The organism is Cellulomonas denverensis (genome assembly GCF_012396125.1).
GTDB classification, from domain to species: domain Bacteria; phylum Actinomycetota; class Actinomycetes; order Actinomycetales; family Cellulomonadaceae; genus Cellulomonas; species Cellulomonas denverensis.
In genome coordinates, this window is sequence record NZ_JAAXOX010000003.1 from 337,743 (window position 1) to 529,876 (window position 192,134).

Below are 192,134 nucleotides of genomic sequence, written 5' to 3' on the forward strand. Positions count from 1 at the left end.
TCAGGTCCGCCGCGAATGCGGGTGCGGCGCTACCGATCTCACGGCCGATGTAACGAAGTCGCCCAAGGGGCGCGGCGGGGCGGTGGCGTGGGGAGCTCGGGGAGTGGCGCGTGGCGCGCGGGGAGTGAGGTGGGCGCGGGAGGGGCGGGGAGCGCGGGGATCGGGGGAGCACGGCGGGCGCGAGCCGTCCGGGGAGTGGGCGGCCCGGGTAGCGGGTCCGGTCCGTCGGGCACCCAGGGCGGTCCCGCCGTCGGTGGTGCGTCGTAGACTCGGGGACATGAGTGAGCCCCTGCCGCCGAGCGATCCCAGCACCGGCCCGGACCGAGCGTCCGACCCCGATGGGGGCACCTCCACCGGCCTGCTGGAGCGCACCGAGCTGAACGAGCAGGTCGAGCCGGGCGACCACGAGCGCTTCGCGCACTACGTGCGCAAGGAGAAGATCATGGAGTCCGCGATCTCCGGTACGCCAGTGATCGCGCTGTGCGGGAAGGTCTGGGTGCCTGGCCGCGACCCGAAGAAGTTCCCGGTCTGCCCGGTCTGCCAGGAGATCTACGACGGGCTGCGCGAGCCGCAGGACGGCGACGACTCCGGCAAGGGCGGTCGCCGCTGGGGCTTCGGCCGCGGCAAGGGTTCCGGCGACAGCTCCGGCGGCAAGTGAGCGCGGATCGCGCCTCCGTCCCCCACCCCCACGCCTCGACGTCGGCGGCACAGCATCTGCCGCCGGCGTTCCCGGGGCGTGCGCCGTGGGGGACGGCGGGCAAGCTGCGTGCCTGGCAGGCGGAGGCACTGGAGCAGTACCTGAGCACGTCGCCGCGGGACTTCCTGGCGGTCGCCACCCCGGGTGCGGGCAAGACCACCTTCGCGCTGCGGATCGCCACCGAGCTGCTCGCCGCCCGGGTGGTGCGCCGGGTGACCGTGGTCGCGCCGACCGAGCACCTCAAGCACCAGTGGGCGGACGCCGCGGCCCGGGTCGGCATCACCCTGGACCCGAACTTCAAGAACGCTCAGGGGCGGCACGGGCACGGCTTCGACGGGGTGGCGCTGACCTACGCGCAGGTGGCCAGCAAGCCCGCGCTGCACGCCGCCCGGACCACCGCGGCGCCGACCCTGGTGATCCTGGACGAGGTGCACCACGGCGGTGACGCGCTGTCCTGGGGCGATGCGGTCTACGAGGCCTTCGACGGGGCGACCCGCCGGCTGGCGCTGACCGGCACCCCGTTCCGCAGCGACACCGCCGCGATCCCGTTCGTGCAGTACGAGCGGGACCCGGACGGCATCCGCCGGTCCAAGGCCGACTACACCTACGGGTACGCCGAGGCGCTGCGCGACCACGTGGTGCGCCCGGTGCTGTTCCTGACCTACTCCGGGTCGATGCGCTGGCGGACCAAGGCCGGGGACGAGATCTCCGCCCGGCTCGGCGAACCGCTGACCAAGGACATGACCGCCCAGGCCTGGCGGACCGCGCTGGACCCGAACGGCGAGTGGATCCCGTCGGTGCTGGCCGCCGCGGACCGCCGGTTGACCGAGGTGCGGCGCAGCGTGCCGGATGCCGGGGCGATGGTGATCGCCACCGACCAGACCGACGCCCGCGCCTACGCCGGGCACCTGGCCCGGATCACCGGGGTCTCGCCCACGGTGGTGCTCTCCGACGACGAGGGCGCGAACGCCCGGATCGACGAGTTCTCCGCCTCGGACTCGCGCTGGCTGGTCGCGGTGCGGATGGTCTCCGAGGGCGTGGACGTACCCCGGCTGGCGGTCGGGGTGTACGCCACCAGTGCGTCCACGCCGCTGTTCTTCGCCCAGGCGATCGGCCGGTTCGTGCGGGCCCGCAAGCGGGGGGAGACCGCGTCGGTGTTCCTGCCGTCGGTCACCCCGCTGCTGACCCTGGCGAATGCGATGGAGGTCGAGCGCGACCACGCCCTGGACCGGCCGAAGACCGCCGAGGAGAACGGCGAGGGCTACAACCCCGAGGACAACCTGCTGGCCGCGGCCAACCGGGAGGAGAAGGGCTCGGACGCCCTCCAGGGGTCGTTCGAGGCGCTGGAGGCCCAGGCGTCCTTCGACCGGGTGCTGTTCGACGGTGGCGAGTTCGGCACCGGCGCGGACGTCGGTTCGGAGGAGGAGCAGGACTTCCTCGGGCTGCCCGGCCTGCTGGACGCCGATCAGGTCACCACCCTGCTCCGCCAGCGCCAGGCCGACCAGCTCAAGGGCCGCAAGAAGTCCCGGACCCAGGCCGAGATCGCCGAGGAGCGGGCGGCGATGGACCACCGCCGGCAGGCCGAGCTGCGCAAGGAGCTGGCCCAGCTGGTCGGCGCCTGGTCGCGCAAGAGCGGGCAGCCGCACGCCCAGGTGCACGCCGAGCTGCGTCGCCGCTGTGGCGGGCCGGAGGTGCCGCTGGCGGACCCGGATCAGCTGACCAGCCGGATCGGGATGCTGCGCGGCTGGTTCGTCGGCAAGCGATAAAACCGCAGGTCAGCGCGCTGTATTACCAGCAAACCGGCCTCCCGCAACCCGAGCGTTCGGCGTGCCGACCGGCTGATGACGTGCCAGGGTCTTCCTCGTTGACAGGCCCCGGTCATCCCGGCCGGGGCACGAACGGACGAAGGAGGCCACCATGCCCGCTTGGCTGATCCTCATCATCATCGGTGTTGTGCTGCTCGTGCTCGGAGTGGCGATCTCGGCGGCGAAGTTCCTGCTGTACGTCGGTATCGCGATCCTGGTCGTGAGCCTGATCCTGGGGCTGCTGCGCCGGGGCAAGAACTCGGTCTAGTCGTCCGCACAGACACGACGAGGGCGGCATCCCATCCCGGGATGCCGCCCTCGTCGTGTGTCAGAGCGTGAGCGTCGTGGTCGGCAGGGCGGCCTCGTCGGCGGACAGTCGCCGGGCGCCGCGGGGGAGCTCGTCCCGGGACGCCGCATGCCGCTCGGCCGCCCGGCGCACCCCGGCGGCCCCGGTCCAGCCGTCCTGGACCTGCCCGTCGACCACCAGCGGCACCACCAGCGGGCGCAGGTCGGCGGAGTCCGGCACCCAGGCGCGTACCGCCTCGTCGTTCCCGGTGACCACGACCTCGGCGACCGCCCGGCCGCTGTCGTCCCGGCGCCGGGCCGCGGTCTTCAGCCCGCCGGTCGAGGTCTTGGCGGTGGACGCCTTGGCCACCGGTTCCAGCGCACCGGAGCGGCCCTCCCGGGCGACCAACTTGTAGACCATCCCGCAGGTCGGGGCGCCCGAGCCGGTAACCAGCGAGGTGCCGACGCCGTAGGAGTCCACCGGCGCGACCGCCAGCGCCGCGATCGCGTACTCGTCCAGATCGGAGGTCACGGTGATCCGGGTGTTCCGGTTGCCCAGGGCGTCGAGCTGGGCCCGCACCTCCTGCGCCAGCACCCCGAGGTCGCCGGAGTCCAGCCGGACCGCACCCAGCTCCGGGCCGGCGGCGGCCACCGCGCGCTCCACGCCGCGCCGCACGTCGTAGGTGTCCACCAGCAGCGTGGTGCCCGGCCCGGAGGCGGCGACCTGGGCGGCGAAGGCCTGCTCCTCGTCGTCGTGCAGCAGGGTGAAGGCGTGGGCGGCGGTGCCGATGGTGGGCAGGTCGTACCGGCGGCCGGCCTCCAGGTTGGAGGTGCCGGCGAACCCGGCGACCGCGGCGGCCCGGGCGGCGGCGACCGCGGCCTCCTCGTGCGCGCGCCGGGCACCCATCTCCAGACAGGGCCGGCCGATCGCGGCGCTGGTCATCCGGGACGCTGCCGAGGCGATCGCGGAGTCGTAGTTCAGGATCGACAGCACGACGGTCTCCAGCAGCACCGCCTCGGCGAAGCTGCCCTCCACGGTGAGCACGGGGGAGTGCGGGAAGAACATCTCGCCCTCGGCGTAGCCCCGGATCGTCCCGCCGAACCGGTAGTCGGCCAGCCACCGCACGGTGCGGTCGTCCACCACCCGGTTGTCCGCCAGCCAGTCCAGCTCCGTGGTGCCGAACCGGAAGTCCGCCAGCGCCTCCAGCACCCGGCCGGTGCCGGCCAGCACGCCGTAGCGCCGTCCGGCGGGCAGTCGCCGGGTGAACACCTCGAACACGCAGCGCCGCCCGGCCGTGCCGTCGGCGAGGGCCGCCTGGAGCATGGTCAGCTCGTAGCGGTCGGTGAGCAGGGCAGTCGACGTCATGCGAACACCGTAGGCGCACCTAGCATGGACGGCGTGTCTGTCGAGCTGGTCCCGGAGGAGCTGACCCGGGAGGACTCCGCCCTGGACGACGTCTGGGTGACGGTGGTCTGGAACGACCCGGTGAACCTGATGTCCTACGTCACCTATGTCTTCCGCAGCTATTTCGGCTACTCCGAGCAGAAGGCCACCACGCTGATGCTGGAGGTGCACGAGCAGGGCCGGTCCGCGGTGTCCTCGGGCAACCGGGAGAAGATGGAGATCGACGTGCAGGCGATGCACTCCTTCGGGCTGTGGGCGACCATGCAGCGCAGCGGCGCGGGCACCGACTGATGCGCGGGTTCCGGATCGAGGGCGACCACCTGGTCTCCGAGGCCGATCCCGAGGAGCGGGAGGTGTTCGCCTCCGTGGTGGCCGACGTCGCCGAACTGCTCGGTGCCGGGCGGCTGGAAGAGCGGACCGAGGACCCGTCGGCCGAGCCGGTGGGCTTCCGGCTGCGGCTGGACCCGATCCCGGCCCCGGACGATCCCGCCGTGCACCGGCTGCTGCCGGACGCCTCCCGCGAGGACGCCGAGCTGAGCGCCGAATTCCGCCGGCTGACCGAGGACGACCTGCGCCAGGAGAAGATCGAGCGGCTGGCCGCGCTGTACCGGCTGCTGGCCTCCGGCGACCCGATCCGGGTGCCCCGGGACCAGGCGCACCGGCTGGCGGCCACCCTCACCGATCTGCGGCTGGTCCTGGGCGAGCGCCTGGGGATCACCGACGAGGAGTCCAGCCAGGCGCTGGAGGACGATCTGGTGGCCGGCGACCCGGACCCGGGCGACCGCGCGGCGCAGGTCCGGCACTATCTGGGCTCGATCTTCCTGGCACTCGGGTGGTGGCAGGAGACGCTGATGAGCTGTCTGCTGGCCGGGCTACCCTCGGAGTCGTGAACAACGCTCCGATCGGCATCTTCGACTCCGGGGTCGGTGGTCTCACCAACGCCCGCGCCATCCTGGACCAGATGCCGCAGGAGTCCGTCCTGTACATCGGGGACACCCTGAACTCGCCCTACGGCCCCAAGCCGCTGGCCGCCGTGCGCGCCCACGCCCTGGAAGTGATGGACGACCTGGTCGACGCCGGGGTGAAGATGCTGGTGATCGCGTGCAACTCCGCCTCCTCCGCGGTGCTGCGCGACGCCCGGGAGCGGTACACGCTGCGCCGGGGCCTGCCGGTGGTGGAGGTGATCCTGCCTGCCGCCCGCCGCGCGGTCGCCGCCACCCGCAACGGCAAGATCGGCGTGATCGCCACCAAGACCACCGTGGAGTCCAAGTCCTACGACGACGCCTTCGCGGTGGCGCCCGGGATCGAGCTGACCACCCGGGCCTGCCCGCGGTTCGTCGAGTTCGTCGAGGCCGGGATCACCTCCGGCCCGGAGCTGCTGACCGTCGCCGACGACTACCTGCGCCCGGTGAAGGAGGCCGGGGTGGACACCCTGGTGCTCGGCTGCACGCACTACCCGCTGCTCACCGGCGTGATCTCCTACGTGATGGGCGAGGACGTCACCCTGGTGTCCTCCGCCGAGGAGACCGCCAAGGACGTGTACCGCACCCTGGTCGCACACGACCTGGAGCGTGACCCGGCGGCCGGCCCGCCGCAGCACCGGTTCCTGGCCACCGGCGACCCGGAGCCGTTCCAGCGGCTGGCCCGCCGGTTCCTCGGGCCGGAGGTCACCGCGGTCGAACCCCGGGACGCGCTGCGCTGAGGCCGGTGGCGTGACGAGCGCCACGCGTGATCTGGGTCCTCCGACCGACCGTGAACGCCGCCTGCACGGCATCATGTCGCGGGTGAGGCCGTCCGATGGGGGCACGGCCCGCCGGAGCAGGAGGCGTAGATGAGGCTCGTCGTCGTGGGCTGCGCGGGGTCTTTCCCCAGCCCGGAATCGGCTGCGTCCAGCTATCTGGTCCAGGCCGACGGCCCCGACCCGCGCACCGGCGAAGTCCGGCAGTGGAATCTGCTGATGGACCTGGGCAACGGCGCGCTCGGCCCGCTGCAGAGCCACCTGGACCCGAGCTGCCTGGACGCGATCGCGATCAGCCACACCCACGCCGACCACATCGCCGACGTCGTGGTGCTGGGCGTGATGCTCCGGTACGCGCCCACCGGCTGCCCCCGGGACGAGCCACTGCCGATGTACGGCCCGGCCGGCCTCGGCGAGCGGCTGTCCCAGCTGTCCGGCCACGACCCGGCCACCGACACCGGCGGGCACGTCACGCTGGGCACCTGGCGGGAGGGCGAACCGGTCACCGTCGGCCCGTTCACCATCGACCCGGTGCCGGTGGACCACCCGGTGCCGTCCTTCGGGCTGCGGGTGACCGGGCCGTCGTCGGTCCGCCCGGGGGAGCGGGTCACGCTGTCCTACACCGGCGACACCGACGAGTGCGCGGGCCTGGACACCCTGGCTGCGGACACCGATCTGCTGCTGTCCGAGGCCGCGTACCTGGAGGGCAGCCCGCACACCCCGCGCGGCATCCACCTCACCGGCGCGCGTGCGGCCCGGGCGGCGGCCCGTGGCGGCAGCCGGTCCCTGGTGCTGACCCACCTGGTGGCCTGGAACGACCCGGCCCGGACCCTGGCCGAGGCGGTCGCCGAGTACGACGGCCCGGTGCAGATCGCCCGGCCCGGCCTGACCGTGGAGCTGTGACCCGGGACGGTTAGGGTGCCGGTATGACCGACATCCCCCGCCCGGACGGGCGTGCCCTCGACCAGCTGCGCCCGATCAGCCTCACCCGCCACTTCCTGGACGCCGGCGAGGGCAGCGTGCTGGTGGAGTTCGGCGGCACCACCGTGCTGTGCGTGGCCTCGTTCACCGAGGGGGTGCCGCGCTGGCGCAAGGGTTCCGGCGAGGGCTGGGTGACCGCGGAGTACTCGATGCTGCCCCGGGCCACCACCACCCGGTCGGACCGCGAGTCGGTCCGCGGCAAGGTCGGCGGCCGCACGCACGAGATCTCCCGGCTGATCGGCCGCTCGCTGCGCGCGATCATCGACGTCGCGGCGCTGGGCGAGAACACCATCGTGCTGGACTGCGACGTGCTGCAGGCCGACGGTGGCACCCGCACCGCCTCGATCACCGGCGCCTACGTCGCGCTGGCCGACGCGGTGGCGTGGGGGATCGAGCGCGGGGCGATCGCCGCCGGCCGCACCGTGCTCAAGGACTCGGTGTCCGCGGTGAGCGTCGGCATCGTGGACGGCCGCCCGGTGCTGGACCTGCCCTATGTCGAGGATGTGCGCGCGGAGACCGACATGAACGTGGTGGTGACCGGCTCCGGCGACTTCGTCGAGGTGCAGGGCACCGCCGAGGCCGCCCCGTTCCGCCGCAGCGAACTCGACCAGCTGCTCGACCTGGCGATCGGCAGCACCCGCGAGCTCGCCCGGCTGCAGGCCGAGGCGCTGGCCGCCCCGGGCCGGACCACGGTGCGCGGATGACCGCCCCCCGGCTGGTGCTGGCCACCCACAACGCGCACAAGATCGGCGAGCTGCGGGCGATCCTGGCCCCGGCGCTGCCCGGCCTGGACCCGGCCTCGATCGTCGGTGCCCGGGACGTCGGTGCCCCGGAGCCGGTGGAGGACGGGGTCACCTTCGCCGAGAACGCGCTGATCAAGGCCCGGGCGCTAGCGGCCTTCACCGGGCTGCCCGCGGTGGCCGACGACTCCGGCCTGGCGGTGGACGTGCTCGGCGGTGCGCCCGGGATCTTCTCCGCCCGCTGGTCCGGCCGGCACGGCGACGACCGGGCGAACCTGGAACTGCTGCTGGCCCAGCTCGGCGACATCGCCGACCAGCACCGCGCGGCCCGGTTCACCTGCGCCGCTGCCCTGGTCACCCCGGACGGCGCCGAGCACGTGGAGCTGGGCTACCTGGAGGGCCGCCTGGCACACGCCCCGCGCGGGGAGCACGGCTTCGGCTACGACCCGATCCTGATCGTCGAGGGCGGCGAGCTGACCGCCGCGGAGCTGGCACCGGAGCGCAAGAACGCCATCTCCCACCGCGGGCAGGCGTTCCGCGCCCTGGCGCCGGTGGTGGTGCGGGTCCTGAGTGCCTGAGATCCACCTGGTCGCCGACCGGGTGAGCTTCGGCTACCCCGGCCGGCCGGTGCTGGACGGCGTCGTGCTGACCGCGTCCGCCGGTGACCGGGTGGGCGTGGTGGGGGAGAACGGTGCCGGCAAGACCACGCTGCTGCGGCTGCTCGCCGGCGACCTGGCGCCGTCCAGCGGCGAGGTGCGCACGGTCGGCACCGTGTCGGTCGTGCACCAGGAGCTCGACCTGCCGCCGGAGGCCACCGTCGGCGACCTGATCGCGCGCACCGCCGGGCAGGTCCGGGCGGCCGCCGAGCGCCTGGACCGGGTGGTGGCGGATTTCGACCACGATGCCGGGGACCTGGGGGAGCTGAGCGAGGCGATCGCCGCCGCAGAGCGCCTGGCCGCCTGGGACGTCGACCGCCGGGTGGACGAGGCGCTGACCCGGTTCGGTGCCCCGCGCGACCCTGCCCGCACCCTGGGCTCGCTCAGCGTCGGCGAGGCCTACCGGGCGCGGCTGGCCTGCCACATCGCCGAGCGGGCCGACATCCTGCTGCTGGACGAGCCGACCAACCACCTGGACGCGGGCGGCATCGACTACCTGACCGCCCAGCTCCAGCAGTGGGCCGGGGTGGTGCTGATCGTCACCCACGACCGCAAGCTGCTCGACGACGTGATGACCGCCATCCTCGACCTGGACCCGTCGATGGACGGCCGCCCGGTGCTCTACGGCGCCACCCGGTACGCCGACTACCGGTTCGCCAAGGACCAGGCACTGCGTCGCTGGCGGGTCCGCTACGCCCAGGAGCGCAAGCGCGCCGCGCAGCTCGCGTACCGGCTCGACCGGTCCTACGAGGGCCTGTCCGACGAGTGGCGGCCGCCCAAGGGGTCGCAGAAGCACCGGCGCGGCACCCGGGCCCGGATCCACGTCAAGGCCGCCGACCGGCTGGTGCAGAAGCTGGAGTCCGAGGCGGTCGATGTCCCGGTGCCGCCGCTGGAACTGGCCTTCCCGGACCTGCCCTCGCTGCCCACCTCCAGCCGGGTCGAGGACGCCTACCGTGGTGGACCGCTGCTCGAGCTGCGCGCCCCGCGGGTCGAGGGCCGGCTCGACCTGCCCGGGGTGCGGATCGAGTTGCCACCGGCCGGGCGGCTGCTGGTCACCGGCCCGAACGGCGCCGGCAAGTCCACCCTGCTTGCCGCACTGGCCGGCCGCCTGCCGCTGGACCGTGGGCACCGCAGCGCCGCCCGTGCCCTGCGGCTCGGCGTGCTCGCCCAGGACGAGACCACCCCCGACCAGCTGCGGATGACCGGCTTCGAGGCGGCCGCCGCCCGCGCCTTGGACCTGCTGCGCACCGGCGCCCTCGACCCGGCGCACATCGTCCCGGTGGCCGCACTCGGGCTGCTGGACGAGGCCGATCTGGACCGCCCGCTCGCCGAACTGTCGGTGGGCCAGCGCCGCCGGTTCGCCCTGGCGATGGCCCTGGTGCCCGCGCCGCAGGTGCTGATCCTGGACGAGCCGACCAACCACCTGTCGATCGGGCTGGTGGACGAGCTGACCGCGGCGCTGCAGGTCACCTCCGCCGCGGTGGTGGTCGCCACCCACGACCGGGCGATGCGGGCGGATCTGTCGGGGTGGCCGGAGGTGCGGCTCTAGTCCGCGGCAGGCGTCGCCGGCAACAGCCGCTCCACCCCGCGGGCCAGCACCGCCAGCACCAGGAAGACCACCGCCACCACCGCGGTGTTCCGCAGCGCCACCGCCAGGCCGAGCTCCCCGACGTCCAGGAACGGGTACGGATACCAGCCCACTGCCGCGCCGCGCAGGAAGGTGTACGCCACCCAGGCCAGCGGGTAGACCACCGACCAGCCCACCGAGGACCAGGTCCAGCGCGGCCGTGGACCCGCCAGCAGCCAGACCAGCACCGCCCCGACCGGGGACACCGTGTGCAGCAGCAGATTCGCCACCTGGCCGCTCGGGGTCAGCTGCGCCGCCTCGCCGGCCAGCACCGTGTGGTAGACGACCCCGGTCACCAGGATGCACAGCAGCGCATCGAGCTGGATGACCGCCTGCACCCGTCCACCGCCGGCCGGCCGGGCGACCAGCAGGGCGCTGGACAGCACCACCAGCAGGTTGGACTGGATGGTGAAGTAGCTGAACAGCCGGATCAGCCGTTCGCCGTCGCCGCCCTCGGCGACCGCATTGCCCAGCTCGATCAGCACCCCGGCCAGGGCCGCCAGACCGAGCAGTGCGTACAGCGCCCGCCGGCCGCTCAGGGCATCCGCCCGACGTGCGCCATCGCCTGGCGCAGCAGCAGGCCCTGACCGCCGTTCATCTCCACCTGCACCTGCTCGCTGCACACCTCCTCCGGGGTGAGCCAGGCCAGGTCCAGCGCGTCCTGCTGCGGGCGGCAGTCGCCGGTCACCGGCACCACGTAGGCCAGGGACACCGCGTGCTGCCGGGGGTCGTGGTACGGGGTCACGCCCGGGGTGGGGAAGTACTCGGCGACCGTGAACGGTTGTGGCGAGGGCGGCACCTGGGGCAGCGCCACCGGGCCGAGGTCCTTCTCGATGTGCCGCAGCAGCGCGTCGCGCACCCGCTCGTGGTACATCACCCGGCCAGAGACCAGCGCCCGGGACATCACGCCCTCCGGGGTCACCCGCAGCAGCAGCCCCACCGCCACCACATCGCCCGAGTCGTCCACCCGGACCGGCACCGCGTCGACGTACAGCAGCGGCAGCTGGCGGCGGACGGCGGCGATGCCCTCCGCGCTCAGCCAACCGGCCGGGCGGCCGGACTCGTGGGGCTCCGGGGGCAGATCAGCGGTGTCGGTCACCTGGATGTTGTACCCGAGCGGCCGGTCGCGGGCACGCCCGACGCGCCTGACCACTCCGGACGACCCCCGGGAGGCCGTCCGGAACGCCCACGGGAATACTGAGCGCGGCAGGAGCGCTCTATCGGGCGTTCACTGAAGGAAACGGGAGGCAGACGATGGCAACGACCGAACTGACGGCCGAGTCCATCCAGAAGACGATCGACGAGAACGACATCGTCCTGGTGGACTTCTGGGCCGACTGGTGCGGCCCGTGCAAGCGGTTCGGACCGATCTTCGAGCAGTCCTCGGAGACGCACCCGGACATCGTCCACGCGAAGGTGGACACCGAGGCGGAGCAGGAGCTCGCCGCTCAGCTGCAGATCACCTCGATCCCGACGCTGATGGCCTTCCGCGAGGGCATCCTGGTCTTCAACCAGGCCGGCGCACTGCCCGGCCCGGCGCTGGAGCAGGTCGTCGACGCGGTCAAGGGCCTGGACATGGACGACGTGCGGGCGCAGATCGCCGCCGCGTCGGCCGCACAGAACTGACCCACGCACGAGGCCCCCGCACCCACCGGTGCGGGGGCCTCGTCGCGCCCGGGCCCACGCTCCGCCACATGCTCGTCGCGCCACGGCCCCGCCCCGGCTCCACCTGGTGCTCGTCGCGCCACGGCCCGGTCCCGCGCCCGGCCCCGCCCGGCACGAGTGCGGAGAACCTGTCGCCCGAATCGCCCGAACCGCAGCAACTTCTCCGCACTCGTCGCGCGGAGGGCCCAGCGCCCGCGTCCGCACCGGGCCCGAATCGCGTACTCGTCGTGTCGAGGGCGCAGCTCACGGTGGTCCAGCGGGCGTGAGACCAACGCGGACTGCGCCCTCGACGCGGGCAGACCGCTACGCCCGGGCCGCGCGGCGCAGTTCGTCGAGTGCCGCGGCGACCGCGACCGCACCGACGGGCAGCAGCACCCACAGCGGCATCGCACCCACCGCGGCGACCACCGGGACCACCACGAACAGCACGCCGCCGGTGATCCGGTCCAGTGGGGTGTGGATCGACCGCCAGGCGCCGACCCGTCGCCGCAGCGCCAGCGCCGCTGCCGCGCGGATCACGGTCACCCCCGTGATCACCACCCACAGCGCCGGCCCGAACACGTCGGTGCGCCACAGCAGCCAGCCCAGCACCCCGACCCAGAACGCGACGTCCGCGATCGTGTCCAGCACCGCGCCGCGCTCGGAGTCCACCGCCCACCGCCGGGCCAGCCGGCCGTCCAGCACATCGCTCAGCCCACACCACAGGTAGGCGATCAGCGCGGGGACCGGCGCCGCGATGAACGGCAGCACCAGGGCCACGACGACCCGGGACCAGGTCAACAGGTCGGGCAGCAGACGGCGCACGGGTCCTCCGCGGGACAGGGGTGCGGGAGGCGGGATTCGAACCCGCACGCTCATCAGAGCACCAGGACCTAAACCTGGCGTGGCTGCCGTTTCACCACTCCCGCCGACCTGGTCGATGATGCCAGGTCCGGCCGGCTCAGGCTGCGTCGATCCCCAGGTCGCGCCGCAGCTTCGCCACGTGGCCGGTGGCCTTGACGTTGTACTGGGCGAGTTCGACGACGCCGGCCGGGTCCAGCACCACCGTGGAACGGATCACGCCGGTGACGACCTTGCCGTACAGCTTCTTCTCGCCCCAGGCGCCCCACTGCTCCATCACGGTGTGCTCGGGGTCGGAGACCAGCGGGAAGCTCAGGTCCTCGGCCTCGGCGAACCGGGCCAGCTTCGCCGGGGAGTCGGGGGAGACGCCCACCACCCGGTAGCCGTGCGACTGCAGCGAGGCGAGGTTGTCCCGGAAGTCGCAGGCCTGCTTGGTGCACCCCGGCGTGCCGGCGGCCGGGTAGAAGTAGACGACCACGTGCTGCCCGCGCAGCTCGGAGAGGGTCAGCGTGCCGCCGTCGGCGGTCGGCAGCGTGAAGTCGGGGGCGGTGTCACCGGCGGACAGGCGGGGCATGGCGGCTCTCCTCGATCGCGCGGGCGCCTGGTGCGCCCGTGGACAGGGTAGTCAGGGCTCCGGGTAGCGTCTGCTCCCGTGACTGTGAGCCAGAACTCCCGCCCCGAGCTGCCGATCCGGATGCTCAACGACCGCCTGCTGGTGGAGCTGGACGCCGACGCGGCCGAACGCCGGTCCAGTGCCGGGATCGTGATCCCGGCGACCGCGGTGGTCGGCAAGCGCCTGGCCTGGGGCGCGGTGGTCGCCGCCGGGCAGCACGTGCGCCAGGTGTCGGTGGGCGACCGGGTGCTGTTCGACCCGGACGAGCGTGGCGAGGTGGAGCTGGCCGGCGCGACCTACCTGCTGCTGCGGGAGAAGGACGTGCACGCGGTCGCCGAGCCCCGTGACGGCGGTGAGGGCACCGGCCTGTACCTGTAGCTGTTGCGCCCCTCCGGCCGCGGTGTTCCGATAAGGCCGGAGGAAAGGGGACGATCGTGGGCGACGATCAGTCCGCGCCGACCGAGGCGCGCGCCGTGATGGACCTGCTGGCGGAGCACGTGCCGCTCACGTTGCTCGCCGACCTGGCGACCGCCGAGCCGCGTTCGGGCGAGATCCTGCGCACCGAGGGGCTGCCGGAGGACGAGTGGTGGGCCGAGGGCGAGCACACCGCGTGACCTGCATCACGACCGGCCGCGACCGCGCGGAACCGATTCGCGTCCGACACCGGGAGGGTGCTAACTTCTTCCTCGCGCGCCATTAGCTCAATTGGCAGAGCAGCTGACTCTTAATCAGCGGGTTCGGGGTTCGAGTCCCTGATGGCGCACCAGCATGAAGGCCTCGCACCGATCGGGTGCGGGGCCTTCGTCGTGTGTGGGTGCCGGTCCGTACCGTCCGGGGCATGGACGAGCTGGCGGAACTGCGCGAGGACTACGACCGGGTGGCGGACCGCTACGTCGAGCTCGGGGTGGGTGACCTGGCCGAGGAACCGTGGTTGCGGTCGGTGCTGGTCGCCTTCGCCGAGCAGGTGCGCGACCGGGGCCCGGTGCTGGATGTCGGCTGCGGCCCCGGGCAGGTCAGCGCGTTCCTGGCCGCGCACGGGGTGGACGTGCGTGGAATCGACCTGTCGCCGCGGATGGTCGAGCACGCTCGACGGCGGTTCCCCGCGGTGCGCTTCGACACCGGATCGGCGACGGCGCTCGGGGTCGAGGACGGAACGCTGGCCGGGATCCTGGGCTGGTGGTCGCTGTTCCACCTGCCCCGGCCGCAGCTGCCAGGGGTGTTCGCGGGCTTCGCCCGGGCGCTGCGGCCGGGTGGACTGGCGCTGGTCGGGTTCCACGCCGGGGACGGCGAGCTGCACCGCACCGAGGCCTACGGCGGGGTGCCGGTCGGCTGGACGACCCATCTGTGGCGCCCGGAGCGGCTGGCCGAACTGCTGGCCGGCGCCGGCCTGCGACCGGTGCTGGAGCAGCGGTTCGCCGCCGCGGTGCCGCAGCAGCGCCCGCAGGTGGTGATCGCCGCCCGGCGGGTGTGAGCGTCGACCTGCCGGTTCACCCCCGCGGGTCCACGATGGGCACACCCGAGGAATGGAGCGATGCGATGAGCGAGGACCAGACCCTCAGCTACGACGTGGTCGTGATCGGTGGTGGTGCCGTGGGGGAGAACGCCGCCGACCGTGCGGCCCGCACCGGGCTGTCCGTGCTGGTGGTGGAGCGCGAGCTGGTGGGCGGTGAGTGTTCCTACTGGGCCTGCATGCCGTCCAAGGCGCTGCTGCGGCCGGGGTCGGTGCTCGCCCAGGCGCGGGCGGTGCCCGGGGCGGCGGAGCTGATCACCGGCACCCTGGACCCGGCGCTGGTGCTGGCCCGGCGGGACGAGTTCACCTCGCACTGGGACGACCACGGGCAGGTCGAGTGGCTGGAGTCGGCCGGGCTCGCCCTGCTGCGCGGTTCCGCCCGGTTCACCGGGGAGAAGGAACTGCTGGTCGAGGACGAGGAGACCGGGACCAGCACCCGGGTGATCGCCCGGCACGCGGTGATCGTGGCCAGCGGCAGCGAGCCGGTGATCCCGGGCATCCCGGGGCTGGCCGAATCGCAGCCGTGGACCTCGCGGGAGGCGACCGCGGTGGAACAGGTGCCCGGGCGGCTGGTGATCCTCGGCGGCGGGGTGGTCGGGGTGGAGATGGCCACCGCGTACCGCGACCTGGGCGCCGAGGTCACGCTGATCGTGCGCGGCGACCGGGTGCTGACCGGCGCCGAGCCGTTCGCCGCCGAGGAGGTGGGCACCGCCCTGCGCGACCTCGGCGTCGATCTGCGGTTCGGCACCGAGACCACCGCGGTGCGCCGGGACTCGGGTGGCGTGCACCTGACCGTGACCGGGCCGCAGGGGGAGTCCACGCTGGATGCCGATGAGCTGGTGGTCGCCACCGGTCGCCGGCCGCGCACCGCTGACCTGGGCCTGGAGGTGCTCGGGCTGGACGGACTGACGGTGGACGACGCGCTGCAGGTGCCGGGCCACGATTGGCTGTTCGCGGTCGGCGACGTCACCGGCCGGACCGCCACCACCCACCAGGGCAAGTACGACGCCCGGGTCGCCGGGGACGTGGTGGCCGCGCGCTTCGGCGACGACGAGTCGCTGCGGGAGCAGGAACGGGCGGCCGGGGACTGGTCCCGGTTCCGGGCCACCGCCGACCACGCCGCCGTGCCGCAGGTGGTGTTCACCCGCCCGGAGGTCGCCTGGGTCGGGCTCACCGAGCAGCAGGCCCGGGATGCGGGCCGGACGGTGCGGGCGGTCAGCTACCCGATCGGCTCGGTGGCGGGTGCGTCGGTCAGCGCCGACGGCTACCACGGCACCGCGCAGATCGTGGTGGACGAGGACGCCGGGGTGATCGTGGGTGCGACGTTCACCGGACCGGATGCCGCGGAGCTGTTGCAGACCGCGACCACCGCCGTGGTGGCGGGAACCCCGCTGGATCGGCTGTGGCACGCCGTGCCCGCCTACCCGACGGTCAGCGAGGTGTGGCTCCGGCTGCTGGAGACCACCGGGCTCTGAGACGCACGACGGGCCGGGGAGCCGCAGCTCCCCGGCCCGTCGCCGCGTCCGGGATCAGCCGGCCAGCGAACCGTCCGAGGACAGCACCAGCCCGATCACCGACTCGCCACCCCGCACGGCGTCGCCGATCAGGCCGAAGTCGTAGGCGGTGAAGTCGGTGATCTCGATGCCGTAGGTCTCCTCCAGACCCGGCTGGCAGAACGGGCGCTCCGGGCACTCGGCCGGGCCGGCCAGGGTCACGCCGCCCTCGCAGGCGGTGGCCAGGTCGGACAGCGTCGTGACGTCGTGCTCGTCGGCGAACGCCTGGGTGACCGCGAAGGCGTTCTGGTCCTGGGCGGCCGAGACCGCACCGAAGGTCAGCCCCACGTCGGCGCCGAGGGTGGTCAGCGCCTCGACGGTGGCGTCCACGTCACCGGAGGCCTGCGGCTCCGCGTCGGCCCCGTTCGCGGCGGTGTTGAGGAACTCGGTCAGCGTCGCGGCGTACTCCGGGGTGACCGTGATCTGGCCGCTCTGCAGCGCGGGCAGGTAGGTCTCCCGATTGCCGATGGTCTGCACCTCGGTGGAGTAGCCGGCCGACTTCAGCACCGCCGAGTAGATCTCGGACAGCGTGGCGCTCTCGGAGAAGTTCGCGGCGCCGATCACCACGGACTTGCCCGCCCCCAGCGTGGCGTCGTCGGAGGCCAGGCCCTCGTCCTCGACGAAGGCGGCGGCTGCCTCGGAGGAGGTCTGCCGGTCGATGTCGACCGCCTTGTTCAGCTGGATCAGCTTGTCGGTGTCCAGCGCGTCGGAGACCTGGTCCAGCAGCGGGATCAGGTTCGGGTCCGCGGCGGCGGCCTCGGCATTGACGGCGGGGATGACGTTGTCGGCGTTCTGCAGGCCCTGGTCGTCCTCCAGCACGACCAACTGGTCACCGGCCACCGGCTCACAGACTGTGCCGCCGGCGTTGGTGTCCGAGGTGGGGTCGGCGGATCCACCGCCGGAGCCCGGGTCGCCGCAGGCGGCGACGAGCAGGAGCACCCCCGCGGCCGTGGCGGCGAGGGTGGTGCGGGGTGCCTTCATGGGTCCTCTTCCATCGGGTGGCGGTCGGGATCAGGGGACGGCGTCGCTCATTCGACCGGCGCCGCCGGGGGTCGGCAACCGCTCAGGCGGTCGCCGGGGTCACAGTCCGGTCACGGTCGTCGGGGCGGGTGGGGGTGTCGTCCGGCTGCGGGCTGGTGCCGGTGCGGCGCGGACGGCGACGGGTACGCAACGGTTCGGGGGTGGCCAGCCACTGCACGGCGGCCAGCACCCCCTCGATCACCAGGCAGAGCGCGGCGACCAAAAGTGCCCCGGCGACCACCTGGCCGTACTTCTGCAGGGCCATCCCGCTGACGATGATCGAGCCCAGGCTCTTACCGCCGACCAGCGCGGCCAGTGGGACGGTGGCCAGCACCTGGGTGGTGGCGGTCCGCAGTCCGGCGCCGATCAGCGGTAGCGCCAGCGGCAGTTCGGCCAGGAACAGCGACCGGCTCCCGCTCATCCCCATCCCGCGGGCGGCGTCCCGGACGTCCGGGTCCACCTCCATCAGGCCGGTGAAGGCGTTCGCCAGGATCGGCGGCACCGCGAAGATCGCCACTGCCAGGATCGTGGCCCGGGACCCGAACAGCCCGGTGGACGCGAAGATGGTCAGCAGGGCGAAGGTCGGCAGGGCCCGGGAGGTGTTGGCCAGCACCACGGTGAGCACCCCACCGGAGCGCCGGTGGCCGAGCCACACCCCGAGCGGCAGGGCGACCACGGCGGCCAGCAGCACCGCGATCAGGCTCAGCCGCAGGTGTTCGCCGGCCAGGGCGATCACGCCGTTGCGGCCGGTCCAGTTCAGCGGGTCGTTCAGCCAGGTGAAGGCATCGCGCAGCACGTCCATCTCAGGCCTCCCTCCGCCGCCGGGCCCATGGGGTGACCGCGCGGCCGATCAACCACCAGACCAGGTCCAGTAGCAGGGCCAGCGCCAGGCAGAGCAGCGTCGCGGTGAGGATCTCCGCGTGGTACTTGTTGTTCCGGAATCCCCGGAAGATCAGCTCCCCGAGCCCGCCGTACCCGACCGCGACGCCGACGGTCACCAGCGCCACCGTGGTCACCGTGGCCAACCGGACCCCGGCGATCACCGCGGGCAGCGCGTTCGGCAGCTCGACGGTCAGCAGCAGCCGGACCCGGCCGTACCCGAGCCCGCGCGCGGCATCCCGGACACTGTCGTCCACTCCGCCGAGGCCGACGATCACGTTCCGGACCAGCACCAGCAGGGCGTACACCACCAGCCCGATCAGCACCGGCGTGCGCCCGATGCCGGTGAACGGCACCAGCACGGTGAACAGTGCCAGCGACGGGATGGTGTAGAGCACCGAGGACACCCCCACGATCGGGGCGGCCAGCCGGGGCTGCAGGTGGGCGAGCATGCCCAGCGGGATCGCGATCAGCACCGCGATCGCGATCGCCTGCAGGGTGAGGCTGGTGTGCTGCTGCAGGGCGTGGCTGATGTCGCCCCAGTTGCGCTGGACGTACTCCCAGGACAGCCAGGGGTTCGCCGCGGCACCGCCATCGGCGGCGGTCACCACGGCGGGGACGTCGTGCTGCACCCGGAGTGCGCTGGTCAGGGCCATCACCGCAGGGACGCTACCGGGGGCCACCGACACCCGCCGGTCGAACCGGGGTGATCGTGACCGGACCGTGAGCAGCTGTGGGTGCCGACCGGTAGCGTCGCGGCCATGACAGCGATCGCGTTCGAGCAGGTCCGCAAGGAGTACCCCGACGGGACCGTGGCCGTGGCCGACCTGTCACTGGAGGTGCGCGAACACGAGCTGCTGGCCCTGGTCGGCCCCTCCGGCTGCGGCAAGTCGACCACCCTGCGGATGGCCAACCGGCTGGTCGAACCGACCTCCGGCCGGATCCTGCTCGGCGGCGATGACGTCACGCACGTGGACGCCGTCGCCCTGCGCCGCCGGATCGGCTACGTGATCCAGAACGTCGGCCTGTTCCCGCACCGGACGGTGGAGCAGAACGTCGCGACCGTGCCCCGGCTGCTCGGCTGGGACCGGGCCCGCACCCGAGCCCGGGTCGGTGAGCTGCTGGAGCTGATGGGCCTGGAGCCCGGCCGGTACGCCAAGCGCTACCCGCACGAGCTGTCCGGCGGCGAGCGGCAGCGGGTCGGGGTGGCCCGCGGCCTGGCGACCGACCCGCCGGTGCTGCTGATGGACGAGCCGTTCGGCGCGGTCGACCCGGTGGGCCGGCGACGGTTGCAGGCCGAGTTCCGCCGGATCCACAGCGAGATCGGCACCACCGTCATGCTGGTCACCCACGACGTGGACGAGGCGGTCCAGCTGGCCGACCGGGTCGCGGTGTTCAGCCGCGGCGGCCACCTGGAACAGCTGGACGAGCCGGTGCGGGTGCTCACCGCCCCGGCGAGCCCGGCGGTCGCCGATCTGGTCGGCAAGGACGCGGCCACCCGGCTGCTCGGCCTGGGCACGGTGGAACGCGGCGACCTGCGCGAGATCGCCCTCGGTGAGGACCTGCCGGTCGACCCGCGCACCGCGGTCCGGATCGGCAGCCCGTTGGCGGAGGCGTTCACCGCGCTGGCCGAGGCCCGGACCGGGGCGGTCCCGGTGCTGGACGGCGACGCGACGGTGGGCATCCTGGACGCCGACGGGGTGCTGCGCGCCCTGCGCCGGATCATCGACGACGGCGCCGACCTGGCACCCGTCACCGAGTCCGCCTGACCCACCCCGCGCCGCCGGGCCCGACGGATGGGTAGCCTGACCGGGTGACCACGACGATCGGACTCGCCACCTGCGCCGCTCTGCCCGACCTGGACCCGGACGACCACCCGCTGGTGGAGGAGCTGAGCCGCCGCGGACACGACGTGCGGCCGGTGGTCTGGAACGACCCCACCGTGACCTGGTCCGACTTCGACCTGGTCGTGGTCCGCTCCACCTGGGACTACACCGAGCACCCCCGTGACTTCCGCTGGTGGGCCGAGCGGGTCACCTCCGGCTCCAAGCTGCTCAACCCGGCCTCGGTGATCAGCTGGAACATCGACAAGCAGTACCAGCGCGCCCTGGACACCGCCGGGCTGCCGATCGTGCCCACCATCTGGCTGGACCCGGAGCGCAACTTCAACGCCCGCGCGATCCACACCCGGTTCCCGGCGTTCGGCGACTTCGTGATCAAGCCCACCGTCAGCGCCGGCGCCCGGGACACCGGCCGGTACGCCGCCGGCGTCACCAACTCCCGCGCCCAGGGGATCATGCACGCCAAGCGGCTGCTCGACTCCGGCCGGCACGTGATGGTCCAGCGCTACCTGCGCCAGGTGGACGAGGTCGGCGAGACCGCGCTGGTCTACCTGGACGGCGAACTCTCACACGCCGTGCGCAAGGAGCCGCTGCTCACCGGCCCCTACGAGCAGGACGAGATGGCCGGTGTCCTCTACAAGGAGGAGGTCATGACCCCGCGCGAGGCCTCCGCGGCCGAGCTCGAGGTCGGCCGCCGGGTGATCGAGGCACTGCCCGGCCTGATCCGCGGGGTGGACGGCCCGCTGGCCTACACCCGGGTCGACCTGGTGCCGGACGATGACGGCAACCCGGTGGTGCTGGAGCTGGAACTGATCGAGCCGTCGCTGTTCTTCGCCCAGGCGCCGCAGGCGGTGACCCGGTTCGCGGACGTGGTGGAGTCGCGGCTCTGAGCCGGCCCGCCGGAGCTGCGGCTGTGCGCTCCGACGGACCGTCCGCTCAGCCGAAGCGGGTGATCGAGCGCTGCCGGTACTCCTCGCCGACCAGGACGTTGACCGTGACGTCCGCCTGCTGCCCGCTCTGGACCAGCCCGTGCCAGTTCGCCAGCCCGGCCGCGTCGGCACCCCGGACGAACAACAGCCGGTACTGACCGTCGACGTGCCGCTGGGCGTGCTCCGGGTTGCGCAGGACGCCACGGGCGACGGCCGCGCTTGCTTAGTGGCATGCGCGGACAACGGCAGGGATCAGTTATCGCCCGCGGTTCCGTCTGCGGCGGGACCGTTGTCGTGCACCGTCGACCCCGACCGCCTCGGAGGTGAGGTCGTCGATGGCGACGACGGGGAACGGGCTCTTCGTCACCAGGGGCATGATCAGCGGCTCGCTGGTAACGACGGCACCGAGTACCTTGATCTTAGTGTCTGGGGAAAGGCCCAGGTCGGCAGCAACGATGGCGATGTTGTCTCGGAGCCAGTCGATCCGTCGCGAGTGGAGCTCGACAGTTGATCTCTTGCCGTCCTTTCCAGTGAAAAGCTTCGCGACCTCATTGGCGATCTCCGCTGGCGTGCGGGCGACCTCGAAGTCTTTGGCTTCAACGGCGACGACGGCGTTGCTGGCCTCATGGAACGCGAAGACGTCGATGTCGCCGATGTCATTGCCGTCCGGTCCGACCACTCGCCTCTTTCCGAATTTCTTCACCGAAAGACGAGTGGCGAAGCCGAGACGATCTAGCTTACGAGCGACCCGTTCCGCGAACTGGTCGTTGATTCGACGTCGTGTCTGGAGATGAATCTGATCATCTCGTCGGTCTCGGCCCGCCCTTGGAGTCGACCGGAGAGAAGGTTGTCGACCCAGAATGGTCCAAGCCGGTAAAGTGACCGGAAGCCGAAAACAAGATCTGACCCCTGTCGGACGACGGGTCTGCGGACGTACGACTTGTCTCGGTTGAAGCGCCACGGCACCGCGTCGTTTCCGATCGACATGAACGACGGCCTGGGGCCGAGCGTAATCTTGTCGAGAACCCCACCCACGGTCTCTCGGGTGAGACCCCTGCTCCTCGAGATCTCGGTGATGGCGCGCGTTCGTTCGACGCGATTCACGCGGTCGGCGACGCCGAGATCCAGTAAAGCCCCGCATACCTCGCGCAGCTCCTCGAAAGTGAATCCGAACTCTGCACGCATAGCTTCGGCGCTCATTGCGAGGAAATCGTCAAAATCGAACTGGCTCGGTTCGTCGGTCGGCTCGTCGGATTGGGCCTCGCGAATAGATCGGAAGCCAGAGTTTGCCGTGTACGTTTCCAACGCTTGATGAACCGGGTGGTCCGGTTCTACTCCGAGGCGCCCGGACTCGAGGATCGACACCTCGAAGTCCGCCAAGCCATGATGGAGGAAATCCGACGCCGTTCCTCTCTCGGCGATCTCCCTCGCGATGCTGAGTAGTCCGTAGTAGTCGCGTGTCTGGACCTGCTCGGTGCCGATTGGCGGACGCGCTGCCACGTACTCGATCAGGAACCGGTTGGCGCGCTGCGCAGACGAGCTCGCCTTGCGCTCCTCAACGAGATCGGTGGCTGCCTCAGAAATCGCCCCGAAGCACGCAATTCGCGACCGAAGCACGATGTCGAGGAACTTGGCGTTATGGAGGAGCGATTCGTTCTGCGCGATGAGGTACTCGAGAAGGCCGCGGGGCTCGTAGGCGACAATCTCGCTTTCGAGGCGCTCAAAGAGGTATTTGACCGCCGCGTTGAGGGCAGCGACGCGATCTTTCCCGTTTAAGACGCCTATCGGCAAGCTGGCACCTGACGGCAACCGCAGCCAGTTGCCCAGGTCATCGAGCAGTTGCGCGGTCACTTGGGAGTGTCCTGTCAGTGGGCGCGGCAACTCTTTCGCCCACATGTCGGGTGCCTGGCCTTGATCGAAAGCGTTGAGCATGCGCTTTGCTCCGCACGGCGCGACCCGATCCAGGATTGCTGGCAGATCGGAGGTCGCTACAGCGAACAGGTTTTCCAGTAGTGCCAACACGAGCTCGCGCTCGGCATCATTGTCTCTTTCCTGCAAGAGAGCGACGAATGTCTCGGTGATCTCGAAGACAAAGCCATTGGCACGGCTGGACACACGCACTGCAGGAACGGACTGCGAGCAGTCGCTCGGCCTTCGCCATGCCTCGGGTGAGGAGAGCTTGAGCACAACTTCGGCGCTCGGGTTCGTCGTCGGCACGCCGCCGACGTAGTTCGCGCATTCCCAGATCCAAAAGGCAGCGCACTCCATGAGCTCGGCCTCGACACCCACCGGCCCGTTGTCGTCCAGGTCGACAGTTATGAAGACGCTGGCCGCGGACAGCTCGACCACATAACCCTGGAAAGGGCTGCGTGGGTCAACAACATAGATGCCGGTTCCGTCGCTTCGGTATCGGCGCCGGGCTGGGACGATGATCTTGGGGTCAACCGGCGGGATCACTCCGTGTGCGTCGATCTCGAGTTGGTACTTGGCGCGAGGCGTAAGTGCCTCTCCGGTCTGGAATACTGTCATGCTCGGTTGTGGCCCGTCCGAGAGGTAGAACGACTTATCATGCCCCTCGTAGACGCTGAACTCGTCGAGGATGTCGGTTACCCATGCATTTCCGGGACGCCTATCCTGCGCTTCGGCGAAGAGGAGTAGGCCAAGAGCCCCATCAGGTTCGTGATGAAGTATGACCTCGAGATCGTCTGACCTGATGATGAGCATCGGGTCAGCGCCGTCGATGTTAGGAACACCCCAGAACGCGGCTCCACCTGGGCTGTCTGTTATGACAAGGTGCAGAAGCGTCGAGGCGCTCGAGTACGTGAGCCGCTCCTCGGGCGCCATCAGGTAAGCGAGGCGCGCCAGAGCCGCCCCGGTGTCGCGCATGTGGTCCCAGACGCTGATATCCCAGTCGGTCAGCGGGTCGGTTGCGAGTACGACATGCAGGTCGCGTCTGCCATCGATCGGCAACAGGTACCGGGTGACCACATCGTCCTCTTGGAGGAGAACTGCGGTGCTGTTTCGGTCGAGCAGGCGCATGACGCGAAAGCGCGCGGCAGTTCGCCATCTCCGTCCTAGTTCCTCGAGCTGGCCGGCTTGCTTCGCGAACCGCAAGAAATGAAAGCGTATCGTCACAAGCAGATCGAGAGGGAGTACCACCCGGTACCCGTCGTCCAGGCGGAGGAATGGGTACATATAGAGTCGGTCATCTGTGATGTCGTCTTCACAGGGTTCGGTGAGGGTGCCCGGATCGAGCGCGAAGGTGTCGATGACCATGCGTAGCCACGGCTCGTACGAGTCGAGGTCGTCGCTCGAGATGAACGCAGCGGAAGCTAGTTCTTTCAGTTTCGCGGCTCCGGGAACGTCGACGGGCGTCCGTGCGGAGCCCCGCGGCAGGGTGCCACGCTGGAGGCCGGCCCGGCTCAACACAAGGTCGCTGACGATGAGCAGGCCGTGGACCAGTAGGTATGCTGGCTGGTAAAGGTCGTTGTCAACCCAAGGTTCACGAAGCATCGCGTCGATCAGACTCTTGACGTCGGCCACTGCATGGTCTCCGCTGCCCGGCGAGACAAGGTATGGTCCGCCGGCGAAATCGATGCTCTGCACAAGGACCTCAGAGTAGGGATCTTCTTGGCGAAGGACATCCGGACCGCCGACGTCGTCGGTCTTCAGCAGTGCGCGGACAGCGCTGGAACTCGCGGCGGAGATCTCCCGGTCCTCAAGCGCCATGCCGAGAGCCGCCATGCGGTGCAGACGTAGGTATCTCGACGCGTTCTCCGGGAGCAGCATCAAGGCGGACGCCGCAGCAACTACGGACGGCCCGTCGACGGTGTGCGGGACGTTGTCGGTACGGATACCTGCTATGATGAGATTGTTGCATTCGATGCCAGCGGGCCCCAATCGGTGCGTTCTCCTCGAGCAGTAGAACTGGCCACAGCCCCCCAGCCCCACAGCCCACCGGTCGACGCCAAGATCTTGTGCGAGGCTGTTCCCCACCGCAATGATTGGGTGCGCCGAGGCCTGTCACGGTGTCCGCTGAGACATGTAGACAAGACAACCTGGCCCCAGAAGGGCTGGGCGGTGTGCCCGAGCAGACCAGCAGCGCGGCAGCTCCGGTTCGCCGTTCTTGGGGCTTGGTGATCCCCGGTCGCTATCGCTGGCGATCACCACGGCAGCATCGACCGCCTGGGTGAGCACGTGGACGAGTAGACGGAGCGCGATGCTGGAGACCGAGCCTTTCTCTTCCCGGCTACGGACGCAAGCAACCGAACGTAGGTAACGTGCTCAGTTCAGTTCTGCACCATGAGCGACCATGGGGATGGCCGATGACCGCGCCGCTTTGGCCGGGCCAAGACGAGAAGCGAACCGGCCCCAGCATCGAGATGCTGGGGCCGGACTGGGGTGGCTAACGGGACTTGAACCCGCGACCCCCTGGACCACAACCAGGTGCTCTACCTACTGAGCTATAGCCACCATCGCCCTTGCGGGCCTGGACGAGTGTAGCGGGTGCAGGGCCGTGCTGAGGAATCGGCCGATGTCGCCGACGTCACTCCGGCCGGGTGGCGGCCAGGTGGGCGGCGGCGACCGAGCTGGCGGCGACGTCGGCGGCGATCGACTTGGCGGTCTTGGAGTCCGGGCCGGGCTGGGGGACCAGCAGCGCGGCACGGTAGTAGCGCAGCTCGTCGATGCTCTCCAGGATGTCGGCGAGTGCGCGGTGGCCGCCGTTCTTCTTCGGGGAGTTGAAGTAGACCCGGGGGTACCAGCGGCGGGCGAGCTCCTTGATCGAGGAGACGTCGATCACCCGGTAGTGCAGGTGACCGATCAGGCCGGGCATGTCGCGGTCGAGGAAGACCTTGTCGGTGCCGACCGAGTTGCCGGCCAGCGGGGCCTTGCCCGGCTCGGGGACCCAGGTGCGGATGTAATCGAGCACCTGCTGCTCGGCGGCGGCGAGGGTGGTGCCGGCGGCGAGCTCGTCGATCAGCCCGGAGGTGGTGTGCATGGTCCGGACGAAGTCGCCCATCTGCGCCAGGGCCTCGGCGGGGGGTGCGATCACCACGTCCACGCCGTCGCCGAGCACGTTCAGCTCGGAGTCGGTGACGACGGCGGCGACCTCGACCAGCGCGTCGTGCACGGAGTCCAGGCCGGTCATCTCGCAGTCGATCCACACGATGCGGTCGGCGCTGCCCTGCTGGTTGTTGACGGTGCTCACGGGGGCCAGCCTACGTCCGAAGCGGCTCCGGGCATGGAAGAGGCCGGGGTCGTCGCGTGGATCGGGTGCGACGACCCCGGCCGGGTCCGGTGCTCAGCGCAGCGCCTCCACCAGGGGAGCGCGCAGGCCGTTGCCGAACCATGCCGGTCGCGGGGACGGATCCGGCGGATGCTGGTGCCGGTCGGAGTGCCGGGCGCGGACCGGGGTGGTGCGCGCCCGGTCGGCGGCCCGCAGGGAGGCGGCGAGCCGCTCCTGCTGGTCGAGCCGGTGCAGGTCGAAGGTGCTGATGGGGTGCATGGTGGTGGGTCTCCTGTGCTGGGACAGCGGGGGTCTGGCCGGACCCCGGGACTCACCGCGGTGTGACTCCAGGAGAACACCGACCACCCACACGGGTCACCCGAATATCGACTGTGGTTGAACTGTCAACTATGATCGGATGATGCCCACCGACCCGCGCTGGCTCAGCCCGGCGGAGCTGCGTGCCTGGACCCGGCTGGAGGCGGTGGCCGAACTCCTGCCCGGGGCGCTGGACCACCAGCTACAACGGGATGCGGGGCTGTCGCACTACGACTACCTGGTGCTGGCGAAGCTCTCCGAGGCGCCGGACCGGACGCTGGCGATGACCCGGCTCGCCGCGGCGACGAACGCCAGCCTGCCCCGGCTGTCCCACGTCGCCACCCGGCTGGAGGCCCGCGGGCTGCTGCACCGCCGCCGCAGCCCCGGGGATCGGCGCACCACCCTGGCGACGCTGACCGAGGACGGCTGGGCGACGGTCCTGGCCACGGCGCCGGGTCATGTCGCCCAGGTGCGCCGGCTGGTGATCGACCGGCTCAGCTCCGAGCAGGTCGAGCAGTTGGACGCGATCGCGCTGGCGGTGCTGACCGCGCTGGACCCGGACGGGCGGCGCGCGCCCCGGTGTGCCGCCGTCCAGGAGGCCGCGGCGCCGGGTCGGAGCTGACCCGGCGCCGCACCGGATCAGTCGTCGTTGTACTTCGTGCCCTTCGGGACGGTGATCAGGATCGACGCCAGCGCGACCAGGGTCAGCACCAGGTTGAAGATCATCGCCACCGACGCGGCCTGCCGGACGCCCTGGTTGTCCAGGGTGCCCTGGGTGGCCAGCACGGTGCCGAGCCAGCTCGCCCCGGAGCCCGCCATCGAGGAGAAGATGGTCAGCGACACCGCCGCACCGACCGCGGATCCCAGCGAGGACGCCATCTTGTAGATGCCCGACCCGGCGCCGGTCTGGTCCGCCGGGAGGTTGGACAGCGCCGCGTCGGTGGACGGGGTGGCGTAGAACGCCAGGCCGATGCCGAACAGGCAGTACGCGATGATCGCCAGCACCTGGTACTGCCCGACCAGCAGGTTGGTCGGGATCAGCAGGATCGCCGACAGCGCCACGATCAGCGTGCCCCAGATCATCGGCTTGCGCGGACCGTAGGCGCGCAGCAGCTTCTCGCCCACCCGGATCAGGCCGATGATGAACACCGCGTAGCCGATGGTCAGCACCGAGGCCTTCAGCGGGGTGTAGCCCTTGTCGGACATCTGGAACAGCTGCTGGGAGACCATCAGCAGGCCGATCGTGCAGTTCAGCAGGAAGTTCGACAGCGTCGCGCCGGAGAACGTCTTGTTCCGGAACAGGGCGAAGTCGATGAACGGGTTGTCGGAGTTGCGCTTCTCCAGGGTCACGAAGACCACCGCGGCGACCACCCCGACCACCGCGAGGATCCAGATCACCGGCGAGCCCCAGCCGATCTGTCGGCCGAAGATCACCACGATCATGAACGCCAGGGTCATCGCCATGAACGCGACCAGGCCCGGCACGTCGAACTTCTTGCGGACCGTCGACTCGACCTTGCTCTCCGGCGCCCCGAGCATCAGCACGATCGCGATCACCGAGACCACGATCGACAGCACGAAGATGTACCGCCAGTTCAGCGTGGTGGCGATGATCCCGCCGCAGAGCGCGGACAGCCCGGAGCCGCCCCAGGAGCCGATCGACCACATCGACACCGCGCGCTGCCGGTCGGCGCCGTCCCAGTAGGCCCGCAGCAGCGCCATGGTCGAGGGCATGATGCACGCGGCGGACAGGCCCTGGATCACCCGCCCGGTCAGCATCAGCGGCAGGGCGAGATCGCCGGCCGCCACCACGACGAACAGCGAGCCGACGATGCCGAGCACGTTGCCGGCGATCGCCACCCGCAGCCGGCCGACCTTGTCGGCCAGACCGCCCATCAGCACGATGAACAGCCCGGAGAACAGCGCGGTGATCGACACCGCCATGTTCATCGCGGAGGCGGAGATGTGCTCGGCGCCGGCGTTGATGTCGGCGAGCACGTTGGGTGCGACGGTGCCCATCGACCCGGCGAACAGCCAGAAGGTCAGGACACCGAGCACGATGCCGGTCAGCAGCTTCGCACTGCCGCGGTAGCCGGTCGTCGTCGGGGCGGGGGAGGTGGCGGAACTCATCATGCGTCCTTGGAGAGGTAGGCCAGGGCGGCCACGACGACCGCCTCGGTGCCGGCGGTCAGGGTCGGCTGCTGGACCGGGGCGAAGAAGGGGGAGTGGTTGGGCGCGGCCTGGCCGGCGGCCGGGAAGCCGCCGAGCCCCCAGTAGGTGTACGGCGTGCCGAAGGCGTCCGGGATCCGGCTGAAGTCCTCGCTGGCGGACAGGGCGTCCATCGTGAACACCCGGTCGCCGAAGTGCGCCTCCATCGCGGCGCGGACCGTCGCGGTGGTGCCGGGGTCGTTGCGGGTGAGCGGGAACTGGTCGTAGTACTCGAAGGTCGGCGGCTCCGGTGCGCCGGAGGCCTCGCACTCGGCGCGCACGATCCGCTCGATCGCGGCCAGCACCCGGCTGCGGACCTGGTCGGAGTAGACCCGGGTGTTCACCAGCAGGGTGGCCCGGTCCGGGATGATGTTGCTCTTGGTCCCGGCGTTCAGGGCACCGACGGTGACCACCGCGGGCTCACCGGGGGCGATCTCGCGGGCGACGATGCCCTGGAGCCGCTGCACCACCGCCGCGGCGAGCACGATCGGGTCGACGCCGAGCTGCGGCATCGACCCGTGGCTGCCCGCGCCGTACAGCGTGATGCGGATCGAGTCGGCGGCGGACAGCACCGGCCCGTCCGTCATGCCGATCCGGCCCGCCTCGTGACCGAGCACGTGCTGGGCGAGGGCGACGTCCGGGCGCGGGATCGCCCCGGTCAGGCCGGCGTCCAGCATCGCCTGCGCACCGGCGGCGGTCTCCTCGGCGGGCTGGAACAGGGCGATGAAGGTGCCGCTCCACGGGCCGCGGGTGGCGGCCATCAGCTCCGCGGCGCCGAGCAGGGTGGTGATGTGCACGTCGTGCCCGCAGGCGTGCATCACCCCCACCGTGTTGCCCTGCTCGTCGACGGCGGTGTCCGTGGAGGCATAGGGCAGGCCGGTCTGTTCGGTGACCGGGAGCCCGTCGATGTCGGCGCGCACCAGGACCGTCGGGCCCGCGCCGTTGGCCAGCACACCGACCACGCCGCCGCCGATCGGCGTGACGTCGTAGCCGAAGGAGGTCAGCCGCTGGGCGATCTCGGCGGCGGTCCTGGTCTCGTGCGAGCTGAGTTCGGGGTGCTGGTGGAGGTGGACGTAGAGCTCCTCCTGCCACTGCCGCGTCTGGGCGAGCGGGGCGAGGACCTCGGTGACCGCTGTCATGGGCGTCATCGCTTTCGATGGTCGGATCTGTCGGGCCGCGACGTCCCGAGTGTTCGATCCATCGCGAGACCCGGGTTGGCACGGCATCCGGGGCCGCTTACGGTGGAGGTCGAACCGATCGCCGGGCCCCGGGACGTTGGTCCTGATTCGCTCGATTCCGCGGAACGGCGGGAAATCGGTCGGGACGGACGAACCCCGGGAGGCGATCGGCCGTCGCAGCGCTCGCGGTGACCGGACGGGACCTCACGCTAGGAATCCGGCAGCCGTCTCGGGCCCTTGCGATAGAAACGCGCACTGAAGGTGGTTCTGATGACGGATGTGACGATCGACGACCTCGATCTGCGGCTGATCGACGCACTGCAGTCCCGGCCGCGGGCCTCGTGGACCTCGCTCGCGTCCGTGCTGGGCAGCAGCGCGGTCACCCTCGCCCGGCGCTGGGAACGGCTGCGCGAGACCGGCGCCGCCTGGATGACCGTGGCACCCGATCTGTCCACCGGCTACGGCTCGCTCGCGATGGGCATGGCGCTGGTGGAGGTCCAGGTCCGCACCGGCACCCTGCACACCACCGCCGCGGAACTCGCACTCTGCCCGGAGATCGCCACCCTGGAGCTGACATCCGGCGGCCGGTCGCTGATGCTCACCGTGATCGCCGGCGACGGCGACGACCTGGCCGACTTCCTGCTCAACACCCTGGAGTCGATGCCCGGCGTCACCCAGGTCCGCACCCACCCGGCGCCCCGCACCGTGATGGACGCCTCCGGCTGGCGACTGCACTCCGCCGACCGGGCCCGCCAGCCCGGCGTGGACGGCCCGCACCGCCCGGTGCCGCATCACGCGCTGGCCTCCGCCGTCGCCCGCGAGCTCGCCCGGGACGGCCGGGCCACCGCCGCCGAGGTCGCCGCCACCCTGGGGCTGAGCACCCGGACCGCCCGGGCCGCCATCGCCGGGCTGGTCGCCTCCGGCCGGATCCGGTTCCGCACCGAGATCGCCCGGCCGCTGTCCGGCTGGCCGGTCTGCTCCTGGTACCTGATCCGGTCCACCCCGAGCCGCCGGGACGCGGTCGGTCGCCGGCTGAGTCAGCTGCGCGAGGTGCGGGCCGTGATGCAGACCGTCGGCACCACCGACCTGGCCGTCGTGGTCTGGATGCGCAGCCTGACCGACGTCCAGGACCTGGAACTGCAGATCGAGGAGATGCTGCCGGACGTCGTGATCGAGGACCGGGCGCTGGTGTTCCGGACCGTCAAGATCATGGGCCGCCTGCTGGACGCGGACCAGATGGCCACCGGCTTCGTCCCGCTGCCGGCCTACCTGGAGCCCGCCCGGGGGCGCACCGGCTGAGCAGCCGCGCCGCGTAGGCTTGGCCCATTGCCTCCGTAGCTCAATGGATAGAGCAACGGCCTTCTAATCCGTCGGTTGCAGGTTCGAGTCCTGCCGGGGGCGCGCCGCAGAATGTTTGGCCCTCGCGCCCCGCACAGGCGAGGATGCCCCTGTGAACACGCAGGCGGCGGGCGCGAACGGCGACATCCTGGACCGCCCGCGCACGGCCGCCGCCCTCGCCGAGGCGATGGCCGACCTGCTGCGTGACGTCCGGGCCACCGTACTGCCGCTGGACATCCCCGGCGTCGCGGCCGCCCGGGACTCGCGCACCCGCCTGATCGACCAGCTCGCCGACCACCTGGTGCCCCGGCTGCAGACCCTGAGCGCCCCGGCCGTGGTCGTGGTGGCCGGGTCGACCGGGGCCGGGAAGTCGACGATCGTGAATGCCCTGGTCGGGGAGGAGGTCAGCCCGGCCGGTGTGCTGCGGCCGACCACCCGGCGACCGGTGCTGGTGCACCACCCGCTGGATGCCGAGCTGCTGACCGGGCACCCGGTGCTGGACGCGGTGCAGGTCGAGGTCTCCGATCAGGTGCCCCGCGGGATCGCGCTGCTGGACGCACCGGACCTGGACTCGGTGGAGGAGGCCAACCGGCGGGCGGCCGGGCGGCTGCTGGAGGCGGCGGACCTGTGGCTGTTCGTCACCACGGCGGCGCGCTACGGCGATGCGCTGCCCTGGCGGGTGCTGGACGGGGCGATGGCCCGGGGCGCGTCGGTGGCGATGGTACTCAACCGTGTCCCCGCCGACTCGTTGCCGACCGTGCGCGCCGATCTGATGCAGCGGCTGCGCGAGCACGGGATGCAGGGGTCGCCGCTGTTCGTGGTCGCCGATGCCGGTCCGCTGGACGGGCCGCTGGACCCGGTGGCGGTGGCGCCGGTGCACCGCTGGCTGGCGATGCTGGCCGGGCCGGACCGGGCGCGCAGTGTGATCGCCCGGACGCTGCGCGGTTCGCTGGCGGCGCTGCGGCCGTGGGTGGACGAGCTGGCCGAGGCGGTGCAGGCCCAGGTCGAGGCGGCCGGGGAGCTGCGCGCCGGGCTGGGTTCCGCCCTGGACCCGGCGACCCGGGAGGCGCGGGAGACGGTGGCCCGCGGGACGGTGGGGCACGGCGGGGCGCAGGCGCGCTGGGCCGAGCTGACCAGCCCGGGCGCCGCGCTGGACGGGGTGCTGCGCGGGTCGGGCAAGCCGGACCGATCGGCGGGCCGGGGCCGGGAACGGTCGACGGCGGTGGCGCCGCTGGTCGACGAGCTGATCCGCTCCGCCCGGGACGTGTTCACCGCGATCGGCCAGGGCGCCGAGCGGGAGCTGCGCGACTGGCTGCGCGCCGGGCCGGCCGGCGGGCGCTGGCTGGACGAGGTCTGGGACGGCGAGCAGCGGGCCGGCCGGCGGTCGGAGCAGGCCGAGCAGGCAGCCCGAGACTGGGCGAGCAGCCCGGCGGCGCTGATCGCCCCGACCGCAGAGCCGGGTGCCGACCGAGCCCGGCGCCGGGAGCTGGCCCGCCAGTCGCGCCGGGTCGCCGCCGCACGGCGGGCGCTGGGCGACCAGGGACTGCACGCCGTCCTGCTGGCCGCCGCCGCCGGGGTCGAGGGCGCCCAGACCTTGGTGGACTCGCTCGCCGGTGCGGCGGCCGCCCCGGCGGTGACCGCACTGCGTGACCGGCTGGCCGAGGCCGCTGCCCGGGCGGTCGCCGCCGAACGGGACGCCGCCGGACAGGCGCTGGACGTTCCGGACCTGGCGGAGGACGCCGCCTCCACGCTGCGACTGCGGCTGGCCGTGATCAAGGGGCTGACATGAGCGCACAGGACGACAGCGGCCGGCTGACCGCCCGGCTCACCCGGCTGGAGGAGGCGCTGGCGGTGGCCGGCGACCGGATCGACCCGGCGGTGGTCGCCCAGGTCCGCCGGATCGACGACCAGGTGCGTGACCGGCTGGCGCTCGGGGTGGACCACACGGTGGTGGCCCTGCTCGGCGGCACCGGGTCGGGCAAGTCGAGCGTGTTCAACGCGATCGCCGGGCTGGAGTTCGCCGAGGTGGGGGTGCGTCGGCCCACGACCTCCCGGGCCGCCGCGTGCGTCTGGGGCGCCCGGGGCGGCGCGCTGCTGGACTGGCTGGAGGTCGACCCGGACCGCCGGATCGAGCGGGAGAGCGCGCTGGACGGCGACACCGAGGCCCCGTTGCGCGGGTTGGTGCTGCTCGACCTGCCGGACCACGACTCGGTCGACGACCGGCACCGGGAGACGGTGGACCGGCTGCTGCCGATGGCCGACCTGCTGGTCTGGGTGGTCGATCCGCAGAAGTACGCCGACGATGCCCTGCACTCGGGCTACCTGCGCGGGCTGGTCGGCCACGAGGGCGCGATGTTGGTGCTGCTCAACCAGATCGACCTGGTGCCGGCCGAGCAGCGGGATGCGCTGGTCGCGGACGTGGCGCGCTTGATCGAGGAGGACGGGCTGACCGGGGTCCCGGTGCGGGCACTCTCCGCTCGGACCGGTGCGGGGATCGCCGAGCTGCGCGACCTGCTGGCCGACGTGGTCGGCGGCCGGTCGCTGGCCGCCCGGCGCGGGTCGGCGGAGATCGCCGACGCCGCGGCGCTGGTGTCCGCGCAGCTGGCCGAGTCCGAGCCGGGGGATGCTGCGCTGGAGGTGGCGCCGGTGGCCGACCGGCTGGCCGAGGCGGCCGGACTGCCGGCGATCGCGGATGCGGTGGCCGCCGCGGTCCGGGGTGGCGCGGTGCCGGTGCCCGGGTTCGTCCGGGTGCAGTCTGGGACCGTGGAGTCCGCCCGCGCCGACTGGCTGGACCGCGCGGTGGGCACCATGCCCACCCGGTGGGCGGCGGCGGTGCGGGACCGGGTCGGCTCGGTGGCGACGATCCGGCAGGCCGCCGACGACGCCCTGGGCGAGGTGGCGGTGGTGGTGCGCCGGTCGGTGTCCGCGGCGGTGTGCGTGGCGCTGGCGGCGGTGTGCGGGCTGGCCGCGGTGGCGATGGCGTCGATCGGGGCCGGTCAGGTGTTGGCCGGTGGAGCGTGGTCCGATCTGCTGGTGCCGGAGGGGATCACGGTCGCGGCGGGTGTGGTGCTGGCGGTGCTGTTGCTGGTGATCGGCGTCCGGGCCCGGCGGCGTGCCGCGCTGCGGCGTGCGGAGCGGGTGCGGCAGGACGGCCGGGCGGCGCTCGGCTCGGTGGCCCGGCGGTGGCTGGCCGATCCGGCAACCGCGGTGCTGGCCGAGCACCGGCGGGTGCGCGAGCTGGTGGCGGCGGCGGCCCGCGACTGAGCGGTGTCCGCTTGTCCACAGCGGCGCCCGACCGCTGGTGGTCCCCAGATGCGTGTCCGGGGTGGTGACCGGCGCGGCGGCCGCGGCTGAACTGGGCCTCCGAGCCGATCCGACCGGGACCGGCGGGCAGGAGGAGCAGACATGGCACCCAAGGACGTGAACGTCACCGTGATCGGCTGGGTCGGGACGAACCCCCGGTTCTACCCCGCGGAGGGCCGCTCGGTGGCCTACACCCAGTTCCGGATGGGCCACACCCAGCGGGAGCTCGACCGCAACACCGGCGAGCTCTCCGACGGCCCGACCAGCTGGTTCACCGTGAAGTCCTTCCGGGACATGGCGGTGAACGTCTCCGAGTGCATCCGGCAGGGCGACCCGGTGGTGGTGCACGGCCGGCTGCAGATCGAGGAGTGGCTGGGCGCCGAGGAGCAACTGCAGCGCACCCCGGTGGTGATGGCCGAGGCGATCGGCCCGGACCTGCGCTGGGGCACCACCCGGTTCCGCCGGACCGTGCGTCCGGCCGGCGCCGACCCGGACGCCCCCGATGGCCAGCCGGTGGCCCGGATCGCCCCGGCCGAGGACGGGGACGCGGGGCAGGAGGACGAGTTGCCGCACGCGATGGGCGGATGACCGGCGGATCGGACCGGACGCGGTCGCGGTGATCGCCTAGGCTGGGTCACCGCGGCCCGGACCGGCGTCGCCGGTGCCCCGCGCACCGGCAGACCCCGACACCCGGCGCCGTCCCTGATCCCACGAGCACACCGAGGCGGACGAAGAGCGTTGGCTGAGTTCATCTACACCATGTACAAGGCGCGGAAGGCGCACGGCGACAAGGTCATCCTGGACGACGTCTCGCTGAACTTCCTGCCCGGCGCGAAGATCGGCGTCGTCGGCCCGAACGGTGCCGGTAAGTCGACCATCCTCAAGATCATGGCGGGGCTGGACCAGCCCTCCAACGGTGAGGCGCGGCTGAGCCCGGGCTACACCGTCGGCATCCTGCAGCAGGAGCCGCCGCTGAACGAGGAGAAGACGGTCCTCGGCAACATCCAGGAGGGTGTGGCCGAGATCAAGGGCAAGATCGACCGCTTCAACGAGATCTCCGCGCTGATGGCGGAGCCGGATGCCGACTTCGACGCCCTGATGGCCGAGATGGGCGAGCTGCAGGAGGCCATCGACGCCGCCGACGCCTGGGACCTGGACTCCCAGCTGGAGCAGGCGATGGACGCGCTGCGCTGCCCGCCGCCGGACGCCGACGTCACCGTGCTCTCCGGTGGTGAGCGCCGCCGGGTCGCGCTGTGCAAGCTGCTGCTGGAGCAGCCGGACCTGCTGCTGCTCGACGAGCCCACCAACCACCTGGACGCGGAGAGCGTGCTCTGGCTGGAGCAGCACCTGGCGACCTACCCCGGCGCCGTCCTGGCCGTCACCCACGACCGGTACTTCCTGGACCACGTCGCGGAGTGGATCTGTGAGGTCGACCGCGGCCGGCTGTACCCGTACGAGGGCAACTACTCCACCTACCTGGAGAAGAAGCAGGCCCGGCTCGAGGTGCAGGGCAAGAAGGACGCCAAGCTCGCCAAGCGGCTGAAGGACGAGCTCGAGTGGGTCCGCCAGTCCGCGAAGGGCCGCCAGGCCAAGTCGAAGGCCCGTCTGCAGCGCTACGAGGAGATGGCCGCCGAGGCGGACCGCACCCGCAAGCTCGACTTCGAGGAGATCCAGATCCCGCCGGGCCCGCGCCTGGGCAACCTGGTGCTGGAGGCCACCGACCTGGAGAAGGGCTTCGGCGACCGCAAGCTGATCGACGGCCTGAGCTTCACGCTGCCGCGCAACGGCATCGTCGGTGTGATCGGCCCGAACGGTGTCGGCAAGACCACGCTGTTCAAGACGATCGTCGGGCTGGAGCCGCTGGACGGCGGCGAGCTCAAGGTCGGCGAGACGGTGAAGATCTCCTACGTCGACCAGTCCCGCGGCGGCATCGACCCGAAGAAGACCCTGTGGGAGGTGGTCTCCGACGGGCTCGACTTCATCAAGGTCGGCAACGTGGAGATGCCGTCCCGCGCCTACGTGGCCTCCTTCGGCTTCAAGGGCCCGGACCAGCAGAAGCCGGCCGGCGTGCTCTCCGGCGGTGAGCGCAACCGGCTGAACCTGGCGCTCACGCTCAAGCAGGGCGGCAACCTGCTGCTGCTCGACGAGCCCACCAACGACCTGGACGTCGAGACCCTCGGCTCGCTGGAGAACGCCCTGCTGGAGTTCCCGGGCTGCGCCGTCGTGGTCTCGCACGACCGGTGGTTCCTGGACCGGGTGGCGACGCACATCCTGGCCTACGAGGGCACCGAGGAGAACCCGTCCGCCTGGTACTGGTTCGAGGGCAACTTCGCGGCCTACGAGGAGAACAAGGTCGCCCGGCTCGGTGCCGACGCGGCCCGCCCGCACCGGGTCACCTACCGCAAGCTAACCCGCGACTGAGCACCCCACCGCCGGGCGCGTTCCGCAGGGGGACGCGCCCGGCGGCGTGTGGGACCGAGGGCGGCAGGGGAGAGGACGAGAGATGGCCCGACTGCGGGTGCCGGTGCAGCTGCGCTGGTCCGACGTGGACGCCTACGCGCACGTGAACAACGTGGCGATGCTGACGATCCTGGAGGAGTCCCGGATCGAGGTGTTCTGGGCCAGCCCGCCCTCGGTCGACGACGAGGACCGCCGGCCGTGGCCCACCGCCGTGATCGACGCCGGCCCCGGGGCGGAGACCTCGACCCTGGTCGCCCGGCAGCAGATCGAGTACCTCGCGCCGCTGGCCTACCGGCGCGCCCCGGTGATCGTGGAGATGTGGCTCGGGCACCTGGGCGGCGCCAGCATGGACGTCTGCTACGAGGTCAAGGACCCCGGCGAGGACGGCACCGTGTACGCCCGGGCCGAGACCACCGTGGTCCTGGTGGACGCCGCCACCGGCCGGCCCCGGCGGCTGGGCGAGGTCGAGCGGGCGGCGTGGTCGCCCTACGTCGAGGAGCCGGTGCAGTTCCGGCACCGGGGGCGCTGAGCGGGCCTCGGTGGCACGCCGCTCCGTGAACGGTCACCGGTCCGTGCGTGCCTGCTCCGCCACCTCCGCCGCGTGCGCGATGTTGCGCTGCATCCCGCCGAACACCACGCTGTGGAACGGGTACACCGCCCACCAGTAGAGCTGCCCGGCCAGCCCGCGCGGGTGGAACACGGCCCGCTGGGCGTAGACCACCGGCGGGGTGGTCCAGCCGTCGCCGTCCGGCTCGGCACCGTCCTCGGCCCCCGGGGCGCCCGCCGTTCCCGGGTGCTCCGCGCTCTCGACCCGCAGCTCCAGCCAGGCCAGCCCGGGCAACCGCATCTCGGCGCGCAACCGGATCAGTTCGCCGGGCGCCACCTCCTCCACCCGCCAGAAGTCGACGGCGTCGTCCACCAGCAGCCGGCGGGGATCCCGGCGACCGCGCCGCAGCCCCGGGCCCCCGGCCAGCCGGTCCATCAGGCCCCGTACCCGCCACGCGAGCGACCAGGAGTACCAGCCGCGCTCGCCGCCGACCGCCTCCAGCACCCGCCACAGCGCCGCGGGCGAGGCGTCCACCCGGGTGCGGCGTTCGTCGACGTACAGCGAGCCGCCCGCCCAGTCCGGGTCGCTCGGCAGCGGTTCGCTCGGCGCGCCGGGCACCCCGGCCGACGACCAGCGGGTGACCACGGCGGCCTCGTGGATCCGGGCCAGCGCCAACCGCACCGCCCGGTCGAACCCGATCAGGCCGTGCGGCGGGTCCGGCACGTACTCGGCGATGTCGTGCTCGTGGCAGACCACCTCGTGCACCAGCGACTCGACCAGCGGCCGGGCGATCCCGTTCGGCACCGGGGTGACCAGCCCGACCCACAGGCTGGACAGCTTCGGGGTGAGCACCGGGACCGGGACGATCAGCCGCCGGGGCAGTCCGGCCACCGCGGCGTAGCGCTGCATCATGTCCCGGTAGGTCAGTACCTCCGGCCCGCCGATGTCGAACGCCCGGTTGATCTCCGGCGGCAGGGCGGCAGCACCCACCAGGTAGCGCAGCACGTCCCGCACCGCGATCGGCTGGATCCGGTTGTTCACCCACCGGGGCACGGTCATCGCGGGCAGCCGCTCGGTCAGGTAGCGCATCATCTCGAAGGACGCCGACCCGGAGCCCAGGATGACCGCGGCTCGGAGCACGGCGGTGGGGACACCACTGTCGAGCAGGATCTGCCCGACCTCGGTGCGGGACGCCAGGTGCGGGGACAGCTCCTCGTGCTCCGGGGCGAGCCCGCCCAGGTAGACCAGTCGCCGGACCCCCGCCTCCCGGGCGGCCCGGCCGAAGGTGCGGGCGGTGTCCCGGTCCCGTTGCTCGAAGGTGCGGCCGGTGCCCATCGAGTGGATCAGGTAGTAGGCGACATCGGCGCCCTCCAGCGCGGCCCGGATCTGCTCCGCGTCGCCGGCATCGGCGGTGACCGTCTCGACGTCGGAGTACCAGGGCCGCCCGCGCAGCCGTTCCGGGTGCCGGGCGATCGCGCGCACCCGGTAACCGGCCGCCAGCAGTTCGGGCACCAACCGGCCGCCCACGTAGCCGGTGACCCCGGTGACCGCGACCAACGGCGCGTCCGGGCGGGGCCGCCCATCCGGGCCGGTGCCGGGCACCAGCCCGGTCAGGGTGTCGGCGACCGGAGCCGGCCGCAGGTCGTCGGGGGACAGGTCCGGGAACTGCGGGTCGGAGCGGTCTGCCATCCCGGCAGTCTGCGTGCGCCGGCCTCATGCCGCACCCCGGGCCCGCCCCGCACCCCGGACCCGCACGCCGCCCACCCGGACCCCGGACCGCCCGGGCCCCCGACCGCCGACCGGCCGGACCCCCGACCACCACCCACCCGGACCCGTGACCCCCGCCACCCGCCTGAGTTCGTTACTCCAGCATCGACTTCGGGTGCGGGGTGACCGAACTGGGCGTCGGAGTGACGAACTCGGCACCAGGGCAGGCGGCGCACGCCGGTCAGCTCAGCAGCTCCAGGGTGCGTTTCTCGGCCACCGCCTGGGACCGGGTCGGCGCGATCGTGCTGCCGTGTTCCCACAGGTCGATCACCCGGGGGTCGATGTAGGAGGCGCGGCAGACCGCGGGGGTGTTGCCCAGCTCGGAGGACACGTCCTTGACCATCGCCGCGACCACCTTGCGCCGGGCACGTTCGGAGGCCGGCGCCGGACCGGCATCGGCGAGCGCCCGGGCGGCGAGCACCGTCGCGTGCCAGGTGCGGAAATCCTTGGGCGAGGCGTCGTCGCCGAGCCGCTGCTTGACGTCCGCACCGACCTCGGCGGAGACCACGTCGTGCCAGCCGTCCTCGTCCCGCCAGGCCAGCAGCTCCGGTCCGCCGCCCCGCCGCCGGAGCAGGGTGCCGATCAGCTCGGCGACCTGGGCGTCCTCGACCACCACGTCCCGGATCTGGCCCGACTTGGCCGGGTAGCAGAAGTGCACCCGGGTGTCGTCGAGCACCTCGACGTGCTCCCGGCGCAGGGTGGCCAGACCGTAGGAGCCGTTCCGCTGGGCGTAGCCCTCGCCGCCGGCCCGGAAGTACGCCAGGTCGAGCAGCCGGAACGCCAGCGCGAGAGCCTTGGCGCGGGGGAAACCGGGCAGGGCCAGGTCGCGGCGGACCGAGCGCCGGGCGGCGGGCAGCCGGCGGCCGACCTCTAGCACGTGATCGTGCTTGAGCCGGTCGCGGCGGGCGCGCCACTGGGCGTGGTACAGGTACTGGCGGCGCTGGGCGTCGTCGAGTCCGGCGGCCTGGATGTGGCCGTTGGGCAACGGGCAGATCCACACGTCCTGCCAGGCGAGCGGGATGGCGAGGCCGGTGATCCGTTCCAGGTGGGTGGCGTCGGTGATCCGTTGCCGGTCCAGATCCAGGTACAGGAAGCCTCGTCCGGCCCGTCGCCGGGTCCAGCCCGGGGAGTCGATCCGGACACGTCGCAGTCTCACCACGGGCGACACCCTGCATCGCGCCGCCGCGGCCCGCCACCGCAGGTCACCCCGGTGGCGGATCGAGTACCCGGGCGAGGGCATCGGCCAGCTGCCCGGGGTCGTGCCACAGCGGCAGCCGCAACCGCTGTCGGTGACCCTCGTACGGGGAGAACGCGGGGCCGGCCGCCAGCCGTACCCCGGCCGCCTGGGCCCGGGTCGCCAGCTGCACGGTGTCCTGGCCGGTGTCCACCCACAACCCACTGCCGCCGTCCGGGGCCGACCAGGTCCAGTGCGGGGCGGTGGCGTGCAGGGTCTCGGCGGTGAGCCGGTACTGGCGGTCGAGCAGTTCGCGGCGGTGGGCGCGCAGCTCGGCGGTCCGGGGCAGCAGCAGCGCGACGGCGAGTTGGTCGGCGACCGCGGAGCCGAGGTCGACGGCGCTGCGGGTGGCGGTCAGGCTCCGGATCACCGGCGGGTCCGCCCGCACCCAGCCGATCCGCAGCCCGCCCCAGAACAGTTTGGAGGTGGTGCCGATCGTGATCAGGCGGGTCGGGTCGGTCCGGGCGTCCATCCCGCCGAGCCGTCCGGAGCGGATCCGGGGCAGGTCGGCGCAGGACTGGTCGTCGACCACCAGCGTGCCGTGCCGGTCGGCGAGCCGGCCGATCTCGGACCGGTGGGCGCGGCCGGTGTGCACGCCGGTGGGGTTGTGCAGGGCGGTCTGCAGGTAGAGCAGCCGGGGGCGGTGCGCCAGGGCGGCGGCGAGCAGGCCGGTGTCGACGCCGTGCGGGCCGGTGGGCACCGCGCGGACCCGGGCACCGGCGGCGCCGAACACACCGAGCGCCCCGCGGTAGGTCGGGTCCTCGGTCACCACGGTGTCCCCGGCGCCGATCAGGGTCTGGGCCACCAGCCAGACCGCCTGTTGCGAGCCGGAGGTCACCAGCAGCTGGTCGGCCGTGGTGGGCACACCGTCGGCGGTGAGCTGGGCCGCCAGCGCCTCGCGCAGGTCGGGCAGCCCGGCCGGGAAGTAGCCGTCGCGGTGGGCGTACCGGTGGCCGATCAGCTCGGCGACCTGACCGAAGACCTCCGGCACTCCGGGCGCGGCGGGGAGTGCGCCGCTGGACAGGTCGATCTGCTCCGGAGCGGCGGTGAACGAGCTGAGCCGGCCACCGTCCCGGGCCCGGCGGTGCTGCCCGGGGCGTTGGACGAAGGTGCCGGAGCCCTGGTGGGAGACGACCAGCCCGTCGTCGATCAGCAGCCGGTACACCCGGTCGACGGTGCCCCGGGCCACCCCGAGGGCGCCGGCGGTGGCGCGTTGGGCCGGCAACCGGGTCTCGGCGGGCAGGGTGCCGTCCTCGATCAGGTCGGCCAGGGCGGAGCGCAGCGCCTCGGCCGGCCCGGTGCCGGGGTCCTGCCAGTGTCCGAGCAGCCGGACCAGCTCGGCCGTGCCGATCTGTGCCGCCATGCTGCCGAGGGTAGTCCGGCGCCCACCTGCGGTGATGGACCACTCCGGGCGAACTGGTCCATTGCGCTGCCCGGCCGGCGGCCGACACTGGCCGTGACGAGGGACGAGGAGGTCCGAGATGACGACGGTGGCCCTGATCGGGACGCTGGACACCAAGGGCGAGGAGTACCGCTGGCTGGCGGCGGGGCTGGAACGTGAGGGCGTGCGCGCGCTCACCATCGACGTCGGGCCGCTGTCCGACGCACCGGCGGAGGTGAGCTCGGCCGCGGTGGCCGAGGCGGCCGGGACGACCACGGCGCAGCTGCGGGCGGCCGGTGACCGCGGCGGTGCACTGACCGCGATGGCGGAGGGCGCCGCGGTGGTGCTGGCCGACCTGTACCGGCGCGGGGAGGTGGACGGGGTGCTGGCGGTCGGCGGCTCGGGCGGCTCCTCGGTCGCGGCCCGGGCGATGCAGGCGCTCCCGGTCGGTGCGCCGAAGCTGCTGGTCTCCACGATGGCGTCCGGGGACGTCTCGCCCTATGTCGGTGAGTCGGATGTGACCCTGATGTACTCGGTGGTCGACATCGCCGGGATCAACTCGCTGTCCGAGCAGGTGCTCGGCAACGCGGTGGCGGCGATCGCCGGGATGGCCCGGGCCGCGCACACCCGCCGCGCCGCACCCGACGGCGACCGGCACCGGCCGATGGTGGCACTGACCATGTTCGGCCTGACCACCCCGGCCTGTGACGAGGCGCGGGAGGAACTGGCCGGCCTGGGCTACGAGCCGGTGGTCTTCCACGCCACCGGCGCCGGCGGGCGGGCGATGGAGCGGCTGGCGGCGGACGGGTTCCTGGCGGGCGTGCTGGACCTGACCACCACCGAGCTGGCCGACGACCTGGTCGGCGGCGTGCTCAGCGCCGGGCCGGACCGGCTGACCGCCGCCGGGGCCGCCGGGGTGCCGCAGGTGGTCAGTGTCGGCGCGCTGGACATGGTGAACTTCGGGCCCGAGGCGAGCGTGCCGGCCACCTTCGCCGGGCGCCGGTTCCTGGTGCACAACCCCACCGTCACCCTGATGCGCACCACCGAGGCGGAACTGCGGACCCTCGGCGAGCGGCTGGCCGCCAAGGTCGCCGCCGGTCACGGCCCGCGCGCGGTGGTGCTGCCGCTGCGCGGTGTGAGCGGGATCGACATCGAGGGCGGCCCGTTCGCCGATCCGGCCGCCGACGCCGCACTGCTCGACGCGATCCGGACCGGCCTGGCCGGCACCGGCGTCCGCCTGGTCGAACGCGACCAGCACATCAACGACCCGGGCTTCGGCCGTGCTGCGGCGCGGCTGCTGCACGAGCTGATCACCACCCAGAACTGAGGAGGCACACCATGGACCGCACCCGGGCACTCGAACGCCTGCGGGCGACCGTCGCCGCCGGCCGGCCGATCATCGGCGGCGGGGCCGGCACCGGCATCTCCGCGAAGTCGGCGGAGGCCGGCGGGATCGACCTGCTGATCATCTACAACTCCGGCCGGTACCGGATGGCCGGCCGGGGCTCGCTGGCCGGGCTGCTGGCCTACGGCGACGCCAACGCGATCGTGATGGAGATGGCCGACGAGGTGCTGCCGGTGGTCCGGGACACCCCGGTGCTGGCCGGGGTGAACGGCACCGACCCGTTCCGGGTGATGGGCCGGTTCCTGGACGACGTGCAGCGGGCCGGCTTCACCGGGGTGCAGAACTTCCCGACCGTCGGGCTGATCGACGGGGTGTTCCGCCAGAACCTGGAGGAGACCGGGATGGGCTTCGACCTGGAGGTCGAGATGATCGCGGCCGCCCACGAACGCGATCTGCTGACCAGCCCGTATGTCTTCGACGTGGCGCAGGCGGTGGCGATGGCCGAGGCCGGGGCGGACGTCCTGGTGCCGCACATGGGCTTGACCACCAAGGGATCGATCGGGGCGGGCACCGCACTGACCCTGGACGAGTGCGTGGAGCGGATCCAGCAGATGCGCGATGCGGCGGTGCGGGTGAACCCGGACATCCTGGTGCTCTGCCACGGCGGCCCGATCGCCGAGCCCGCGGACGCCCAGTACGTGCTGGAGCGCACCAGCGGCGTGGTCGGCTTCTTCGGTGCCTCGTCGATCGAGCGGCTGCCCACCGAGGTCGCGATCCGGCAGCAGGCCGAGGCGTTCAAGGCGATCAGCGTCGGCGAGTGAGCGCCGGCGGCCCGGCCACCGGTGCGGTGGCCGGGCCGCCGGTCAGCCCTCGGCCGGGACCCGGACCATGCCCTCCTGGGCGATCGAGGCCACCAGCGTGCCGTCCTGGTCGAACACCCGGGTGGCGCCCAGCCCGCGCCCGCCCTGGGCGGAGGGGCTGCGCTGGTCGAACAGCAGCCAGTCGTCCACCCGCACGTCGCGGTGCCACCACATCGCGTGGTCCAGGCTGGACACCGACAGTCCGGGGGTGACCCAGGACAGCCCGGCCCGGCGCAGCACCGGCTCCAGCATGATCTGGTCGCAGGCGTGGGCGAGCAGCGCGCGGTGCAGCAGCTGGTCGTCGGGCAGCGGTGCGCGGGTGCGCATCCAGACCTGCTGGCCGCCGTGGGCGTCCGGGTCGCCGGGGCCGAGGTAGATCGACCCGCCGACGTGCCGGACGTCGAAGGCGCTCTCGTGGGTCCAGAACCGGGCGACCGGGTGGTCCATGTGGCCCATCCGGTCCATCGCCGACTCCACGTCCTCGGGTGCGGGCGCGTCGGGCATCGGCTCGGTGAGCTCCAGGCCGTCCTGGCGTTCCTGGAACGAGGCGATCATCGACAGGATCGCGGAGCCGTCCTGGGCGGCGTGGGTGCGCCGGGCGGAGAACGAGCGGCCGTCCCGCAGCCGCTCGACGGTCAGGTCGATTGGGGTGGCGACATCGCCGGGGCGCAGGAAGTAGCCGTGCAGCGAGTGCGGCAGCCGGCCCTCCGGCACGGTGCGGCCGGCGGCGATCAGCGCCTGGGCGATCACCTGGCCGCCGAACACCCGTCCGCCCGGCTTGGGCAGGTTCCGCGCGGTGAAGTCCAGGCCGGTGTCACCGGTGGGTGTCACGTCCAGCACGGACAGCAGGGCGGCCAGGGTGTCGGCGGGGTCGGGGGAGGTCGAAGCGTCGGTCACACGGATCAGGATGGCATGGAGCCGGTGTTGACCAGCGAATGCGCGGCGCGTTCGAGGTAGTCCCAGAGCGTCGCCTCGTACAGCGGGGGCAGGTCGAGGGCGTCCACCGCGGTGCGCATGTGCCGCAGCCAGCGGTCCCGGGCGTCGGCGTCCACCGGGAAGGGCGCGTGCCGCATCCGCAGCCGGGGATGCCCGCGCTGGGCGGAGTACGTGCCCGGCCCGCCCCAGTACTGCTCCAGGAACATGGTCAGCCGGACCTTGGCCGGGCCCAGGTCCTCCTCGGGGTACATCGGCGCCAGCACCGGGTCGGTGGCCACTCCCTGGTAGAAGACGTCCACCAGGCGCACGAAGGTGTCGTGGCCACCCACGGCCGTGTAGAACGAGGTCGGGTCGCCGGAGGTCATGGTGTCGAGTGTCGCACCCGCGCACCGGGGCGGTCCGCGACGCCCGGGACTAGGCTGGTGTCAGGGCCGGGTGCTCCCGGTCACCGAGCGGTTCACACGAGAGGGTTCGGGGGTCCGAGTTGAGCAAGGCAGAGCAGATCCTGGCGGCGCTGGGCGGCAACGGGAACGTCGTCGACCTGGAGCCGTGCATCACCCGGCTCCGGGTGGAGGTCACCGACCCGCAGCAGGTCGACGAGGCGGCGCTCAAGGAGACCGGCGCCTTCGGTGTCGTGCGCTCCGGCCGGATCGTGCAGGTGATCGTGGGCCCGGAGGCGGACAGCCTCGCCGCGGAGCTCGACGGCCTGCGCTGAGCCACCGACCGCGACGTCCGGGCCTCAGGCCCGTGCCGGGGCCCCGGGATCCGCTGGATCGCCGGGGCCTTCTGCGGTGTCGCGCTGCTGCGCCTCCTGGAACGCGGTGAGCGCCTCCCGCTGGCCGGCCAGCGGGATGCCGGCGTCGGCGAGTTCCCGGCGGACCGCCTCGCGCAGCGCCCGGGACACCTTCCACTGCTGGGCCGGGACGGTGCGCTGCACCAGCCGCATGGTCACCGCATCGGCGGACAGGTCCTCGGCCGAGGCGACGGTGGCGTTGCCCTCGACCACCTCGCGGAACGGCTCGCTGCCCGCCACCTCGGCGGCGGCCTTGCGCAGCAGCCCCTCGACCTGGTCCAGGTCGGCGAAGTAGTCGACCTTCACCTCCACCACGGCGTTGGACCAGCCCTGGGTCTTGTTGCCGACCCGCAGCACCGATCCGTTGGGCACGTACCAGAGCACCCCGTCGGCGTCGCGGATCTTGGTCACCCGCAGGCCCACCGACTCCACCGTGCCGGTCGCCGGGCCGACATCGACCACGTCGCCGACGCCGTACTGGTCCTCCAGCAGCATGAACAGCCCGGTCAGGAAGTCCTTGACCAGGCTCTGCGCACCGAAGCCGAGCGCCACGCCGACGATCCCGGCCGAGGCGATGAACGGCGCCAGGTTCACCCCGACCTGGTCCAGCACCAGGAAGACCGTGATGGTGCCGATCACGATCGCCGCGGTCGAGCGCAGCACCGACCCGATGGTCCGGGCCCGCTGGGTGCGCCGGGCGGTGGCGGTGGGGTTGGCCCGCCGCAGCGCCCCGGCGACCTCGGTGCCCAGTGGCCGGACGATGCCGCGTTGCAGGAAGGAGCTGCCCTCGGCGATGTGCTCGGTGACCGACCGGATCAGCCGTTGCAGCACCAGCAGCACCACGAACCCGACCACCAGGATGATCGCGATCCGCAGGCCGGGGCCGGTCAGCCAGTCCCAGGTGTGGTTGACGGTCTGGGTGACGGCCTCTCCGGCGTCCATGGTGGACGAGGGGGTGGGCGTGGGGGAGTCGGTGGCGGTGCTCAACACCCCTCCACGCTAGGCCAGCCCGGTGTGCACCGCGACGAACTGCAGCTGCTCCACGGTCAGGGCGACCGTCCGGGACAGTGCCCGCCCACCGTGGCCGACCCCCTGTTCGCGGCGCACCAGGATCGGCGCGGCCTGCGGGTCGCCGGCGGTCGCCGCCTGCAACCGGGCGGCCAGCTTGCGGGCATGCAGCGGATCGACGCGGGTGTCGCCGTCGAACACGGTGAACAGCGTCGCCGGGTACCGGGTGCCGTCGTGCACGTGGTGGTACGGGGAGTAGCCAAGCAGCCAGTCCAGCTGCTCCGGGTCGTCGGCGTCGCCGTACTCGTCGGTCCAGGTCACGCCGAGCCCGAACCGCTGGTAGCGGACCATGTCCAGCAGCGGGGCGGAGCAGATCACCGCCGCGAAGGTCTCCGGGTGCCGGGTCAGAGCGGCGCCGACCAGCAGCCCGCCGTTCGACCCGCCCCAGCACGCCAGCCGGTCCGGGGTGGTCCAGCCCTCGGCGATCAGGAGTTCGGCCACCGCCTGGAAGTCCTCGAAGACGTGCTGCTTGCGCTCCCGGCGCCCGTCCCGGTGCCAGGCCTCACCCTCCTCGCCGCCGCCGCGCAGGTTGGCGACCACGTAGACCCCACCCGCCTCGACCCAGGCCAGCGTGCTCGCCGAGTACGCCGGGTCCAGGCTGATCTGGAAGCCGCCGTAGCCGTAGAGCACGGTGGGGGCGGGCGCGGTCGGACGGCCGCCGGCGTCCAGGGCATCGGCCCGGGCGATCACGAAGGCGCGCACCCGGGTGCCGTCCTGGCTGGTGGCGATCAGCCGCTGCACCCGGACCGCGGGCAGGTCGGCGGCGGTGCCGGGCGGGGTGGCCCAGACCGACAGGTCACCGGTGCGGGTGTCGCAGCGGTGCACCGTGCTGACCGTGGTGTGGTCGGTGTAGCCGAACCAGGCCTCGTGACCGCCCTCCGGCCGGGTCGCCAGAGCGCTGATCGACCCCAGCCCGGGCAGCGCGATGGCGTGCCGCAGCGCGCCGGTGGCCGGGTCGTGGGCGGACAGCTCGCTGACCGCGTGCCGGCGCCGGGCGACCAGCAGGGTGTCGTCGGTCAGGGCGACGTCCTCCAGCACGGCCTCCGGGTCCTCCGGCAGCAGGGTGGTCCAGTCCGGCACCGACGGGCGCTCCGGGTCCGCCACCGCCAGCCGCCCCCGGTCGGCGTCCAGCGTGGTGTGCAGATACAGCCGCCCATCCCGGCCGACCCAGGCGCCGACCTCGGCGTCGTAGCCCACCGCGACCTCACGGAACTCCGGCACGGTGCCCGGTGCGGTGGCGTGCAGGTCGGCGATCCACACATCGGTCCGCGGCGCGGTCCCGGCCGACGCGGACACCAGCAGCCAGCGGCCGTCCAGCGACACCGACACGCCGTAGTAGTTGGTCAGGTCCAGCCCGTCGCCGAACACCCGCAGATCGGTGTCCGGGTCGGTGCCCAGCACGTGCCGCCACACCCGGCGGTGGTACTGCCGCTCACCCTCCGGCACCAGCTCCGGGGCCAGCCGCCGCACGTAGTAGAACGCCTCGCCACCCGGCTCCCAGGCCACCGGCGAGTACCGGGCGCGGTCGATCGGCCCGTCCACCGGCTCCCCGGTCGCCACGTCCAGCACGTGCAGCACGCTCTCCTCGGTGCCGCCGTGGGAGACCTGGTAGGCCAGCAGGTCGCCCTCCTTGCTGGGCTGCCAGGCGTCCAGGGTGGTGGTGCCCGCCGGGTCCAGCGCCATCGGGTCGACCAGCACCCGGCCCTCGGTGTCCTCCGCGGAGTCGGCGACCACGATCACCGCGTGCTCCTGGTCCCCGGCCCGGCGCCCGAAGAACCGGCGCTCGCCGCGCCAGGCGGGGGTGCCGACGAATCCGGCGGCCATCAGCCCGGACAGCCGCGCGGTCAGCGGCCCGGTGGACAGCGGCCCGTCGCCCAGGGCGGCGGTCAGGCGCTCGCGGTGCTCGGCGTACAGCGCGTCCTGCGCGGCGGACCAGGCCTCGGTCTCCGGGTCGGCCGGGTCCTCCAGCCAGCGGTAGGGATCGGGCACCTGCCGGCCGTGCAGATCGTCGATCAGGTCCAGGCGGCGGGCGGGTGGGTAGGTCATGCCCGTCACCTTAGGCACTGACCGCATGGCAGGATTGTGACGTGGAGCACGCAGCTGAGCTGTCATCCCTGCACGCATTGGCGCGGGCGCATGGCGTGGATACCGAGTTCGACACCTTCGGCGGTGGCCGCGCCGAGGCGTCACCGGACACCCTGGTCGCGGTGCTGGCCGCCCTCGGGGTGGACGCGCGGACCCCGGAACGGATCGAGGTGGCGCTCCGCGAGGTGGCGGACGACCCCTGGCGCCGGGTGCTGCCGCCGGTGGTGGTGCACCGCCAGGGCCGCAGTGGCGAGCTGCTGGTGCATGTCGCGCACGGCGACCCGGTGTCGGTCCGGATCGAGCTGGAGTCCGGCGGGGTGATCGAGCTGCCGCAGGCCGACGCCTGGGTGCCGCCCCGCATGGTGGACGGCCGGGAGGTGGGCCGGGCGACCTTCCTGCTGCCGGAGGGCCTGCCGCTGGGCTGGCACCGGCTGCGCGCGGACGGGCCGAGCGCCGGGACCCACACCCCGCTGGCCGTGGTGCCGGATCGGCTGGAGCTGCCCGCCGCGATCGCCGACCACCCGCGCTGGGGCCTGATGGTCCAGCTGTACTCGGTGCGGTCGCAGGAGTCCTGGGGCCTGGGCGACCTACGCGACCTGGCGGACCTGGCCTGGCTGACCGGGACCGAGGGCGCGGACTTCCTGCTGATCAACCCGCTGCACGCCGCCGAGCCGGTGCCGCCACTGACCCCCTCGCCCTACCTGCCGACCAGCCGCCGGTTCATCAACTCGCTGTACCTGCGGGTGGAGGACGTGCACGAGGCCGGGTACCTGTCCGCGGCCGACCGGGCGCTGGTCGAGTGGGCGGCCGAACCCGCGCTGGCACTGGACGGCGACGACGGCCCGATCGACCGGGACGCGGTCTGGGCGGCCAAGCGGCAGGCGCTGGAGGTGCTGTTCGCGGTGCCGCGCACCCCGGCCCGGGCGCTGGCCTTCGCCGAGTTCCGCCGCCGGGAGGGCCAGGGTCTGGAGGACTTCGCGCTGTGGTGCGCGCTGGTCGAGCGGGAGGGTCCCGGGCCGTGGCCGGAGGACCTGCGCGACCCGCAGGCGCCCGGTGCCCGCCGGGCGCGGACCGAGCTGGCCGACCGGATCGCGTTCCACAGCTGGCTGCAGTGGCTGTGCGACCAGCAGCTCGGCGACGCCCAGCGCGCCGCCCGGGAAGCCGGGATGGCGGTCGGCGTGATGCACGACCTGGCCGTCGGTGTGCACCCGGACGGCGCCGACGCCTGGGCGCTGGGCGGGGTGCTGGCCGGGGCCGCCTCGGTGGGCGCGCCGCCGGACATGTACAACCAGCAGGGCCAGGACTGGTCGCAGCCGCCGTGGCACCCGGCCGAACTGGCCCGCGCGGCGTACCGGCCGTACCGCGAGCTGCTGCGCACCGTGTTCCGGCACGCCGGGGCGGTCCGGATCGACCACATCATGGGGCTGTTCCGGCTGTGGTGGATCCCGCGCGGTCAGGCACCCGGCACCGGCACCTACGTGCGCTACGACCCGGAGGCGATGCTCGGCATCCTGCTGCTGGAGGCGCACCGGGCCGGGGCGGTGGTGATCGGCGAGGACCTGGGTGTGGTCGAGCCCGGGGTGCGCGAGCTGCTCGCCGACCGCGGGGTGCTCGGCACCTCGGTGCTCTGGTTCGAGCAAGACGGGGACGGCCGGCCGCTGCCACCGCAGGACTACCGGCGGCTCGCGCTGAGCACCGTCACCACCCACGACCTGCCGCCGACCGCCGGGTACCTGGCCGAGGAGCACGTCGCACTGCGCGACCGGCTGGGCCTGCTGACCGAGCCGGTGCCGGTGGTGCGCGCCCGGGCCCGGGCGGAACGGGAACGGATGCTGGCGGCGCTGCGCGAGCAGGGGCTGGTCGGCCCGGACCCGACCGAGCGCGAGGTGGTCGAGGCGCTGCACCGCTACGTGTTGCGCACCCCGTCGGTGCTGGTCGGGGTGTCCCTGGCCGACGCGGTGGGGGAGCGGCGGGCGCAGAACCAGCCGGGCACCGACACCGAGTACCCGAACTGGAAGGTGCCGCTGGCGGACGGTGCGGGCCGCCTGGTGCCGCTGGAGCAGCTGGCCGGGCACCCGCGGTTCCGGTCGTTGGTGGCGGCGCTGCGGGCGGGCTGAGCGGGGTTCAGCCCCAGCCGTGCGAGGCGTCCGGCCACATCGCCGGGCAGGGGTCGCCGACCTCGCCGGTCAGTTCGAAGTGCCAGGGCTCGTTCTCGTAGGTGCGGCACAGCCCGTACTGGACCTGCCGCTCGCCCAGCCAGGCCGCCCCGGCGGTGCTGCCGACGTCGATGGCCAGGCCCTTGACGTGCGCGGACTGCTCCGGCGGGAGCACCCAGCGGTGCGCCTCGACCGGGTCGCCGTAGGTGGCCAGCGCCTCGTCGATCAGCTCCTGCTGGTCCTCGGCGCTGCGCCAGCCCGAGTTCAGCATCAGCAGCACCCCCTCGGCCTCCGCATCGTCCCGGGCCTGCTGGTAGCGGCGCATCAGCTCCGGGTCGACGGCGGTCGGCTCTGGTTCCGGTTCGGGTTCGCGCACCACCTCCGCCGTGGCGGCGGCCTGCTCCGCCCGGGTCGGCTCGCTCGGCCGCGCGTGCTGCATGCCCCACCAGGCGCCCGCGCCGGCCAGGGCCGCGGCGAGCAGCAGGATGAGGACGGTGGTCAGGCGGCGTCCGCGGCGCGGGTACTGGTCCATACCCCCACCCTCCGTGCCGGGGTGGGCCGGGGTCGTCCGCGCGGGGGACCATCCCCGGGTCAGCCCGGGGTCGTACACCGGCGTCCCTCTACGATCCAGGGATGACCCCGAGCAGCTGGCCACCGCGCAGGATCCGGGTGGTCGGCACCTCCGGGTCGGGGAAGACCACCTACGCCCGCGAACTCGCCCGCACCCTCGACCTGCCGTTCCGGGAACTCGACGAGGTGTTCTGGGCCCCGGACTGGACCCACCGCGACCTGGACGAGGCGCGGGCCGACCTGCGGGAGTGGTCCGCCGCCGGCCGATGGGTGGTGGACGGCAACTGGCAGACCGCCCGCGGGCCGTTGCTGGAGGACGCCGACGTCCTGGTCTGGCTGGACTACCCCCGGCCGGTGGTGATGGGCCGGGTGATCCGCCGCACGCTGCGCCGCCTGGTCACCCGCCAGGAGCTGTGGCACGGCAACCGGGAGGACTGGCGCCGGCTGCTGCGCACCGACCCGGACCAGAACATCGTGCTGTGGACCTGGCGCACCCATGCCGACAACCGCGCGCACTACCTCGACCGCGCCGCCACCGGCGAGGTCCCGGTGGTCCGGCTGCGCAGCCCGCGGGCCGCCCGCGCCTGGCTGCGCGGCCTGCCCGGACACGCCGGAGGCCGGTGACCCGTCCGGTCACCGGCCTCCGACACGCTGTCCGGACTCAGTGCTCGATGTAGCGCCCGTCCGCGGCCTGGGCCGCCAGCGCGCGGGCCACCCCGTCCCGGCTCTCCGCCACCAGCCGGCGCAGCGCCGGGGCGGCGTCCGGGTGAGCGGCCAGCCAGGCGTCGGTGGCGCCGAGCACGTCCACCGACGGGTCGTCGGCCAGCAGGGTCGGGAACAGGCCGACCACGATGTTCTGCGCCATCTCGTTGGTGCGGTCGGACCAGACCGGCTCCAGCGCCTCGAAGTAGCGGGCCACGTAGTCGCGCAGCAGGCCACGGTCGTGCACCCGGCCGAAGCCGGCGATGGCCGCCGCCTGCAGGGCGTTCGGCAGGGTGTCCGCCTCGACCACCGCGGACCAGGCGGCCGCCTTCGCCTCGGCGGTCGGGATCGCGGCCCGGGCGTGGGCGGCGGCGCGCTGGCCGGTGGCGGTCGGGTCGGCGGCCAGCTGGGCGTCGATCTCCTCCGCACCGGCCCGGCCACCGGCGACCAGCCCGGCCAGCAGCTCCCAGCGCAAATCGGTGTCGATGCTCAGCCCGTCCAGCTTGGTGTCGCCGGCCAGCAGGGCGGCCACCGTGTCCAGCTGCTCCGGGGTGCCGGCCCGGCCGGCGAACGCCTTGACCAGCTGGAGCTGGGTGTCCGAACCGGCCGGGGCGTCGGCGGCCAGCGCCCACAGGGTGTCCGCGGCGGCCTTCTCGGTGGCGGGACGGTGCTCGGCGGACACGTACAGGTCCAGCGCGGTGGCGAGCTGGCGCAGCAGCACCAGGACCACGGTGGAGTCGGTCTCGTGCGCGATGTTGCCCAGCACCAGGTCGACGTAGTCCCGGGCCGGGGTCTCGGCATCCCGGGTGGCGTCCCACACCGCGGCCCAGACCAGGGTCCGGGGCAGCGAGTCGGTGAAGGCGTCCAGGTGGGCCAGGGCGGTGGCCAGCGACCGCTCGTCCAGCCGGACCTTGGCGTAGGCCAGGTCGTCGTCGTTCAGCAGAAGCAGGTCCGGGCGGCGGGTGCCGACCAGGGCCGGGACCTCGGTCAGCTCGCCGTCCACGTCCAGCTTGGTGCGCGAGGTGCGCACCAGCTTCCCGTCGACCAGGTCGTAGCCGCCGATCACCAGGCGGTGCGGGCGCTGCACCGGGTGCGCGGCCGGCACCTCCTGCCGGATCGCCAGCGCGGTGATCGTGCCGTCCTCGCCGGACTCGATCTGCGGGCGCAGCAGCGTGACACCGGACTTCTCCAGCCACAGCGCCGACCAGGCGGACAGGTCACGGCCGGAGGTTGCCTCCAGCTCGGTCAGCAGGTCGCGCAGCTCGGTGTTCGAGAACTGGTGCGTGCGGAAGTACGTCCGCACCCCGGCGAAGAACTCCTCCTGGCCGACCCAGGCGACCAGCTGCTTGAGCACCGAGGCGCCCTTGGCGTAGGTGATCCCGTCGAAGTTGACCTCGACGTCCTCCAGGTCGCGGATGTCCGCGGCGATCGGGTGCGTGCTGGGCAGCTGGTCCTGCTTGTACGCCCAGGACTTCTCCAGCGAGGAGAACGTGGTCCAGGCGCTGGTCCACTCGGTGGCCTCGGCGGTCGCCAGGTGCGAGGCGTACTCGGCGAAGGACTCGTTCAGCCACAGGTCGTCCCACCAGCGCATGGTGACCAGGTCGCCGAACCACATGTGCGCCAGCTCGTGCAGGATCGTCACCGCGCGCCGCTCGACGGTCGCCTCAGGCACCTTGGACCGGAAGACGTAGTTCTCCAGGAAGGTGACCGCCCCGGCGTTCTCCATCGCCCCGGCGTTGAACTCCGGCACGAACAGCTGGTCGTACTTGGCGAACGGGTACGGGAAGTCGAACAGCTCCTCGTAGAACCGGAAGCCGGCCCGGGTGATGTCCAGGATGTTCTCGGTGTCCAGGTGGGTGGCCAGCGAGCCGCGGCAGAACACGCCCAGCGGGATCACCCGGCCGTCGGCGGAGGTCAGCTCGCCGTGCTCGTGGTGGTAGGGGCCGGCCACGATCGCGGTGATGTAGGACGAGATCCGCGGCGTCGGCTCGAAGTGCCAGGTCGCGGTGCCCTCGTCGGCGCCGCCGTTGCGGTTCACACCACCGGGCACCGGGTCCGGGTCGCCGATCTCCGGGGAGTTGGACACCACCACCCAGTGCGCGGGGGCGGTCACGGTGAAGGTGAACACCGCCTTGAGGTCGGGCTGCTCGAAGACCGCGAACACCCGGCGGGAGTCGGCGACCTCGAACTGGCTGTACAGGTAGACCTCGTCGTCCACCGGGTCGACGAAGCGGTGCAGGCCCTCGCCGGTGTTCATGTAGGCGCAGTCGGCCTCGACCACGACCTCGTTGCGCTCGGCCAGCCCGTCCAGCCGGATCCGGGAGTCGGCGACCACCTCGGCCACGTCCAGCTCGGTGCCGTTGAGCAGCACACGGCGGACGGTGGGGGCGATCAGGTCCAGGAACGTCGACTCCCCAGGCCGCGGGCTGGTGAACCGGACGACGGTGGTCGAGCCGAAGGTCTCCGGGCCGGTGGTCAGGTCGAGGGTGACGTCGTAGGACTCGACGGCGACCACGGCGGCGCGGGCACGGGCCTCGTCGCGGGTCAGGTTCTCAGCGGGCACGCTGTCCTCCTGTTGTGTGTCGATGCAGCGGGCATCCTCCCACGACGTGACACGGGACGGTGCTCTGAGTGCATGATGGTCCGCGGCTCACCCACCCGGGTGGTCTCCCCGCTCGCCCGATCCCCGGAGGCGCCACGTGACCTCGACCCCCACCGCACCCGTTGTCGACTTCTGGTTCGACCCTGCCTGCCCCTGGGCCTGGATGACGTCGCGGTGGATCACCGAGGTGCAGCGCCAGCGCGAGATCGACGTGCGCTGGCACGTGATGAGCCTGTCCGTGCTGAACGAGGGCCGTGACCTGCCCGCCGACTACCGCGCGCTGATGGACGACTCCTGGGCGGCGGTCCGGGTGCTGGTCGCCGCGCAGGAGCTGTACGGCGCCGACCCCAAGCCGCTGTACGACGCCCTGGGCACCCGCCGCCACCCGGGCGGCCGCACCGACACCCGCGCGATCATCGCCGAGTCGCTGGCCGAGGCCGGCCTGCCCGACTCGCTGCTGGCCTTCACCGACTCCGAGGAGTACGACCCCCAGCTGCGCGCCTCCACCGCCGAGGCGCTGGCGCTGGTCGGCGACGAGGTCGGCACCCCGGTGGTCGCCCTGGACGGGGTCGGCTTCTTCGGCCCGGTGATCACCCCCGCGCCGAAGGGCGAGCAGGCGCTGGAGCTGTTCGACGGCCTCGCGATGATCACCCGGGTTCCCGGCTTCTACGAGCTCAAGCGGACCCGCACCCAGGGTCCGCAGTTCGACTGAGAGGGCGGCGAGCATGGCCGGTGCGCTGGCGGGACTGTCCCGCGGACTGAAGATCTTCCTGGTGGTCGACCTGGTGCTGATCGTGGCGCTCGGCGTGACCGCGATCCTGGTGCTCGGCGGCGGCTCCGAGCCTGACGACACCGCCACTGGCACTCCCGGCACGACGAGCTCCGGCAGCCCCGCGGCGACCAGCCCCGCCGAGGGGGAGACCGCCTCGTCGAGTGCCGATCAGCGGTTCGCCTCGCCCACCGGCAACATCGTGTGCGACATGACCGCCGACGGCGTCACCTGCACCATCGCCAACACCTCGGTGGAGGCACCGCAGATCGACGGCTGCACCGGCGCCGGCACCGGCCACGTGATCACCCTGACCGCCGACGGTGTGGACGTGCCCTGCACCGACCAGGCGCCCTCCGCCGCGGGCGCCGACGTGGACGTGCTGCAGTACGGCAGCTCCCAGCAGGTGGGGGACTACACCTGCACCTCCGGGTCCAACGGGATGAGCTGCGTGGACGGGGCCGGGGTGGGCTTCCGGATCGCGACGGCGGAGCGGGTGGAGCTGCCCTGAGCCGGGCAGCCCCACCCGGGTTGCTCACCAGATGGTGACGCGCTGCTCCGGCGCCAGGTACAGCCCGTCGCCCGGCTGCACGTCGAAGGCGGCGTAGAACTCGTCGATGTTCCGCACCACCGCGTTGCAGCGGATCTCGTCCGGGGAGTGCGGGTCGGTGGACAGCCGGCGGATGACCTCCTCGTCGCGGCCCTTGGTCCGCCAGACCCGTGCCCAGCCGAGGAACACCCGCTGCACACCGGTCAGCCCGTCGATCACCGGGGCGTCGTCCAGCGAGCCGCCCAGCGCGATCCGGTAGGCCTTGAGCGCGATCGACAGCCCGCCCAGGTCGCCGATGTTCTCCCCGATGGTCAGGGCGCCGTTCACGTGGTGCGAGCCGTCCAGCTGGCGCGGGGAGAAGCCGTTGTACTGCTCGATCAGGGCGGTGGTGCGCTGCTCGAACTCGGCGCGGTCCTGGTCGGTCCACCAGTCGTGCAGCCGGCCCTCGCCGTCGTACTTGGACCCCTGGTCGTCGAAGCCGTGCCCGATCTCGTGCCCGATCACCGCGCCGATCCCGCCGTAGTTGACCGCGTCGTCGGCGTCGGCGTCGAAGAACGGCGGCTGCAGGATCGCGGCCGGGAAGACGATCTCGTTCATCCCCGGGTTGTAGTAGGCGTTCACCGTCTGCGGCGTCATGAACCACTCGTCGCGGTCGATCGGCCGGCCGATCTTGCCCAGCTCGTAGTCCTGCTCGAAGGCGGCCGCGCGGCGGATGTTGCCCAGCAGGTCGTGGGCGTCGATCTCCAGCGCGGCGTAGTCCCGCCACTTGGCCGGGTAGCCGATCTTGGGGGTGAAGGCGTCCAGCTTGGCCAGCGCGCGCTCGCGGGTCTGCTCGCTCATCCACGGCAGGCCGCTGATCGACTCCCGGTAGGCCTCGACCAGATTCGCGACCAGCTGCTCCATCCGCTGCTTGTGCGCCGGCGGGAAGTGCCGCTCGACGTAGACCTTGCCGACCGCCTCGCCGAGCACACCCTGCACCAGCGACACCCCGCGCTTCCACCGGTCGCGCAGCTCCTGCGCCCCGGTCAGCGTGCGGCCGTAGAAGTCGAAGTTCGCCTCCACCAGCTCCGCGGACAGGTACGGCGCCCGGTCGCTGATGGTGTGGTACGCCAGCCAGGACTGCCAGGCCGACACCGGCTCGACGGTCCAGCGGGCGGCCAGCTCGGCCAGGTACGACGGCTGGCGCACGATCAGCTGGTCGAAGGAGCCCTCCGGCGCGTGCAGGGCCCGGATCCAGCGCGGCCAGTCGAAGCCGGCGGCGGCGTCGGACAGGTCGGCCAGCGTGGTCGGGTTGTGGGTGAGGTCGGCGTCCCGGTCCTTGACCACGTCCCAGTGCCCGGCGGCCAGCCCGGTCTCCAGCGCCAGCACCGCACCGGCCTGCTGCTCGGCGTCCGCCTGGTCGGCCGCCCAGCCACCGAGCAGCAGCATCCGGGCGATGTGCGGCCGGTAGGCGGCCAGCACCGCGGCGTGCTGCTCCTCGCGGTAGTAGGACTCGTCCGGCAGCCCGAGTCCGGACTGGGTCAGGTGCACCACGTACCGGGTGGGGTCGTCGGCGTCGGTGTCGACGAAGAACCCGGCCGCGGCGACCGCCCCGGCGCGCTGCAGGGCGCCCAGCACGTCGATCAGGTCCTGGTGGTCGGTGGCGGAGCGGATCAGGTCCAGCTCGGGGGCCAGCGGGGCGACGCCGGCGGCCTCGACGGCATCGGTGTCCATGAAGGAGGCGTACAGGTCGGCGATCTGGCCGGTCGAGGACTCGGTGATGATGTCCCGGACCTGCTCCTCCGCCTGGTCGTACAGCGCGCGGAACGACCCGTCCATCGCCCGGTCCGCCGGGATCACGTGGGCGTCGGACCACAGCCCGTTCACGTGGCGGTACAGGTCGTCCTGCGGTCGGGTGGCGGGGTCCAGGTCGGTCGGGTCGATGCCGGAATGCGTCATGGGGCCAGCGTACGGTCGACCGTCGCGGCGGGGCCGCAGGTGGTGCAGGATGGCGTCATGCGCATCCACGTCGCCGCTGACCATGCCGGATTCGAGCTCAAGGCCGCGCTCCTGGAACACCTGCGTGCCGCCGGGCACGAGGTGACCGACCACGGTGCCGCCGAGTACGACGCCCAGGACGACTATCCGCCGGTGTGCTTCGCCGCCGGGGAGGCCGTGGTCGCCGACCCGGGCAGCCTCGGTGTGGTGATCGGCGGTTCGGGCAACGGCGAGCAGATCGCCGCGAACAAGGTGATCGGGGTGCGGGCCGCGCTGGCCTGGAACACCGACACCGCGCAGCTGGCCCGCCAGCACAACGACGCGAACGTGGTCGCGATCGGCGCCCGCCAGCACTCGGTGGACCAGGCGATCGAGCTGGTCGACGCCTTCCTGGCCGAGCCGTTCAGCCAGGACCCGCGCCACCAGCGCCGGATCGACCTGATGTCCGCCTACGAGGCGTCCCGCTCCTGACCTGCACGACGATGCCCCCGGTGCGCTGTGGCACCGGGGGCATCGTCGTGTCTCAGAAGCCCCAGGGCGTGTGCGGGGCGGTGTGCCAGCGCAGCGCCGCGTCCAGTGCCGCGACCGGCTCCGGGTCCTGCGCCTGGACCAGCCCGGCCCGGACCTGCGCGGCCAGCGACCGGCCGCCGAGCAGCAGCGCGCCCAGCTCCCGCACGTCCAGGGTGAGCTGCGGGGCGTCGTCGGTGCGGGTGACGGTGGCGTCGCCGCCGGTCACGGTCAGACGCCAAGTGCCGTCGTTGGCCGGCAGCAGCCGGTCCCGCACCGCCAGCACCACGTCGACGTCCCGGGCGTAGTCGCGGGCGGCCAGCGCTGCGGGCAGGTCGACCACCCGGACCCAGACGTTGTCGATCAGCAGGGGCTTCACCTTGCGCTGGTCCACCAGGAGCTGCGGCAACATGTCGTCCGGTGCGAAGCTCGCGGACACGGTCGAGACCAGGTCCAGGTCCAGCAGGAAGGTCCACAGCCGGTGCGCGGCGGCCGGGTCCAGCGCGCCGTGCGACCGGACCTTCGCGGTGTACGCCGGGTTGTCGGCCTCGTCCCACTTCTCCTTGCGGGCGACCAGGGCGTAGCCGACCAGCTCGGTGCCGCGGCGGACGGTCACCAGCCGCAGCGGTTCGGCGCCGTCCCGCCAGGCCGGCGGGTCGACCAGCAGGCTGCGGCGCAGGCCCTCGGTGGAGCGGTTCACCCAGCCCGGGCGGGCGGACCAGGCGGCGGCCTGCAGGTCGATGATCGCCTGCTCGTGCTGCTCCCGGTCGGCGGTCTCGAACCGGACGGTCAGCTCGGCCGAACCCGGCACGTCCCGGAGCTTCGCGCCCCGGGGCAGCGTCAGCCGCAGGGTGTCGGCCGCCGACCCGTAGCCGAACCGGCCGTAGATCGCCGGCTCCGCGGCGAACAGCGCGGACACCGCCTCACCCCGCTCGGCGGAACGGGCCAGGTGGTCGGCGATCATCGCGGTCAGCAGGCCACGGCGCCGGTGGTCCGGCCGCACCGCCACCCAGGTCAGTCCGGCACACCGGGCGGTGCCGCCGGGCAGGGTCAGCTCGAACGGGAAGGACCCGTGCACCGCCGTCAGTTCGCCGTCCCGCTGCACCGCTCGGGTGCGGTCGAACGGGATGGAGAAGGTCAGCTGCTTGAGCGTCTCCTCGTCCACGTGCTCGGCGAAGCCGAACTCGTCGACGGCGCGGAACTCCGCCAGCCGCGACTCGGGCACGGTGATCAGCTGGTACTCGTCGGGAAGCATGAGGACATCCTGACGACGACAGGCCGGGCGCGCAGGTCTTTTCCGGCCGAACCTGTGGATACCCTCTGCGGACCATGCCGCACGACTCCGCTCGCTCGCCGAGCGTCCTCGAGCAGGCCCGCGGGCAGTTGCACCGCTGGGGCCTCGGTTCGCAGCGCGCGCTGACCGTGGTGCTGGTGGGCCTGACCGGGCTGGTCACGCTCGGCCTGGTGGCCGCCCGGCCGTGGGTGCCGCCCTCGACCTACATCCTGGTGGAGCTGCTCGGCTCCTTCCTGCTCCGGCTGCGGCCGATGATCCTGCTGTGCGCCGCGATCGTGGTGCAGGTGGTGATGGTGGCGGTACTGGGCCTGGGGGAGTTCACCCCGGGGACCTGGGTGTTGCAGGGCATCGCGATCGTGGCACTGCTGGCCTTCGCGGCGCACCGGGAACGGCTGGGGCTGCAGGGCGCGCCGGGGGAGCTGATGCTGGTCGACCTGCGCGACCGGATCGCCGCCCACGGTGAGGTCCCGCCACTGCCGGACGGCTGGTCGGTGGACACCACCCTGCGGCCCGCACACGCGGAGGCGTTCTCCGGGGACTTCGTGGTGACCGCGAACCGGCCCGGGCTGTTGGAGCTCGCGCTGGTGGACGTCTCCGGCAAGGGGCAGGCGGCCGGGGTGCGCAGCCTGCAACTGTCCGGCGCGCTGGCCGGGATGATCGGGTCGCTGCCGGCCCGGGAGTTCCTGCCCGCCGCCAATGCCTACCTGCTCGGCCGTCGCTGGCCGGAGGGCTTCGCCACCGCCGTGCACCTGACCGTGCACCTGGAGACCGGGCTGTACACCGTCGCGCTGGCCGGGCATCTGCCGCCGGTGCACCTGCACGCCGGTTCCGGCCGGGTGGAGCGGCTGCCCCAGCTGCGTGGCCCCGCCCTCGGCGTGATCGACGACCCGGAGTACGTCACCGGCACCGGCCGGCTGGCGCCCGGTGACACCCTGATCCTCTACACCGACGGCCTGGTGGAGACCCCCGGCGGTGACCTGGACCTGGGCATCGACCGGCTGATGGGCGCCGCCGAGGAGTTGCTGGCCACCCGGCGCGGCGGGGCCGAGGACCTGATGCGCGCGGTCAGGGCCCCGGAGGGCGACGACCGGGCGCTGGTGCTGGTCCGGCGGGCGGGCTGATGGACACCGAGTACGCCGAGGCCGTGCGGGCCCTGGTCCGGGAGATCCCGGCCGGCCGCGCGATGACCTACGGGCTGGTCGCCGAGGTGGTGTCGGACCGGCTGGTGGCCGCCGGTGGCCGGGCCCGCGGTGGGCCGCGGGTGGTGGGCCGGATCATGGCCGACGGCGACGGGGACTGGCCGTGGTGGCGGGTGGTGAACGCGGCCGGCTCCCCACCGCCGCAGCACGCCACGGTCGCCCTGGACCGGTTGCGCGCCGAAGGGACGCCGCTCACCGCGGACGGCACCCGGGTCGCGCTGCGCCGGGCGGTCTGGTTCCCGGCCGACTGACCCGGCCCAGCTCCCCGGCCCCGGCCCTCCGAGCTCCCCGGCCCCGGCACCCCCAAGCTCCCCGGCCCCGCCCCGACTCCCACCACGCCGCCGCCGACCCCCCGCGCCGCCGTTGAATGCGGAGAAGCTGCCGCGATCCGAGCGATTCGGGCGACAGCTTCTCCGCACTCGTCAGGCCGGGGCGCGGCTCAGTGTGCGACGGCGGGCTCCAGGGCGACCGGGGCGAGCGCCTGCTGGGCGACCCGGTCGGCGCGGCGGCGGAACAGGACGCCGGCCAGCACCGCCCCGCCGAGGAAGATCCCCGCGGACCAGGCGTAGGCGGTGTCGAAGGAATGCAGCGCTGCCTCGGCCTGCACCAGCGGGGTCGCCGGGGCGTGGTCGGCGAGGTAGGCGCTCGCGGCGGTGGCGGCCAGGGTGTTGAGCAGCGCGGTGCCGATCGCCCCGCCGACCTGCTGGCTGGTGGACACCAGGGCGGAGGCCGCGCCGGCCAGCCGCTGTTCCACCCCGAGCGTGGCGAGCTGGAAGGACGCGGGCATGATCGAGGCCATCCCCATTCCCATCAGGATCAGGCCGGGCAGGACGTGCAGGTAGCTGCTGTCCAGCTGCAACTGGGTGAAGGAGAGCATCGCGAGCGCCGCCAGCGTCATGCCGATCGGCACCAGCAGTTTGGGGCCGAACCGCGGGATCAGCAGGTTGGACTGGATCTGCGCGGTGACGATGATCGAGACCACCATCGGCAGGAAGGCCACCCCGGTGCGCATCGGGCTGAACCCCAGCGTGGACTGCAGGTAGTAGGTCAGGAACAGGAACACCCCGAACATCCCGGACCCGGCGACCAGGATCGACAGGTAGGACGCGCCCCGGTCCCGGTCCAGGATCACGCCCAGCGGCAGGACCGCGTGGGCGGCGGTGCGCTGGCGCCAGACGAAGGCGGCCAGCAGCAGCACGCTGGCGGCCAGCGGTCCCCAGGTGGCGACCGAGTCCCAGCCCTGCGGCTCGGCCTGGGAGAAGCCGAGCACCAACGCGAACAGGCCGAGCGAGCCGAGCAGGACGCCGGGCAGGTCGAGCCGGTGATCGGTGGTGCCCGCGGTGCGGGGGAGCAACACCAGCCCGGCGATCAGCGCGACGGCGGCGATCACCACGTTGACGTAGAGGTTCCAACGCCAGTCGAAGTTCTCGGTCAGGTAGCCGCCGAGCAGCAGGCCGATCGCGCCGCCCATCCCGGCGATCGCGCCGAAGATGCCGAATGCCCGGCCGCGTTCGGCCGGCACGGTGAAGGTGGTGGTCAGCACGGACAGGGCGGCGGGGGCCAGCACCGCGCCGAATACGCCCTGCAGCGCCCGGGCGGCGACCAGCAGCTCGAAGGAGCCGGCCGCGCCACCGAGGCCGGAGGCGACGGCGAAGCCGACCAGCCCGATCAGGAACATCCGGCGCCGGCCGAGCATGTCGGACAGTCGCCCGCCGAGCAGCAGCAGGCTGCCGAAGGCCAGGGCGTAGGCGGTGACGATCCACTGCCGGTCATTGTCGGAGAAGCCGAGTTCGGCCTGGGCCGAGGGCATCGCGATGTTCACGATGGTCGCGTCGAGCACGACCATCAGCTGGGCGAGGGCCACGGTGGCCAGCACGAACCAGCGGCTGCGCGTCGGGGCAGCGAGGGGAGAGGACATGGGGACTCCGGGGGAGACGTCGTGGTCGGTGCGCAGACTCTAAACCGAAACTCGGCAGTTCCGGAACTCCTAAGTCTCGATTTGTGTCAGTGTGCGCCGAGTGGCACGATGGCGCGCGACGAGAGGAGTCCGGATGTCGTCGAGCGACGCCGCCACGACGGCCGGCGCTGCCCCGGACCCGGTGTGCCGGCCCGGCCGTCGTCGCGATCCCGGCAAGGACGACGTGATCCTCCAGGCCGCCCGCGACCTGCTGGTCGAGCGCGGCTACCAGGCGATGACCATGGACGCGGTCGCCGAGCGTGCCGGGGTCGGCAAGGCCACCGTCTACCGGCGCTGGTCGTCCAAGGTGCGGCTGACCGTGGACAGCCTGATGTGCTCGCCGCAGCTGCACGCGGACGAGGTGCCGGACACCGGATCGCTGCGCGAGGACCTGCTGTCGGTGGCCGGCCTGGTCACCCGGATGAAGAACGACGAGCTGATGTCCGGCCTGATCGTGGCGGTCAAGCAGGAGCCCGAGGTCGCCGGGGTGTTCCACGAGCAGTTCGTGGCCGGGCGGGTGCGGCTGATGCGCACGCTGCTGGAGCGGGCACGCGAGCGCGGCGAGGTGCATCCGGGCGCCGACCTGGACATGATCGCCGCGGTCGCCCCGGCGATGATCCACTACGGCAAGGCGGTGGCCCACGTCGCGATCGACCAGGCGTTCGCCGAGCGGCTGATCGACTCGGTGGTGCTGCCGCTGGTGGCGAACCCGGCCTATCAGGTGCCCGAGCCCGCCACCGTCGCCGCCGGTTAGCCCAGCGCCCGCCGCGAGCTGATCACCCCGGTGTCGAAGCCGGCCAGGTGCAGCCCGCCGTGGAACCGGGCGTGCTCGATCTTCACGCACCGGTCCATCACCACGGTCAACCCGGCCGCCTCGCCCCGCCGGGCGACCTCCTCGTGCCAGGACCCGAGCTGCAACCACAGCGCCGGGGCGCCCACCGCCAGGGTCTCGTCCAGCACCCCGGGCAGGTCGTCGTGCCGCCGGAACACGTCCACCAGGTCCGGGGTCTCCGGCAGATCGGCCAGCGACGGGTAGACCGGCTGCCCGAGGATCTCGGTCTCGCGCGGGTTGACCAGGAACAGCCGGTACGGCGAGCTGGACAGCAGGTAGGTGGTCACGAAGTAGCTGGCCCGGGCCGGATTGTTGGACGCGCCGACGATCGCGATCGACCGGGTGCGGCGCAGCAGGGCGAGGCGTTCCTGGGCGGACGGGCCCTGCCAGGTGCGGGCGGTCATCGGGTCGCTCCCTCGGTGGTGGCGGCGGTCAGCGCCTGGTCCAGGTCCCACAGGATGTCCTCCGGGTCTTCCAGGCCGACGCTGATCCGGACCAGGTCGTCCGGCACCCCGGCGGCGGCGAGCTGATCGGCGGACAGCTGCTGGTGGGTGGTCGAGGCCGGGTGGATCACCAGGGTGCGCGAGTCGCCGACATTGGCCAGGTGGCTGGCCAGCTGCAGGTTCTCGATGAACCGGCGCCCGACCTCCCGGCCGTCCCGGCCACCGCCGGGCGCCAGCCGGAAGGCGAACACCGAGCCGGGTCCGAGCGGCAGGTACCGCGCGGCGCGCTCGTGGTGCGGGTGGCCGGGCAGCCCGGCCCAGAGCACCTGACCGACCCGGGGATCGTCCGCCAGCCACTGCGCCACGGTGCGGGCGTTCGCCAGGTGGGCGTCCAGTCGCTGGGGCAGGGTCTCCACGCCCTGCAACAGCTGGAACGCGGACTGCGCGGACAGCGACGGTCCGATGTCCCGCAGCTGCTCGGAGCGCAGCTTGGTCAGGAAGCCGTACTCGCCGAAGTTCTCCCACCACTTCACGCCGTTGTAGGACGGCACCGGCTCGGTCATCTGCGGGAACCTGCCGTTGCCCCAGTCGAAGCGGCCGGACTCCACGACGACGCCGCCCAGGGTGGTGCCGTGCCCGCCGAGGAACTTGGTCGCCGAGTGGATGACGATGTCCGCCCCGTGCTCGATCGGCCGGATCAGGTAGGGCGTGGTCAGGGTGGAGTCGACCACCAGCGGGATGCCCGCCGCGTGCGCCACCTGCGCCAGCCCTGCCAGGTCCGCGACCTCGCCGGAGGGGTTGGCGACCACCTCGGTGTACAGCACCTTGGTCTCCGGCCGGATCGCGGCGGCGAAGGCGGCCGGGTCGGTGCCGGGCACGAAGGTGGTGTCCACCCCGAACCGGCGCAGGGTCACGTCCAGCTGGGTCAGGGTGCCGCCGTACAGCTGGGAACTGGCCACCACGTGGTCGCCGGCCCCGACCAGCGCTGCGAAGGTGATGAACTCGGCGGCCATCCCCGAGGCGGTCGCCACCGCGCCGATCCCGCCCTCCAACGACGCGACCCGCTCCTCCAGCGCCGCCACCGTGGGGTTGCCCAGCCGGGAGTAGATGTTCCCGTACTTCTGCAGCGCGAACAGGTTCGCGGCGTCGGTGGTGTCCTGGAAGACGAACGAGGTGGTCTGGTAGATCGGCACCGCCCGGGCGCCGGTGGCGGCGTCGGGCACCCCGCCGGCGTGCAGGGCGCGGGTGCGGAAGCCGAACTGGTGGTCGCTCATGCGGTGAACTCTCCAACTGTGGTGCGGTGGGCGTCGAGCAGGTCGGCGACCTGCTGCACCGCCCAGGGGTTCTGCAACGACGTGCGGTCGCCCAGGGCCCGGCCGTCGTGCAGATCGGCCAGCAACCGGCGCAGGATCTTCCCGGACCGGGTCTTGGGCACCTCGGGGACCAGGAACAGGTGCCGCGGCTTGGCGACCGGCCCGATCTGGTGGGCCACGTGGCCGCGCAGGGTCTCGCGCAGCTCCTCGGTCGCCCGCTGCCAGGCAGCCAGGTCCTCCGGCGACCCGGGGGCCACCGCCGGGACCACGAAGGCGGCGACCGACTGCCCGGTGACCGGGTCGTCCACCCCCGCCACCCCCGCCTCGCCGACCGCGGGGTGGGCGACCAGGGCGGACTCGATCTCGATGGTGGACAGCCGGTGCCCGGAGACGTTGACCACGTCGTCCACCCGGCCGAGCAGCCAGATGTCGCCGTCGGCGTCCCAGGAGGCCCCGTCGCCGGCCAGGAAGTAGCCCTGCCGGGCGAAGGTCCGCCAGTAGGAATCCCGGTAGCGCTCCGGGTCGCCCCAGACCGTGCGGGCCATCCCGGGCACCGGCCGGTCGATCACCAGGTACCCGGCGCCGCCCCGGGGCACCTCGGCGCCGTCGGCGTCCACCACCTTCGCGGACAGGCCGGGCAGCGGGCGGGTGGCCGACCCGGGCTTGAGGGTGGAGGACCCGGGCAGCGGCGCAATCACCGCGGCGCCGGTCTCCGACTGCCACCAGGTGTCCACCACCGGGGCGGTCCCGGCGCCGAACTGCTCCCGGAACCAGACCCAGGCCTCCGGGTTGATCGCCTCGCCCACCGTGCCGAGCAGCCGGATCGAGGACAGGTCGTGCCCGGCGGGCAGCCCGTCCGGGAACCAGGTCATGAAGGTCCGGATCAGGGTGGGCGCGGTGTAGTACGTCGTCACCCGGTAGCGCTCGATCACCTCCAGGTGCCGCTCGCGGTGCGGGGTGTCCGGGGTGCCCTCGTAGATCACCTGGGTCAGCCCGTTGCTCAGCGGACCGTAGATCTCGTAGGTGTGCGCGGTGACCCAGGCCAGGTCGGCGGTGCACCAGTGCACGTCGTCCTCCCGGGCGTCGAACACCGCCCAGTGCGTCCAGGACGCCTGGGTCAGGTAGCCGCCGGTGGTGTGCACCAGGCCCTTGGGCTTGCCGGTGGTGCCGGAGGTGTAGATCACGAACAACGGGTGCTCGGCGTCGAAGGACTGCGGGGTGTGCTCCGGGCTCGCGGTGTCCACCACGTCGTGCCACCACACGTCCCGGCCCGCGGTCCAGGCGACCTGCTGCCCGGTGCGCCGGACCACCAGCACGTGCTCGACGTGGTCCAGCCCGTCGACCGCGGCATCGGCGGCGGACTTGACCTCGACCGCGGCGTCGCGCCGGAACTGCCCGTCGCTGGTGACCAGCAGCTTGGCGCCGGTGTCCTGCACCCGGAACCGCACCGCGTCCGCGCTGAACCCGCCGAAGACCAGCGAGTGCACCGCGCCGATCCGGGCGATCGCCAGCGTGACGATGATCGTCTCGGCGATCACCGGCAGGTAGACCACCACCCGGTCACCGGGCCCGATGCCCAGCGCGGTGAGCGCGTTCGCCGCCCGGGACACCTCGTCCCGCAGCTGCCGGTAGGTGTAGGAGCGCCGGTCGCCGTTCTCGCCCTCGGCGTGGATCGCGACCTTCTCGCCCCGGCCGGCGTCCACGTGCCGGTCGACGCAGTTCACCGCCGCGTTCAGCCGGCCGCCGGCGAACCACTCGATCCGCGGCACGGTGAGCTGGTCGCCCTCCCCGCGGGCCGGTTCCCAGGTGTGGGCGGTGTGCCACGGGGTGTCCCAGGTCAGCCGCCGGGCGGCCCGTTCCCAGAACGCCACCGGGTCGGCGGCGGCCTCGGCCAGCAGCGCGGCGTGCTCCGCCGGGCCGATCTGCCAGTCGCCGGCCGGGGCCGGGAACCGGCGCTGCTCGGCGTTCAGGGTGTCGAAGGTGCTCATCCCCACCTCCGGCTCAGCAGCCGCTCGGCCAGGCCGATCAGCCCGTCGGTCAGCTTGCCGAGCCCGGCCAGCAGCACGATGGCCAGCAGCATCCGGTCCACCCGGCCGTTGTTGCCGGAGTCCATCAGCAGGAAGCCCAGCCCCATCGAGGATGCGATCAGCTCCGCGGCGACCAGGAACAGCCAGGACTGCGCGAGCGCGAGCCGCAGCCCGGCGACCACCGAGGGCACCGCGGCCGGCAACTGCACCGCGCCCAGCAGCCGGGCCCCGCGCAGCCCGTAGGCCCGGCCGGCCTCGACCAACTGCGGGTCGACGTGCCGCAGCGCCGCCACCACGGTGGTGTAGACCGGGAAGAACGCCCCGATCGCGATCAGGGTGAGCTTGGACTCCTCGCCGATCTTCATCCACAGGATCAGCAGCGGCACCCAGGCCAGCGAGGGCACCGCCCGCACCGCCCCGAGCAGCGGCTCCAGCAGCGCCCCCGCCAACCGGGACAGCCCCACCACCGACCCGACCGCCAGGCCGAGCGCCGCCCCGATCAGGAAGCCGAGCAGCACCCGCTGGGTGGAGATCGCCACGTACTGGCCGAGCAGCCCGCGCTCGGCCAGATCGACCGCCGCGGTCCACACCGAGGCCGGGCTGGGCAGCTGGTACGGCGCCACCAGGCCGGCGCTGGTGACCAGCTGCCAGACCACCAGCAGCACCGCGGGCAACAGCAGGCCCAGGGCCAGGCGGACCGGGCGGCGGGCCAGGGGGCCGGTGCCCGGGCGCGCACGGCTGCTGCCGGGGCTGAACGGGTTCTGCCCCGGCAGGATGCGACCGCGGGCGTCGGTCACCGGTGCACTGGTGCCGGTGATGGTGCCCAGGACGGGGGACATGGCGGGCTCCTTCGTGGGGGTGCCGGCGACTCAGCCGGCGATGCTGCCCGGGTCGGCGGCCTCGGCGAACTGCGGGTCGAAGAGCTCGTCCAGCGCGGTGTCCACCAGCTCCTGGCTGGCCACGTCACCGGACTCGACGAAGATCGGGCCGACCACCTCGAGCACGTCGCGCTGGGCATCGCCGGGCACCGGGTCGATGTTCAGGTGGGTGCGCTCGGTGATCACGGTCTCTGCCACCGCGGGGTCGATGCCGGCGACCTCGGCCAGGATCGACACCACCTGGTCCGGGTTCTCCTGCGCCCAGGCGCGCGCCTTCTCGTAGGCGTCGACCACCACCTGCGCCAGGTCGGGGCTGGCGTCCAGGAAGTCCTGGGTGGCGTTCAGGAAGCCGTAGGTGTTGAAGTCGACGTTCCGGTACAGCAGCGTCGACCCGGCCTCGGCCTGCGAGGCGGCCATCAGCGGGTCCAGCCCGGACCAGGCGTCCACCGAGCCGTTCTCCAGGGCGGCCTTGCCGTCCGCGTGCTGTAGGTTCTGCACCTCGACGTCGGCGGGGTCGACCCCGGCCTCGTCCAGCGCCTGCAGCAGGAAGAAGTACGGGTCGGTGCCCTTGGTGGCGGCGACCGACTTGCCGGCCAGGTCCGCCACGCTGGTGATGTCCGAGCCGGCCGGAACGACCAGCGCCGCCCACTCCGGCTGGGAGTAGATGTCGATGGTGCGGATCGGTGAGCCGTTCGCCCGGGCCAGCAGGGCGGCCGACCCGGCGGTGGAGCCGACGTCCACCGCGCCGGCGCGCAGGGCCTCGTTCGCCTTGTTCGATCCGGCGGACTGCACCCACTCCACGGTCACGTCGTCGCCGAGGGTGTCCTCGATCCAGCCCTGGTCCTTGATCACCAGGCTCAGCGGGTTGTACGTGGCGTAGTCCAGGGTCAGGGTGTCCGCGCTCCAGCCGGAGTCGGCGGAGGCGGCGTCGTCGCCGGCGGCGGGTTCGGCGGCGGAACCCTCACCGGACACGCAGCCCGCGACGGCCAGGGTGGCGGCGAGGGAGGTGGCGGCCAGGGCCAGTCGGAAGGTACGGGCGGTCATCGGGGGTCTCCGGTCTGTGGGTGGGGAGGGTCAGATCGAGTGGTGCAGGTCGGGGTCGTGGTGATGGCTGGGCACGCCCAGGCCGTCCAGCAGCTCGGCGCGCAGTTCGGCCAGCCGGCGGTCGGCGCGGTCGCGGGGACGGTCGCCGGGGACCGTGATCACCCGGCGGACCGAGCCGTGCTCCGGGTCCGGGCTGCCGAGCAGCACCACCCGGTCGGCCAGGTACAGCGCCTCGTCCACGTCGTGGGTGACCAGCAGGACGGTCACCGGGTTGGCGGCGTGCACCGCCAGCAGCAGGTCCTGCATCCGCAGCCGGGTCAGCGCGTCCAGCGCCCCGAACGGCTCGTCCAGGAGCAGCACCCCCGGCCGCCGGGCCAGTGCCCGGGCCAGGGACGCGCGCTGCGCCATCCCGCCGGAGACCTGCCGCGGCCGCAGACCGGCCGAGCTCTCCAGCCCAACCAGCTCCAGCAGCCGGGCGACCTGCTCGGCACCGTCGGACCGGGCGGTGCCCCGGGGCAGTCCCAGGGCGACATTGCGTGCCAGCGTCCGCCAGGGCAGCAGCCGCGGTTCCTGGAAGGCCACGGCGGTGCGCGGGTCGAGGCCGCGGACCGGGGTGCCGGCCAGGGTGATCGTGCCGGCGTCCGGGGTGTCCAGCCCGGCGACCTGGCGCAGCAGGGTGGACTTGCCGCAGCCGGAGGCGCCGATCACCGCGACGATCTCGCCCGCGGCGATGTCCAGGTCGACCCGGTCCAGCACGAGGCGGGGGCCGGCCGGGCCGTCGAAGGCGCGGCGGACCTCGCGCAGGCCGACCGGGTGGGCGGTGGTGGTGGGGCTCATCTGGGCGTCCCGGGGCTGGGGCGACGGAGGCGATCCGTCGGCGGGGCGGTGGGGGAGGGCGACCGGGCCGGACCGGTGGGGCCGGGCGGGGGTCGGCGGCGGCGCGCGACCGCGGTTTGCGGGTCGGTGTCGCGCGGAGGTCAGTGCCTCAGGCGCAGCGCGGACACGGGCGACATGCCGTGCGCGGACAGCGACAGGGGAGCACGGTGCGCATTCGCACGTCAGCCTCCCCGTGGTCGTCTTGCCCAGTGAGACGTGTCGTTCACGCCTCGGGATGTGCCGACCCTAGCCGCGGCGTGGAAGGGCGCACAAGACGCGCCACTGAGTGTCTTGCCAGGTGGACGGTTCGGCCTGCTAGGAGTTCTGCCAGGTCATCCCGAGCGCACCCACCACCGGGGCCAGCTCCGCCGGGCCGCACTGCAGCACCATCGTGGTCACCGCCGTCGCCCGCCACCGCGCCGCCTGCGCTGCGAGGTCCGCCGCCGTCCCGGCCAGCGCCACGTCCAGCACCAGCTCGGTCGGCACCGCCGCCGCGGCCCGGGCCCGGTCGCCGGCCGCCCAGTGCGCCTGGATCTCGGCACAGGCCTCGGCGTAGCCCAGCCGGGCGAGTGCGTTCGCGTGGTAGTTGGCGCCCTTCGCGCCCATCCCGCCGGCGTAGAGCGCCACGAAGGGCCGGATCCGGTCCGCCGCCGACTCGACATCCGTGCCGAGCGCCACCGGCACCGTCGCCGACACCTCGAACTCCTCGACCGGGCGGGTCCCGGCGGCGCGCCGGGCGAAGCCGTCGGCCAGCAGCTGCCGGAAGTCGTCGTCCAGCCGGGGGGTGTAGAACAGCGGCAGCCAGCCGTCGGCGATCTCCGCGGTGAGGGCGATGTTCTTCGGTCCCTCGGCGGCCAGGTGGATCGGCAGATCGGCCCGCAGCGGGTGCACGGTCGAGCGCAGCGCCTTGCCCAGCCCCATCCCGTCACCCTCGGGCAGCGGGAGCCGGTAGAAGTCACCGTCTGCCCGGACCGGTCCCTCGCGGCGCAACACGTCGCGCACCACGGCCACGAACTCCCGGGTGCGGGCCAGCGGTCGGGGGTAGGGGATGCCGTACCAACCCTCCACCACCTGCGGTCCGGAGACCCCCAGGCCCAGGGTGAACCGGCCGCCGGACAGGTGATCCAGGGTGAGCGCCGCCATCGCGGTCGCGGTGGGTGTCCGGGCGGCGATCTGCGCCACCGCGGTGCCGAGCCGGACCCGTTCGGTCCTCGCGCCCCACCAGGCCAGCGGGGTGAAGGCGTCCGAGCCGTAGGCCTCCGCGGTCCAGACCGAGTCGACGCCGAGCCGGTCGCAGTCGCGCACCGCCTCCGCGGCGCCGGGCGGGGGACCCGCCGACCAGTACCCGGTGTGGAACCCGATCCGCATGCCCGCTCCCGTCGTCGTCGACGGCGCCATGCTGCCGGTTCTCAGTCCTCCGGGCTACCCGACTCCCGTGCCCGTTGCGCCAGCGTGGCCAGCAGGGCGGCACCGGTGGCGGCATCCGGCACGGTGACCACCAGGTCGCGGTCGCCGGTGCGGTGCACCCGGATGCCCTCCCCGTTGCGCATCACCCAGCCCAGCTGGCCCTGCCGGCCGACCCGGATGCCCCAGCCGCCGAACTCCCGCAGTGCGTTCACCTGCTGCACCTCGACCCCGGTGATCTCCGTCACCGGGACGGTCAGCCGCGGCCGGCCCGCCGCCGACCGCAGGTGCAGGCCCGTGGCGTCCACGGTCACCTGGATCACGGTCATGCCGACCAGCAGCACGGCGAGCACTGCCGCGATCAGCAGCATCGCCGGGAACTGCAGCACGATCGCCAGCACCACGATCAGCACGGTCATCCAGCCGCCGAGCTGCTGCCCGATCCGGCTGGTCACCTGCTGGCGCCACACCGCGCGCTCGTTCTCGCCCAGCGCCAGCCGTGGTCCGGTCACCTTCCCGTGTGCGGGCTGCGCCGGGTCGCCGGGCACCGCCCACGCCGCCAGTGCCCCCAGCCCCAGCCCGATCAGCCCGGCGATCACCACCACGCTGTTGACCGACCCCATCTCCTGGGCGTCGGCCAGGCCACGTCCGGCGTTCAGGAAGCCCAGCAGCAGGGCCGCGCCGAAGCCGCTCATCCCGACCGCGACCCCCACCCCGATCCGGCGGGTGGAGGACGACAGCCCGAGCATGAGCGCCACCAGCCACGCCGAGATCGCCACCGCCGTGAACACACCGAGCATCAGCGCGATGAACCCGCCCAGCGATCCGAACCGGTCCGGCCCGTCGGCGGAGAAGTGGGTGGCGATCGGGTCGGGCAGCTGGTCGCGCCAGGACCAGGCGATCAGCCCGGCGGCGCCGAGGATCACCAGGGAGGGCAGCAGTCCGATCAGGGTGGTGGACCGGCGGTGTCTCATCGAGCGTCCTTCCTGGCCAGTGCGTCGCGCACCAGTCCGAGTGTGGTCCCGGGCGCGAGCCCCAGGTCGCCGGCCGCGTCGGCCACCGCGTCCAGCGCCTGCTGCAGGGCGGTGAAGTCCTGGTCGCTGTGCGCGGAGACCACCGCACCCCGGCCGCGGCGCAGTTCGATCAGGCCCTCGTCGCGCAGGTCCTGGTAGGCGTGCAGCACGGTGTGCAGGTTGATCTCCAGCGAGGCCGCCAGTTCCCGGGCGGCCGGCAGCCGGGTGCCCGGGGTCAGCTCGCCGCGGATCACCGCCGCCCGCACCTGCCCGGCGAGCTGCGCGAACAGCGGCTCGTCGAGCGTGGGATCGATCCGGAACAGCATGGGCCGAGTGTAGTTGTTCGACTGCAACTAGAACAAACGCCGGACGACCGTACGCTGTGCCCATGCCGGGAGTCGCGCACCACATCGCCCTCGTCGCCCACGACAACAAGAAGGCCGAGCTGCTGCGCTGGGCCGAGTTCAACCGCGGCACGCTGTCGCGGCACCACCTCTACGCCACCGGCACCACCGGGACGATGCTGGAATACGAACTCGGCCTGCCGGTGACCCGGCTGCTGTCCGGCCCGGTCGGCGGCGACCAGCAGATCGGCGCCAAGATCGCCGAGGGCATCATCGACATGCTGGTGTTCTTCTGGGATCCGCTGGAGCCGCAGCCGCACGACCCCGACGTCAAGGCACTGCTGCGGATCGGCGCGGTCTGGAACGTCCCGATGGCCAGCAACCGGGCCACCGCGGACATGCTGATCTCCTCGCCGCTGCTCGGCGAGCCGTGGAGCGGCCGGCCCGAGATCGGTGCCCGGGGCTGGTCCGACGGCGCGGCGAGCTCCGCGGAGTAACCCCGGGCGTCAGATGTAGATCGCCGGGTCGTCGACCTCGGGCTCCGGGGGAGCGGCGGCCGGCTTGCGGCGGATCTTCGCCGGGACGCCGACCGCGACCTCGCCCGGCGGCACGTCCTTGAGCACCACCGCGTTGGCACCGATCTGCGCGTCGTCGCCGATCCACACCGCGCCGAGCACCTTCGCCCCGCTGCCGACCACCACCCGGTCGCCGACCGTGGGGTGCCGCTTGCCTTTGCGCATCGACTTGCCGCCCAGGGTCGCGCCGTGGAACAGCACCACGTCGTCGCCGACCACCGCGGTCTCGCCGATCACCACGCCCATCCCGTGATCGATGAACAGCCGCCGCCCGATGGTGGCGCCGGGGTGGATCTCCACCCCGGTCACCGCCCGGGAGACGTGCGCCAGGAGCCGGGCCGGCAGGCGCAGGCCCGGCTCCCGCCACATCCGGTGTGCCAGCCGGTGCGCCCACACTGCGTGCAGGCCGGGGTACACCAGGGCGACCTCGACCAGCGACCGGGCCGCGGGGTCCCGGCGGCGGGCGGTCTCCAGGTCCTCACGCAGGGTGCGTGCGAACCGGCGCAGCGGGGTCGAGGTCATCGCGGGTCAGTCCAGGAGGTCGGCGTAGAGGATGGTGGACAGGTAACGCTCGCCGAAGGACGGGATGATCGCGACGATCAGCTTCCCGGCGTTCTCCGGCCGCTTGGCCAGCTCGATCGCGGCGTGCAGCGCGGCACCGGAGGAGATCCCGACCAGCAGGCCCTCGTCGGTGGCGGCCTGGCGGGCGACCTTCACCGCGGTGTCGGCGTCCACGTCGATGATCTCGTCGTAGATCGAGGTGTCCAGGATCTCCGGCACGAAGTTCGCTCCGATGCCCTGGATCTTGTGCGGGCCGGGCTGGCCGCCGTTCAGGATCGGCGACTCGGCCGGCTCCACCCCGACGATCTGCACCGAGGGCTTGCGCTCCTTGAGCACCTGGCCCACGCCGGTGATCGTGCCGCCGGTGCCGATCCCGGCCACCACGATGTCCACCGCGCCGTCGGTGTCGTTCCAGATCTCCTCGGCGGTGGTGCGGCGGTGGATCGCGGGGTTGGCCTCGTTGGCGAACTGCCGGGCCAGGATCGCGCCCGGGCGCTGCTCGACGATCTCGTTCGCCTTGTTCACCGCGCCCTTCATCCCCTCGGCGGCCGGGGTGAGGATCAGCTCCGCGCCGAATGCCCGCAGCAGCGCCCGGCGCTCCTTGGACATCGACTCCGGCATGGTCAGCACCACGTCGTAGCCGCGGGCGGCGCCGACGAACGCCAGCGCGATGCCGGTGTTGCCGCTGGTCGCCTCGACGATCGTGCCGCCCGGCTTGAGCTCCCCGGACGCCTCGGCGGCGTCCACGATCGCCACCCCGATCCGGTCCTTCACCGAGTTCGCCGGGTTGTAGAACTCCAGCTTGCCGACCACCGTGGCGCCCAGGCCCTCGGTGAGCTTGTTGATCCGGACCAGCGGGGTGTTGCCGATCAGCTGGGTCGCGTCGTCGTAGATCCGTGCCATGTCACTGCCGTCCTGTCTGCCGATGAGGGATGTGCGGAACGGGGCGAGCGCTGGCCCGGGCCGTCGGGATCCCACCGCGGGACCCCGGGCAGGACGGCCAGCGCTCTACCGACAGCGACAGGCCGGGGCGGCGGGGATCGGGGCGAGGGTGCGCGGGGTGGTCATGGTGCGCTCCCTCCGTGCGGTCCCAGGTCATCGGCCGGATCGGCCGAGATGACGGTAGCCGTAACAGCTGTGCGGCGACAAACATGCCCGCCCATCGTCCCGTGCCTGTCACGGCACCCACGGTGGCCCAGCCCGGACCCGGTCGCCACCCGGTGACCAGGGATGTCGTGCCAGGATCGCCCCATGGCCGACGACCTCGACGTGCTCGGACCCGACTGGCGGCGCCGGACGCTCCCGCTGCGCCCCGACCTGCCCGGCCGCCCGGACCCGGTCGCCACCCTGGTGCACCGCGCCGACGCAGGGACCGACCCGGACCGCCCGGCGGTGCTCTACCTGCACGGGTTCGTCGACTACTTCTTCCACGACCACGTCGGGGCGGCGCTGGCCGAGCGCGGGATCGACCTGTACGGCCTGGACCTGCGGGACTACGGGCGCTCGATCCGGCCCGGCCGCACCCCGAACACCGTCCGCTCGCTCGGGGTCTACGCCGAGGAGGTGGACACCGCCATCCACCTGTTGCGCCGGCGGCACCGCCGGGTGGTGCTGCTCGGGCACTCCACCGGTGGGCTGATCGCCGCCCTGTGGGCCGACGCCCGCCACGGCACCGGCCTGATCGACGCCCTGGTGCTGAACAGCCCCTGGCTCGACCTGCGCGGCACCCGGCTGGAGCGCACCGTGCTGACCGGCGTGATCGACGTGCTCGGGCTGGTGGCCCCCGATCTGCCGCTGCGCCGCCTGGCACCGCACTACGGCGAGGCGGCGCATGCCGAGTGGGGCTACGACCTGGCCTGGAAGCCGCACACCGACTTCCCGGCGCGCGCGTCCTTCATCCGGGCGGTACGCCGCGGACAGTCGGCCGTCCGGCGCGGGCTGGCGATCGACGTGCCGGTGCTGGTGCTCACGTCGGACACCACCGGCCCGGACGACCGCTGGCACGAGCACCTGCTGACCACCGACTCGGTGCTGGACGTCGCCGACATGTGGCGGCTGGCGCCGAACCTGGGCGAGGACGTCACGGTCGAGGTGATCGAGGGCGGTGCGCACGACCTGGCGCTGTCGCCCGAACCCGCCCGCAGCGCGTACCTGACCGCGGTCGCGGAGTGGGCCGAGCGGAGCTGACCGCCCGGCAGCCTAGAGCTCCCGGATCACCCGCGCCGGGCTGCCCGCGGCGAACACCCCGGCCGGGATGTCCCGGGTCACCACCGACCCGGCGCCGATCACGCTGTTCGCTCCGATCGTCACCCCCGGGCACACCACCACGCTGCCGCCGAACCACACGTTGTCCTCCACCGTGATCGGCAGCGCCCGCTCCCAGCCCTGGCGCCGCAGCTCCGGCTCGGTCGGGTGGTTCGAGGTGTAGAACCGCGCCTCCGGCCCGACCAGCACATCCGCGCCGATCGTCACCCGGCCGCCGCCGATCACCATGAACCCGGTGTTGATGAAGCTGCGCTCGCCCACACTCAGGTGCGCGCCGTACTCCACGTAGAACGGCGGCCGGAAGTCGGCCCCCTCACCGAAGCCGCCCAGGGTCTCCCGCAGCAGCGCCAGCCCCGACTCGGGGTCCTCCCGGTACAGCTCCGCGATCCGCCGCGAGGCCTCGTGCCCGGCCGCGGTGATCGCGCCCAGCTCCGCGCTCAGCCGGTAGCGGTACCAGTCCCCGGCGAGCAGCTTGTCGTACTCGGAACGCGGGTCGTCGGGGTCGGGGGCGGCGGGGGAGTCGGCACGGGTCACCGGAGTCGCAGCAGTCACGGTCGCCGAGCCTATGCCCGTGACCCGCGCCCGGTCCGGGACCGTCCACTGGCCCGCCCCGCCTGCCCGAGCCCTCCGTGCCACGCCCGTGCCACGCCCGTGCCCCCCGTGCCCCTGTCCGTGCCCGCCCCGCCCCCGCCGAGGGCGCAGTTCCCGTCGGTCCCACGCCCGTGCGGCCACCGCGAACTGCGCCCTCGGCGCGACGAGTGCGAAGAACGTGCGGGGATTCGGGCGGTTCGGGCGGCAGGTTCTCCGCATTCGTGGAGCGCGGGCGGGTCGGCCGGGTCAGGCACGGAGGGAGCCGGGCGAGTCAGGCGCGCAGGGGCCGGGCTAGTCAGGCACGGAGGGAGCCGAGCGGGTCAGGCACGGAGCGGGCCCGGCGAGTTGGTCGCGCAGGGGCCGGGCGGGTGCCCGGCGTGCGGGCCGGAGGCGGGGAGCGGATGACGGGAATCGAACCCGCGTAATCAGTTTGGAAGACTGAGGCTCTACCATTGAGCTACATCCGCACTGGTCCCGGACGAGCCGGAACAGCGGCCCCCAGCGTACCGGAGTCACCGCGCTGGTCCGCGCCGCCACTAGACTCTGCGGCGCACGGGATGTGGCGCAGGTTGGTAGCGCGTCCGCTTTGGGAGCGGAAGGTCGTGGGTTCGAATCCCGCCATCCCGACCATGACGGGCACCCAGCATCGGGCATCCTCGGAGCAGTCGAGGCTGGAGGACCGATGAAGCCCTGGGTGCTGCGGATGCCGGTGACCCTGCTGCTCCTGTTCGCCGCATACGTGCTCGCCCAATCCGTCGCGAACGCCCTGCAGGACGGACCGGCGGCCGTGCTCCTGGTGGGCGGGCTCGCGCTCGCGGCCGGGCTGCTCGCGCTCTACCCGCTGCTGACCCGCTGGCTGGAGGACCGCCCCCGGCCGGTGGAGCTGCGGTGGGACCGGTCGACGGCCGGACTGGGCTGGGGCGCCCTGCTCGGCGCGGGGTTCATCGCCCTGACGGTCGCCGGGATCGCGCCGTTCGGCGGGGTGGGCCTCAGCCGGGGCGAACCGGTGTCCGCGGTGCTGGGCATGCTCGGGGCCTGGGTGCTGGTCGGGGTCGGGGAGGAGCTGCTGTTCCGCGGCGGGCTGTTCCGGCTGGTGGAGGAGCGCCGGGGCAGCGGGGTGGCGCTCGCGGTGTCGGCGGTGGTGTTCGGCGGTGCGCACCTGACCAATCAGGACGCCACGGTCTGGGGTGCGGTCGCGATCGCGCTGGAGGCCGGGGGACTGCTCGGCGCCGCGTACGTGCTGTCCCGGTCGCTCTGGCTGCCGATCGGGATCCACATCGCCTGGAACCTGACGCAGGGCACCGTGTTCGGCGCCGAGGTGTCCGGTAACGGGCCGGGTGGGCCGGCGCTGCTGCACACCCGGCTGTCCGGGCCGGACTGGCTCACCGGCGGCGGGTTCGGGCCGGAGGGCAGTGTGGTCGCGGTGCTGATCGGGGTCGCGGTCACGGTGGTGATGCTGGTGCTGGCGCGCCGCCGGGGCAGCTGGGTGGCCTGGGTGCCGCGGCCGCGGTGAGCGGCTCGCTTTGGCCCCGCCGTCCCCGGGTGGCGTAGGCTCGTCTCGCCGACGCGCGCGTGCTGTCATGCCCGCGTGTGGGCCCGGCCAGGGTCCGTCCCGGCCCATCGACCGTCCGATCAGTTGGAGATCATCGAAGTGAAGAGCGCCGTCGAGACCCTGGAGCCCACCAAGGTCAAGCTGACCGTCGAGGTGTCGTACGACGAGCTCAAGCCGAGCATCGACCACGCCTACTCGCACATCGCCGAGCAGGTGAACATCCCCGGCTTCCGCAAGGGCAAGGTCCCGCCGCGGATCATCGACCAGCGCGTCGGCCGCCCCGCGGTGATGGAGCACGCCGTCAACGACGGGCTGTCGGAGTTCTACGCCTCGGCGATCCGCGACAACTCCCTGCGCCCGCTGGGCCAGCCGGAGATCGACGTGACCAAGGTGCCGGGTCTGGTCCCGGGCGAGGAGCAGGGCGACCTGGTCTTCACCGCCGAGGTCGAGGTCCGCCCGGAGATCGAGATCCCCGCGCTGGAGGACCTGAAGGTCAGCGTCGACGGGCTCGAGGTCTCCGACGAGGACGTGCAGGGCCGTCTGGACCAGCTGCGCGAGCGCTTCGGCACCCTGGTCGGCGTGGACCGCCCGGCCGAGGACAAGGACTTCGTCGTGATCGACCTGGTCGCCAAGATCGGCGACGAGGAGGTCGACACCGTCTCCGGCATCTCCTACCAGATCGGTTCCGGCAACATGCTGGAGGGTCTGGACGAGGCGCTGACCGGCCTGTCCGCCGGTGAGACCACCACCTTCGAGACCGAGCTGGTCGGTGGCGAGCACGCCGGGGAGAAGGCCCAGGTCACCGTGACCGCCTCCCAGGTCAAGCAGCGCGACCTGCCCGAGGCCGACGACGACTTCGCCCAGATGGCCTCGGAGTTCGACACCATCGCCGAGCTGACCGACGACCTGCGCGAGCAGGCCGGCCGGATCAAGGGCCAGAACCAGGCCGTGCAGGCCCGTGACCTGCTGCTCGAGCAGCTGCTGGAGCAGATCGAGATCCCGGTGCCCTCCGGTGCCGTCGAGGCCGAGGTGCACCGCCACCTGGAGCAGGAGGGCCGTCTGGACGACGACACCCACCGCGCCGAGGTGACCGAGCAGGCCGAGACCGCGCTGCGCAACCAGATCCTGCTGGACACCCTGGCCGAGAAGCTCGAGGTCAAGGTCGCCCAGGGCGAGCTGATCGACTACCTGGTGTCCGCTTCCCGCCAGTACGGCATGGACCCGAACACCTTCATCCAGACCATCGACCAGCAGGGCCAGATCCCGGCGATGGTGGCCGAGGTCGCCCGGTCGAAGGCGCTGGCCGTGGCGCTGCGCCGGGTCACCGTGACCGACGACAAGGGCGAGACGGTCGACCTGTCCGAGTACATCGGCTCGGACGAGGACGACGCCGCGCTGGAGCAGGCCGAGGACGAGGCCACTGAGGCCACCCAGGCCTGAGCATCGTGCCGTGAGGGCCCCGCTGCACCACTGTGTGCGGCGGGGCCTTCCGCATTCCGTGCCTCCGCCGGGAGCAGCGCACGTGCGCTGGCAGCGAAACGGGGGCTCGGCGGGACGATCCGCAGGTGACCCGGACGTTAGGGTCGCTACAACGCACGCCAATCACCGCACGTCATGAGGGAGCCTTCGTGAACGACCAGACGCCGGCCATCGCCCGGGCAGAGTCCGGGGGACTCGGACTCAACGACTCCATCTACAACCGGCTCCTGCGTGAGCGGATCATCTGGCTGGGGTCGGAGGTCCGGGACGAGAACGCCAACGCCATCTGCGCGCAGATGATGCTGCTGGCGGCGGAGGACCCGGACAAGGACATCTTCCTGTACATCAACTCGCCCGGTGGCTCGATCACCGCGGGCATGGCGATCTACGACACCATGCAGTTCATCAAGCCGGACGTCGCCACCGTGGCGATGGGCATGGCGGCCTCGATGGGCCAGTTCCTGCTCTCCTCGGGTGCCAAGGGCAAGCGCTACGCGACCCCGCACGCCCGGGTGATGATGCACCAGCCCTCCGGCGGCATCGGCGGCACCGCCACCGACGTCCGGATCAACGCCCAGCTGATCCTGCACATGAAGACCGTGCTGGCCGAGCTGATCGCCGAGCAGACCGGCAAGACCGTCGAGCAGATCACCGCCGACTCGGACCGTGACCGCTGGTTCACCGCCCCCGAGGCGCTGGAGTACGGGTTCATCGACAAGGTCGTCACCCACGCCGGCGCGGTCGCCGGCGGCGGTGGCACCAACGCCTGAGCCCCCCAGACCTGACATCCACGAAGGAGAACCCGTGAGCACCGAGTCGCAGTTCATCGCCCGTGCCGGGCGTCTCGCCGGGGGCTGGGGCGCTGCCACCCCGTCGCCGTCGTCCCGCTACGTGCTGCCCCAGTTCGAGGAGCGCACCGCGTACGGCTTCAAGCGGCAGGACCCGTACACCAAGCTGTTCGAGGACCGGATCATCTTCCTCGGCGTGCAGGTGGACGATGCCTCCGCCGACGACATCATGGCCCAGCTGCTGGTGCTGGAGAGCACCGACCCGGACGGGCCGATCACCCTCTACATCAACTCGCCCGGTGGCTCGTTCACCGCGCTGACCGCGATCTACGACACGATGCAGTACATCAAGCCGCAGATCCAGACCGTGTGCCTCGGGCAGGCGGCCTCGGCGGCGGCGGTGCTGCTGGCGGCCGGGTCGCCCGGGATGCGCCTGGCGCTGCCGAACGCCCGGGTCCTGATCCACCAGCCGGCGATGGAGGGCGGCGGCTACGCGCAGGCCTCCGACATCGAGATCCACGCCAACGAGCTGATCCGGATGCGGGAGTGGCTGGAGGCGACCCTGGCGCACCACACCGGGCGTGACCTGGAGCAGGTGAAGCAGGACATCGAGCGCGACAAGATCCTGACCGCCGCGCAGGCCCTGGACTACGGCATCGTCGACCAGGTGCTGCAGAGCCGGAAGGGTGCCGTCGCCACGACGGTCGAACCGAAGTGAGCGCGGGTGCGCCCCGGGGGTGAAACGCCGGGGCGCACTCACGCGACACGCCAGGCCCGGGGGTGTCCGGCTGACACCGACCCGGGCCGTGGTGTGGAATGGTTCATCGGGCGTCCCCGGGCCCTGACCCGGCGGGGACCGCAGTACCGGACAGCTCGACAGCAGCGCAGCAGAGCGCATGGGAAGGGGACGCAGTGGCTCGCATCGGAGACGGCGCCGACCTGCTCAAGTGCTCGTTCTGCGGGAAGTCGCAGAAGCAGGTGAAGAAGCTCATCGCCGGTCCCGGCGTGTACATCTGTGACGAGTGCATCGAGCTGTGCAACGAGATCATGGAGGAGGAGCGCGCGGAGGCCTCCGAGCTGGGCATGACCGAACTGCCCAAGCCGAAGGAGATCTTCGAGTTCCTCGAGCAGTACATCGTCGGCCAGGAGCCGGCCAAGCGGTCGCTCGCGGTCGCGGTGTACAACCACTACAAGCGGATCCAGGCCGGTGAGGCGGGTTCGGGCACGGTGGGCTCCGGCGACGACGCCGTGGAGATCGCCAAGTCGAACATCCTGCTGATCGGCCCGACCGGCTGCGGCAAGACCTACCTGGCCCAGACCCTGGCGAAGATGCTGAACGTGCCCTTCGCCCTGGCGGACGCCACCGCGCTGACCGAGGCGGGCTACGTCGGCGAGGACGTCGAGAACATCCTGCTCAAGCTGATCCAGGCCGCCGACTTCGACGTGAAGAAGGCCGAGACCGGGATCATCTACATCGACGAGATCGACAAGATCGCCCGCAAGGCGGAGAACCCGTCGATCACCCGGGACGTGTCCGGCGAGGGCGTGCAGCAGGCGCTGCTGAAGATCCTGGAGGGCACCCAGGCCTCGGTGCCGCCGCAGGGTGGCCGCAAGCACCCGCACCAGGAGTTCATCCAGATCGACACCACCAACGTGTTGTTCATCGTCGCGGGCGCGTTCGCCGGGCTGGACGAGATCATCACCAGCCGGTCCGGCCGCAAGGGGATCGGCTTTGGCGCCCCGCTGCACTCGGCGGACGACAAGGACGTCTTCGGCGAGGTCATGCCGGAGGATCTGCTGAAGTTCGGGCTGATCCCGGAGTTCATCGGCCGCGTCCCGGTGATCACCACCGTCTCCCCGCTGGACCAGCAGGCACTGGTCCGGATCCTCACCGAGCCGCGCAACGCCCTGGTCAAGCAGTACCAGCGGATGTTCGAGATCGACGGCGTCGAGCTGGAATTCACCGACGACGCGGTGGAGGCGATCGCGGACCAGGCGCTGCTGCGCGGCACCGGTGCCCGCGGACTGCGCGCCATCATGGAGGAGGTCCTCCAGCAGGTGATGTTCGAGGTGCCCAGCCGCGACGACGTCGAGCGGGTGGTGGTCAGCCGCGAGGTCGTGCTGGAGAACGTGAACCCGACCCTGGTGCCCCGTCAGGCGCCGAAGCGCACGCCGAGGGAGAAGAGTGCCTGAGCTGCCCCCGGAGCTGGCCCGCCTGCGCGGCAGCATCGACAACTTCGACGCCGCGCTGATCCACATCCTGGCCGAGCGGTTCAAGGCCACCCAGCAGGTCGGCGTGCTCAAGGCGCGCCTGGGTCTGCCCGCCTCCGACCCGGGGCGTGAGGCCCGCCAGGTCACCCGGCTGCGCGAGCTGGCGCACGAGGCCGAGCTCGACCCGGTGTTCGCCGAGAAGTTCCTCGCGTTCATCGTCGAGGAGGTCATCCGGCACCACGAGGCGATCGCGGCCGGCCCGGAGGGCGTGCGCGGCGATTCCTGACCCCAGCGCTGGCGTGTCGGCGCCGGGTGTCAGAGGGTGGGCAGGGACAGAAGGCCGGCCGCCGGAGGCCTCGCTCTCCGTCCGGTCGGCCCCGCGTCTCGCACCCGGAGGTTGCCTTGGATCTGCACTGGCTGAAGCCGCTGCTCGGACGTCCCGGACCGTTCATCACCGTTCTGCTCGATGCCACCCGGGCCGATGCCTCGGGGGACGAGGAGGTCGCGGGCCGCTGGAAGTCCCTGCGCCGTGAGCTGCACGCCGCGGGCGCCCCGGACGGGGTGCTCGACGTGATCGAGGAGCGGGTGACCCGGCCCACCGGGGTCGGCGGTCCGCACGGCCGGGTGGTGATCGCCGACGCGGCCGAGATCGTGGTCGACCGGGTGGTCAAGGAGCCGCCGGCCCAGTCCAGTGCCGTCTACGACGCGGTGCCCGCCCTGGCACCCGCCGTCCGGGCCGCCGACCAGGCCACCCGGTTCGTGCTGGTCGAGATCGACCGCCAGGGTGCGGACCTCACCTGGTCCGACGGCACCACCGCCCGGCCCGAGCGCGAGGTGGTCGACGGCGACCACGACGTGCTGCACAAGATCCGGGAGGGCGGCGGCTGGTCGCACCGCCGGATGCAGACCCGCGCCGAGGACTCCTGGGAGCGCAATGCCGAGACGGTCGCCGCCGACCTGGACCGCCAGGTCGCCGAGCGCCAGCCCGAGCTGGTCCTGGTCACCGGTGACGTGCGCGCGGTGGCGCTGCTCAAGGACGCGGTCGGCCAGCACGTGCGTGAGCTGATCGCCGAGGTGCCCGGCGGCTCCCGCGCCGACGGCGTGAACCAGCAGGCCTTCGAGGAGAAGGTCGGTGCCGCACTGTTCGAGCACCGGGCCCGGCGCCGGGAGAAGGTGCTGGACCGGTTCCGCACCGCCCAGGGCCGCGGCGAGGCAGCGGTCACCTCGGTGCCGGACGTGGTCACCGTGCTGCAGCGCGGTCAGGTGGCCGAGCTGCTGGTCCGCGACGACCTGACGCTGCCCGGCTCGGCGCTGACCGAGCGGCGGCTGCAGGTCGGCCCGGAGCCGCTGCAGATCGCGGTGGACGCCGACGACCTGATCGCGCTCGGCGCCCCGGAGGGCTCGGCGCGGTCCATGCCCGCCGACGCCGCTCTGCTGCGGGCCGCCCTCGGCCAGGACGCCGGCCTGACCCTGGTGCCGGACGGTGCCGCGGACCTGGTGGACGGGGTGGGGGCGATCCTGCGCTGGGTGGACGAGTCCACGCCCAGCGAGGCCGTGCCCAGCCAGTCCGCCGACCAGGCGCGGCTGCGCGACGTGGTCTGAGCCGGAGAGCACAACGGCCCCGGGGAGTGCGCTCCCCGGGGCCGTTCTCGTGGGTCAGTGCCCGCCGCCGGCCTTCTCCTCGGCGGTGCGGGTGTCGGTGTACAGCGCCTCGACCTCCGCGGCGAAGTCCTTCAGCACCAGCGCGCGCTTCACCTTCAGCGACGGGGTCAGGTACCCGTTCTCCTCGGTGAAATCGGAGCTGAGCACCCGGATCTTGCGGATCGACTCGGCGCGGGAGACGGCCTCGTTGGCGCGGGTGGCGGCGCGGTCGAGGGCGGCCAGTACCCGGGGGTCCTGGGCGGCGGTGCGCACGTCCATCGGCGGCAGGCCGTGCATGGACAGCCAGCCGGGCAGCATCTCCTGGTCCAGGGTGACCAGGGCGCCGATGAACGGCCGGTCGTCGCCGACCACGACCACCTGGGACACCAGCGGGTGCCCGCGGAACCGGTCCTCCAGCACCGCCGGGGCGACGTTCTTGCCGCCGGCGGTCACGATGATCTCCTTGGCGCGGCCGGTGATCCGCAGGTAGCCGTCGTCGTCCAGCGAGCCCAGGTCGCCGGTGGCGAACCAGCCGTCCCGCAGCGCCTCCGCGGTGGCCTCCGGGTTGTCGTGGTAGCCGCGGAAGACGTGTGGGCCCTTGGTCCAGATCTGGCCGTCGTCGTCGACCCGGAGGGTGGTGCCGGGGTAGGCGGGCCCGACGGTGCCGATCTTGATCAGCTCGGGGGTGTTCACCGCGGTCGGGGCGGTGGTCTCGGTCAGGCCGTAGCCCTCCAGGATCACCACGCCCATCCCGCGGTAGTAGTGGCCCAGCCGCTCGCCCAGCGGCGCACCGCCGGAGATGGCGTACTTCAGCGCGCCGCCCATCGCCGCGCGCAGCTTGCGCAGCACCAGGCTGCTCGCCAGGGTGTGTGCGGCCTTGAGCTGGGCGCTCGGGCCGTCCGGGGTGTCCAGGGCGCGGGAGTAGGTGATCGACACCTTGGCCGCCCAGCGGAACATCTTCAGCGTGAAGCCCGAGCCGGCCTTCTGCTCCGCGGAGTTGTAGACCTTCTCGAACACCCGGGGGACACCCAGGATGAACGTCGGCCGGAAGGACGCGAAGTCGGCCAGCAGGGTGCGGGTGCTCGGCGCGTGGCCCAGGACGGCACCGGACTCGATGCCGATCATCTGGATGAACCGCGCGAACACGTGCGCCAGCGGCAGGAACAGCAGGGTCCGGTCGCCGGGCTTGGCGCAGACCTCGGCCAGGCCGGTCACCCCGTTGCGCACGTTGTCCACGAAGTTGCCGTGCGACAGCTCCACGCCCTTGGGCCGGCCGGTGGTGCCCGAGGTGTAGATGATCGTCGCCAGGTCCGCGGCGGTGGCCAGCGCGCGGCGGCGCTCGATCTCGGCGTCGTCGACCTCGGTGCCGTCCTGCTGCAGCCGACCGATCGCGTCGTCGTCGATCACGAAGACCTCGCCGAGGTCGGGGGTCTGCTCGCGGACCTGCTCGATCACGGCGGCGTGCGCGGCGGACTCCACCACGGCCAGCCGGGCGCCGGAGTTGGCCAGGATCCACTGCACCTGCTCGGCGGAGGAGGTCTCGTACACCGGCACGCCGACCCCGCCGGCGAACCAGACCGCGAAGTCGGTCAGGGTCCACTCGTACCGGGTTCGGGACATGATCGCGACCCGCTCACCGGGCTGCAGGCCGTGGGCGACCAGGCCCTTGGCCAGCGCGGTCACCTCGTCGACGAAGCCGCGCACCGTAACCGGCTGCCACGAGCCGCCCAGGCCGGTGTTCCGCTCGATCAGCACGCCGTGCGGGTCCCGGGCCAGCCGCCCGAGCAGCAGGCCCGGGACGTTGAGCGTGGGGTCGTGCGGGACGGGGGTAACGGCGCTGAACTCGCGCATCGGTGCTCCAGGTCGCAGGGGAACGATCGGGGGCGACCCTACCCGGCCCGGTCCGGCATCGTCACCGGCGCTCAGTGTTCCCCAGCATGCGTCGGGTCGAGAACCCGCTGCAGGAAGGTCCGGGTGCGGGTCTCCCGGGGAGCGCCGATCACCTGGTCGGCGGGCCCTTCCTCGACCACCACACCGCCGTCCATGAACACCACCCGGTCGCCGACGTCCCGGGCGAAGGCCATCTCGTGCGTGACCACGATCATGGTCATCCCGGCGTCGGCCAGGTCGCGCATCACGGCGAGCACGTCGCCGACCAGTTCCGGGTCCAGCGCCGAAGTCGGCTCGTCGAAGAGCATCAGCTGCGGGTCCATCGACAGCGCCCGGGCGATCGCCACCCGCTGCTGCTGGCCGCCGGAGAGCTGGGCGGGCATCGCGTCCGCCCGGTCCGCCAGGCCGACCCGGGCCAGGTTCTCCCGGGCGATCCGCTCGGCGTCGGCCGCGGAGCGCTTGAGCACCTGGCGCTGGGCCATCGTGCAGTTCTCCAGCACGGTGCGGTGGGCAAACAGGTTGAACTGCTGGAACACCATCCCGACATGGGTGCGCACCCGGTCGATGTCGACGTCCGGGTCGGTGACGTCCACGCCGAGCACGTCGATCCGGCCGGCGGTGGGCTGCTCCAGCAGGTTCACGCAGCGCAGCAGGGTGGACTTGCCCGAGCCGGAGGGCCCGATCACGCAGACCACCTCGCCCTGCTGGACCTCCAGGTCGATGCCGGTGAGCACCTCGCGGTCGCCGAAGCTCTTGTGCAGGTCCTTGATCGAGACGACGGACATCAGCGGCTCCTCACGCCTCGGCGCTCCAGGTACCGGGCGAGCTGGCCCAGCGGCAGGGTGATCAACAGGTAGCAGGCCCCGATCAGGAACAGCGGGGTCAGGCCGCCGGTGGCGTTGTTCAGGGCGTCGCGGCCGATCTTGGTCAGGTCGTACTGGCTGGTGGCCAGGCCGAGCAGGAACACCAGCGAGGTGTCCTTGGTCAGCAGGATGAACTCGTTGGTCATCGGCGGCAGCACGATCCGGAACGCCTGCGGGATCACGACCTGGACCAGCGTGCGGCCGTGGGACATGCCCAGCGACCGGGCCGCCTCGACCTGGCCCTTCGGCACCGCCTGCAACCCGGCACGCAGCGTCTCGGCGATGTAGGCCGCCGAGACCATGCCCAGCGCCAGGGCGGCCTTGGTGGTGACCGACCCGATGGACACGCCGAGTGCGATCGGTACCGCGTAGCCGAAGGAGATCACCACCAGCAGGGCCGGGATGCCGCGGAAGAACTCGATGTAGACGGTCGCGATCCAGCGGTACAGCCGGACCGAGGACAGCTTCATCAACGCCAGCAGCGTGCCCAGGGACAGCCCGACCGCGAAGCCGCACAGCGTGTAGATCAGGGTGTTGAGGAAGGCCCGGGGGATCAGCGGGGCGATCTGCTCGACCGCCTCGGCGTTGAAGAAGTTCTCCCCGATCCGGGACCAGTCGATCAGGAACGCCAGCACGGCCACGACGATCACCAGCACCGCGTACTGGACGATCCGGGCGCGCTGGGCGCGGCGGCGCGGACTCAGCCGGCGACCGCCGGCCCCGCCGAGCTCGAGGCTGCGGGCCGGGCGGCCGGTGGGGTCCGGGGCGGGGCCGGTGGTGGCCGACATGCTCAGTTGTCCGAGGCGGACGGGCTGGCCGCGTCCACCGGCGCCTGGCCGATGAACTCGGTGTAGATCTCGTCGTAGGTGCCGTCGGAGTGGATCCGGTCCAGGGTGGCGTTCACCTGGTCGAGCAGTGCGGTGTTGCCCTTCTTCACCCCGAAGCCGTACTGGTCGCCGGTGGTGAAGGTCGCGGTGACCTCCAGGCCCTCGGAGATGTACGGGCCGAGCACGGCGATGTCGTTGATCACGGCGTCGACCTGGCCGGTCTTGAGCGCCTGGATCTGCAGCCCCAGGTCCTCGAACTGCACCGCGTTCAGGCCCTGCTCCTGCACCCAGTCGTCACCGGTGGTGGCCTGCTGCACGGCGATCGACTTGCCCTCCAGCGCCTCCTCGGAGTCGATGTCGGAGCCCTCGGCCACCAGCAGGCCCAGGTCCGCGTCGAAGTACGGCTCGGAGAAGTCGAACTTGTTCTGCCGCTCCGGGGTGATCGAGATGCCGGAGGCGACGATGTCGCAGTTGCCGGTGTTCAGGTCGACGCCGGACTGGATGCCCTCGAACGGGGTCGCCTTCACGTTGAGCTCGACGCCCAGGTCCTCGGCGACCTCGCCGACGATGGCCGGGTCGAGGCCGACGATCTCGCCGCCGTCCTCGTACTCGAACGGCTCGAACGGCGGGTTGGTGCACATGGTGAGCTGTCCGTCGTTCACCAGCTGCACGCCGCCGGAGGAGGCGTCGCCGCCCGAGGTGTCGTCACCGCCACTGGAACAGGCGGCGAGCAGCAGGGCCGCGCTGGCGGCGAGGGGCAGCAGGGCGGAACGGGTGCGCATGGTGGTCTCCTCTGGCGGACTAGAACTGGAAAACCATACAGCCTTGGCGATAGATATTCACACAGCCGATGGTCCCGGCCGGGACGGCGACGGGCCCGCCTCCCCACGATGGGGGTGACGGGCCCGTTCGGCGAGTCCGCGGCGGGTCAGGCCGTGGGCTTCTGCTTCGGCTCCGGCGGCAGCAACTCGGCATCCCGGGCCACCACGGTGGCGTCCGGGCCGTCCGCGACCTCCCGCAGGTCCAGCGCCCCGGTCGCCCGGCCGGCCGCCCGGATGTCGCCCAGGGCGACCTGCACGCCGGGCAGCATCGCGGCCGGTACCTCCAGGGCGGCGGAGGTGATCTCGGCCCGCATGGAGAGCTTGGCCTCGGACTTCACCTTGCGCAGGGCGGCCAGCCCGGCACCGGCGGCGGCGACCACCGCCGGGTCGGCGTCACCGGCCGCGGCGCGCAGCACGTCCGAGGACGGCCACGGGGCGCGGTGCACGCTGCCCTCGCGCCACCAGGACCACACCTCCTCGGTGGCGAAGGGCAGCACCGGGGCGAACAGCCGCAGCAGCACGTCCAGCGCCAGGCCCAGGGCGGCCCGGGCCGAGGCGGTCTCCGGCGTGACCTCGGTGGCCTCGGCGCCCGCCCCGTAGGCACGGTCCTTGACCAGCTCCAGGTAGTCGTCGCAGAAGGTCCAGAAGAAGGTCTCGGTCAGTTCCAGCGCCCGGGTGTGGTCGTAGGACTCCAGGGCCTCGGTGGCCCGGTCGACAACGTCGGCCAGCCCGGCCAGCATCGCCCGGTCCAGGGTCTGGGTGACCAGCGCCGGGTCGAGGAACGCCGCCCCCTGCTGCGCCCCGCCGAAGGACAGCGCGAACTTGGAGGCGTTGAGCACCTTGATCGCCAGCCGGCGGCCGATCTTCATCTGGCCGACCTCGAAGGCGGCGTCGGTGCCCAGCCGGGCGGAGGCGGCCCAGTACCGGACGGCGTCCGAGCCGTGCTCCTCCAGCAGCCCCATCGGGGTGACCACATTGCCCTTGGACTTGGACATCTTCTTGCGGTCCGGGTCCAGGATCCAGCCGCTGATCGCCGCGTCCTGCCACGGCAGGCTGCCGAACTCCAGGTGCGAGCGGACCACCGTGCTGAACAGCCAGGTGCGGATGATGTCCTGGCCCTGGGGACGCAGGTCCATCGGGAACACCCGGGCGAACAGGTCGGGGTCCGAGCGCCAGCCACCGGCGATCTGCGGGGTGAGCGAGCTGGTCGCCCAGGTGTCCATGATGTCCGGGTCGCCGACGAACCCGCCCGGCACCCCGCGCTGGTCGGCGGTGTAGCCGGCCGGGACGTCGGAGGAGGGGTCGACCGGCAGCTGGTCCTCGGTGGGCAGCAGCGGGTGGTCGTGGTCGACCTCGCCGTCGGCGGTGACCGGGTACCAGACCGGGAACGGCACGCCGAAGAACCGCTGCCGGGAGATCAGCCAGTCGCCGTTCAGCCCGCCGACCCAGTTCTGGTAGCGGACCCGCATGAAGTCGGGGTGGAAGCCGAGCTCCCGGCCGCGGGCCAGCAGCTGCTCGCGCAGGTCCTCGTCCCGGCCGCCGTTGCGGATGTACCACTGCCGGCTGGTGACGATCTCCAGCGGCTTGTCGCCCTTCTCGAAGAAGTTGGCCTTGCGCTGGGTGGCCTGCGGCTCGCCGTCCAGGTCGCCGGACTCGCGCAGCGCGGTCACCACCAGCTCGCGGGCGGAGAAGGTGGTCTTGCCGGCCAGCTCGCCGTACAGCGCCCGCCCCGCGTCCTCGGTGATCCACTCCGGCACCTCGCGCAGCAGGCGGCCGTCGCGGCCGATCACCGAGCGGGTGGGCAGGTTCAACTCGCGCCACCACTGCACGTCGGTCAGGTCGCCGAAGGTGCAGCACATCGCGATGCCCGCACCCTTGTCCGGCTCGGCGGCGGTGTGCGCCAGCACCGGCACCCCGACCCCGAACAGCGGGCTGGTCACGGTGGTGCCGAACAGGTGCTGGTAGCGCTCGTCGTCCGGGTGGGCGATCAGGGCGACCACGGCGGGCAGCAGCTCCGGGCGGGTGGTCTCGATGTACACCGGGTCCGCGCCGTCGCGGTGGAACGCCACCTTGTGGAACGCCCCGGGGTAGTCGCGGGCCTCCAGCTCGGCCTGGGCGACCGCGGTCTGGAAGGTCACGTCCCACAGCCCGGGCGCCTCGGCCTGGTACGCCTCGCCGCGGGCCAAGTTGCGCAGGAACGCCTGCTGGGCGACCGCGCGGGCCTCGGCGGAGATGGTCTGGTAGGTCCGGGTCCAGTCGACGGACAGGCCGAGCCGGCGCCACAGCGCCTCGAACTGCTGCTCGTCCTCGACGGTCAGCCGCTCGCACAGCTCGACGAAGTTCTTCCGGCTGATCGGCACCTGGTCGGCGGCCTTCACGCTCTTGCCCTCGCCGCCGACGTGCGGGGGAGTGAAGTCCGGGTCGTAGGGCAGCGACGGGTCGCAGCGCACGCCGAAGTAGTTCTGCACCCGGCGCTCGGTGGGCAGGCCGTTGTCGTCCCAGCCCATCGGGTAGAACACCTCGGCGCCGCGCATCCGGCGGTACCGGGCGACCACGTCGGTGTGCGTGTAGCTGAACACGTGGCCCACGTGCAACGAACCGGAGACCGTCGGCGGCGGGGTGTCGATCGAGAACACCTGCTCGCGGGTGGCGGTCCGGTCGAAGGCGTAGGTGCCCTGCTCGGTCCAGGCGCCGTCCCAGCGCTCCTCCACCCCGTCCAGCGATACCCGGTCCGGTACCTCGCGGGTGGCCTTGACGGCACCGGTGGTCGCGGTCGCGGGAGGGACGGTCGAGAAGTCGGTCATGGCGGCATTCTCCCAGACCCGGCGCGGTGATCGTGGCCCCACGTCATCGCGGGTGGAACCACGCCGTCCTCGGCTCCGGCGGGGGCCGCATCTCGCTCGCCCGCACCCGTCGTTCGCCGCTTGACGGGCCGTCGATCCGGCACCCGGCCCGCTCGGACCCACGGTGGCGCCTAGCGTGCCCCGGGTGCGAGCCGCCGCATGCCCCAGCATCCCCGCGCCCCAGCACAGGAGAGCACCGTGTCCCACCCCCTGGCCCGCTCACGCTCCGCCGCCCGGCAGGGGGTGCCACGACGTCCGGCACCGGCCCGAATGATCGGGGTAGCGGTCCTGGCACTGGCGGTCGGCACGGTGGGTGCGGTGGTTCCCGCCGAACCGGCGCGGGCAGCCGCCGCCGGCGACCTGGTGGTCACCCGGGTCCCCGGTGCCGACCCGAGAACTTCGGCCGGCTTCGCCTGGCAGGCACCGGTCGCCGAGGTGTCGGCCACCGGGCTGGCCTGGGGCCCGGCCGAGGAGTTCGACTGTGCGCAGGCCACGGTGGAGACGGCCACGCCGCCCGGCAGCGGTGTGGTCGACTCGAAGGTGACCTATGCCCAGCTCACCCTGACCGAACTGCGGCCCGGCACGGAGTACGCCTACTGCGCGCTGGCCGGCGGGCAGCGCTCGGCGACGACCCGGTTCAGCACCGAGCCGGAGCAGGCGGAGGCGACGACCGTGCTCGCCTTCGGGAACGCGAACTGGCGCTCATCGAGTTCGTACCAGAACGCCTTTGCCGGAACGCTCGAGGCGGCACACACGGCGTTCCCCGACGCGGGAGTCGCGATCCACACCGGTGTGGTCGGTTCCTCGAACGACCTGTCGCACTGGCGGGGCTTCCTCGATCACGCCGGCGGTGCGCTGGGGACGGTCAGCTGGATGCCGACCGCCCAGACGTCGGGCAGCGGGAACCGCTCCTTCGCCCGCGGCAATGCCCTCCCGGTCGCCTCGAACGGGAACGACAGCGCCGACTACGCCGTGGTGCACGGCGGCGGGCTGTTCCTCACCCTGAACAGCCATCTGACCAGCTCGGCGAATACCGCCGCGACCACCGCGTGGATCGCCGAGCGGGTGGCCGAGTTCCGCGCCGACCATCCGGACGGCTGGGTGATCGTGTCGATCCCGACCCAGTTCTACGGGTCCTCCGCGAGCTCATCGACCTACCGGACCGCCCTGCAGCAGGCCTTCCGGGAGAACGACGTGGCGCTGGTGCTGCAGGGCGGTGCCGCGGCCTACACCCGCTCCTGGCCGGTCGGCCGGGACGCGGCCAACACCCTGCGCCGCGACTACCCCGCGGCGGACCGGGTGGCCACCGCGGACGGGATCGTCTATCTCACCCCGGGCGCCTCCGGCATCGAACAGTCGGCGGTGTCGAGTGCGGCGCTGAACGAGTCCTCCGGCTGGCTCGCGGTCGCCACCCCGGCCCTGAGCAGCGCCGAGCGCAGCGCCGCCGGGATGAAGAGCTACACCGCGATCACGCTCACCGCCCAGGAGCTGACCGTCCAGGCACGCACCGTGGCCGGCGCGGTGCTCGACACCGTCACCATCGACCGGGGCACCACCCCCGAGGTCGCGGCCTACCCCTTGGAGCCGTTCGGTCTGACCAACGGTTTCGGCACCGATGCCGCCACCGAGCGGGTGATCACCTGGCTCGCCCCGAAGGGTGACGGGCTGACCAGGCCCGAACTGACCCTGTCCGCCGTGGGCGACCAGGCAGGCTCCGAACCCCGGGTCTCCTGCACCGAAGGTGTGCTGACCCGGCCGATGACCGGGTACGTCGCCTACACCTGCACCGCGACCGGGCTGCTACCGGGTACCAGCTACGACTACCGGGTCGGGGCGTGGAAGGGCGAGCGGCCCTACCAGTCGGACGCATACACCTTCCGCACCGACGGCGGCGCGGAGTCGTTCACCTTCCTCGACTTCGCCGACACCCAGTCCACCCCGGTCAGCACGTACGACGGGTTCTGGGGGAACGCGCTGCGCTCCGCGCTGGCCGCGCATCCGGATGCGGCCTTCGTGGTGCAGAACGGCGACCTGACCGAGACCACCACCGAGTCCCACGTCGCGGCCTGGCTGGGTGCGATCGGCACCGACCTGTCCGGTCCCGCGTTCAACCCGGTGCTGGGCAACCACGACGAGTCCTCGTCCGTCCAGGCGATGTGGAGCGCCCTGTTCCCGCGCGACTCGCGTACCACCGTCCCGGACTACGGCAAGGCGGCCGCCCTGCAGTACTCGGTGGTCTACGGCAACGCGCTGTTCCTCTACGTCAACACCAACCTCGACTCCGCGAGCGAGCTGCGGCTGACCGACCAGTGGATCCGGGACGCGGTGGCCGCGGACGGGACGAACCCGGACGGCTCCGAGCGGTTCATCATCGTGGTGGAACACAAGTCGCCGTTCGGCGGCTCGCACTCCGGGAGCGGGAGCTACCCGACCGGCGACTACGGCAACCCGCGGATCGTCGCGCAGCTGCCGAAGACCTTCGACGAGGTCGGGGTGGATCTGGTGCTGGCCGGGCACGACCACAACCTGATCCGGTCGCTGCCGATCCGCTGGAACCACGACACCGGGAAGGCCGAGTGGGACCGTGACCAGGCCGGTCTGAGCACGATCGACTCCCGCACCGACGGGCTGGTGTACGTCATCCCGCGCAATGCCGGCCAGAAGACCTACGCCGCGATCAGCACCCCGTCCTCGACCAGCAGGCCGTGGATCGCCTCGAACTGGGCGTTCTCCGACCGCGGCAGCGAGAAGCCGGAGAACAACGTCTACGCCGCGGTCACGGTGACCGGCAGCGAGATCCAGGTCGCCGCCTACCGGGTCGGTGACCCCGACGCCCCGCTGGACCAGTTCACGATCACCAAGTCGCCCGCGGCCCCGGTCGCGCTGGGCACGCCGACGATCGAGGGGGTGGCGGAGGCGGGTGCCACGGTCACCGCGGCGGTGACCGCCGATCCGCCGGGTGCGGACCTCAGCTACGAGTGGCTGCGCGACGGCGAGGTGGTGCGGCCCGCGAGCCCCGACGCCAGTTACGTGGTCCAGCCCGCCGACGCCGGCGGCACGCTCTCGGTCCGGGTCACCGGTACCGCGCGCAAGATGACCGCGACCACCGTGACCTCCGATCAGGTGCCGGTCGACCCCGAGGTGCGGATCTGGGCGACCTTCGACCGGGACACCTGGCAGCTCGACGACGCGGCGGCAGGCCTCGCGGTCGGGGTGTCCACGTCCTGCCGGGAGTGGACGATCACCGACGACGCCTCCTGGCTCGGCCAGAACCCGAGTTCGGGCACCACCGACCGGGAGATCACGATCTCGGCCGGCCGCAACACCGGCTCCGCCGCCCGCACCGGCACCGTGACAGTCACCGGCTGCGGGATGACCGGCACCCTGACGGTGACCCAGGCCGGCCGGGCCGCGCTGTCCACCTCGGCCTCGAGTTGGGCGGCGCCGGTGCTGGGCGGGGACACCACGGTGCAGGTCACCACCAACCAGAGCGGCTGGACCGCCGCGGTGCCCGCCTCCGCGTCCTGGCTGTCGGTCACCGGTTCCGGTCTGCCCGGCGAGCCGCTGGCGATCACCGCCCAGCCCAACACCGGGGCGGCGCGGTCCGCCGTGATCACCCTCGGTTCCGGATCGGCGAGCACCCGGGTCACGGTCAGCCAGGCCGCGGTGACCCTGAGCGTGTCCTCGTCCTCCTGGTCGCCGTCGCGCAGTGGGGCGTCCCGCGCGATCAAGGTCGGTGCCTCGGCCGGGTCCTGGCAGATCGATCCGGCCTCGGTGCCGGACTGGCTGTCGGTGGACCGGCTGTCCGGGGCGGACGGCGAGTGGGTCGTGCTGCGGGCGGACCGCAACCTGGGTCAGTCGCGCTCCGCCGTGGTGACGCTCACCTCGGCCACCGCCGCCCGGACCGTGACCGTCTCCCAGGCCACCGCCTCGACCGCGACCGTCTCGGCCTCTCCATCGTCCTGGAGCGCGCCGGCCGGTGCCGGGGCCCGGGCGGTGACGGTGACCACCAACGGCCATCCGTGGCAGGCCTCCGTGGACCAGGACTGGGTGCACCTCGGCGCGACCAGCGGGACCACCGGCGCGGTCCTGGTGCTGGGCGCCGACCCGAACCCCACCAGCGCCTCCCGGTCCGCGATCGTGACCCTCACCGCGGGTCCCGCGACGCGCACGGTCAAGGTCACCCAGCCGGGCAACGGGACCGGAGCCGGGTTCCAGGCACTGGCGCCACTGCCGGCCACCGGCGGCACGTCCACCCTCGCCACCGGTCTGACCGGAACCGTCACGGTGACCGACGACGCGAGCTGGCTGACCTCCGCGGCCTCCGGCGGCGACCTCGGCCTGACCGCGACCGCGAACACCGGGAAGGTCCGGACCTCCCTGGTCACGGTCCGCGCCTCGGGCTCGACCGCCGCGACCGCGGTGGTGCTCCAGGAGGGGGTGCCGTCGATCTCGGCCGGCTCGGCGACCTGGTCGCCGTCCCGCTCCGGTGCCTCGACCAGCCGCACGGTGACCAGTAGTCAGTGGGATGCCGCCGGCGCCGCCCCGATCACCGCCAGCAGTGACGCCGAGTGGCTCCGGGTCCCGGCCGGTGCGCAGGAGTCGGGGACCAGCCTGACGATCGCCGCGGACCCGAACGCCTCGGGCACGGCCCGCACCGGCACCGTCACCCTGAGGACGGCGACGGGAGCGAGCGCGGCGATCACCGTGACGCAGCCGGGCTGAGTCTCAGTCCGGCAGCCGCGCGTCCTGCGACTCGGCCGCGGTGTTCACCGGTCCGGTGGTCACCGCGGCGGGCCGCAGGGTGCGGATGTCCCAGTCCGAGCGGCGGGCCAGCACCAGGCCGACGATCACCGCGCCGAGCAGCGGTCCGGTGCCGGCGGCGACCATGCCCAGTCGCGGGCCGAGGTGCTCGCACACCCAGCCGATCAGGGTGCCGGAGATCCCCTGGGCGCCCAGGCCGGTCAGGATGTACAGCGCCATCACCCGGCCGCGCAGGTGCGGGGCCACCGTGGTCTGCACCAGGGTGTTCGAGCTGGTCAGGTAGAGGATCGTGCACAGCCCCATCCCGATCAGCGCCACGATGAACACCGGCCGGGAGGGTGCGGCCGCGGCGAGCAGCTGGATGGTGCCGATCGCCCCGGCCAGCAGCACCAGGTTCAGCAGCCGGCCACCCTTGCGCCGCCCGGCCAGCAGCGCACCGGTCAGGGCGCCGACCGCCAGCATCGAGTTCAGCAGCGCGTAGCCACCGGCATCCGAGTCGAAGACCCCGTCCGCCCACGCTGCCAGCACGGTGGCCATGTTCACCCCGGTGATCGACACGAAGCCGAGCAGCACGGTGGCCCACAGGATGCGCGGGCTGGTCCGGGCGTAGGCCAGGCCCTCGCGGAGCTGGCCCTTGGCCCGGGGGATCGGCGGGGTGGGGGTGAGCTCGGCCGGGCGCATCATCATCAGCAGGCCGACCGCGATCAGGCAGGCCACCGCGTTCAGCTCGAAGGTCCAGCCCTGGCCGACCAGCTTGATCAACACCCCGGCCACCGCCGGGCCGAGCAGCGCGCCGAGCTGGAACACCGCCGAGTTGATGCTGATCGCCTGGCGCAGGTGCGCCGGACCGGCCACCTCGTGCACGAACGCCTGCCGGGCCGGGTTGTCGAAGGCGGTGGCCAGCCCACCGACGAAGGCGCCGAGCAGCACGTGCCAGGCCTGGATGTGCCCGGTCAGCACCAGCAGGCCGATCGTCAGGGCGGACAGCCCGAACACCGTCTGGGTGATCATCAGCAGCCGGCGGCGCGGGAACCGGTCGGCCAGCACCCCGCCGACCAGCCCGAGGGCCAGCACCGGCAGCAGTTGCAGCGACACGGTCAGCCCGACCATCGCGGCGGAGCCGGTCAGGGTCAGCACCAGCCAGTCCTGGGCCACCCGGGCCGCCCAGCCGAAGGTGTTGGTCAGCACCTGGGAGGTCACGTACAGCCGGAAGTTGCGCACGCCGAGCGCGGCGCGCAGCGAGCTCTCCGGGATGCCGGGGGAGGTGCTGCGCCGGTGCGGCAGGAACCGGGGGACGGTGTGCCGGGTGCGCGTGATCGTGCGGCGGGCCAGCGAGCCGCGGGTCGAGGTGGGGCGGGTGGAGGTCGGGGACACGGGACGGCGGCGGGCCGATGGCACGGGAAATCCTCAGCAGGATGCGTGGGTGGGCGTGGAGTCGAGGAGGCAGGTAGCACCTACGGTACGGCCGTGCACACCCAGATCCCAGGGTCACTGGGCCCGGATGCGACCAAGCTCACCCTGCCGGGTGGCTACTCTTCCTGCGGTCCGACCGGATTCGGGCGGAACGTCACCCCTCACCCCCTGGAGCACCCGATGGCCGTCGTCGACTACTTCCTCACCGGTCCGCACGAGGCCGGCAAGGCACTGATGCGGGACGCGCTGTCCCGCGAGGGCTTCTCGGTGGAGGCCGAGCTGCCGAACGGTGGCTGGACCGTCGGCCGGGGCAGCAAGGCCAAGACGTTCTGGCTGGGTGCCTTCGCCGGGAAGGACGCGCAGCGGCTCACCTTCACGGTCAGGTTCTTCGAGCACCAGGGCAATCTGGTCGCCCGGCTGGAACGCGAGAGCGGCTCCGGGATGATGGCGGGCGCCGTCGGTGTTGCCCGCTCCAACGACATCTTCGAGCAGACCGTCGGCGCGATCGGCCAGACGCTGCACGCCGCCGGGGTGCTGGCCGGCAGCGCCCGCGGCTGACACCGCCCCGGCGTAGGCTCGCGGGAACGGACACAGACGCAGGTCGGGAGGCTGGTGTGGCAGTGGTGGCGCAGGGACTGCAGGTCGGGTACGCGGCGATGCTGGAGCAGTTCCACCCGACCGAGGCGGTGGAGCTGGCCGCCTACGCCGAGCAGCACGGCTTCCTGGGCACGATGGCGGCCGACCACTTCCAGCCGTGGGTGCCGCAGCAGGGCCAGTCGTCCTTCGTGTGGAACGTGCTCACCGCCCTGGGCGAGCGCACCACCGGGGACCTCGGCCCCGGCGTGACCGCCCCGACCTTCCGCTGGCACCCGGCGATGGTGGCGCAGGCCTCGGCGACGCTGGCCGCGATGTACCCAGGACGGCACTGGCTCGGCCTGGGCTCCGGCGAGGCGCTGAACGAGCACGTAGTGGCCGGCTACTGGCCGGAGGCCCCGGAGCGGATCAACCGGATGTTCGAGGCGATCGACATCATCAAGAAGTTGTTCGCCGCCTCGCTGGCCGGCAAGGACGTCAAGCACTCCGGCCAGTTCTACAAGCTGGAGTCCACCCGGCTGTGGACCATGCCGGAGGTGGCCCCGGAGATCCTGGTCGCCACCGCCGGCCCGGTGACCGCCAAGCGGGCCGGCAAGCACGCGGACGGCCTGATCACCGTCGGTGCCCCGCTGGAGAAGATCAGCGGCCTGTTCGACAAGTTCGCCGACGGCGTGCGCGAGTCCGGCCGCGACCCGCAGGACCTGCCGAAGGTGCTGCAGCTGCACCTGTCCTGGGCCGACACCGACGAGCAGGCGCTGGCCAACGCGATGACCGAGTGGCCGAACGGCGGGATGAAGTTCCCCAAGGCCGACATCCGCTCGCCCTTCGACTTCGCCCAGATGGCCAAGCTGGTCCGCCCGGAGGACTTTGAGGGCCGGATGGTGATCTCCGCCGACCCGGACGCACACCGGGCCGAGATCCAGAAGTACGTCGACCTCGGCTTCGACCGGATCTACCTGCACAACGTCGGCCGCAACCAGCGGGAGTGGATCGAGGTCTTCGGCCGCGAGGTCCTGCCGAAGCTCGTCCGGTGACCGCCGGGGAGCTGACCGCCTGGGCGCCGTCCGGCATCGGCGAGGTCGTCCCCGGCGACGATCTGGCCGCGCTGATCGCCGGTGCGCTGGACCGCCCGCTGATCGACGGCGACATCCTGGTCGTCACCAGCAAGATCGTGTCCAAGGCGGAGGGCCGGATCGTGGCGGCAACCGACCGCGAGGACGCGATCACCGCCGAGACCGTGCGGGTGGTCGCCACCCGCGAGCACCCGGGCGGGGTCACCCGGATCGTGGAGAACCGGCTCGGCCTGGTGATGGCCGCCGCCGGGGTGGACGCCTCCAACACCGCCGAGGGCACCGTGCTGCTGCTGCCGGTGGACCCGGACGCCACCGCCCGCCGGCTGCGGGCCGCGCTGTCCGCCCGCTTGGGGGTTCGGATCGGAGTGCTGATCACCGACACCGCCGGGCGTACCTGGCGGCAGGGGCAGACCGACCTGACCATCGGGGCGGCCGGGGTGCGGGTGCTGGACGATCTGCGCGGCAGCACCGACACCCACGGCCGGACGCTGGAGGTGTCGATGGCGGCACTCGCGGACGAGATCGCCGCGGCCGCCGACCTGGTCAAGGGCAAGGCCACCGGCCGCCCGGTCGCGGTGGTGCGCGGCCTCGGGCACGCGGTTACCGACGACGACGGACCCGGTGCGCGGGTGCTGGTCCGCACCGGCCCGGAGGACATGTTCCGCGAGGGCACCGCCGAGGCGTATCGGCGCGGCTGGGCGGACGGCGCCGCCGGGGTGGACCCGCGGCCCTGAGCGCTCAGCCCTGCTGCTGCGCCATCTGGGCGGACTGCCCGGTCGCGCCCGGCTGCCCGGCCGGGATCGGCTCCACGATCACCGCGGTGCCGTAGGCGCACACCTCGGAGAACTGCCCGATCGAGTCGGTGTCGAACCGCATCGCCACGATCGCGTTCGCCCCGCGCTGGACGGCCTCCTCGGTCATCCGGCGCATCACCTCGTGCCGGGACTCGTACATGATCTTGGTGTACTCCGGGATCTCCCCGCCGCCGATCGACCGGAAGCCCGCGGTGAAGTTGGCGCCGATGTTGGTCGAGCGGACGGTCAGCCCCATCACCTCGCCCAGCACCGCCTGGATCCGGTAGCCGGGCACCTCATTGCTCGTGACGACGATCATGTGCCCATCGTGGCACCGATCACGCCTTCGCTGCCTTCGCCGCCGCCTTGGCCGCCTGCTTGGTGGCCCGCACCGCCGCCAGCGACTCGGCGTCCACCACATCCGCGATCGACCGCGGCACGTCGTCGCCGTAGGCGCCCGCCGCCTCCTGCCACCCGGCCGGCCGCACCCCGCGCTGCTTGGCCAGCAGCGCCAGGAAGATCCGCGCCTTCTGGTCGCCGAAGCCCGGCAGTGCCTTGAGCCGCTTCAGCACGGTCGCGCCGTCCGGGTCGCCGTCGGTCCACAGCCGGCTGACGTCGCCGTCGTAGTCCTCGACCACCGCCCGGGCCACCGCCTGGATCCGGCCGGCCATCGAGCCCGGGTAGCGGTGCACCGCCGGCGGCGTGGCGCACAGCGCGGCGAACTCCTCCGGGTCGGCGTCGGCCACCCGGCGCGGGTCCAGGCCGCCCATCCGGTCGGCGATCTTGGCCGGGCCGGCGAAGGCGGTCTCCATCGCGACCTGCTGGTCCAGCAGCATGCCGAGCAGCAGGGCGAACGGGTCGGAGTCGAGCAGGCGGTCGGCGGTGTCGTCACCGGTCATCCACAGGGCCATCGGGTCATTCTCGCATCGCGGTGCGATCCTGGATCGAGCAACGTCGGGCCAGCAAGAAGGAGTGGCGATGAGCGAGGTGGATGCCCAGATCGCGGGGCTGGACGAGCCGGTCCGCCTGGCGGTGGAACGGGTGTACGCCCGGGCCCTGGACCTGGTGCCGGAGGCCGAGCAGGGCGTCAGCTACGGGATGCCCGCGCTGCGGTACCGGGGCCGCCCGCTGATCGCGGTGACCACCGGCCGGGCCGGCTGCGCGGTCTACCCGTTCTCCTCCGAGGTGACCGCCGCCGTGATGGCCGGACTGGACGGCTTCGGGGCGACCAAGGGCGGCATCCGCTTCACCCTGGATCAGCCGCTGCCGGAGGACGCGGTGGACGCCCTGGTCACCGGGCGGCGGGCGGAGATCGACGCGGCGCTGGACCGGCGGCGCGGGGCCTAGGCTCGTCGGTGTGCTGAGTCGTCGCTGGGTGCTGGTCGTGCCGGTGAAGGACGCCCGCCGCGGCAAGACCCGGCTGGCCGAGGTGCTGGAGCCGGGTGCCCGGGCGGCGCTGGTCCGGGCGATGGCCCTGGACACGATCGAGGCGGTGAGCGACTGCCCGCTGGTGGCACGGGTGCTGGTGGTGACCGGCGACGGCCCGGTGGCGCAGGCGGCGGCCCGGTTGCCGCGGGCCGGGGTGCTGCCCGAACCCGCCGCGCAGGTGGGGGACACCGGCTGGGCGGCGCTGGACCGTGCCGTGGTCGCCGGGGTGGACCGGGCCCGGATCGAGGCGCCCGGTGCCCCGGTGGCGGTGCTGCTCGGCGACCTGCCCGGCCTGGACCCGGAGGAGCTGTCCGCCGCGCTCACCGAGGCCGGCCCGGAGCGGTGCGTGGTGCCGGACGCCGAGGGCACCGGGACCACGCTGCTGACGGTCGGACCGGGGGAGGTCGAGCCGCGGTTCGGGCCCGGCTCGGCCGCCGCCCACCAGGCGGTCGGTCATCGCCGGCTGGACCTGGACCTGCCGACGCTGCGCCAGGACGTGGACCTGCCCGCCGATCTGCGCCGGGTGATCGACCGCCGGGTCGGTGGCCGGACCCAGGCGCTGCTGGACCGGTTGGCGCCGCTGCCGGTGTGAAATGGCCTGGGCCTCCCGTCCGGCGCCCCGTACGGTCGGGGCCATGAGCGCCGACCTCGATGCCGCCGCCCGGGACAGTGGGTTCAGCGGGGTGATCCGGCTGGACCGCCCCGGTTCCCCCGCCTTCGTCCGCGCCTACGGCCAGGCGGACCGTGCGCACGGCATCCCGCTGACCGTCGAGCACCGGTGCGGGGTAGCCAGCATCGCGAAGGGCTTCACCGCGCTGGCGGTCGGGTCGCTGATCGACCGGGGCCTGCTGCGCTGGGGCGACCGGGTGCGCCCGGTGCTGGGCGACGACCTGCCGCTGGTCGATGACCGGGTGACCGTGGAGCAGTTGTTGTCGCACACCTCCGGGATCGGCGACTACCTGGACGAGTCCGAGGGCGAGATCACCGACTACGTGCTGGAGCTGCCGGTGCACCGGTTGGACCGGACCGAGGCCTACCTGCCGCTGCTGGACGGCCGGCCGCAGGTCGCCGAGCCCGGGGCCGGGTTCCGGTACAACAACGGGGGCTTCGTCCTGCTGGCGCTGATCGCCGAGCGGGTGTCCGGCACCCCGTTCCACGACCTGGTCGCCGAGCGGGTGTTCCGGCCCGCCGGGATGACCGGCAGCGGCTACCCGCGCACCGACGCACTGCCCGGTGACGTCGCCCGCGGCTACCTGGAGCGCAAGGGGCTGCGCAGCAATGTGCTGCACCTGCCGGTGCGGGGCAGCGGCGACGGCGGGGCGGTCACCACGGTGGCGGACCTGGCGGCGTTCTGGCCGGCGCTGCTGGCCGGCCGGATCGTGTCGCCGGGCACCCTGGCCACGCTGATCGAGCCGGTCAGTGAGGTGCCGGACGAGGGGATGCGCTACGGGCGCGGGTTCTGGCTCGGCGCGGAGTCGGACACCGTCCTGCTGGAGGGCTACGACGCGGGGGTCTCCGGGCGGACCTGGCACGACCCGGTCGGCGGGGTCACGGGCACCGTGCTCGCCACCTGGTCGGACGGGGCGTGGCCGGTGCTGCGCGTGCTGCCCTGGGACTGAGTCAGCGCCCGGCCAGCGCCAGCAGTTCCGCGGCGATCCGGGCGGTGGCCGGCACGTCCCGCATCAGGGTGTCGGTCGCCGCGCTCCGCCAGCCGTCCGCGGCCAGCAACTCGGCGGTGGCGGCGTCCGCGGTGTCCACCAGCCAGCCGTCCAGCACCCCGCCCCGCTCCCGCAGGCCGTAGTGCCGGGCGACGCCCTCGGCGGTGGCCGAGACCCCGATCGCGGCGAGGCACTCGGCGGCCATCCCGCGCACCGGCGCGCCACCGATGATCGGGGAGACGCCGACCACCGGCGCCCGGGTCGCGCGCACGGCCTCCCGGATGCCGGGCACGGCGAGGATGGTGCCGACCGACACCACTGGGTTCGACGGCGGCAGCAGCACGGCGTCCGCGTCGGTGATCGCCGCCAGGACCCCAGGGGCGGCGCTGGCCCGGTCCAGCCCCACCTGCACGAATCGCCGGGCGGGCAGGGCGGCCCGGTGCCGCACCCACCACTCCTCGAAGTGGATCAGCCCGCCGTCGACCTCGACATGGGTCTCCACCGGCTGGTCGGACATCGGCAGCAGCCGCACGCCCTGCTCGGCCAAGCGCCACCGGGCGGACAGCCGCGCGGTCGCCTCGGACAGGGTCAGTCCCTCGCGCAGCCACTGGGTCCGGGCCAGGTGGGTGGCCAGGTCGAGGTCGCCGAGGGTGAACCACTCCCAGCCCACGTCGTAGGCGGCCAGATCGGCGGACACCCGGGACGACTCCTCCCGGCGGCCCCAGCCCTGCTCCTCGTGCACGGCGCCGCCCAGGGTGTACATCAGGGTGTCCAGATCCGGGCAGACCCGCACGCCGTGCAGCCACATGTCGTCGCCGGTGTTTGCGATCACGGTGACCTGCGATCCGGGCGCGGTCCGGGCCAGGTGGGCCAGCAGGCCGCGGGTGAACCGGGCGCCGCCCACGCCGCCGGACAGCACGGTGAGCTTCATCGGACTCCTCGGGGTGCCGCGACCGGGGCATCGCCGAAGGCAATCACCGGCCGGCCGGTCAAGGGATGGGTCAGCACCTCGCACGGCACGCCGTAGACCCGGGCGACCAGCTCGGGGGTGAGCACGTCCCGGGGATCGCCGGCCGCGACCAGCACACCCTGGGACAGCACCAGGACGTGATCGCAGTAGGCGGCCGCCAGGTTGAGGTCGTGCAGCGCGGCGACCGTGGTGCGGTGGAGGTCCCGGACGAAGCGCAGCAGCGCGAGCTGGGCGGCCACGTCCAGGTGGTTGGTCGGCTCGTCGAGCAGCAGCAGCTCGGGCTCCTGGGCCAGGGCCCGGGCGATGTGCACCCGCTGCCGCTCGCCGCCGGACAGGGCGTCCCAGGGCCGGTCGGCCAGGTGGGCGGCGCCGGTGGCGAGCAGCGCCCGCTCGACCGGATCGTCCTCGCCGGCACCGGCGTCGGCGCCCCACAGCGTGCGGAACGGGATCCGGCCGAGGGCGACCACCTCCCGGACGGTGAGCGGTACGGTGGAGCTGGACTCCTGCTCCAGCAGGGCGATCCGGCGGGCGCGGTCCCGGCGTGGCAGGTCGTGCACCGGCCGGCCGTCGACCAGCACCGCGCCGGCCTCCGGTGCCAGCAGCCCGGCGATCAGGCGCAGCAGGGTGGACTTGCCCGCGCCGTTCGGGCCGAGCAGCCCGGTGAGCGCGCCGGGCGGGGGAGTGGCGTCGACGCCGTCGACCACCCAGCGCCCGCCGAGCCGCACCCCGGCGCCGTCGATGCTCAGGTCCATGCGTTCCCCCTCCGGCGGCGCAGCAGCACCGCGAACACCGGCACCCCGATCAGCGCGGTGACGATCCCCACCGGCAGCTCCCTCGGGTCGAAGACGGTCCGGGCCAGGGTGTCCGCCCAGACCAGGAAGATCGCGCCGGTCACCGCCACCACCGGCAGCAGCCGCCGGTGTGCCGGGCCGGTGAGCGCGGAGACCGCGTGCGGCAGCACCAGCCCGACGAAGCCGATCGAGCCGGACACCGCGACCATCGCCCCGGTGAGCAGCGCGACCAGCGTCATCAGGGTCCAGCGGGTGCGGTCGACGTCGATGCCGAGCGCCGACGCCGCGGTGTCCCCGAAGGCGAAGGCGTCCAGCCGGGTGGCGGACAGCACCAGCACCGTGCCCACCGCCAGCACCGCGATCCCGGCGATCGCCACGCTCTGCCAGGTCGACCCGGCCAGCGAACCGAGCAACCAGTTCAGGATCTCCCGGTAGGAGTCGCCCTTCGCCGACCAGAAGATGACGAAGGACGTCCCCGCCGCGGCCAGCTGCGACACCGCCAGCCCGGCCAGCACCGCCCGGCCCGGGGTCAGCGTGCCACCGACCCGGGCCAGGGACAGCGTCGCGATCAGCGCCGCCAGTGCCCCGGCGAAGGCGGCCACCGGCAGCAGCAGCGACACCCCGAGGATCAGCACCGCCACCGCCCCCAGCGACGCCCCGGAGGAGAGCCCGAGCAGGTACGGGTCGGCCAGCGGGTTGCGGGTCAGCGACTGCATCACCGCACCGGCCAGCGCCAGCCCGGCCCCCACCGCCGCGGCGGTCAGCACCCGGGGCAGCCGCAGCTCCCAGACGATCGCGTCCGACAGCACCGGCAGCCCCCGGGTGGGCAGCCCCAGGTGACCGGCGATCGACCGCGCCACGTCCGCCACACCGAGGTCGGCCGGCCCGATGGTGACGCAGACCAGGATCGTGGCCACCAGCAGCGCCAGCCCGGCCGGCAGCACGATGGCCAGCGGGGCGCGGCGGCGCACCGGCGGCGGCACGGTGGGGGCGAGGGCGGTCATCTCAGCCGTTCAGATCCGCGAGCTGGTCGGTCAGCGACACCACGGCGTCCACATTGCGCACCCCGGCCTCGGTCGCCGGGAACGGCAGGGTCAGGTAGCGCTGCTGCTGCACCGCGGTCAGCTGCGCGGTGGCCGGGTTCGACTCCAGCAGGTCGATCTTCGCCTCGGCCGTGTTCCAGTCCGCGTCCACCAGCACGATCACGTCCGGGTCGGCGGCGACGATCTGCTCCCACCCGGCGGAGGTCCAGGTGTCGTGCACGTCGGCGAAGATGTTGGTCAGCCCGGCGGCGTCCATGATCATCTGCGGCGCGCCGATCCCGGCCCCGACGTAGGGGGTGTCGGTGCCCGAGGAGTACCAGAGCGCGGTGGTGCCGTCCTCGGCCGGGGTGACCGCGTCCAGCACGGCCTGCTGCTCGGCGACCAGTTCCTCGGCCCGGTCCGTGGCCCCGAACAGCGAGCCGGTCTCCCGGATCTCGTCGAACAGCCCGTCGAAGGTCAGCGGGTCCGGCATGTACTCCGGCTCCTTGCACGCGGCGGGGGAGACGTAGGTGCCGATCCCGAGCTGCTGCAGGCCGTCCCGCTCCCCGGCGCCGTCCGCGCTGAAGTTCGACTCCCAGCCGGCGTAGACGAAGTCCGGCTGCACCGCCAGCAGCGCCTCCTGGCCGGGCACCTGATCCGACAGCACCGGGATGTCCGCGGCCTCGTCGGCCAGATCCTCGGGCAGCGGGCCGTCGGCGAAGGCGGTGCCCACCATCCGGTCGGCCAGCCCCAGGCTGAGCAGCAGCTCGGTGGCGGTGGACTTGATCGTCACGATCCGCTCCGGCGCGGCGTCCACCGTGACCTCGGTGCCGCAGTTGTCGACGGTCACCGGCGTGAACGAGGTGGTGCCGGTGGTGTCGGACGGGGTGGCGGCCGAGTCGCCACCGGCGCAGGCGGCCAGGGTGAGGACGACGGGCAGGACGACAAGGGCCGGGCGGATGCGCACGGAACGGACTCCCAGGGGGACGCGGGACAACGACGAAGGGGTCGGACGCGCATCCGGCGTCCTGTCGCGTCGCCCACTCACCGGGCGGCGGCATCCGGGCCACGATCCGGCTCGGTCCGACGACCAGCCTACGCCGGACCTGCTGGTGGTCGTAGGGTCGGACCTGCTCCACACCCAGGCAGGAAGGCACCGCCATGACCAGCACCCCCACCCTCCGCGCCGTCGTCACCGGTGCCTCCTCCGGCATCGGCGCCGCCACCGTCCGCCGGCTGCGCGCCGAGGGCTGGCAGGTGGTCGCCGTCGCCCGCCGCGCCGACCGGCTGGCCGCCCTGGCCGACGAGACCGGCGCCGAGGCCTTCGCCGCCGACCTGACCGTCCAGGCCGACGTCGACCGGCTCGCCGCACACCTGGCGGCCACCGGTGGACTGACCAGCCTGGTCAACAACGCCGGCGGTGCCTTCGGCCTCGAACCGGTCGCCCAGGCCGACCCCGCCGACTGGCAGCGGATGTACGACATCAACGTGCTCGGCACCCTGCGGATCACCCAGGCCCTGCTCCCGCTGCTGGAGGCCTCCGGCCGCGGCGACATCCTGGTCGTCACCTCCACCGCCGCGATCGGCCCCTACGAGGGCGGCGGCGGGTACACCGGGGTCAAGCACGCCGAGCGGATGCTCACCACCACCCTCCGGCTGGAACTGATCGGCCGGCCGGTCCGGGTGATCGACATCGCCCCCGGTGCGGTCGCCACCGAGGAGTTCTCGCTCAACCGGTTCGGCGGCGACGCGGAGCGGGCGGCCCAGGTCTACGCCGGGTACCAGCCGCTGGTCGCCGAGGACATCGCCGACGTGATCGCCTTCGCGCTGACCCGGCCGCACCACGTGAACATCGACACGCTGGTGGTCCGGCCCCGGGCGCAGGTGTCGAACACCCAGACCGCGAAGGGCTAGGCCCGCCGCCGGTACGTCGTGTGCAGCACCAGCTCCGTCGCCCGCGCCGCCACCGGCACCAGGTCCACCGCCGCCACCCCGTCGAACAGCCGCTCCCCGGCACCCAGCAGCACCGGCGCCACGTGCAGCCGGAGCTCGTCGATGGAGTCGATCAGCTGGCGCACCGTGGACGCCCCGCCGCAGATCGACACGTGCCGGTCCCCGGCGGCTGCCCGGGCGCGGTCGAGGGCGGCCTGGGGCCCGTCGGTGACGAAGTGGAAGGTGGTGCCGCCGGCCATCACCAGGTCGGGCCGGGGGTGGTGGGTGAGGACGAACACCGGGCCGTGGTACGGGGGTTCGTCGCCCCACCAGCCGTCCCACGGGTCGGCGGACTCCCAGGGGCCGCGGATCGGGCCGAACATGTTGCGGCCCATCACGTAGGCACCGGCGTCGACGATCGCGGCGAGTTCGGTGGCGTTCTCCTCGGCGGCCTCGAACTGCCAGCGGTGCACCAGTTCACCGCCCTCGCCCAGCGGATGTTCCAGGTCCTGGCCCGGACCGGCCACGAAGCCGTCCAGGGACACTGCCAGATCACAGACCACGTCGGCCATGGGTCGCCCTCCCTTATGCGGGCTCCGACGCTAGCCCCGGTGGTCGAGGGCTGCCAGCGCCGTCCGGGCGAGGTCGCCGGGGTGGTCGGCGACGGCGAACGCCCCGGCGGCCGCCAGTTCGCCGGGGGCGGCGTAGCCCCAGCCGGCGCCGATCGTGGCGATGCCGTGCTCCCGGGCGCCGTGCACGTCGTGTTCGCGGTCGCCGACCATGATCCGGGGGCCGTGCGCGTCCAGCCCGGCCATGGCCAGTGCCCGGGCGACGACCTGGGCCTTGCTGCCGCGACGGCCGTCCATCGAGGCACCGGCGATCGCGTCCACCCGGCGGGTCAGGTCCAGGTGCGCGCAGATCCGCACCGCGAACGGCTCCGGCTTGGAGGTGGCGACGATCAGCCGGGCGCCCGCGTCGCGCAGGTCGGCGAGGGCGGCGGGGATGCCGGGGTAGACGGCGTTGTCGAACATGCCGGTGGCGTACGAGCGGCGGTAGGCGGCGACCGCCTCGTCCAGCCGGTCGGCCGGGACGCCGTGGCCGAGCAGGTTCTCGTGCAGCGGGGGTCCGACGAAGCCGCGCAGCACGTCCTCGGCGGGGACCGGGATGCCGAGCTGGGCGTAGGTGTCGCGGATCGAGCCGAGGATGCCGGGGGCGGAGTCGGTCAGGGTGCCGTCGAGGTCGAGCAGGACGAGCGGGCGGCGCGGGGACATGGGCCCCATGGTCGCAGGCCGGTCCCATCCTGGGCGCACCGCGGGCCGTCTAGCATCGGCACATGACGATCGCCGAGGCCGCAGTGGGACAGGACCTTCCCGAGGATCGCGAGATCCTGACCTGGGACACCTTCGGCGAGGCGGCCCGCGAGCTGGCCCGCGAGGTGGTGGCCTCGGGCTTCGCGCCGGATGTGGTGATCGCGGTGGCCCGTGGCGGGCTGCTGCCGGCCGGTGCGCTGTCCTACGCGCTCGGGCTGAAGGCCTGCGACGCGCTGAACGTGGAGTTCTACACCGGGGTGGACGCCCGGCTGGCCGCGCCGCAGGTGCTGCCGCCGTTCCTGGACACCGACGCGCTGGTCGGCCGCCGGGTGCTGGTGGTCGACGACGTCGCGGACACCGGGGAGACCCTGGCACTGGTGCAGAAGATCGTCGCCAAGCACTGCGAGGAGGCGCGCACGGTGGTGCTGTACGCCAAGCCGCACTCGATCGTGTCGCCGGACTTCGTCTGGCGCCGCACCGCGAAGTGGATCACCTTCCCGTGGTCGGCGCTGCCGCCGGTGACCGCCTGAGGCGCGGCCGGGCTACCATGTCCGGCACAGGCACCGATCCGGCCATCACCGGGGAGCCTCCGGAAGAACGGGCCGCACGGCCCCAGTAGAACCGGACGGGTAGGCCCGTCACAGCCGTGATGAGTGGTCGGGCGCCCTCGGGCGGGTCGGCAAGCGGGGTGGTACCGCGGTTCCCGGCGACGGCAGTCGCCCGGGTGTCGTCCCCGTGGCCCCGCTGAACCGCCGACCACAGGAGAGCGCCGTCATGGCCTACCCGATGCACCGCGACGAGCCCACCGACGCCGCCGCGCTGCCCGCCTCCCCGGACCTGCCCGCCCTGGAGCAGCAGGTGCTCGACTACTGGCAGCAGGACGGCACGTTCCAGGCCTCGATCGACCAGCGCCCGGCGGGGGAGAACGGCGCGAACGAGTTCGTGTTCTACGACGGCCCGCCGTTCGCCAACGGCCTGCCGCACTACGGGCACCTGCTGACCGGCTACGCCAAGGACATCGTCGGGCGCTACCAGACCCAGCGCGGCCGCCGGGTGGAGCGCCGGTTCGGCTGGGACACCCACGGTCTCCCGGCCGAGCTGGAGGCGGAGCGGATCCTCGGCATCACGGACAAGTCGCAGATCGAGGAGATGGGGATCAAGGCCTTCAACGAGGCCTGCCGGTCCTCGGTGCTGCGTTACACCCGGGAGTGGGAGGAGTACGTCACCCGGCAGGCCCGGTGGGTGGACTTCGAGCATGACTACAAGACGCTGGACCCGACCTACATGGAGTCGGTGATCTGGGCGTTCAAGCAGCTCTACGACAAGGGCCTGGCCTACCAGGGCTACCGGGTGCTGCCGTACTGCTGGCACGACCAGACCCCGCTGTCGAACCACGAACTGAAGATGGACGACGACGTCTATCAGGACCGGCAGGACCAGACCCTGACGGTCTCCTTCCCGTTCATCGGTGAGGCGGCCGAGGCGGCGGGCCTGGCCGGGGTGTCCGCACTGGCCTGGACCACCACGCCGTGGACGCTGCCGACCAACCAGGCGCTCGCGGTGGGGCCGGACGTGACCTACGCGGTGCTGCCCGCCGGGCCGAACGGGACCACCGCCGGGGACGGGCCGTTCCTGCTGGCCGCGGACCTGCTGGCCGGTTACGCCAAGGACCTGGGCTACGACGACGTCGAGGCCGCCCGGGCCGCCGTGACCCGGGAGCTGCCGGGCCGTGAGCTGGCCGGCCTGCGCTACCGGCGGTTGTTCGACTATCTGGCCGATCGGGACGACCAGGCCAACGCCTGGCAGGTGCTGCTCGGCGACTTCGTCACCACCGAGGACGGCACCGGTGTGGTGCACCTGGCCCCGGCCTACGGCGAGGTCGACTCCGAGGCGTGCGAGGCGGCGGGCATCCCGACCGTGCTCAGCGTGGACGACGGCGGCCGGTTCCTGCCGTTCGTGACCGACGTCGCCGGGGAGCAGGTCTTCGACGCGAACCGGCCGATCAGCCAGCGGCTGAAGGCGGAGGGCCGGGTGCTGCGCCAGGCGTCCTATGTGCACTCCTACCCGCACTGCTGGCGCTGCCGGAACCCGTTGATCTACAAGGCGGTGTCCTCCTGGTTCGTCCGGGTCACCCAGTTCCGGGACCGGATGGTCGAGCTGAACGAGCAGATCACCTGGGTGCCGGAGCACATCAAGGAGGGCCAGTTCGGCAACTGGCTGGCCGGTGCCCGGGACTGGTCGATCTCCCGGAACCGGTTCTGGGGCACGCCGATCCCGGTCTGGGTGAGCGATGACCCGGCGTACCCGCGGGTGGACGTGTACGGCTCCTTCGCCGAGCTGGAGGCCGACTTCGGGCGGTTGCCGGTGAACGACGACGGCGAGCCGGACCTGCACCGGCCGTTCATCGACGAGCTGACCCGGCCGAACCCGGACGACCCGACCGGCCGCGCGACCATGCGCCGGATCGAGGACATCTTCGACGTGTGGTTCGACTCCGGGTCGATGCCCTACGCCCAGGTGCACTACCCGTTCGAGAACACCGACTGGTTCGAGCATCACTACCCGGGCGACTTCATCGTGGAGTACATCGGGCAGACCCGCGGCTGGTTCTACCTGCTGCACGTGCTGGCCACCGCGCTGTTCGACAAGCCGGCCTTCCTGACCAGCGTGTCGCACGGCATCGTGCTCGGCTCGGACGGCCGCAAGATGTCCAAGTCGCTGCGCAACTACCCGGACGTGACCGAGGTCTTCGACCGGGACGGGTCGGATGCGATGCGCTGGTTCCTGATGGCCTCGCCGATCCTGCGCGGCGGGAACCTGGTGGTCACCGAGGAGGGGATCCGCTCCGAGGTCCGCCAGGTGCTGCTGCCGCTGTGGAGCACCTGGTACTTCTTCGCGCTCTACGCCAATGCCGCGAAGACGCCGGTGGCCGCCCGCCGGGTCACCCCGGACGACCAGCTCAGCACGATGGACCGCTACCTGCTGGCCCGGACCCGCACCCTGGTCGAGCAGGTCACGGCCCAGTTGGACGCCTATGACGTGCCCGGCGCCTGCGAGACGGTCCGCCAGCACCTGGACCTGCTGACCAACTGGTACGTGCGCACCCAGCGCGACCGGTTCTGGGCCGAGGACCCGGTGGCGTTCCACACGCTGTGGACCGCGCTGGAGACCCTGACCCGGGTGATGGCCCCGCTGGCGCCGCTGCTGACCGAGGAGGTCTGGCGCGGGCTGACCGGTGGCCGCTCGGTGCACCTGACCGACTGGCCGGTGCTCGGCGACGGCGGAGCGGACGACCTGGCGCTGGCCCCGGCCGACGACCTGGTCGCCGCGGTGGACGCGGTGCGCGAGGCGGTCTCGGCCGCACTGGGCCTGCGCAAGGCGCATGGCCTGCGGGTGCGCCAGCCGCTGCACGAGCTGCGGGTGGCGGTGGCCGACCCGGCCGCGCTGGCGCCGTTCACCGACCTGCTGGCCGGGGAGCTGAACGTCAAGGCGGTCCGGCTGACCACGATCGAGGAGGCCGGCCTGGATGTGCGGCAGAACCTCGCGGTGAACGCCCGGGCCGCCGGTCCGCGCCTGGGCCGGGGGGTGCAGGCCGCGATCAAGGCCGCCAAGTCGGGCGCGTGGTCGGTGGACGCCGACGGCCAGGTGGTCGTCAGCACCGACGACGGGCCGGTGCCGCTGCTGCCCACCGAGTACGAGCTGTCCACCACCATCGACATGGCCGGGGGCGAAGGGCTGGCGGCCGGGGTGCTGCCCGGCGGCGGGTTCGTGCTGCTGGACCTGCGGCTGGACGACGCGCTGCTGGCGGAGGGTTACGCCCGGGACGTGGTGCGTGCGGTGCAGGACGCCCGCAAGGCGGCCGGCCTGGACGTGTCCGACCGGATCGCGCTCACCCTGGGCGTGCCGGAGCAGGACCGGGCCGCGGTGGAGACCCACCGGGACTTCATCGCCCGGGAGACCCTGTCCACCTCGGTGTCGGTCGGCACCGCTGGCGAGCTGACCGTGACCGTGGCCAAGGTGGGCGCATGAGCAAGCCGAACGCGGACGCCCTGGCCGCCCAGGCCCGGCGGGAGGCCGACGAGGTCTACGCCGGCATCCTGGAACGCCGCCCGGAGCACGACATCGACCCCACCCTGGACCGGGTCCGCCAGGTCTGTGAGCTGCTGGGCGACCCGCAGCGCGCCTACCGGGTGGTGCACGTGACCGGCACCAACGGCAAGACCTCCACCGCCCGGATGATCGAGCGGCTGGTCCGCGAGCACGGACTGCGCACCGGGCGGTTCACCAGCCCGCACCTGAGCCGGGTGACCGAGCGGATCGCGATCGACGGCGAGCCGATCAGCGACCAGGACTTCGTGGCGACCTGGCAGGACGTCGCGCCCTACGTGCACATGGTGGACGTGCGGGAGCAGGAGCAGGGCCGCCCGGGCCTGAGCTTCTTCGAGGTGTTCGCGGTGATGGCGCTGGCCGCCTTCGCCGACGCCCCGGTGGACGTGGCGGTGATCGAGGTCGGGATGGGTGGCCGCTGGGACGCCACCAACGTGGTGGACGGCGAGGTCGCGGTGATCACGCCGGTGGCGCACGACCACGAGCGCTGGCTGGGGCACTCCCTGGTGGAGATCGCCGGCGAGAAGTCCGGGATCATCAAGGACGGCGCGACCCTGGTGCTGGCCGAGCAGCAGGAGGAGGCCGAGGCGGTCATTCTCGGCGAGGCGGCGGCCCGGGGTGCCCGGGTGGTGCGCGAGGGCGTGGACATCGAGGTGCTGGACCGGCAGATCGCGGTCGGCGGGCAGCTGCTCACCCTGCGCGGCACCGGTGGCATCTACACCGAGGTCTTCCTGCCGCTGTTCGGCGCGCACCAGGCGCACAACGCGCTGGCGGCGCTGGCGGCGACCGAGGCCCTGATGGCCGGCGGCGGCGCGCTGGACGGCGGGGTGGTCGAGGCGGCCTTCGCCGATGTCGACTCCCCGGGCCGGCTGGAGATCGTGCGCGCCAGCCCGACGGTGATCGTGGATGGGGCGCACAACCCGGCCGGTGCCGAGTCGCTGGTCGCCGCGCTGGACGAGGCCTTCGCCTTCCAGCGGGTGGTCGGGGTGATCGGCGTGATGGGCGACAAGGACGCGGAGAACATCCTGGCGACGCTGGAGCCCGCACTGGCCGAGATCGTGATCACCCGGGCGGCGTCGGATCGCTCGATGGAGGTGGACGACCTGGCCGAGATCGCGGTGGACGTCTTCGGCGAGGACCGGGTGCACATCCGTGAGCGGCTGGACGATGCCGTGACCCTGGCCGGCGACCTCGCCGAGGGCGGGGTGGAGCGTGGCGCCGGGGTGATCGTCACCGGGTCGATCTTCCTGGTCGCGGAGGCGCGGGTGCTGTTCGGGCGCGCCTGAACGAACGTGCACACCTAGTGCACGTTTCCTCCTTGACGCGCCGGGCAACCGCCGCGACTGTGGGGACAGCAGACGACGCCGTCTGCTGTCCCCGCGGAAAGGACTCGGCCGTGAAGAAGCTCATCAACGACCCGCAGAACGTCGTCGCCGAGTCGGTGGAGGGCTTCGCGCTCGCCCACGCCGACCTGGTCACCATGCACACCGATCCGCTGTTCGTCAGCCGGGCCGGGGGTGCGGTCGCCGGCAAGGTCGGCCTGGTCTCCGGTGGGGGCAGCGGGCACGAGCCGCTGCACGCCGGGTTCGTCGGTGCCGGGATGCTGGACGCCGCGGTGCCCGGCGCGATGTTCACCTCCCCGACCCCGGATGCCATCGCCCCGGCGATCGCGGCCGCCGACGCCGGCGCCGGTGTGCTGGCGATCGTGAAGAACTACACCGGCGACGTGCTCAACTTCGAGACCGCCGCCGAGCTGGCCGAGGCCGAGGACATCACCGTCCGCACCGTGATCGTGAACGACGACGTCGCGGTCGAGGACTCGCTGTACACCGCGGGCCGCCGCGGCGTGGCGGGCACGGTGGCGGTGGAGAAGATCGCCGGTGCCGCCGCCACCCGGGGCGACGACCTGGATGCGGTCACCGCGGTGGCGCAGAAGGTGATCGACAACGTGCGCTCGATGGGCGTGGCGCTGACCGCCTGTACCGTCCCGCACGCCGGCAAGCCGTCCTTCGACCTGCCCGAGGACGAGATCGAGATCGGGATCGGCATCCACGGCGAGCCGGGCCGGCACCGGATCCCGCTCGCCCCGGCGGACGAGATCACCCGGATGCTGCTCGACCCGGTGGTCGAGGACCTGGGCCTGGCCTCGGGCGAGAACGTGTTGCTGTTCGTCAACGGTATGGGTGGCACGCCGCTGAGTGAGCTGTTCGTCGTCTATCGTCAGGCTCGCAAGCTGCTGGAGGAGCGCGGGGTCGCGGTGACCCGGTCGCTGGTCGGCAACTATGTGACATCACTGGAGATGCAGGGCGCCTCGGTCACTGTGCTCCGGCTGGACGACGAGCTGACCGCGCTCTGGGATGCGCCGGTCACCACGCCCGCGTTGCATTGGTGACGTACAGCCGGACAACAGGGTCAGCGGCGTCGCGAGAGGTGGCAACGGAGCATGGCGGAGAGCCTGGGTACGGACTGGGCGGTGGCGTGGATTCGGCGCACCGCGCAGGTGGTGGCCGAGCACCGGGAGGAGCTGATCGAGCTCGACCGGCAGATCGGGGACGGTGACCACGGGGAGAACCTGAGCCGGGGCTTCACCGCCGTGGTGGCCAAGCTGGACGGGCTCGACGAGCCGCCGGCGGACCCGGGTGCGGTGTTCAAGCTGGTCGCCACCACCCTGATGTCCACCGTCGGCGGCGCGGCCGGTCCGCTGTACGGGACCGCCTACCTGCGGGCCGCGAAGGTCACCGGGGTGCCGGAGCTGGACGCCCAGGCGGTGGTGGCGCTGCTCGAGGCCGGCCTGGAGGGCATCGTGGCGCGCGGCAAGGCGACCACCGGGGAGAAGACCATGGTGGACGCCTGGACCCCGGCGGTGGAGGCCGCGGTGTCGGCCGCCGATCAGGGTGCGTCCCCGGCGGCGGTGCTGGCCGCCGCCGCCGAGGCCGCCCGGGCCGGTGCCGAGGCGACCGTGCCGATGCTCGCCACCAAGGGCCGGGCCTCCTACCTGGGTGAACGGTCGGTGGGGCACCAGGACCCGGGTGCCACCTCGACCGCGCTGATCCTGGAAGCGGCCGCGGAGACCGCCGCATGACCGCGGGGGTCGCCCTGGTCCTGGTCTCGCACTCGGCACTGATCGCCGAGGGGCTGCGCGACCTGGCCGGGCAGATGGCACCCGGGGTGACGATCGTGCCCGCCGGTGGTGACCCGGCCGGTGGGCTGGGCACCTCGGTGGACCTGGTGACTGAGGCGATCGAGCAGGCCGCCGCCGAGGACCGGCAGGTGCTGGTGCTGACCGACCTCGGCTCGGCGGTGCTCACCACCGAGATGGTGCTGGAGCTGCTGGACGAGGACGTGGCGGCCCGGGTGCGACTGGCGGAGGCCCCGCTGGTCGAGGGCGCGGTGGTCGCGGCGGTCGAGGCCGCCGGGGGCGCCGGGCTGGACGCCGTGCAGTCCGCGGCCGAACGCGCCGGCGGTGCCCCGGTTGCCGAGCCCCCTGCGGCGCCGGCCGCCGAGGCACCCGCCCCCGCGGCGGAGGACCCCGGGGCGATCTCCGGCCAGGTCACCGTGCGCAACCCGCTCGGGCTGCACGCCCGTCCGGCCGCGATCCTGTCCCGGATGATGGCCGGGTTCGATGCCGCGGTGCAGGTCAACGGCGTGAACGCGGCCAGTGTGCTGGAGTTGATGCAGCTCGGTGCGACCCAGGGGCAGACGCTGACCCTGTCGGCGACCGGGCCGCAGGCTCGGGCCGCGGTGGACGCCTTCATCGGCGCGGTGGACGAGGGGTTCGGCGAGGTCTGACTGTGACGCGGGAGACAGCCCGCGTGGTACGACGGATTCTGCAGAGCGTGCAAAAATGCATGCCATGCAAGAAGTTGATCAGGGGCTGCGGGCGCGCAAGAAGCGTGCCCGGCTCGAGGCGCTGGTCGACGCCACCCACCGCCTGGCGGCCGAGCACGGCCTGGACCAGGTCACCGTCGAGGCGATCTGCGCCGAGGCGGGCTGCAGCGTGCGCACGTTCTTCAACTACTTCGAGTCGAAGGATGACGCCGTCCTCGGCATGACCCAGTGGAGCTTCGACTCCGAGGCGGCCGAGGTCTTCGCCGCGGGCGGCCCCACCGGGGACCTGCTGCCCGACCTGGAGGAACTGGTCCGGGTGGTCCTGGGTCACCCGCCGCTCGGCAAGGAGCGGATGGCCCGGGCCTTCGAGCTGGCCAAGGGTCATCCCGAGCTGCTGATCCGCGCCTACTCCCTGATCCAGCAACACCACGACGACACCGCCGAGCTGGTCCGCCGCCGGCTCGGCAGCGGCTGCGACGAGGCGACCACCCACCTGGTGGGCGCCCTGCTGATGAGCCTGGCGCACAGCACCTTCGTGCGCTGGGACTCCTCCGGCCAGACGGGGGAGGTCCAGGAGTATTTGCCTTCCGTCGTCAGCGACCTGGCAGGCATCCTGACCACCCGCGCCCCGGCCTGACCACCGCCGCGCCCCTCACCACCACCACCCGCCGATGACGGCTCGCCGTCCAGCGGTGTGCCCCGACCCCAGAACGGACCTTCCCATGGCGAACACGGCACCTGCGCCGGACAAGCCGCTGGTCGTGCTGAACCAGCGCACGATCTGGCTGATCTTCGGAGCGCTGCTGGCCAGCATGCTCCTGTCCTCCCTCGACCAGTCGATCGTCGGCACCGCGATGCCGACCATCGTCGGCGAGCTGAACGGCGTCGAGCACCAGGGCTGGGTCATCACGATCTACATCCTGGCGATCGCGATCGTGATGCCGCTCTACGGCAAGTTCGGCGACCTGTGGGGGCGGCGCTGGCCGTTCCTGTTCGCCATCGGCCTGTTCACCCTGGCCTCGGCCGGTGCCGGCTTCGCGCAGTCCTTCATCGAGCTGGTGATCTGGCGCGGCGTGCAGGGCCTGGGCGGCGGCGGGCTGATCATCCTGTCCCAGGCGATCATCGCGGACATCGTGCCGGCCAAGGAGCGCGGCAAGTACATGGGCCCGATGGGCGCGCTGTTCGGTGTCTCGGCGGTGGCCGGCCCGCTGCTCGGCGGCCTGTTCACCGACCACGCCGACTGGCGCTGGTGCTTCTGGATCAACATCCCGATCGGGCTGGCCGCGCTGATCACCGCCTGGTTCACCCTGAAGCTGCCCAGTCACCGCTCCGGTCGCAAGCTGGACGTCGCCGGGATCGTGCTGCTCACCCTGGCCACCTCCGGCATCGTGCTGGTGACCAGCTGGACCTCGCTCACCGGCGAGGGCGGCTACGACTGGTCCGACGGCCGGCTGATCGGCCTGCTGATCGGCACCCTGGTCGCCGCGGTGGCCTTCGTCCTGGTCGAGCTGCGCGCCAGCGAGCCGATCCTGCCGCTGCACCTGTTCAAGAACAGCACCTTCACCCTGGCCACCCTGATCGGCCTGGTGATCGGGATGGGCATGTTCGCCTCGCTGGCGTTCCTGCCGACCTTCCTGCAGATGTCCACCGGCTCCGGGGTGACCGAGTCCGGGCTGCTGATGCTGCCGATGACGGTCGGCGTGATGCTCACCGCGATCACCTCCGGCTTCCTGATCACCAAGACCGGCCGCTACAAGCTGTACCCGGTGGTCGGCATGGCGATCGCCACCGCCGGCCTGGCCTGGCTGACCGCGATCACCGGCGACATGTCGATGGTGCTGTTCGGCGTGATGATCTTCGTGCTGGGCGCCGGTCTGGGCCTGGTGATGCAGACCATCGTGCTGGCGGTGCAGAACTCGGTGGACCCGAAGGAGATCGGCACCGCGACCAGTGCCAACAACTTCTTCCGCGAGATCGGCGCCGCGGTCGGCACGGCCCTGTTCTCGACCATCTTCACCACCCGGCTGACCGAGCGGCTCACCGGCGTGTTCGGCGACGGTGGTGGCGCGGTGGACGGCTCCGCCGGTGCCGACTCGCTCACCCCGGCGGTGGTGGCCCAGCTCCCGCCGGAGCTGCACGACGGGGTGGTCAACGCCTACACCGACGCCCTGGCGCCCGCGTTCTGGTACCTGGTCCCGCTGCTGGCGGTCGGCTTCGTCCTGGCGCTGTTCCTCAAGGAGGTCCGGCTGTCCGACGTGGCCGGCATGGTCGCCCGCGGCGAGGCGGTGGCCGCGCCCCGGAGTGCTGAGTCCGGCCCCGCGGCGGATGAGCCGCAGCCCGTGGTGGCCGTCACCGCGACCGCGGACCCCGACCCGCGTGACGACAGGTAACCTGCCCGCGTGAGTCAGCCAGCACCGCGGCCCGTCCGCCGGAAGAAGCCCGCCAAGCCCCAGTTCACCTCGACGATCCTGTTGCTCGAGGGTGTGCTGGTGCTGTTCGCGGCGCTGACGGCGTACGGGCTCGCGGTGCTGCCGGCCGCCGTGATCTGGACCGTGGCCGGGGTGATGTTCCTGGTCTTCGTCCTGCTGTCCCGGATGGTGACGCTGCCCGGCGGGTACATCGCCGGGTCGATCGCCCAGGTGCTGGTCCTGGCCTGCGGCTTCGTGATCCCGATGATGTTCCTGCTCGGGGTGGTGTTCATCGCCCTGTGGGTGGCGGCGTACCGGCTCGGGTCGCGGATCGACGCCGAGCGCGCGGCCTATGACGCCGCCCACCCCGAGGAACTCGGCTAGCCCGACCGGAGGACGCCGCCCGGCGCGCCAGCTTAGGGTGACCGGCATGAGCGACATCCAGCGCACGTTGATCCTGGTCAAGCCGGACGCAGTCCGCCGTGGCCTCACCGGGGAGGTGCTCCGCCGGATCGAGGCGAAGGGCTACACCCTGGTCGCCGCCGAGCTGCGGACCGCCGACGACGACCTGCTCGCCGCGCACTACGCCGAGCACCAGGGCAAGCCGTTCTTCGGCGCCCTGGTCGAGTTCATGAAGTCCGGGCCGGTGCTGGCCGTGGTCGCCGAGGGCCAGCGGGTGATCGAGGGCTTCCGGTCGCTGGCCGGGTCCACCGAGCCGACCGCCGCCGCGCCGGGCACCATCCGCGGCGACCTGGGCCGGGACTGGGGGAGCGCGGTGGTGCAGAACCTGGTGCACGGGTCGGACTCCCCGGAGTCGGCCGCCCGGGAGATCGGGCTGTGGTTCCCCGCCCTGTGATCCCCTGACCGACCGTCGAGCGGGGCCCCGCCCGGGCCCCGCTCAGCCCAGCAGGTCGCGGACGTCCTGGGCGGTGAGGGCGGCGGAGAACAGGTTACCGTCGTCGATCACCGCGCTGACCAGCTCGGCCTTGCGGGCCTGGAGCGCCTGCACCTTCTCCTCGATGGTCCCCGCCGCGATCAACCGGTAGACCATCACGTGCTTGTCCTGGCCGATCCGGTGCGTGCGGTCGATCGCCTGCTGCTCGGCCGCCGGGTTCCACCACGGGTCGAGCAGGAACACATAGTCCGCCTCGGTCAGATTCAGCCCGGTGCCGCCCGCCTTGAGGCTGATCAGGAACACCGGGGCGTCGCCGGTGCGGAACTCCTCGATCACCCGCTCCCGTCCGGTGGTCGACCCGTCCAGGTGCACGAACGGCACCCCGGCCGCGGTCAGGCGCTCGGCGGCCAGGTCCAGGTAGGACGTGAACTGGCTGAACACCAGCGCGCGATGCCCCTCGGCCACCAGATCGTCCAACTGCTCCAGCAGCAGATCCAGCTTCGCCGAGCCGATCCCGGTCTGCTCCGGGTCGATCAGCACCGGGTCCAGGGCGAGCATCCGCAGCAGGGTCAGCGACCGGTAGACGATGAACCGCTGCCGGTCCAGGTCGTCGATCAGGCCGAACAGCTTCTGGCGCTCGCGCTGCAGGTAGAGGTCGTACAGGTCCCGGTGCGCGGGGGACAGCTCCACGGTGAGGGTCTGCTCCTGCTTGCCAGGCAGGTCGGCGGCGACCAGCTCCTTGGTCCGGCGGAGCAGGAACGGCCGGACCCGGCGGCGCAGCTGGGCCAGCCGCTCCTGCCGGGAACGCCCGAGGTCGGACGGCAGCGACCCGGCACCCCGTCCGGCGGTCACCCCGGTGCGTTCGCCCTCGATCGGCCGCAGGTAGCGCTCGGCGAACGCCCGCGCCGAGGGGAACAGCCCGGGCGCGGTCAGGGCCAGCAGGGCGTGCAGCTCGGTCAGCGAGTTCTCGATCGGGGTGCCGGTCACCGCCAGGGTGAAGGGTGCGCCCAGGTCGCGGGCGGCGCGGTGCACCTGGGAGCTGTGGTTCTTCACCTGCTGCGCCTCGTCCAGCACCAGGCCCGCCCAGTCCACGGCGGCGTAGGCCTCGGCATCCAGCCGGAGCAGGGCGTAGCTGGTCACCACCAGGTCGGCGTCCCGGGCCAGATCGGCCACCCGGACCCCGGTGGCCTGGGTGGCGGCGATCCGCCGGACCCGCAGCCCGGGGGTGAACCGGGCGGCCTCGGCTACCCAGTTCGGCGTGACCGAGGTCGGAGCGACCACCAGGAACGGGCCGGTGCTGCCGGACTCCACCGCATGCTGGATCAGCGCCAGGCACTGCACGGTCTTGCCCAGGCCCATGTCATCGGCCAGGATCCCGCCCAGCCGGTGCCGCCAGAGGAAGGCCAGCCAGTCCAGCCCGTCCTGCTGGTACGGCCGCAACCGGGCCCGCAGTCCGCGGGGCGGTGGTGTGGGCCGCGGCGCGTCGGCGGCGGCCTCCTCCACCAGCGCCCGCCACTGCACGGCCGGGGTCGCCTGGTCGGCCAGGTCGACGAAGTCCGCCCACAGGCTGGTCTGGTGCCGGCTGATCCGCGGGCCGGTCTCCCACTCGCCGAGGTCGCGCGCCTCGGTGATCAGCTCGCTCAGGGTGGCCAGCGCGGGGTGGTCGAGCGCGAAGTAGCTGCCGTCGACCAGCATCAGCTTCTTCCGGCCCTGGGCCAGCGCCCGGAACAGCGGGACGAACGGGATGTCCCGGCCCTCCAGGGTGACCGTCACCCCCAGGTCGAACCAGTCGTGCTTCTCGGTCGGCACCGTGGTGACGGTCAGCACCGGGTCGCCGCGCAGCTCGCGGTAGTCCGGCCGGGTGCCGACCGTCTCCACCGCAACCCCGGGCAGCGCGTCGATCAGCGGCAGCGTGACCGCGACGAACTCGGCCGCCTCCACGTCCCGCAGACTCACCGGTAGCGGCAGCCCGTCCTCGGACCACCAGCCCACGGGCAGCGTCCCGGCCGGGATCAGCGACCGCGGGTCGGGCGCCGGGGCACTGCGCGGGGCGGAGCGCCAGGACCAGCCCAACTCCACCGTGTGCCGCGGGGCGAAGCGCACGGTCAGCACCAGGGTCGGCGGCGCCGGCGGCGGGATGGACACCGAACCGTCTGCGGACCGCAGGTCCAGGGCCGTGCCGAGCAGTTCCCCGATCTGCTCGGCCGGGACCAGCACCCCGTCGCCGAGCGCGTCCGCCACGCTTCGCCGGCCGCCGGTCCCGAGCAGGGCGAGCTGCTGGGCGTCCAGCGGGGCGGTCACCGGGGCGAGCAGGATCCGGCGCGGCTGGGCCGGGTCGGCGACGTAGAGCCCGTGATCACCGATCGGGTGGGCGTGCCGCGGGTCGGCCGGCTCGCCGTCCACGGTCAGCCGGGCGGTCAGCCGGATCGCGTCGTCGGCGCGGGCGGCATCCAGGGTCAGCTCGGCCCGGTCACCGACCCGGACCTGCGCGCCGATGCCGGAGCCGACGAAGGCGATGCCGAGCTCACGGGCCTGGTCCAGCAGGTCCCAGAGCACCGGGTTGGCGAACTCGTCCAGGAACACCCAGTCCGGGTCGGTGCCGGGCAGGGCGGGCCCGGCGGCGCGGTGCAGGGCGCCGACCTCGCAGAACCAGCGGTGCTGGGCCGGGTCCAGCCCCAACCGGGTCCGCTGGTGCGGGATGTTGGTCCAGGTGACATTGCCGCGAGCCCATCCCTTGGTGGTCCGCAGCACCGGCCGGACTGCGAGGCGGTACTGCCCGTTCCCCGGTGGGTCGTCCCGCCGGGCCCGGCCGCCCACCGTGCGCGAGGTCGGGCCGTTCCACCGCTCCCGGGTGCGCGGGGTCAGCTCGCGCAGCTCGAACTGCAGGCCGGTGGCGGTGGTCGGTTCGGCCGCCGGGGGAGCGGACTCGGCGGTCACCGAGGCGACCAGGCTGCCGAGCACCTCGCGCCAGCGGTCGGAGGGCGGGGAAGACACCGCGTGATCGTGCCACGCGGCGCCGACATGCGGTGTCGCCGGGGTGCGGCTGTCGGGTCTCGGGTGGCCTTGATCACCACGTGCTTGGCACCGCCTGGTACTGCCGTCGGCCCTCGCGCGGGCTGCTCACCACCTGCCTGACGCCGCCCACGGCCGGATGGACGCTCGTGCGTCGTCGTGCGGCACCGGTCAGAACGGGATGATCTCGTCCCCCGCGTCTGCACTCGGGTGTGCGGGCGCGTGGGTCCCCACGGTCAGGAGCATGCGTGCATCGGCCGCCGTGGTCGGGCGCGCGGGTTGACCGGTCGCCGTCGTCGGGTGCGCGGGTTGATCGGTCGCCGTCGCGGGGCGTGCACGCTCAACCCCCGCCGTTGTCGGGCGTGCTGGTTCGTAGGTGGCCTCTGTCGGGCCTGCTGGTTGGCCGGTGATGGTCCCGGGTGGGTCGCCTGGTCGTTCGCGGAGCATGCGGTGGTAGCCGTCACGTCCGGGCACCGACACGTAGCGGCGGGTGAGGCTGGTCCAGACGATTTCTCCCGCGGCGGTCTGTTCGATCCGGTGTCCGGCGTGGGTGCGCAGCAGGTGGTCGCGCCTGCACAAGGGTGCGAGGTTGGTGGCGGCGGTGGGTCCGCCGTCGCTGAAGGGGATGGTGTGGTCGAGGTCGCAGGCGGTCGCGGGTACGGTGCAGCCGGGTCTGGCGCAGGTGCGGTCGCGGGCGATGACGTGGTCGGCGAGTTCTTGTGGTGGCCGGTATCGGGTTCTCCCGACGTCCAGGACTGCGCCGGATAGGGGGTCGGTGACCAGGCGCCGCCAGACACCTCCTGCGGCCAGGGCGCGGGCGGTGGTCGCGTCGATCGGCCCGTGTCCATCCATGTCGGCGGGTTCGTCGTCCGCACCGATCAGTGTCGACAGGGGCACGGTCACCCTGACCTCGACCCGGGGCCGGGTCACCGACGGCGCACGGTGGGCTGATCCCTCGTGATGGTCCCCGTCGGCGCCGTGGTCGTTGTCCTGGCCGTGCTCGGGCAGCAGTGGCGCCCAGGCGGGTCCGACCAGTGCCGCGTCCAGCAGCGCGTCCGCGCGCAACTGGGCCAGGGTGCGTTCGTCTCCTCCGTGGCGTAGCGCGTGGGCGGAGGCGTCCAGTGCCTTGTCCAGTCGGGCGGCGTCCTGGGCGGGTAGGAACGCCCAGATCCCGGCCATCCCGTCCCCGAGGGGTTTGGGGCGGGCAACGTGCCGGTCCGCGCGCCCCCGCCGGCGCCGCATCGCCCCACCATCAGGGTCCACGCGTAGCAACGCCCGGTCGATGTCACGGGACAGTTGCGCCGCGGTCCGCTCCGACGCACCCGGCAACACGGTCGTTTCGACTTCCTCGGCGGTGAACAGGTCCACCCCGGCCAGGCGGCGCACCATCACCCGGGCCCGGGCGGTATCGATCCGCCCGGTCCGTAGCGCCTGACCCGTGCCCGGCAGGTACCGCTCATACGCCAACCCCTCATCCACCAGGGTCTGGGCGGACCGGCGCCCGATGTTCAGGTAGATCGCCAACTCATCCGCCGCAGTGTTCGGGCGGTGGACGTTCCCGGCGTACTCGGGCCAGACCGGGTTCATCTCGTCCCGTTCGGCCAGTTCTGCGGCCACCCTGGCGGAGACCGCGTGGGCCCAGGACTCCAACCGTGCCGCGGCCTCGGCGACCGCGGGCAGGTCCAACAGGTCCACCGCGACCGGGTCGAGGTTGGCCAGCATCCGGGCCAACACCGGACCGTTCTCCGCGAGCATCTCCTCGACCTGGGCGCGCGGGTCCAACGTCGGGTCGGCCGCCGTCTGTTCGGCCGCGACCCGGGCGGCTAGCACCGGGTCTTCGACCCACCGCGGGGGTGCGTCCTCGACCGGGTCGGGCAGACCGCCGTCTTCGAGCCACCACAGGTCACCGCCGACGTCCCACGGGTCGGTGAACACCCGCGCGCTCGACCGCACCGGGAGCTCCCGGTGGTCGTGTTCGCGCAGGTCAAGTGCCATAAGACGACACTACCCGCCACCACCGACACGCCCCGGTGAGGTCCGACGATCCTTCGCGTTCGTGGCCCGACCGCCAGCCGGCCGCACCGCATGACGTCCCGTCCTGGATGGTGATGTCGGCGTCCGCCCCAGACATGAGGCAGGACCCGCGCCCGTCCGGTCCCGGGCGGGTTCCCGCGTCGACCCGAAGGCCCGGTACTCGCCGGCACACGCTCCCCGCGCAGGTCGGCACAGCGATCGATCGCCACGGCTCGAACCGCGACCGGCCCCCCGGTCACCGCCCTGGCCCGACTTCGCAACTAGGCTGCCCCGCGTGCATCTGAAGACGCTCACCCTGCGCGGGTTCAAGTCGTTCGCCTCGGCGACGACGCTGAACTTCGAGCCCGGGGTCACCTGCGTCGTCGGCCCGAACGGCTCCGGGAAGTCGAATGTGGTCGACGCGCTGGCCTGGGTGATGGGCGAGCAGGGTGCGAAGTCGCTGCGCGGCGGCAAGATGGAGGACGTCATCTTCGCCGGGACCTCCGGGCGTCCGCCGCTGGGCCGGGCAGAGGTCGCGCTCACCATCGACAACACCGACGGCGCGCTGCCGATCGAGTACACCGAGGTGACGATCTCCCGGACGCTGTTCCGCAACGGCGGGTCGGAGTACGCGATCAACGGCCGGGCCGCCCGGCTGCTGGACATCCAGGAACTGCTCTCCGATTCCGGGCTGGGCCGGGAGATGCACGTCATCGTCGGGCAGGGTCAGCTGGACGCGGTGCTGCGCGCCACCCCGGAGGAGCGGCGCGGCTTCATCGAGGAGGCCGCCGGGGTCCTCAAGCACCGCAAGCGCAAGGAGAAGGCGCTCCGCAAGCTGGACGCCATGCAGGCGAACCTGACCCGCCTGACCGACCTGACCACCGAACTGCGCCGTCAGCTCGGACCGCTCGGCCGGCAAGCGGAGGTGGCCCGCAAGGCGCAGCTGGTGCAGACCGACCTGCGGGACGCGCGGGCCCGGCTACTGGCCGACGACCTGGCCCAGCTGACCGCCGCGCTGGCGCAGGACATCGCCGACGAGTCCGCTCTGCTGGCCCGCAAGTCCGCCGCCGAACAGGCGCTGAACGCCGCCCGCGACCGGCTGACCACCCTGGAGCGGGAGGCCGCCGAGGCCGCGCCGGCGCTGGGGGAGGCCGCGGACACCTGGTACCGGCTGTCCGCGCTGCGTGAGCGGTTGCGGGGCACGGCCTCGCTGGCCGCCGACCGGGCCCGGCTGCTCGGCGCCGCGGCCCCGGAGCGCACCGACGGCCGCGACCCGGAGGAACTGGAGCGCCAGGCCGAGCGTGCCCGGGCGGCGGAGGCCGAACTGGCCCGGGAGGTGGCGGTCGCCCAGGAGGCGCTGGACCGTGCCCAGGGCGCCCGGCAGGAGGTCGAGCAGCAGGCGCAGGAGGCCGAGCGGGCGCTGGCCGCGGTGTTGCGTGGCGCCGCGGACCGCCGGGAGGGGCTGGCCCGGTTGGCCGGACAGGTCGCCGCCCGCCGCAGCCGCCTGGAGGGCACCGAGGCCGAGCTGGGCCGGCTGCACCAGACGCTGGCCGAGGCGGAGAAGCGCGGGCATGCGGCCACGGTCGAGTTCACTGCCCTGGAGACCCAGGTCGCCGGGGTGGAGCAGAGCGAGGAAGGGCTGGACGCCGAGCACGAGGCGGCAGCCGACACCCTGGAGCAGGCCGGTGCCCGGGTCCGGGAGCTGACCGAGCGGCTGGCCGCCGCCCAGGCCGAGCGCGGGGCACTGGAGTCCCGGATCGAGACCCTGGAACTGAGCCTGACCCGCAAGGACGGTGCCGGTGCGCTGCTGGCCGCCGAGGACCTGTCCGGGGTGGTCGGATCGTTGGCCGCGCTGATCGCGGTGGCGGAGCCGGATGAGGAGGCGATCGTCGCCGCCCTCGGGGCGAGTGCGGACGCGGTGGCGGTGCAGTCGGTGGGCGCGGCGGTGGACGCGATCCGGTTCCTGCGCGACCAGGACGCAGGCCGGGCCGCGCTGGTGGTGGCGGACGGTGGCGCGGCGAGCGAGCCGGACCAGGGCGCGGCACCCGCGGGCAGTACCTGGGCGCTGGACCTGGTGCAGTCGCCAGCGTCGATCCGTCCGGCGGTCCGGGGTCTGCTGACCGGGGTGGTGGTGGTCGACGACCTGGCCGCTGCCCGGTCAGTGCTGGCCGAGGCACCCCAGCTGGTGGTGGCCACCCGGACCGGCGACGTGCTGGCCGCGCACCGGGCGCACGGTGGATCGGCGGCGGCGCCCAGCGCGCTGCACCTGCAGTCGGCGCTGGACGAGGCGCGGGCCGGTGCCGCGCGGGCGACCGCCACCGCCGAGCAGTCCCGGTTCGCGCTGGCCGAGGCTCGGGAGGCCGAGGCAGCCGCCCGCGCCGCCTACGAGGAGACGCTGGACCGGCTGAACGAGTCTGACGCCGCGCTGGCCGCGGTCGCCGAACAGCTCGGTCACCTGGGCGCCACCGCCCGGGCGGCCACCGCGGAGGCGGACCGGATCCGGGCCACCCTGGCCACCGCCGAGCAGGCGCTGGCGGACGGGCAGGCCGAACTCGCCGAGCTCACCGCCCGGCTGGCCGCCGCGGAGGCCGAGCCGCAGGACACCGAGGCGGCGATCGAGCAGCGCACCGCCGACCGGGACGCGCTGGCCGAGCGCGCCACCGCCGCCCGGGCGCAGGAGACCGAGGCCCGGCTGACCCTGCGCACCAGCGAGGAGCGCGCCCGGGCGCTGGCCGGACGGGCCGAGTCGCTGGACCGGGCCGCCCGGGCCGAACGGGAGGCCCGGGAGCGCGCCGCCCGCCGCGAGCAGCAGCGCGCCCGGCAGTCCGCCACCGCCACCGCCGTGGCCCGGGGCGCCGAGCGGGCGCTCACCGCGGTGGAACACGCCCTGCAGCGGGCGGCGGACGCCCGGGAGGCGGCCGAGGCGGCGCGCACCGAGCGGGAGACCGAGCTGGCGGCGGTCCGCACCGAGGTCGATCAACGGCAGGGCGAGCTGGCCCGGCTGACCGACGCCGCGCACCGGGACGAGATGGCCCGGGCCGAGCAGCGGATGCGGATCGAGGCCCTGCAGAACCGGTCGGTGGAGGAGCTGGGCATCGACCCCGCGGTGCTGGTCGAGGAGTACGGCCCGCACCAGGGCGTGCCGGTGCTGGCCGAGGACGGCTCGCCGGTGCAGGACGAGGACGGCGCCACCCAGCTGATGCCCTTCGTGCGCGAGCAGCAGGAGAAGCGGCTGGCCGCTGCCGAGCGTGCGCTGGCCCGGCTGGGCAAGGTCAACCCGCTGGCGCTGGAGGAGTTCGCGGCGCTGGAGGAGCGGCACCAGTTCCTGGTCGAGCAGCTCGGCGACCTGAAGAAGTCCCGGGCCGACCTGCTGCAGATCGTGCAGGACATCGACGACCGGGTTGAGCAGGTGTTCACCGACGCCTACCGGGACACCGCCGCGCAGTTCGACCGGGTGTTCCCCCGGCTGTTCCCCGGTGGGGAGGGCCGGCTGGTGCTGACCGACCCGGCGAACATGCTCACCACCGGCATCGAGGTCGAGGCCCGGCCGGCCGGAAAGAAGGTCAAGCGGCTGTCGCTGCTGTCCGGTGGCGAGCGGTCGCTGACCGCGGTGGCGCTGCTGGTGTCGATCTTCAAGGCCCGGCCCAGCCCGTTCTACGTGATGGACGAGGTCGAGGCGGCACTGGACGACGTCAACCTGGGCCGTCTGCTGGAGATCTTCCGCGAGCTGCAGGAGGACTCCCAGCTGATCGTGGTCACGCACCAGAAGCGCACGATGGAGATCGCCGATGCGCTGTACGGGGTGACGATGCGCGGTGACGGGGTCACGACGGTGATCAGCCAGCGGCTCGCCGACGAGTCCGCCGCCGGATAAATCGCCTAGATCGCCCGGATTGTGAAGATCCGGTGCCAGTTGCGCCAGGACCCGGGCCGCTCGACGGGCGACTTCGCCGCAGAAGCGGAGGATGGTGCCATGGGCGCGTACGTGGTAGGGGTTCTGCTGGCACTGGTGGCCGCTGTGGCGGTGATCGTCGTGGCGAGCCGCGGCAGTGACGAGGGCACCAGCTGGCGGACCTTCGTCGCCGACTTCAAGGCCGGCTGGCGGGACCGCAAGAACAAGGTGCCCGAGCCCGAGCCGGTCGACGTGCCCTTCGACGAGCTCTTCGACGCCGAGGCCCGCCCCGGGGACGACTACCTGCAGCTGGACGAGTTCGCCGAGTTGATCGAGCGCACCGGCGACCGGGCCGGCCAGATCTGGCACCACGACCGCGGTGCGGAGGACGGTCTGCCCAGCCAGGACCGCGGCCCGTGGTTGCTGCACCCGCGCGGGCACCGCACCGACGCTGCCGGTGGCGAGCAGCCGCATGCCGACCAGGCCCGGACCGAGGCGCCCGAGCAGCCCGCCCCGCCGCGCGCGCCCCGCCGGACCAGCATCTCCTCCCAGCACTGAGGCGGGCGGCGCCGACCCGCGCCGCCTGACAGACTGCTCCCGTGGACCACTCCGACCTTCTCACCCTGCTCTACGTCGCCGTCCCCGCCCTGGCGGTGATCGCCGGCGGCGGCACCTGGATCGCCCGGCGCCGGCGCGGCGGTGACGCCACCGGCACCACCACCCTGGAGCGCCCGGCCGGTCCGGCCGAGGTCGACGCCCCGGAGGCGCCGGTCGCCGACGACGTCGCGGTCGAGACCCCGCCGGCGCCCGAGCTCGAGGTGCCGGCCCCGGCCGCCGGACGGCTCGCGCGGCTGCGGGACCGGCTGGCCCGCTCCGGCTCGCCGCTGGGCGCCCGGATGCTGCAGGTGCTCTCCCGCGACCACCTGACCGAGGACGACTGGGACGAGCTGGAGGAGACCCTGCTGCTCGCCGACGTGGGCGCCGGGCCCTCGGCGGAGCTGGTCGACGCGCTGCGCACCCAGGCCCGGGTGCAGGGGCTCAAGGACCCGGCCCAGGTGCGCGGCCTGCTCCGCGAGCAGCTGCTGGCCCTGGTCGACCCGTCGCTGGACCGCGCGCTGGCCACCACGCCCGGCCAGGCCGAGGACGGCAGCCGGACCCCCGCCGTGGTGATGGTGGTCGGGGTGAACGGCACCGGCAAGACCACCACCGTCGGCAAGCTGGCCCGGGTGCTGGTCGCCGAGGGCAACCGCGTGCTGCTGGGCGCGGCCGACACTTTCCGCGCCGCCGCCGCCGACCAGCTGGAGACCTGGGGCTCACGGGTCGGGGTGCGCACGGTCCGCTCGGAGAAGGACGGCGCCGACCCGGCGTCGGTCGCCTTCGAGGCCGTGGCCGCGGGCATCGACGACGGGGCGGACGTGGTGCTGGTCGACACCGCGGGCCGGTTGCAGAACAAGGCCGGGCTGATGGACGAGCTCGGCAAGATCACCCGGGTCATCACCCGCCGGGCCCCGCTGTCCGAGGTGCTGCTGGTGCTGGACGCGACCACCGGGCAGAACGGGCTGAACCAGGCCCGGGTGTTCGCGGAGGTCTCCGGGGTGACCGGCATCGTGCTGACCAAGCTGGACGGCACGGCCAAGGGCGGCATCGTGGTGGCGGTGCAGCGCGAGCTCGGCGTGCCGGTGAAGCTGGTCGGCCTGGGCGAGGGCCCGGACGACCTGGCGCCCTTCGACCCGGAGGAGTTCGTGGACGGCATTCTGGGCTGAACCGGACGCCGCAACCGAACGTTTACCTCCGGAGAGCTTCCGTCACACCGGTGTAACACGCCCGGCGAACCGTCGAAATCGCCTCGCTCCACGCTGTTCCCCGACCGGCCGCCCGGCTGGCGAGGGGAGAGGCGTTCCACATGGACCTGGACACCGGAGCGACAGCCTGGATGCTGATGTCAGCATCCCTGGTGCTGCTCATGACGCCTGGTTTGGCGTTCTTCTACGGGGGCATGGTGCGCGGCAAGTCCGTGCTCAACATGATGATGATGTCCTTCATCGCCATTGGTGCGGTGGTGGTCGTCTACGTGCTGTACGGCTGGTCGATGTCGTACGGCGCCGACGTGGGGGGCCTGTTCGGCAACCCGTTCGACCAGTTCGGACTCAGCGGCACGATCTGGAACGACGACGGCAGCTTCGCCATCGACGCCTTCGGGGTGCCGGTGATCGTCGGGGTGGCCTTCCAGGTGACCTTCGCGATCATCACCGTGGCGCTGATCTCCGGCGCCATCGCCGACCGCGTGAAGTTCAGCACCTGGGTGGTCTTCGCCGTCCTGTGGGTGACCGTCAGCTACTTCCCGCTGGCGCACATGGTCTGGGGCGGTGGCCTGCTGTCCGGCCTGAACGAGAACGGCGTCGCGGCGCTGATGTTCGGCTGGGATGCGGAGAATGCGGTGGCGAACGTCGCCCCGATCGACTTCGCCGGTGGCACCGTGGTGCACATCAACGCCGGTATCGCCGGCCTGGTGCTGGCCCTGCTGATCGGCAAGCGCAAGGGCTTCGGCCGGGAGCCGATGCGGCCGCACAACCTGCCGTTCGTGATGCTCGGTGCCGCCCTGCTGTGGTTCGGCTGGTTCGGCTTCAACGCCGGTTCGGCCTTCACCGCCGACGGCAACGCGGGTCTGGCCTGGGTCAACACCACCGCGGCCACCGCGGCGGCGATGATCGGCTGGCTGATCACGGAGAAGATCCGGGACGGGCACGCCACCAGCCTGGGCGCCGCCTCCGGTGTGGTCGCCGGCCTGGTCGCGATCACCCCGGCCGCCGGTGCGCTGCGCCCGGTGACCTCGATCGTGCTCGGTGTGGTCGCCGGTGTGCTGTGCGCGCTGGCGGTCGGCCTGAAGTACAAGTTCGGCTACGACGACTCGCTCGACGTGGTGGGTGTCCACCTGGTCGGCGGTCTGGTCGGCACCATCGGCATCGGCTTCCTGGCCGCCGAGGGTGGGCTGTTCTTCGGCGACGGGGTCAAGCTGCTCGTGGTGCAGATCGTGGTCGCCCTGCTGGCCCTGGTGTTCTCCGGCCTGGTGACCCTGGTGATCGGGTACATCCTCAAGGTCACCCTCGGCTGGCGGGTCAGCGAGGAGGCCGAGGTCGGCGGGATCGACCTGGCGGTGCACGGTGAGACCGCGTACGAGACGCTGGGCGGAGCCCGCGTGGTGACGGAGGTGAAGTGATGACGAAGCTCGTGTCGGCGGTCATCCAGCCGCATCGGCTGGACGATGTGAAGTCCGCCCTGGAAGCAGCCGGGGTCCGCGGCCTGACCGTGAGCGAGGCCAGCGGCTACGGCCGTCAGCGCGGTCACACCGAGGTCTACCGCGGCGCCGAGTACACCGTGGACCTGGTGCCCAAGGTCAAGATCGACGTGCTGGTCCGCGACGAGGACTCCGCCGAGGTGGTGGAGGTGCTGGTCAAGGCGGCCCAGACCGGCAAGATCGGCGACGGCAAGGTGTGGGTCGTCCCGGTCGAGGACGTCGCCCGGGTCCGGACCGGCGAGCACGGCCCGGACGCCCTGTGACGGTCACCCCGTGACGACCGGTGAGGTCCCGCACCCCCCGACGGTGGGGGTGCGGGACCTCTCCGCTGCCCGGTTCGCGCTGGCTCGGCGGTACCAGGACGGTGGGGCCCGGCGCCGGGCGATGTCCGACCTGGTGCTCGGCGCCCTGACCGAGCTGTGGGCCGAGGCGACCGGGGGTGGCGAGACCCCCGGGATCGGGCTCGGCGTGGTCGGTTCGGTGGGCCGCGGCGACGCCAGCCCCGCCTCGGACCTGGACCTGCTGCTGGTGCACGAGGGCCGTGGGCACTCCGCCGCCGACATCGCCGCGCTGGCCGACCGGCTCTGGTACCCGATCTGGGACGCCGGGCTCGACCTGGACCACTCGGTGCGCTCGCTGGCCCAGTGCCGCCAGGTCGCCAGCCGGGACCTGCCCGCGGCGGTGGGGCTGCTGGACCTGCGCCCGGTGGCCGGTGACGCCGGGATCGTGCACCGGGCCCGGTCCGCGCTGCTCGCCGACTGGCGGTCCGCCGCCCGGCGCCGGCTGCCCGAACTGCTGGCCTCCACCCGGCAGCGCGCCGAACGGCACGGCGAGCTCGCCTACCTGATCGAACCCGACCTCAAGGAGGCCCGGGGCGGCATCCGGGACGCCGTGGTGCTGTCCGCGCTGGCCGCCACCTGGCTCACCGACCGGCCGCACGGGGCGGTGGACGCCGCGCACGCGCACCTGCTGGACGTGCGGGACGCGGTGCAGACGGTCACCGGCCGGCACACCAACCGGTTGCTGGCCGCGGACCAGGACGAGGTCGCCGACCTGCTCGGGGTGGGGGACCGGGACGACCTGCTGGCCGGGCTGGCCGAGGCCGGCCGGGTGATCTCCTACGCGCTGGACTCCACCGCGCGCAACGCCCGCCAGGCCCTGCACCGCCCGGCCCGCGCCCCGGTGCTGGTCCGCGGCCGGCGCACCGCCCCCCGGCTGCGCACGGTCGCCGAGGGCCTGGTCGAGCACGACGGGGAGCTGGTGCTGGCCGCCGACGCCCAGCCGGAGCACGACCCGGTGCTCGCCCTGCGCGCGGCCGCCACCGCCGCGCGCACCGGGCTGACCCTGTCGCCGATCAGCGTCACCAGCCTGACCCGTACCCCGCCGCTGCCCACCCCGTGGCCGCGCAGCGCCCGCACCCTGCTGGTGCAGCTGCTGGCCACCGGCCCGGCGCAGGTGCCGGTCTGGGAGGCGCTGGACCTGGCGGGGGTCGTCACCACCTGGATCCCGGAGTGGGCGGCGATCCGGAACCGGCCGCAGCGCTCGCCGATCCACCAGCACACCGTGGACCGGCACTGCGTGGAGTGCGCCGCGGTCGCCGCCGGACTGCGCAAGGACGTGCAGCGGCCCGACCTGCTGCTGGTCACCGCGCTGCTGCACGACATCGGCAAGCGGGCCGGGGCCACCGACCACGCGGTCACGGGCGCACGGCTGGCCGGTCCGATCGCCGCCCGGATGGGCTTCACCCCCGCGGAGGCGGCCGACATCGCGCTGCTGGTCCGCGAGCACCTGACCCTGTCCGAGCTGGCCACCACCGCCGACCCGGAGGACCCGGCCACCGTCGACCGGCTGCTGACCGCCGTCGATCACCGACCGGACCTGCTGCACCTGCTGCGCGCGCTGACCGAGGCGGATGCCAGTGCCGCGGGCCCCACCGCCTGGACCGCCTGGCGGGCCCGGTTGGTCGACGATCTGGTCGGCCTGGCGGCAGGTAGGCTGAGGCGTCCCGAGAATCCCGAGAGGTGAGGTCCGCGCGGTGTTCGCCAGCCTGTCCGACCGTCTGACGTCGACCTTCAAGAACCTGCGCACGAAGGGCCGGTTGTCCGAGGCGGACATCGACGCCACCGTGCGCGAGATCCGCCGCGCCCTGCTGGACGCCGACGTCGCCGTCCCCGTGGTCCGCTCCTTCACCGGTGCGGTCCGCGAGCGGGCGCTGTCCTCGGAGGTCTCCGGCGCGCTGAACCCGGCGCAGCAGGTCGTCAAGATCGTCAACGAGGAGCTGATCGGCATCCTCGGCGGCCAGAACCGGCCGCTGCACCTGGCGAAGAACCCGCCGACGGTGATCCTGCTGGCCGGTCTGCAGGGTGCCGGCAAGACCACGCTGGCCGGGAAGCTGGCGCTGCACCTCAAGGGTCAGGGCCACACCCCGCTGCTGGTCGCCGCCGACCTCCAGCGCCCGAACGCGGTCACCCAGCTCCAGGTGGTCGCCGAGCGGGCCGGGGTGCCGGTGTTCGCGCCGCACCCGGGCAACCAGGGCGCCGAGGACGACATCGTGGTCGGCGCCGACCCGGTCGCCGTCGCCCGGGAGGGCCTGGCCACCGCCCGGGCCCGGCAGCACGACGTGCTGATCGTCGACACCGCCGGCCGCCTCGGTGTGGACCAGGTGCTCATGCAGCAGGCCGCCGACATCCGCGACGCGGTGAACCCGGACGAGATCCTGTTCGTGATCGACGCGATGATCGGCCAGGACGCGGTCGCCACGGCACAGGCCTTCGCCGACGGGGTCGGGTTCACCGGGGTGGTGCTGTCCAAGCTGGACGGCGACGCCCGCGGTGGTGCGGCACTGTCGGTGGCCTCGGTCACCGGTCGGCCGATCCTGTTCGCCTCCACCGGTGAGAAGCTCACCGACTTCGAGGTGTTCCACCCGGACCGGATGGCCTCGCGCATCCTGGACATGGGCGACGTGCTCACCCTGATCGAGCAGGCCGAGAAGGCCTTCGACGCCGAGCAGGCCGAGCAGATGGCGGGCAAGCTCGCCTCCGGTGAGGGCTTCACGCTCGAGGACTTCCTGCAGCAGATGCAGCAGCTGAAGAACATGGGCTCGATGAAGAAGATGCTCGGCATGCTGCCCGGGATGGGGCAGATGCGGGAGGCGATCGACAACTTCGACGAGCGCGAGGTCGACCGGGTCGAGGCGATCATCCGCTCGATGACCCCGGCCGAGCGGGTCAACCCCAAGATCATCAACGGTTCGCGCCGGTCCCGGATCGCCAAGGGGTCCGGCGTCCAGGTCTCGGATGTCAACGGGATGCTGGAGCGGTTCGACGCCGCGCAGAAGATGATGAAGCAGATGTCCCGCGGTGGCGGGATGCCGGTGCCCGGGATGGGGATGCTGCCGGGCTCGGGCAAGAAGTCCCGCGGCAAGGCCCAGCAGTCCCGCAAGGTCAAGGGCAAGTCCGGCAACCCGGCCAAGCGCGCCCAGCAGGAGAAGGCCGCCGCGGACCGGGCCGCCGGGATCGCGCCCGCCGCCCCCGCCGGTTCCGCCTTCGGGCTGGGCGGCCCGCAGCCGCAGGACCCCGCCGCGATCGAGCTGCCCGAGGGGCTGGACAGGTTCCTCGGCGGGCGGTGACATGACCGCCCTGCACCTGCGCGGCCCGGTGATCGTCGACGGCGACCGGGTCGCGGCGCAGGCCTGGGTGGTCGGCGGCCGGATCACCTTCGAACGCCCGGCCGAGGTCGACGGATCACTGGACGGCTGGGTCCTGCCCGGCCTGGTCGACGTGCACTGCCACATCGGGCTGGGCGCACAGGGCGAGGTCGACCGCGACACCGCCCTCGGCCAGGCCCGCGCCGACCGGGATGCCGGGGTGCTACTGATCCGGGACGCCGGTTCTCCGGCGGACACCCGGTGGATGGACGACCGGGACGACCTGCCGCGGTTGATCCGCGCCGGACGGCACCTGGCCCGGCCCAAGCGCTACCTGCGGCACTACGCCCGGGAACTGGCCGACGTCGCCGAGTTGCCCGCGGCGGTGGCCGAGGAGGCCGACCGGGGCGACGGCTGGGTGAAGCTGGTCGCGGACTGGATCGACCGTGACCTCGGTCCGGACGGCGACCTGCGCCCGCTCTGGCCGGACGACGTGCTGGCCGAGGCGGTGCGGGTGGCCCACGAACACGGCGCCCGGGTCACCGCGCACACCTTCGCCACCGAGGCGCTGGACGGGCTGCTGGACGCCGGGATCGACTGCCTGGAACACGCCACCGGCGCCGACCCGGCCCAGATCGACCGGATCGCCGCGGCCGGCATCCCGGTCACGGCGACCCTGCTCCAGGTCGCCCAGTTCGGCGCGATCGCCGACCAGGCGGTGAAGTACCCGGTCTACGCCGCGCGGATGCGCCGGATGCACGGCCGCCGGTACGCCCACGTCCGGAACCTGTACGACGCCGGGGTGCCCCTGCTGCTCGGCACCGACGCCGGTGGGACCATCGCCCACGGCCGGATCGCCGACGAGGCCGCCGAGCTGCTGGCCGCCGGGATCGCGGACGCCGAGGTGGTCGCCGCGGCGTCGTGGCGGACCCGGGGGTGGCTGGGGATGCCGGGGCTGGTCGAGGGGGAGTCGGCGGACCTGGTGGTGTACGACGCGGACCCGCGGGCCGACGCCCGGGTGCTGGCGGCGCCGCGGGGTGTGCTGCTGCGCGGGGTGCGGGTGGCCTGACGGGTCGGCCGGTGGCCGGGGCCGCCCGCCCCGTCAGTCCGCGGCCGGGCGCGCCGGGAACCCGGTCTTGTGCCGGATCACCCGGTCCGGCAGCCCGGCGACGAACCGGTCCCACGGCTTCTGCGCACCGCGGAACCCGCCCGTGACGATCGACACCACCCCGCCCTGCCAGGTCACGACCTCCCATGCGCCGTCGTCGTCCCGGCCGACCAGGGCGATGTCCTCCACCCGGATCCGGGCGGCGATGTCGATCAGCACCAGCTGATTCCGGCCGATCGCCAGATCTATCCCGCGCCACGGCGACCAGAACTTCCCGCGGTGGATGCTGGTGCGGACGTCGAACAGGCTGCCTGGCCCGTCCGGGTTCCCGTCCGTGACCAGATCGGCGCGGATCTCCTTGGTCGACATGCCGCGGTAGTGGGACAGCCCGGGGCGCGGGGTCAGGCCGAGTCCCTCCAGCGCCTCCTCGGTCTCCGGCAGCAGGCCGACCCGGCCCGGGACCACCAGCAGCAGGGTGCCGGCGATGCCGCCCAGCACCTCGCGCACCTGGTCCGCGGTGCCGATCTCCAGCGCGGCCAGCAGGTCGGCGGTGGTCGGGGTGGGCCAGCCGCGCAGCTCGTTCTCCGCGGTGGTGATCAGTGCGGTCAGCGCCGTGTCGGTGGACCGGAGCCGGGCGCGTAGGGTCGCGCGGGCGTGGTCGAGCAGCTCCTGATCCGGCCCGTGCGCGACCAGGTCTGCCAGTACCTGCCGGGCCAGCAGCACCGTCTCGTCCACCGCGGTGTCCTGCGGGTCCAGCATCAGGCTCCAGTGCGCGCTCTCCGGTCCGGTCCACAGCGCGACCAGCTCCACCGCGTACACCAGCCCACGCTCCAGACGCAGGCGCCGGGTCATCGCCTCCTCCAGCACCGTGGCGGCGAGCTGGCGCCGCTGCACCGGGGCATCCACCAGGAAGGACAGGCCGAGCGTCTCCCCGGTGCCCACCGCGAACGCGGGGGTCGGGCCTGGCAGGGGAGCGGGCTCGGGCGTGCGGGCTGGCACCGGTCCGGGCGGCACCGCCGCCGACAGCCCCTCCGGCGGCCGGGTGCTGAACACCAGCCGGGCGTTCCCGGTGGTCAGCCAGTGGGCGGCGAAGGCGTGCACATCCGCAGCGGTCAGGGCGGGCAGTGCGGCGTGACCCAGGTCGATCGCCCCCAGACCGGTGGGACCCCAGCGGTGCGAGAAGCCGTCGGCGGTGGCGTACACCCCCTCCGCGCCGATCTCGGTGACGATGGTGGCCCGCTCGGCGGCGACCTCCTCCTCGGTTACGGTGGCGAGCCCGGCCACCGCATCGCCGACCCGGCGCAGGAAGTCGCTCACGTCCTCGTCGCAGCCGGCGGCGTAGAAGACCATCGAGTCGGGGGAGGAGGACGCGTTGTGCTCGGTGGCCACCCGGCCGACCCGACGCATCACCAGGTGCTCGACCAGATGGTGCAGCCCGGTCAGCTCCGGCGGCAGATCGCGCTGCCCGACGCCGAAGACCAGGAAGCCGCGCGCATCGCCCGGCACCTGCGCCCACAGCGTCCTGATCCCGGACAGCTCGGTGCGGGCGGGTTCGTGCTGGACCGTCACGGTCGTCCTCTCCTCGGGGCGCACACGGTAACGTCGGCTCCGGCCACCTGCCCCGGGACCCGGCCCCTGTTCAGCCATCCGGCGCAGCGCGCCAGGGGTTGGGAGCACTGGCGCGGGTCTGGCACAATGGCCTGCTGTACTCGGCTCCCGCGGCCCCTCTACCCGCGCGATGCTGTGACACACAGGCAGGACCGCCACCGCATGCCCCACGTGCGCACCGGCCCCGCCGCCCCACATCAACCAGGAGAGACCACCCCGTGGCCACCAAGATTCGCCTGAAGCGCCTCGGCAAGATCCGTGCGCCGTACTACCGCGTCGTCGTCGCCGACTCCCGCACCAAGCGGGACGGTCGTGTGATCGAGGAGATCGGCAAGTACCACCCCACCGAGGAGCCCTCGCTGATCGAGATCTCCTCCGAGCGGGCCCAGTACTGGCTGTCCGTCGGCGCCCAGCCGACCGAGCAGGTCATGGCGCTGCTCAAGGTGACCGGCGACTGGCAGAAGTTCAAGGGCCTGCCGGGCGCCGAGGGCACCCTGCGCACCAAGGCCGCCACGGCCGACGTGAAGGCCGCCGTCGACGCGGTCGCCGCCGACGCCGAGAAGGCCAAGGCCAAGGCTGCCGAGAAGAAGGCTGCCGCTCCGGCCGAGGAGACCGCGACCGAGGCTCCGGCCGAGGACGAGCAGGCCTGATGCTCGCCGACGCGCTCGAGCACCTGGTCCGCGGGATCGTCGACCACCCGGACGACGTGCGGGTGGACGCCCGTGCGCTGCGCCGCGGCGACCTGCTCGAGGTCCGGGTCCACCCCGACGACCTCGGCCGCGTGATCGGGCGTGGCGGCCGGACGGCCCGCGCCCTGCGCACCGTCGTCGGCGCGCTGTCCACCGATGGCCCGGTCCGGGTCGACGTCGTGGACGTCGCCCGGCGCTGAGCGCACCGCCGTGACAGGCCCGGCCCCCGCCACCGGTGGGGTCCGGGCCTGTGCCATGCCGACACCGAGGAGCACCCCATGCAGTTGACCGTCGCCCGGATCGGCCGCGCCCACGGACTGCGCGGCGAGGTTGCGCTCGACCTGCGCACCGACGACCCGCAGGCACGCCTGGCGGTCGGCACGGTGCTGCCCACCGATCCCGCCGACCGCGGACCGCTCACCGTCGCGCGCACCCGCACCCAGCAGGGCCGGTGGTACGTCCAGTTCGCGGAGGTCGCGGACCGCACCGCCGCCGAGGACCTGCGCGGGGTGTCGCTGGTGGTGGACGTGGCCGACGACGAGGGCGAGGACGACGCCTGGTACCCGCACGAACTGGCCGGGTTGCGCGCCGAGCACGTGGACGGCCGGCTGCTGGGCGAGATCACCGGCCTGGAGCATCTGCCCGCGCAGGACGTGCTGGTGCTGCGCGAGCCGGACGGCAGCCGCACCCTGGTGCCCTTCGTCCGGGCGATCGTGCCGGTGGTGGACGTCCCCGGTGGCCGGGTGCTGATCGACCCGCCGGGTGGACTGTTGGCCTCCGACGCGCAGAACCTGGTGATCAGCGAGGAGACCGCGGGCGAATGAGGATCGACGTCGTCACGATCTTCCCGGACTACCTGGCACCGCTGTCGCTGTCGCTGGTCGGGAAGGCCCGCACCTCCGGCATCCTCGACCTGCGGGTGCACGACCTGCGGGACTGGACCGCCGACCGGCACCGGACGGTGGACGACACCCCGTTCGGCGGTGGCGCGGGGATGGTGATGCGCCCGGACATCTGGGGCGCCGCGCTGGACGACCTGCTGGACGAGGGCGCGCACCTGCTGCTGCCCACGCCGTCCGGCGCCCCGCTCACCCAGCGGCAGGCCGAGTCGCTGGCCACCGCGGACGAGCACCTGGTGATCGCCTGCGGCCGCTACGAGGGGATCGACGCCCGGGTGGCCGAGCACTACGCCGCGCGCGGGGTGCGGGTCAGCGAGTACTCGCTCGGCGACTACGTGCTCAACGGCGGCGAGGTGGCCGCGCTGGTGCTGATCGAGGCGGTGGCACGGCTGCTGCCCGGGGTGGTCGGCAACCCACACTCGCTGGTGGAGGAGTCGCACGGCGAGGCCGGACTGCTGGAGTACCCGGTCTACACCAAGCCGCCGGTCTGGCGGGACGCCGAGGTGCCCGAGGTGCTGCTGTCCGGTCACCACGGCAAGGTCGAGCGCTGGCGGCGGGACCAGGCGCTGGCCCGCACGGCCGCGCGACGGCCCGATCTGCTGCGGCGGCTGGACCCGGCGGTGCTGGACAAGAAGGACCGGGCCACGCTCGCGGAACTGGGCTGGGCGATCGGCGCGGACGGGCCGTTTCCGGCCGGGCCGCAGACTGTGGCAGACTAGTGCGCTGGTGCGCGTAGGCCGCGTCTCTGCCACAGGGGAGACGATCACGACCGCCCGACGGGCCGCACACCGCAACGATGCCCACTTCCGGCACGGGTCCCTGCACCGGTGCCGACGATGACGCACGTGACCTGTGGCACGGCGGGAAAGTGAAACGAGATGTCCCACCTGCTCGACAGTGTCGACGCCGCCTCGCTGCGCACCGACATCCCGGACTTCCGTGCCGGTGACACCCTCAAGGTGAACGTCAAGGTCGTCGAGGGCAACCGCTCCCGCGTCCAGCTCTTCCAGGGCGTGGTCATCGCCCGCCAGGGCGACGGCATCCGCGAGACGTTCACCGTCCGCAAGGTCTCCTTCGGCGTCGGCGTGGAGCGGACCTTCCCGGTGCACTCCCCGACGATCGAGTCGATCGAGGTCGCCACCCGCGGTGACGTGCGTCGCGCGAAGCTGTACTACCTGCGCAACCTGCGCGGCAAGAAGGCGAAGATCAAGGAGAAGCGCGACACCCCGGCCAAGAAGGCCTGAGTCGCGGCACTCCTGCTCCATGGGGGCGGTCACCGGTGACGGTGACCGCCCCCGTGGCATGTCCGGGGAGGTTGCGTGTGGGTGCCGGAATCGCGCGCGCAGGGTTGGGCGGGTGACCTGCGCACGTGGCACAGTGTGCGGGTGACGCACCAGGACGCCAGCACCGGGGACGAGTCGGCCCCCACCACCGGGGACGCGGCGGTCCCCACCCCCGCCACCCGCCGGCAGAACCGCCGTCCGCGCAATCCGGTGCTGGGCTTCCTGCGTGAGGTCGCGATCATCCTGGTCAGCGCGATCGTGCTGTCCTGGGTGGTCAAGACCTTCCTCGCCCAGGCATTCTTCATCCCCAGCGCGTCGATGCACGACACTCTGCTGGAGGGCGACCGGGTGCTGGTCAGCAAGCTGGTGCCCGAGCCGCTGGACGTGCACCGCGGCGACATCGTGGTGTTCGCCGACCCGGGCGGCTGGCTGCCCGCCGAGGAGCAGGTGGACACCAATGCGGTGCAGGACGTGCTGATCGCGGTCGGCCTGATGCCCCAGCAGTCCGAGGACCACCTGATCAAGCGGGTGATCGGCCTGCCCGGCGATCACGTGGTCTCCGCCGGCGACGGGTCGCCGCTCGAGGTCAACGGCGTGGCCATCGACGAGAGCGCCTACCTGGCCCCCGGCGCGATCCCGAGCCAGATCGCCTTCGACGTGATCGTGCCCGAGGACTCGCTGTGGGTGATGGGGGACAACCGTCAGGAGTCGGCCGACTCCCGGTTCCACATGGGCGACCCGGGCGGGGGTGCGATCCCGATGGACACCGTCGTGGGCACCGCCTTCGTCAAGCTGTGGCCGCTGGACCGGATGGGCCTGCTCCGCAACCCCGGGGACGTCTTCGCGGACGTGCCCGACCCGTCGTGACCGCGACCATGGCCCGCCCCCGGGCGGTGCCGCCGTCGCTGCGGGTCGAGCGCCAGATGCTCCGGGACGGGGCGACCGCGCTGGCCTGCCTGGACGAGGTCGGCCGCGGCGCGCTGTGCGGCCCGGTCACCATCGGCGTGGTGGTGGTCACCGCCGACAGCAAGCCCGCACCCGCGGGGGTCCGGGACTCCAAGCTGCTCACCCCGGCGGCCCGGCTGGCCCTGGTGCCGCGGATCCAGCGCTGGGCGGCCGCCTGGTCGGTCGGTCACGCCGGCCCGGCCGAGATCGACGAGTACGGCATCATCGCGGCCCTGCGGCTGGCCGGGCAGCGGGCGCTGGACGGGCTCGCCCTGACCCCCGACGCGGCGCTGCTGGACGGCAACCACGACTACCTGTCGCCGCCGGCCCAGGGCACGCTGTTCGACGACGGGCCGGTGCTGCCCGCACCGGTCTGCGCGGTGCCGCCGGTGACCACGATGATCAAGGCGGACATGAAGTGCGCTGCGGTGGCCGCCGCCAGCGTGCTGGCCAAGACCACCCGGGACGCCCTGCTGCTCGAACTGGCCGCCGAGCACCCGGAGTACGGCTGGCACGACAACAAGGGCTACGCCTCGGCCGAGCACGTGGACGCGCTGCGGCGGCTCGGCCCGACGGTGCACCACCGGCGGTCCTGGCGGCTGCCCGGGGTCGGCGAGGAGGCCGCCGAGGCCGTGCGGACCGAGGTCGCCGGCGCGGTGCCGGTGCTCTGACCGCGTCGATGCGATTCCTCGGGCGGGATGGGCGATGATGTCCGGGTGAGTGCCGAGGATCTGGAGAACTACGAGACCGAGATGGAGCTCGCGCTCTACCGCGAGTACCGGGACGCGGTCGGCCTGTTCTCGTACGTGGTGGAGACCGAGCGACGGTTCTACCTGGCGAACCACGTCGACCTGCAGGTGCGGTCCGCGGCCGGCGAGGTCTACTTCGAGCTGACCCTGGCCGACGCCTGGGTGTGGGACGTCTACCGTTCCGCGCGCTTCGTGAAGTCGGTGCGGGTGGTCACCTTCAAGGACGTGAACGTCGAGGAACTGGTCAAGGCCGACCTCGATTTGGGCGGGGGCAGCGGCTTCGGCCGGTGATCCTCGGGGCGTCGGCTGTCCACAGCGCCGATCAGCCCGTGATGGTCCCCAGGCGGCCCTGACCGCCGTGGACCGGCTCCGTCCCGCACCGCCAGCCTCCTGCCAGGAGGTGACGCGATGCCGGACAGGCGGAGCACGGGACGCCGGGGCGAGGACCTGGCCGCCCGCTGGATCGAGGCCCGCGGCTGGCGGGTGATCGACCGGAACTGGCGCTGCGCCGCCGGGGAGATCGACCTGGTCGCCCTGGACGGCCGACAGCTGGTGATCGTCGAGGTGAAGACCCGCACCGGGACCGGCTACGGCCATCCCGCCGAGGCGGTCACCGATGCCAAGCTGCACCGGCTGCGGCGGCTGGCCGCGCACTGGCTGGCCGCCCACGACGAGCATCCCGCCGGGGTCCGGGTGGACGTGATCGCGGTGCTGCTGCCACCGGGCGGCCCGGCGCGGATCGAGCTGCTGGCGGGGGAGCGGTGAGCGGGCTCGGCCGGGCGCTGGCCGTCGGGCTGTTGGGGATGACCGCCCGGGTGGTCGAGGTCGAGGCGCACCTGGCCAGCGCCCTGCCCGCCTTCGTCCTGGTCGGGCTGCCGGACACCTCGCTGTCCGAGGCGAAGGTCCGCGTGCGGGCCGCAGTGGCCTGCACCGGCCTGGCCTGGCCCGCCCGCCGGATCACCGTCAACCTGACCCCCGCGGCGCTGCCGAAGCACGGACCCGGCTTCGACTTGGCGATCGCCGTTGCGGTGCTCGGTGCCGCGGGCGCGCTGGACCCCGTCCGGACCCGGGACACCGTGCACCTCGGCGAACTCGGCCTGGACGGGCGGCTGCGACCGGTGCGCGGCATCCTCCCGGCCGTCGCCGAGGCGGTCGCCCAGGGCCGGTCGCGGGTGGTGGTGCCGGCCGCCGACGTGGCCGAGGCCGAGCTGGTGCCCGGCGCCCGGGTGTCCGGCTGCGCGAGCCTGGCCGAGGTGGTCCGGCTGCACGGCGGCGAGGCCGACCTCAGCCCGGTGCGCGCCGTCGCGGCGACCCGGACCCCCTCCGCCGGACCGGGCCGGGCCGGCGACCTGGCAGACGTGCTCGGCCAGCGCACCGCCCGGCACGCGGTCGAGGTCGCCGCCGCCGGGGGACACCACCTGCTGCTCACCGGCCCGCCCGGCGCCGGCAAGACCATGCTCGCCTCCCGGCTGCCCGGCCTGCTGCCCGACCTGGACGAGGCGGAGGCGGTGGACGTCAGCGCCGTGCACTCGGTGGCCGGCACCTTCGACCCCGCCGCCGGGCTGATGCACCGGCCGCCCTACGAGGACCCGCACCACACCGCCAGCGCCGCGAGCATCGTCGGCGGCGGCTCCGGCTGGCCCCGGCCCGGCGCCGCGTCCCGGGCCCATCGCGGCGTGCTGTTCCTGGACGAGGCGCCGGAGTTCAGCACCCGGGTGCTGCAGACCCTGCGACAGCCACTGGAACACGGCGAGCTGGTGATCCACCGGGCCGCCGGCGCGGTCCGGTTCCCGGCGCGGTTCCAGCTGGTCCTGGCGGCCAACCCCTGCCCCTGCGGCCGTGCCACCGGCAAGGGCCGGGACTGCGGCTGCACCCCGCAGGAACGGCGCCGGTACCAAGCCCGGCTGGACGGGCCGCTGCTCGACCGGGTGGACCTCCAGGTGGAGGTCCCCGCCGTGCGGGCGATCGACGGCGCCGCACCCGGCGAGGACACCGCCACCGTCGCCGCTCGGGTCGCCGCCGCCCGCCGGGCGCAACGTGCCCGCTGGGCCGGCGACCCCTGGCACCTCAACGCCGAGGCCCCCGGTGCCCGGCTGCGCGACCTGCTCGGCCCGCGGCACGGGCTGCTGGACGACCTGCACCGGGCGCTGGACGCCGGGCGGTTGACCCTGCGCGGCGCCGACCGGGTGCTGCGGATCGCCTGGACCCTCGCCGACCTGGCCGGTTCCCCGGCCCCGCACCGCGAGGACATCGGCCGGGCGTTGCTGCTGCGGACGCGTGGTGCCGGATCGTGAGCGGGGTGGCCATCGGCGCCGAGCTGGTCGGCTGGGCGCTGTTGCTGTGGACCTGGGGAGCCGGGTCGTGAGCGGGGCGGCCGTCGACGGCGAGCTGTTCGGCTGGGTGCTGTTGCTGTGGACCTGGGGAGCCGGGTCGTGAGCCGGGCCGCCGCCGACGCCGAGCTGCTCGCCCGGGTCGGCTGGTCCTGCTGCACCGAACCTGGCGACCGGGCTGCGGTCGCCGTGATCGACGCCCTCGGCGCCGCGCCCGCCTGGGAGTGGCTGCTCTCCGCCCGCACCCTGTCGCCCACCCGGGCCGCTCGGGTGCTGGTCGAGCGGCTGCGCGTCCTGGACGACACCGACCCGGACGCGCCGCTGTCCGCACCGTCCGGCCGGGCGGTCCCGGTGCTCGCCCGGGCGCTGGAACGCTGGCGGCCCCGCCTCGACACCGATCCCGAGCGGATGCTCGCCGCCGCCGGCCGGATCGGCGCCCAGCCGCTGATCCCGGGCCGGACGGGCTGGCCGGAGCGGGTCGCCGACCTCGGTGGGACGGCCCCGATCTGCCTGTGGGTCCGCGGCGAACCCCGGGTCGATCAGCTCGTCGCCCGCTCGGTCGCCCTGGTCGGCGCCCGGGCCGCCAGCGACTACGGCGAACAGGTCACCACCGACCTCGCCGTCGATCTGGCCCGCGGTGGCGTCACGGTGTTGTCCGGCGGGGCCTACGGGATCGATGCGGCTGCCCACCGGGGTGCGCTCGCGGGCCGTCCCGCCGCGAGCACGGTCGCCCTGCTGGCCGGCGGCCCGGACCGGCTCACCCCGGCCGGGAACGCCGAACTGCTGCGCCGGGTGATCGACCAGGGCGGGTCGGTGATCGCGGAGAGCCCACCCGGGCGACCACCCAGCCGGTCACGCTTCCTGCTCCGCAACCGCCTGATCGCCGCGCTCACCGGTGCCACGGTCGTGGTCGAGGCGGGCTGGCGGTCCGGGGCGCTCAACACCGCCCACCATGCCGCCGAGCTGTTCCGCCCGGTCGGCGCGGTGCCCGGACCGGTCACGTCGGCGGCGTCGGCGGGGTGTCACCGGCTGCTGCGCTCGGGGGTTGGGGTCTGCGTCACGGACGCGGCGGAGGTGCGGGAGTTGCTGGTGGGCGCGGCGGTGCGATCGGACGGCGGGCGCGGACCCGATGCCGGCGACGACGGGTCCGGATGTGGCCTCGTCGCGATGGGACCTGGGCACGGCTCGCGCGCCCGTGGGGGAGACATGAGCGGGGGTGCACGGCGCTCGCCACCCGGGGACGCACCGCCGCACAGCCGCCGGGCGCGGGTGATGGACGCGCTCAGGCGCTATCCGGCCGGCACGGCCCGGGTGGCGGCCCGCGCCGGGTTGGCGATCGACGAGGTGGAGGCCGAGCTCGGACTGCTGGAGCTGGACGGGGTGGCACGCCGCACGTCGGAGGGGAGGTGGGCGACGGTGCCGGAGCCTGAGCGGTGAGGGCGGTCGGGCCGGACGGCGGGGCTGCCTGTCCCCGTCCGGCACTCCGACGCGCCCGACAGGGGCAGCGGGATGGGGCGAGAGGGGGAGCGTCGGAGGGGACGTGGACGGCGGCGCCACCGGCGCCTGGGCGTGGGGACCGCGGGTCAGCCGACCGAGCGGCGCACCAGCTCCTCCTCGGCGGCCGTGATCGCGTCGCCGTCACCGCCCTCGTGCGCGAACCGGATCCACCCGGCGTTGCTCTGCCGGTGTCCGAGACCGACGTCGCCGAACGAATCGAGCAGCACCGAGTCGTTCCAGGGCGCGCGCCGGGTGGGGCGGTGGCCGAGGTCGGCGAGGGCGCGGTTGATCGGCCAGGTCGCGGCGTCCTCGTCGGTGGTGGGGTTCTCCACATCGGACCAGGTCAGCCGACCGTCGCGGTAGAACCAGGCACTCTGCCAACCGAGCCCGCCGAAGAAGTCCGCGACGATCCGGGCGACGGTCAGGCCGGCCAGCACGGTGCCGATCTGCTCGCTCTCGATCAGGTCGGTGTCGTCGGGGCCGAGCACCAGCGCCATCCCGGCACGCAGCGGCACCAGGGTGGACTGCGGGATCCGGGCGTGCAGGTCCTGCGCGGTGTCGGCAGGCGCGACGAAGGCGTCGAGTTCGTACGGCATGAGGGGAGTCCTTCCGGGCTGCACCGAGGGGATCCGGAGGTGCGGCGCCAACCGGTCCGGGGTGCGTGCGTCGGCACCCACAGGGGACGAGAGTAATCATCCCATGGGGGCTGTCGGGCCGGGTCCAAGGACCCAGACCCATCGGCCGGTGGCGCAGCATTCCTGAACCGGATGGCCGGACGATCACCCGTTCGGGGCCGGATCGGTCCCGGAAAATCGGACATACAACCGTGATTCGCCCAAGGGTGGGTGATTCCCCACACACCATTCTTGTCGCCCGGAGGTGTGACGGTCACCCTAGAGCCGTGCAGGCGGCAGCAGGGGTGGAGGAGACGGGCGCGGACAGTGCGCTCGTCGATGACTTCGTGCTCCACCTGCGGGCGCAGCGCGGGCTGTCCGAGCACACGATCCGGGCCTATGTCGGCGACCTGAACGGCCTGGGCGGCTACGCCCGGCGGAACGGGGTCGACGGGCTGGCCGGTGTCGACCTGGCGGTGCTGCGCGGCTGGCTGGCCTCGATGGCCGCCGCCGAGCGGAGCCGGGCCACGCTGGCCCGCCGGGGTGCCGCGATCCGGACGTTCTTCGCCTGGGCCTCCCGCACCGGCCGGATCGCCACCGACCCGGCGCTGCGGCTGGCCTCGGCCCGGCCGTCCTCCACTCTGCCGACCGTGCTGTCCCAGGACTCGGCCGCGGGCCTGCTGGACGTGGCGCGCACCCGGGCCGACGACGAGGACCCGGTGCACCTGCGGGACTGGGCCGCCCTGGAACTGCTCTACGCCACCGGTGTCCGGGTCGGCGAGCTGTGCAGCGCCGACGTCGATGACCTGGACCTGTCCGAGCGCACGCTGCGGGTGCTGGGCAAGGGCGGCAAGGAGCGTGTCGTGCCGGTGGGGGAGCCCGCCGTGGACGCGACCCGGCAGTGGCTCGACCGCGGCCGTCCCGCGCTCGCGGTGGACGGTTCGGGCCCGGCCTTGTTCCTCGGCCGCCGGGGCCGTCGGCTGGACCAGCGCCAGCTGCGCAGCGCGGTGCACGAGGTCGCCGGAGCCGCCGGGGTGGACGACATCGCCCCGCACGCGCTGCGGCACTCCGCCGCGACCCATCTGCTCGAGGGGGGCTCCGACCTGCGCAGTGTGCAGGAGGTGCTCGGCCATTCGAGCCTCGCCACGACCCAGCGCTACACCCACGTGACCGCGGACCGCCTCCGCGCGTCCTTCGAGCAGGCCCACCCCCGGGCATGACCCGCGAGACGGAGACCACCATGACTGTTCCGGTCGAGGAGCACACCGCCCCCGGTGCTCCCTCGCGTGCGCTCCGCGCGCCGCGCGGCGTCATCCCGCACCAGGTCGGTGTCGATGCCGAGCCGGCGGACGCCGCCCTCGCCACTGTGGTGCTGCTGACCGAGGACGCCGACCTGGCCGGTGCGCTGGCCGACGCCGTGACGGTGACCGAGGCGCTGGGCGACCTGGCCCAGGACCTGCCACAGCTGACCCTGGTCGAACCGCTGGACGCGGACGAGCTGGTCGAGGACACCGAGCAGCGCACCGCCGCGGACCGGGTCGCGGCCGACTGGGCGGCGTTCAAGGCCGGCGGCGACCGGCTGGTCCGCGAGCGGCTGATCCTGCACTACGCCCCGCTGGTGTCGGCGGTGGCCGGCCGGGTCGGGATGCGGCTGCCCGCGATGGTCGAGCAGGCGGACCTGGTGTCCTACGGCATGTTCGGCCTGATCGACGCGATCGAGAAGTACGAGCCCGGTCGTTCGGTGAAGTTCGAGACCTACGCGTCCTCCCGGATCCGCGGCGCGATCCTGGACGAGCTGCGGGCGATGGACTGGATCCCGCGCTCGGTGCGGACCAAGGCCCGTGCGGTGGACCGCGCCTACGCGGAGCTGGAGTCCGAGCTGCACCGGGTGCCCACCGAGCGCGAGGTGGCCGGGCGGTTGCAGATCGAGCTGCGTGAGCTGCGGGCGCTGTTCACCCAGCTGTCCACGGTGAACGTGGCCGCCCTGGACGAGCTGCTGGGCGCCGGGGACTCCGACCGGCTCTCGCTGCTGGACACCCTGGGCGACGACCGCAGCCCGGATCCCGGCGACTCCTTCGAGGCGCAGGAGACCAAATTTCTGCTGGCCCGGGCGATCGACCAGCTCGGCGAGCGGGAGAAGCTGGTCCTGGTCCTCTACTACTACGAGGGCATGACCCTGGCCGAGATCGGGCGGGTGCTGGGCGTCACCGAGTCCCGGATCTCCCAGATGCACACCGCGGCGATGCTCCGGCTGCGGGCCCGGCTGACCGAGGCCGACCGCGGCTGACCCGGCGCCTGCTCCGACCGCCACCCCGTCCGACCCGGCCCCGCCCGCGACGTCCCCCAGGGCGCCGGCGTCCGGCAGCAGCACCACCGGCCCGCCGTGCAGCAGCAGCCATGGGTCGAGGTACTCCTCGCCCTCGCGCACGCCCCAGTGCAGGCAGCAGCCCGGATCGCAGTGGCTCGCCCCGCCGCCGACGGTCCCGATCACCTGGCCGGCCCGGACCCGGTCGCCGACCGACACGGTGGCGAGCACCGGTTCCAGCGAACTGCGCAGGCCGTCGTCGTGGGTGACGGTGAGCACCGGCCGGTCGACCACGGTGCCGGCGAAGGTCACCGTCCCGTCGCGTGGGGCGAGCGCCGGTGAGCCGGGGTTGGCGGCCAGGTCGATCCCGCGGTGCCCGGGTGACCAGCGCTGGGCGGGCCGGTCGAAGGCGCGCAGCAGCTCGGGCTGATCCTGGACCGGGGCGGTCCAGCCGGTCCCTCCGGTCGCCGGGGACGCGGCAGGGGTGCCGCGGGTGGCGGAGGCGCGGTGCAGGCCGGTCAGCCCGAGCGCGACCAGCAGCACGGTGGTGCCGAGGGCGGCGAGGGTCCGGCGGTTCCGGATGGCGGGTGAAGTCGTCATGACGTGAGGGTCCGCGTGGCACCGCGCCTGGACCAGAGCCGGTCCGGCGGGTTGGGGACCACGGCCGGGTCGCCGGGCCTGTGGGCAGGTGGCCGCCCGGTGATCACGCCCACAGCCGGACGGCCTCGATCGCTGCGTCGTTCCGGTAAGCTTCTGCTTGCGACCGGTCTGTGCCGGTCGACATCGCGCGTCATCAACCGCCCCAGGGCGGGCCGGCGCCGGCAGCGGTCCACCCGGGCAACCGGGTGGTGTCGGCCACGGCATGACGCCAGGGATGCACCCACCCGGGGGCATCGACAACCGGACGAGCGGGCCCCGCCGACTGCGGAGCCCGCGATCATGCTGCGCGCCCCCGCTGGGGTGCGCCGGAAGGACGTGCCATGGCCGTCGTGACCATGCGCCAGCTGCTCGAGAGCGGTGTCCACTTCGGGCACCAGACCCGTCGGTGGAACCCGAAGATGAAGCGCTTCATCTTCACCGAGCGCAACGGCATCTACATCGTCGACCTGCAGCAGTCGCTGTCCTACATCGACCGCGCCTACGAGTTCGTCAAGGAGACCGTCGCCCACGGCGGCAGCATCCTGTTCGTCGGCACCAAGAAGCAGGCCCAGGAGCCGATCGCCGAGCAGGCCGCCCGCGTGGGGATGCCCTACGTGAACCAGCGCTGGCTCGGTGGCATGCTGACCAACTTCCAGACGGTCAACAAGCGACTGCAGCGGCTCAAGGAGCTCGAGCTCATCGACTTCGACGACGTCGCGGGGAGCGCCTTCACCAAGAAGGAGCTGCTCATCATGCGTCGCGAGAAGGACAAGCTCGCCAAGACCCTCGGCGGCATCCGCGACATGGCCCGGGTTCCCTCGGCCGTGTGGATCGTGGACACCAACAAGGAGCACCTGGCCGTCGACGAGGCGCGCAAGCTCGGTATCCCGGTCGTCGCGATCCTGGACACCAACTGCGACCCCGACCAGGTCGACTACCCGATCCCGGGCAACGACGACGCCATCCGCGCCGTGCAGCTGCTGACCCGCGTGATCGCCGACGCCGCGGCCGAGGGCACCATGGCCCGCCACGCCGCCCGTTCCGGCCAGACCGAGGGTGCCGCCGCCGGCACCGCCGCCGAGGCCGAGCCGCTGGCCGAGTGGGAGCGCGAGCTGCTCGCCGGTTCCGAGGCCGCCGAGTCGCCCGCCGCCGAGGCCGCTGCCGAGACCGACGGTGCCCCCGCCGGTGAGGCCGGCCCCGCCGAGGGTGCCGCCGTCCCGGGTCAGGACGCCGCTCCGGCCGTCGAGGAGGCCGCCGAGGCCGCCGCGAACGAGTCCGACTCCGCCAACTGACCCCCACGACCCACAAGGACGGATACACAGATGGCGAACTACAGCCTCGCTGACATCAAGGACCTCCGTGAGGCCACCGGTGCCGGCATGATGGACGTCAAGAAGGCCCTCGAGGAGGCCGACGGCGACAAGGACAAGGCGCTGGAGATCATCCGCGTCAAGGGCCTCAAGGGTGTCTCCAAGCGCGAGAGCCGCTCCGCGTCCGACGGTCTGGTGGCCGCCGAGGTCATCACCGCCGGTGACGGGGAGAACGAGGTCGGCGTCATCGTCGAGGTGAACTCGGAGACGGACTTCGTCACCAAGAACGCCACCTTCATCACCCTGGCCGACAAGGTCCTCGCCACCGCGGTCGCCTCCGGTGCCCGCGACGCCGACGCCCTGCTCGCCGCGGACGTCGACGGCAAGCCGCTGTCGGAGATCGTGGACGAGACCGCCGCGGTGCTGGGCGAGAAGCTGGTCGTGCGCCGCGTGGAGCGCGTCGCCGGCGAGAAGGTCACCGTCTACCTGCACAAGGTGAACAAGGACCTCCCCCCGCAGGTCGGCGTGCTGGTCGCCACCGACGCCAAGGGTGCGGAGATCGCCCGCGACATCGCCACCCACATCGCGGCGTTCTCCCCGCAGTACCTGACCCGCGACGAGGTCCCGGCCGACACGGTCGCGAACGAGCGCCGGATCGCCGAGGAGACCTCGCGCAACGAGGGCAAGCCGGAGGCCGCGCTGCCGAAGATCGTCGAGGGCCGCCTGAACGGGTTCTTCAAGGAGGTCGTCCTGCTGGACCAGCCCTTCGCCAAGGACCCGAAGAAGTCGGTCGGCCAGGTGCTCACCGAGGCTGGTGGCACCGTGACCGGCTTCGTCCGGTACCGCGTCGGCGCCTGACGCACCCCGCATCCGGTGGCCCCGGCCCGCACAGGGCCGGGGCCACCGGCGCGAGCACCATCAGCACCACCTGCCAGCCGACGACTCCCGGAGGAATCCCCATGGCCACCATGATCGACGAGACGACCGGCGAGGCGCGTACCGCACGGCGGGTGCTGCTGAAGCTGTCCGGCGAGGCGTTCGGCGGCGGCTCGATCGGGCTGGACGCCGCGGTGGTCCGCCGGATCGCCAGCGAGATCGGCGCCGCGGTGGCCGAGGGCGTGCAGGTCGCGATCGTGGTGGGCGGCGGCAACTTCTTCCGTGGTGCGCAGCTGGCCACGATGGGCCTGGACCGGGCCCGGGCCGACTACATGGGGATGCTCGGCACCGTGATGAACTGCCTGGCGCTGCAGGACTTCCTGGAGCAGGCCGGGGTGAGCACCCGGGTGCAGACCGCGATCACGATGGGCCAGGTCGCCGAGCCGTACATCCCGCTGCGGGCGATCCGGCACCTGGAGAAGGACCGCGTGGTGATCTTCGGCGCCGGCGCGGGCCTGCCGTACTTCTCCACCGACACCGTCTCGGTGCAGCGCGCGCTGGAGACGCACTGCGACGAGGTGCTGATGGGCAAGAACGGGGTGGACGGCGTCTACACCGCCGACCCGCGCACCGACCCCACCGCCCGCCGCCTGGACCACCTGACGTACACCGAGGCCATCGTCGGCGAGCTCGGCGTGATGGACTCCACCGCGCTGAGCATGTGCCGGGACAACGGCGTGCGGATGCGGGTCTTCGGCCTGGAGGAGCCGGGGAATGTCACCCGGGCACTCCGGGGTGAGAAGATCGGGACCCTGGTCACCGAGGACTGACCCACCCACCGTCCGAGGACCACAGAACCAAAGGAGCCACCGTGATCGACGACATCCTCCTCGAGGCCGAGGAGAAGATGGACAAGGCAGTCGAGGTCGCCAAGGAGGACTTCGCGGCGATCCGCACCGGCCGTGCGAACGCCGCGATGTTCAACAAGATCGTCGTGGACTACTACGGCGCGCCCACGCCGCTGCAGCAGCTCGCGTCCTTCCAGGTGACCGAGGCCCGCACCGTGCTGATCTCGCCCTTCGACAAGTCGGCGATGTCCGCGATCGAGAAGGCGCTGCGCGACTCCGACCTCGGGGTGAACCCGAGCAACGACGGCAACGCGATCCGGATCATCCTGCCCGCCCTGACCGAGGAGCGGCGCAAGGACTACGTGAAGCTGGCCAAGACCAAGGCCGAGGACGCCAAGATCTCGATCCGCAGCGTCCGCCGCCGGGCCAAGGACGCGCTGGACAAGCTGGCCAAGGACGGCGACGCCGGTGAGGACGAGGTCGCCCGGGCGGAGAAGGAGCTGGAGTCCCTGACCAAGGGGCACGTCGACACCATCGACACCGTGCTCTCCGCCAAGGAGAGCGAGCTCCTCGAGGTCTGAGGCAGTCATGTCCACCACCGTCGCCCCCACCACACCCACCCGCGCCGGCCGGAATCTCCCGGCCGCGGTCGGGGTGGGTCTCGGACTGCTCGCCGCCGTCGCCGCCTCGCTGATCTTCCGCAAGGAGGTCTTCGGGGTGGTGGCGGTGGTCGCCGTGGGCGTCGGCATCTGGGAGCTGGCGCAGGCCTTCGCCCGCCGCGGGGTGCACATCCCGCTGCTGCCGCTCCTGGTCGGGGACATCGGAATCCTGGTCTCGGCCTACGTCGCCGGCCCGGAGGCGCTGTTCGTCGCCTTCGTGCTCACCGTCGGTGGCCTGGTGATCTGGCGGGTGCTGGACGGGACCGGCCCCGCCGCGCTGCGCGACGCCACCGCCGGGGCGTTCGCCGCCGCCTACCTGCCGCTGATGGGCGGCTTCGTCATGCTGATGCTGGCGGCCGAGGACGGGGCGGCCCGGGTCGCGCTGTTCGTGCTGCTGTGCGTGGCCAACGACACCGGTGGCTACGCCGTCGGGGTGCTCATCGGGCGGCATCCGCTGGCCCCGTCGGTCAGCCCCAAGAAGACCTGGGAAGGTCTGGCGGGGTCCGTGGTGTTGGCCTGTGTGGTCGGGGTGCTCGGTGTGCACCTCATGTTCGACGGTGACCCCGCGGTGGGGGCGCTGCTCGGGGTCGCGGCCGTGGCGGTGGCCACGCTCGGTGACCTCGCGGAGTCGCTGCTCAAGCGGGACCTCGAACTCAAGGACATGGGCAGCGTGCTTCCCGGCCACGGCGGAGTGCTGGACCGGATCGACTCGCTGCTGCTCGCCGCCCCCGTGATCTACCTGCTGCTGCACGCCCTGCAGCCGGTCGCGGCCTGACCCGTCCGGGCGCACCACCTCAGCCGACAACACGCCGGAGCCTCGCATGACCTCGACCCCCGTTGCCCTCAACCTGTCCACCCCCGCCCGGGGTGCCCGCGGCAAGCCGCCGAAGCACTTCGCCGACCTGACCCCCGCCGAGCGGGTGGAGAAGGTCGTGGAGCTGGGGGAGAAGCCGCTGCGCGCCAAGCAGCTGGCCACCCACTACTTCAGCCACCTGACCTCGGACCCGTCGGCGATGACCGACCTGCCCGCGGCCACCCGCGACCTGCTGGTGGAGGCGCTGTTCCCGCCGCTGCTCACCCCGGCGCGCACGCTGCGGGCGGACGGCGGCACCACGGTCAAGACGCTGTGGCACCTGTTCGACGGTGCGAAGGTCGAGTCGGTGCTGATGCGCTACGCCAGCCGCTCCACCCTGTGCGTGTCCTCCCAGGCCGGCTGCGGCATGGCCTGCCCGTTCTGCGCGACCGGCCAGCTCGGCCTCACCCGCAATCTGTCGGCGGCGGAGATCATCGAGCAGGTGCGCTCGGCGGCGCGGTCGCTGGCGGCCGGCGAGGTGCCCGGCGGCGAGTCCCGGCTGTCCAACGTGGTGTTCATGGGCATGGGTGAGCCGCTGGCGAACTACAAGACCGTGCTGGCCACGGTGCGCGCGCTGACCGCCCCGGTGCCGGAGGGCTTCGGGATGAGCGCCCGGAACATCACGGTGTCGACGGTGGGCCTGGCCCCGGCGATGGACCGACTGGCCAAGGAGGGCATCCCGGTCACCCTGGCGCTGTCGCTGCACGCCCCGGACGACGAGCTGCGCTCCGAGTTGGTCCCGATGAACAGCCGGTTCTCGGTCAAGGAGGTGCTCGATTCCGCCCGCGGATACTTCGAGGCCACCGGCCGCCGGGTGTCGATCGAGTACGCGCTGATGCGGGACATCAACGACCAGGCCTGGCGCGCCGACCTGCTGGGCACCGAGTTGAACCGGCGCGGGCGCGGCTGGGTGCACTGCAACCCGATTCCTTTGAATCCGACCCCCGGTTCGAAGTGGACGGCGAGCGATCCCGCGGTCGAGGCCGAGTTCGTGGCACGCTTGCGCGCACACGGCATCCCGACCACCGTGCGGGACACCCGGGGCAGCGACATCGACGGCGCCTGCGGTCAGCTGGCGGCTGAGGAGGACTGAGAATGAGCGACGGCGGCATGTTCCGCAGGGTGTCCGGGATGAAGACCGGGTACCACACGGAGGAGGTCGACGACTTCTTCGCTCACGCCCGGACCGTGTACGAGCAGGGACCGGCCGGCGCGCTCACCGGGAAGGACGTACGCACCGTCGCCTTCGACCTGGTGCGGCACGGGTACTCCACCACCGCGGTGGACGCCGCGCTGGACCGCCTGGAGGCCGCCTTCGTGGCGCGGTCCCGGGCCGACTTCATCAACGAGCGTGGCCGTCAGGCCTGGCTGGAGCACCTGGCCGACCAGGCCCGCACGCTGTACGGCCGGCTCACCCGTCCGGACGGGGAGCGCTTCGCCCCGCCGACCGGCCGGAAGACCGGCTATGACGCCGCGCAGGTGGACGACCTGTGCCACCGCCTGATCGCCTACTTCGACCGGAACGAGCCGCTGGCCGCCCAGGAACTGCGCACCGCGGTCTTCGCCCGGGCCCGGGGCAACCACGCCTACGACGAGGGACCGGTGGACGCCTTCCTGGAGCGGGCGGTCGACGTCCTGCTCGCCGCGGAGTGAGCCGGGCGGCATGACCGCGCCCCGCGAGGTCGTCCTGCTCGGCTGCACCGGCTCGATCGGGGTCCAGGCCGAGGACGTGATCCGGCGCAACCCCGGGCGGTTCCGGGTCACCGGACTGGCCGCCGGGGGAGCCGACCCCGAGGCGCTGGCAGCCCAGGCGGTGCGACTCGGCGCGCAGACCGTCGCGGTCGCCGACCCGGGCGCCGCCGGTGCGGTGCTCGCCGCCTACACCCGGCACGCCGCGACCGCCGGTCTGCGCCAGGCCGGCATCGAACTGCTCACCGGGCCGGAGGCCGCCGCCCAACTGGCGGCCCGGCCGGCGGACGTGGTGCTGAACGGCATCACCGGGTCGGTCGGCCTCGGTCCCACCCTCGCCGCGCTGACCGCGGGCAACACCCTGGCGCTGGCGAACAAGGAGTCCCTGGTGGTCGGCGGCGCCCTGGTGCGGGCCGCCCAGCAGCGCCCCGGGCAGATCGTCCCGGTGGACTCCGAGCACTCCGCGATCGCCCAGGCGCTGCGTGGGGGCCGCCGCGAGGAGGTGCGCCGCCTGGTGCTGACCGCCTCCGGTGGGCCGTTCCGCGGCCGCACCCCCGACCAGCTCACCGCGGTCACCCCGGAGCAGGCGCTGGCGCACCCCACCTGGCGGATGGGCCCGGTGGTGACGATCAACTCGGCCACCCTGGTGAACAAGGGCCTGGAGCTGATCGAGGCGCACTGGCTGTTCGACGTCCCGGCGGCGGACATCGAGGTGGTGGTGCACCCGCAGTCGGTGGTGCACTCGATGGTCGAGTTCACCGACGGGTCGACGCTGGCGCAGGCCTCGCCGCCGGACATGCGGCTGCCGATCGCGCTCGGACTGAGCTGGCCGGACCGGGTGCCGGAGACCGTGCCGCCCTGCGACTGGAGCACGGCGGCCACCTGGACCTTCGAACCGCTGGACTCCGGGACGTTCCCGGCGGTGGGACTCGCGCGGGCGGCAGTGGCGGCCTCGGCGACCCACCCGGCGGTGCTGAACGCGGCCAACGAGGTCGCGGTGGCGGCGTTCCTGGCCGGGGCGTGCCCGTTCCCGGCGATCGTGGCCACCGTTGAGCGGGTGCTGTCCGAGCACCGGGACGGGGTGGACACCACCACGCTCGACCAGGTGCTCGCGGCGCAGGAGTGGGGCCGGGTGCGCGCGACCGAGCTGCTGGGGCGCTAGCCGGTCTCAGGCCCAGCCGTGTTCGGCGGCCCGGGTGAGCGCGCCGTCCGACCCGGTGAGCAGGTCCGCGAGCACCCGCCCGGAGAGGTTCGCCGCCGCGAGCGGTTCCGGGCCGTGCCCGCCGATCCACGCCAGGCCGTCCGCGGTGACGCCCACCGGGTAGGGGTCGGCGGCGGCGCGGGTCCAGGACCAGGCGTGGCTGACCGGCACCGTGGCCAGGTCGGGGAACAGGTCGGCGGACATCGCGCGCAGCCGGCGCACCGCCCGGGCCGTGGCGCCCCGGTGGGCCGGATCCGATGCGGTGGCGTTGGTGCCGGCCTGACGGCGGGAGACCGCCCCGACCGCTGCCCCGGCCCAGTAGGCGCCGGCCGGTCGGGTACCGCCGGGCCGTCGCCCGAGCCCCGGGAGGACGCCGATCAGGACGAGCCGGTCGTCCGACGTCCGGACCGCGCGCAGGTCCGGCGGTTCGGCGGGGAGTGCGCCCCACGGCTGGGCCACGCCCCCGAGTCTGCGGCGGGCCGGGCGGTCGGGGGCGGCGGGGGCGTGGGCGTGGGCGTGGGAGGGCTCCGTCCCCTGCCCCACCGCGGCCGTCCGCCCGACGGGCCAGGGCCACCCACCCGAGCGGGCCACGTGCAGCAGCTGGCCGCGCCGCAGCCCGATCCGCTCCCAGCGCGCCGCCTCGATCGGCACCGTCGCCAGCGCGACCTCGCCCACGGTCCGCGGCGACCAGACTCCGCCCGGCACGGTGGCCGCCCCGGTGGCCTGGACGATCCGGTCGGCCCGGACGGTGCCCTGGTCGGTGACGACGGCGCCGGGGCTGATCCGCACCGCCCGGGTGTGCTCGGCGATCCGGGCGCCCCGGGACTCCAGGGCGCCGGCGAGCCCACGCAACAGCCGGACCGGGTGCACGGTGGCGCAGTCCGCGGTGCTGACCCCGCCCAGGGCGCCGGGCACCAGGACCCGGCGGCCCAGCGCTCCTGGGTCCAGCGACTGGTCGTCGGCACCCGGGTCCAGGGCGGCACGCACCCGGGCCAGCGAGCGGGGGTCCCGGGCGACCCGCAGCGCGCCGCGGAACCGGAAGTCGCACTCGATCTCCTCGGCCGCCGCGGTGCCGCCGACCTCGACCACCGCGTCCCGCAGCAGCGCGGTGGCCAGGGTGCCGTGTCCGCCGGGGTGGGGGTGCAGGGCACCGGTCCAGGCGGAGCAGGCGCCGGTGCCCTGGCCGCTCGCGCCGCCTGCCACCGTTCCGGCGTCGATCAGCAGGATGTCGAGCGCCGGATCGGCGTCCAGCAGCGCCCACGCCGCCCACAGGCCGCTCGCCCCGGCGCCGACCACGACCACGTCCGCGGTGGTGTCGCCGTCCAGCGGGGGAGCAGGGGCGTAGTCGGGGTCGTTGTCGTGCCAGAGCGGGACGGCGCGCGGTTCGGTCTCGGTGCGCCAGGCCAGGGCGGGCAGGCTCATGGAGTCAGCATCGGCGTCCGTGCGGGGAACGGCAACGGCGGTGGGGCCGGGCCGCGCCCGGGCACGGAGCACACCGGTGGCCATCGCGCGGGCGGCCGGCGAGCGGCTGGGTTCCGTGGGGGTCGGCAGGGTGAAGTCGTCCCCGGACCGCTGACGCCCCGGTGCACCGCCGGTACCGTGCCCGCATGAGCGCCCCGTACCGGGAGGTACCGATCGCCCGGCGTGCGGACGACCCCACCACCGCGGCGATCCGGCGGGTGTTGCTGGTCTGCCTGGCGGTGGGGCTGGTGGCCGTGGTGGCGGTGGCGGTGTTGCGCTGGTCCGACCTGTTGGTGCGCTGGACCTCGCCGGCGCTGGTGGGGGTGATCGGGCTGTTCGCCTGGCTGGTGCTGCGCCGGCCGCGGGCGGTGCTGCCGGTGGCCCGGCTGGTGCTGGTGGGGCTGGACCTGGTGTGGCTCGCGCTGCTGGCGGCCCGGTTGTCGATCAGCCCGGCGGACGGGGGTGGCTGGGACTCGCTGTTCCCCACCGTGTTCATGGGACTGGCTCTGTTCACCGTGATCGGGTACGTGGTGTTCGGCACCCGCCCCGCGGGGCTGCACGCGGCGGCGGTGGTCCTGGCGGTGTTGGTGGTGGGACCGATCGGGCTGCTCACCCCGCCCCGGGACACCGGGCACCTGCTGGATCTGGTCCGCTACGCGGTGTACCTGGCGGTGCTGGCGGCAATGCTGCACGTGCTGGCCCGGAGCAAGGAGCAGGCGGCCCGGGCGTACCAGGCTGCCCGCACCGCCAGTGCGGAGGCGGCGAGCATGCGGGAGATGGCCTACCGCGACCCGCTCACCGGTGCGGCGAACCGGCGCCGGCTGGAGGACGAGCTGGTGTACCAGGCCCGGCTGGTGGCGGCCGGGATGCCGGTGGCGCTGCTCTACCTGGACCTGGACCGGTTCAAGGACGTGAACGACACCCACGGGCACGACACCGGGGATCGGGTGCTGACCGCGGTGGCGAGGGTGCTGGAGGGGGCGCTGCGCTCCGGCGACCTGGTGGCCCGGCTGGGCGGCGAGGAGTTCGTCGCGGTGGCGCCGGGACTGACCGCGGACGGGGCGGCGGAGACCGCCGAGCGGTTGCGGGTGCTGCTGCCGGAGGCGATCGGTGCCCAGGTGGGGGTGCCGGTGACCGCCAGCGTCGGGGTCACGATGCTCCGGGCGGGGGAGGGCCCGCACGAGGTGATCGCCCGGGCGGATGCGCTGATGTACCGGGCCAAGCGGGACGGGCGGAACCGGGTGGCCGCCGACGTCGGCCCGCACAATCACTGAACGTCCAGCCGGTCCCCAGGAATCTGGGGCACCATGGTGCGGTTCTCGCAGTCAGGATGGAGGGGTGATGGCCTACGCGATCGGCGTGCTGGTCCTGATCGTGGGCGTGTTGGTCTCCATCGCGCTGCACGAGGTGGGCCACATGGTCCCGGCCAAGAAGTTCGGTGTCCGGGTCAGCCAGTACATGGTCGGCTTCGGCCCGACCCTGTGGTCGCGCACCCGCGGTGAGACCGAGTACGGCGTGAAGGCGATCCCGCTGGGCGGCTACGTCCGGCTGATCGGGATGTACCCGACCCCGGAGGCGGTGGGCAACCCGCCGGTGCGCGGCTGGTTCAGCCGGATCGCGGCCGAGGCCCGGGAGGCCAGCGCCGAGGAGATCCGCCCCGGGGAGGACCACCGTGCGTTCTACCGGCTGTCCACGCCCAAGAAGCTGATCGTGATGCTCGGCGGCCCGGTGATGAACCTGGTGATCGCGGTGGTGCTGCTCGGCGTGGTCTACGTCGGGATCGGCATGCCGCAGTCGTCGACCACCCTGGCGTCGGTCAGCGAGTGCGTGCTGCCCGCCGGGTCCACCGCCACCAGCTGCTCCGCCGACGACCCGCAGTCGCCCGGTGCGGCGGCCGGGCTGGAGCCGGGCGACCGGATCGTGTCCTACGACGGCCAGGCGATCAGCTCCTGGGACCAGGTCTCCGGGCTGATCCGCCAGGACGCGGGCCGGACGGTACCGGTGGTGGTCGAGCGCAACGGCGAGCAGGTCACACTGCAGCTCACCCCGGTGGCCGCCGAGCGCCCGCAGGTGGACGACCAGGGCCAGGTGGTGACCGACGCCGACGGCGACCCGGTCTACACCGAGGTCGGCTTCGTCGGGATCAGCCCCGCGGACGAGCTGGTGCGCCAGCCGGTGTCCGAGGCGCTCGGCGTCACGGCGCAGGCGACCTGGGAGACGGCCAAGGCGGTGGCGACGCTGCCGGTGACGGTGGTGAACACGGTCAGCTCCGCCTTCGGTGGCGGCGAGCGGGATCCCAACGGGGTGATCAGCCTGGTCGGTGTCGGCCAGATCGCCGGCCAGATCGGCGGCTCCGACGCGGCGGGCTTCTCGATCGCGGAGCGGGTGGCGAGCATGTTGTCCCTGCTGGCGTCGTTGAACCTGGCGCTGTTCGCCTTCAACCTGATCCCGCTGGTGCCGCTGGACGGCGGGCACGTGGCGGCGGCGATGTGGGAGGGCATCAAGCGGCAGACCGCCCGGCTGCGGCACCTGCCCCGGCCCCGGCCCGCCGACGCCGCCCGGTTGCAGCCGGTGGCGCTCGGGGTGTTCGTGCTGCTCGGCGGCATGAGCGTGGTGCTGATGCTGGCCGACATCGTCAACCCGATCACCGGCTGAGCCCCGAGGTGCGGGCCGGGTGCACGGTGCGATGATGAGCCGGTGACCACGCCGATCGCCCTCGGGATGCCCGAGCCGCCCGCGCCGGTGCTGGCCCCCCGCCGCCCGACCAGGAAGATCCGGGTCGGCTCGGTGGAGGTCGGCGGCGACGCCCCGGTCAGTGTGCAGTCGATGACCACCACGGTCACCGCGGACGTCAACGCCACCCTGCAGCAGATCGCCGAGCTGACCGCGGCCGGCTGCGACATCGTGCGGGTGGCGGTGCCCAGCCAGGACGACGCGGACGCGCTGCCGGCGATCGCCCGCAAGTCGCAGATCCCGGTGGTCGCGGACATCCACTTCCAGCCGCGCTACGTCTACGCCGCGATCGATGCCGGCTGTGCGGCGGTCCGGGTGAACCCGGGCAACATCCGCGCGTTCGACGACCAGGTGCGCGGGATCGCCCGCGCCGCCGAGCAGGCCGGGGTGTCGCTCCGGATCGGGGTGAACGCCGGGTCGCTCGATCCGCGGCTGCTGGCCAAGTTCGGCCGGGCCACGCCGGAGGCGCTGGTGGAGTCGGCGGTGTGGGAAGCCTCGCTGTTCGAGGAGCACGACTTCCACGACTTCAAGATCTCGGTCAAGCACCACGACCCGGTGGTCACGGTGCGGGCCTACGAGCTGCTGTCCGAGCGGGGCGACTGGCCGCTGCACCTGGGCGTGACCGAGGCCGGCCCGGCGTTCCAGGGCACGATCAAGTCCGCCACGGCCTTCGGCGCGCTGCTCAGCCAGGGCATCGGCGACACGATCCGGGTGTCGCTGTCCGCCCCGCCGGTGGAGGAGGTCAAGGTCGGCATCCAGATCCTGCAGTCGCTGAACCTGCGGCCGCGGAAGCTGGAGATCGTGTCCTGCCCGTCCTGCGGGCGTGCGCAGGTGGACGTCTACTCGCTGGCCGAGCGGGTCACCGCCGGGCTGGAGGGCCTGAGCGTGCCGCTGCGGGTCGCCGTGATGGGCTGTGTGGTCAACGGACCGGGGGAGGCCCGGGAGGCCGACCTGGGGGTGGCGTCCGGGAACGGCAAGGGCCAGATCTTCGTCAAGGGCGAGGTGGTCCGGACGGTGCCGGAGTCCGCCATCGTGGAGACCCTGATCGACGAGGCGATGCGGATCGCGGACGGCATGACGCCGGTGGACGGTGCCGCGCCGGTGGTGCGGGTGTCGTGAGGGACGTGGTGACGGCGGCGGGGCCCGGCGTCCGCAGCGGCCCGGGGACCGGACGGGTGCTCGGGGACGAGGACCTGCCCGCGGCGCTCGCGGTCTGCGGGCTCGACCCGGTGGCCTCGGTGCTGGCCACGGTGCGGCTGGAGCAGGCGGCGCGGATCGGACTGCGCCGCACCGGTGGTCACCTGTGGGGGTACCAGGTGGACGGCCTGCTGGTCGCGATCTGCTGGTCCGGGGCGAACCTGGTCCCGGTGATCCCCGCGCTGCCGGACGTGGATCCCGCCCGCGCCGCGCTGATCACCGAGCACGCCCTGGAGGCCTTCGGGGCCTTCGGCCGGGCGCAGGGCCGGCGGTGCTCGTCCATCGTCGGCGAGGCCCCGGCCGCACTCGGACTGTGGGACCGGCTGCGGCCCGCCTGGGGTCACGTGCGCGAGGTGCGCGACGACCAGCCGTCGATGGTGCTCGACCACGACCCCGCCGTCGCCCCCGACCCGCAGGTACGGCTGAGCCGTCCGGAGGAGTTCGACGCGCTGCTGCCGGCCTGTGTCCAGATGTTCACCGAGGAGGTCGGTTACTCCCCGCTGGCCGGCTCCGGTGGGGCGTACGAGGCCCGGGTGCGCGGGCTGATCCGCGACCGGCGGTCCTACGTCCGGATGGACGCCGATGGCCGGGTGGTGTTCAAGGCCGAACTCGGCGCCGTCGCCGGAGGTGTCGCGCAGGTGCAGGGCGTCTGGGTACGCCCGGACCGGCGCGGTGCCGGGCTGTCCGAGGCGGGGATGGCGGCGGTGGTCGCCCAGACCCGCCGGGAGGTCGCGCCGGTGGTGTCGCTGTACGCGAATGCCTACAACGCCCGGGCAATGGCGGCGTACCGGAAGGTCGGTTTCCGTCAGGTCGGGACCTTTGCCACCGTGTTGTTCTAGTCGCTGCACGTAGTGGCGGCCGCCGCGGTTCCCAGGTCGGCGATTCCGGCGCTCGCCGACGACAACGCCCCGGCGTCACCGCCGGCCTGCCTCACTTCAACAGCCGGGACATCCGCCGGTCCGCCAGCGGCTTGCCGCCGGTCTGGCAGGTGGGGCAGTACTGCAGCGAGGAGTCGGCGAACGACACCTCGTGCACGGTGTCCCCGCAGGGCACCCCGTTCCAGCCCGGGCACGGTTCGCCGGTCCGGCCGTGCACCCGCATCCCGCGCCGCTTGCTGTCCTTGAGCTCGGCGGCCGGCCGCCCGGCGGAGGCCTCGATCGCCTCGGTCAGGACGGACAGCACCGCGGCGTGCAGCCGGGCGGTGTGCGCGGCGTCGAAGGACCGGGTGAGGGCGAACGGGCTGGTCCGGGCGACCAGCAGGATCTCGTCCGAGTAGGCGTTCCCGATCCCGGCGATGGTGCCCTGATCGCGCAGCAGGCCCTTGATCTGCTGGTTCTTGGCGGCCATCAGCTGCGCCAGGCGTTCGACGGTGAACTCCGGTGACAGCGGGTCGACGCCGAGGCTCGCGACCTGGGGCACCTGGGCCGGATCGTGCACCAGGTAGACCGCCAGGCGTTTGCGGGTGCCGGCCTCGGTCAGGTCGAAGCCGGAGTCGTCGTCCAGCCGCAGCCGCAGGGCCAGCGGTGAGCGCCCGGGCCGGACCGGGGTGCGCGGCAGCGGGTCGGACCAGCGCAGCCAGCCCGCCCGCGCCAGGTGGAAGACCAGGTGCAGGTCGGCCCCGACCGCGAGGTCCAGCCACTTGCCGTGCCGGTCCACCCCGGTGACGGTGCCGCCGACCAGCGCGTCCGGTGGCGGATCGAAGGTCTTCAGGGCACTGATCGCCCCCACCTCGACGGCGGTGATCCTCCGGCCGGCGGTGCGGTCGCGGAGGAATCCGGCCAGGGACTCCACTTCGGGCAGCTCGGGCATACCCACATCGTGGCGCAGACCACCCCCATTTGGCTGCCCGCACCCGCCAGTGTGAGCGGTTCCGACTCACGGTTCGGGCCGGTCGTGGCACCTGTCATGGTCCCTATGACATAGAGTCGTAGCGACACCTCGTCATGGGGTGTCCTTCCACAGCAGGGGCCGCCCGCGGGCGGTGTGGAAGAGCGTCCCCCCGGTGCCTCGGTGCCGGGACGGGCGCCAGGGACGTCCGGCCGGATAAGCACAGGGGACTGGCCGGGCACGCCCCCGCAGGCCGTACCGCGGCCTGCGGGGGTGACCTGGGGCCCGGCAGCGGCGCGCCGCACTAGGCTGCACCCCATGCTTCTACGCCTGTCCACGCTCTTCCTGCGCACGCTGCGCGAGGACCCCGCCGACGCCGAGGTGGCCAGCCACAAGCTGCTCATCCGCGCCGGGTACATCCGCCGGGCCGCGCCCGGGATCTACACCTGGCTGCCGCTCGGCCTGCGGGTGCTCGGCAAGGTCGAGCGGGTGGTGCGCGAGGAGATGAACGCCGCCGGTGCGCAGGAGGTGCACTTCCCGGCGCTGCTGCCGCGCGAGCCCTACGAGGCGACCGGCCGCTGGACCGAGTACGGCCCGAACCTGTTCCGGCTGCAGGACCGCCGCGAGGTGGACTATCTGCTGGCGCCGACCCACGAGGAGATGTTCACCCTCCTGGTCAAGGACCTGTACTCGTCCTACAAGGAGCTGCCGCTGGCGCTCTACCAGATCCAGACCAAGTACCGCGACGAGGCCCGGCCGCGCGCCGGACTGATCCGCGGGCGCGAGTTCATCATGAAGGACGCCTACTCCTTCGACCTGGACGACGCGGGCCTGGAGGCGTCCTACCAGCGCCAGCGCGCGGCCTATCAGCGGATCTTCGACCGGCTCGGCCTGGAGTACGTGATCGTCGCGGCCACCTCCGGCGCGATGGGCGGCTCGCGGTCCGAGGAGTTCCTCACCCCGACCGCGATCGGCGAGGACACCTTCGTCCGCTCGCCGGGCGGGTACGCCGCGAACGTCGAGGCGGTCACCACCGTGGTGCCGGAGCCGGTGGACGCCTCGGACGTCCCGGCCGCGCACGTCGAGGACACCCCGGACACCCCGACCATCGACTCGCTGGTGGCGCTGGCCAACGCCCAGCACCCGCGCCCGGACCGGGAGTGGACCGCCGCGGACACCCTGAAGAACGTGGTGCTGGCGCTGGTGCACCCGACCGGGGAGCGCGAGCTGCTGGTGGTCGGGCTGCCCGGCGACCGGGAGGTCGACCTCAAGCGGCTGGAGGCCAACGTCGCGCCGGCCGAGGTGGAAACCGCCGTGGAGGCCGACTTCGCCGCGCACCCGGAGCTGGTCCGCGGGTACATCGGCCCCGCGGTGCTCGGCCCGAACGCCGACGGCAAGGCGGCCGGCGAGGAGGGCCGCACCGCGGTGCGCTACCTGCTCGACCCGCGCGTGGTGGACGGCACCCGGTGGATCACCGGCGCGAACCAGTCCGGCAAGCACGTCTTCGATCTGGTGGCGGGGCGGGACTTCACCGCCGACGGCACCGTGGAGGCCGCCGAGGTGCGGGCCGGGGACCCGGCGCCGGACGGGTCGGGTCCGCTGGAGCTGGCCCGGGGGATCGAGATCGGTCACATCTTCGCCCTCGGCCGCAAGTACGCCCAGGCACTGGGGCTGACCGTGCTGGACCAGAACGGCAAGGCCCAGGTCGTCACGATGGGCTCCTACGGCATCGGGGTGTCCCGGGTGCTGGCGGCGCTGGCCGAGGCGAACCACGACGACAAGGGACTGGCCTGGCCCGCGCAGGTCGCCCCGGCCCAGGTGCACGTGGTCGCCACCGGCAAGGACCAGACCGTGTTCGAGGCGGCCGAGGCGCTGGCGACCGCCCTGGACGCCCGCGGCATCGAGGTGCTCTACGACGACCGGCCCAAGGTGTCGCCGGGGGTCAAGTTCGCCGACGCGGAGCTGCTGGGCGTGCCGCTGGTGGTCGTGGTCGGCCGCGGACTGGCCGACGGCGTGGTGGAGGTCCGCCCCCGGGTGGTCACCGCGGACGGGCCGCAGTCCGAGCAGGTGCCGGTCGCCCAGGCGGCGGACCGGGTGGCGGAGCTGGTGGACGCGATGCGGGCCTGAGTGGCCGCGACGGCCCGGCCGGGAATGTTCCCGGCCGGGCCGTCGTGTGTCCGGAGCGGGTCAGGACGAGGCGCTGGGGCTCGGTTCCGGGGTGGCGAGCCGGTCCATCCCGGGCAGCGCGGTCGCCGTGCCGCCCCAGGAGAGCAGGTCGGTGGCGGCCTCGCGCAGCCGGTCGACCAGGACGTGGCGGTCGGTGCCGTCCGCCGTGCTGGCGAGCACCGCGTCGGCGTGCACCTCGGTCAGCCGCTGTTCGAGCCCGGCGCAGAACGTCCGGGCGGCGTCGGCATCCGCCGGGGTGCCGCCCAGGTCGTAGCTGACCCGGCGCGGGTCCTGGCCGGTGTCGGCGACGCCCGCCTGCCGGGCCCACTCCTCGGCGCGGGCACGGTGGGTGCGGGCGGCGGCCAGGGCCTGCGCGCGGGCGTCGTCGGCGAGCCGGGCGGCGGCGACCTCGTAGCCGAAGCCGGCCTGGTCCTCGGCGGCGATCAGCGCGGTCATCGTGGCGGCGTCCAGCCCGGTGCCGGCGGCCGCGGTGGCCGAACCGTCGCCGGAGCCCGAACCGTCCGCCTCGCCGGCGGTGGGGTCGGCGGCCGGCTCGGGGTCGTCGGTGGTCAGCGGCGGGACATCGGTGCCCAGAGCGGCGGCGAGCTGCACTGCCTGCTGGGCGCGGGCGGCGGCGATCACCGCGAGCAGCCGGGCCATCTGCGGGTCGGCGACCGACAGCGCCTCGGTGCGGGCCCGGATCGCGGTGCTGCCCAGCAGGGTGAGCAGCTCGTCGGGGCCGGTGAGCGCGGCCGTGGTCGCGGTGGGGGAGCCGGTGGGCTGCGGCAGCCCGGAGTCGTAGACCCCGCCGAGCTGGGCGGCCTGCTCGGCGGCGGCGTCCTGCACCAGGGTCAGCACCGGGGCGAGGGCCGGGTCGGCGCCGTCGATGAGCTGCCCGGCCCCGTCGGCGAGGGCCAGCGCGTCGTCCACCGCGGCGGCCCGCAGCGTCTCGGCGGCGTCCGGGGACGGTTCGGTCGGGTCCGGGGTCTCCAGGCGCAGTCCGCAGCCGGACAGGGCGAGCACGGCGACGGCGACCGCCGCGGCCAGGCGGTGACGGGTACGGGGTGTGGACGTGGCGCTCATCACGCGCGATCCTGCCATGGACTGCGGGGCCTCCCGGAGTCAGTACGCTGGGCCCAGCAAGGGACGGCCCCGCCGTACCGATGCGACGCGCAACGTATGACAACCGCACAACGTCAGCTCGCCTCGCCGGTCGGTGCCGTCCGACGACAGCCGACTTCTGGAGGACTCATGTCCGCGCCGAGCAGCGAGATCCGCCCGCTCGTGGAACCCCTGGTGTCCGCCGCCGGGCTGTGGCTGGAGGACGTGGAGCTGGTGCGCGAGAGCGGCCGGCACGTGCTGCGTGTGGTGGTCGACGCCCCCGAGGACGCCGACGACTCGGTGGACCTGGACGCGGTCGCCGCCGTGACCCGCGCCGTCGCCGAGGCCCTGGACTCCGTGGACCACCGCCTGCCCGAGCGCTACACCCTGGAGGTCTCGACCCGGGGTGCCACCGCGCCGCTGACCGCCCGGCGGCACTACGCCCGGGCGATCGGCCGGCTGGTGGTGCTGGAGCTGGCCGGCGGCGGGGCGCTGCGCGGCCGGCTGGTCGCGGTGGAGCCCGAGGGCGAGGCGGAGGCGACGCTGGTCGTCACGCCGGAGACGCCGGGGGTGAAGGGCCGTCCGCCCAAGGTGGGGGAGCCGGTGCGCACCCCGCTGTCGGCGGTGCGGGCGGGTGTGGTCGAGGTGGAGCTGCGCGGCGGCAAGGACGAGGAGGACTGACATGGACATCGACATGCAGGCACTGCGGTTGATCGAGCGCGAGCGCGAGATCAGCCTGGACATCCTGGTCTCCGCGATCGAGCAGGCACTGCTGTCCGCCTACCACCGCACCCCGGACGCCTACCCGGACGCCCGGGTGGAGCTGGACCGCCGCACCGGCCACGTGACGGTGTGGGCGCGCGAGCGGATCACGGTGCCGGCCGCCGAGCCGCCGGCGGGCGAGGACGAGGACGGCGCCGCGATCGTCGCCACCCCGCCGCGCACCGAGCTGGGCCCGGAGTTCGACAACACGCCGACCGGCTTCGGCCGGATCGCCACCGCCACCGCCCGCCAGGTGATCGTGCAGCGGCTGCGCGACGCCGAGGACGACCAGGTGCTCGGCCAGTTCCGGGACAAGCAGGGCGAGGTGCTCTCCGGGGTCATCCAGCAGGGCCGCGACCCGCGGGTGGTGCTGGTGGACGTCGGCGGCACCGAGGCCGTGCTGCCGCAGCACGAGCAGGTCCCCGGCGAGGAGTACCCGCACGGCGCCCGGATCCGGGCCTACGTGCTGGACGTCTCCCGCGGACCCAAGGGCCCGCAGATCACGCTGTCGCGCACCCACCCGAACCTGGTGCGCAAGCTGTTCGAGCTGGAGGTGCCGGAGATCGCCGAGGGCAGCGTGGAGATCACCGCGCTGGCCCGCGAGGCCGGGCACCGCACCAAGATGGCGGTGCGCTCCCGGGTGCAGGGGCTGGGCGCCAAGGGTGCCTGCATCGGCCCGATGGGCGCCCGGGTCCGCGCGGTGATGGCCGAGCTGCAGGGCGAGAAGATCGACATCGTCGACCACTCGGACGACCCGGCGGAGATGGTGGCGCACGCGCTGTCGCCCGCCCGGGTGGTCTCGGTCACGGTGGTGGACCCGGACACCCGGGCCGCCCGGGTGGTCGTGCCGGACTACCAGCTGTCGCTGGCGATCGGCAAGGAGGGCCAGAACGCGCGACTCGCGGCCAAGCTGACCGGGTGGCGGATCGACATCCGGTCCGACGCCGCCGAGGGTTCCGGCCCGGCTCCGGAACCCGCCGCGGGGGCCGACGGTCTCAGCCGTTGACCTCGCGCGCTAGACTTGATGAGGCTGGGCAGGTCGTGCCCGGCATTCCCCGTGTGCGTGGCAGGTCGAATCCTGTCCGCACCTGCGTGGGATGTCGGCGGACCGGCCCGAGGTCGGCCCTGACGCGGGTCGTGGCCGCGCCCGTCACCTCCGGGGGGATCGCCCCCCGGGACCTGGTGGTGGACGTGGCCCGGTCGCTGCCGGGCCGGGGGGCGTGGCTGCACCCCGACCCTCACTGCCTCGAGCTCGCCGAGCGCCGTCGTGCGTTCCCCCGGGCCCTGCGGATCGCAGGACCGGTGGACACGACCGCGGTGCACCGGCAGCTCGGGTGATGAGGGGAACCGGCCACCGGGACCACCGGTGGCCTTGAGCACCGTCGACATGGGAAGCGGGTTGAGAAGCCGATGGCTGCCCGATGAGCACGCACCGATGAGTACCCAGCGATGAGTACCCAGCACTAACGACGGTCCGACCCTGTCCTGGGCGGACCGAGACAGGAGAGATGTGGCCAAGGTCCGCGTCTACGAGCTCGCCAAGGAGCTCGGAGTCGATAGCAAGACCCTCATGACCAAGCTGAACGAACTCGGTGAGTTCGTGCGCTCGGCGTCCTCGACGATCGAGCCGCCGGTGGTCCGCAAGCTGCGGGACACGTACCCCGCCGCGGGTGGCGACGGCAAGGCCGAGTCCAAGCCCGCCGCCGCGAAGCCGGCCCCCAAGCCCGCTGCCAAGCCGGCCGCCGCCCAGGCGGAGGCCCCGGCCGCCGCGCCGGCGGAGCAGCCTGCTGCCCCGGCCGCCGCCGAGCAGCCCGCCGCCCCGGCCGAGAAGCCGGCCACCGCGAGCAAGCCGGCCCCCGCGCCGAAGCCCGCCGCGGCTCCGGCCGCCCCCGCCGCCGAGTCCGCCGCTCCGGCCGCCGACTCCGGTGAGGGTCGTTCCCCCCGCCCGGGCGCCCCGCGTCCGAGCGGTCCGCGTCCGGGCAACAACCCGTTCGCACCGTCCCAGGGCATGCCCCGTTCCGGCGAGGGCCGTGGCCCCCGTCCGGGCGGTCCGCGTCCGGGCAACAACCCCTTCGCCCCCTCCCAGGGCATGCCCCGTCCGGGGGAGCGCCGCAACGCCGAGGCCCCGGCCGCGCAGGCCGGTGGCGGCGACCGTCCGGGCGGTCCGCGTCCTGGTGGCCCCCGTCCGGGTGGTCCGCGTCCCGCGGCGCCGCGTCCCGGCGGTGGCCCGCGCCCGAACCCGGGCATGATGCCGGGTCGTTCCACCAGTGGGGTGGGGCGTCCGGGTGAGCGCCCGGCCCGTCCCGGTGGCGGCGGTGGCCGTCCCGGTGGTGGCGGCGGTGGCTACGGCGGCGGTGGCGGTCGTCCCGGTGGTGGCGGCGGGTTCGCCGGCCGTCCCGGCGGCGGTGGCCCCCGTGGCGCCGGTGGTCGCGGCAGCACCCAGGGTGCCTTCGGGCGCGCCGGTGGCCGCCCGGTCCGGGGACGGAAGTCGAAGCGCGCGAAGCGCCAGGAATTCGAGCAGATGCAGGCGCCGTCGCTCGGCGGCGTGCAGGTGCCCCGGGGCAACGGCTCCACGGTCATCCGCCTGCGTCACGGCGCGTCGCTGAACGACTTCGCGGACAAGATCGACGCGAACCCGGCGTCGCTGGTGACCGTGCTCTTCCACCTGGGCGAGATGGCCACGGCCACCCAGTCCCTGGACGAGGACACCTTCGGCACGCTGGCCGCCGAGCTCGGCTACGTGGTCGAGATGGTGTCCGCGGAGGAGGAGGACAAGGAGCTGCTCGAGTCCTTCGACATCGACCTGGACCAGGAGCTGGCCGACGAGGACGACTCGCAGCTGCAGGCCCGGCCGCCGGTGGTGACCGTGATGGGTCACGTCGACCACGGTAAGACCAAGCTGCTGGACGCGATCCGGTCCACGGACGTCGTCGCCGGTGAGGCCGGTGGCATCACCCAGCACATCGGTGCCTACCAGGTGCGCGCCGAGCACGAGGGCATCGAGCGTCCGATCACCTTCATCGACACCCCGGGTCACGAGGCGTTCACCGCCATGCGTGCCCGTGGTGCCCAGGTGACCGACATCGCGATCCTGGTGGTCGCGGCGGACGACGGCGTGATGCCGCAGACCGTCGAGGCGCTGAACCACGCCCAGGCGGCCGGTGTGCCGATCGTGGTCGCGGTGAACAAGGTCGACAAGGAGGACGCCAACCCGGCGAAGATCCGCCAGCAGCTGACCGAGTACAACCTGGTGGCCGAGGAGTACGGCGGCGACACCATGTTCGTCGACGTGTCGGCCAAGCAACGGATGGGCATCGACAGCCTGCTGGAGGCCGTCCTGCTGACCGCCGACGCGGCGCTCGACCTGCGGGCAAACCCGGACAAGGACGCGCGTGGTGTGGCCATCGAGGCCAACCTGGACAAGGGCCGCGGTTCCGTGGCCACCGTCCTGGTCCAGTCCGGCACCCTGCACGTCGGTGACGCGATCGTCGCCGGCACCGCCCACGGCCGGGTCCGTGCGATGTTCGACGAGCACGGCAACACGGTCACCGAGGCGGGTCCGGCCCGTCCGGTGCAGGTCCTGGGCCTGGCGTCCGTGCCGAGCGCCGGTGACACCTTCCTGGTGGCGCCGGACGAGCGGACCGCCCGCCAGATCGCCGAGAAGCGTGAGGCCGCCGAGCGTGCCGCCCTGCTGGCCAAGCGCCGCAAGCGGATCAGCCTGGAGGACTTCACCAAGGCCCTGGAGCTGGGCAAGGTCGAGACCCTCAACCTGGTCATCAAGGGTGACGTCTCCGGTGCCGTCGAGGCCCTGGAGGACGCGCTGCTCAAGATCGACGTGGGCGAGGAGGTCGACCTGCGCGTGATCCACCGCGGCGTCGGCGCGATCACCCAGAACGACGTGAACCTGGCCACGGTGGACAACGCCGTGATCATCGGCTTCAACGTCAAGTTCGGCGAGCGGGTCGAGGAGCTGGCCGACCGCGAGGGGGTCGAGGTCAAGTTCTACTCGGTCATCTACGCGGCGATCGACGACGTCGAGGCGGCCCTCAAGGGCATGCTCAAGCCGGAGTACGAGGAGGTGCAGCTCGGTACCGCCGAGGTGCGCGAGGTGTTCCGCTCCTCCAAGGCCGGCAACATCGCCGGTTCGCTGGTCCGCTCCGGGGAGATCCGCCGGAACAGCAAGGCCCGGGTGCTGCGCGACGGCAACGTGATCGGGGACAACCTGACCATCGAGTCGCTCAAGCGGTTCAAGGACGACGCCACCGAGGTCCGCGAGGGCTACGAGTGCGGTATCGGCCTCGGGTCGTACAACGACATCCGCGAGGGTGACGTGATCGAGACCTGGGAGATGCGCGAGAAGCCGCGCTCCTGATCCCGGTCCCGGTGGGCCCGTACCCGCGCCGACCCGGCGCGAGGTGCGGGCCCACCGCCGTTCGGGGGAAGATCCTCCGAACAGCAGCAACGCACCGAAAGAGAGAGCAGTCATGGTGGACCACCCCCGGGCCCGCAAGGTCGCCGACCGCATCCACGAGGTCGTCGCGCAGATGCTCGACACCCGGATCAAGGACCCGCGGCTCGGCTTCGTCACCGTCACCGATGTCCGGGTGACCGGCGACCTGCAGCACGCCAGCGTCTTCTACACCGTCTTCGGCGACGACGAGGCCCGGCAGGGCACCGCCGCCGCGCTGAAGAGCGCCACCGGGCTGATCCGCTCCGAGGTGGGCAAGCAACTCGGGGTCCGACTGACCCCGACCCTGGAGTTCGTGCTGGACGCCGTGCCGGAGACCGCCGCCCACCTGGACGCCGCCCTGCTGGAGGCCGCCCGCCGGGACCGCGAGGTCTCCGAGCTGGCGTCGTCCGCGCAGTACGCCGGGGACGCGGACCCGTACAAGAAGCCGGTCGACGACGAGGACGACTCCGACGACGATGCCCGCTGAGCAGCGGGACCGCCGGCCGCGGCGACCGACCGCGGCCGACGGCCTGCTGATCGTCGACAAGCCGGCGGGGTGGACCAGCCACGACGTGGTCGCCAAGGCGCGCTGGCTGGCCGGCACCCGCAAGGTCGGGCACGCCGGGACGCTGGACCCGATGGCCACCGGGGTGCTGGTGCTCGGGGTCGGGCGCGCGACCCGGCTGCTGACCTACGTGGTGGGCGCGGACAAGGAGTACCGGGCGACCATCCGGCTCGGGGTGTCCACCACCACCGACGACGCCGAGGGCGAGGTGGTCGCCCGGACCCCGGTGCCGGAGGTCCCCGGTGGGCTGGCCGAGGCGGTGCGGGCACTGACCGGGCCGATCCAGCAGGTGCCCAGCTCGGTGAGCGCGATCAAGATCGACGGGCAGCGGGCCTACGCCCGGGTGCGCGCCGGTGAGGACGTGCAGCTGACCGCGCGGCCGGTGACGATGCACGAGTTCGAGGTCGGGGAGGTCCGGGCCGCCGACGGGATCGTGGACCTCGACGTCCGGGTGGTGTGCTCCTCCGGGACCTACATCCGCGCGCTGGCCCGCGACCTGGGCATCGCGCTCGGCGTCGGCGGGCACCTGACGATGCTGCGCCGGACCCGGGTCGGCGGCTACCCGGTCGAGTCGGCGCGCACGCTGGACGAGCTGGAGGCCTGGCCGATGGACCGGCCGCTGGACACCCTGCCGCTGGCCGACGCGGCCCGGGCGACCTTCCCGGTGCGTGAGCTGACCGGCCCCGAGGCGGTTGCGCTGGGGCACGGGCAGCGGATCGCGCCCAGCGGGGTGGACGGGGCCGAGCGGACCGTCGCGGCGATCGGGCCGGGCGGGGACCTGGTGGCATTGATCGAGGACCGGGGTCCGCAGGCCCGGCCGGTGCTGGTGTTCGCTGCACCCTGACCGGTGCGCGCCGGGGTGCCGCCGGACGTGGGATGCTGGGCCGTCGTCGTAGGAGAGAGTGGAGCCGCGCGTGCAGTGCTGGACCGGACTCGGGCAGGTGCCCGGGGATTTCGGGCCCTCGGTGGTCACCATCGGCAACTTCGACGGGGTGCATCGCGGGCACGCCAGCGTGCTGGCCCGGATGGTCGCGGATGCCCGGGCGGCCGGACTGGCCACCGTGGCGGTGACCTTCACCCCGCACCCGCAGCGGGTGCACCGGCCGGAGACCGCGCCGCCGCTGCTCACCGGGGACGCAGACCGGCTGGAGCTGCTGGCCGGCACCGGCCTGGATGCGGTGCTGCTGGTCGAGTACACCCTGGACTTCGCCCGGCAGACCCCGGAGGAGTTCGTCCGGACCTATCTGGTGGACGGGCTGCGCGCCCGGACCGTGGTGGTGGGCCGGGACGTGCGCTTCGGCCGGGACAACTCCGGCGACCTGGGCACGATGCGCGAGCTGGGGGAGCGCTACGGCTTCACGGTGCGGGTGATCGAGGACGTGACCGGGGCGCCGGACGTCACCGCCGCCGAGCAGGGCGACCGCCGCTGGTCCTCCACCTGGGTGCGCGAGCTGCTGGCCGCCGGGGACGTCCGGGCGGCGGCGACCGTGCTGGGCCACCCGCACCGGATGCGCGGGGTGGTGGTGCACGGCGACGCGCGCGGCCGCGAGTTGGGCTTCCCGACCGCCAACCTGGAGCCGGAGTCCGAGGGCATGGTGCCCGCGGACGGGGTGTACGCCGGCTGGCTGCGAGTGGTCCGCCCCGCCGGTGGGCAGCCGCAACCGTCCGGGGAGTGCGCCCCGCTGCCGGCCGCGATCTCGGTGGGCACCAACCCGACCTTCGACGGCGAGCAGCGCCGGGTGGAGGCCTACGTGCTGGACCGCACCGACCTGGACCTGTACGGCGCCCAGGTGGTGCTGGAGTTCGTGGCCCGGATGCGCCCGACGCTGCGGTTCACCGACATCGAGGCGCTGATCGAGCAGATGCACACCGACGTCGCCGCGGTGCGTGAGGTCCTGGGTCTGTCCGGCTGATAGGGTTGCCTCGCCGTCAGAACGGCCGCGGACCGAGAGCGCCCGGGTGGACCTGCCCCGGAGCACCGCGCAACGACATTCAAGGAGAGTCGTGCCCCTCGACAACGACACCAAGAAGTCCATCATCGCCGAGTACGCCACCCACGAGGGCGACACCGGCTCCCCGGAGGTCCAGATCGCGCTGCTGACGCGGCGGATCAACGACCTGAACGAGCACCTCAAGGAGCACAAGCACGACCACCACAGCCGGCGCGGCCTGCTGCTGCTGGTCGGCCAGCGTCGTCGGCTCCAGGCGTACCTGCAGAAGACCGACATCACCCGCTACCGCGCCCTGATCGAGCGGCTCGGCCTGCGGCGATGACCGCGTGACCAGCCCGGACCCCAGGCGGGGTCCGGGCTGGTCCTGCGTCAGGGGCCGGATGTCCCTGACGCACCATCCGAAAGACCCGAGCGCCCGTCCGGTCTCGTCCGGTCCTCGGTAGTGGGTCACGGAGCACACGCTCCGTGGACCTCGATCGAAGACCGCCGCGGCCCGGGAGCTCACGAACCCGAAGGAGGGCACCCGTGGAGGGTCCCGAGATCCAGTTCGCCGAGGCCGTCATTGACAACGGCTCGTTCGGCACCCGCACCGTCCGCTTCGAGACCGGACGGCTGGCCAAGCAGGCCGCCGGTTCGGCGATGGCCTACCTGGACGGCGAGACCGCCCTGCTGTCGGCCACCACGGCGGGCAAGCACCCCAAGGACCAGTTCGACTTCTTCCCGCTGACGGTGGACGTCGAGGAGCGGCAGTACGCCGCCGGCAAGATCCCCGGCTCGTTCTTCCGTCGCGAGGGCCGTCCCTCGACCGACGCGATCCTGGCCTGCCGCCTGATCGACCGCCCGCTGCGCCCGCTGTTCGTCAAGGGCCTGCGCAACGAGGTCCAGGTCGTCATCACCGTGCTGGCGATCCACCCGGACGACGCCTACGACGTGCTGGCGATCAACGCCGCGTCCATCTCCACCCAGATCTCCGGCCTGCCGTTCTCCGGCCCGGTCGGCGCCGTGCGGATCGCCCTGATCGACGGCCAGTGGGTGGCCTTCCCCCGGTACACCGAGCGGGAGCGCGCCACCTTCGAGATCGTCGTGGCCGGCCGGGTCGTCGGTGACGACGTCGCGATCGCCATGATCGAGGCCGAGGCGCCGGAGAAGTCCTGGAACCTGATCAAGGACGAGGGCGGCGTCGCCCCCACCGAGGAGAAGGTCGCCGAGGGACTGGAGGCCGCCAAGCCCTTCATCCGAGTGCTGGTCGAGGCGCAGCAGGAGCTGGCCGCCAAGGCCGCCAAGGAGGTGCGGGAATTCCCGACCTTCCCGGACTACCAGCCCGACGCCTACGCCGCCGTGGAGAAGGCCGCCGAGGCCAAGCTGCACGAGGCGATGTCGATCGCGGACAAGCAGTCCCGCGAGACCCGCCAGGACGAGGTGAAGGCCGAGGTCCTCGCGGAGCTCGCCGGCGAGTTCGAGGGCCGGGAGAAGGAGCTGTCCGCCGCGGTCCGTGCGGTCACCAAGAAGGTCATCCGCCAGCGGATCCTCACCGACGGCTTCCGGATCGACGGGCGTGGCCTGCGGGACATCCGCACCCTGTCCGCCGAGGTCGAGGTGCTGCCCCGCGTGCACGGCTCGGCGCTGTTCGAGCGCGGCGAGACCCAGATCATGGGTGTCACCACGCTGAACATGCTCCGGATGGAGCAGCAGCTGGACACGCTGTCGCCGGAGACCCGCAAGCGGTACATGCACAACTACAACTTCCCGCCCTACTCCACCGGTGAGACCGGCCGAGTCGGGTCGCCGAAGCGCCGCGAGATCGGTCACGGCGCGCTGGCCGAGCGGGCGCTGATCCCGGTGCTGCCCTCGCGCGAGGAGTTCCCCTACGCGATCCGCCAGGTCTCCGAGGCGCTGGGCTCCAACGGCTCGACCTCGATGGGCTCGGTCTGCGCCAGCACCCTGTCGCTGCTGAACGCCGGTGTGCCGCTGCGCGCCCCGGTCGCCGGCATCGCGATGGGCCTGGTCTCCGACACGGTGGACGGGGAGACCCGCTACGCCGCGCTGACCGACATCCTCGGTGCCGAGGACGCCTTCGGTGACATGGACTTCAAGGTCGCCGGTACCCGCGAGTTCGTCACCGCGATCCAGCTGGACACCAAGCTCGACGGCATCCCCGCCTCGGTGCTGGCGGACGCGCTGACCCAGGCCAAGGAGGCTCGCCTGGCGATCCTCGACGTGCTGAACGAGGCCATCGACGTCCCGGACGAGATGTCCCCGAACGCCCCGCGCGTGATCTCGGTGAAGGTGCCGGTCGACAAGATCGGCGAGGTCATCGGCCCCAAGGGCAAGATGATCAACCAGATCCAGGAGGAGACCGGCGCCGACATCTCGATCGAGGACGACGGCACGGTCTACATCGGCGCCACCGACGGTCCGTCGGCGGAGGCCGCGCGGGCGGCGGTCAACGCGATCGCCAACCCGCACATGCCCGAGGTGGGCGAGCGCTTCGTCGGGACCGTGGTCAAGACCACGACCTTCGGCGCCTTCGTCTCGCTGTCCCCGGGCAAGGACGGCCTGCTGCACATCTCGCAGATCCGTCGCCTGGTCGGCGGCAAGCGGGTGGAGAACGTCGAGGACGTGCTGAAGATCGGCCAGAAGGTCCAGGTCGAGATCGGCGAGATCGACCCGCGCGGCAAGCTGTCGCTGCACGCCGTGGTCGAGGACACCGAGGGCGACGAGAAGAAGGCCGACGCCTGACGTGCCACTGCACCTCCCGCTCGTCGCCCCGGGTGAGTCCGGGGCCGAGCTGACCTCCGCCGGGCAGGACGGCGACGACATCCGTCGCTCCGTCCTGCCCGGCGGGGTGCGCCTGCTCACCGAGCGCGTCCCCGGGATGCGCTCGGTGAGCGTGGGCGCCTGGGTCGGTGTCGGGTCCCGGGACGAGAGCGACGGCCACCACGGCTCGACGCACTTCTTGGAGCACCTGCTGTTCAAGGGCACCGCCCGCCGCTCCGCGATGGACATCGCCGAGGCCTTCGACGAGGTCGGCGGCGAGGCCAACGCGGCCACCGGCAAGGAGCACACCTGCTACTACGCGCGGGTGCTCGACGAGGACCTGACCATGGCGACCGACGTGATCGCCGACATGGTCACCTCCGCCCGGCTGGACGCCGAGGAACTGGAGACCGAGCGCGGGGTCATCCTCGAAGAGCTCGCGATGAACGACGACGACCCGAGCGATGTGGCGCACGAGCGCTTCGCCGCGGTCGTCCTGGGCGACCACGAGCTGGGCCGCCCGATCGGTGGCACGCCGGAGACGATCCGTGCGGTGCCCCGGGAGGCGGTGTGGGAGCACTACCGCCAGCATTACCGCCCCGACACCCTGGTGGTCACCGCCGCCGGCGGGGTGGACCACGACGCCCTGGCCGCCCAGGTGGTTCAGGCCCTGGCCGACGGTGGTTGGGAGCTGCGCGACGGGGTCGCCCCCGCCGGACGCCGCACCGCCACCGAGGCGATCGTGCCCGCCGGTGGCACCCGGGTCACGGTGACCCGGAGCACCGAGCAGGCCAACGTCCTGGTCGGCGGCGTGGGGATCACCGCCACCGACCCCCGCCGGTTCACCCTCTCGGTGCTGAACGCGGTGCTGGGCGGCGGGATGTCCTCGCGGCTGTTCCAGGAGATCCGGGAGAAGCGCGGCCTGGCGTACTCCACCTACTCCTTCGCCGCCGGGCACGCCGACACCGGCATCTTCGGGCTGTACGCCGGCTGCACCCCCGCCAAGGTGGACCAGGTCACCGACCTGCTGATCGCCGAGTGGGAGCGGCTGGCCGACGGTGGCATCACCGAGGCGGAGCTGCGCCGGTCGATCGGGCAGCTGTCCGGTGGCCTGGTGCTCAACCTGGAGGACTCCGGGTCCCGGATGAGCCGGCTGGGCAAGTCCGAGCTGGTGCACGGCGAGCTGCTGTCCACCGAGGAGGCCCTGGAGCGGCTGCGCGCCGTCACCGCCGAGGACGTCCGGGTGCTGGCCGCCGAGTTGGCGTCCCGGCCGCGGTCGGTGGTCCGGGTCGGGCCGTTCGGGGACTGACCTCCCGGGCCGTCATCGGCCAAGATAGGGGGATGAGCGCCCCCACCGTCCCCGCCCGGCGCCGCGTGCTGGTCCGCGGCGAGCTGGTGCACGACCTCACCGCGTTCACCGTGACCGATCCCGGCTTCCGGCTGGTGCTGCCCACCCCGCTGCCGACGCTGGTGCTGCGCGCGGACGCCGCGGAACGGGTCGACCTGCTCAGCGGCGAGCGCCAGGAGCTGCGCTCGGCACTGTGCGGGCCGAGCACCCGGCCGTGGGCGGTGCGCGAGCCGGCCGGGTCCCGGGTCACGGTGCTGCGGCTGCGGCCGGAGGCGCTGGTCCGGCTCGGGGTCGGGGAACCGCGGGCGCTGGTGGACGGGACGACGGCGTGGGAGGCGGTGAGGGCTGGCGTGGACGCCGGGTCGGAGGGTGCCGCCGTGCCGGAAACTGCCGCCGTGCCGGGGGACGCCGGGCTGGATGACGGACGCGCGCTGGACCGGGAGCTGGCCGCGCGGGCGATGCCGCGGGACCCGGTGCTCCGCCAGCGGCTCGGCGAGGCGGTCGGCCTGATCCTGGCCGAGCGCGGGCTGGTGACCGCCGTCGACGTCGCCCGGGCCGCGCAGGTTCCACCGTCCGAGCTGTTCCGGCTGCTGGACGAGGCGGTCGGCACCGGTCCGGAGCAACTGGCCGCCGCCCAGCGCCTGCGCTGCACGGTGCGGGACGCGGTGCCCGCCGGTGCGCCACTGGGCCGGGTGCTGACCGTGCTGGGCGACCTGCGGGCGCTGCCGCCCCGGGAACTGCTCCGGCTGGGGCTGGACCACCTCGGCCTGGAACAGCTGGTCCGCCGGGGTGCGGCGCTGCCCCTGGGTTAGGGTGACCGACCGTGACGACTCTGCGGGTGGCCGTGCTGGGCGCGGCGGGACGAATGGGCCGGACCGTGGTCGAGGCGGTGCAGGACGCCCCCGGCCTGGAGCTGGTGGCGGCGCTCGACCGGGACGACGACGTCGCCGCGCTGGCGGACACCGGGGCACAGGTCGCGGTCGACTTCACGGTGCCGTCGGTGACCGAGGCGAATGTCACCGCGCTGATCCGGCAGGGCATCCACGCCGTTGTCGGCACCACCGGTTGGACCGACGAGGCACTGGACCGGCTGCGCACCGAGCTGGCCGCCCAGCCGCAGGTCGGGGTGCTGATCGCACCGAACTTCGCCCTGGGTGCCGTGCTGGCGATGCGGTTCGCTGCGATGGCCGCCCGCTGGTTCGAGTCCGCCGAGGTGGTCGAGCTGCACCACCCGGACAAGGCCGACGCGCCCTCCGGCACCGCCCGGCACACCGCGGAGGCGATCGCCCGCGCCCGGTCCCAGGCGGGGCTCGGCCCGATGCCGGATGCCACCACCAGCGCCGCCGACGGTGCCCGCGGAGCCGACGTCGACGGGGTCCGGGTGCACGCGGTGCGCCTGCGCGGGCTGACCGCGCACGAGGAGATCCTGCTGGGCAACCCGGGGGAGCAGCTGACCATCCGGCACGACTCCTTCGACCGGGTCAGCTTCATGCCCGGCGTGCTGCACGCGGTGCGCGCGATCGGCGACCGGCCCGGGCTGACCGTCGGGCTGGACCAGCTGCTGGACCTGGGCTGATGGGCGGTCGGCGGCGCACCTCGCTGATCGCGGCGGTGGCGCTCACCGCGCTGCTCGGGCTCTACCTCTGGCTGGTGCTCGGCCGGTCGGTGGCCCTGATCCGCACCGGTGAACCGGCCGGGATCGGGCTCGGCCTCGGCTTCGCGGTGCTGCCGCTGCTGGTCCTGGTGCTGGTCGCCCGGGAGTGGTTCCTGGCGATCGACGTGCAGCGAATGGCGGACACCCTGGCCGAGCGGGACGAGCTCCCGGTGGACGACCTGCCCCGGTCGCCCGGTGGCCGGATCGACCGGGCCGCTGCGGTCGCCGCCTTCGACCAGGCGCGGACCGAGGCGGAACAGGCCGCCGACGACGACTGGGGCGCCTGGTACCGGCTGGCCTTCGCCTACGAGGCGGCCGGCGACCGGAAGCGCGCCCGCGCCACGCTGCGTACCGCCTCCCGGATCCACCGCGGACGGGGGACCGGCAGCGAGTAGCGGGCCCCTGCTGGTCAGGGCGTCGGCCCGCGACTGGTGCCGCCCTGCCGATCGAGGCGTCCGCCCGCGTCGGGTGCGGTCGCGCCCCCGGGCCGTGGCTCAGAACTCGGCGGCCCACAGGTGCTCGGTGAGCTCGCGCGGGTCGCCCTCGTTGCCGAGCCGGCGACGGGCGCCCATGTCGTCCAGGCCGGCCGAACCGAGGAACTGCTCGCGCACCGCGTCGCCGTCCAGCACCCAGGTCTGCACGCTGGTCGCCCGGTCCTCGTCCCGCAGCAGGTCCACCACCGCGGCGAGCAGCCGGGAGCCGTGCCCGGCCCGCCGTGCCTCCGGCAGCACCTCCAGCGCCAGGATCTCCCCGCCGGGCCGGTCGTCGCCGCTGTCCACCGGTGCGGTGACCGGGGCGACCGAGGCGAAGCCGACCAGCCGCGGTCCGTGCATCGCCACCAGCACCCGGAACCCCGGACCGGGCGGGGTGCTGATCGCCTGCGCCCACTGCGCGGTGAGCTGTGCCGGGTCGATCCCGTCCAGCACCGCGTCGCCGAGCGCCTCGGCCAGTCCCTCCCGCCAGGCGGCGAGCTGGACCCGCGCCACCTCCCGCTCGTCGCCGGGCACGGCGGGGCGGACGGAGACGTCGGAGGTGGGGGTCAGCGGGCTGGTCATGGGCTCACCATGCCACGTACACCGGCTCCAGGTACTCCTCGATCCCCGCCTCGCCGCCCTCGCGCCCGATGCCGGACAGCTTGACGCCGCCGAAGGGCGCGCTGGCGTCGGAGACCATCCCGCGGTTGATCCCGATCATCCCGGCCTCCACCGCCTCGGTCAGGCGCAGCGCCCGGGACAGATCCCGGGTGTAGGCGTAGGCGACCAGGCCGAACTCGGTCGCGTTCGCCAGCGCGATGCCCTCGTCCTCGGTGGCGAAGGAGACCACCGGGGCGACCGGGCCGAAGATCTCCTCGGTCACCGCCCGGGTGTCCGCCGGGACCCGGTCCAGCACGGTGGGCGGGTAGAAGTGCCCGCGGCCCCGGATCGGCTCCCCGCCGGTGCGCACCCGGGCACCGTCGTCCGTCGCCCGGGCCACCAGCTCCGCCACGTGGTCCACCGCCGCCGACTCGATCAGCGGCCCGACGGTCACGTCCGGTTCGGTGCCGTGCCCGACCCGCAGCCGCTCGAACGCCGCGGTCAGCCGGTCGGCGAACTCCGCGGCGACCGGCTCCTGGACCAGGAACCGGTTCGCGGCCACGCAGGTCTGCCCGGAGTTGCGCATCTTGGCCGCCACCGCCCCCTCGACCGCCGCGTCCAGGTCGGCATCGGCGAACACCAGGAACGGCGCGTTGCCACCCAGCTCCATCGAGGTGCGCAGGATGTTCTGTGCCGCCTGGCCGAGCAGCGTCCGGCCGACCTCGGTGGACCCGGTGAAGGACAACTTGCGCAGCCGCGGGTCGGCGATCACCGGGGAGGTGACCTTCCCGGAGGACGCGGTGGGGATGACCCCGATCACGCCCGGCGGCAGGTCCCGGGCGGCCAGCTCCTCCCGGATCAGCTCGGCGAAGAACGCGGTGGTCAACGGGGTGAGCCGGGCCGGCTTCACCACGATCGGGCAGCCCGCCGCCAGGGCCGGGGCGACCTTGCGGGCGATCATCGCGATCGGGAAGTTCCACGGCGTGATCGCCAACGCCGGTCCCACCGGCCGGCGCAGCACCATCTGGTGGTGGGTGCCCGCCGGTGCCCGCCGGGCCAGTCCGTCCAGCCGCACCGCCTGCTCGGAGTACCAGCGCACGTACTCGGCGGCGTACTGCACCTCCGCCCGGGCCTCGGCCAGCGGCTTGCCACCCTCGGCGGTCACCAGGGCGGCGATGTCCTCGGTCCGGGCCACCATCACGTCGAACACCGCCCGCAGCAGGTCGGACCGGGTGCGCGGCGCAGCCTCCCGCCAGGCCGGGAACGCCCGGTCCGCCGCGTCCAGGGCCGCCAGGGCGTCCTCGGTGGTGGCGTCCGCCACATCGAACAGGGTCTCGCCGGTGCCCGGATCCTCGACCGGGAAGGTCCCGCCGCCGGTGGCCGGTCGCCACCGGCCGTCGATCAGCAGGCCGGTGGGCAGGTGGGCGGCGACGGTGGGCGGTAGGACGGCGGCGGACATGGGGCCAGTGTCACGCGGGGCGGTCGCCGGGGCACCCCGTGGGCTCCCGCGAAAGGCTGCTCGTCCCGCGTCGGGCAGGAGCGTGTCACTCCTCTCGTCGCCCTGCGCCGCCTACCATGGGGCCCCATGACCGAGCAGCCGTACGCCACGCGCACCACGCCCTACGAGGACCTGCTCCGGCTGGTGCTCGAGACCGGCACCGCGAAGTCGGACCGCACCGGCACCGGCACCCGCAGCGTGTTCGGGCACCAGATGCGCTTCGACCTGTCGCAGGGCTTCCCGCTGGTCACCACCAAGCGGGTGCACCTGCGCTCGATCGTGCAGGAGCTGCTCTGGTTCCTGCGGGGGGACTCCAACGTCCGCTGGTTGCAGGAGCGGAACGTCACCATCTGGGACGAGTGGGCGGACCAGGACGGCGAGCTCGGCCCGGTGTACGGCGTGCAGTGGCGGTCCTGGCCGACCCCGGACGGCGGGCACATCGACCAGCTGACCGAGCTGCTGGCGAACCTGCGCCGGGACCCGGACTCGCGCCGGCACATCGTGTCGGCCTGGAACGTGGCCGAGATCCCGAACATGGCGCTGGCCCCGTGCCACGCGCTGTTCCAGTTCTACGTGGCGGACGGGAAGCTGTCCTGCCAGCTCTACCAGCGCTCGGCCGACCTGTTCCTCGGGGTGCCGTTCAACCTGGCGTCCTACGCGCTGCTCACGCACATGGTGGCCCAGCAGGTGGGGCTGCAGCCGGGCGACTTCGTCTGGACCGGCGGGGACTGCCACATCTACGACAACCACGTCGACCAGGTGCGCGAGCAGCTGACCCGGGAGCCGTACCCGTTCCCGGCGCTGCACCTGCGCCAGGCGGACTCGCTGTTCGATTACACCCTGGAGGACGTCGAGGTGGTCGGCTACCAGCACCACCCGACGATCAAGGCGCCGATCGCGGTCTGAGACCGGGTCAGCCCATCCAGCCCACCGCGCGCAGCACCGCGGCGCTCGCGGCCGCCGCCACGACGACCACGATGAACGGCGCGCGCAGCACCAGCGCGATCGCGGCGACCACCAGTGCGGCCAGCCGGGCGTCCAGCTGCACCGCCCCGTCGCCGGTGGCGCTCTGCACCGCGACCAGGGCGGCCAGCAGGGCCACCGTGACCAGGGCGGCGGTGCGGGTGACCCGGGGGTTGTCCAGCAGCCGGCGGGGGACCAGGTGGCCGGCCAGCTTGGTCGCGTAGACCACGGCGGAGGATGCCAGCACGGCGATCCAGGCGGTGGCGCGGTCCAGGGTGGTCATCGCGGGTCCTTCCGGTCGGTCTCTGAACGGGACGCCTGGTGCGCCGCGGCCGGCGTCACGGCCGCACCGCCGCGGACCTCCGCGTCCGTGCCGTCGCCCGGGGCCAGTACCCCGACCACCACCGCCAGCACCGCCGCCGCCAGCACCGGCACCCCGGCGGGCACCACCGGGGTCAACGCCAGGGCCGTCCCGGCCGCCGCCAGCGCCACCCAGCGGGCGGTGCGTGCCGCCGCATCCCGCCCGGTCAGGCGCGGCCAGAGCAGGGCGAGGAAGGCGGCGGCCGCCGCGGCGTCCAACCCGTAGCGCCGCGGGTCGCCCAGGGCGTCGCCGAGCAGCGCGCCGGCCAGGGTGAACGCGTTCCAGAGCACGAACACTCCGGCCCCGGTCCACCAGAACCCGGCCCGGGCGGCGGCGAGGGTGGGCTGGGCGGTGCCGACCGCGGTGGACTCGTCGATGGTGAGCTGGGCGGCCAACAGCCGGCGCCAGCCCCGGGCGCCGAGCAGGCCGGAGACCTGCACCCCGTACAGCCCGTTGCGGGCACCGAGCAGCCCGGCGGTGGCCACCACCGCTCCGGCCGCCCCGCCGGCACCGAGCACGCCGACCGCGGCGAACTGCGAGCCGCCGGAGAACATCACCAGGCTGAGCACCATGGTCTGGGGCAGGTCGAGCCCGGCGGCCACCGCGAGCGCCCCGAACGAGATCCCGTACAGCCCGGTGGCCACCGACACCGACAGGGCGGTGCGGACCGCCGCCCGGACGGTCGGATCGGGCGCGGGGGTGGGACGGGAGGACACCCGGGGAGAGTAGCCCGCGACGACCGGGAGGCGACCACTGCGCGACCCGGGTCTGTCCACCCGCTGACCGGCGGACGTCCGGGATGAACACCTGGCGAACCGGCACCGAAGCCTTGCCGACATCGCCCGGATCGGCGTGCGGCCGTTCCTAGATTGGCCGTGGCCGCCGGCTCGGCGCCCCGTGACCTGCGAACGGAAGTCCTCATCCCCGTGACCTCAGACGTCCTCGCGCCGCCCGCCCCGGGTGGTGCCGCGACCGGCGCCGCGAGCCCCGCCCGGCCCGCCGGCCCCGCGCGACGGGGCGGCCTCAGCGCCCGCCGTCGCCGCCACGCCTTCGGCTGGTTCCTGCTGCTGGCCGGCCCGAACATCGCCCTGCTGCTGGTGTTCGTCTACCGGCCGCTGATCCAGAGCTTCTACCTGTCCACCCTGCAGTGGAACCTGGGGTCGCCGGTGGCGCGCCAGGTCGGGCTGGGGAACTACATCGAGTGGTTCACCGCTGCCACCACCGGCCGGGTGGTCGGCACCACCGCCGTGTTCACCGTGGTGACGGTGGGCGGCTCGATGCTGCTCGGCCTCGGCCTGGCCCTGCTGCTGAACCGCCGGCTGCGGGGGCGCGGGCTGGCCCGGACGGTGGCCTTCGCGCCGTACGTCCTGTCCGGCTTCGCGGTCGGCATCCTGTGGCTGTTCATCTTCGACCCGCGCTACGGCCTGATGGCCGAGCTGCTCCAGCTGGTGAACCTGGACTCCCCGCAGTGGTACACCCAGCGGCCCTGGCCGTTGGTGATGATCGTGGTGGTCTACCTGTGGAAGAACGTCGGCTACGTCGCGCTGATCTACCTGGCCGGCCTGCAGTCGGTGCCGCAGGACCTCAAGGACGCCGCGGCGCTGGACGGTGCCTCCCCGGGCCGGACCCTGCGCTCGATCGTGCTGCCGCTGCTGACCCCGACCACGTTCTTCCTGCTGGTCACGATGATGCTGGCCTCGCTGCAGTCCTTCGACCTGATCAAGGCGATGACCAGCGGCGGCCCGCTCGGCTCGACCACCACGTTGATGTACTCGATCTACGAGGAGAGCTTCGTCAACGGCCGGGCCGGCTACGCCTCGGCGGTCGCCACGATCCTGTTCCTGGTGCTGCTGGCCGTCACCGCGGTGCAGATGCGCTTCATCCAGCGGAAGGTGCACTACTCGTGAGCGTCCTGACCCCGCGCCGGCAGGCCGCGCCGGAGCCCGCCGTGGCCGCCCCGCCCGCCCCGGTCCGCCATCCCACCCCGCCGGGGCGCTCGGCTCGCCGCCGCCCGCCGGTGGTCGGGTATCTGACGATGATCCTGGCGACGGTGGTGCTCGGCGCCCCGCTGATCTGGCTGGCGCTGGCCTCGTTCAAGACCCCGGGTGAGCTGTACAGCCTGCCGTTGCAGTGGCTGCCCGGCTCGCTGGACCCGGCCAACTACCAGCAGGCGGCCGACACCATCCCGCTGGGCCGGCTGCTGGCCAACAGCGTCGGGCTGACGGTGGTCGGCGCCGGGCTGAAGGTGATCCTCGGCCTGGGCTGCGCCTACGGGCTGGTCTACCTGGACTTCCCGTTCAAGAAGGTGCTGTTCGGCCTGGTGATCGCGACGCTGATGATCCCGCCGCAGATCACGATCATCCCGAACTACACCCTGGTCGCGAGCCTCGGCTGGCTGAACACCTACCAGGGGATCCTGGTGCCCGGCCTGGCGTCGGCCTTCGGCACCTTCCTGTTCCGCCAGCACTTCCTCACCCTGCCCGCCTCGATCCTGGAGGCGGCCGAACTCGACGGTGCCGGGCACTGGCGCAAGCTGTGGCGGTTCGTGGTGCCGATGAGCACCCCGACCATCGCCGCGGTGACCCTGGTGTCGGTGGTCACCGAGTGGAACGACTACCTGTGGCCGTTCCTGGTGATCGACCGCCCGGACAAGATGACGCTGCCGGTGGGCCTGACCCTGCTGCAGAACATCGACGGCATGACCAACTGGGGCGTGCTGCTGGCCGCCACCGTCGTGGTCACCCTGCCGATCCTGATCGTCTTCCTGGTGCTGCAACGCCGCCTGGTCGACGGCCTCACCGCGGGCGCCGTCACCGGCTGACCCCGCCCCCCGACTCCCGGGCCACCCCCTGTCAGGCCCGGGTCACCCCCGCGCGCCCGGATCCCGGGTGCACGACCCGAAGGAGCACCCCCGTGTCCCACGCCTTGCCCGGACGCCGTCGCCGCGGCGCCGTCCTCGCCGGAGCCTTCTCCGCCGTCGCCGCGCTGACCCTGACCGCCTGCGGTGGCCCCGCGGTCGGCGGCACCGGCTCCGAGTCCGGCGCCGCCACCGAGGCGACCGACTGGTCGCAGGTGGAGCCCGCCGACGAGATCACGTTCTGGTCCAACCACCCGGGTCAGTCCCAGGACGTCGAGCAGGAACTGATCGACCAGTTCACCGCCGAGACCGGGATCTCGGTCAACCTGGTCACCGCCGGGGCGAACTACGACGAGGTCGCCCAGCGCTTCCAGGCCGCATCCCAGTCCGACGAGATGCCCGATGCGGTGATCGCCTCCGACGTGTGGTGGTTCCGCTACCACCTGAACGACCAGATCATCCCGCTGGACGACGTCTTCGAGTACCTGGACGCCGACGCCGAGGACTTCCAGCCCGCGCTGTACGGCGACTACGAGTACGAGGACCAGCACTGGGCCGCCCCCTACGCCCGGTCGACGCCGCTGTTCTACTACAACAAGGACATGTGGGCCGCTGCCGGGCTGCCGGACCGCGGGCCGGAGACCTGGGCGGAGCTGCAGGACTGGAGCGCGCAGCTGGCCGGCCAGGTGCCGGACGGCGGCAGCCCGTTCGGGCTGTCCACCGGTCCGTCCTGGGGCGCCTGGTGGTTCGAGAACATGATCTGGGGCCAGGGCGGCCAGTACTCGGACGGCTTCGAGGTGACCTTGGACACCGAGGAGGCGATCGCCGGCGGGCAGTTCCTGTCCGACCTGTTCCACGGCGTGGCCGGCGTGAACAACGGTGAGCCGGTCGCCACGGTGTCGGCCACCGACTCGATGGCCGACTTCTCCAGCGGCCTGATCGCCTCCACCATCGGGTCCACCGGGTCGCTGACCGGAGCACTGGAGTCGGCCTCGTTCGAGGTGGGCACCGCGTTCCTGCCCGACGGCCCGGACGGCGGCGGCTCGCCCACCGGCGGCACCGGCGTGGCGGTCTCGGCCTCCTCGACCCCGGAGAAGCAGCTCGCCGCGGCGATGTTCGTGCAGTTCCTCACCAACACCGACAACACTGCCACGTTCTCCCAGGCGACCGGGTACATGCCGGTGCGCACCTCGGCGGTGGAGTCCGACACGATGAATGCGGTCTACGAGCGGGCCCCGCAGTTCCGCACCGCGGTCGACCAGCTCGGGGAGAAGGCGCGCTCGCAGGACTACATTCGGGTGTTCGTGCCGGGTGCCGACGCCCTGCTCAACACGGCGATCGAGCAGATCGTCCTGGAGGGCACCGACCCGGCGACCGCCTTCGAGTCGATCACCCCGCAGCTCGAGACCGCCTACCGCGAGAACGTGGAGCCCTACCTGTGAGTCAGACCCCGACCGTCATCGCGCACCGCGGCAACTCCTCCGTCGCCCCGCAGAACACCCTGGCGGCCTTCGAGGCGGCGTGGCGGGCGGGGGCGGGCAGCATCGAGCTGGACGTGCAGCTGACCGCCGACGGCCGGGTCGTGATCATCCACGACGACACCGCCGACGCCACCACCGACGGTACCGGTCCGATCAGCGCGATGGACCTGGCCACGGTGCGCGCCCTGGACGCCGGGTCGTGGTTCGCCCCGGCCTATGCCGGCCAGCCGGTGCCCACCCTGGCCGAGGTGATCGACTTCCTCGGCCGCCGCCCGGGCATCGACCTGCTGCTGGAGATCAAGGGCGCGTGGACCGTGGACCAGGTCCGCCTGGTCACCGGTCCGCTGGCCGAGGCCGGGTTGTTCGACCGGGTGATCGGGCAGAGCTTCTGGCCGGAGACGGTGGCGGCGCTGGCCGAGGCCGCTCCGTCGCTGCGCCGAGGGTTGCTGGTGTTCGGCTTCGACTCGGTGGACGAGTTGCTGTCGGTGTGCGCCGACCTCGGGGTGGTCACCTGCAACCCGGCCGGCCCGCTGCTGGCCGAGCACCCGGACCTGGTCGAGCTGCTGCACCGGGCGGGCGTCCAGGTGATGGTCTGGACCCTCGACGAGCCCGAGCACTGGGCGGCCGCCCTCGCTCTGGGCGTCGACGCGATCATCACCGACCGCCCCGACCGACTGGCCGGGTACCTCGCCGCGCACTAGCCGCACCGAGAGTGCACGAATGCAGGCCTCCCGAGCCGGGAGGCCTGCATTCGTGCACTCTCGGCGTGTCCGGGGCTGGGTCCG

Annotated in this window: 179 protein-coding genes, 6 tRNA genes and 1 pseudogene (1 of these 186 only partly in view); 118 read left to right on the forward strand and 68 right to left on the reverse strand. The window is 73.1% G+C overall.

Annotated elements, in window-relative coordinates; all coding sequences use genetic code 11:
• The 4 genes from HGA03_RS08350 to HGA03_RS08365 form a co-directional block, all read left to right on the forward strand.
• Window positions 1-53, forward strand: the 3' end of a protein-coding gene (locus HGA03_RS08350) for a hypothetical protein (RefSeq protein ID WP_168629787.1). Its footprint begins 895 nt before the window's first position; 53 of the gene's 948 nt are visible here — the last part of the coding sequence; its start codon lies beyond the left edge, outside the window; the stop codon is at window positions 51-53.
• 224 nt (window positions 54-277) lie between these two features.
• Window positions 278-658, forward strand: coding sequence for a DUF3039 domain-containing protein (locus HGA03_RS08355; RefSeq protein ID WP_168629788.1), 381 nt, complete (start codon window positions 278-280; stop codon window positions 656-658).
• A complete protein-coding gene (locus tag HGA03_RS08360; protein ID WP_168629789.1) occupies window positions 655-2,463 on the forward strand; it encodes a DEAD/DEAH box helicase in 1,809 nt (602 codons plus the stop codon). Before HGA03_RS08355 ends, HGA03_RS08360 begins: the two co-directional genes overlap by 4 nt.
• Before the next feature lie 151 nt (window positions 2,464-2,614).
• Complete coding sequence (locus HGA03_RS08365; RefSeq protein WP_168629790.1) at window positions 2,615-2,770, forward strand: hypothetical protein; 156 nt, start codon at window positions 2,615-2,617, stop codon at window positions 2,768-2,770.
• A gap of 60 nt (window positions 2,771-2,830) precedes the next feature.
• Here HGA03_RS08365 and HGA03_RS08370 read toward each other — a convergent pair whose 3' ends face one another.
• Window positions 2,831-4,153 carry a nicotinate phosphoribosyltransferase gene (locus tag HGA03_RS08370; RefSeq protein ID WP_168629791.1) on the reverse strand — a complete coding sequence of 441 codons (1,323 nt, stop codon included), beginning with the start codon at window positions 4,151-4,153 and terminating at the stop codon, window positions 2,831-2,833.
• A 24-nt stretch (window positions 4,154-4,177) separates the two neighbouring features.
• On the opposite strand from HGA03_RS08370, the gene clpS reads away from it, so the two are divergent.
• The 7 genes from clpS to HGA03_RS08405 all read left to right on the forward strand — a co-directional run bounded on the left by clpS (window position 4,178) and on the right by HGA03_RS08405 (window position 9,856).
• Window positions 4,178-4,483 carry an ATP-dependent Clp protease adapter ClpS gene (gene clpS, locus HGA03_RS08375; RefSeq protein ID WP_168629792.1) on the forward strand — a complete coding sequence of 102 codons (306 nt, stop codon included), beginning with the start codon at window positions 4,178-4,180 and terminating at the stop codon, window positions 4,481-4,483.
• Window positions 4,483-5,082, forward strand: coding sequence for a DUF2017 domain-containing protein (locus HGA03_RS08380; protein WP_168629793.1), 600 nt, complete (start codon window positions 4,483-4,485; stop codon window positions 5,080-5,082). The genes clpS and HGA03_RS08380 overlap by 1 nt, the downstream gene beginning before the upstream one ends.
• On the forward strand, window positions 5,079-5,894 hold the full coding sequence (gene murI / locus HGA03_RS08385) for a glutamate racemase (protein WP_168629794.1): 816 nt from the start codon (window positions 5,079-5,081) through the stop codon (window positions 5,892-5,894). Before HGA03_RS08380 ends, murI begins: the two co-directional genes overlap by 4 nt.
• Before the next feature lie 129 nt (window positions 5,895-6,023).
• Window positions 6,024-6,833: an MBL fold metallo-hydrolase gene (locus HGA03_RS08390; RefSeq protein ID WP_168629795.1), complete on the forward strand. Its 810-nt coding sequence runs from the start codon at window positions 6,024-6,026 to the stop codon at window positions 6,831-6,833.
• 23 nt (window positions 6,834-6,856) lie between these two features.
• Entirely contained in the window at window positions 6,857-7,615 is a 759-nt protein-coding gene (gene rph / locus HGA03_RS08395; RefSeq protein ID WP_168629796.1) for a ribonuclease PH, read from the forward strand.
• Window positions 7,612-8,229: an RdgB/HAM1 family non-canonical purine NTP pyrophosphatase gene (gene rdgB / locus HGA03_RS08400; protein ID WP_168629797.1), complete on the forward strand. Its 618-nt coding sequence runs from the start codon at window positions 7,612-7,614 to the stop codon at window positions 8,227-8,229. The genes rph and rdgB overlap by 4 nt, the downstream gene beginning before the upstream one ends.
• A gap of 1 nt (window position 8,230) precedes the next feature.
• The gene (locus HGA03_RS08405) at window positions 8,231-9,856 is read left to right on the forward strand and encodes an ABC-F family ATP-binding cassette domain-containing protein (RefSeq protein ID WP_168629972.1); all 1,626 of its coding nucleotides are present in this window, start codon (window positions 8,231-8,233) and stop codon (window positions 9,854-9,856) included.
• Here HGA03_RS08405 and HGA03_RS08410 read toward each other — a convergent pair.
• Window positions 9,853-10,419, reverse strand: a complete 567-nt coding sequence (locus tag HGA03_RS08410) for a Pr6Pr family membrane protein (RefSeq protein ID WP_239073491.1) — start codon at window positions 10,417-10,419, stop codon at window positions 9,853-9,855. The two genes, HGA03_RS08405 and HGA03_RS08410, sit on opposite strands and share 4 nt — an antisense overlap.
• 50 nt (window positions 10,420-10,469) lie before the next feature.
• Window positions 10,470-11,033, reverse strand: a complete 564-nt coding sequence (locus HGA03_RS08415; protein WP_168629798.1) for an NUDIX hydrolase family protein — start codon at window positions 11,031-11,033, stop codon at window positions 10,470-10,472.
• Between the two features lie 155 nt (window positions 11,034-11,188).
• Between HGA03_RS08415 and trxA the strand changes: the two genes are divergently transcribed.
• Window positions 11,189-11,560 (forward strand): thioredoxin, encoded by a 372-nt coding sequence (trxA, locus tag HGA03_RS08420; RefSeq protein WP_168629799.1) that lies wholly within the window; start codon window positions 11,189-11,191, stop codon window positions 11,558-11,560.
• 342 nt (window positions 11,561-11,902) lie between these two features.
• Here the strand turns inward: trxA and HGA03_RS08425 are convergent, their stop codons facing one another.
• From HGA03_RS08425 to bcp, 3 genes are all read right to left on the reverse strand, one after another.
• Entirely contained in the window at window positions 11,903-12,403 is a 501-nt protein-coding gene (locus tag HGA03_RS08425; RefSeq protein ID WP_168629800.1) for a CDP-alcohol phosphatidyltransferase family protein, read from the reverse strand.
• Window positions 12,404-12,424: 21 nt separating this feature from the next.
• Window positions 12,425-12,507 (reverse strand) — tRNA-Leu (locus HGA03_RS08430).
• Window positions 12,508-12,539: 32 nt separating this feature from the next.
• Window positions 12,540-13,013, reverse strand: coding sequence for a thioredoxin-dependent thiol peroxidase (gene bcp / locus HGA03_RS08435; protein ID WP_168629801.1), 474 nt, complete (start codon window positions 13,011-13,013; stop codon window positions 12,540-12,542).
• A 120-nt stretch (window positions 13,014-13,133) separates the two neighbouring features.
• On the opposite strand from bcp, the gene HGA03_RS08440 reads away from it, so the two are divergent.
• The 5 genes from HGA03_RS08440 (at window position 13,134) to HGA03_RS08460 (ending at window position 16,037) form a co-directional block, all read left to right on the forward strand.
• Window positions 13,134-13,430 (forward strand): GroES family chaperonin, encoded by a 297-nt coding sequence (locus HGA03_RS08440; RefSeq protein ID WP_168629974.1) that lies wholly within the window; start codon window positions 13,134-13,136, stop codon window positions 13,428-13,430.
• A gap of 56 nt (window positions 13,431-13,486) precedes the next feature.
• A complete protein-coding gene (locus HGA03_RS08445) occupies window positions 13,487-13,666 on the forward strand; it encodes a hypothetical protein (RefSeq protein WP_168629802.1) in 180 nt (59 codons plus the stop codon).
• Between the two features lie 76 nt (window positions 13,667-13,742).
• A tRNA-Lys gene (locus HGA03_RS08450) sits at window positions 13,743-13,818 on the forward strand.
• A gap of 72 nt (window positions 13,819-13,890) precedes the next feature.
• Complete coding sequence (locus HGA03_RS08455; protein ID WP_168629803.1) at window positions 13,891-14,523, forward strand: class I SAM-dependent methyltransferase; 633 nt, start codon at window positions 13,891-13,893, stop codon at window positions 14,521-14,523.
• Between the two features lie 65 nt (window positions 14,524-14,588).
• Window positions 14,589-16,037: a dihydrolipoyl dehydrogenase family protein gene (locus HGA03_RS08460; RefSeq protein ID WP_168629804.1), complete on the forward strand. Its 1,449-nt coding sequence runs from the start codon at window positions 14,589-14,591 to the stop codon at window positions 16,035-16,037.
• A 54-nt stretch (window positions 16,038-16,091) separates the two neighbouring features.
• Here the strand turns inward: HGA03_RS08460 and HGA03_RS08465 are convergent, their stop codons facing one another.
• From HGA03_RS08465 to HGA03_RS08475, 3 genes are all read right to left on the reverse strand, one after another.
• The gene (locus tag HGA03_RS08465; protein WP_168629805.1) at window positions 16,092-17,096 is read right to left on the reverse strand and encodes a glycine betaine ABC transporter substrate-binding protein; all 1,005 of its coding nucleotides are present in this window, start codon (window positions 17,094-17,096) and stop codon (window positions 16,092-16,094) included.
• Between the two features lie 82 nt (window positions 17,097-17,178).
• Window positions 17,179-17,937 carry an ABC transporter permease gene (locus HGA03_RS08470; RefSeq protein ID WP_168629806.1) on the reverse strand — a complete coding sequence of 253 codons (759 nt, stop codon included), beginning with the start codon at window positions 17,935-17,937 and terminating at the stop codon, window positions 17,179-17,181.
• Between the two features lies 1 nt (window position 17,938).
• Window positions 17,939-18,670, reverse strand: coding sequence for an ABC transporter permease (locus HGA03_RS08475; protein WP_168629807.1), 732 nt, complete (start codon window positions 18,668-18,670; stop codon window positions 17,939-17,941).
• A 105-nt stretch (window positions 18,671-18,775) separates the two neighbouring features.
• Between HGA03_RS08475 and HGA03_RS08480 the strand changes: the two genes are divergently transcribed.
• Window positions 18,776-19,783, forward strand: coding sequence for an ABC transporter ATP-binding protein (locus HGA03_RS08480; protein WP_168629808.1), 1,008 nt, complete (start codon window positions 18,776-18,778; stop codon window positions 19,781-19,783).
• Between the two features lie 44 nt (window positions 19,784-19,827).
• Complete coding sequence (locus HGA03_RS08485; RefSeq protein WP_168629809.1) at window positions 19,828-20,745, forward strand: ATP-grasp domain-containing protein; 918 nt, start codon at window positions 19,828-19,830, stop codon at window positions 20,743-20,745.
• 46 nt (window positions 20,746-20,791) lie between these two features.
• On the opposite strand, the gene HGA03_RS08490 is transcribed toward HGA03_RS08485, so the two are convergent.
• The 6 genes from HGA03_RS08490 to HGA03_RS08515 form a co-directional block, all read right to left on the reverse strand.
• Window positions 20,792-20,929, reverse strand: coding sequence for a hypothetical protein (locus tag HGA03_RS08490; RefSeq protein ID WP_168629810.1), 138 nt, complete (start codon window positions 20,927-20,929; stop codon window positions 20,792-20,794).
• Window positions 20,930-21,040: 111 nt separating this feature from the next.
• Window positions 21,041-21,487 carry a hypothetical protein gene (locus HGA03_RS08495; RefSeq protein WP_168629811.1) on the reverse strand — a complete coding sequence of 149 codons (447 nt, stop codon included), beginning with the start codon at window positions 21,485-21,487 and terminating at the stop codon, window positions 21,041-21,043.
• 29 nt (window positions 21,488-21,516) lie between these two features.
• Complete coding sequence (locus HGA03_RS08500) at window positions 21,517-24,780, reverse strand: hypothetical protein (RefSeq protein ID WP_168629812.1); 3,264 nt, start codon at window positions 24,778-24,780, stop codon at window positions 21,517-21,519.
• Window positions 24,781-25,181: 401 nt separating this feature from the next.
• Window positions 25,182-25,257 (reverse strand) — tRNA-His (locus HGA03_RS08505).
• Between the two features lie 73 nt (window positions 25,258-25,330).
• Entirely contained in the window at window positions 25,331-25,933 is a 603-nt protein-coding gene (orn, locus tag HGA03_RS08510) for an oligoribonuclease (RefSeq protein WP_203767267.1), read from the reverse strand.
• Window positions 25,934-26,086: 153 nt separating this feature from the next.
• A complete protein-coding gene (locus tag HGA03_RS08515; protein ID WP_168629813.1) occupies window positions 26,087-26,290 on the reverse strand; it encodes a hypothetical protein in 204 nt (67 codons plus the stop codon).
• Between the two features lie 142 nt (window positions 26,291-26,432).
• Between HGA03_RS08515 and HGA03_RS08520 the strand changes: the two genes are divergently transcribed.
• The gene (locus HGA03_RS08520; protein WP_168629814.1) at window positions 26,433-26,951 is read left to right on the forward strand and encodes a MarR family winged helix-turn-helix transcriptional regulator; all 519 of its coding nucleotides are present in this window, start codon (window positions 26,433-26,435) and stop codon (window positions 26,949-26,951) included.
• A 17-nt stretch (window positions 26,952-26,968) separates the two neighbouring features.
• On the opposite strand, the gene HGA03_RS08525 is transcribed toward HGA03_RS08520, so the two are convergent.
• Window positions 26,969-28,459 (reverse strand): MFS transporter, encoded by a 1,491-nt coding sequence (locus HGA03_RS08525; RefSeq protein WP_168629815.1) that lies wholly within the window; start codon window positions 28,457-28,459, stop codon window positions 26,969-26,971.
• The gene (locus HGA03_RS08530; RefSeq protein WP_247602022.1) at window positions 28,459-29,676 is read right to left on the reverse strand and encodes an amidohydrolase; all 1,218 of its coding nucleotides are present in this window, start codon (window positions 29,674-29,676) and stop codon (window positions 28,459-28,461) included. Before HGA03_RS08530 ends, HGA03_RS08525 begins: the two co-directional genes overlap by 1 nt.
• Before the next feature lie 309 nt (window positions 29,677-29,985).
• Between HGA03_RS08530 and HGA03_RS08535 the strand changes: the two genes are divergently transcribed.
• From HGA03_RS08535 to HGA03_RS08565, 7 genes are all read left to right on the forward strand, one after another.
• A complete protein-coding gene (locus HGA03_RS08535; RefSeq protein WP_168629817.1) occupies window positions 29,986-31,014 on the forward strand; it encodes an Lrp/AsnC family transcriptional regulator in 1,029 nt (342 codons plus the stop codon).
• A 29-nt stretch (window positions 31,015-31,043) separates the two neighbouring features.
• Window positions 31,044-31,116, forward strand: a tRNA-Arg gene (locus HGA03_RS08540).
• A 49-nt stretch (window positions 31,117-31,165) separates the two neighbouring features.
• Window positions 31,166-32,842, forward strand: coding sequence for a dynamin family protein (locus HGA03_RS08545; protein WP_345719354.1), 1,677 nt, complete (start codon window positions 31,166-31,168; stop codon window positions 32,840-32,842).
• Window positions 32,839-34,317 (forward strand): P-loop NTPase family protein, encoded by a 1,479-nt coding sequence (locus HGA03_RS08550; RefSeq protein WP_168629818.1) that lies wholly within the window; start codon window positions 32,839-32,841, stop codon window positions 34,315-34,317. Before HGA03_RS08545 ends, HGA03_RS08550 begins: the two co-directional genes overlap by 4 nt.
• Before the next feature lie 141 nt (window positions 34,318-34,458).
• The gene (locus tag HGA03_RS08555) at window positions 34,459-34,944 is read left to right on the forward strand and encodes a single-stranded DNA-binding protein (protein WP_168629819.1); all 486 of its coding nucleotides are present in this window, start codon (window positions 34,459-34,461) and stop codon (window positions 34,942-34,944) included.
• A 150-nt stretch (window positions 34,945-35,094) separates the two neighbouring features.
• Complete coding sequence (ettA, locus tag HGA03_RS08560; protein ID WP_168629820.1) at window positions 35,095-36,777, forward strand: energy-dependent translational throttle protein EttA; 1,683 nt, start codon at window positions 35,095-35,097, stop codon at window positions 36,775-36,777.
• Window positions 36,778-36,859: 82 nt separating this feature from the next.
• Window positions 36,860-37,345: an acyl-CoA thioesterase gene (locus tag HGA03_RS08565; RefSeq protein WP_168629821.1), complete on the forward strand. Its 486-nt coding sequence runs from the start codon at window positions 36,860-36,862 to the stop codon at window positions 37,343-37,345.
• A gap of 33 nt (window positions 37,346-37,378) precedes the next feature.
• On the opposite strand, the gene HGA03_RS08570 is transcribed toward HGA03_RS08565, so the two are convergent.
• The 3 genes from HGA03_RS08570 to HGA03_RS08580 form a co-directional block, all read right to left on the reverse strand.
• The gene (locus HGA03_RS08570; RefSeq protein ID WP_168629822.1) at window positions 37,379-39,052 is read right to left on the reverse strand and encodes an SDR family oxidoreductase; all 1,674 of its coding nucleotides are present in this window, start codon (window positions 39,050-39,052) and stop codon (window positions 37,379-37,381) included.
• A gap of 259 nt (window positions 39,053-39,311) precedes the next feature.
• The gene (locus tag HGA03_RS08575; protein ID WP_168629823.1) at window positions 39,312-40,289 is read right to left on the reverse strand and encodes a DNA topoisomerase IB; all 978 of its coding nucleotides are present in this window, start codon (window positions 40,287-40,289) and stop codon (window positions 39,312-39,314) included.
• 43 nt (window positions 40,290-40,332) lie between these two features.
• Entirely contained in the window at window positions 40,333-41,727 is a 1,395-nt protein-coding gene (locus HGA03_RS08580) for an aminotransferase-like domain-containing protein (protein ID WP_168629824.1), read from the reverse strand.
• A 118-nt stretch (window positions 41,728-41,845) separates the two neighbouring features.
• Between HGA03_RS08580 and HGA03_RS08585 the strand changes: the two genes are divergently transcribed.
• Both HGA03_RS08585 and HGA03_RS08590 read left to right on the forward strand, forming a co-directional pair.
• Window positions 41,846-43,072: a Tm-1-like ATP-binding domain-containing protein gene (locus HGA03_RS08585; RefSeq protein WP_168629825.1), complete on the forward strand. Its 1,227-nt coding sequence runs from the start codon at window positions 41,846-41,848 to the stop codon at window positions 43,070-43,072.
• 11 nt (window positions 43,073-43,083) lie between these two features.
• Window positions 43,084-43,911: a phosphoenolpyruvate hydrolase family protein gene (locus tag HGA03_RS08590; protein WP_168629826.1), complete on the forward strand. Its 828-nt coding sequence runs from the start codon at window positions 43,084-43,086 to the stop codon at window positions 43,909-43,911.
• Window positions 43,912-43,953: 42 nt separating this feature from the next.
• Here HGA03_RS08590 and HGA03_RS08595 read toward each other — a convergent pair whose 3' ends face one another.
• Both HGA03_RS08595 and HGA03_RS08600 read right to left on the reverse strand, forming a co-directional pair.
• The gene (locus tag HGA03_RS08595) at window positions 43,954-44,847 is read right to left on the reverse strand and encodes an acyl-CoA thioesterase (RefSeq protein WP_168629827.1); all 894 of its coding nucleotides are present in this window, start codon (window positions 44,845-44,847) and stop codon (window positions 43,954-43,956) included.
• Window positions 44,848-44,852: 5 nt separating this feature from the next.
• Complete coding sequence (locus HGA03_RS08600; RefSeq protein ID WP_168629828.1) at window positions 44,853-45,251, reverse strand: globin; 399 nt, start codon at window positions 45,249-45,251, stop codon at window positions 44,853-44,855.
• 119 nt (window positions 45,252-45,370) lie between these two features.
• Between HGA03_RS08600 and HGA03_RS08605 the strand changes: the two genes are divergently transcribed.
• Window positions 45,371-45,601 (forward strand): PTS sugar transporter subunit IIB, encoded by a 231-nt coding sequence (locus HGA03_RS08605; RefSeq protein ID WP_168629829.1) that lies wholly within the window; start codon window positions 45,371-45,373, stop codon window positions 45,599-45,601.
• Between the two features lie 24 nt (window positions 45,602-45,625).
• Here HGA03_RS08605 and HGA03_RS08610 read toward each other — a convergent pair whose 3' ends face one another.
• Together HGA03_RS08610 and HGA03_RS08615 are read right to left on the reverse strand one after the other, a co-directional pair.
• Window positions 45,626-46,666: a mechanosensitive ion channel family protein gene (locus HGA03_RS08610; RefSeq protein ID WP_239073649.1), complete on the reverse strand. Its 1,041-nt coding sequence runs from the start codon at window positions 46,664-46,666 to the stop codon at window positions 45,626-45,628.
• A 12-nt stretch (window positions 46,667-46,678) separates the two neighbouring features.
• The gene (locus HGA03_RS08615) at window positions 46,679-48,793 is read right to left on the reverse strand and encodes a prolyl oligopeptidase family serine peptidase (RefSeq protein ID WP_239073650.1); all 2,115 of its coding nucleotides are present in this window, start codon (window positions 48,791-48,793) and stop codon (window positions 46,679-46,681) included.
• A gap of 41 nt (window positions 48,794-48,834) precedes the next feature.
• Here HGA03_RS08615 and malQ point away from each other — a divergent pair, with 41 nt between their 5' ends.
• A complete protein-coding gene (gene malQ / locus HGA03_RS08620; RefSeq protein WP_168629831.1) occupies window positions 48,835-50,949 on the forward strand; it encodes a 4-alpha-glucanotransferase in 2,115 nt (704 codons plus the stop codon).
• 7 nt (window positions 50,950-50,956) lie between these two features.
• Here malQ and HGA03_RS08625 read toward each other — a convergent pair whose 3' ends face one another.
• Window positions 50,957-51,520: a M15 family metallopeptidase gene (locus HGA03_RS08625; protein WP_203767557.1), complete on the reverse strand. Its 564-nt coding sequence runs from the start codon at window positions 51,518-51,520 to the stop codon at window positions 50,957-50,959.
• A 101-nt stretch (window positions 51,521-51,621) separates the two neighbouring features.
• Here HGA03_RS08625 and HGA03_RS08630 point away from each other — a divergent pair, with 101 nt between their 5' ends.
• Entirely contained in the window at window positions 51,622-52,182 is a 561-nt protein-coding gene (locus tag HGA03_RS08630) for a P-loop NTPase family protein (protein WP_168629832.1), read from the forward strand.
• Between the two features lie 37 nt (window positions 52,183-52,219).
• Here the strand turns inward: HGA03_RS08630 and pepN are convergent, their stop codons facing one another.
• Entirely contained in the window at window positions 52,220-54,823 is a 2,604-nt protein-coding gene (gene pepN, locus HGA03_RS08635) for an aminopeptidase N (protein WP_168629833.1), read from the reverse strand.
• 136 nt (window positions 54,824-54,959) lie between these two features.
• Between pepN and HGA03_RS08640 the strand changes: the two genes are divergently transcribed.
• Both HGA03_RS08640 and HGA03_RS08645 read left to right on the forward strand, forming a co-directional pair.
• Window positions 54,960-55,574 carry a mycothiol-dependent nitroreductase Rv2466c family protein gene (locus tag HGA03_RS08640; RefSeq protein ID WP_168629834.1) on the forward strand — a complete coding sequence of 205 codons (615 nt, stop codon included), beginning with the start codon at window positions 54,960-54,962 and terminating at the stop codon, window positions 55,572-55,574.
• 13 nt (window positions 55,575-55,587) lie between these two features.
• On the forward strand, window positions 55,588-56,142 hold the full coding sequence (locus HGA03_RS08645) for a flagellar basal body-associated FliL family protein (RefSeq protein ID WP_168629835.1): 555 nt from the start codon (window positions 55,588-55,590) through the stop codon (window positions 56,140-56,142).
• Window positions 56,143-56,166: 24 nt separating this feature from the next.
• Here the strand turns inward: HGA03_RS08645 and HGA03_RS08650 are convergent, their stop codons facing one another.
• The gene (locus tag HGA03_RS08650) at window positions 56,167-58,119 is read right to left on the reverse strand and encodes a M13 family metallopeptidase (protein ID WP_168629836.1); all 1,953 of its coding nucleotides are present in this window, start codon (window positions 58,117-58,119) and stop codon (window positions 56,167-56,169) included.
• 57 nt (window positions 58,120-58,176) lie between these two features.
• Between HGA03_RS08650 and HGA03_RS08655 the strand changes: the two genes are divergently transcribed.
• Window positions 58,177-58,629 carry a ribose-5-phosphate isomerase gene (locus tag HGA03_RS08655; protein WP_168629837.1) on the forward strand — a complete coding sequence of 151 codons (453 nt, stop codon included), beginning with the start codon at window positions 58,177-58,179 and terminating at the stop codon, window positions 58,627-58,629.
• A 52-nt stretch (window positions 58,630-58,681) separates the two neighbouring features.
• On the opposite strand, the gene HGA03_RS08660 is transcribed toward HGA03_RS08655, so the two are convergent.
• Window positions 58,682-59,920 (reverse strand): GNAT family N-acetyltransferase, encoded by a 1,239-nt coding sequence (locus tag HGA03_RS08660; protein ID WP_168629838.1) that lies wholly within the window; start codon window positions 59,918-59,920, stop codon window positions 58,682-58,684.
• A 74-nt stretch (window positions 59,921-59,994) separates the two neighbouring features.
• Between HGA03_RS08660 and HGA03_RS08665 the strand changes: the two genes are divergently transcribed.
• Both HGA03_RS08665 and HGA03_RS08670 read left to right on the forward strand, forming a co-directional pair.
• Window positions 59,995-61,080 carry a PP2C family protein-serine/threonine phosphatase gene (locus HGA03_RS08665; RefSeq protein WP_168629839.1) on the forward strand — a complete coding sequence of 362 codons (1,086 nt, stop codon included), beginning with the start codon at window positions 59,995-59,997 and terminating at the stop codon, window positions 61,078-61,080.
• A complete protein-coding gene (locus tag HGA03_RS08670) occupies window positions 61,080-61,409 on the forward strand; it encodes an MGMT family protein (RefSeq protein ID WP_168629840.1) in 330 nt (109 codons plus the stop codon). Before HGA03_RS08665 ends, HGA03_RS08670 begins: the two co-directional genes overlap by 1 nt.
• A gap of 188 nt (window positions 61,410-61,597) precedes the next feature.
• Here the strand turns inward: HGA03_RS08670 and HGA03_RS08675 are convergent, their stop codons facing one another.
• Window positions 61,598-63,076 carry an MFS transporter gene (locus tag HGA03_RS08675; RefSeq protein ID WP_168629841.1) on the reverse strand — a complete coding sequence of 493 codons (1,479 nt, stop codon included), beginning with the start codon at window positions 63,074-63,076 and terminating at the stop codon, window positions 61,598-61,600.
• Between the two features lie 133 nt (window positions 63,077-63,209).
• Between HGA03_RS08675 and HGA03_RS08680 the strand changes: the two genes are divergently transcribed.
• The gene (locus HGA03_RS08680) at window positions 63,210-63,869 is read left to right on the forward strand and encodes a TetR/AcrR family transcriptional regulator (RefSeq protein WP_168629842.1); all 660 of its coding nucleotides are present in this window, start codon (window positions 63,210-63,212) and stop codon (window positions 63,867-63,869) included.
• Here HGA03_RS08680 and HGA03_RS08685 read toward each other — a convergent pair.
• From HGA03_RS08685 to HGA03_RS08725, 9 genes are all read right to left on the reverse strand, one after another.
• Window positions 63,866-64,351 carry a CoA-binding protein gene (locus HGA03_RS08685; protein ID WP_168629843.1) on the reverse strand — a complete coding sequence of 162 codons (486 nt, stop codon included), beginning with the start codon at window positions 64,349-64,351 and terminating at the stop codon, window positions 63,866-63,868. The genes HGA03_RS08680 and HGA03_RS08685 overlap by 4 nt on opposite strands.
• Window positions 64,348-65,664, reverse strand: a complete 1,317-nt coding sequence (locus tag HGA03_RS08690; protein ID WP_168629844.1) for an O-acetylhomoserine aminocarboxypropyltransferase/cysteine synthase family protein — start codon at window positions 65,662-65,664, stop codon at window positions 64,348-64,350. Before HGA03_RS08690 ends, HGA03_RS08685 begins: the two co-directional genes overlap by 4 nt.
• Window positions 65,661-67,691: an acetate--CoA ligase gene (gene acs / locus HGA03_RS08695; RefSeq protein WP_168629845.1), complete on the reverse strand. Its 2,031-nt coding sequence runs from the start codon at window positions 67,689-67,691 to the stop codon at window positions 65,661-65,663. Before acs ends, HGA03_RS08690 begins: the two co-directional genes overlap by 4 nt.
• Window positions 67,688-68,569 (reverse strand): ABC transporter permease, encoded by an 882-nt coding sequence (locus tag HGA03_RS08700; RefSeq protein WP_168629846.1) that lies wholly within the window; start codon window positions 68,567-68,569, stop codon window positions 67,688-67,690. Before HGA03_RS08700 ends, acs begins: the two co-directional genes overlap by 4 nt.
• Window positions 68,570-68,599: 30 nt before the next feature.
• A complete protein-coding gene (locus tag HGA03_RS08705) occupies window positions 68,600-69,652 on the reverse strand; it encodes an aliphatic sulfonate ABC transporter substrate-binding protein (protein ID WP_168629847.1) in 1,053 nt (350 codons plus the stop codon).
• 30 nt (window positions 69,653-69,682) lie between these two features.
• Entirely contained in the window at window positions 69,683-70,489 is an 807-nt protein-coding gene (locus HGA03_RS08710) for an ABC transporter ATP-binding protein (RefSeq protein WP_168629848.1), read from the reverse strand.
• A 354-nt stretch (window positions 70,490-70,843) separates the two neighbouring features.
• The gene (locus HGA03_RS08715) at window positions 70,844-71,896 is read right to left on the reverse strand and encodes an LLM class F420-dependent oxidoreductase (RefSeq protein WP_168629849.1); all 1,053 of its coding nucleotides are present in this window, start codon (window positions 71,894-71,896) and stop codon (window positions 70,844-70,846) included.
• Window positions 71,897-71,937: 41 nt separating this feature from the next.
• Window positions 71,938-72,906 (reverse strand): DUF1648 domain-containing protein, encoded by a 969-nt coding sequence (locus tag HGA03_RS08720; protein WP_168629850.1) that lies wholly within the window; start codon window positions 72,904-72,906, stop codon window positions 71,938-71,940.
• Window positions 72,903-73,271 carry a GntR family transcriptional regulator gene (locus HGA03_RS08725; RefSeq protein WP_168629851.1) on the reverse strand — a complete coding sequence of 123 codons (369 nt, stop codon included), beginning with the start codon at window positions 73,269-73,271 and terminating at the stop codon, window positions 72,903-72,905. The genes HGA03_RS08720 and HGA03_RS08725 overlap by 4 nt, the downstream gene beginning before the upstream one ends.
• A gap of 62 nt (window positions 73,272-73,333) precedes the next feature.
• Here HGA03_RS08725 and HGA03_RS08730 point away from each other — a divergent pair, with 62 nt between their 5' ends.
• Window positions 73,334-73,786, forward strand: a complete 453-nt coding sequence (locus tag HGA03_RS08730; RefSeq protein WP_168629852.1) for a methylglyoxal synthase — start codon at window positions 73,334-73,336, stop codon at window positions 73,784-73,786.
• 9 nt (window positions 73,787-73,795) lie between these two features.
• On the opposite strand, the gene epsC is transcribed toward HGA03_RS08730, so the two are convergent.
• Both epsC and cysK read right to left on the reverse strand, forming a co-directional pair.
• A complete protein-coding gene (gene epsC / locus HGA03_RS08735; protein ID WP_168629853.1) occupies window positions 73,796-74,386 on the reverse strand; it encodes a serine O-acetyltransferase EpsC in 591 nt (196 codons plus the stop codon).
• A 6-nt stretch (window positions 74,387-74,392) separates the two neighbouring features.
• Entirely contained in the window at window positions 74,393-75,328 is a 936-nt protein-coding gene (gene cysK, locus HGA03_RS08740) for a cysteine synthase A (protein ID WP_168629854.1), read from the reverse strand.
• A 348-nt stretch (window positions 75,329-75,676) separates the two neighbouring features.
• On the opposite strand from cysK, the gene HGA03_RS08745 reads away from it, so the two are divergent.
• On the forward strand, window positions 75,677-76,612 hold the full coding sequence (locus HGA03_RS08745; RefSeq protein ID WP_203767559.1) for an alpha/beta hydrolase: 936 nt from the start codon (window positions 75,677-75,679) through the stop codon (window positions 76,610-76,612).
• 12 nt (window positions 76,613-76,624) lie between these two features.
• Here HGA03_RS08745 and HGA03_RS19330 read toward each other — a convergent pair whose 3' ends face one another.
• Both HGA03_RS19330 and HGA03_RS08755 read right to left on the reverse strand, forming a co-directional pair.
• Complete coding sequence (locus HGA03_RS19330; RefSeq protein WP_275407604.1) at window positions 76,625-77,242, reverse strand: sugar O-acetyltransferase; 618 nt, start codon at window positions 77,240-77,242, stop codon at window positions 76,625-76,627.
• A gap of 435 nt (window positions 77,243-77,677) precedes the next feature.
• A tRNA-Gly gene (locus HGA03_RS08755) sits at window positions 77,678-77,748 on the reverse strand.
• An 86-nt stretch (window positions 77,749-77,834) separates the two neighbouring features.
• On the opposite strand from HGA03_RS08755, the gene HGA03_RS08760 reads away from it, so the two are divergent.
• From HGA03_RS08760 to HGA03_RS08795, 8 genes are all read left to right on the forward strand, one after another.
• Window positions 77,835-77,911: transfer RNA gene (locus tag HGA03_RS08760), tRNA-Pro, on the forward strand.
• A gap of 52 nt (window positions 77,912-77,963) precedes the next feature.
• A complete protein-coding gene (locus HGA03_RS08765) occupies window positions 77,964-78,794 on the forward strand; it encodes a CPBP family intramembrane glutamic endopeptidase (protein WP_168629856.1) in 831 nt (276 codons plus the stop codon).
• 138 nt (window positions 78,795-78,932) lie between these two features.
• The gene (tig, locus tag HGA03_RS08770) at window positions 78,933-80,273 is read left to right on the forward strand and encodes a trigger factor (protein WP_168629979.1); all 1,341 of its coding nucleotides are present in this window, start codon (window positions 78,933-78,935) and stop codon (window positions 80,271-80,273) included.
• A gap of 188 nt (window positions 80,274-80,461) precedes the next feature.
• Entirely contained in the window at window positions 80,462-81,082 is a 621-nt protein-coding gene (locus HGA03_RS08775) for an ATP-dependent Clp protease proteolytic subunit (RefSeq protein WP_168629857.1), read from the forward strand.
• 34 nt (window positions 81,083-81,116) lie between these two features.
• A complete protein-coding gene (locus HGA03_RS08780) occupies window positions 81,117-81,818 on the forward strand; it encodes an ATP-dependent Clp protease proteolytic subunit (protein ID WP_168629858.1) in 702 nt (233 codons plus the stop codon).
• A 194-nt stretch (window positions 81,819-82,012) separates the two neighbouring features.
• Window positions 82,013-83,293 (forward strand): ATP-dependent Clp protease ATP-binding subunit ClpX, encoded by a 1,281-nt coding sequence (gene clpX, locus HGA03_RS08785; protein ID WP_168629859.1) that lies wholly within the window; start codon window positions 82,013-82,015, stop codon window positions 83,291-83,293.
• Window positions 83,286-83,597, forward strand: coding sequence for a chorismate mutase (locus tag HGA03_RS08790; protein WP_168629860.1), 312 nt, complete (start codon window positions 83,286-83,288; stop codon window positions 83,595-83,597). The genes clpX and HGA03_RS08790 overlap by 8 nt, the downstream gene beginning before the upstream one ends.
• 116 nt (window positions 83,598-83,713) lie before the next feature.
• Window positions 83,714-84,913 carry a baeRF2 domain-containing protein gene (locus HGA03_RS08795; protein ID WP_168629861.1) on the forward strand — a complete coding sequence of 400 codons (1,200 nt, stop codon included), beginning with the start codon at window positions 83,714-83,716 and terminating at the stop codon, window positions 84,911-84,913.
• Window positions 84,914-84,967: 54 nt separating this feature from the next.
• Here HGA03_RS08795 and HGA03_RS08800 read toward each other — a convergent pair whose 3' ends face one another.
• The 5 genes from HGA03_RS08800 to valS form a co-directional block, all read right to left on the reverse strand.
• Window positions 84,968-86,803 (reverse strand): AMP-dependent synthetase/ligase, encoded by a 1,836-nt coding sequence (locus HGA03_RS08800; protein ID WP_168629862.1) that lies wholly within the window; start codon window positions 86,801-86,803, stop codon window positions 84,968-84,970.
• Between the two features lie 71 nt (window positions 86,804-86,874).
• On the reverse strand, window positions 86,875-87,627 hold the full coding sequence (locus HGA03_RS08805) for an amino acid ABC transporter ATP-binding protein (protein ID WP_168629863.1): 753 nt from the start codon (window positions 87,625-87,627) through the stop codon (window positions 86,875-86,877).
• The gene (locus tag HGA03_RS08810; protein WP_168629864.1) at window positions 87,627-88,493 is read right to left on the reverse strand and encodes an amino acid ABC transporter permease; all 867 of its coding nucleotides are present in this window, start codon (window positions 88,491-88,493) and stop codon (window positions 87,627-87,629) included. Before HGA03_RS08810 ends, HGA03_RS08805 begins: the two co-directional genes overlap by 1 nt.
• 2 nt (window positions 88,494-88,495) lie before the next feature.
• Window positions 88,496-89,314 carry a transporter substrate-binding domain-containing protein gene (locus tag HGA03_RS08815; RefSeq protein WP_168629865.1) on the reverse strand — a complete coding sequence of 273 codons (819 nt, stop codon included), beginning with the start codon at window positions 89,312-89,314 and terminating at the stop codon, window positions 88,496-88,498.
• Between the two features lie 146 nt (window positions 89,315-89,460).
• Window positions 89,461-92,157, reverse strand: coding sequence for a valine--tRNA ligase (valS, locus tag HGA03_RS08820; protein WP_168629866.1), 2,697 nt, complete (start codon window positions 92,155-92,157; stop codon window positions 89,461-89,463).
• A gap of 237 nt (window positions 92,158-92,394) precedes the next feature.
• On the opposite strand from valS, the gene HGA03_RS08825 reads away from it, so the two are divergent.
• Window positions 92,395-96,921, forward strand: coding sequence for a BACON domain-containing protein (locus HGA03_RS08825; RefSeq protein ID WP_168629867.1), 4,527 nt, complete (start codon window positions 92,395-92,397; stop codon window positions 96,919-96,921).
• Between the two features lie 3 nt (window positions 96,922-96,924).
• Here the strand turns inward: HGA03_RS08825 and HGA03_RS08830 are convergent, their stop codons facing one another.
• A complete protein-coding gene (locus tag HGA03_RS08830; protein WP_203767563.1) occupies window positions 96,925-98,358 on the reverse strand; it encodes an MFS transporter in 1,434 nt (477 codons plus the stop codon).
• A 195-nt stretch (window positions 98,359-98,553) separates the two neighbouring features.
• On the opposite strand from HGA03_RS08830, the gene HGA03_RS08835 reads away from it, so the two are divergent.
• The 3 genes from HGA03_RS08835 (at window position 98,554) to HGA03_RS08845 (ending at window position 100,774) form a co-directional block, all read left to right on the forward strand.
• Entirely contained in the window at window positions 98,554-98,931 is a 378-nt protein-coding gene (locus HGA03_RS08835) for a hypothetical protein (RefSeq protein WP_168629868.1), read from the forward strand.
• Between the two features lie 98 nt (window positions 98,932-99,029).
• Window positions 99,030-100,001 carry a TIGR03557 family F420-dependent LLM class oxidoreductase gene (locus HGA03_RS08840; protein WP_168629982.1) on the forward strand — a complete coding sequence of 324 codons (972 nt, stop codon included), beginning with the start codon at window positions 99,030-99,032 and terminating at the stop codon, window positions 99,999-100,001.
• Complete coding sequence (locus HGA03_RS08845) at window positions 99,998-100,774, forward strand: coenzyme F420-0:L-glutamate ligase (protein WP_203767566.1); 777 nt, start codon at window positions 99,998-100,000, stop codon at window positions 100,772-100,774. Before HGA03_RS08840 ends, HGA03_RS08845 begins: the two co-directional genes overlap by 4 nt.
• A gap of 4 nt (window positions 100,775-100,778) precedes the next feature.
• Here HGA03_RS08845 and HGA03_RS08850 read toward each other — a convergent pair whose 3' ends face one another.
• Complete coding sequence (locus tag HGA03_RS08850; protein ID WP_168629869.1) at window positions 100,779-101,153, reverse strand: YbjQ family protein; 375 nt, start codon at window positions 101,151-101,153, stop codon at window positions 100,779-100,781.
• 19 nt (window positions 101,154-101,172) lie between these two features.
• On the reverse strand, window positions 101,173-101,745 hold the full coding sequence (locus HGA03_RS08855; protein ID WP_168629870.1) for an HhH-GPD-type base excision DNA repair protein: 573 nt from the start codon (window positions 101,743-101,745) through the stop codon (window positions 101,173-101,175).
• A 67-nt stretch (window positions 101,746-101,812) separates the two neighbouring features.
• Between HGA03_RS08855 and HGA03_RS08860 the strand changes: the two genes are divergently transcribed.
• The 3 genes from HGA03_RS08860 to HGA03_RS08870 are packed head-to-tail and all read left to right on the forward strand — an operon-like array spanning window position 101,813 to window position 103,881.
• Window positions 101,813-102,181, forward strand: coding sequence for an iron chaperone (locus HGA03_RS08860; protein ID WP_168629871.1), 369 nt, complete (start codon window positions 101,813-101,815; stop codon window positions 102,179-102,181).
• A 10-nt stretch (window positions 102,182-102,191) separates the two neighbouring features.
• Complete coding sequence (cofC, locus tag HGA03_RS08865; protein WP_239073651.1) at window positions 102,192-102,854, forward strand: 2-phospho-L-lactate guanylyltransferase; 663 nt, start codon at window positions 102,192-102,194, stop codon at window positions 102,852-102,854.
• A gap of 43 nt (window positions 102,855-102,897) precedes the next feature.
• The gene (locus HGA03_RS08870; protein ID WP_168629872.1) at window positions 102,898-103,881 is read left to right on the forward strand and encodes a serine hydrolase domain-containing protein; all 984 of its coding nucleotides are present in this window, start codon (window positions 102,898-102,900) and stop codon (window positions 103,879-103,881) included.
• Between the two features lies 1 nt (window position 103,882).
• Here HGA03_RS08870 and cofD read toward each other — a convergent pair whose 3' ends face one another.
• From cofD to HGA03_RS08890, 4 genes are read right to left on the reverse strand one after another with little or no spacing between them, the layout of a single operon-like run.
• Complete coding sequence (gene cofD / locus HGA03_RS08875; RefSeq protein ID WP_168629873.1) at window positions 103,883-104,851, reverse strand: 2-phospho-L-lactate transferase; 969 nt, start codon at window positions 104,849-104,851, stop codon at window positions 103,883-103,885.
• Window positions 104,848-105,642, reverse strand: coding sequence for a putative F420-0 ABC transporter ATP-binding protein (locus HGA03_RS08880; protein ID WP_168629874.1), 795 nt, complete (start codon window positions 105,640-105,642; stop codon window positions 104,848-104,850). The genes cofD and HGA03_RS08880 overlap by 4 nt, the downstream gene beginning before the upstream one ends.
• Window positions 105,633-106,685: a putative F420-0 ABC transporter permease subunit gene (locus HGA03_RS08885; RefSeq protein WP_168629875.1), complete on the reverse strand. Its 1,053-nt coding sequence runs from the start codon at window positions 106,683-106,685 to the stop codon at window positions 105,633-105,635. The genes HGA03_RS08880 and HGA03_RS08885 overlap by 10 nt, the downstream gene beginning before the upstream one ends.
• 1 nt (window position 106,686) lies before the next feature.
• The gene (locus HGA03_RS08890) at window positions 106,687-107,670 is read right to left on the reverse strand and encodes a putative F420-0 ABC transporter substrate-binding protein (RefSeq protein ID WP_373307705.1); all 984 of its coding nucleotides are present in this window, start codon (window positions 107,668-107,670) and stop codon (window positions 106,687-106,689) included.
• Window positions 107,671-107,864: 194 nt separating this feature from the next.
• Here HGA03_RS08890 and HGA03_RS08895 point away from each other — a divergent pair, with 194 nt between their 5' ends.
• Complete coding sequence (locus HGA03_RS08895) at window positions 107,865-108,617, forward strand: SDR family oxidoreductase (RefSeq protein WP_168629876.1); 753 nt, start codon at window positions 107,865-107,867, stop codon at window positions 108,615-108,617.
• Here the strand turns inward: HGA03_RS08895 and HGA03_RS08900 are convergent.
• Together HGA03_RS08900 and HGA03_RS08905 are read right to left on the reverse strand one after the other, a co-directional pair.
• Complete coding sequence (locus HGA03_RS08900) at window positions 108,614-109,207, reverse strand: dihydrofolate reductase family protein (RefSeq protein WP_168629877.1); 594 nt, start codon at window positions 109,205-109,207, stop codon at window positions 108,614-108,616. The genes HGA03_RS08895 and HGA03_RS08900 overlap by 4 nt on opposite strands.
• 30 nt (window positions 109,208-109,237) lie before the next feature.
• On the reverse strand, window positions 109,238-109,906 hold the full coding sequence (locus HGA03_RS08905; protein ID WP_168629878.1) for an HAD hydrolase-like protein: 669 nt from the start codon (window positions 109,904-109,906) through the stop codon (window positions 109,238-109,240).
• A 62-nt stretch (window positions 109,907-109,968) separates the two neighbouring features.
• Between HGA03_RS08905 and HGA03_RS08910 the strand changes: the two genes are divergently transcribed.
• The 10 genes from HGA03_RS08910 to ndk all read left to right on the forward strand — a co-directional run bounded on the left by HGA03_RS08910 (window position 109,969) and on the right by ndk (window position 121,144).
• Window positions 109,969-110,475, forward strand: coding sequence for a phosphoribosyltransferase (locus HGA03_RS08910; protein ID WP_168629879.1), 507 nt, complete (start codon window positions 109,969-109,971; stop codon window positions 110,473-110,475).
• A gap of 244 nt (window positions 110,476-110,719) precedes the next feature.
• Window positions 110,720-113,974, forward strand: coding sequence for an isoleucine--tRNA ligase (ileS, locus tag HGA03_RS08915; RefSeq protein ID WP_168629880.1), 3,255 nt, complete (start codon window positions 110,720-110,722; stop codon window positions 113,972-113,974).
• Window positions 113,971-115,338, forward strand: coding sequence for a bifunctional folylpolyglutamate synthase/dihydrofolate synthase (locus tag HGA03_RS08920; protein WP_168629881.1), 1,368 nt, complete (start codon window positions 113,971-113,973; stop codon window positions 115,336-115,338). The genes ileS and HGA03_RS08920 overlap by 4 nt, the downstream gene beginning before the upstream one ends.
• 110 nt (window positions 115,339-115,448) lie before the next feature.
• Window positions 115,449-116,444 (forward strand): dihydroxyacetone kinase subunit DhaK, encoded by a 996-nt coding sequence (dhaK, locus tag HGA03_RS08925; RefSeq protein WP_168629882.1) that lies wholly within the window; start codon window positions 115,449-115,451, stop codon window positions 116,442-116,444.
• A gap of 51 nt (window positions 116,445-116,495) precedes the next feature.
• The gene (gene dhaL / locus HGA03_RS08930) at window positions 116,496-117,134 is read left to right on the forward strand and encodes a dihydroxyacetone kinase subunit DhaL (protein WP_168629883.1); all 639 of its coding nucleotides are present in this window, start codon (window positions 116,496-116,498) and stop codon (window positions 117,132-117,134) included.
• The gene (dhaM, locus tag HGA03_RS08935) at window positions 117,131-117,841 is read left to right on the forward strand and encodes a dihydroxyacetone kinase phosphoryl donor subunit DhaM (RefSeq protein WP_168629884.1); all 711 of its coding nucleotides are present in this window, start codon (window positions 117,131-117,133) and stop codon (window positions 117,839-117,841) included. The genes dhaL and dhaM overlap by 4 nt, the downstream gene beginning before the upstream one ends.
• A 64-nt stretch (window positions 117,842-117,905) precedes the next feature.
• A complete protein-coding gene (locus HGA03_RS08940) occupies window positions 117,906-118,517 on the forward strand; it encodes a TetR/AcrR family transcriptional regulator (RefSeq protein ID WP_168629885.1) in 612 nt (203 codons plus the stop codon).
• Between the two features lie 85 nt (window positions 118,518-118,602).
• The gene (locus HGA03_RS08945; protein WP_168629886.1) at window positions 118,603-120,270 is read left to right on the forward strand and encodes an MDR family MFS transporter; all 1,668 of its coding nucleotides are present in this window, start codon (window positions 118,603-118,605) and stop codon (window positions 120,268-120,270) included.
• 9 nt (window positions 120,271-120,279) lie between these two features.
• Window positions 120,280-120,672, forward strand: coding sequence for a DUF4233 domain-containing protein (locus HGA03_RS08950; protein WP_168629887.1), 393 nt, complete (start codon window positions 120,280-120,282; stop codon window positions 120,670-120,672).
• A 46-nt stretch (window positions 120,673-120,718) separates the two neighbouring features.
• The gene (ndk, locus tag HGA03_RS08955) at window positions 120,719-121,144 is read left to right on the forward strand and encodes a nucleoside-diphosphate kinase (protein WP_168629888.1); all 426 of its coding nucleotides are present in this window, start codon (window positions 120,719-120,721) and stop codon (window positions 121,142-121,144) included.
• Between the two features lie 42 nt (window positions 121,145-121,186).
• On the opposite strand, the gene HGA03_RS19575 is transcribed toward ndk, so the two are convergent.
• Together HGA03_RS19575 and HGA03_RS08965 are read right to left on the reverse strand one after the other, a co-directional pair.
• On the reverse strand, window positions 121,187-124,177 hold the full coding sequence (locus HGA03_RS19575) for a DEAD/DEAH box helicase (RefSeq protein ID WP_168629889.1): 2,991 nt from the start codon (window positions 124,175-124,177) through the stop codon (window positions 121,187-121,189).
• A 189-nt stretch (window positions 124,178-124,366) separates the two neighbouring features.
• Window positions 124,367-126,190, reverse strand: coding sequence for an HNH endonuclease signature motif containing protein (locus HGA03_RS08965; protein WP_168629890.1), 1,824 nt, complete (start codon window positions 126,188-126,190; stop codon window positions 124,367-124,369).
• Between the two features lie 313 nt (window positions 126,191-126,503).
• Here HGA03_RS08965 and smc point away from each other — a divergent pair, with 313 nt between their 5' ends.
• The 8 genes from smc (at window position 126,504) to HGA03_RS09005 (ending at window position 138,110) form a co-directional block, all read left to right on the forward strand.
• A complete protein-coding gene (smc, locus tag HGA03_RS08970; protein ID WP_168629891.1) occupies window positions 126,504-130,082 on the forward strand; it encodes a chromosome segregation protein SMC in 3,579 nt (1,192 codons plus the stop codon).
• A gap of 99 nt (window positions 130,083-130,181) precedes the next feature.
• Window positions 130,182-130,658 (forward strand): hypothetical protein, encoded by a 477-nt coding sequence (locus HGA03_RS08975; RefSeq protein WP_168629892.1) that lies wholly within the window; start codon window positions 130,182-130,184, stop codon window positions 130,656-130,658.
• A gap of 41 nt (window positions 130,659-130,699) precedes the next feature.
• Window positions 130,700-131,863, forward strand: coding sequence for a signal recognition particle-docking protein FtsY (ftsY, locus tag HGA03_RS08980; RefSeq protein ID WP_168629893.1), 1,164 nt, complete (start codon window positions 130,700-130,702; stop codon window positions 131,861-131,863).
• A gap of 140 nt (window positions 131,864-132,003) precedes the next feature.
• On the forward strand, window positions 132,004-133,317 hold the full coding sequence (locus HGA03_RS08985; protein ID WP_168629894.1) for an ammonium transporter: 1,314 nt from the start codon (window positions 132,004-132,006) through the stop codon (window positions 133,315-133,317).
• Entirely contained in the window at window positions 133,317-133,658 is a 342-nt protein-coding gene (locus tag HGA03_RS08990; protein ID WP_168629895.1) for a P-II family nitrogen regulator, read from the forward strand. The genes HGA03_RS08985 and HGA03_RS08990 overlap by 1 nt, the downstream gene beginning before the upstream one ends.
• Before the next feature lie 10 nt (window positions 133,659-133,668).
• Window positions 133,669-135,420 (forward strand): [protein-PII] uridylyltransferase, encoded by a 1,752-nt coding sequence (locus tag HGA03_RS08995; protein WP_168629896.1) that lies wholly within the window; start codon window positions 133,669-133,671, stop codon window positions 135,418-135,420.
• A gap of 10 nt (window positions 135,421-135,430) precedes the next feature.
• Window positions 135,431-137,023, forward strand: a complete 1,593-nt coding sequence (gene ffh, locus HGA03_RS09000; protein ID WP_168629897.1) for a signal recognition particle protein — start codon at window positions 135,431-135,433, stop codon at window positions 137,021-137,023.
• A gap of 1 nt (window position 137,024) precedes the next feature.
• On the forward strand, window positions 137,025-138,110 hold the full coding sequence (locus tag HGA03_RS09005; protein WP_168629898.1) for an amidohydrolase family protein: 1,086 nt from the start codon (window positions 137,025-137,027) through the stop codon (window positions 138,108-138,110).
• Window positions 138,111-138,143: 33 nt separating this feature from the next.
• On the opposite strand, the gene HGA03_RS09010 is transcribed toward HGA03_RS09005, so the two are convergent.
• Window positions 138,144-139,718 carry a M16 family metallopeptidase gene (locus tag HGA03_RS09010; RefSeq protein WP_168629899.1) on the reverse strand — a complete coding sequence of 525 codons (1,575 nt, stop codon included), beginning with the start codon at window positions 139,716-139,718 and terminating at the stop codon, window positions 138,144-138,146.
• A gap of 257 nt (window positions 139,719-139,975) precedes the next feature.
• Between HGA03_RS09010 and rpsP the strand changes: the two genes are divergently transcribed.
• The 11 genes from rpsP (at window position 139,976) to HGA03_RS09065 (ending at window position 148,089) form a co-directional block, all read left to right on the forward strand.
• Window positions 139,976-140,407, forward strand: a complete 432-nt coding sequence (gene rpsP, locus HGA03_RS09015) for a 30S ribosomal protein S16 (RefSeq protein ID WP_168629900.1) — start codon at window positions 139,976-139,978, stop codon at window positions 140,405-140,407.
• Window positions 140,407-140,646 carry an RNA-binding protein gene (locus HGA03_RS09020; protein ID WP_168629901.1) on the forward strand — a complete coding sequence of 80 codons (240 nt, stop codon included), beginning with the start codon at window positions 140,407-140,409 and terminating at the stop codon, window positions 140,644-140,646. Before rpsP ends, HGA03_RS09020 begins: the two co-directional genes overlap by 1 nt.
• Window positions 140,647-140,724: 78 nt before the next feature.
• A complete protein-coding gene (gene rimM / locus HGA03_RS09025) occupies window positions 140,725-141,270 on the forward strand; it encodes a ribosome maturation factor RimM (RefSeq protein WP_168629902.1) in 546 nt (181 codons plus the stop codon).
• Window positions 141,267-142,064 carry a tRNA (guanosine(37)-N1)-methyltransferase TrmD gene (gene trmD, locus HGA03_RS09030; RefSeq protein ID WP_168629903.1) on the forward strand — a complete coding sequence of 266 codons (798 nt, stop codon included), beginning with the start codon at window positions 141,267-141,269 and terminating at the stop codon, window positions 142,062-142,064. The genes rimM and trmD overlap by 4 nt, the downstream gene beginning before the upstream one ends.
• A 159-nt stretch (window positions 142,065-142,223) precedes the next feature.
• Entirely contained in the window at window positions 142,224-142,589 is a 366-nt protein-coding gene (gene rplS, locus HGA03_RS09035) for a 50S ribosomal protein L19 (protein WP_168629904.1), read from the forward strand.
• A 141-nt stretch (window positions 142,590-142,730) separates the two neighbouring features.
• A complete protein-coding gene (gene lepB / locus HGA03_RS09040; RefSeq protein WP_239073554.1) occupies window positions 142,731-143,495 on the forward strand; it encodes a signal peptidase I in 765 nt (254 codons plus the stop codon).
• Between the two features lie 8 nt (window positions 143,496-143,503).
• On the forward strand, window positions 143,504-144,244 hold the full coding sequence (locus HGA03_RS09045; protein ID WP_168629986.1) for a ribonuclease HII: 741 nt from the start codon (window positions 143,504-143,506) through the stop codon (window positions 144,242-144,244).
• Between the two features lie 45 nt (window positions 144,245-144,289).
• Window positions 144,290-144,613, forward strand: coding sequence for a DUF2469 domain-containing protein (locus HGA03_RS09050; protein ID WP_168629905.1), 324 nt, complete (start codon window positions 144,290-144,292; stop codon window positions 144,611-144,613).
• A gap of 117 nt (window positions 144,614-144,730) precedes the next feature.
• A complete protein-coding gene (locus tag HGA03_RS09055) occupies window positions 144,731-145,087 on the forward strand; it encodes a YraN family protein (protein WP_168629906.1) in 357 nt (118 codons plus the stop codon).
• Between the two features lie 38 nt (window positions 145,088-145,125).
• A complete protein-coding gene (locus HGA03_RS09060; protein ID WP_168629987.1) occupies window positions 145,126-146,616 on the forward strand; it encodes a YifB family Mg chelatase-like AAA ATPase in 1,491 nt (496 codons plus the stop codon).
• Window positions 146,617-146,754: 138 nt separating this feature from the next.
• Window positions 146,755-148,089 carry a DNA-processing protein DprA gene (locus HGA03_RS09065; RefSeq protein WP_239073553.1) on the forward strand — a complete coding sequence of 445 codons (1,335 nt, stop codon included), beginning with the start codon at window positions 146,755-146,757 and terminating at the stop codon, window positions 148,087-148,089.
• 146 nt (window positions 148,090-148,235) lie between these two features.
• Here the strand turns inward: HGA03_RS09065 and HGA03_RS09070 are convergent, their stop codons facing one another.
• Window positions 148,236-148,745: a hypothetical protein gene (locus HGA03_RS09070; RefSeq protein ID WP_168629907.1), complete on the reverse strand. Its 510-nt coding sequence runs from the start codon at window positions 148,743-148,745 to the stop codon at window positions 148,236-148,238.
• 305 nt (window positions 148,746-149,050) lie between these two features.
• Between HGA03_RS09070 and HGA03_RS09075 the strand changes: the two genes are divergently transcribed.
• Together HGA03_RS09075 and whiG are read left to right on the forward strand one after the other, a co-directional pair.
• Complete coding sequence (locus HGA03_RS09075; RefSeq protein ID WP_168629908.1) at window positions 149,051-149,983, forward strand: tyrosine recombinase XerC; 933 nt, start codon at window positions 149,051-149,053, stop codon at window positions 149,981-149,983.
• A gap of 20 nt (window positions 149,984-150,003) precedes the next feature.
• On the forward strand, window positions 150,004-151,050 hold the full coding sequence (gene whiG, locus HGA03_RS09080; RefSeq protein WP_168629909.1) for an RNA polymerase sigma factor WhiG: 1,047 nt from the start codon (window positions 150,004-150,006) through the stop codon (window positions 151,048-151,050).
• A 123-nt stretch (window positions 151,051-151,173) separates the two neighbouring features.
• Here the strand turns inward: whiG and HGA03_RS19580 are convergent.
• Window positions 151,174-151,962, reverse strand: a pseudogene (locus tag HGA03_RS19580) (murein hydrolase activator EnvC family protein); the annotation flags it as partial.
• Between the two features lie 86 nt (window positions 151,963-152,048).
• Here HGA03_RS19580 and rpsB point away from each other — a divergent pair.
• The 8 genes from rpsB (at window position 152,049) to dxr (ending at window position 159,104) form a co-directional block, all read left to right on the forward strand.
• The gene (rpsB, locus tag HGA03_RS09090) at window positions 152,049-152,999 is read left to right on the forward strand and encodes a 30S ribosomal protein S2 (protein WP_168629910.1); all 951 of its coding nucleotides are present in this window, start codon (window positions 152,049-152,051) and stop codon (window positions 152,997-152,999) included.
• A gap of 30 nt (window positions 153,000-153,029) precedes the next feature.
• Window positions 153,030-153,875 carry a translation elongation factor Ts gene (gene tsf, locus HGA03_RS09095; protein ID WP_168629911.1) on the forward strand — a complete coding sequence of 282 codons (846 nt, stop codon included), beginning with the start codon at window positions 153,030-153,032 and terminating at the stop codon, window positions 153,873-153,875.
• A gap of 101 nt (window positions 153,876-153,976) precedes the next feature.
• On the forward strand, window positions 153,977-154,723 hold the full coding sequence (gene pyrH, locus HGA03_RS09100; protein ID WP_239073552.1) for a UMP kinase: 747 nt from the start codon (window positions 153,977-153,979) through the stop codon (window positions 154,721-154,723).
• Between the two features lie 41 nt (window positions 154,724-154,764).
• Window positions 154,765-155,322, forward strand: a complete 558-nt coding sequence (gene frr / locus HGA03_RS09105; RefSeq protein ID WP_168629912.1) for a ribosome recycling factor — start codon at window positions 154,765-154,767, stop codon at window positions 155,320-155,322.
• Between the two features lie 7 nt (window positions 155,323-155,329).
• On the forward strand, window positions 155,330-156,175 hold the full coding sequence (locus HGA03_RS09110; RefSeq protein ID WP_168629913.1) for a phosphatidate cytidylyltransferase: 846 nt from the start codon (window positions 155,330-155,332) through the stop codon (window positions 156,173-156,175).
• A 46-nt stretch (window positions 156,176-156,221) separates the two neighbouring features.
• A complete protein-coding gene (rlmN, locus tag HGA03_RS09115) occupies window positions 156,222-157,346 on the forward strand; it encodes a dual-specificity RNA methyltransferase RlmN (protein ID WP_168629914.1) in 1,125 nt (374 codons plus the stop codon).
• A 2-nt stretch (window positions 157,347-157,348) separates the two neighbouring features.
• A complete protein-coding gene (locus HGA03_RS09120; RefSeq protein WP_168629915.1) occupies window positions 157,349-157,906 on the forward strand; it encodes a DivIVA domain-containing protein in 558 nt (185 codons plus the stop codon).
• Between the two features lie 10 nt (window positions 157,907-157,916).
• Window positions 157,917-159,104: a 1-deoxy-D-xylulose-5-phosphate reductoisomerase gene (dxr, locus tag HGA03_RS09125; protein WP_168629916.1), complete on the forward strand. Its 1,188-nt coding sequence runs from the start codon at window positions 157,917-157,919 to the stop codon at window positions 159,102-159,104.
• Between the two features lie 6 nt (window positions 159,105-159,110).
• On the opposite strand, the gene HGA03_RS09130 is transcribed toward dxr, so the two are convergent.
• Complete coding sequence (locus HGA03_RS09130; protein ID WP_168629917.1) at window positions 159,111-160,565, reverse strand: NAD(P)/FAD-dependent oxidoreductase; 1,455 nt, start codon at window positions 160,563-160,565, stop codon at window positions 159,111-159,113.
• A gap of 185 nt (window positions 160,566-160,750) precedes the next feature.
• Between HGA03_RS09130 and HGA03_RS09135 the strand changes: the two genes are divergently transcribed.
• The 4 genes from HGA03_RS09135 to HGA03_RS09150 all read left to right on the forward strand — a co-directional run bounded on the left by HGA03_RS09135 (window position 160,751) and on the right by HGA03_RS09150 (window position 165,373).
• Window positions 160,751-161,878 (forward strand): GGDEF domain-containing protein, encoded by a 1,128-nt coding sequence (locus tag HGA03_RS09135; RefSeq protein ID WP_168629918.1) that lies wholly within the window; start codon window positions 160,751-160,753, stop codon window positions 161,876-161,878.
• Window positions 161,879-161,945: 67 nt separating this feature from the next.
• Window positions 161,946-163,259, forward strand: a complete 1,314-nt coding sequence (locus HGA03_RS09140) for a M50 family metallopeptidase (RefSeq protein ID WP_203767378.1) — start codon at window positions 161,946-161,948, stop codon at window positions 163,257-163,259.
• A gap of 42 nt (window positions 163,260-163,301) precedes the next feature.
• Window positions 163,302-164,456, forward strand: coding sequence for a flavodoxin-dependent (E)-4-hydroxy-3-methylbut-2-enyl-diphosphate synthase (ispG, locus tag HGA03_RS09145; RefSeq protein WP_168629920.1), 1,155 nt, complete (start codon window positions 163,302-163,304; stop codon window positions 164,454-164,456).
• 56 nt (window positions 164,457-164,512) lie between these two features.
• Entirely contained in the window at window positions 164,513-165,373 is an 861-nt protein-coding gene (locus tag HGA03_RS09150; RefSeq protein WP_239073551.1) for a GNAT family N-acetyltransferase, read from the forward strand.
• A 91-nt stretch (window positions 165,374-165,464) separates the two neighbouring features.
• On the opposite strand, the gene HGA03_RS09155 is transcribed toward HGA03_RS09150, so the two are convergent.
• Window positions 165,465-166,343 (reverse strand): Fpg/Nei family DNA glycosylase, encoded by an 879-nt coding sequence (locus tag HGA03_RS09155; protein ID WP_168629921.1) that lies wholly within the window; start codon window positions 166,341-166,343, stop codon window positions 165,465-165,467.
• A 336-nt stretch (window positions 166,344-166,679) separates the two neighbouring features.
• Between HGA03_RS09155 and HGA03_RS09160 the strand changes: the two genes are divergently transcribed.
• The gene (locus HGA03_RS09160) at window positions 166,680-168,488 is read left to right on the forward strand and encodes a proline--tRNA ligase (protein ID WP_168629922.1); all 1,809 of its coding nucleotides are present in this window, start codon (window positions 166,680-166,682) and stop codon (window positions 168,486-168,488) included.
• 60 nt (window positions 168,489-168,548) lie between these two features.
• Here the strand turns inward: HGA03_RS09160 and HGA03_RS09165 are convergent, their stop codons facing one another.
• Window positions 168,549-169,610 (reverse strand): DUF4439 domain-containing protein, encoded by a 1,062-nt coding sequence (locus HGA03_RS09165; RefSeq protein WP_168629923.1) that lies wholly within the window; start codon window positions 169,608-169,610, stop codon window positions 168,549-168,551.
• A 168-nt stretch (window positions 169,611-169,778) separates the two neighbouring features.
• On the opposite strand from HGA03_RS09165, the gene HGA03_RS09170 reads away from it, so the two are divergent.
• The 13 genes from HGA03_RS09170 (at window position 169,779) to HGA03_RS09230 (ending at window position 183,511) form a co-directional block, all read left to right on the forward strand.
• Complete coding sequence (locus HGA03_RS09170; protein WP_168629924.1) at window positions 169,779-170,309, forward strand: ribosome maturation factor RimP; 531 nt, start codon at window positions 169,779-169,781, stop codon at window positions 170,307-170,309.
• 1 nt (window position 170,310) lies between these two features.
• A complete protein-coding gene (gene nusA, locus HGA03_RS09175; RefSeq protein ID WP_168629925.1) occupies window positions 170,311-171,396 on the forward strand; it encodes a transcription termination factor NusA in 1,086 nt (361 codons plus the stop codon).
• Window positions 171,397-171,482: 86 nt separating this feature from the next.
• The gene (locus tag HGA03_RS19585) at window positions 171,483-171,728 is read left to right on the forward strand and encodes a YlxR family protein (RefSeq protein ID WP_378083937.1); all 246 of its coding nucleotides are present in this window, start codon (window positions 171,483-171,485) and stop codon (window positions 171,726-171,728) included.
• 172 nt (window positions 171,729-171,900) lie between these two features.
• The gene (gene infB / locus HGA03_RS09185) at window positions 171,901-174,762 is read left to right on the forward strand and encodes a translation initiation factor IF-2 (protein ID WP_168629926.1); all 2,862 of its coding nucleotides are present in this window, start codon (window positions 171,901-171,903) and stop codon (window positions 174,760-174,762) included.
• 112 nt (window positions 174,763-174,874) lie between these two features.
• A complete protein-coding gene (gene rbfA / locus HGA03_RS09190; RefSeq protein ID WP_168629927.1) occupies window positions 174,875-175,327 on the forward strand; it encodes a 30S ribosome-binding factor RbfA in 453 nt (150 codons plus the stop codon).
• Window positions 175,317-176,249, forward strand: coding sequence for a tRNA pseudouridine(55) synthase TruB (truB, locus tag HGA03_RS09195; protein ID WP_168629928.1), 933 nt, complete (start codon window positions 175,317-175,319; stop codon window positions 176,247-176,249). The genes rbfA and truB overlap by 11 nt, the downstream gene beginning before the upstream one ends.
• A gap of 70 nt (window positions 176,250-176,319) precedes the next feature.
• A complete protein-coding gene (locus tag HGA03_RS09200; protein WP_168629929.1) occupies window positions 176,320-177,318 on the forward strand; it encodes a bifunctional riboflavin kinase/FAD synthetase in 999 nt (332 codons plus the stop codon).
• A 91-nt stretch (window positions 177,319-177,409) separates the two neighbouring features.
• Entirely contained in the window at window positions 177,410-177,679 is a 270-nt protein-coding gene (gene rpsO / locus HGA03_RS09205) for a 30S ribosomal protein S15 (RefSeq protein WP_168629930.1), read from the forward strand.
• 203 nt (window positions 177,680-177,882) lie between these two features.
• The gene (locus tag HGA03_RS09210; RefSeq protein ID WP_168629931.1) at window positions 177,883-180,096 is read left to right on the forward strand and encodes a polyribonucleotide nucleotidyltransferase; all 2,214 of its coding nucleotides are present in this window, start codon (window positions 177,883-177,885) and stop codon (window positions 180,094-180,096) included.
• A gap of 1 nt (window position 180,097) precedes the next feature.
• Window positions 180,098-181,423, forward strand: coding sequence for a M16 family metallopeptidase (locus HGA03_RS09215; protein ID WP_168629932.1), 1,326 nt, complete (start codon window positions 180,098-180,100; stop codon window positions 181,421-181,423).
• A 32-nt stretch (window positions 181,424-181,455) separates the two neighbouring features.
• Entirely contained in the window at window positions 181,456-182,274 is an 819-nt protein-coding gene (locus HGA03_RS09220) for a hypothetical protein (protein ID WP_168629933.1), read from the forward strand.
• Between the two features lie 11 nt (window positions 182,275-182,285).
• Window positions 182,286-183,038 (forward strand): 4-hydroxy-tetrahydrodipicolinate reductase, encoded by a 753-nt coding sequence (gene dapB, locus HGA03_RS09225; protein ID WP_168629934.1) that lies wholly within the window; start codon window positions 182,286-182,288, stop codon window positions 183,036-183,038.
• Entirely contained in the window at window positions 183,038-183,511 is a 474-nt protein-coding gene (locus tag HGA03_RS09230) for a tetratricopeptide repeat protein (RefSeq protein ID WP_168629935.1), read from the forward strand. Before dapB ends, HGA03_RS09230 begins: the two co-directional genes overlap by 1 nt.
• A gap of 99 nt (window positions 183,512-183,610) precedes the next feature.
• Here the strand turns inward: HGA03_RS09230 and HGA03_RS09235 are convergent, their stop codons facing one another.
• On the reverse strand, window positions 183,611-184,171 hold the full coding sequence (locus HGA03_RS09235) for a GNAT family N-acetyltransferase (protein ID WP_168629936.1): 561 nt from the start codon (window positions 184,169-184,171) through the stop codon (window positions 183,611-183,613).
• Between the two features lie 4 nt (window positions 184,172-184,175).
• Complete coding sequence (locus HGA03_RS09240) at window positions 184,176-185,648, reverse strand: NAD-dependent succinate-semialdehyde dehydrogenase (RefSeq protein ID WP_168629937.1); 1,473 nt, start codon at window positions 185,646-185,648, stop codon at window positions 184,176-184,178.
• A 126-nt stretch (window positions 185,649-185,774) separates the two neighbouring features.
• On the opposite strand from HGA03_RS09240, the gene HGA03_RS09245 reads away from it, so the two are divergent.
• The gene (locus HGA03_RS09245) at window positions 185,775-186,593 is read left to right on the forward strand and encodes a thymidylate synthase (protein ID WP_168629938.1); all 819 of its coding nucleotides are present in this window, start codon (window positions 185,775-185,777) and stop codon (window positions 186,591-186,593) included.
• Between the two features lie 7 nt (window positions 186,594-186,600).
• On the opposite strand, the gene HGA03_RS09250 is transcribed toward HGA03_RS09245, so the two are convergent.
• Window positions 186,601-186,933: an AzlD domain-containing protein gene (locus HGA03_RS09250; RefSeq protein ID WP_168629939.1), complete on the reverse strand. Its 333-nt coding sequence runs from the start codon at window positions 186,931-186,933 to the stop codon at window positions 186,601-186,603.
• Complete coding sequence (locus HGA03_RS09255) at window positions 186,930-187,727, reverse strand: AzlC family ABC transporter permease (protein WP_239073549.1); 798 nt, start codon at window positions 187,725-187,727, stop codon at window positions 186,930-186,932. The genes HGA03_RS09250 and HGA03_RS09255 overlap by 4 nt, the downstream gene beginning before the upstream one ends.
• Window positions 187,728-187,937: 210 nt before the next feature.
• Between HGA03_RS09255 and HGA03_RS09260 the strand changes: the two genes are divergently transcribed.
• The 4 genes from HGA03_RS09260 to HGA03_RS09275 all read left to right on the forward strand — a co-directional run bounded on the left by HGA03_RS09260 (window position 187,938) and on the right by HGA03_RS09275 (window position 192,050).
• Window positions 187,938-188,918 carry a carbohydrate ABC transporter permease gene (locus HGA03_RS09260; protein WP_203767374.1) on the forward strand — a complete coding sequence of 327 codons (981 nt, stop codon included), beginning with the start codon at window positions 187,938-187,940 and terminating at the stop codon, window positions 188,916-188,918.
• Window positions 188,915-189,832, forward strand: a complete 918-nt coding sequence (locus HGA03_RS09265; RefSeq protein ID WP_239073548.1) for a carbohydrate ABC transporter permease — start codon at window positions 188,915-188,917, stop codon at window positions 189,830-189,832. The genes HGA03_RS09260 and HGA03_RS09265 overlap by 4 nt, the downstream gene beginning before the upstream one ends.
• A gap of 92 nt (window positions 189,833-189,924) precedes the next feature.
• Window positions 189,925-191,310 (forward strand): extracellular solute-binding protein, encoded by a 1,386-nt coding sequence (locus tag HGA03_RS09270; RefSeq protein WP_168629941.1) that lies wholly within the window; start codon window positions 189,925-189,927, stop codon window positions 191,308-191,310.
• Window positions 191,307-192,050, forward strand: coding sequence for a glycerophosphodiester phosphodiesterase (locus tag HGA03_RS09275; RefSeq protein ID WP_168629942.1), 744 nt, complete (start codon window positions 191,307-191,309; stop codon window positions 192,048-192,050). Before HGA03_RS09270 ends, HGA03_RS09275 begins: the two co-directional genes overlap by 4 nt.
• Window positions 192,051-192,134: the final 84 nt, after the last annotated feature.

What these genes read in the sequence shown, in the direction of transcription:
- HGA03_RS08355 (WP_168629788.1), top strand. Translation starts at nt 278, where the DNA reads ATGAGTGAGCCCCTGCCGCCGAGCGATCCCAGCACCGGCCCGGACCGA.
- HGA03_RS08365 (WP_168629790.1), top strand. Translation starts at nt 2,615, where the DNA reads ATGCCCGCTTGGCTGATCCTCATCATCATCGGTGTTGTGCTGCTCGTG.
- HGA03_RS08370 (WP_168629791.1), bottom strand. Translation starts at nt 4,153, where the DNA reads ATGACGTCGACTGCCCTGCTCACCGACCGCTACGAGCTGACCATGCTC.
- clpS (WP_168629792.1), top strand. Translation starts at nt 4,178, where the DNA reads ATGGACGGCGTGTCTGTCGAGCTGGTCCCGGAGGAGCTGACCCGGGAG.
- HGA03_RS08380 (WP_168629793.1), top strand. Translation starts at nt 4,483, where the DNA reads ATGCGCGGGTTCCGGATCGAGGGCGACCACCTGGTCTCCGAGGCCGAT.
- HGA03_RS08390 (WP_168629795.1), top strand. Translation starts at nt 6,024, where the DNA reads ATGAGGCTCGTCGTCGTGGGCTGCGCGGGGTCTTTCCCCAGCCCGGAA.
- rph (WP_168629796.1), top strand. Translation starts at nt 6,857, where the DNA reads ATGACCGACATCCCCCGCCCGGACGGGCGTGCCCTCGACCAGCTGCGC.
- rdgB (WP_168629797.1), top strand. Translation starts at nt 7,612, where the DNA reads ATGACCGCCCCCCGGCTGGTGCTGGCCACCCACAACGCGCACAAGATC.
- trxA (WP_168629799.1), top strand. Translation starts at nt 11,189, where the DNA reads ATGGCAACGACCGAACTGACGGCCGAGTCCATCCAGAAGACGATCGAC.
- bcp (WP_168629801.1), bottom strand. Translation starts at nt 13,013, where the DNA reads ATGCCCCGCCTGTCCGCCGGTGACACCGCCCCCGACTTCACGCTGCCG.
- HGA03_RS08440 (WP_168629974.1), top strand. Translation starts at nt 13,134, where the DNA reads ATGCTCAACGACCGCCTGCTGGTGGAGCTGGACGCCGACGCGGCCGAA.
- HGA03_RS08455 (WP_168629803.1), top strand. Translation starts at nt 13,891, where the DNA reads ATGGACGAGCTGGCGGAACTGCGCGAGGACTACGACCGGGTGGCGGAC.
- HGA03_RS08460 (WP_168629804.1), top strand. Translation starts at nt 14,589, where the DNA reads ATGAGCGAGGACCAGACCCTCAGCTACGACGTGGTCGTGATCGGTGGT.
- HGA03_RS08465 (WP_168629805.1), bottom strand. Translation starts at nt 17,096, where the DNA reads ATGAAGGCACCCCGCACCACCCTCGCCGCCACGGCCGCGGGGGTGCTC.
- HGA03_RS08470 (WP_168629806.1), bottom strand. Translation starts at nt 17,937, where the DNA reads ATGGACGTGCTGCGCGATGCCTTCACCTGGCTGAACGACCCGCTGAAC.
- HGA03_RS08475 (WP_168629807.1), bottom strand. Translation starts at nt 18,670, where the DNA reads ATGGCCCTGACCAGCGCACTCCGGGTGCAGCACGACGTCCCCGCCGTG.
- HGA03_RS08480 (WP_168629808.1), top strand. Translation starts at nt 18,776, where the DNA reads ATGACAGCGATCGCGTTCGAGCAGGTCCGCAAGGAGTACCCCGACGGG.
- orn (WP_203767267.1), bottom strand. Translation starts at nt 25,933, where the DNA reads ATGACCGGCCTGGACTCCGTGCACGACGCGCTGGTCGAGGTCGCCGCC.
- HGA03_RS08515 (WP_168629813.1), bottom strand. Translation starts at nt 26,290, where the DNA reads ATGCACCCCATCAGCACCTTCGACCTGCACCGGCTCGACCAGCAGGAG.
- HGA03_RS08520 (WP_168629814.1), top strand. Translation starts at nt 26,433, where the DNA reads ATGCCCACCGACCCGCGCTGGCTCAGCCCGGCGGAGCTGCGTGCCTGG.
- HGA03_RS08525 (WP_168629815.1), bottom strand. Translation starts at nt 28,459, where the DNA reads ATGAGTTCCGCCACCTCCCCCGCCCCGACGACGACCGGCTACCGCGGC.
- HGA03_RS08530 (WP_247602022.1), bottom strand. Translation starts at nt 29,676, where the DNA reads ATGACAGCGGTCACCGAGGTCCTCGCCCCGCTCGCCCAGACGCGGCAG.
- HGA03_RS08535 (WP_168629817.1), top strand. Translation starts at nt 29,986, where the DNA reads ATGACGGATGTGACGATCGACGACCTCGATCTGCGGCTGATCGACGCA.
- HGA03_RS08550 (WP_168629818.1), top strand. Translation starts at nt 32,839, where the DNA reads ATGAGCGCACAGGACGACAGCGGCCGGCTGACCGCCCGGCTCACCCGG.
- HGA03_RS08555 (WP_168629819.1), top strand. Translation starts at nt 34,459, where the DNA reads ATGGCACCCAAGGACGTGAACGTCACCGTGATCGGCTGGGTCGGGACG.
- HGA03_RS08565 (WP_168629821.1), top strand. Translation starts at nt 36,860, where the DNA reads ATGGCCCGACTGCGGGTGCCGGTGCAGCTGCGCTGGTCCGACGTGGAC.
- HGA03_RS08570 (WP_168629822.1), bottom strand. Translation starts at nt 39,052, where the DNA reads ATGGCAGACCGCTCCGACCCGCAGTTCCCGGACCTGTCCCCCGACGAC.
- HGA03_RS08580 (WP_168629824.1), bottom strand. Translation starts at nt 41,727, where the DNA reads ATGGCGGCACAGATCGGCACGGCCGAGCTGGTCCGGCTGCTCGGACAC.
- HGA03_RS08585 (WP_168629825.1), top strand. Translation starts at nt 41,846, where the DNA reads ATGACGACGGTGGCCCTGATCGGGACGCTGGACACCAAGGGCGAGGAG.
- HGA03_RS08590 (WP_168629826.1), top strand. Translation starts at nt 43,084, where the DNA reads ATGGACCGCACCCGGGCACTCGAACGCCTGCGGGCGACCGTCGCCGCC.
- HGA03_RS08600 (WP_168629828.1), bottom strand. Translation starts at nt 45,251, where the DNA reads ATGACCTCCGGCGACCCGACCTCGTTCTACACGGCCGTGGGTGGCCAC.
- HGA03_RS08615 (WP_239073650.1), bottom strand. Translation starts at nt 48,793, where the DNA reads ATGACCTACCCACCCGCCCGCCGCCTGGACCTGATCGACGATCTGCAC.
- HGA03_RS08625 (WP_203767557.1), bottom strand. Translation starts at nt 51,520, where the DNA reads ATGGACCAGTACCCGCGCCGCGGACGCCGCCTGACCACCGTCCTCATC.
- HGA03_RS08630 (WP_168629832.1), top strand. Translation starts at nt 51,622, where the DNA reads ATGACCCCGAGCAGCTGGCCACCGCGCAGGATCCGGGTGGTCGGCACC.
- HGA03_RS08645 (WP_168629835.1), top strand. Translation starts at nt 55,588, where the DNA reads ATGGCCGGTGCGCTGGCGGGACTGTCCCGCGGACTGAAGATCTTCCTG.
- HGA03_RS08650 (WP_168629836.1), bottom strand. Translation starts at nt 58,119, where the DNA reads ATGACGCATTCCGGCATCGACCCGACCGACCTGGACCCCGCCACCCGA.
- HGA03_RS08655 (WP_168629837.1), top strand. Translation starts at nt 58,177, where the DNA reads ATGCGCATCCACGTCGCCGCTGACCATGCCGGATTCGAGCTCAAGGCC.
- HGA03_RS08660 (WP_168629838.1), bottom strand. Translation starts at nt 59,920, where the DNA reads ATGCTTCCCGACGAGTACCAGCTGATCACCGTGCCCGAGTCGCGGCTG.
- HGA03_RS08665 (WP_168629839.1), top strand. Translation starts at nt 59,995, where the DNA reads ATGCCGCACGACTCCGCTCGCTCGCCGAGCGTCCTCGAGCAGGCCCGC.
- HGA03_RS08670 (WP_168629840.1), top strand. Translation starts at nt 61,080, where the DNA reads ATGGACACCGAGTACGCCGAGGCCGTGCGGGCCCTGGTCCGGGAGATC.
- HGA03_RS08675 (WP_168629841.1), bottom strand. Translation starts at nt 63,076, where the DNA reads ATGTCCTCTCCCCTCGCTGCCCCGACGCGCAGCCGCTGGTTCGTGCTG.
- HGA03_RS08680 (WP_168629842.1), top strand. Translation starts at nt 63,210, where the DNA reads ATGTCGTCGAGCGACGCCGCCACGACGGCCGGCGCTGCCCCGGACCCG.
- HGA03_RS08685 (WP_168629843.1), bottom strand. Translation starts at nt 64,351, where the DNA reads ATGACCGCCCGCACCTGGCAGGGCCCGTCCGCCCAGGAACGCCTCGCC.
- HGA03_RS08690 (WP_168629844.1), bottom strand. Translation starts at nt 65,664, where the DNA reads ATGAGCGACCACCAGTTCGGCTTCCGCACCCGCGCCCTGCACGCCGGC.
- acs (WP_168629845.1), bottom strand. Translation starts at nt 67,691, where the DNA reads ATGAGCACCTTCGACACCCTGAACGCCGAGCAGCGCCGGTTCCCGGCC.
- HGA03_RS08700 (WP_168629846.1), bottom strand. Translation starts at nt 68,569, where the DNA reads ATGTCCCCCGTCCTGGGCACCATCACCGGCACCAGTGCACCGGTGACC.
- HGA03_RS08705 (WP_168629847.1), bottom strand. Translation starts at nt 69,652, where the DNA reads ATGACCGCCCGTACCTTCCGACTGGCCCTGGCCGCCACCTCCCTCGCC.
- HGA03_RS08710 (WP_168629848.1), bottom strand. Translation starts at nt 70,489, where the DNA reads ATGAGCCCCACCACCACCGCCCACCCGGTCGGCCTGCGCGAGGTCCGC.
- HGA03_RS08715 (WP_168629849.1), bottom strand. Translation starts at nt 71,896, where the DNA reads ATGCGGATCGGGTTCCACACCGGGTACTGGTCGGCGGGTCCCCCGCCC.
- HGA03_RS08720 (WP_168629850.1), bottom strand. Translation starts at nt 72,906, where the DNA reads ATGAGACACCGCCGGTCCACCACCCTGATCGGACTGCTGCCCTCCCTG.
- HGA03_RS08725 (WP_168629851.1), bottom strand. Translation starts at nt 73,271, where the DNA reads ATGCTGTTCCGGATCGATCCCACGCTCGACGAGCCGCTGTTCGCGCAG.
- HGA03_RS08730 (WP_168629852.1), top strand. Translation starts at nt 73,334, where the DNA reads ATGCCGGGAGTCGCGCACCACATCGCCCTCGTCGCCCACGACAACAAG.
- epsC (WP_168629853.1), bottom strand. Translation starts at nt 74,386, where the DNA reads ATGACCTCGACCCCGCTGCGCCGGTTCGCACGCACCCTGCGTGAGGAC.
- cysK (WP_168629854.1), bottom strand. Translation starts at nt 75,328, where the DNA reads ATGGCACGGATCTACGACGACGCGACCCAGCTGATCGGCAACACCCCG.
- HGA03_RS08745 (WP_203767559.1), top strand. Translation starts at nt 75,677, where the DNA reads ATGGCCGACGACCTCGACGTGCTCGGACCCGACTGGCGGCGCCGGACG.
- HGA03_RS08765 (WP_168629856.1), top strand. Translation starts at nt 77,964, where the DNA reads ATGAAGCCCTGGGTGCTGCGGATGCCGGTGACCCTGCTGCTCCTGTTC.
- HGA03_RS08800 (WP_168629862.1), bottom strand. Translation starts at nt 86,803, where the DNA reads ATGCGCGAGTTCAGCGCCGTTACCCCCGTCCCGCACGACCCCACGCTC.
- HGA03_RS08805 (WP_168629863.1), bottom strand. Translation starts at nt 87,627, where the DNA reads ATGTCCGTCGTCTCGATCAAGGACCTGCACAAGAGCTTCGGCGACCGC.
- HGA03_RS08810 (WP_168629864.1), bottom strand. Translation starts at nt 88,493, where the DNA reads ATGTCGGCCACCACCGGCCCCGCCCCGGACCCCACCGGCCGCCCGGCC.
- HGA03_RS08815 (WP_168629865.1), bottom strand. Translation starts at nt 89,314, where the DNA reads ATGCGCACCCGTTCCGCCCTGCTGCCCCTCGCCGCCAGCGCGGCCCTG.
- valS (WP_168629866.1), bottom strand. Translation starts at nt 92,157, where the DNA reads ATGACCGACTTCTCGACCGTCCCTCCCGCGACCGCGACCACCGGTGCC.
- HGA03_RS08835 (WP_168629868.1), top strand. Translation starts at nt 98,554, where the DNA reads ATGGCCGTCGTCGACTACTTCCTCACCGGTCCGCACGAGGCCGGCAAG.
- HGA03_RS08840 (WP_168629982.1), top strand. Translation starts at nt 99,030, where the DNA reads ATGCTGGAGCAGTTCCACCCGACCGAGGCGGTGGAGCTGGCCGCCTAC.
- HGA03_RS08850 (WP_168629869.1), bottom strand. Translation starts at nt 101,153, where the DNA reads ATGATCGTCGTCACGAGCAATGAGGTGCCCGGCTACCGGATCCAGGCG.
- HGA03_RS08855 (WP_168629870.1), bottom strand. Translation starts at nt 101,745, where the DNA reads ATGGCCCTGTGGATGACCGGTGACGACACCGCCGACCGCCTGCTCGAC.
- HGA03_RS08860 (WP_168629871.1), top strand. Translation starts at nt 101,813, where the DNA reads ATGAGCGAGGTGGATGCCCAGATCGCGGGGCTGGACGAGCCGGTCCGC.
- HGA03_RS08870 (WP_168629872.1), top strand. Translation starts at nt 102,898, where the DNA reads ATGAGCGCCGACCTCGATGCCGCCGCCCGGGACAGTGGGTTCAGCGGG.
- cofD (WP_168629873.1), bottom strand. Translation starts at nt 104,851, where the DNA reads ATGAAGCTCACCGTGCTGTCCGGCGGCGTGGGCGGCGCCCGGTTCACC.
- HGA03_RS08880 (WP_168629874.1), bottom strand. Translation starts at nt 105,642, where the DNA reads ATGGACCTGAGCATCGACGGCGCCGGGGTGCGGCTCGGCGGGCGCTGG.
- HGA03_RS08885 (WP_168629875.1), bottom strand. Translation starts at nt 106,685, where the DNA reads ATGACCGCCCTCGCCCCCACCGTGCCGCCGCCGGTGCGCCGCCGCGCC.
- HGA03_RS08895 (WP_168629876.1), top strand. Translation starts at nt 107,865, where the DNA reads ATGACCAGCACCCCCACCCTCCGCGCCGTCGTCACCGGTGCCTCCTCC.
- HGA03_RS08900 (WP_168629877.1), bottom strand. Translation starts at nt 109,207, where the DNA reads ATGGCCGACGTGGTCTGTGATCTGGCAGTGTCCCTGGACGGCTTCGTG.
- HGA03_RS08905 (WP_168629878.1), bottom strand. Translation starts at nt 109,906, where the DNA reads ATGTCCCCGCGCCGCCCGCTCGTCCTGCTCGACCTCGACGGCACCCTG.
- HGA03_RS08910 (WP_168629879.1), top strand. Translation starts at nt 109,969, where the DNA reads ATGACGATCGCCGAGGCCGCAGTGGGACAGGACCTTCCCGAGGATCGC.
- ileS (WP_168629880.1), top strand. Translation starts at nt 110,720, where the DNA reads ATGGCCTACCCGATGCACCGCGACGAGCCCACCGACGCCGCCGCGCTG.
- HGA03_RS08920 (WP_168629881.1), top strand. Translation starts at nt 113,971, where the DNA reads ATGAGCAAGCCGAACGCGGACGCCCTGGCCGCCCAGGCCCGGCGGGAG.
- dhaL (WP_168629883.1), top strand. Translation starts at nt 116,496, where the DNA reads ATGGCGGAGAGCCTGGGTACGGACTGGGCGGTGGCGTGGATTCGGCGC.
- dhaM (WP_168629884.1), top strand. Translation starts at nt 117,131, where the DNA reads ATGACCGCGGGGGTCGCCCTGGTCCTGGTCTCGCACTCGGCACTGATC.
- HGA03_RS08940 (WP_168629885.1), top strand. Translation starts at nt 117,906, where the DNA reads ATGCAAGAAGTTGATCAGGGGCTGCGGGCGCGCAAGAAGCGTGCCCGG.
- HGA03_RS08945 (WP_168629886.1), top strand. Translation starts at nt 118,603, where the DNA reads ATGGCGAACACGGCACCTGCGCCGGACAAGCCGCTGGTCGTGCTGAAC.
- ndk (WP_168629888.1), top strand. Translation starts at nt 120,719, where the DNA reads ATGAGCGACATCCAGCGCACGTTGATCCTGGTCAAGCCGGACGCAGTC.
- HGA03_RS08965 (WP_168629890.1), bottom strand. Translation starts at nt 126,190, where the DNA reads ATGGCACTTGACCTGCGCGAACACGACCACCGGGAGCTCCCGGTGCGG.
- HGA03_RS08975 (WP_168629892.1), top strand. Translation starts at nt 130,182, where the DNA reads ATGGGCGCGTACGTGGTAGGGGTTCTGCTGGCACTGGTGGCCGCTGTG.
- HGA03_RS08985 (WP_168629894.1), top strand. Translation starts at nt 132,004, where the DNA reads ATGGACCTGGACACCGGAGCGACAGCCTGGATGCTGATGTCAGCATCC.
- HGA03_RS08990 (WP_168629895.1), top strand. Translation starts at nt 133,317, where the DNA reads ATGACGAAGCTCGTGTCGGCGGTCATCCAGCCGCATCGGCTGGACGAT.
- HGA03_RS09005 (WP_168629898.1), top strand. Translation starts at nt 137,025, where the DNA reads ATGACCGCCCTGCACCTGCGCGGCCCGGTGATCGTCGACGGCGACCGG.
- HGA03_RS09020 (WP_168629901.1), top strand. Translation starts at nt 140,407, where the DNA reads ATGCTCGCCGACGCGCTCGAGCACCTGGTCCGCGGGATCGTCGACCAC.
- rimM (WP_168629902.1), top strand. Translation starts at nt 140,725, where the DNA reads ATGCAGTTGACCGTCGCCCGGATCGGCCGCGCCCACGGACTGCGCGGC.
- trmD (WP_168629903.1), top strand. Translation starts at nt 141,267, where the DNA reads ATGAGGATCGACGTCGTCACGATCTTCCCGGACTACCTGGCACCGCTG.
- rplS (WP_168629904.1), top strand. Translation starts at nt 142,224, where the DNA reads ATGTCCCACCTGCTCGACAGTGTCGACGCCGCCTCGCTGCGCACCGAC.
- HGA03_RS09045 (WP_168629986.1), top strand. Translation starts at nt 143,504, where the DNA reads ATGGCCCGCCCCCGGGCGGTGCCGCCGTCGCTGCGGGTCGAGCGCCAG.
- HGA03_RS09055 (WP_168629906.1), top strand. Translation starts at nt 144,731, where the DNA reads ATGCCGGACAGGCGGAGCACGGGACGCCGGGGCGAGGACCTGGCCGCC.
- HGA03_RS09060 (WP_168629987.1), top strand. Translation starts at nt 145,126, where the DNA reads ATGACCGCCCGGGTGGTCGAGGTCGAGGCGCACCTGGCCAGCGCCCTG.
- HGA03_RS09070 (WP_168629907.1), bottom strand. Translation starts at nt 148,745, where the DNA reads ATGCCGTACGAACTCGACGCCTTCGTCGCGCCTGCCGACACCGCGCAG.
- whiG (WP_168629909.1), top strand. Translation starts at nt 150,004, where the DNA reads ATGACTGTTCCGGTCGAGGAGCACACCGCCCCCGGTGCTCCCTCGCGT.
- rpsB (WP_168629910.1), top strand. Translation starts at nt 152,049, where the DNA reads ATGGCCGTCGTGACCATGCGCCAGCTGCTCGAGAGCGGTGTCCACTTC.
- tsf (WP_168629911.1), top strand. Translation starts at nt 153,030, where the DNA reads ATGGCGAACTACAGCCTCGCTGACATCAAGGACCTCCGTGAGGCCACC.
- pyrH (WP_239073552.1), top strand. Translation starts at nt 153,977, where the DNA reads ATGGCCACCATGATCGACGAGACGACCGGCGAGGCGCGTACCGCACGG.
- HGA03_RS09110 (WP_168629913.1), top strand. Translation starts at nt 155,330, where the DNA reads ATGTCCACCACCGTCGCCCCCACCACACCCACCCGCGCCGGCCGGAAT.
- rlmN (WP_168629914.1), top strand. Translation starts at nt 156,222, where the DNA reads ATGACCTCGACCCCCGTTGCCCTCAACCTGTCCACCCCCGCCCGGGGT.
- HGA03_RS09120 (WP_168629915.1), top strand. Translation starts at nt 157,349, where the DNA reads ATGAGCGACGGCGGCATGTTCCGCAGGGTGTCCGGGATGAAGACCGGG.
- dxr (WP_168629916.1), top strand. Translation starts at nt 157,917, where the DNA reads ATGACCGCGCCCCGCGAGGTCGTCCTGCTCGGCTGCACCGGCTCGATC.
- HGA03_RS09130 (WP_168629917.1), bottom strand. Translation starts at nt 160,565, where the DNA reads ATGAGCCTGCCCGCCCTGGCCTGGCGCACCGAGACCGAACCGCGCGCC.
- HGA03_RS09135 (WP_168629918.1), top strand. Translation starts at nt 160,751, where the DNA reads ATGAGCGCCCCGTACCGGGAGGTACCGATCGCCCGGCGTGCGGACGAC.
- HGA03_RS09140 (WP_203767378.1), top strand. Translation starts at nt 161,946, where the DNA reads ATGGCCTACGCGATCGGCGTGCTGGTCCTGATCGTGGGCGTGTTGGTC.
- HGA03_RS09155 (WP_168629921.1), bottom strand. Translation starts at nt 166,343, where the DNA reads ATGCCCGAGCTGCCCGAAGTGGAGTCCCTGGCCGGATTCCTCCGCGAC.
- HGA03_RS09160 (WP_168629922.1), top strand. Translation starts at nt 166,680, where the DNA reads ATGCTTCTACGCCTGTCCACGCTCTTCCTGCGCACGCTGCGCGAGGAC.
- HGA03_RS09165 (WP_168629923.1), bottom strand. Translation starts at nt 169,610, where the DNA reads ATGAGCGCCACGTCCACACCCCGTACCCGTCACCGCCTGGCCGCGGCG.
- HGA03_RS09170 (WP_168629924.1), top strand. Translation starts at nt 169,779, where the DNA reads ATGTCCGCGCCGAGCAGCGAGATCCGCCCGCTCGTGGAACCCCTGGTG.
- nusA (WP_168629925.1), top strand. Translation starts at nt 170,311, where the DNA reads ATGGACATCGACATGCAGGCACTGCGGTTGATCGAGCGCGAGCGCGAG.
- rbfA (WP_168629927.1), top strand. Translation starts at nt 174,875, where the DNA reads ATGGTGGACCACCCCCGGGCCCGCAAGGTCGCCGACCGCATCCACGAG.
- truB (WP_168629928.1), top strand. Translation starts at nt 175,317, where the DNA reads ATGCCCGCTGAGCAGCGGGACCGCCGGCCGCGGCGACCGACCGCGGCC.
- HGA03_RS09220 (WP_168629933.1), top strand. Translation starts at nt 181,456, where the DNA reads ATGAGCGCCCCCACCGTCCCCGCCCGGCGCCGCGTGCTGGTCCGCGGC.
- HGA03_RS09230 (WP_168629935.1), top strand. Translation starts at nt 183,038, where the DNA reads ATGGGCGGTCGGCGGCGCACCTCGCTGATCGCGGCGGTGGCGCTCACC.
- HGA03_RS09235 (WP_168629936.1), bottom strand. Translation starts at nt 184,171, where the DNA reads ATGACCAGCCCGCTGACCCCCACCTCCGACGTCTCCGTCCGCCCCGCC.
- HGA03_RS09240 (WP_168629937.1), bottom strand. Translation starts at nt 185,648, where the DNA reads ATGTCCGCCGCCGTCCTACCGCCCACCGTCGCCGCCCACCTGCCCACC.
- HGA03_RS09245 (WP_168629938.1), top strand. Translation starts at nt 185,775, where the DNA reads ATGACCGAGCAGCCGTACGCCACGCGCACCACGCCCTACGAGGACCTG.
- HGA03_RS09250 (WP_168629939.1), bottom strand. Translation starts at nt 186,933, where the DNA reads ATGACCACCCTGGACCGCGCCACCGCCTGGATCGCCGTGCTGGCATCC.